Source organism: Jiangella endophytica (assembly GCF_003427025.1).
Lineage (GTDB): Bacteria > Actinomycetota > Actinomycetes > Jiangellales > Jiangellaceae > Jiangella > Jiangella endophytica.
On sequence record NZ_QVAI01000001.1, the window covers coordinates 1 to 225,161 of the forward strand.

Sequence of the window (225,161 nt, forward strand, 5' to 3'; positions counted from 1 at the left end):
CCCGCCCCCGCCGCCGGAGACGCCCGGCAACCCGCCGAGCGACCCGCCCAGCGACGACGACGACAACGGCGGCGGTAACGGTGGCGGTGGCGACGACCTCGCCGACACCGGCAACGGCACCTCCGCACTGCTCCTGCTCGCCGGCGCACTCCTCATCATCACCGGCGGCACCGCCCTCGCGGTCACCCGCCGCCGCACCGGAACAGGAGGCCTGACCGGCTGACGGGGGAACCGCGGGGCCGGCTCCGGCCGGTCCCGCGGGCCGACGTTGCGAAGGGCCCGGCCGCCGACGACCTCGGCGGCCGGGTCTTTCGCGCGCTTGGCGAAGGCCGGCTCTGTCGAGCGCCCGCCGGCGACGACACTGGGGCGCGTGCGGCATTGGCTCTTGTGCGCTTGCGGGCGTTCGCGCGGGTGTCGGCGGAGTCCGGGCCTTTCGCGCGCTCGCGTGCGGGCGAACCCGCCCGGCTGGGTGGGTCACCCACCCCTATGGGCGGGCACCGACAAGCGCCGAACCGCCGAACGCCGAACCGCCGAGACGCTCAGGCGTCGACCGTCGTGGCGGCCTCGAGGTAGGCGGCGCGCAGCGCTTTCCGGGCCCGCGCCGCCAGGCTGGAGACCGCGTTCGGCGTCATCGCGAGCCGGGTGCCCAGCTCAGAGGGCGAATACCGCTCGACGTCGACCAGCCAGAGCACGTGCCGCCAGCGGGCCGGCAGGCTGGCCAGCGCGGCCGCCACTCGGCTCGCGTCGCCGGGTTCGCCGGGGCGGCCGAGCAGCGCGTCCCAGGCGGCCGGGTCCTGGACGGCGACGGTGCGGCCGCGGGCGGTCGAGTGCCGGTAGGCCAGCCGCTTCACCGTCGACAACACGTAGCCGGGGAACGACGAGCGCGGCCCACGTCCGGCCCGGACCGCGTTCAGCACGAGGCAGAACGTCTCCTGGACCAGGTCGTCGGCGGTGTGCCGGTCGCGCACGATGTGCTGGGCCGCTCGGTGGGCCATCGGCGCGGTCTTCTCGTAGAGGATCCCGAAGGCGTCGTCGTCGCCGTCGTGGGCCCGGTCCAGCAGGATCGCGAACTCCTGGTGATCCCACTCTTCGGTCATGACAAAGAACCTGGAGGCAGCGGGGGTTCCCGCGCGTCGGCACTCCCCGCAGATCTTGCTACGGGGAAACACGATGATGCGACGAATCACCGCAAAAACCACGCCATCTTCTGCTTCCGTGGGTCTGGTCGCGAGGGGGCTCACGCACGGGCCGGGATGGTTGAGGGACAAGTGCTGCCAGGGCAACCCGGATCCCTCGACCATCCATCGCCATCGACAGTCGCGCCCTCGCCCACCCACAGATGTGTCAGGAAGCCCGCAACCAGCTCAGGGGGCGGGCGGCAGGATCGCCAGCGCCCGGGCCACCGTGACGGCCTCGTAGCGGTCGGCAGCGCCGAGCTTGCGGTAGAGCGAGCGCGCCGTCGTCTTCAGCGTGTTGCCGGAGATGTACATCGACTTGGCGATCTCGCTGAGGGTGTCCGGGCCGTCCAGCGACAGCAGCACCTCGGTCTCGCGTTCGGACAGCGTGGGCGCGCCGCCGGTGTTGGCCCGGTGCAGCGCGGCCAGCTCGACCGCCAGCGTGCTCAGCGGCCCCGACGGAGGCAGCGGCAGGTCGCCGGTGGTCAGCGCCGTCCGCAGCGCCGGCGGCAGCAGCAGCGGCCGCCGGGAGCCGGTGCGCTCGACCAGAGCGAGCAGCTGGTGGAGGTCGCCGTCGGCGGTGACGCCGCGTTGCAGGGCGCTCTCGACGTGCAGGGCGTAGACGTCGGCGCGGACGGTCAGCGGGACGGCACCGAGGTCGCCCAGCGCCGCCAGCTCACGGCCGGCCGTCAGCGGGTCGTCGGCGGCCAGCAGCGCCCGGGCCCGCGCGACGGTGAGCAGCGCGACGTGCCGGGGCGGAGCGACCGCGGTCTCGAGCACGTCCGTCGCGGCCTTCGGGTCGTCGCGGGCCAGCAGGGCGTACGCGCGGGCGATCGTCGCGAGCAGGCGGTTGAACGGGAGCCGGTTGGTGTCGTAGTCGTCGCCGGTGAGCAGTTCGGCGTGTCCGGCGGCGGTGCGGTCGCCGGCCAGCAGGGCGAGCACCGCCCACGCGACCGCCAGCCGGCCGGCCGGCGGCACGGCGTCGCGGTCGACTCGGCGCTGCGCCCGGTGCAGCCGTTCGGCCACCCCGGCGGTGCGCCCGTGCTCGAGGTCGAGCGCACCGCGGGTGAGATGCACGTGGTCGGTGAACTGGTTGTCGGCCCAGCCGTGCCGCCGCGCGATCTCCGCCGCCGACCGCGACTGCCGGGCCGCGCCGGCGAGGTCGCCGCGCAGCAGCGAGGTGTACGAGCGCAGCGCCTCGCTGTTGGCCTCGTGCCAGGCGATGCCGTGGTGCCGGGCCTGCGTGGCGGTGTGGCCGAGGATGGTCTCGGCGGCGTCGAGGTCGCCGGCGGCCAGCCGGTTGGCGCCGGTCTGCCAGTCGAAGTAGACGACGCGGTCGAGGTGCTCGCGCAGCTCGCCGTCGGTGGCGGCGTCGATCAGCGCGCGGCCGCGCCGCTCGACGGCGAACGCGGCGGCGGAGTCGCCGCGCGCCCGGGCCAGCACCATCTGGAAGCACCGGATGGTCAGCAGCGTGCCGCTCAGCGTGTGCTGGTCGACCAGCCGGTCGGCCTGGGCCACCCGGCGGGCGAACGTGTCGAGGTCGGGCGGCGGCGCGACCGCGGAGATGGCCGCCAGCAGCAGGAGCACCGGGTCGGCGTCGATGACGTCGTCGGGCAGCGTGTTCACCGCCGGTAGCAGGTCGTCGAACTGGCCGCGGGCGACAGCCGGCTCCCAGCTGGCCCGCACCACGCTGCCGGCGGTCGCCTTGTCCAGCGAGGAGTCGACCACCAGCGGCAGCGCGTCGGTCGTGCGGCCGCGGGAGACCAGCAGGCGGACGGCCCGGGTCACCAGGTCGGTGCGCCGGCCCGGTTGCTCGAGGTCGAGCTGCGCGAGCAGGCAGCGGCGCACCGGCAGCGGCAGCCGCCAGTGGCCGTCGTCGGAGGCGGGCACCAGCCGGCCGGCCGTGACCCATCGGTCGATCAGCGTGGCCGCGTAGGCCGGCAGCGCCTGGTCCTCCAGCAGCAGCGCCAGCACGGTCGCGTCGAACCGAGGAGCGGCGGCGGCGTCGGTGAGCAGGGCACGGTCGGCGGGGCCGAGGTCGCCGAGCACCTCGATGCGGACGAAGCGGTCGATCAGGTCGTGCAGCTTGCGCTCGGACAGCGTGGCGTCGGGCCGCCGGGTGCGCAGCCACGCGACCACCAGGGCCGGCCAGCCGTCCGCGGCCTGGTCCAGGTCGGCGAGGTCGTCGGCGGACAGCGCGACCCGGAACCGGGTGGCCAGCTGCTGGACCTCGGAGGCGTCGAACAGCAGATCCGCCAGCCCGACGAGCTGAATGGTGCCGTCGAGCATCCGGTCGGCCGTCACCCAGCCGGGGAGTGTCCGGGTGCTCAGCAGCAGCCGGGTGTCGTGGTCGCGTACGGATCGCAGTGCCGCACGCACGCCCTCGCCGTCGGGTCTGACGACGTCGTCGAGCAGGATCGTCGGCGGGTCGGCGGCGTCGTCGGTGATCGCGTGAGCCAGGATGTCGTCGACGACCGCGCCGAGGTCGTCGACGCCGTCCGAATCGACCCGCGCCACGCGGCCCGGACCGAGCCGGCGGGCGACGTCGTCGAGCAACAATGACTTGCCCAGCCCGGGCGGGCCCTGGACGACGACGATGGGTGCGGCATCGCGCCTGGTCAGTGGCTCGCTCAGGCGTGGCCGGGACAGGATGGGGCGTGGCCCCGCCCGCCGGCGGTCGCGCTCGGCACCCTGCATCGCACAGCCTCCCCCTGTCTCCCACCCGAAGACGATCTTAGACTCACCCCCTCCCTCACCCCACGATCCACCCCGGCTCACCCGTCAGCAGTGTCGGCTTCTGCCGTCATGAGGGGGTGCCGGACCGCGATGCTTGGGAGTGAAGATCGCGATGGGGGGCCCGGCGATGGGGTTGGTCGCAGGGTGAGGGGAACGGGTGGAGAAGGAAGTACGCGACGCGTTGATCGGTCGCGACAGTGAACAGACCAGGATCCGGGAAGTCCTGCTGAGGTTGGCGGCCGACGAGGGGGGCGCGGTCGTCGTGGAGGGCGCCGACGGCGTCGGCAAGAGCGCGCTCGTGCGCGCCGTGTCCGACGACGCTCGCGCCGGACGCCTGACCGGACTCGACGAGGTGACGGTGTCGGCGGTGGTGGCCGCCGACTCCGAGCGCGGCTGGCCGTTCTCGGGGCTGCACCTCGTGCTGTCCGCTGTCGTCGGCTCGTTGGAGCCTGAGCAACAGCGCCAGGCGGCGCGGCTCGTCGACGAGCTCACCACGCAGCTGGACCAGACGGCGTCGGCCTACGAGATCGCCGTCCAGGTGCAGCCGCTGGTGAGCCGCGTCCGGCGGCCGCTGGTGATCGTCATCGACGACGCACACCGCCTCGACCCCCAGTCGCTGGAGGTGGTCGGCTTCGTGGCCCGCCGGGTCGGGACGTCGCCGCTGGTGTTCCTGGTGGTCGTCGACACCGCCGAGCGGGTGCCGCCGCTGCTGGGGCTGCCGTTGATCCGCCTCGGCGAGCTGCCGGCCACCGAGTCGACCGAACTGGTCCGTCGCGCGGCCGGGTCGCATACCCTGCACAGCGTCGCCGCCCGCATCGCCACCCGGGTGGGCGGCAACCCGCGCGCTCTGCTCGACGTCGTCGGCCGCATCCCGGACGTGCAGCTGCTCGGGCAGGTCGAGCTGGACCGGCACCTGCCGCACTCGCCGGTGCTGGAGGCGCTGCAGCTGCCCGAGCTGGGCTCGCTCGACGACGACCAGCGGTTCGCGCTGCTGGTCGCGACCGGCAGCGAGGACCACCGGCTGGCTCCCGTCCTGAACGCGCTCGGCTCGCCGGACGCGCCGCACGTCGCCTGGCTCTTCGCCGAACACATGAATCGTTCTGACGGGACGTTCACGCTGAAGCGCCCGGCCGTCCGCTCGATCATCTGGCAGGCCGCCACCATGGCCGAGCGCGACGCGGCCCACCAGGCGCTGGCCGCGGCGTACGCCGACTCCGACTCGGGCCGGCAGCTCTGGCACCTGGCGCAGACCCGGCACGATCACGACGACGAGCTGGCGACGCGGCTGGAGCGGGTCGCCGCCGAGTCGCTGGTTCGCGGCGAGGTGGAGCGGTCGCTGGCGTTCGCCCGCGAGGCGGTCCGGCTCACGTCCAAGCCCGGCGAGCGGATCGGGCGGCTGCTGCAGGCCGGTCGGTTCGCCGTCCTCGCCGGCCGGCTGGACGAGGCGGTGCACATCGCTCGCGAGCGGTTCCGGCTCGACACCACGCCCGAGCAGCGGGCCGACTTCGCGCTGCTCGAGGTGCGCGCCCGCAACCTGCTCGACGGCGAGGTCGCGACCGGTCTGGTCAGCCGGCACGTCGAGGAGGTCGCGCCGATCGATCCCGCCCGGGCCGCCGCGCTCGACCTCGCGGCCGCGCACGGGCTGGCCGGCCGCATGGAGCAGGCCGAGGCGGCGCGTTTCCTGGCCCTGGCGGAGCGGTTCATCGACGACTTCGACGCCGCCACCCACGCCGCACACCGGCGCACGGCCGCGTTGCTCGCCTCCGTCAGCGGCGAGCTGGACCGGGCGGTGGAGCTGGCCGAGGCCGGTGCCGCCGGCGCCGGTGACCTGTTCGGCGAGGCCGAGTCCAACCTGCTGCACGCGACCGTGCTGGTCCGCGCCGAGCGTTACGGCGAGGCGCGGCGGCTGCTGCGGGCCGTCACCAGCGGTCAGTTCGGCGACTCGCCGCTGCTGCTGCGGGCCGCCTTGGCCGGGCTGGTCCAACTGGAGCTGCGGGCCGGCCGGCTGCGCGAGGCCGCCGCGGCCGCGGCCGCCTGGGACCGCGTCGACGCCGACAGCGCCCACCGCGCGCTGGTACCGGCCTACATGATCCGGGCCAACGCCTACCTGGGCGAGGACGAGGCCGCCTGGGACCGCCGCCGTCAGTCCATCGAGGGGTCGCGGCGGCACGGCGACTCGTGGGCGACCGCCGTCATGCAGTCCGAGACTGGCGCGTTCCTCCTGCTGCTCGGACGGTTCGACGAGGCGATGTCGGTGCTCGACCACGCCCGGCGGCACGCTTTGGAGCACGCCGACCCGTCCATCCTCGCCGTCGAGCCCGACTACGTCGAGGCCTGCGCGCGCAGCGGCGAGCTGGGCCGGGCCCGGGCCGCGCTGGCCGAGTTCGAACTGCGCGCCGGCCGGGTGCCCACGGCGTGGGCGCGGCACACCGTCGCCCGCTGCCGCGCACTGGTCAGCGAGGGCGAGGAGGCGCTGACGCTGTTCAGCGTGGCGGTCGAGACCGCCACCGACACGGTGTCGCCGGTCGAACAGGCCCGCACGCTGCTCTGTTACGGCGAGCGGTTGCGGCGGCTGGGCCGCCGCACCGACGCCCGGTCGTGGCTGCAGCGCACCGTCGTGCTGGCGCAGGAGAGCGGCGCCATCGCATTGGCCGGCCGGGCCGGTCAGGAACTCGGCGCGTCGGGCGGGCCGGTGACGCCGACCACCCGGCTGGCCGACCTCACCGACGCGGAGCAGCGCATCGCCACGCTGGTCGCCAGCGGCCGGCGCAATCGCGAGATCGCCGCCGAACTGTTCGTCTCGGTCCGCACCGTCGAGGCACACCTGGGCCGCATCTTCCGCAAGCTCGGCATCCGCTCGCGCACCGAGCTGACCGGCATCGTCGTCACCGGCATCGACGACGACGGCAGCGGGCCGGGCTGAGCCGCGAAAAAAATCCGGGATCGCCGCGTGCGGATCCGGTGCCCTGACGCCTCCTACATAGTGACGGGTGGGAGGTGCAGGGCAGGCCGGCACATCCGTTCACGGGGGAATCGGCACTCCGCTCCCCGCGAAGCCCCCCTTTTCGGGGGCGGAGTGGCCGTTCCCGATCAGAGCTTCGGCGGGCTGACGTCGGCGGCGAGGTCGACGGCGCGGTCCAGGACCTGCCGGGCGATCTCGCCCAGCGCGATGTCTGCCACGTAGGCCCGCGCGCGCAGCAGCGCGAGCGCGTCGTCAGGCGACAGGCCGAGCCGCGCCACGAGGAAGCCGGTGGCCTGGTGCACCTCGGCGCGACCGGCCCAGACGCCGGTCGGCTCGGCGGCCACCTCGGCGTGGTCGAGGTCGAGCTCGTGCAGCAGCGTCATGCCGACGGCGGTCGCCAGGTGCGTGGTCAGCCCGCTCGCCGGGGCGGGATGACCGGTCCCGGTGCGGTACGCGGAGAGGACGCCGAGCACGTCACCGCAGACCGGGACCGGGACCGCGGCCACCGTCAGCGGCCCGGTCGCGCGCAGAGCCGCCTCGGCGAACAGCGGCCAGGTCCGCGCGGCGTCGCCGGCGCCGATGCCGGCGACCACCGTCCGGCCGGACCGGTACGCGTCGGCGCACGGGCCTTCGCCGAGCACGTCCTGCAGGTTCTCGACCCGCGCGATGACGTCGTCGGTGAAGCAGATGGTGAGCCGCTGCGGCTGCGTGTAGGCGAGCACGATGGCGACACCGTCAGCGCCGAGGACGGAGCGGCAGGTCTCGCCGAGCCGGTCGGCCAGCGGCGCGTCGGGACCGGCGCCGGCGACCGCCTGAGCCAGTCGCGACGTCACCTCGGCTGGTGTGGTCAAGCTGCGGCTCCCGCGGCGGCCGGCGCGCGAGGCCGGTCGCCGGAGCACCACCCTACTGGACTCACTCGCCGACTCCGTGGGCGTCGGGCAGCGCCCGGGTACGTACGACATCGGCCGCGACCTGGCTGAGCTTGATGTTGTTGTCGCGGGAGTGGCGGCGCAGCACCTCGAAGGACTGCGCGGCGTCGAGACCGTACCGCTCCATGAGAATGCCCTGCGCGAAACCGATCTGAGACCGGGCGTCGATGGCTTCGCGCAGGGTCGACGCCCGATGAGCGCTGGCGATCGCGACGGCCGCATGCCGCAGCAGCAGCCGTGCCACCGCGACGTGCCGGTCGGCCGGCTGCTCGGGCAGCTCCCAGAACACGACGACCGCTCCGGCGTAGTGCGGCCCCAGGTCCAGCGGGAGCGCCAGCAGGCTGCGGTAGCCGAGGCCGGCGACGGCCGCGCGCCACCGCTCCCACCGCGGCTCGGTGGCGGTGTCGTCGATGCGGACCGGCGCCTGCGCGGCCAGCGCGGTGAGCGACGGTCCCTCGTCGAGCTCGACCTGGGCGCGGTCGGCCTCGTCCGCGCGGGCGGTGGTGCCGGTGGTCAGCTCGCGCCCGCCGCGAGGACGCAGCAGGGTGGCGCTCGCGGCGTCGCCGCCGACGATCTCCACGCCCTGGTGGACCATGGTGGTCACCGTCGCGTGCAGATCGGGCTGCAGGTAGAGCTGCGACGCCGCGGCGGCGAGCTGCCGGGCGAGGGCGTTGGACGTGGGCTCAGGCTCGGGGAGCGCCTCGAAGGGCATGACCATGAAGACCTCGGTGCGTCGGCCAGGTGCGGCAAAGCAGCCGCCGGCTGACGTCTTAACCAGAGACCGCCAACGTACAGAGCGGCCTCCGGAAAAGACAACTCCTGCCCGCCTGACTAGGCGTTGTCGCCGCGCTCGTCGCCGTCGTCGAGGGCCGGTGTCGGCTCGGCCGCGGCACCGGGGACGCCGGGTCGCCGCCGGAACGTCGCCGTCTGCGGCGCGGGCCGGCCGGACACCCTCGAGACCATTCGCTCGGCGACGGTGCGCAGCTTGAGGTTGTTGTTCTGCGAGTGCTTGCGCAGCAGTGCGAACGCCTCGTCGGCGGTGCACCGCTGCTGCGCCATGAGGATGCCGACGGCCTGGTCGATGACACTGCGGGTGGCGAGCGCCTGCTCGAGCTGTTCCGTCAGCTCGGTGTCGTGCGCCTGGCGCAGGGCGAGCGTCAGCGCCGTCGACGCCTGGGCGGCGAACGTCTCGGCCCGGCGCCGGTTCTGGTCGTCGAACGCCTCGGGCTGGTCGAAGTCGTAGAGGTTCATCGCGCCGATGACGTCGCCGTTCACGACCAGCGGCAGGCTCAGCGACGACCGCACGCCCAGCGTGACGGCGTGGACGCGATACTCCGGCCAGCGCGGGTCGGACCTCTGGTCGGCGATCTCGACCACGTCGCCGGACACGAGCGTGTGCACGCACGGGCCCCAGCCGCCGGTGTACTGGCCCTCGTCGACCTGCGCGGCGCGGGGATCGCTGCTGACGACGGTGCGGGGCCGGCCGTCGTAGGTGGTGGTGATGCCGCACGACGCCGGTGGCTCGACGAGGTCGGCGGCCAGCTTCGCGAGGTCGGTGAGGAACTCCTCGACCCTGGGCGCGTTGAGCAGCAGGTTGTGCACGGCACCGAGGAGCTCGGAGAGGTCGCGGCCCGGCTGTGGCTCGTCGGTCATCGGTTCAGCCCCCGTGACGGGTGATCAGCGATAGCGCTCGATGAGGTCGGCGGCCATGGCCCTGGCCCGCCGCGCGGCGTCGACATCGCCCTCGAGCGCGGCGATGATCGAGCCCTTCATGAGGATCTGCCACGACCGGGCGAACCCCTCGGGGTCGCGCAGACCGGCTTCGGCGGCGCGGCCGGCGACGATCGCGCGCAGGTTGGCCAGGTGCTGGATGCTGGCCTGGCCCAGCGGGTGCGACCGGCCCATCTCGAGCAGCACCGTGATGAAGGCGATGCCGTCGAAGTCGTCGCTGCGGAACCACTCGTCGAACACGTCGAAGATCGCGAGCAGCTGTTCTTCCGGGGTCTCGCCGCGTTTCTGCGACTCGGCCTCGACCAGTCCGATCGTCCACTCGCGTTCCCGGCGGTCCAGGAAGGCCAGGACCAGGTCGTTCTTGGACGGGAAGTGCTTGTAGAAGGTGGCCTTCGCGACGTGGGAGCGTTCGATGACCTCGTCGACGCCGACGCCGAGCACTCCCCGGCGGGCGAACAGCCGGTAGCTGGTCGCCAGGATGCGCTCTCTCGCGGTTGGCGTGGCGCCGGTCGTGTCCGGAGCCTGCATGACCATCGACCATACCCGTTGCACCACGCGGTGTCGCGGGTAGACAGAACCGTCTGTGCAGCAGCGGCTCAGCCGGGTGCGGGCCGGTCCCATCGCAACAGCGCGGCGACGCCGTCGTCGGGCAGCAGCGACGCTGCGGTGAACACCGCCCCCGCACCGGTGGCCGCGGCGGCCGCGAGCACCAGCAGGTCGGACCGCACCGCCGGCGCGGCGTGCACGCCGTCGGGGAGCGGCAGGTACGGGTGGTCGGCCGGGCAGACGGTGTGCCCGGCCGCTCGCTCCTCGTCGAGGACGACGGTGTCGACGCCGGCCTGGACGGTCATGTCCAGCACGTCGGCCAGCCCGACGGCGACGGCGTACTGCCGGCCCAGGTGCTCCTCCAGCCGGGCCGCCGTGCGCCGCTGTCGCTCGTCCACCGTCCGCTCCACGGCGGCGTCGACCTCCGCGACGAACGCCTCGTTCGCGGCGCCCTCGGCGCGGCTGCCGCGCTCGACCTCGACCACCTGCTCGGCGACGTGCTGAGGCAGGCCCGTGCGGATGTCGTGCCGGGCCCGCGGGTCTCCGGCCAGCACGATCAGCGGCGGTTCGGTCCCGGCCAGGCGTTCCAGGTCGGCCACCACCACGCGGGCGTTGAACCGCCACAGTTCGTCGGTGCGGCCGCGCAGGTCGGCCCGCGCCGGGCCGCCGTCAGCCGCATGCTCGATGCCGCCGTCGACGGTGTGGACGACGGCGGGCTCGCGCCCCCAGGAGGCGCAGTGGATCAGGTCGGCCCCGGCCTGGTCGGCCAGGACGACGAGCACCGGCACGGCCAGGTCCCGATAGGCCAGCCACGCCGTCGCGTCGGGCAGCGGGCCCCACGTCAGCGCCTCGTGCCCGGACCAGTGCGGCAGCAGGTCGTCGACCAGCACGCCGTCGCGTCCCGCCACCACGAACCGGGCCGTCTCGCCCGGTGTGCCGGTCGGCTCCAGCAGCCGCTCCACCACCTCCTCCGCGACGGCGTCCGGTGCGCCGGACGCCGCCAGTTCCGTCCGGGCCGCCCTGCCGCGCAGCACCAGTCGTTGCCGTGCGTCCTCCGTCGTCCGGCTGACGTCGAGCAGCGCGCTGGCGAACGGTCCCTGGTGGTCGAGGACGTGGGTGAGAGTGTCCAGTCGCATCGTTTCTCCCTGGTGCGGTGATCGTCCTTCCACTCGCCGTGCTACCCGGTCCGTCCGGCGGCAAACGACCGCGGATGCTTTCGGCGGGGACGGGGTACGGGCCGAGGGACGGAGGTGATCCGTATGCCGAGACAGTGGAGTGACACACGCGAACGGCAGTACGAGCACATCAAGGAAGGCTTGGAGGACCGCGACTACGGCGAGGACCGCGCCGAGGAGATCGCCGCACGCACCGTCAACAAGGAACGCGCGAGGTCCGGCGAGTCCCGCCGGAAGAGCCGTTCGTCCAGCGACGACCTCTCGTCCGGCCGGCGCGGGGGACTGCGCTCGGGCAAGGGTTCGGGTGGGCGGACGAAGGAGCAGCTCTACAACGAGGCCAGGCGGAAGGGCGTCAAGGGCCGCTCCACGATGACGAAGAAACAGCTGGAGAAGGCGGTCGGCCGCTGACGCGGGACCGCACCATGCTCGCCGGGCCGGTGCCGAGGGTCACACCGGCCCGGCGTCCTGTTGACGACGCGTCCGGGCGGGGATAACCTCGCGGCTTCCCATTGACGTGCAGGGGGGCCGGGGGGCCATGGGTATCGGTGCAACACGCCTGCGTACGGGCGTTCTCGTTCTTGTTCCGCTCGCGTTGACGGTGGTCGCGTGCGGGCCCGGTGACGACGGGCAGCGGGCCGCGCCGTCCGCGGCGGCAGCGCCGTCGGCGACCGCGACGCCGTCGCCGAGTCCGACGCCGGTGGTGACGGTCGAGACGGTGACGCAGACGGAGGCGATCCCGTTCGAGCGGGTCAGCGTCGAGGACGACACGATGGACCTCGGCACCTCCGCCGTCACGACCGCCGGGGTGGCCGGCGTGCGAACGCTCACCTACGAGGTCACGTTCACCGACGGAGTCGAGACGGCCCGGGAGCTGTCCGCCGATGAGGTCACGACGGCGCCGGTCGACGAGGTGACGTCGGTGGGGACGTACGAGCCGCCGCCTCCTCCTCCGGAACCCGAGCCTGAGCCGGAACCCGAGCCGGAACCCGAGCCGGAGGACGAGGAGCCGGTGGGTCTCGTCGAGGCGCCGCCGCAGGACGCGGGCTGCGACCCGAACTACAGCGGCTGCGTGCCGATCGACACCGACGTCGACTGCGCCGGTGGCAGCGGCAACGGGCCGTCCTACGTCGACGGGCCGGTCGACGTCATCGGCGAGGACATCTACGGTCTCGACGCGGACGACGACGGGGTCGGCTGCGAGCCGTAGCCGACCCCGTCCGCGTCGCCGCGACGATCAGCGCATCCGGCCGGTCCGCGTCCGGTCGCTGTGCTGCCGCGGATGCGCCGCCCGGCCCGGCACCGCGTGGGGCTGCCGCCGTCGCCGTCGCTCCGCCGGGTGCGTCGGCCGCGCCCGGCCCCGCAGCCCTCGGCTGAGCAGGCCCGGCGTCAGCGACACGGCCGCCGCCGGCACGGCGTCACGCGGCACGACGTACAGCACACCGCGCCCGGGCCGGTCGCGCAGGATGAGCCGGGTGGTCAGCCGGCCCTTCCGCGCCAGCGCCGCGCCCACGATGACGGCGCCCAGCAGCGGCCCGGCGCCGCAGACCACCATGGCGAGGTTCGCGCCGAACTCGTGCGCGATCCACCCGATCATCACACCGGATCCGGCCTGCGCGCCGAACAGCACGAGGATGTACAGCGCCATGACCCGGCCGCGCATGGTGCCCGCGACCGCCGTCTGGACCATCGTGTTGCCGCCGGTCAGGTACAGCAGCGACGCCGCGCCGACGGCGACCAGGACGACGCAGAACAGCGGCAGCGACGCGATGGTGCCGGCCACCATCTGCAGGACGCCGAGCACGCCGGCGGTGTAGACGAGCGTGCGCAGCCGCAGGCTCCGGCGCCGCGTCGAGGCGAGCGCACCGGCGACGGCGCCGGCCGCGAGGCACGAGTTGAGCAGGCCGTAGCCGGCCGACCCGATGTCGAAGACGTCGTCGGCGTACGCGGCGAGCACGGTGGCGAGGTTGATGCCGGTGATCGCGACGAAGCCGACCAGCACGACCGACCACAGGATCACCGGTTTGTCGCCGACGTAGCGCAGTCCCTCGCGCAGCTGCCCGCGGGTGCGGGCGATCGCCGGCGCGGCCGACAGCTCCGACGCGCGCATCGCGACCAGCAGCGCGACGGCGACGACGCCGGCCAGCGCGTTGACGACGAACGACCAGCCCTGGCCGACCAGCGCGATACCGGCGGCCGCCAGCGCGGGGCCGACGAGCGCGCCGAGCTGGAACACGGTCGAGTTGATGCTGATGGCGTTGCGCAGGTGCTGGTGCCCGGCGACCTCCGGGACGAACGCCTGCCGGGCCGGGTTGTCGACGACCGTGGCCACGCCGAGGAAGGCGGCGCTGGTCAGGATGTGCCACGGCTGGATCGCGCCGGTCAGCGTCAGCGTCCCGAGCACGAGCGCGGACAGCGCGAACAGCGACTGGGTGATCATCAGCAGCTTCCGCTTGTCGAACCGGTCGGCGACGACGCCGCCGAACAGGCCGAACACGAGCATCGGCGCGAGCTGCAGGGTGACGGTGAGCCCGACCCAGGCGACATTGCCGGTCAGGCTGAGGATGAGCCAGTCCTGAGCGACGCGCTGCATCCAGCCGCACGTGTTGGTCAGGACCTGGGAGATGACGTAGAGGCGGTAGTTGCGGACCCGCAGCGAGGCGAAGGTGTCGCGCCAGTGCGGGCGGCGGGGATCTGAGTGGGCTGGTGAGGACGGGTGAAGGGCGGCAGGCGCCGGTCTCACGGTGCGGTTCCTTGGGATGGTACGGATGGTTGGGCGTGCGGCGGTCCCGCCACGATGGCAGGACCGTGTTCAACGTTAGGTGCTGAACGCCAATTCGCTAAGCCGATAAGGGCTATAAATGTCATCAGGAAACTCAATGACGAGGGGAAGCCCGTGTTCGATCCGGTGCATCTGCGGACATTCCTGGCGGTGGCGTCGACGCTGAACTTCACCCAGGCGGCGCAGCAGCTGGGCATCAGCCAGCCCAGCGTCAGCCAGCACGTCCGGCGGCTCGAGGAGGCGGCCGGCCGCCAGCTGCTGCTGCGCGACACCCGTGCCGTCACGCTCACCGACAACGGCGAGGCGATGGCCGGCTTCGCCCGCTCGATCCTCGCCGCCCACGACGAGGCGGCCAGCTACTTCACCGGGACGGCCATGCGCGGCCGGCTCCGCTTCGGCGCGGCCGACGACCTCGCGCTGGCCCAGCTGCCCGCCGCCCTGCGCGCGTTCCGGCAGCTGCACCCGCGGATCAACCTGGAGCTGACGGTCACCCAGACCCGCACGCTGATGCGCCGGCTGGAGGCCAACCAGCTCGACCTCGTCTTCATCAAGGAGTTCCCCGACGAGACCGTCGGCCGCGTCGTGCGCCGCGACCGTCTCGTCTGGATCGGGCTGCCCGGCACCCAGGTGCGTCCCGATGAGCCGATTCCGCTGATCACCTACACCGCGCCGTCGGTCAGCCGGGTGACGGCGCTGCGGGTGCTCGCGGAGTCCGGGCGCAGCTGGAAGATCACCTGCAAGACACTGGAGGTCAACGGCGTCCTGGCCGCGGCCCGCGCCGGCATCGGCGTCGCGGTCTTCCCCAGCAGCCTGGTCCCCGCCGACCTCCAGGCCCTGCCCGCCTCGGTCGGCCTGCCCGAACTCGGCGACATCGACTTCACGCTGCTGTCGAACCCGCGTTCCCCGGTCGAGCCCGTCGAGGCGCTCACCTCGGCCATCCTCGGCCAGCCGTTCGCCGCCCGCTCCTCCGCACCGGCACCCGCGCCCACGCCCGCGTCGAGCTGATCGGCGGGCGGCCCCCGCCGGGCGCCGACCCCGTCGGAGTGTGATCGGAGGTGTCGACCCCGGCGCCGCTTGTTGGCGCCGGTGTCTACAGCGCGACGAAGAACTCCTGGCCGAGTGCCGGACTCGCCGCCCGGAGCCTCGGCAGCGCGCTCACCAGGTGATGGCGGCCTTGACGAAGCCCGGCTCCTTGCCGACGAGGGCGGCGAAGGCGGTGTCGACCTCGTCCAATCCGTACCGGTGGGTGATCAGGGTGCCGATGTCGATGCGGCCGGCGGCGACCAGGTCGATGCCGCGCCGGACGCTGTCGCGCAGGCGGGCGCGATCGCGCACGTGGGCGTTGACGACGTCGATGGCCTTCCAGTTCCAGGCGTGCAGATCGACGGTGCGGGGGCCCTGGTGGTAGCCCATGATCGACAGCACGCCGTGCGGCCGCACCAGCGTCGTCGCGAGATCGAGGCCCGGCGCGGTCCCGGACGCCTCGACGGCGACGTCGAAGGCGTCGTCGTAGGGCGGGCCGGACGTCTCGCCCGGCGCCAGGGCGGCGTCGGCACCGTGCACCAGCGCCTGCTCGCGCGCGTCCGGCCGCGGGTCGATCGCCACCACCTGACGCGTCCCCGCGTGCCGCAGCAGCTGCAGGAGCACCAGGCCCATGAACCCGGTCCCGACGACGGCGACGCGGTCGCCGGTGTCGAGCCGGGTGCGGCGCAGCGCCTCGACGACGCAGCCGAGCGGCTCGCCGAGGGCCTCGGCCGGTTCCACGCCGGGCGGCACGACGACGAGGTCGCGGACGTCGGCGATGCAGTGGTCGGCGAACGACGCGTCGACCCGGCCGGTGACGACGTCGCCGACGTGCACCGCCGCGACCTCGGGGCCGACGGCGACGACCTCACCCACCGGCTCGTGCCCCAGCGCCAGCGGCACGTCGGCCACGGCGGGGCCCGCCGACCACTCCGCCACCTCGCTGGCGCACACGCCGCTGACCAGCACCCGAAGCAGCACCTCGCCGTACCCCGGCTCCGGCAGTTCCACGGACCGCACGGCCGAGGTCCGCGCGCCGGCCAGCTCACTGCGCCGCGTCGTCACCATCGCCCTCACCGCGCCGGGTATGCGATGGTCGACATCAGCGCGTTGGCCGCCTGCCGCGAATCCAGCCGGGTGTGCTGCACCACGACCGGCACGTCGCTGTGCAGCACGATGCTGTAGTCGACGCCGGCTGGGACGCCGAGCTCGCCGAGCTGCTGGTGGAACGCCCGGCGCGCCGGGACGGGCAGGACGTGCGGCCCGTCGGGCTCGCGGTCGGTGAAGTACACCCACAGCTCGACGGCCGCGTCGGCCGGCCCGGTGTTGAGGATGCAGACGCTCTCGTGACTGGCCAGCGCCGGGTCGTCGCCGCTGCTGCCCGGCGGGATGTACCCGTCGGCGACCACCCACACCGTCGAACCGATCGACGACACCACGGAAGCCTCCTTGTGAGTCAGAAGTCGTTGGCGCTCTTGGCCATCAGCCCGCCGTCGCAGACCAGGTGTGATCCGGTCACGTACGACGACTCGTCCGACAGCAGCCACAGCACCGCCGCGGCCACCTCGTCGGGGCGGCCGAGCCGCCCGAGCGGGACCTGGGTCGCGGCCGCCGCCCGCAGCCGCGCGACGGCATCGGCCCGCTCGGCGGCGGGCACCCCGGTCGTCAGCATCGCGGTGTCGGTCGCACCGGGCACGACGGCGTTGACGCGGATGCCGTGCGGCGCGTAGTCCAGCGCCGCCGACCGGACGAACGCCGACACCCCGCCCTTCGAGGCCGCGTAGGCGCTGTTGCCGCCGCCGGCATGCCCGACGAACGCGGCGGGCGACGACGTGCAGACGAGGGAGCCGCCGCGTCCGGCCGCGACGAGCCGGCGCAGCGCCTCGCGGCAGGTCAGGAACACGCCGACCAGGTTGACGGCGACGACGCGCTCCCAGTCGGGCACGGCGAACGAATGCACCGGCGCGTTGACCTCGACGCCGGCGTTGGCGAACACCGCGCCGGGGTCGCCGACCGCGGCCGACACCGCGTCGAACGCCGCCGTCACGGACGTCTCCGAGGACACGTCGCAGGCCACGGCCACCGCACCGCCCGCGCCCGCCTCGAGGGCTGACGCCGCGGCTGCGGACGCCGCCGACGAGTCCACGTCGAGCGCCGCCACCCGCGCACCCCGTGCGGCCGCCGCCAGCAGCACCGCCCGGCCGATGCCGGACCCGGCCCCGGTGACGGCGACCGTCTCAGCCCACATCGTGGCCGCCCGGCCCGTCCGGCCCGTCCGGCGCGAGGTGGATGTGGATGTGCTGCTCGACGGCGTCCAGCACGGTCTCGCGATCGCCGGCGCGCAGCACGTCGAGCAGCTCCTGGTGCTGCCTGGCGACGTCGCCGGGGTCGGCGTGCGCCGGGGCGTCGCGGCGGAAGTACGCGCGCACCCGCGGCTGGATCGTCTTCCACATCTGCAGGCAGTGCCGCTGCTCGGAACGGGTGATGACCAGCTCGTGGAAGCGGATGTCGAGGTCGGCCAGCCGCTCGGCCTCGCCGTCGGCGGCCGCGACCAGCATGTCGTCGACCAGCCGCTGCAGGGCGTCGAGGTCGTCGTCGGTCAGCTTGCCCAGCGCCTTGCCGAAGGCGAAGCGCTCCAGCGTGATGCGGATCGGCACCAGCACCTGCTCGACCTCGTCCTGCGAGACGCCGAGCACCTCGCTGCCGCGGTACGGATAGGACGCGATCAGCCCCTCCTGCTCGAGCTGGCGCAGGGCCTCGCGGATGGGGGCGCGGCTGGTGCCCAGCTCGGCGGCGAGGTCGAGTTCGACCAGCCGGTCGCCCGGCTTGAGCCGGCCGCTGGTGATCGCCTCGCGCAGGATCTCGGCGACGTGCTCGCGCCGCGACAGGCTCGGGACCCGTCGCAACCCCAGCCCGCTCACGGGTACCTCCGACCTCTGATGGCGTCCATGGCCATGATCCTAGAGCATATGAGCGACTGTCGACAATCGGCCGTCGACCCTGCTACGGTCCCGCTCTACGAAATCCACCGGTCATCCCGACGAACCGAGGAGCCGACCATGAACCTGCGTCACCGTGGGGCCGCGCTGGTCGCGGCGGGTGCCGTCGTCACCGCGCTGGCCGCGTGCAGCAGCAGCGAGTCCGCCCGCCCGGAGGAACCGGCGGCCGACGACGCCGCGGTTGCTGCCGCCGAGGAGGCCGCGCTCGCGGCCGCCGGCGGTGAGGAGCTCGGCGGCAGCGTGACGATGCTCGGCGTGCTGGGCGGCGAGGAGCTCGACGCGTTCCTCAGCGTGGTCGCGCCGTTCGAGGACGCCACCGGCATCGAGGTGCGCTACGAGGGCACCCGCGACTTCGCCGCCGTCCTGCAGACCCGCGTCGACGGCGGCAACCCGCCCGACCTCGTCGCCACGCCGGCCATCGGCGAGATGGCGGCGCTGGCGGAGCAGGATGCGCTCGTCGACCTCCGGACGGTGGTCGACGACGCCGTGCTCACCGCGAACTACCCGGCCAGCATGCTCGAGACCGGGACCGCCGGCGGCGAGCTGTTCGGCCTGTACAACACCGTCAACCTGGGCGGGCTGATCTGGTACGACCCGAAGCGCTACGACGGGCCGACCGACCCGGCCAGCTGGGACGAGCTGCAGACGTGGGCCCGCGAGAAAGCGGGCGCCGGTGAGACGCCGTGGTGTGTCGGGCTGGAGAGCGGCGCCGCCAGCGGCTGGCCGGCCGCGGACTTCATCGACGAGATCCTGCTCCGCCAGGCCGGCCCGGAGTTCCACCGGGCCTGGCGCGAGGGAGCCGAGCCGTGGACGTCGCCGCAGGTCGAGCAGGCCTACGAGACATACGGCGAGATGATCGCCGACGGCATGGTCTACGGCGGCACGACGACGGTGCTCAGTACGGACTTCTCCCAGGCCGCCAACCCGATGTTCGCGCCGGAGCCTGGCTGCTACCTGCTCCAGCAGGCGACGTTCATGGGCGGCATCATCGCCGACGCGTTCCCCGACCTGGCGCCGGGCGAGGACCTCGACTTCTTCCCCGCGCCGGACTTCAGCCCGGAGCATCCGGGCATCCGATCGATCTCCGGCGAGATCCTCGGCCTGATCACCGAGACGCCGCAGGCGGCCGCGCTGACCCGGTACCTCGCGTCCACCGAGGCGGGGACGCTGATCGCCGCGACGGGCCGTTGGCTGTCGCCGAACGTGACGGTGCCGGCCGACGCCTACGAGGACCCGTTCCTGCGCCGCGCCAACGAGGTGCTGACCTCGGCGGAGGCGACCTATCCGCTGGGCAACTCGCTGATGCCGCAGACCGAGGTGGACGCGTTCTGGCAGTCCGGGCTGGCGTTCGCCCAGGACCCGGGTGATCTCACCGCGATCCTGCAGGGCATCGAGGACGCCCGGGGATGATCGCCGACCGCATCGTTCTCACCCTGGCGGCGACGGCCGTGATCGTCGTCGCCGGCTGGGCCTACCTGCGCCTCGGCGACCGGGCCCTGGCGGCGCTGCCGCGCGGTGCGTACCGGCGGCTGGTGCCGTGGCTGTTCGCCGGCCCGGCCGTCGCCATGGTGCTGCTGGCGCTCGCCTTCCCCGCCGCCGTCACGGTCGGGTGGAGCTTCGTCGACGCCGACGGCGGGTTCGCGGGGTTCGCCAACTACGTGCAGACGCTGTCCGACGAGGTCACCCGCATCGCGCTGCGCAACACCGTCCTCTGGGTGGTGCTGCTGCCGTCGCTCGCGGTGCTGGTCGGGCTGGCCATCGCCGTGCTGGCCGAGCGGGTCCGCTACGGCGCGCTGGTCAAGGCCGCGCTCTTCCTGCCCATCGCGATCTCGGCCGTCGCGGCCGGGGTGATCTGGAGCTTCATGTACGACTACCAGCCGCCCGGCGCCGCGCAGACCGCGACCCTGAACGCCGTCGTGACGGCGCTGGGCGGCGAGCCGGTCGCGTGGATCGTCGACACCGCGACGAACAACTACGCGCTGATCGGCGCCACGCTGTGGACGCAGGCCGGGTTCGCGATGGTGATCTTCGACGCGGCGCTGCGCTCGGTGCCGGGTGAGCTGCTGGAGGCCGCCCGGCTGGACGGAGCGTCGGAGTGGAAGGCGTTCCGGCACGTCACACTGCCGTTCCTGGTGCCGACGGTCGTGGTCGTGGCGACGACGATGACGGTGACCGCGCTCAAGGCGTTCGACATCGTCTACGTGATGACCAACGGCAACTACGGCACCGACGTGCTGTCGACGGTCATGTACCGGGCGCTGTTCACGGCCAAGGACAACGGGCTGGCCGGCGCCGTCGCGACGATCCTCATGCTCACCGTCGTGCCGATCATGGTCTTCAACGTGCGGCAGTTCCGCCGCGAGACCGGGGTCGCGTGATGGGGGCGGCACGGCTGCGGGCGGTGTGGTGGCGGCGGATCCCGGTGCACGTGGTCGTCGTGGGCGTCGCCGTGATCTGGGCGGTCCCGCTGCTCGGCCTGGTGGTCAGCGCGTTCCGGCCGTCGTGGGCGGTGCTGTCGTCGGGCTGGTGGGAGTCGTTCGCGCTGCCCGGCGACTACACGCTGGAGAACTACCGCCGGGTGCTCGACCGCGACGGCATGGCGTTGAGCCTGTTCAACAGTCTCGCGGTGGTGGTGCCGGCGACGGTGCTGACGGTGGCGCTCGGCGCGGCCGCGGCATACGCGCTGGCCGGGATGCGGTTCCGGCTGCGCAGCGCGGTGCTGCTGACGATCGTCGCGCTGATCATCGTGCCGATCCAGATCACGCTGGTGCCGTTGCTGCGGGTGTTCAACCTGCTGGACCTCACCGGCAGCTTCCTCGGCATCTGGCTGGTGCACCTCGGCTTCGGGCTGCCGTTCGCGGTCTACCTGCTGCACAACTTCTTCGCCGCGATCCCGCGCGAACTGTTCGAGGCGGCCGAGATGGACGGCGCGAGCCGTGGCCAGATCTTCTTCTCGATCGTGCTGCCGGTGGCCCGTCCCGCGCTGGCCGCGCTGGCCATCTTCGACTTCGTGTGGACGTGGAACGACCTGCTGGTCGCGCTGATCTTCCTCGGCGGGTTCCGCGACGTCGCGCCGATGACCGTCGCGGTGTCGCAGCTGGTCGCGTCGCGCGGCGACGGCTGGGAGATCCTCACGTCCGCCGCCGTGCTCTCCGTGCTGGTGCCGATGGCCGTGTTCGTCGCGCTGCAACGGCACTTCGTCCGCGGCCTGCTGGCCGGCGTCTCGAAAGGATGACCTGACCCATGACCTTGCGGATCGGCTTCGGCCGGACGGACCTCACCCCGCCGCTGGGCGTCGAGCTGGCCGGCTTCGGCCCGTTCCTGCGCCGCCGGGCCACGTCGGTGCACGCGCCGCTGTACGCGCGCGCCGTCGCGGTGACGGGCCCTGGAGCCGGCTCAGGCGGCGGCCGGTGGGTGCTGGTGAGCTGCGACCTGCTGGGGATCGCGGCCGACGTGGTCGACGACGTGGTCGCGCGGGTGGCCGACGCGACCGGCTGGCGGCCGGACGAGGTCGTCGTCCACGCCACTCACAACCACTCCGGTCCGGGGACCGTCGAGAACGTCGGCTGGGGCGCGCCGGACGAGCTGTACGTCGCCCGGCTGCCCGAGCTGATCGCGACGGCCGGCATCGCCGCGGTCGCCGCGCTGGCGCCGGCGACGGTGCGGGAGGCCGTCGTCCCGCTGGACGGGTTCGCGCACAACCGGATGCTGCCGCGGCGCGGGCTGACGAACGCGCGAGCGCTGGAGGGCAGCTGGACCGAGCCGGACCCGTCCCTGGTCGACCAGGGTGTGCACGTGCTGCGGGTCGACCACGACGGCGCGCTGGCCGGGTTCGTCGCGTCGTACTCCTGCCATCCGGTGATCTGCTGCGAGGAGACGTCGGCCGTGCACGGCGACTTCCCTGGCGAGGCGCTGCGGATCGTCGAAGCTGCGCATCCGGGCGCGACCGGCGTGTTCCTGCAGGGCGCGCTCGGCGACCTCAACCCGCTGTACGCGCACGGCCCGGCCGACGAGTCGCTGGTCGCGCTGGAGCTGTTCGCCGGCCGGTTCGCCGACGCCGTCTCGGCCGGGCTCGCGTCGGCCGCGCCGCTCGGCGCGGACTCCGTGGCGGTCGTCAAGCAGGAGATCCCGTACGAGCTGGCCCCGTACGACATCGACGAGCTGCGCCGACGCCGCGACAAGGCGTACGACGCGCTGGCCGCCGACCCGCAGGCCGGCGTCGCGTACGTGTCGCTGCGCCGCACCGTCGCCGCGCTCGAGGCCGGCCGGGACGTGCGGCGGCCGCTCTGGGTGCACGCGCTGCGGCTCGGCCCGCTGACCCTGCTCGGCTACAACGTCGAGGTCTTCCACGGCATCAAACGCCGGTTGGCCGACGCGCTGGGTGAGCACTGCCTGGTGTTGTCGACCACGAACGGCTGGCTGGGCTACGCGCCGACGCACGACGCGTACGAGGCCCCGGCCGATCCGTACCCCGCGTACGAGGTGCCGATCATCGCCTGTCACCTGCCGTTCCGTCCGGACATCGAGGACGACCTCGTGGCGGCGGGTGTGCGGGCGGCCGGTCTCGTCGCCGGCGCCGGCGACCCGGACTGGTGGCGCGGCGCCGTCGTCTACGAGTGCCACCTGCCCAGCTTCCGCGACGGGTCCGGCGACGGCATCGGCGACCTGGAAGGGCTGATCGAGGGCCTGGACTACCTGCGCGACCTGGGCGTCGACGCCGTCTGGACCGGGCCGTTCTACCGCTCGCCGCTGCTCGACCAGGGCTTCGACGTGTCCGACTACCTGGACGTCGAGCCGGTGTTCGGGACGCTGGAGACGTTCGACCGGCTGGTGGCCGCGGCGCACGAGCGGGGCATCAGGGTGATCGTCGACTACATCCCGAACCACACGTCCGACCAGCACCCGTGGTTCGTCGCGTCGCGCTCGTCGCGCGACGACCCGAAGCGGGACTGGTACGTCTGGCGCGACGTGCCGAACAACTGGACCAGCGAGGCCGGCGGGTCGGTGTGGGAGTACGACGCGCCGACCGGGCAGTACTACCTGCACTCGCACCTGGTCGAGCAGCCGGACCTGAACTGGCGGAACCCGCAGGTGCGGGCGGCGTTGCTGGACGTGCTGCGGTTCTGGCTGGACCGGGGCGCGGACGGCGTGCGGATCGACGTCGCGCACATGCTGCTGAAGGACCCGGAGTTCCGCGACAATCCCGAGGCGCCCGGCGGGCACCACAACGAGTTCGACCTGCAGCATCCCGACTTCGGCACCCAGCTGCACGTCCATGATCGGCGGCACCCGGACACCTTCGCCGCGCTGGCCGAGATCCGGGCGGTCGCCGACGAATACGCGGGCGGCCGCGTGACGATCGCCGAGATCGAGGCGATGCCGTGGCCGGACTGGGCCGAGTACTACGCCGCCGGCATGCACCTGCCGTTCCCGTTCCGGCTGCTGGAGACGCACTGGCGGGCCGACCTGCTGCGCGCGGAGCTGGAGGGGCTGTACGCGGCGCTGCCCGACGGCGCCTGGCCGATCGTCGCGTTGGGCAACCACGACCGCGTCCGGCTGGCCACCCGGCTCGGCCGTCCGCAGGCGCGGGTCGCGGCTGTGCTGCTGCTCACCCTGGCCGCGACGCCGTGCCTGCTCTACGCCGACGAACTGGGCATGACCGACCAGCCGGTGCCGTTGCAGCGCCAGCGCGACTACTTCGCCCGCACCCACGGCGGCGTGAGCCGCGACCCGTCGCGGACCCCGCTGCCCTGGACCGACGGCGTCAACGGCGGGTTCTCCTCCGCTGCCGAGTCGTCGCTGTGGTTGCCGGTGTCGCACGACGTCGCGACGCTCAACGCGGCCGCTCAGCTGGCCGATCCGGCGTCGATGCTGCGGCTGTACCGGGCGCTGACCCGGCTTCGGCATGCGTCGCCGGCACTGCGGCGCGGGTCGATCGCCTTCGCCGACGCGACGGCGTCGGTGCTCGCCTACACCCGCACCGCGGGGAGCGACCGGAAGCTCGTTCTGCTCAACCTGGCCGACCGGCCGGCGACGGTGCCGGTCGCGGTGACCGGCCGGGTGCTGGTGTCGACGGCTTCGCCCGGTGGCGCCCCGGCGCGCCGGGTGTCCGGGACGGAGTTCGTGCTGGCCGCCGACGAGGCGGTCGTCATCGACGTGGAGAGGGACCATGCGGATCACTGACATCAAGGCGGCCGGGCTGCGCGGCGCGACCCCGAAGGGCGGCTGGGCGCGCGAGCTGGACCCGGACGACAACGTCCACACGCTGGTCGCCGTGCACACCGACGAGGGGGTCGTCGGCGTCGGCAGCGTGTTCTCCAGCGAGTCGCTGGTCCGCGCGGCGCTGGACCAACTGCGCCCGCTCGCCGTCGGCGCCGATCCTCGGGAGCCGGACCGGGTCAGCCAGATCCTGCACGAGAACACCTTCTGGCTGGGCCGCGGTGGCGCGATCACGCACGCCGTCAGCGGCGTCGACATCGCGCTGTGGGACATCCTCGGCCAGGTCACCGGGCTGCCCGTGAGCACGCTCCTGGGCGGGCGGTACCGCGAGCGGGTCCGGCCGTACGCGTCGGTCCTGATGGACGACCCGCCGGTGCTGAAGGACGACCTCGCCCGGCTGGTGGCGCTCGGGTTCACCGCGTTCAAGATCGGCTGGGGCTCGTTCGGCCGGGCGAGCGACGCGGTCGACGAGGAGATCGTGCGGGCCGCGCGCGAGACCGTCGGGCCGGACGCGCTGCTGGCCGTCGACGCCGGCGGGTCCGACGCGTTCTGGGCGCGCGGGCTGTCGTGGGCGGTGCGGACGGCGGACATGCTGGCCGGCTACGACGTCGCCTGGTTCGAGGAGGCGCTGCGCCCGGACGACGTCGACGGCTTCGCCGAGCTGCGGCGGCGCTCGCCGGTGCCGATCTCCGGCGGCGAGGTGCTGACCCGGCGGCAGGACTTCCACCGGTTCCTCACCGCGGGCGCGTTCGACATCGTGCAGCCCGACACCACCAAGGGCGGCGGGCTCTCGGAGTCGCGCCGGGTGGCCTGGCTGGCCGCCGAGTTCGGCGTCGGGTTCGTCCCGCACGGCTGGAACACCGCCGTCGGGCTGGCCGCTGATCTGCAGCTGGCGGCGGCGCTGCCCGGCACCGAGCTGGTCGAGTACAAGACCGGGTCGGCCTACATCGACGAACTGGCCGCGGGCGGCTTCGCGCTGGACGCCGACGGCCTGCTGCCGGTGCCGTCGACGCCGGGGCTGGGCCTGCGGCTCGACGACGACGCGTTGGAGCGGTACGCGCCGGGCCACGACCTGTTCGCGCCGGGGGCTGGTCGATGAGCGCCGTCGCGCTGCCCGCCGTGCTGGGCGGCGACCCCGTCCTCACCCCGGCGAACGAGCCGGTGTGGCCGGAGGTCGGCGGTGTCGAGAGCGCGTTTCTCGCCGAGGTCACCGACAGCGGGCAGTGGGTCGGGTACGCGAACCACCCGGCGAAGTGGCGAGCGGTGCTCGAGCAGGTCGTCGCGGACACCACCGGGTATCGCTACGGCGTCGGCCAGCCCAACGGCACGCTCGCCATCGCGAGCGGGCTGCGGGCGCAGCTGCACGCCCGGGGCGGCTCGTGGGCGCGGGAACGCGACGAGGTGCTGGTGGCGGACCTCACGCACGCGTCCGCGCACCACGGCGTCACGCTGGGGGTGGCCGCTCAGCTGGGCCGGGCGCCGCGGCTGGTGCCGATCCCGGCCAAGCTGGACGCGACGATGGACGAGGAGGTCGCGGCGGCCTACCTGGCCCAGCACGCCGACCGGGTGCTGGCCGTCGTCCCCGCGACGATGTACGGCAACTTCGGCGCGATCGGCCGGTTCGCGTCGCTGGGCCGGGAGCACGACGTCGCCGTCCACCACGACAACGCGCTCGGCGGCGCGGCCCGGTACGACGGCCCCGGCGCCCCGACGGCGTCGCTGTCGGGCCAGGGCGGCGGCAAGGCGGCGCCGTCCTGCGAGGGTGGCCTGACGCTGACCGACGACCCGGAGCTGGCCGCGCTGCTGCGCGCCGACACCGACTGCGGCACCGGGCCCGGCCGGCTCGACCCGATCCCGTACGCCGAGGTCGGGCCGATGATGGCCGGCAACCAGCGGATGGGGGAGCAGCCGGCGGCGCTGCTGCTCGTGCAGTGGCTTCGTGCGCTGCACGCCCGGCTGCTGATGCGGGAGAACCGCCGGCTGATCCGTGCGCTGATCGCCGACCCCGGTCTGTTCCCCGTCCCTGTGCTCTGGAACCCGCCGCCGGACGCCGAGTACCCGCCGTTCTTCGCGCTCTACCTGTCCTGCACCGACGCCCTGGAGCAGGAGCTCGGGCTGACGCCGAAGGACCTGCGGGTGACGCTGGCCGCGGAAGGGATCTGGGCCGAGGCCGGCTTCACGCCGACGCACCTTGACCCGGCGTGGCGGCACTGGGCCGACGGCGTGCCGCTGTCCTATGACGTGTCGGCGCGAGTGGTCGAGCGGGCGGTGTTCGTGCACACGAAGTTCCTGCGCGACCCGCGGTTCCCGGAGGTGCTGGGCGAGATCCTCCGGCGGGTGGTCGCGCACCGGGACCGGCTGCGCGGCATCGGCGACGGGCGGCCGGAACCGGTGTGGTGAGCTCACTTCGGCGGGAGGCCGCCGGCGAAGCCGAGTCCGCGGCCGACCCAGCGGCGCAGATCGTCCTCCTCGGCGAGCGCGGCGGCGTCGACCACCAGCCAGCCCTTCATCGGGCGGCCGGTCATGTCGAACAGCTTCGCGCCCGGCTCGCCGAGGGCCGCCTCGTGCTCGTCGGCAGGTAGCCGGACCAGCAGGTCGTCGTGGTGGACCCCACAGGCCATGTTGCCGTTGACCAGGAACGCGATGCCGCCGAACATCCGCTTCTCGGTGACGTCCAGGCGTTCGGCGACGATCTCGCGGATGCGGGCGGCCAGTCCTTCGTCGTAGGCCATGGGATCAGCCTGCCAGCCGCGCGGCGTCGCCGGCGTCGCGGCTGGTGGTGACGTGGCTGGTGGTGGCGCCGCCGGGCGCGCGTTCGTCGCCGGTGCCGCCGAGGACGACCACGGCGTCGTGGGCGTAGGCCTGCCGCATACCGTCAATGGTGCCCGATAGGTTCTGCGCATGGGCAGGGTGCTGTGGCACGTGACGATGTCGGTCGACGGTTTCATCGCCGGGCCGGAGCACGACATGGACTGGGTGTTCGAGCAGCCGGCCCCGCCGGAGGCCTCGGCCGACGTGGTGCCGCGCGTGGGCGCGATCCTCTGCGGCCGGCACACCTACGACGTCGGGCAGCGCGACGTGGGCAAGGGCAGCGGCGAGGCGTTCGAGGGGGCGTGGTCCGGCCCGGAGTTCGTGCTGACGACCCACCGGCCCGAGCCGCCGTCGGCCGGGACGCGCACGTTCCTGTCCGGTGACATCCGCGCCGCGGTGGCGACGGCGCTGGCCGCGGCCGGCGAGGGCGACCTGCTGGTGCTGGGCGCCGACGTCGCGCTGCAGTGCGTCGAGGCGGGGCTGGTCGACGACCTGCTCGTGCACATCGCCCCGCTGCTGCTCGGCGACGGCGTCCGGCTCTACGGCGGGCCCGGCCGCGAGCGTGTCGACCTCGAACTCGTCGAGGCGACCGGCACCGTGCTGCGCTACCGAGTGCTCAGGCCGTAGGAGGATCCCTGGCGTGGACCTTCTGGTGGCAGTGTCGGGTTCGGTGTTCGCGTTGGTGGGCGTGCTCCTCGGCGGGTTGATCGCCGCGCGGTCGCAGCGCCGGTCCCAGGAGGCGCAGAACGCGTTCCTGCTGCGGAGCGAACGCCGTGACGCGCTCGTGGGCCTTCTCGCGTCCGTGCGCGGCTACCGCCGCTTCCTCATGTACGCCGACGTGCGGTTCGAGACGGTCCCGCCGAGCGACGTCAGCAAGGGAACCGTCCTGGTCGAGGGACGTCAGCCCTACGACGCGGCGATGGACGAGGCCGTGAGCCGGCTGCTCATCGTGACCGGCTCCGCGACGGTCATCGAGGAGGCCGACCGGCTGCGCAGGAGGATCAACGAGTTCATGGTGATCCGTGCCGAGTACGGCCGCGGCGCGATCCCGAACGAGGTGATCCGCGAGTTCCGCGACGCCGAGCATCGCTTCGCCGAGCTGGCCCGCGCCGAGCTGGAGCGGCCGGCGTGAGCGGGGCCGTGCTCAGGCCGTGGCCGCCCGCGGAGGCGAGACCGAACCCTCCAGTGTCTGCGTGCAGGGCAGCAGGATCTGCCGCTCGTAGTCGCCGTGCGGGTCGGTGATCAGCGACGTCAGCAGCCGGACCGCGCGCCGCCCCATGGCGTTGCGCGGCACCCGCAGCGTCGCCCACTCGCGCCCGCCGGACTCGGCTCCCGGGTCGTCGACCAGCACGACCACTGACAGATCGTCGGGAATCGACAGCCCGCGCAGGCTCGCCATCGCGGTCAGCACGCGCAGCAGCGCCGCCGACTCGATCATCACGACGGTGGTGCCGGCGGCCAGGCAGGCGTCCAGCCACTGTGCCGTCAGCTCCTCGGGCCGTTCGAACGCCGGCGTCGGTATCGGCAGCCCGAACCGGCCGAGCGCGCTGCTGAACCCCTCCCACCGGTCGATCTGCGGCTCGTCGCGCAGCGTCTCTCCGAGGTAGGCGAAGGTGCGGTGGCCCATGGCGACCAGCTCGTCGACGATCTGGACGGTGGCCGAGCGGTAGTCGCCGCCGACGTAGGCGATATCGGCGCCCGGCACCTCGCGGTGCCCGATGTACACGAACGGGTGGCCGTCGGCGGCCAGCCGGGCGAGGTCGTCGCGGTGGGTGTGGTGGCCGAGCAGCAGGCTGCCGGTGGCCTGGCGCAGGCTGTTGACGCGGCCCTGGTAGATGCGCCGGACGCCGTCTTCGTCCTGCGCCGCGGTGAACAGCACCAGGTTGTGCCCCTCGGCGCCGGCCTGCTCCTCGATGCCGCGCAGGAACTCGAAGTAGTAGTCGCGGGCGCTGGTCGGGAAGATCGGCTCGAACGTGTGGACGCCGAGCAGCAGCGGCAGCGTCTCGGGGCCCGGCATCTGCCAGGCGACCGTCCGCGGCTGGACGCTCGCGACGTAGTTCAGCCGGCGGGCCGCCTCGACCACCCGGCGCTGCGTCTCGGGCGAGATGCGGGCATGCTCGCCGGCGCCGGTGAGCACCACGGACACCGTCGACTGCGAGACGCCGGCCTCGCGGGCGACGTCGGCCTGTCGCGAACGGCGGCTCGCCGCAGTGTCTTCCGAGTTCGTCACCGCTGTGTCACCCCCGTGTTCAGTGTGCGGCCGGCTGGGTCAGGATGGCGCCGCCGAGTTCGAGGTCGCGCCGGAGCGCGGTGTACTCGACGTCCTGGCACGCGACCTTATCGGTGATCGACAGTGCCGCGGCGACACCGGCGGCCTCGCCGAGCATCATGAACACCGGCTCCATGCGGGCCGACGCGAAGGCGATGTGCGAGGCGGAGATGGCCGAGGCGACGAGCAGGTTGGAGCACTCGCCGGCCCGCGGCACCAGAGCCTGGTAGGAGACGCCGAACGGGGCGGCCAGCGGCTGCTGCACGTTGCCCTCGTTGCGCGGCTGCCCGTCGACGAGCACCCGCTTGGCGTTGTGGGAGTCCATGACGTACGAGGCCAGCGCCACCGGGTCGGCCGCCCGGGCCGCGCCGGTGGCGTCGTGCTGGGTGATGACGTAGCCGGACACCATGCGCCGCGCCTCGCGGATGTACAGCTGCGCCGGCCAGTGCGAGCTGTCGGTGAACTCGCCCGGCGCCAGCCCGAACCGGTTGGTCGAGTGGCGGACCGCCGCCGGCAGCCGCGGGTCGGTGGCCAGGAAGTGCAGCAGACCGGCCTGGTAGCGGACGTGGTCCTGGAAGATCTCCTCGCGCCGGGCGTAGTCGCCCTCGGGCCAGTCGTGGTTCGCGCCGATGTGGTCCGACGAGAACGCGCCGTGGTTGTTCATGTCGTGGACGTCGCCGTGCACGAGTGTGGTGCGGCCGAACAGTTCGTAGCCGCCGGCCTCGACGTAGCGGCGCAGCAGCTCGTAGCGGTCAGGGTCGTAGCCGGCCGGCCGCGGGAACGGCAGGCGGTCCGGCCCGGTGCTGACGTGCAGCCGGAAGTTGTAGGCCTGGATACGCTGATCGCCGTCGCCGACCTCGCCGTACGCGTCGGGCGTGATGCCCGGGAGCAGTCCGGACGCCGGATCGCCCGGCACGAGGTAGGGGTCGACCGGCAGCTGGAACTGGTGGTTGACGCTGTGCTGGACGCCCGCCGCCGGTTCGTCGTAGACCGCCGACGACTCGCGCCCCAGCGCGTAGGTGACGCCGGCCGCGGCCAGCAGGTCGCCCTCGTAGGAGGCGTCGACGTAGACCTTCGCGCGGTACCCGCTGCCGTCGTCGGTGCGCAGTTCGGTGATGCGCTCGCCGTCGCGCTCGACCGACGCCAGGTGCCGCCGCCGGTGCACCGTGACCCCTGCCTCGGCCAGCCAGCGCTCGAAGATCTGCTCGCCGACGTGCGCCTCGACGTCCCAGTGCGGCGCGGGCGCCCCGTAGGCCGTCGCGACGTCGTCGTAGAACGCCCGGGCCAGGCCGCCGACGGTGCGTGCGTCGCCGACGTCGGTGGTGCCGAGCCCGCCCGTCGTCATGCCGCCGACGTGGTCGCCGAAGGCCAGCAGCACCACCGACAGCCCGCCGCGGGCTGCCCGGACCGCCGCGGTGACGCCGCCCGACGTGGCGCCGTACACGACGACGTCGGCCTCGGCGTCCTCGGGCGGGCCGGCGGGCGGATGGTGGTAGCGCAGACCGGGCAACGCGGGTTCGGACGTCATGGATGAGGTTCTAGCATCAGCAGGTGATGGTTGTCTATCGCTGATATTGGCAAACCGATCTTCGGCCCGCACGGTGGAGAGTTTCCTCTTGACATCGGCTGGGGACGTGGCTGTAGCGTGACCGAAACATTGTGGCGGGTGCCACATCGGCAAATATTAGCAGCGTTCGGAGTGAGGTCTGCTGTGACGGAACTGAAGACTGATCTGCTGGTCGTCGGCGGTGGCCTCGGCGGCGTGGCCGCGGCGCTCACCGCGGCGTCGCTGGGCCTGCGCGTCGTCCTCACCGAAGAGACCGACTGGCTCGGCGGGCAGCTCACCGCGCAGTCGGTGCCGTCCGACGAGCACCCGTGGATCGAGACCCCGCACATCTCCGCCGGCTACGCCGACCTGCGCACCCGCATCCGCGACTACTACCGCCGCAACTACCCGCTGACGCCCGAGGCGGTCGCCGACCCCACGCTCAACCCGGGCCTGGGCAACGTCAGCAGGCTCTGCCACGAGCCGCGGGTCGGTGTCGCGGTCATCGACGAGCTGCTGGCCGGCTGGATCTCCGCCGGGCGCATCAGCGTCCGTCACCATCTCGTGCCGGTGGCGGCCGACGTCGACGGCGACCACGTCACCGCCGTCACGTTGCGCGACACCCGCACCGGCGAGACCCTCACCGCCACCGCGCCGCTGATCGTCGACGCCACCGAGCTGGGCGAGCTCCTCGAGCTGGCCGGCGTCGAGCATGTCATCGGGGCCGAGTCGCACCACCAGACCGGCGAGCCGTACGCCGCGCCCGTCGCCGAACCCGCCGACCAGCAGGCCATCACCTGGTGCTTCCCGCTGGAGTACCGGCCGGGCGAAGACCACACCATCGCGGCGCCGGCGTCCTACGATCACTGGAAGACCCACGTCGACCCGTTCTGGCCGGGACCGCAGCTGTCCTGGGAGAAGATCGACATCCACACCATGTCGGGCAAGGTCAACCGCATCTTCGAGGGCGACCTCGACGCCGTCCGGCTGCCCGACCTCTGGCACTTCCGCCGCATCCGGGCCCGCACCCAGTTCCGCCGCGACATCGTCGACACCGACATCTCGCTGGTCAACTGGCCGAACATCGACTACTGGGAGGCGCCGCTGATCGGCCCGGGCATCGACGACGCCGCCCGCGCGACGGCGCTGCGGCGGTGCAAGGAGCTGTCGCTGTCGTACCTGCGCTGGATGCAGACCGAGGCGCCGCGGCCCGACGGCGGCACCGGCTACCCGGGCCTCAGGCTGCGGCCCGACCTCACCGGCACCGACGACGGCCTGGCCAAGTACGCCTACATCCGCGAGGCGCGCCGCATCCAGGCCCGGTTCACCGTGCTCGAGCAGCACGTCGCCGTCGTCGACCGGCCCGACGGCGAGGGTGCGGAGCAGTTCGCCGACGCCGTCGGGGTCGGGCACTACAACATCGACCTCCACCCGAGTGCCGCCGGCGTCAACTACGTCAACCTCGAGACCTACCCGTTCCAGATCCCGCTCGGCGCGCTGCTGCCGGTCCGGGTCCGCAACCTGCTGCCGGCCAACAAGAACATCGGCACCACCCACATCACCAACGGCTGCTACCGGCTGCACCCGGTCGAATGGAGCATCGGCGAGGCGGTCGGCGCACTGGCCGCGCTCTGCCACCGCGAGGGCACCGAGCCGCACGCCGTCGGCGACACGGCGTCGCGCACCGAAGACCTCCAGCGGCTGCTCACCGGCACCGTCGGCGCGCCGGTGCGCTGGCCCGACGACATCCGGCGCACCCGGCCGTCGCAGACGGTGAAGAACGCCACCCCCGTGCTCGCGCTGCCGGAGAAGCGGGTGCCGCATGCCTGAGCCCACCCGTCACGACGTCGTCATCTACGGCGCCACGCTGGCCGGCATCATGGCCGCGCTGCGCCTGAAACTGCGCGGCTACACCAGCCTGGTGCTCGAGCCGACCGGCCACGTCGGCGGCATCGTCGCCGGCGGGCTGGTGAAGTCCGACACCCCGGGCGTCGCGGCGGCGCTGACGGGGCTCACCCAGGAGCGCTTCTTCGCCGGCATCGGCGCCGAGTACGTGGCGGGCGGGCTCGACGACCCGAAGGCGCAGTACCTGTTCGAGCCCAAGGTGGCCGAGCGGGTGGCCTGGCGGCTGCTCCAGGAGGCCGGCGCCACGGTCGTGCTGAACACCCGGCTGCACGACGCCGGCGACGTCGAGGTGCGCGGCGGCCGCATCGCCGCCGTCCGCACCGCCGACGGCTGGCACCGCGCGTCGTTCTTCGTCGACGCGTCCTACGAGGGCGACCTCATGGCGGCGGCGGGCGTGCCCTACGCCGTCGGCCGCGAGCCGGCGTCGCAGTACGGCGAGGCCTACGCGGGGTTCCAGCCGGCCCGGGCGCATCGCATCCAGTCGTTCCGGCCCAACACCGGCTTCCCGGTCGGCCCGGTGCCCGACACCGCGCCCGGCGACGGCGATGCCAAGGTGCAGGCCTACAACTTCCGCGGCGTGCTGACCCGCGAGTCCGATCGCCTGCCGTTCCCGAAGCCCGACGGCTACGACCCCGCGCTGTACACCCATCTGCGCAGCCTGCTCGAGCACCGCGGCATCCCGGGGCTGTCGTCCATCGTCACGCACACCGCCGCGCTGCCGTACGGCAAGTTCCAGACCAACCAGGCGCTGTTCGTCGGTTTCGACCTGCCCGGCGCCAACTGGGACTACCCCGACGGCAGCTGGAAGCGGCGCGACGAGATCATCGCCGAGCAGGTCCGCTGGCACCAGGGCATGCTGTACTTCTTCGCCAACGACCCCGCGCTGCCCGAGACCTTCCGGGCCGACGCCCAGACGTTCGGCCTGCCGCCCGACGAGTTCACCGACAGCCCCTACGGCACCGGCTTCCCGCACGCGCTCTACGTGCGCGAGGCCCGCCGGATGATCGGCGAGCACGTGTTCACCGAGCACGACACCCAGCGGCCGCACCACACCAAGGCCACGGCGGTGTGCTGCTGGCAGTACGGCCTCGACTGCCACGTCGTGCAGTACTACCCCGACGGCGACGACACCATCGTCGGCGAGGGCAGCACTACGGGCAGCTTCCTCAACGCGCCGGCCGACCTCTACCAGCTGCCGGCCGAGAGCCTGTTGCCCGCGCGGGGGAGCATCGAGAACCTCGCCGTGCCCGTCTGCTTCTCCGCCAGCCACGTCGGCATCCTGTCGCCGCGCATGGAGCCGGCCTACGGCATGCTCGGCGAGGCCGCCGGCGAGCTGGCCGCGCAGGCGCTGCGCAGCGGGCGGCCGGCGCAGGAGTACGACTACCAGGCGCTGGCCGCCGCGCTGACCGAGCACGGCACCGTGCTGGAACTGCCCGAGCTCGAGGCGGCGCCATGACCGTCACCGTGGCCACCCCCGGGGTGGAGCTTCCGGCGTTCCAACCGGGACCGCTCGACGCCACGGCCGGGTGGCGCGAGCACCGGGCCGAGGTCCGGTTCACCGTCGACGCCGCGGCCGACCGGGTGCTGCGGCTGGAGTTCGACGCCGGGCACGGCCCCTGCCCCGACCTCCTGGTCGAGCTCGACGGCGTCCACCGCGGCCTGTTCCACCCGGAGGTCGTCCGGGAGGACCGCAGCGAGGTCTACCGCCACGGCCCCATCGCCGGATCCTGTGTGGTGGCGGTCGCCCTGCCGGCGTCCTGGCTGGCGGCGGGCGAGCACGTCCTGGCGCTCACCACGACGCTCGACGCCGATGCCGCCACCGGTCCCGTCGACGTGCCGGCCGATGCGGTGGGCGGCCGGCATCGCGAGCAGTTCGGGCACCACTTCGGCAGCGGCATCACCTGGCGGAGCCTGACCCTCGCGCCCGCGTCGCCGACTCCGCCCGCGTCGCCGCCTCCGCTCGCGACGGCGCGGCTGCGCAGCACCCCGCTCTACCCGCTGACGGGTGGGCAACTGGCCGAGCTGACCGTCGACGTGCCGGCGGGCACGCCGTGGCCGGCGAGCGCGACCGTCACCGTCGGCGGCGAGCCGCAGACGTTCCGGCTGGCGCGCGAGGGCCGCCACTTCGGGCAGGTCCGGGTCCGGTTCCCGGTCGCCGAGCTGACCTCCCCCGCCAGCGCCACTGTCACCGTCGACGACGGCCCGCCCGCCACGTTCACCCTCACGCCGCAGCGCAGGTGGACCGTCCACCTCATCCCGCACGTGCACCTCGACGTCGGCTACACCGACGTCCAGGGCAAGGTGCTCGAGCTGCACAGCCGCAACCTCGACCGCGCCCTCGACGCACTCGACCGCGACGACGCCTTCGCGTTCTCCGTCGACGGCTCGCTGGTGGTCGGGCAGTACCTGGCGACGCGGTCGGAGAAGCGGTCGCAGCGGGTGCTCGAGGCGCTGCGGTCGGGCCGGCTGTCGGTCAACGCCTTCCACAACCTGTTCCTGTCCGGCGTCGCCAGCCTCGAGGAGGTCTACCGCGCGGCCTACCTCGCCGCCCGGCTCCGCGACGACTACGGCGTCCCGATCAGCTACGCGAACCTCACCGACGTCCCGTCGTACAGCGCGGCGGTGCCGTCGATGCTGACGGCTCTGGGCATCGACGCCTTCGTGGGCATCGAGAACCACCACCGCGGCGGCAACGCCGACAGCGACCTCCAGCACCTCGCGAGCCCGGTCCAGTGGGAGGGTGTCGACGGCTCGCGGGTGCTGACGCACTTCTCCGACACCTACTCCCAGCTGCGCTTCATGGCCGGCGACCCGCAGACGGTGGCCGGGGGTGCGCACGCGCTGGTCCGCCTGCTCGACCGGTACGAACGCCCCGACTACCTGCCGCACGACCTCGCCGTCATCGGCACCCACGCCGACAACGAGGACCTCGCCGACGGCGACGCCGCGTTCGCCGCCCGCTGGAACGCCGTCTACGCCTGGCCGCGGGTCGCGGTGTCGACCATGGCCGGCTACCTCGACGCCGTCCGGCCGCTGGCCGACCGCCTGCCGGTCTGGCGCGGCGACGGCGGCAGCTACTGGGAGGACGGCGTCGGCACCGGCGCCGTCGTCATCGCCGAGCATCGGCGGGCGCAGGTCGCGTTGCCGACGGCCGAGGCGCTGGCCGCGCTCGTCGCCCGGGCCGACGACACCTACCGGCCCAACCGCGCGGCGCTCGACACCGCCTGGGACGGCGTGCTCTACGGCAGCGAGCACACGTGGACCTGGTCGCACGCCAACGCGCATCCGCATGGTGAGCAGGTCGGCGACCAACTCGACTGGAAGCGGCACCAGGTGCACACCGGCCTGCGCACCGCGGTCGACGAGACGCGGCGGGCACTGAGCCAGCTCGGCGAACTGGTCACGACCACCGGCCCGACACTGCTCGCGTACAACCCGCTGGGCTGGGCCCGCGACGTCGAGATCGAGGTCGAGGCGCCGGCCGGCACGCTCGACGGCGAGGTGCTCGCCGACTGCAACGGGCTGCTGCGCCACCGCGTCACCGTGCCCGACGTGCCGTCGTTCGGCTACCGGACCGTACCGCTGCGGTCGGCCCGGACCCTGGCACCGGGCGAGGAGGACGGCGCGGCCGCCGGCGGGCCGGACGCCGACGACGCCGGTGGCTGGGCGCCGGTGCCACCGAGCCTGGAGACGTCGCGGTGGCAGGTGGCGTTCGACCCTGCCACCGGCGCGGTGACGACGCTGACCCACCGGCCGACCGGGCGGTCACTGCTCGACGACACCGGGCCCTGGCGGCTCGGCCAGGTGCTCTACGTCCTGAACGGTCCCGACACGCTGACCAGAGGCGACCACGCGCACGAGCCGGCACACTCGGGCACGCCGCACGTGCACCCGCCGGCGCCGCGCAGCACGCTGTCCGGCCGCCGTCCGGTCGCCGATCCGCCCGAGCTGACGATCACCGCCGCGGCCATGCGCCCGGTCGGGCTGCGGCGCACCGCCGACGGCTGGCGGCTGCGCACCGTCGGGTCGGCGCCGAGCCTGCCGAGCATCGAGGCCGACGTCCTGCTGCGCGACCACAGCGACCGCGTCGACGTCACCGTGCGGCTGACCAAGGAACGCGAGCTGGCCAAAGAGTCGGTGTACGTCGCATTCCCGTTCGCCGCCGACGCGCCCCGGTTCCGCTACGACCGCCAGCAGGGCTGGATCGACCCCGCCACCGACCACGCGCCCGGCGCCTGCCACGAGTGGTTCACCACCCAGTACGGCGTCGTGGTCGAGTCCGCGCCCGGCGGGCCGGCCGTCGCCTGGACCAGCGCCGACGCACCGTTGTTCACCGCCGGCGACATCGTCCGCGGCGCCTGGCCGGAACGGTTCGAACCGGCGAGCGGCAGCGTCCTGTCCTGGGTCATGAACAACTACTGGCCCACCAACACGCCGCCCGAGCAGGACGGCGACCTGACCCTGCGGTACGCGTTCACGCCGCTGCCGGCGTTCGACCCCGTCGCGGCCGGGCGGTTCGGCCGCGAGGTCCGTGTGCCGGCCGCGGTCTCCGAGGTCGGGCGGCTCGATAAGTTCGACACCGACCCGCGGCCACTCCCGGCGAGCGGAGCGTCGCTGCTCGATCTCGGGTTGCCCGGCTGGGTGCACGCGACGGTGGCCGAGTCCCGCGACCGTGCCGGGTTGCTGCTGCGGCTGCAGGACCTCTCCGGCGACGGCGGCACGCTCCGGCTTCCGGTCGCGGGTCCCGTCGTACGGTGTCACGCCGACGAACGCGAGGACGCCGCGCTGCCGCTCGACGCCTCCGGCGCGGCGGTCGTCGAACTGCGGCCGTGGCAGGTCGTGTCGGTACTGGTGCGTGGTGGGGAGGGCGGGCGATGAGACGGCGCAGTTTCCTCGGGGCCACGTCGCTGGCGGCCGGAGCTGCCCTGGCCGGCGGCGCGACCACGGCGAACGCGGCCGGTGTCGCGGCCACCACGAGGCCGCCGGCGACCCGCCCTCGCGGCGGCGCGGCCCGGGTCCGGGCCGGCACCTGGGGCGCCGGTGCCTACGGCCTCGACGGCGTCACGTTCGGCGGGCGCACGGGCCGGTTCATCGTCCGCACCAGCGTCGGCGGCACCCATCCGCGGGTCCGGCTGTCCAACGTCGCCGGCACCGAGCCGATCACCGTCGGCCCGGTCCACCTCGGCCTGCACGCCGGCGACGGTGCGGTCGCCGCGGGCACCAACCGGCCGGTGACGTTCGGCGGCGCCACCACCGTCACCATCGCCGCCGGCGCCGTCGTGCTGGGCGACCCCGTCACCCTCACGCTGCCCGACGAAGCCGACCTCGCCGTCAGTGTGTACCTCGCCACCCCGGTCGCCGGCATCACCGGGCACAGCATCGCCGCCCAGCGCTCCTACCTGAGCACCGACGGCGACCACGGGGCCGACGAGCCGGCCGCGGCGTTCGTCACGCCGATCTCGCAGTGGTACCTGATCGACGAGGTGACGGTCGAGACCGGCGCGACCGGCGGCACCGTCGTCTGCCTCGGCGACTCCATCACCGACGGCGTCGGCTCGGTGTCCGGTACCAACCAGCGCTGGCCCGACGTCCTCGCCCGGCGGCTGCTGGCCGCCGGTGGCACGCTCGCCTCCGTCGGCGTCGTCAACGCCGGCATCTCCGGCAACCGCGTGCTCTGGGACGGCGCGTCGCCCAACAGCCAGGCCCGGCTCGAGCGCGACGTCCTGTCGCACCCCGGCGTCCACGCCGTGGTGCTGGTCGAGGGCATCAACGACATCGCCAGCGGCAAGGCCGGCAGCGCCGGCGACCTGCTCGCCGCATACCGCCAGATCGGCGAGCGGCTGGGCCTGCACGGCATCCGGCTCCTCTGCGGCACCGTCACGCCGTGGCTGGGCTCGGCCAGTTACACCGAGGAGAAGGAAGCGATCCGCGAGGCGGTCAACGCCTCGGTCCGGGCCGCCGGCGGCGTCGACTTCGACCTCGCCGTCCGCGACCCGGCGAACCCCAAGCGGCTGCGCGCCGAGTACGACTCCGGCGGCGGCGTGCACCTCACCCCGGCGGGCTACCGGGCCATGGCCGACGCCGTCGACCTCGCCCTGCTCGACCCAGCCCGGACCCCCACGTCAAGCCTGATCGGAGTACGCCCATGAGCGACATGCGTTTCACCAGGAGGCGGTTCCTCGAGGTCACCGGAGGCCTCGCGGCCGTCGTGGCCGCGCCCAGTCTCCTCTCCGCGTGCGGCGGCGACGGCGGCACCACGCCCACCGACGCCGCGTCGGCCAACCGCGCCGTCCGGCTGCCCACCTACACGCCATGGGACCAGGTCGCCCCCGACCTTGCGCCGACGCCCGAGGGTGTCATGGCCGGCTACTACAGCTACCCGACGCCGGTCGACGCGTTCAGCTCGCCGCCGCTGGCGGGCGCCGACCCGGTCGAGATCCTCACCAACATGCTGAACCCGCTGCCACCGGCGCAGGGCGACAACGCGTACTGGCAGGAGCTCAACACCCGGGTCGGCACCGAGCTCAACCTCACCATGACGCCGCAGGCGGAGTACCCGAACAAGCTGGCCACGGTGTTCGCCGGCGGCGAACACCCCGACATCATGCTGATCACGACGACGCTGGCCAACCGCGCCGACGTGCTGACCCGGCTGTGCGCCGACCTCACGGAGTACCTGTCCGGCGACGCCGTGAACGAGTACCCGTTCCTGGCCAACATCCCGGCCGACTCCTGGCCGTCGATGGTCTACAACGGCGGCATCTACGCGCTGCCGATCCCGCGCGCGGCCGTCGGCACCATCTTCTTCTCCCGCGCCGACCTCATCGCCGAGCGCAGCCTCAACGCGGCGCCGGCCAGCTACCAGGAGTTCCGTGAGCTGGCCGAGGGCCTGACCGACCCCGCGAACAACCGGTGGGCGTTCGGTGGCGGCGACGGCAACGGCAAGAACGTCATCACGTTCGTCGGCAACATGCTCGGCGTGCCGAACGCCTGGCGCGAGGAGGGCGGGAAGTTCACCTCCGAGAACGAGACCGAGGAACGCAAGGAGGCCATCGCCCGCACCGCCGAGCTGGTGCAGGCCGGCGTCTTCCACCCCGACGCTCTCGGCGGCAAGCTGCAGGAACGCGAGCTGTTCGGCAACGGCACGCTGGCGTTCCGGTCCGACGGCTACGCCGCCTGGGACATCCTGGCCGACACCTATCCGGTCGAGGTCGGCGCCGTCGCCGCGCCGCTGTTCGACGGCGGCGGGCCGGGTGTCGTCCGGGCCGGCGCCACCAGCTTCGGCTACGCGGCGTTCAAGAAGAACGACCCCGAGCGCATCCAGCAGTTGCTGACACTGTGCAACTGGCTGGCCGCGCCGCTGGGCACCAGCGAGTTCATGTTCCGCAAGTTCGGCATCGAGGGCACCCACTACACCATGGAGGACGGCGCCCCGGTCCGCACCGACCAGGGCAACGTCGAGGTCAAGCTGCCGCTCGAGTACGTCGCCGACTCCCCGCACGTGCTCGGCCCGCGCGACCGCGCCCGGGTCGACGCCCAGCGCGCCTACCAGGAGCAGGCCGTCCCGAACATCGTCCGCAGCGCGGCCGAAGGGGTGTACTCCGAGACGTCGATCAACAAGGGGGGCCAGCTGACGAAGCTCGTCGACGACGGCGCGCTGGAGATCCTCGCCGGTCGCCAGCCGATCGAGTACTGGGACACCGTCGTGGACAACTGGCGCCAGCAGGGCGGCGACCAGATCCGCGGCGAGCTCGAGGCATCGTTCGCCGAGACGCGCTGAGCGGGCGCGGCGACCGGCATGGAGGCAGCATGGCCACAGAGGTAGAGACGACACCGGCGCCGGCCGGCCGGGGCCACCGGCCGCGCCGGCCCCGGTCGCCGGGGGCGGGCCGGCGCCCACGGGCGTCGCGGCGGACGCGGTTCCGCCGCGATCGTTTCCTGCTGCTGCTCGGCCTGCCCGGGCTGCTGGTCGTGCTGCTGTTCAACTACGTGCCGTTGTTCGGCAACGTCATCGCGTTCAAGGACTACCAGCCCTACATCGGCATCTGGGACTCCCCGTGGGTCGGGTTCTCGAACTTCGACGTGATCTTCAACGGCGACCCAGCGTTCGTCAACGCGCTCACGAACACGCTGGTCATCTCGTTCGTGCAGATCGTGTTCGTGTTCCCGGTGCCCATCGCGCTGGCGCTGCTGCTGAACTCGATGCTCAGCGAGCGGCTCAAGCGGGTGGCGCAGTCGATCCTGTACCTGCCGCACTTCATGTCGTGGGTCGTCGTCGTCGCGATCTTCCAGCACATGCTGGGCAACGCCGGCCTGCTGAACAACTTCCTCCGCTCGCACGACTGGGCGACGCTGCCGATCTTCGGCAACCCCGACATGTTCCTCACGCTCATCACGTCTCAGGTGATCTGGAAGGACGCCGGCTGGGGGACGATCATCTTCCTGGCCGCGCTGTCGCGGGTCGACATGGAGCTGTACGAGGCCAGCGCGGTCGACGGCGCGTCGCGCATGCGGCAGCTGTGGCACGTCACGCTGCCCAGCATCCGCGGGGTCATCGTGCTGCTGCTGATCCTCAAACTCGGCGACGTCCTGACCGTCGGCTTCGAGCAGATCATCCTGCAGCGCCAGCAGGTCGGCGCCGACGCGTCCGAGGTCCTCGACACCTACGTCTACTTCAACGGCGTCATCGGCGGTAACTGGGGCGTGTCGGCGGCCGTCGGCCTGATCAAGGGCCTGGTCGGCGTCGTCCTGGTGCTGGGCGCCAACAAGGTCGCGCACCTGCTCGGCGAGAGAGGGGTGTACTCCAAATGACCGACACCATCATCCGCGACGACCGCCGCGGCGGCCGGGCCGGAAGGCCGCGCATGGTCGGCGGCACGCCACGGCCCGGGTTGCCGATCCGCGGGCTCAAGGGCATCGCGCTGCTCATCGCGTGCGCCCTGGTCATCCTGCCGTTCCTCGCCGTCGTGTCGACCAGCCTGGCCGACCAGCAGCAGGTCACCGAGGCCGGCGGCTACGTGCTGTGGCCCGACCGGCCGAACCTCGACGCCTACCGGGCGATCCTGTCCGGTGGCGTGGTCACGCGCGCGCTCCTGGTGTCCGTCGGCATCACGCTGGCCGGCACGGCGCTGTCGCTGACCTGCGTCACGCTGCTCGCATACTCGCTGAGCCGGCCCGGCAGCTACCTGCAGAAGCCGGTGCTGCTGACGGTGCTGTTCACGCTGTTCTTCACCCCGGGCATGATCCCGATGTACCTGACGGTGCGGCAGCTCGGGCTGATCGACTCCTACTGGGCGCTGATCCTGCCGACCATGGTGGGCGCGTTCCAGGTCATCATCATGCGGGCGTTCTTCCAGGAGATCCCCGGCGAGCTGATCGACGCCGCGCGCATCGACGGCGCCAACGAGCTGCAGATCCTCACCCGCATCGTGCTGCCGCTGTCGAAGGCGGTCATGGCGGTGATCGGGCTGTTCAACGCCGTCGCCTACTGGAACGCGTTCTTCAACGCCGTCCTCTACATCAACGACACCGAGAAATGGCCGCTGCAGCTGGTGCTGCGCACCTACGTGGTCGACAACGCCGCGCTCGGCGTCGACACCGCGGACATCGCCGGCACCGTCATGCCGCCGTCGCAGTCGCTGCAGATGGCGATCCTCGTCATCAGCCTGGTCCCCATCGCGCTCGTCTACCCGTTCCTGCAACGCCACTTCGCCAAGGGGATGCTCATCGGCGCCGTCAAGGGCTGACCCTGCCACCACCGTCGCCGTCGTCCCACCGCTCGGACCTGGTCACACCCGCCGTACATCTCCGTCCTCGGCTGGACACGTACCTCGGCCGGCGCGTACCCCCGCGCGCCCGGTCGTCGCCGCACGCCCTCACGAAGGAGTGATCGCCATGAGCACAGGTGACCGCACGATCAGCCGCCGCGGGCTGTCCGCGCTCGGTGTCGCCGGGCTGGCCGCCGCCGGAGGTGCCGCGCTGGCGCCGTCGGCCGCCGCCGCTCCGTCCGCACCGCTGCGCCCGGCGCTGCCCGGCCGGCTGGCGGGCATCGAGACCATCGCCAGCGTCGACGACCTGCGCACGGTGCCGGGCGGGGCCGACGGTACGCAGGTCTACCTGCTCGGCTACTGGGCCGACCTGCCGGGTGTCGGCGGTGGCGCCCTGTTCTGGGACGCCGACGCCACCGAGGCGGACAACGGCGGCACCGTCTTCGCCGTCACCGGCACCGCCACCGGCCGCTGGAGGCGCGAGACGTCGGCGACCCTCGACCTCGCCGACTTCGGCTGGCGCGGCGTCGGCGACGTCGACGACTCCGGTCGCCTCCAGGCCGCCGTCGACGCCCTCCCGCTCGGCGGCGTCATCGAGCACGGGCCCGGCAAGGTGCGCATCGAGTCGACGATCCGCATCGAGCGCTCGCCCATCACCTTCCGCGGCGTCGGCCCCACCGACAGCCTCGACACCGCGACGCAGTTCGTCATCGCCACCGGCGACGCCGACGGCTTCGTGCTGTCCGGCTGCCACGGTGGCGGCTTCCGCGACCTGCAGTTCCAGGGCGAGAACCTCACGGGCGGGTACATGATCCGCACCGAGCGCATCGGCATGGAACAGAACGACGGCAACTACATGGTGACCGTCCAGAACGTCCGGTTCCGGCTCGGCTACAACGGCATCCTGCTGCGCTCGGCCAACACCGTCCGGTTCCTCAACTGCGTCTGGAACGAGTTCCACGGCGAGCAGGTCATCCTGCTCAACGGCGAGTCCGACACCTCGCGCGCCGACCCGGTCGAGTTCGTCGAGTGCGCCATCGCCGCCGGCACCGCGAACCGCGCCACCGACAACGTCGTCATCGACGGCCAGGGCGGGTCGATCAAGTTCATCGGCACCGCCGTGCTCTTCGGCCACCACGGCATCTGGATGCGCAACACCACGGGCACGGGGCTGCCGAAGTTCGTCTACTTCGAGGGCGGCGGGTTCGAGAACGGCCACGGTGTGCCGGTGCTGCTGGAGCAGGGCGCCCAGGCGGTGTTCGCCAACGCCTACATCTCCTCCGACGGCGCCGACGACAACGTCCGCATCCTCGACACCTTCACCGGCATGGCGACGTTCACCGGCTGTGTCGTCCGCGGCGCCGGGCGACACGGCATGGACATCGCGTCGAGCCACGTGACCATCACGGGCAACGTCATCGGCAACAACGCTCGCATGGCGCACGAGAACTTCGCCCGGGCCGTCACCGGGGTGGCCGACAACGGCGCCGGCGGTGTGCGCGTCACCGTCGACGCCGCACACGGCTGGGAGACCGGCGACCGCATCCGGGTCGAGCAGGTCGGCGGAGCCGTGGGGGCGAACGGCACCTGGCCCGTCACGGTGGTCGACGACACCCGCTTCGACCTCGTCGGCGCTGCCCTCGGCGGCTCGTACAGCGGCGGCGGACGGACCATTCGCACCGCCACCGGCATCCACCTGCGCGACACGGCCGAGAAGATCATCGTGACCGGCAACCTGCTCGGGCGGCTCCCCGAGGGCCTGCACCGTCAGGACTACGGTCTGGTCAGTGCCGCCGCCGACGTCGTCATCACCGGGAACGACCTGGTCGGCAACCTCGCCGGGCCGTACCTGCTGACGGGCACGCAGACCACGCAGACGCGCATCATCGGCAACAAGGGCATCGAGCAGCTCGACGGCCGGCTCATCGCCCGGATCGACGGTGCCGTCGCCGACGGCCTCCACGACTTCGCCAACCTGCTCTACCTCGACGGCCAGCGCATCCGCGTCACCCGCGTCACCCGCGTCGTCGGCGCCGGCAGCTGCACGGTCCAGCTGGAAGCCGGCGGTGCCCTGGTCGGGACGGCGCAGGGCGCCACGACGTCGCTGCAGACCATCCAGCTCACCGTCCCGCCCGCCGTCGACGCGGTCAGCGCGCCGAAGCGGGTGCAGGTGCGCGTCGCGGGCGCGAGCGGTGCCCAGGACCTCGAGGTCCAGTTCGGCTACCAGCTGGTCAGCTGACGTTCCCGGCCCGGCTGAGGGGCGATGCCGCCTCAGCCGGGCCGGAGCGCGTCGGCCGCCGCGCCGCGTTTGACGGCGCCGGGCGGGAGACCGACGACGCGTTTGAAGGCGCGGGCGAAGGCCGCCTCGGAGCGGTAGCCGAGTCGCCGGGCGAGTTGAGCGGCCGTCGCCTGCTCGGAGCGCAGCGCGTCCAGCGCGAGGTTCATCCGCCACGTCGTCAGGTACTGCATGACCGGCTCGCCGACGACCTTGGTGAAGCGGTCGGCGAACGCCGAGCGCGACATCGACAGCTCGGCCGCGAGGGCGGCCACCGACCAGTCGCGCTCGGGCTGCTTGTGGATCAGCGAGATCGCCCGGCCGATCTGCTCGTCGTGCAGGGCACCCAGCCAGCCGGTGCGGGCGGCGGGGTCGGTCTCGAGCCATGCCCGGATCGCCTGGATCACCAGGATGTCGCCGAGCCGGGTGATCACCTCCTCGCCGCCGGGGCGCAGGAGCTGCGCCTCGGCCGCCATGAGCCGCAGTGTGCTGTGCATCCACTCCTGCTGCGGCGAGCCGCCGACCTCGACGTGGATGGTCTCGGGGAGGGCCTCGACGAGCTTGCGCGCGGCCGGGTGGTCGAGCCGGACGGCGCCGCAGATCAACGTGGTCGGCTCGCCGCCACCGCCGTGGCGGATCAGCTCGTACCGGTCGCCCACGGCGTCGCGTTCGAGGTCCATGACGTTCGGCGCGGGAGCCCCGGGGGCGCCGAGGATGAGGTGCCCGCGGCCGTGCGGGACCAGCGCCAGCTCGCCGGGGAGCAGCCGCCGCGGCTCGCTGTCCTCGGGCTGCAGCCAGGCCGGGCCCGACGTGACGATGTGGAACCAGATGTGGCCCGGCATCACCGGCATCGTCATGCCCCAGGGCGCGGTCAGCTCGGAACGGCTGTAGAACGCGCCGTTCATGCGCATCTGGTGCAGCGCCTCGCCCAGCGGGTCGGTGGGCGCCCAGTAGTCCGGCGTCGTCGTCATGCCACGAGTATCCGCCTTGCCATGCCCGTAGATCCAGACCGACTGGACGATCGAGCATGAACGTCGGTCGGATAGTCATAGATCCGCCGGATCGGCGCTGCTTGACTGGACGCCAAGTCAAGAACAAGCGCAAAGGGAGACCGAGATGCACACGACCACCACCACCCTCGTCCTCGGCGGCACCGGCAAGACCGGCCGCCGGGTCATCGAGCGCCTGACGGCTCGCGGCGCCGACTTCCGCGTCGGGTCGCGGTCGGCCGAGATCCCGTTCGACTGGACCGACCGCACGACGTGGCCGGCCGCGCTGGCCGGAATCGACCGCGTCTACATCGCGTACTACCCCGACATCGCCATCCCGGGCTCCGCCGACCTGGTCAAGGTGCTGGCCGAGGCCGCCCGCGACGCCGGCGTCCAGCGGCTGGTGCTGCTGTCCGGGCGCGGTGAGGAGGAGGCGGAGGCCACCGAGCGGGTCGTGCAGGCGTCCGGGCTGGAGTGGACGATCGTCCGCTGCTCGTGGTTCAACCAGAACTTCGACGAGGGCTACCTGCTCGACCCGATCCTCGCCGGCGAGGTCGCGCTGCCCGCCGGCGACGTGCCGGAGCCGTTCGTCGACGCCGACGACATCGCGGACGTCGCGGTGGCGGCGCTGACGGAGGACGGCCACGTCGGCGAGGTGTACGAGCTGACCGGCCCGCGGATGCTGACCTTCGCCGAAGCGGTCACCGAGATCGCCAAGGCGACCGGCCGCGAGATCGCCTTCGTCCCCCTCGCGCACGAGGACTACATCGCAGCGCTGGCGGACGCCGACCTGCCGGCCGAGGTCGCATGGCTGGTCGGCTACCTGTTCGGCGAGGTCCTCGACGGCCGCAACGCGCACCTGAGCGACGGCGTCCAGCGCGCACTGGGCCGCGCGCCGAAGGACTTCAGCGACTACGCCCGCGAGGCCGCCGCCCGCGGTGCGTGGAACGCCTGACCAGTCCCGAGACCCCATCCACATCGAGAATGCGAAGGAGACCGGCCATGTCGGACCGACTCGAGACCACGGCCACCGTCATCGCGATCACCGGCAGCGCCCTCATGGCCGGTCTCTGGTTCTTCTGCTCGACCGCTCTGATACCCGCTCTGTCGAACCGGCCGGTGCCCGAGGCGATCGCCGCGATGCAGGAGATCAACGTCGTCATCCTCAACCCGGTCTTCGGGCTGGCGTTCGGCGGGACGGCGCTGCTCTCGCTCGGGCTGGCGATCGCCACGTTCCTCCGCCTGGACCGGCCGGCGTCCGGGCTGCTGCTGGCCGCCGCGATCGTCATCCTCGTCGGCACGTTCGTCGTGACGATGGCGTTCAACGTCCCGCTCAACGACCAGCTCGCCGCCGTCGACCCGGGCAGCACCGCCGGTGCCGAGGTCTGGGACCGCTACCTGTCCCGGTGGACCGCCTGGAACAACGTCCGGCTGGTCAGCTCGACGGCGTCGGTGGTGCTGTTCGCGTCCTACCTGATCCGCCGCTGACCGAACCGCCGCGTCAACCGGGGAGCTCGATGTCGAGCTCCCCGTTGCGCGTGAGCCACTCGACCGCCTCGCGGACCGCCGCCTCCGGCGCGTACCGCGGGGCGTAGCCGAGCAGCCGGCGCGCCTTGTCGACGGACGCGAACTGGCTGCGCGACAGGTGCTCCCAGCTCTGCTCGGCGTACTCCGGCGTGGTGCGGTCGCGGAACTCGTCCCAGCCGACGAACTCCAGCACCGGTTCGCGGCCGAACCAGGACGCCGCGTACCCGGCGAACCCGCGCACCGTCAGCGCCGACGGCGCCGTGACGTGGAACGCCTGGCCGGCCGCGGCGTCGCGCTGCTCGATCGCCAGCTGGAAGCCCTGCGCGACGTCGTCGGCGTGGACGTGGTGCAGCAGCTCCGCCCCGATGCCCGGGACGGCCAGCGGCGCACCCGTCGCGAGCGCCGTCCACACGGTCGGGTCGAGGTTGCCCAGCGGGTTGATCGGGTGCCAGCCCGGCCCGCTGATGTGCCCCGGGTGCAGCGACGTCGTCACCAGCCCGCCACGTGCGGTCTCGTCCAGGAGCAGCCGCGCGATCGCCGCCTTCTGGGTGCCGTACTCGCCGAACGGCACGGTCTCGCTGCCCTCGTACAGCGGGACGGACCGGCTCGGTCCGTGCATCCAGATCGACCCGCAGTGCACCAGATGCGCCACCCGTCCGCGCAGGCCGTCGACCAGCTGGCGGGCGGACTCCTCGGTGAAACAGACGAGGTCGACGACGACGTCCGGCGCGAGGCCGGCGACCCGGCCGGCGAAGGTCCCGGCGCGGTCCTCCGCCTCGCGGTCGACGGTCAGCTGCTCGACCCGCGCCCAGGCCGGATGTTCGGTGTACGGCCGCCGGGTGCCGCGGCTGAGGTTGACGACCTGGTGGCCGGCGGCGACCAGCCGGGGGATCAGGTACGTGCCGACATGCCCGGTTCCACCGATGACGACGATGCGCATGCGGACATCATGGCCGTTTAGGCTCGCGCTCATGAAGGCGCTGCGGGCGGTCGATGTCAGGGGCGTGTGGGGGACGGTGCTGCTGCCGCTGGGCGGCGACGGCGCGATCGACTGGGACCGGCTCGCCGCGCAGGTCGACACGCTGGTCGCCAGCGGCGTCGACGGCGTCTACGCGCACGGCACCGCGGGCGAGTTCCACGCTATCGACGAGGCCGAGTTCGACCACGTCAACGACGTGCTGGCGACGCGGTGCGAGGCGGCCGGGCTGCCGTTCCAGCTGGGCGGATCGCACCCGGCGACGCCGGTGATGCTGAGCCGCATCCGACGCGCGGCGGCGCTGGAGCCGGGCGCGATCCAGGTGATCCTGCCCGACTGGGTGCCGTTGAACGACGACGAGGTCGTCCGCTTCCTCGCCGGCGCGGCCGAGGCCGCCGGGCCGGTGCCGCTCGTGCTCTACAACCCGCCGCACGCGAAGACGCAGGTCGGGCCGGCGCTGCTGGCGCGGGCCGCCGCGGCGACGCCGTCCCTGATCGGCGTGAAGGTGGCCGGCGGCGACGAGGACTGGTACACCGCGATGACCGAGCTGACCAGCGATCTGTCGGTCTTCGTGCCGGGCCACCTGCTGGCGACGGGGATCGCCCGCGGCGCGCACGGCAGCTACTCCAACGTCGCCGCGATGTCGCCGCGCGGCGCCGTCGCCTGGTACCGGATGATGACGACGGACCCGGAGGACGCGCTCGACCTGGAGGCGCGCATCGCCACGTTCTTCCGCCGGCACATCGCCCCGCTGCAGGCCGCCCGGCTGTCCAACCCGGCGCTGGACAAGTTCCTCGCCACGGTCGGCGGCTGGGCCGACATCGGGACGACGCTGCGCTGGCCCGCGTCGTCGGCCCCGGACGACGCCGTCGCGCCGGCCCGCGCCGACGCTCGCGGCCTGCTGCCGGAGCTGTTCCCGGCCTGATCGCAGCCGCTACCGTGGCCGGGTGCTGGAAGCCGCGGGCGTCACCGCCGTCGAGGAGCAGGTGTACGGCGCCCTCGTCGACTGGCCCGCCGACACCGCGGCGGCCATCGCGACCCTGCTCGGGCTGTCCTTCGACGAGACCACGGCGGTGCTGGCGTCGCTCGAGGCCAAGGGGCTGATGAGCCGCACCGCCGACCGCACGCCGCGGTTCCTCGCCACGCCGCCGGACATCGCCATCGAGCCGCTGATCCTGCAGCGGCAGGCCGAGCTGCAGGAGACCCGGCGGGCCGTCGACGAGCTGCTGCGCCGCTACCGCGCCAGCCGTCGCCCGCGTGAGGCGGCCGAGCTGGTCGAGGTCGTCGTCGGCCGGCCGGCGGTGGCGCAGCGGTTCCAGCAGCTGCAACGGCGAGCCGAGCGCGAGGTGCTGGTGCTGGTCAAACCGCCGTTCGCGATCCCGCACGAGGCCAACGACACCGAGCTGGACCTGCTCGCCCGCGGCGTCACCGCCCGGGCCGTGTATGAGCGGTCGGTCCTCGAGTCCGACGGCGGCAGCGCGGCCGTCGCGCGCTACGTCGCCGCCGGCGAGCAGGCCCGCGTCGTCGACGAGCTGCCGGTGAAGTTCGCGCTGATCGACGGGTCGGAGGCGTTCGTGCCGCTGACGCCGGACGACCCCGAGACCGAGCCGACGTTCATGGTCGTGCACCGCAGCGGGCTGCTGGCCGCGTTGATCGCGCTGTTCGAGTCGCTGTGGGAGCGGGCGTTCGAGCTGTCCGCCCTGACGGCGCACCCGCCGGGCCGCCCGTCGCGACTGACACCGGCCGACGCGCAGCTCATGTCGCTGCTCCTGGCCGGGCTGACGGACAAGGCGATCGCCGGGCAGCTGGGGCTGAGCATCCGGACCGTCCACCGGCGCATCAGCGCGCTGCTCGACCGCGCCCAGGTCTCGACCCGGCTGCAGCTGGGCTGGTACGCCGCTCAGCACGGCTGGCTGGACGGCTATGGCCCGGCGGCCGGCCCGCCCGGCGCCCGTGGCGGCGCGGAGTAGCGGGGCGTCAGCGCAGGCCGTAGGCGCGCAGCACCGTCTGCTCGATCCGGTTGCCGCCGCCGTCCCAGGCCTCGACCCGGAGGCCGACGGCGCCGGCGCCGCGCCGCGGGTCGAGCAGTGCCGTGTAGGTCGAACCGCGGCGGGTGACTCGGGCGGGTTCCCAGCTGACACCGTCGTCGTAGGAGGCCCAGAGCCGCAGCCCGCCGCCGTCGACCGGCTCGGCCGCCGCCTGCCGGTGGACCGTCAGCTCGATCCGGGTGCGGGCCCGGTCGCTCACGGTCCCCGAGGCGTCGGCCGGCACCGCGTAGTCGACCTGCAGCAGCGGCAGCATTGCCCGCTCACCTGCCGACGGCCGCGACGACGTGAACGTCCACGCCGTGCGAGTCGACGTCGACCGCTCCCACCAGGGCGCGTCACGGTCGACGTCGAGCTCGAGCCGGTAGGTCGCCGCACCCGCCACTGCCGGCCACGTCCCGTACACGCCGTCGCGCTGCGCGACCAGCGCGCCGTCGCGGTAGAGCCGGGCGGCGGTGGTGTCGTAGGCCGTCTCGTCGCCGTTGCGGTCGCTGCCGTCGAGGAACGAGCGCATCAAGATCGTGAACTCGTCGTCCGAACGGAAGCCGGGCATGCCGTACTGGCCGTAGTGGTCGGTGTCGAGCGGCACGCCGGGCCGGACCACGGGCCCGAACCACGACCGCGGGTCCGACTCGCCCGCCGCGTAGGTGCGCTCGCCCTCGATCATGCCGGCCACCAGCAGCCGCTCGGCCCAGACGAACTGCTGCCAGCGGGTGTCGCCGGGCGAGACCCACTCGTCGCGGTGCGACGGCAGCAGCACCTCGCGCGGGCTGCGGATCGAGAAGCTGTCGTACGGCCGGAACGCGTGCCGCGCCTCGTTGCCCAGGTGCTCGGGACCGGTCGCGACGTAGGTCGAGTCCAGCTCGGCGAGGTCGCGCGGGCGCACCCGCTCTGCCAGGGCCGACGGGATCGCGCCGGGCCAGGCCTGCATGAGGTCGTACAGGTACGGGCTGACGGCGACCCCGTCGAATTGGACGACGGGACGCTGGTCCAGCAGCGCCGCGCCGTCGGCCTGCGAGATCGTCAGCACCGGGACCGTCGTGCCCTCGGCGACCCGCGCCAGCAGCCAGCCGGGCCGGTCGTGGTGCACGATCACGGCCGAAGCGCCCGCCGCGGTCACCGCGGCCACCTGATCATCGATGGCGACGTCGTCGGACCGGCGGACCAGGGCGGCGGCTCCCGTGAGATCACGTCCGGCCAGCTCGGCGGGCGTGCCGGTACCGGCATCGACGACGCGGTGGCGGTGCCGGCCGTCGACCCGCGGTGAGCCGGCCGCGTACTCGTGCTCCAGCTCGCGGCCGCCGGCCCGCAGCGTCAGCTCCGGCGCGAACAGCTCCCACAAGCCGGAGAACTCGAACGTCCCCCGCCGCACCGGCTCGGTCGGCGCGGCGTAGGCGACGTCGATGTACTGGTCGAGCAGGTACTTGAGGTTGAACATGTGCTCCTCGGAGCTGCGGTACCAGCCGAGCGTGAGGCCCTGGTGCTCCGTCGGCTCCGGGGTGTCGACGGCGACCCGGGTGGCGGTGCGCCCGTCCAGCACGAGATGGGTGTCCTCGCTCAGCTCCAGCTCGGTGTCGCCGACGATCGCCACTTCGCGCGCCTGCTCACCGGCCTCGTCCGGGGTGAAGACGACGCCGAGCAGGCTGTAGGTGCCCGGCTGCACCCGGAACACCGCCGGCCCGCTGCCGCCGCCCTTGCGGCCGAAGAAGCCGGTGCCCCACCAGTCGGTGTCGAGGCTCCACAGCTCGGCCGAGCTGGTGCCGGTCGCCGGCGCGCCCTCGTGGTCGATGCCCTCGACGGTCACCTCGATGGTCCGCGGTTCCTTCGTCAGACCCACGAGCGTGTGCACGACAACGGCGCCGTCGGCCGACCGGGCGGTGACGCGGCCGCCATAGACGTCCGGGTCGCCGAGGTTCGGGTCGAGCGTCAGGTCGACGCTCGCCGTACCGCCGGCCGGGACGGTCAGCTCGGGCCGGCTCAGCGTCAGCATGCCCGGCGGCGCGGGCGTGCCGGTCGCGCCGGTCAGCGTCGCCTCCAGGCCCAGGACCACCGGCACGGCGCCCTCGTTGGTGTACGTGATCGCGTGCGTGACCAGCGGGTCGGTGCCGTCGTGCGGCCAGTCGTAGACCCCGAGGTCCAGCGTCGCGGTGTCGGCGAACGTGGTCTGGGCGACGGCGCGGGCGGCGTCGAGGCGGCCGGCGCCCTGCTCGTAGACGGTGTAGTCGTCCAGCTCGTGCGCCGACTGGACCAAGGCCTGCTTGAGCTGGCCGGCCGCCCAGTCCGGATGCCGCTGCAGCAGCAGCGCCGCCGCTCCGGACACGTGCGGTGTCGCCATCGAGGTGCCGTCGAGGCTGGTGTAGAGGTCGTCGACGGGATCGCCGAGCGACGTCCCGGCCGCCCGGGCCGCCACGATCGCCACCCCTGGCGCGGTGATCTCCGGCTTGATCGCGTGGTCGCCCAGCCGCGGGCCGCGGCTGGAGAACCCGGCGAGCACATCGGACTTGTCGACGGCGCCGACGCTCAGCGCCGCGTCGGCCACTCCCGGCGCCCGGACGCTGGTCGCGCCCGGTCCCTCGTTGCCGGCCGCCGCGACGAACAGCGTCCCGCTGGCCGCCGTCAGCTCGTTCACCGCCTGGCTGAGCGGGTCGGTGCCGTCGGTGACCTCGCTGGACAGGCTCATGCTGACGACGTCGGCACCCTGTGCGACCGCCCACTCCATGCCCTCGATCAGCCATGAGTTCTGGCCGCTGCCGTCGTCGCCGATGACTTTGCCGATGAGCAGGTCGGCGCCGGGCGCCACGCCGCGGCGGGTGCCGTCCGACCCGGCGCCCGTCCCGGCGCCCGTCCCGGCGACGGTGGCGGCGACGTGCGTGCCATGGCCGTTGGCGTCCTGGACGCTGGTGCCGGAGAAGTCGGCGGCCTGCGTGACCTGCCCGGCGAGGTCCGGGTGGGCGGGGTCGTACCCGGTGTCGAGGACGGCGACCGTGACACCGGTGCCGTCGTAACCGGCCGCCCACGCCGCGGGCGCGCCGATCTGCGGCACGCTCTCGGACAGCGTGGGCCGGACCTTGGCGTCCAGCCAGATCTTCTCGATCACGGGCAGGGCCCGGCGCGCGCTCCCGGCACTCGGGAGATCCGCGGAGACGCCGGTCCAGAACGCCGCCAGCTCAGTGGCCGGCGCCTGCACCGCGACGGCGCCGACGCTCTCCAGCGTGGCGGTGACGACGGCGTGCTCGGGCGCGGCTGCCGCGGCGGAGCGGCCGAGGCCGTCGGCATACGTCACGATCAGCGGCAGCGCGTCGCCGGTGTAGCCCTGCTCGATCAGGCCGGTGACGTTGAACAGTTCGGGGTCCAGCGATCCGGCGGCGAGGTAGGGCTCGGCCTCGGCCGGGATCGCGTAGAGCCCGTCCGGCCGCTCGACCACCTTGAGGTTCGCCCGGACGGCGCCCGGTGCGGGCAGCGCGGTGACCGCGTGCCGGCCGTCGGCCGACGTGTCGACCCGCAGGCGGTGCCCGGTCACCAGGGTGACCGTGACGCCGTCGGCTTCCGGCTGGGGGAGCGGGGCGGACGGCGCCGGGTCCGCGGAGCCCGGCGCGGCAGCCGCGACCAGCAGCCCGGCGGCGCAGACGGCGAGCAGGGTACGAGACCGGCGCATGGGACCTCCCGGGCAGAGGCGCCGAAAGCGGCGCGGATTCCCGGAGCCTAGGGCCGAGGACCGACCCCGGCCGAGAGTCCGGCGGTGTCCGATGAACGCCATGGCAGGAACCCGCCAGGCCGGTGCGGTGGAGTGTGCGTGGCAAAATCGGCGCGTGCAGGTCGCTACGCTCGGATCGTTCGAGGTACGCACGGACGACGGCCGCGTGGCCGACGTCGCGGGCGCCCGGTTGCGCGGGCTGCTGGTCGCCCTCGCGCTCGAGCCGAGTCACGTGGTCCCGAAGGCGACGCTGGTCGACTGGATCTGGGGCGCCGACCCGCCCTCCGACGCGACGAACGCCCTGCACCGGCTGGTCTCTCGACTGCGCAAGGTGCTGCCGGACGGCGTGATCGAGGGCCATCCGGACGGCTACCGGCTGGCGGCGGACTCCGACGCCGTCGACGCCGTGCGGTTCGAACGTCTGGTCGGCCGGGCTCGCACTGCCGACGACGTCCTGCGGGTGCGGCTGCTGCGTGAGGCTCTCGCGTTGTGGCGCGGTGCGGCCCTGCAGGACGTCGGTCTGCACGAGAGCGCGGCGTTCGACGCGGCGGCCACCCGGCTCGAGGGTCTGCGCCTGTCCGCCATGGAGGAGCTGTTCGACGCCGAGATCGGCCTCGGCCACGGCGCGGGTCTGGTCACCGAGTTGACCGACGTGGTGGCCGCGCATCCGCTGCGCGAACGGCTGGTCGGCGCGCTGATGCGGGCGCTGGTCGCGGCCGGCCGCAACTCCGAGGCGCTGCTGGCGTACGAGCGCACGCGCGAGGCGCTGGCCGACGCCCTCGGCGTCGATCCCGCGCCCGAGCTGTCCGCCCTGCACCTCGCCGTGCTGCGTGGCGAGGTGGGTCGCCGCGACGACGACCGCAAGACCAACCTGCGGGCCGAGCTGACCAGCTACATCGGCAAGGACGCCGACGTCGCCGCGGTCCGTGGCCTCGTCACCGAGCACCGGCTCACCACCCTGATCGGGCCGGGCGGCTCGGGGAAGACCAGGCTGGCCACCGAGACCGGGCGCACGCTGCTCGACGACCTGCCCGACGGCGTCTGGCTGGTCGAGCTGGCGGCCATCGGTGCTGACGGCGACGTCGCTCAGGCGACGTTGGGCGCACTCCGGCTGCGCGACTCGCTGCTCGGCGACGCGCCGGACCTGGAGCCGATCGATCGGGTCGTCGCCGCGCTCCGCGAGCGGGCGATGGTGCTGATCCTGGACAACTGTGAGCACGTCATCGAGTCCGCGGCGACGTTCGCCGACCGCGTGCTCGGCGAGTGCCGGCGGGTGCGGATCCTCGCCACCAGCCGCGAACCGCTCGGCATCACCGGCGAGGTGCTCTGGCCGGTCGCGCCGCTGGTCCTGCCGGCAGACGACGCCGATCCCGGCGCCATCGAGTCGTCGCCGGCCGTCCGGCTGCTGCTGGAGCGCGCCAGCGCGGTGCGCACCGACCTCATGGCCGACACCCGCACGCTGGCGACGCTGGCGCGCGTCTGCCGGGCGTTGGACGGCATGCCGCTGGCGATCGAACTGGCCGCGGCCCGGTTGCGCAGCATGTCCCTCGACCAGCTGGCGAACCGGCTCGACGATCGGTTCCGGCTGCTCACCGGCGGCAGCCGGACCGCGCTGCCTCGGCACCGGACGCTGCGGGCGATGGTCGACTGGAGCTGGGAGCTGCTCACCGACCCCGAACGCGCGGTGCTGCGCCGCCTCTCGGTGTTCTCCGGCGGCGCGAGCCTGGACGCGGCCGAGCGGGTCTGCGCCGACGCCGAGGTAGCGCCGGGGCAGGTGCTCGACCTGCTCACTGCGTTGACGGAGAAGTCGCTGGTGGTCGCCGAGGGCGAGCGCTACCGCATGCTCGGCACCATCAAGGAGTACGCCGAGCAGCGGCTCGACGAGGCGGGCGAGACGGTCCGCACCCGGCGGGCGCACCTCGACCACTTCACCGAGCTGGCCGAGACCGCCGAGCCGTGGCTGCGCCGTGCCGAGCAGGTCGAGTGGCTGGCCACGCTCGAGGCCGAGCACGACAACCTCGGTGCGGCGATGCGCGACGCGCTCGCGGCCGGCGACGCGCAGGCGGCCATGCGGCTGGCGGCCGGCGCCGGCTGGTACTGGTGGCTGGCCGGTCACAAGACCGAGGGCCTGGAGCTGATCACGGCGGCGACGGAGCTGCCCGGCGAGGTGACCGACGCCGTCCGGGCCACGGTGTACGCCATCATCGTGCTGTTCGTGTCCACGGGGCCGGGTGACGAGCACCAGGCCGCGGAGTGGGTCCACCAGGCGTACGAGATCAGCCGGCGGGTCGAGGGCGGCCATCCGGCGATGGGACTCGTCGTCGCGATGGAACGACTGCTGCAGGGGCCGGAGGCGGCGCTGACCGCGTTCGAGCCGGTGCTCGACGACGACGATCCCTGGGTTCGGGCGCTGGGCCGGCTGCAGCTGGGCAAGATGCGGGTCGTCAGCGGCCAGGGTGGGCAGGACGCCGAGGTGTACCTCGAGACCGCGCTCGCCGAGTTCCGCGCCATCGGCGAGCGCTTCGGGATCTCCTTCGCGCTCACCGAACTGGCCGACCTCATCGCCGCGCGCGGCGAGCTGGTTCGCGCGTGTGCGTACTACGACGAGGCCATCGCGGCCGTCGCCGAGGTGGGCGCCGTCGACGACGTCATCCGCATGCGGGCGCGGCAAGCCGAGCTGTACTGGCAGCTGGGCGACAAGGACGCCAGCGCGGCGGCCATCGCCGAGGCGCAGCGTCGGGCGGAGGGGGTGACGTGGCCGGGCACGCTGGCCGTGCTGGCCCTCTCGAAGGCGGAGCTGGCCCGCTGGGGCGACGCCGCCGAGGAGGCGTACCAGCAGGTCGAGATCCTGCGGGCCGTGCTGGGCGACGAGGCGGAGCTGCCGTACATCCGCGCGCCGATCCAGAATCTGCTGGGCTACCTCGCCGACGATCTCCGCTCCGCCTGCGAACATCGCGCCTCGGCCTGCGCGGCGGCGGCCGAGGCGGGGCACGCGCTCGTCGTCGCGGACGTCCTGGTCGGCGTCGCGGACCTCGCCCTGCGCCGCGAGCAGTACGAGCAGGCCGCGCGGCTGCTGGCGGCGAGCGCCGTCGCCCGCGGGCTGCCCAACGGCCCGCACCCGGACGTCGTCCGCATCGAGCAGGACGTGCGGAGCCGCCTCGGCGAGGATGGGTACGCCGAGGCGGCTCGGGAAGGGACGCGGGCGGACTGGCGGGAGCTGGCCGAGGTCACGCTCGCTTGCTGAACGTCGAGCGGGCCCACACGTAGCCGACGAGGCCGATGCCGACGCACCAGGCGACGGCGGCGATCGCGTCGCCGGACGACGGCGCGCCGTTCAGCAGTCCGCGCAGGGTCTCGATGATCGGCGTGAACGGCTGGTACTCGGCGAACTCGCGCAGCCCCGGGCCCATCTTGTCCGCGGGCACGATCGCGCTGCTGAAGAACGGCAGCAGTACGAGCGGCACGGCGGCCATGCCGGCCGTCTCCGGCGACTTCGCCGACAGCCCGAGGGCGACGGTGAACCAGCCGGCCGCGGTGGCCAGCAGCACGACCATTCCGGCCACGCCGAGCCAGTCCAGCGCGCTCGCCGACGCGTCGAAGCCGAGCAGGAACGCGACCCCGACGAGGGCGGCGATCGCGATCAGGTTCGTCAGCACACTGGTGACGACGTGGCCGGTCAGCACCGCGCCACGGGAGACGTCCATGACCTTGAACCGGTTGATGACGCCCTTCGTCATGTCGGCGTTCACCGCGGTCGCGGTGCCGCCGAGGCCGTAGCAGACGGCCATCAGCATCAGGCCCGGTGTCGCGTAGTCGACGTAGTCGACACCGACGCTGAACGCGTCGCCGAGCATGTACACGAACATCAGCATGAGCACGATCGGCATCAGGACGGCGTTGAACACCGAGGTCGGGTTCCTGGTGAGGTGCTTGAAATCGCGGCGCAGCATCACCATCGAGTGGGAGTTCATTTCGCGGCCACCTCCGTGGCGTGACCCGTCAGGGCCAGGAAGACGTCGTCGAGGTCAGGGGTGTGGACGGAGAACTCCTCGGCGCTGAGCGAGTACTCGTCGAGCCGGTCCAGGAGCGCCCGCAGCGAGGTCGTGCCGCCGTCGCTGGGCACCCGCAGGGCCAACGACTCGTCGTCGCGGGTGGCGTCGGGGAGCACCCGAGCGGCCGCGTCGAGCTCGCCGGCGGAGTCGAACCGCAGGCGGACGTGGGTGCCGGGGAGCCGGCGCTTGAGCTCGCCCGGGGTGCCCTGCGCGACGATGCGGCCCTGGTCGAGCACCGCGACCCGATCGGCGAGCTTGTCGGCCTCGTCGAGGTACTGGGTGGTGAGGAAGATCGTGACGCCGTCGGCCACCAGGTCGCGGACGATCGACCACATCGTGCGGCGGCTGCGCGGGTCCAGGCCCGTCGTCGGCTCGTCGAGGAAGATGATCCGCGGGCTGCCGACCAGCGTCATCGCCAGGTCGAGCTTGCGCCGCATGCCGCCGGAGTAGGTCGAGGCGGCCTGCTGCGCCGACTCCACCAGATCGAACCGCTCCAGCAGCTCCGCCACGATCCGCTTGCCGTCCTTGGCCGGCACCGGGCTCAGGTCGACCATCAGCTGGAGGTTCTCCTGCCCGGTCAGCAGCTCGTCGACCGCGGCGAACTGGCCGGTGACGCCGATGGCGCGGCGCACCGCCTTGGGCTCGGCGGCGACGTCGTGCCCGGCGACCCGGACCGTCCCGCCGTCGGCTCGCAGCAGTGTGGTCAGGACGTTGACCGTCGTCGTCTTGCCGGCCCCGTTCGGGCCGAGCAGGGAGAAGACCGTGCCTGCCTGGACATCCAGATCGATGCCGTCGAGCACGACCTTGTCCCCGAAGGCCTTGCGCAGCCCCGAAACCTCAATCGCGTGTGTCATGCCTCCACGGTCGGCGCCTCGTCTGACACCGGCCTGACACGGGTCTGTCACGGCCCCTGACGCCGTGGCGGCCGGGGTCAGACGCGACGGCGCAGGGCCCAGACGGAGAGCGGGGCGAACACCGCGGCGATGGCGGCCGCCCAGATCAGCGACTGCACGACCGGCGTGGTCGCGGACGCCACGTGCCACTCGGTGCCGAGGGTGTCGTCGCCGACCATGAGCGCCCGGCAGGCGTTGGACAGGATGGTGACGGGGTTGTTCTCGACGATCGGCTGCAGCCAGCCCGGCATGGTGCTCGTCGGGGCGAACACGTTGCTGACGAAGGTCACCGGGAACAGCGCGGTGAAGCCGAACAGCTGTACCTTCTCGGGGTCTTTCGCCACCACGCCGACCAGCACCGACACCCAGGAGAACGCGAGCGCGAACACCAGCAGCAGCCCGACCGCCGCCAGCAGCGACCAGACGTCGGTGCCGATGCGGAAGCCGAGGGCCATGCCGATGGCCAGCAGCAGGAAGATCGACCATGCCTGCTTGACCTGGTCGGCGAGGATGCGCCCGGCCATGGGCGCCCATCGCGCGATGGGCAGCGACCGCAACCGGTCGAAGACGCCCTTGGTGAGGTCGGTGTTGAGCCCCGTGCCGACGTACATGGTGATGAACAGCATGTTCATGACGATGATGCCCGGCAGCGCGAACGTGAGGTACTCGCTGGTCGACCCGGCGATGGCGCCGCCGAACACGTAGGTGAACAGCAGCACGAACATGATCGGCTGGATGCTGTAGTCGCCCAGCTCCCACGGGTTGTGCCGGACCTGGACGATGGTGCGCCAGGCCAGGGTCATGGTCTGCTTGATGCCTTCGCCCACGCCGACGCTCGGGCTCAGCTCGGCCGGTGTCGGCCGGGCCGCGGTGACGGTGGTCATGCCGGCCTCCCTTCGGGCTCGGCCTCGTCCTCGACCGGCCGCCCGGTGAGGGAGAGGAACACCTCGTTGAGACTGGCACCGCGCAGCGTGAGCTCGGTGACCAGCACTCCGGCGTCGTCGAGCCGCCGGACCACGGCGGGCAGGACGGCGGGGTCGCCGACCGGCGCGGTGACCCGCGGACCGTCGATCTCGGGGACGGCCTTGGTCAGCTCGGCGACGACGGACGTGACGACCGGCAGCTTGGCGTCGTCCTCGGGACGGACGACGAGGGTCTGCGAGCCGGTCTTCGCCTTCAGCTCGTCGGGAGTGCCGGCGGCGATGACCCGGCCGTGGTCGATGACCGTGATCTCGTCGGCCAGGGCGTCGGCTTCGTCGAGATACTGCGTGGTCAGCAGCACGGTGACCCCGGTGGCGACCAGGCCGCGGATCAGCGACCACAGTTCGGCGCGGGCCCGTGGGTCGAGCCCGGTGGTGGGCTCGTCGAGGAACAGGATGGACGGCCGGCCGACCAGGCTGGCGGCGAGGTCGAGCCGGCGCCGCATGCCACCGGAGTACGTCTTGGCGGCGCGGTCGGCGGCGTCGGTGAGGTCGAACTCGGCCAGCAACTCGTGCGCGCGCTGTTTCGCGGCCGGCCGCGGCACCCCCAGCAGCCGGCCGATGAGCAGCAGGTTCTCGGTGCCGGTGAGCATCTCGTCGACCGCCGCGTACTGCCCGGTGAGCCCGATGAGCTGACGGGCCTGGTGCGCCTGCCGGACGACGTCGTGGCCGCCGACCGAGGCATGGCCGTCGTCGGGCTGGAGCAGGGTGGCGAAGATGCGAACCGCCGTGGTCTTGCCGGCGCCGTTGGGCCCGAGCAGGCCGAGCACGGTCCCCGCGCGAACGGCGAGGCTGACGCCGTCGAGGGCCGTCGTCTCGCCGAAGCGCTTCACGAGCCCTTCGGCCTGGATGGCGTGGTCCATGGGGAACCTCCTTGTTCCACCTGGCAGGAGACCAGCATGCCGTGCACCTCCGACAATGTCGGTGGCCGATGCCATGCTGAATCGGTGCCGCCTCCCGAGCCGCCGCCCGTCGACGTGCTCGCCGGCCTGCTGCTGGCCCGCGACGAGACGGTGTTCGCGCAGGTCGTCGACGCGTGGTCGCCCGGCACGGTCCGGCTGGCCCGCGTCTGCGTCTCCACGGAGGAATCGGCGCCCGATGACGTCCGAAACCTTCAAGCCGCGCGCGGGCGGACGCGGGAGCATGGCGGGATGGACCTCACCGCCGCGACCGCGTTCCTCGCCGGCCATGCCCGTCAGCTCGACCGGCTCCGGTTCGGGCTGCTGACCGGGACCGGCGACCGTACGGCGACGCTGGCCGCGCTGGCCGGCTACCGCAACCCCGACGGCGGGTTCGGCTGGGGCCTCGAACCGGACCTGCGCTCGCCGGAGAGTCAGCCCGGCGCCGCGCTGCACGCGTTCGAGGTACTGGCCGAGACCGGGCCCGGCGCCGCCGGCCTCGCCGGTCCGCTGTGCGACTGGCTGGCGTCGGTCACGCTGCCCGACGGCGGGCTGCCGTTCGCGCTGCCGGTGACTGTGCCGGCCGGGACGTCGCACTGGTGGACCGACGCCGACCCCACGGCGTCGTCGCTGCAGATCAGCACGGCCGTGGCCGCCCAGGCGCACCGCGCCGCCCGGCTGGACCCCGTCGTCGCCGGGCAGCCATGGCTCGAGCGCGTCACCGACTTCGTGCTGGCGACCATCGCCGCGACCGAGCGCCCGCAGGCGCTCGAGCTGAGGTTCTCGCTGGGCCTTCTCGACGCCGTCCACGACACCCGGCCCGAGGCGGCCGTCCAGCTGGAGCGCCTGGGCGCACTGGTGCCGCCCGACGGTGGCATCCCGGTCGAGGGCGGCATCGAGGGCGAGGCGATGCACCTGCTCGACCTGTCGCCCGAGCCGGACCGGCCACTGCGCGCGCTGCTCGATCCGGACGCCGTCGAGACGGACCTCGACCGGCTGGAGTCGCTCCAGCAGGGCGACGGCGGCTGGGTCGTCGACTTCGCGTCGTCGTCGCCGGCCGGCGCCCTGGAGTGGCGTGGCTACCAGACGGTGTGGGCGGTGCGGACGCTGCTCGCCCATGGCCGCCGCCAGGGCGCGTCGCTCTAGTCCCGCATCCGCGCTCGCAGCACGTCGATCTCGCAGCCCGGCGCCGACGGGTCGAACCCGTGCTCGACCAGCCAGCGGATGGCCTGCAGGCTTCGCAGGGACCACCACGCGCGGATCACGTCGAGGTCGACGTCGGCCCCATAGCCGGCGACGACGTCGCCGAGGCGTTCCTCGTGCCCGAGCGTCAGGATCGCGAGATCGAACAGGGCGTCGCCCCGGCCGGCCTCGGACCAGTCGATGACGCCGGTGACGTCGTCGCCGTCGACGAACACGTGGGAGAGCTGCAGGTCGCCATGCGTGAACACCGGCGTCCACGACCGGAGCGCGGCCTCGGCGATGCGGCGGTTGCGCGCGACCAGGTCGGCAGGGAGGACGCCGGTGGAGACGAGCCATTCGCATTCACGGTCGAGCTCGGCCGCGAACTCGTCGAGGCTCTTCCCGGGCCACGGCGGCAGTGGCGCGTCGTGCAGTCTCCGCACGGCGGCGCCGGCCGCGGCCCAGGCCGCCGCCGACGCGACGGACGGCTCCCCGAGGCGGCCGAGGGCCGACCCAGGCAGGGCGGCGAGCGCGAGCACGGGCGGATTCCGCCACAGGACCTCGGGAGTCGGGATCGGCGCGACGGCCATCGCCCGAACCTCGACCTCGGTACGCGCCTGATCGGCGTCGATCTTCAGGAAGACATCGCCGACCCGTAGGGTCGCCCGCTCGGAATGGGCGACGACGACCTCGATCTCCTCCATGCCACGGCCGTCGCTAGCGCTTGACGCAGGTGTAGGCGCCGAACAGTCCGGCGTCGTCGTACTCGACGTCGGCGATGTCGAAGCCGGCGTGGTGGAGCATGGGCTCGAGCAGCCAGCGGAACGTGCTGTGCTCGGTGCGGACGTGCTCCGCATAGTCGGCGCCGGTGTAGCCCACCGAGGGGTCGTCGACGCCGCCGGACACCCAGCCGTCCATGACCTGCTCGGTCGTGGCCGACGGGAAGTCGTAGACGAGGTCGCGAAGCCGCAGGACGCCGCCCGGGCGCAGGACGCCGGCGATGCGGTGCAGTGCGACGACCTTCCAGAAGTCGGGCAGCTGGTGCAGCGCGTGCCGTGTGTACACGGCGTCGGCCGGCTCGCCCGAGTGCTCGTAGCTGAGGAAGCCGGCCCGCACCGGCTCGACCTCGACGCCGGCCGCGGCCGCCCGCTCGCCGAGGTGGGCCAGCATCGCCGGCGACACGTCGACGGCCACGACGCGGTCGAACCGGGAGGCCGCCGGGACGGCGAACTGGCCCGTGCCGGCACCGAGGTCGACCACGGAACGGACCCCGCGCTCGGCCAGCAGTGCGATGTCCGAGGCGGGGTCCGGGTAGCCCTGTTTGCGGTCGAACCCGGCGACGAAGCCGGGATCGAGGTGTTCCGGGCCGGCGTAGGCGGTCTCGTCGAGCATCCAGGTCGGGCGCATGCGCCCGATCGTCACATGCGAGCGCGGTCCTCCGCAGCCGGATTTTCCGCGGCTGTCGGCGTGACTGCGCTGCTGAGCAGCGCGATGGCCTCCTCGGACGGACTGCCCGGCTCGGCGTGGTAGGCGACGATCACCTGGCCGGGCGCGCCATTCACCGCCAGCGACTCGAATCGCAGCGTCAGCTCTCCGACCAGGGGATGCCGGAACCGTTTGCTGCCCGACGTCTTCGGCCGGACGTCGTGCCGCGCCCACAGCCGGCGGAACTCGTCGCTCTTCAGCGACAGCTCGCCGACGAGGTCGGTGAGCGCGGGGTCGTCGAGGTCGGAGCCGGCGGCGGCCCGCAGGCTGGCCACCGTCTCGGCCGCCACGGTGTCCCAGTCGGGGTACAGGTCGCGCGCGTCGGGATTCAGGAACACCGCGCGCACCTGGTTGACGCCGGGCGCAGAGCATGAGGCGATGCTGCCGCCCAGCGCGTTGACCGCCAGCACGTCGAGGTGCCGGCCGAGCACCAGCGCCGGTGTGCGGGTCCAGCCGTCCAGCAGCAGCTGGACGCCGTCGCTCACCCGCTCCGCCCGGCTGGGCGGACGGCGCCGGCGGCGGGCCGGGCGGGCCAGCTCGCGCACGTGCGCGACTGCGGCGTCGTCGAGGCCGAGAACGCCGGCCAGGGCCTCGATGACCTGCTCGGACGGATGTCTGTCGCGACCCTGCTCGAGCCGCACGTAGTAGTCGGCGCTGACGCCGGCCAACATCGCGACCTCTTCGCGGCGCAGCCCGGGCACCCGCCGGCGGCCGAACCCGTCGGGCAGCCCGACGTCGGCCGGGCGGGCCAGCTCTCGCCGCGCGCGCAGGTACTCGCCGAGCCGGTTGTCGCTCACCCTTCGAGGGTAGGTGGCGCGGCGCCGGCCTGGGTGGCCGTGCGACCCCCAGGGTCCGGGACTCCTGGTCGTCGCGCGGTCTGGCCGGGCTCCGGCGGTGGCCGCAGCCTGGTCGCATGACCACTTCTTCCGAAGCATCCCTGACCGGCCGCGTCGCGGTCGTCACCGGCGCCACCAGTGGGCTCGGCGAGGCCACGGCCCGCGCGTTCGCCGCGGCCGGCGCCACCGTCGCCGTTCTCGGCCGCCGCAAGGACCGCCTCGACGCGGTCGCGGCCGAGCTCGGCGGGCTCGCCGTGCCGGTCGACGTCACCGACCGGGCCGCGGTCGACGCCGCCGCCGGCGCGGTACGGGCCGAGCTCGGCCCGGCCGACCTGGTCGTCGCGAACGCCGGCGTCATGCTCGCCGCGCCGTTCGAGTCCGCCGATCCCGCCGAGTGGGAACGGATGATCGCCACCAACCTCAACGGACTGCTGCACACCGGCCGGGCGTTCGCCGCCGACCTGCTCGCCGCCGCGGCCGCCGGGAACCGGGCCGACCTCGTGCACGTCGGGTCGATCGGCGGGCACCAGGTGTTCCCGCACTATGCCGTCTACGTCGCGACCAAGGCCGCCGTCGCGCACCTCACCCGCAACCTGCGGGCCGAGCTGGGCCCGCGCGGCGTCCGGGTCAAGACGATCGAGCCCGGCGTCGTCCCGACCGAGCTGGGCGACGGCATGCTCGACCAGACGAGAAAGGAGGCGTTGTCGCAATGGCGGGCATCGATGCGCACGCCCACGCCGGCCGACATCGCCGACGCGATCGCCTATGCCGTCGCCGTCCCGCCGCGGCTCAACGTGGCCGAGTTGATCCTCGTCCCCACCCAGCAGGGCTGACGATCACGCGGTTGATCGGGCGCGGCCGCACTCGCTCGTCCAGCCCTGCTCAGTCCATGCCTTCACAGAGCCGGCACGGCCGGTTGCCGGTCCCCGCGCCGGAGACCTTGTTGCGCCCCGGGATCTGCGCTCCGGCCGGGCAGTCGCTGTGCCAGTGGTAGACGTCCGGGTCGGTCGGCTTCCGGGAGTGATACGGCCGCACCGTCGTCATGATGGTGCCCCCTTGCCGAGTTCGAAGCCGGTGGTGTGGCGGAGGCTACGCCGGTGCACGGACAGAACGCCGGCCGGGCGCTCGCGGTCAGGGCACCAGGCCGTCCCAGGTCAGCGGGTGGACCGGCCTCTTCGCGCGTTCGCCAGCGCTGCCGCCACCGGCTGTGTCATGATCAGCCGCGATGAACATGAGTCTCACTAGCAACATATTCGGTCAAACCGACCTGACCGATCGCCGGCCGCTCACGGCGCAGGACATTACTGCGTCGGTGGGTGACGTGTACCGCGATCTGGCGGCGCGCGACGATCTCCGGCCGGGGCCGGAGGTCGACGGGTTGTTCGGCCGGCTCGTCCGGCTCGTCCTCACCGCTCCCGCCGAGACGGTGCCGGCCGTGCTGAACGACGTCGGTGTCCAGCAGCTCGCGCCCCGCCTGCGGGCCCTCTGCGCGCAAGGGGAGGGCGAGCTGGAGCACGCCTGGGCGAAGCGGATCGTGGCCGGGTGCCCGCCGCGCGAGGAGCTGGCCCGGTTCCCGTACTTCGGCAACTACCGCCAGCTCAGTCGCATGGAGATCGGCATCCTCGCGTCCGCGCTGCCGCGCCGCGTGCGGTCGGTGGCGTTCGTCGGCTCGGGGCCGCTGCCGTTGAGCTCGCTGTACCTGGCCGGTGAGCTGGACGCGTCGCTGGACAACTACGACCGGGACCCGGTGGCGCTGACGGCCGGCGCGCGGGTGGCGGGCGCCCTCGGGTACGGCGAGCTCGGCTTCCACGAGGCCGACGTGCTGGACGCGGACCTCTCCGGCTACGACGTGGTCGTGCTGGCCGCGCTGGTCGGCGACACCCTCGAGGCCAAGCGGCGGATCCTGGGCCACCTGGCCGGCACGATGCGCCCGGGCGCCGTCCTGCTCGCCCGCAGCGCCCGCGGCCTGCGCACGCTGCTCTACCCGCCGATCGACCGGACCGCGCTCGACGGGTTCGAGCCGCTGACGGAGGTGCACCCGGTGAACGACGTCATCAACTCCGCCATCCTGGCCCGGGCGGGAGGCTGACCGTGGCGACGCTGCTCATGGTGGAGAGCTGGGTGCAGTCGACGGGGCTCGCGCTGCCGCCGCTGCTGCGCGAACTGGGCCACGACTACATCCTGTTCACCAAGGATCCCGCGCTGTACCCGGACGTCGACGGCGAGCGGCACCCGGTGGTGCGCGGCGCCGACGAGGTGATCGTCGTCGACACCAACGACCGGGCCGCGATGACCGGTGCCGTCATCGGCATCGTCTGCCGGCGCCGCATCGACGGCGTGCTGACGACGTGCGACTACTACCTCGACGCGGTCGCCGAGCTGGGGCGGATGCTCGGGCTCGCCGGCGCGTCGCCGGACATCATGCGGCGGGCGGTGCGCAAGGACGCGGTACGGACGGTGCTGAAGCGGGCCGGGCTGCCCGGCCCTCGGTTCGCCGTCGCCGCGACGTGGGACGACGCCCTGGCCGGCGCCGCGGACCTCGGGTTCCCGCTGGTCGCGAAGCCGGTCGACCTCAACTCCGGCACCTCCGTGCACCTCGTCGACGGCGAGGCCGCACTGAAGGACGCGTTCTACGAGGTCACGGGCGTCGAGCGGAACACCCGCGACCAGCCGCTGGCCCGCCGGCTGCTGCTGGAGGAGGTTCTGCGGGGTCCCGAGGTCAGCGTCGAGGCGGTCACCATCGCCGGGCGCACGACGGTCCTCGGCATCACCGGCAAGAGCGTGACGCCGTCGTTCGTCGAGGCCGGGCACGTGTTCCCCGCGCCGCTGCCGGCGGCCGTCGCCGCCGACGTGACCGAGCACGTCCGGGCGGCGCTGTCGGCGATCGGCTACACGCACGGGCTGAGCCACACCGAGCTGCGCCTGACGCCGGCGGGCCCGCGGATCGTCGAGATCAACCCGCGGCAGGGAGGCGGCTACGTGTTCGACCTGGTCCGCACCGTCACCGGGGTCGACCCGCTGGCGCTGCTGGTCGACCTCGCGCTCGGCCGTGCCCCTGAGCTCGACCTGCGGCCGGCCGGGACCGCGGCGGTCGCGTTCGTACTGGCGCCGGTCGACGGCATCGTCACCGGCGTCGACGGCCGCGACGAGCTGGACTCGAACCCGGCGGTCGCCCGCTGGCAGCTCGACGTGCCGGGGCCGGTGCGCCGGCCGCGCGACAACAACGACCGCGTCGGCCACGTGCTCGCGGTCGACCCGGACGGCGACCGCGCCGGCGAGTTGGCCGCCACCGCCGTCGGCTCGCTGACGTTGCGCCTCGCCGGCGGCGACGTCGTCACCCCGCTCCCGATCGGCGTCTAGATCACGTCGCGCCAGGGTGGGCATGGCGCTGAATGTGCTGCTCTGACAACACCAAGAGCGCCATGGCCCGCACCACCACCGGCGCCCCGGCATCGGACGCACCCAGCTAGAGGAACAGCTCCACGACCGGCACCTCGACGTCCGGCCGCACCGTCGGCAGCCGTAGCGTCAGCGTGCCCGGCGGTTGCCCGCCCGGCGTCGTGTTCCATGCCTGCTGGCCGGACGCCAGTCGAATGGTCGCCAGCTCCGACCCGTCGTTCAGCAACTGGGCGTAGCGCACCCGGCCGGCCATGCCCCGCAGGTGGACGTGCTCGAACGGCCACGCGAACAGGTGGACGTAGAGGCGGTCGCCGCGCTGGGTGAGGACGGCGCCGGGCGGCAGCCCGGGCGTCACCGCGGCCGCGATGTCCGGGTCGGCCGGCCCGGCGCCCACGACGCAGCGCTGGTGCGGCCGCATCCACCGGGCCAGCGCGGCCAGCGTCGTGGCGTCGCGCGCCGGGATCGCGCCGCGCCCGTCCGGCCCGATGTTGAGCAGCAGGTTGCCGCCCTTCGCGACGGTGTCGGCGAGCATGCGCACCAGCAGGTCCGGCGTCTTGACCCGGGTGTTGTCGCGGTCGTAGCCCCAGCTCCCGTTGAGCGTCTGGCAGGCCTCCCACACGATCGGCGCGCCGTCGGGCCCGCGCATCGGTTCGGCCGGTTGGTACTGCTCCGGCGTGACGAGGTCGCCCGGGACGCCCAGCCGGTCGTTGACGACGATGTCCGGCTGCAGCTCGCGGACCAACGCCAGCAGCTCGTCGGCGCCCCAGTCGTCGGGGTACTTGCCGCGCCATCCGTCGCGGTCCTCGGCGTAGGTGTAGTCGAAGAACAGGTAGTCGATGCGGCCGTAGCCGGTGAGCAGCTCGCGCACCTGGTCGCGCAGGTAGGCGCGGTACCGCCCCATGTCCTTGGTCTCGTTCGACGACCGTGCTCCGGGGTCGTCGCGGCGCGGGTGCAGGTAGTCGACGGTGAAGTCGGGGTGGTGCCAGTCGATCAGCGAGTGGTACAGCCCGACCCGCAGCCCTTCGGCGCGCACGGCGTCGGCGAACTCGGCGACGAGGTCGCGCCCGCACGCGGCGGCCGACGTGTAGTCGCTGACGGCGGAGTCCCACAGCGCGAAGCCCTCGTGGTGCTTGCTGGTCAGCACGACGTAGCCCATGCCGGCCTCCTTGGCGGCGCGGGCGATCGCGCGGGCGTCGAACAGATCGGGATCGAACACCTCCGCGTAGCGCTCGTACTGCTCGACCGGCGTGCGTTCGCGGCTCATGACCCACTCGTGCCGGGCGGCCAGCGAATACAGCCCGAAGTGCACGAACATCCCGAACCGGGCCTGGGTGAACCAGTCCTGGCCGGGGATCGCGGGTGCCGTCGTCGCCATGCGTTCCTCACTTCCATCCAGCTGCCGGCCGTCCATCGTCGCGCATCCAGGTGTTGACAGGTCGGCGGTGACTTCGCTTTCCTATCCCAATCGATAGACGATAAGTGATCCGCGATCATACTCCGAGAGGACGCCGGATGAACCCCACGCAGGACGGTTATCCGACCGGCCACACCCCCCTGTTGGCCGACCTGCCAGGGCGGCCGCCGCACGAGCTGGTCGAGACGCTGTCCGGGGTGAGCGCGGCCACCGCCTGCGCGAAGCTGCACCACCAGGGCATCACCCGCACGTTCATCGACGGGCCGGCGCCGCTGCATCGCGACGCCGAGATCCGCGTCACCGGCGCCGCCGTCACACTGCAGTTCATGCCGCAGCGTGAGGACGTGTTCTCCGGCCAGGGGCAGGAGGACGCGGAACGGCGCTCGGCGCTGTGGGCGGTGCTGGAGTCGATCCGGCCCGGCGACGTGCTGGTCGTGTCGGCGCAGGCGGCCCAGCGCACCGGCTGCCTCGGTGACATGCTCGTGCGCTACTTCAAGCTGCGCGGCGGCGCCGGCATCGTCGTCGACGGGCGGATCCGCGACGCCGGCCGGATCCGCGCGCTGGGGGTGCCGGTCTGGTGCACGGGCGTCACCCCGCATTATGCGTCGCAGACCGAGTTGTTCCCGTACGCCTACAACGTGCCGGTCGCGGTCGGCGGGGCCCTGGTGCGGCCCGGCGACCTGGTGATCGCCGACGACGACGGCGCCGTCGTGGTGCCGCCGTCGCACGCCCAGGCCATCGCCGACGACGCGCTGGCGCACCAGGACAAGGAGGAGTTCGCCCGCCGGCGGCTCGACGCGGGCGGCCGGCTGTCCGACTACTACCCGCTGTCGGGACGCGGCCTGGAGGAGTACGTCGCCCACCACGGCAGCAACGGCCGGTAGCCCAGCACGACTCTTTTCATCCATCGGACCAACGCAACGGAGCGAGCGGAGAGATGACCATGAACAGCAGGCGGCGATTCCTGACGGCCGGGGTGCTGGCCTCGGCGGTGCTGACGGCGTCGGCGTGCGGTGGCGGTGACGACGACGTCGCGGGCGGCGAGGGTGGCGACACCACGCTGCGCATGATCGTCAACATCACCCCCAACCTCACCGAGCAGTTCTGGAACGAGCTGTTCGACCTCTACGAGGCCGAGAACCCCGGCATCACGGTCGAGCTGGAGCTCACCGGCACCATCGAGGCGGAGGCCAAGCTGCAGCAGGACCTCGCCGCGGGCGACCCGCCCGACATCGCGCAGCACGTCATCCCGAATCCGGAGACGGCGGAGCTGTTCGTCGACCTGTCCGGCGAGGACTGGGCCGCCGACACCCCGCTCTTCGAGGACTACGCGATCGACGGCGGTCACTACGTCGTCGGTGTCGGCGAGCAGATCCAGTCGCTGGTGTTCTACAACAAGGCCGCCTTCGACGAGGCCGGCGTCGACGCCACCCAGTTGCAGACCATCGCGCAGTTCGAGGACGCGATGCGCAAGCTCCAGGCGGCCGGCTACCAGCCGCTGCAGTCGGCCGGCCAGTGGGTCACCGGCGCGCAGTTCACCATGCTGGCCGATGCCGGTGTCCTCACCGACGAGCCGGACTGGGTGATCGAGCGCAAGAACGGCGAGACGTCCTTCGCCGACAGCGGCTACCTGCGCTACTTCGAGCTGTACGAGTCGTGGTTGAGGGAGGGCTTCCTCACCCAGAGCGCGCTCGGCCTGGAGTACCCGGCCGGCCAGGCCGCGTTCCTCGCGGGCGACTCGGCCATGTACATCATGGGCTCGTACTTCGTGCCCGCCGCCGACGAGGCCGGGCTGAGCGACCAGATCGGCGTCTTCCCCGTCCCGGCCGACGGCACCTACCCGCCTGGCCAGTTCGGCAACATGGCCCAGCCGTACACCGTCGTCGAGGCCTCCGACGCGAAGGAGGAGGCGATCGACCTCGTCGAGTGGCTGGTCACCGACGACGAGGCGATCGAGATCCAGCTCGCCGCCGACGGCAACCTGCGCAAGGGCTTCAGCTACGACGTCTCCAGCCTCGGCGAGGGCGTCCAGTCCGTCCTCGACGCGAGCCCGATGGTGATCGTCAAGCAGGGCGAGCGGCAGCCGGTGCACGGCTACGCCGAGGAACTGAACACGCAGGTCCAGTCCCTGTTCACCGGCTCCTCCGCCGGCGACGTCGCGGCGAACCTGGACGCGTGGTGGGACTCGCAGCGCTGAAGGTGAGCCCGGCGCGGGCGGACGGCGACCCGCCCGCGCCGGCTCCCGGCCACATCGGCACGGCCGCCGCCGGCCGCCGTCGCCGGATGCGCGACGGCGTCGTGAGCCTGGGCATGCTGGCCCCGGCCGTGCTCGTGTACACCGTGATGACGGTCGTCCCGGTCGTCGTGGCGCTGTACCTGAGCCTGACGGATTGGAACGGCTTCTCCGACGCCACCTTCATCGGCATCGAGAACTACACGCGGCTGTTCGAGGACCCGGGCATCAGCCGGGCCTGGGTCGTCACGTTCGTCGTGGCGGCGTTCGGGTCGGTGGGCATGCTCGGCCTCGGCCTGGCGTACGCGCTGCAACTGAAGGACCGGTCGCGGACGAACTCGTTCTTCCGTGCGCTGGCCTACTACCCGCACGTCATCAGCGCGCTGATCCTCGGCTTCCTGTGGAGCGCGATCCTCGGCACCAACGGTGCGATCAACACCACGCTGGAGCGCTTCGGCGTCGGGCCGGTCGGGTTCCTGTTCGACGAGACGCTGGCGGTCGTCACGCTGGTCGGCGTCATCGTCTGGGCCGGGTTCGGGTTCAACGTCGTGCTGTTCGTCGCGGCGCTGCAGACGGTGCCGTACGACCTCATCGAGGCCGCGCAGATCGACGGCGCGTCGCGGCGGCAGATCAACCGCCGCATCGTCATCCCGATGATCTCGCCGGTCGTGACGGTCGCGATGGTGCTCAACCTGGTCGGCCTGATCAAGGTCTACGACATCGTCGTCAGCCTCACCGACGGCGGGCCGGCCGGGTCCACCGAGACCATCGCGTACGTGATCCTCAGCCGGTCGTTCGCCAGTACCGACGTCGGCTTCGCGACCGCGCAGGCGGTGGCCCTGATGGTGGTGTCCGCGGTTCTGTCCGTGCTGGTGGCCGCACTGCGCAACCGGCAGGACCAGGCAGCGGCGAACTAGGAGCAGCATCCATGGCACTCGACGTCTCCTCGAACCTCGCGCCTGAGGCGCGCCGGCGGCCGCCGGTCACCCGGGTGGTGCTGCTGGCGGTGCTGTTCGTCGTCATGACGATCCCGGCGTACCTGCTGCTGGTGAACAGCTTCAAGTCGCAGCACGACATCCAGAGCAACCCGTTCGCGATCCCGTTCGGCGGGCTGACGCTGGAGTATCTGGAAGCGGCGATCACCAGCCCGCAGTACAACGTGCTGCGCAGCTACGGGTTCACCTTCTTCCTGGTCGTCTCCGTCGACATCCTGTGCATCCTGTTCGCCGGACCGGCCGCCTACGTCATCGCCCGCAGCCTGAAGCGGCGGACGCAGATGTTGCTGCTGTACTTCCTGGCCGGGACGTTCATCCCGTCGGCGGCGCTGATCGTGCCGCTGATCTACGTGTTGCGCTCCATCGGCCTCGGCAACACCGTGACCGGCCTGATCCTGCACGACGTGGCGATGACGCTGCCGGTGAGCATCTTCCTGTTCGTCGGCTTCATCCGCACGATCCCGCGCGACATCGACCACGCCGCCGCCATCGACGGCGCGGGCCGGATGCGCACGTACTGGCAGATCATCTTCCCGCTCACCCGTCCCGCGGTCGTCACCGTGCTGATCCTCAACTCGATCGGCATCTGGAACGACTTCATCAGCCCGCAGGTGCTGCTCACCCCCGGCTCCGGCAACTACACGGTCACCACCGCGATCTACGCCGGCGTCAGCCAGTACTCGACCGACCTCACCAAGGTCTTCCCGAACCTGCTGCTGGCCATCGCGCCGGTGATCATCTTCTTCGTCTACATGCAACGGCACATCATCAGCGGCCTCACGGTCGGCGCGCTCAAGGGGTGACCCCGGTCGCCCGTTCCCTGCACCGAACCCAGAAAGGAACCGCACCATGAAACGCCTCATGCCCATCGTCGTGCTGGCGTGCCTGCTGGTCGCCGGTCTCCATCCGGCGGCCCAGGCAGAACCCGCGGCGGCCGAGCCGGGCGCCGTCCTCCATGTCGCGCCAGGCGGCGACGACGCCCAGGACGGCTCCGAGACCGCGCCGCTGGCCACTCTCGAAGGTGCCCGCGACGCGATCCGCGCGCTCAAGGCCGACGGCGGCCTGCCAGCCGGCGGCGTCACCGTCTACCTGCGCGAAGGGACCTACGAGCGGACCTCGTCGTTCCGCCTGGAGGAGCAGGACTCCGGCACCGCCGAGGCGCCGATCGTCTACCGCTCGTTCCCCGGCGAGACGGTCCGGCTCAGCGGTGGCCGGCAGCTCGACCACGACGGCTTCACTGCGGTCACCGACGACGCCGTGCTCGGCCGCATCATCGACGAGTCCGCCCGCGACGACGTCCTCCAGGTCGACCTCGCCGCGCTCGGCATCACCGACTACGGCGAGACCAGCCGGCACGGGTACTGGAAGGCGAACGACGTCTCCGAGGTGCCGCCGATGGAGCTGTACGTCGGCGGCCAGGGCATGACGCTGGCCCGCTGGCCCAACGAGGGCACCGTCCAGATGAACGAGATCGTCGACCCGGGCCCGACCGTCGACGACCCCGACCTGCAGGAGCGCGGCGGCACGTTCAGCTACAGCTACGACCGGCCGCAGTACTGGACGCAGGCCGAGGACGTCTGGCTGGACGGCATCTTCGGCTACAGCTGGGAGTGGTCGTACAACAAGATCGCCGCGATCGACACCGAGGCGAAGACCATCACGCTGCGCTACGGCGAGATGTCCGGGCTGATGAAGACGTGGTACCCGGACTTCCACTTCGCCGAGAACCTGCTGGAGGAGCTGGACGCGCCGGGCGAGTACTACATCGACCGCGCGACCGGCGTGCTGTACCTGATGCCGAACGCCGCGTTCCGCACCCGCAGCGGCGACGTGACGGTGACGATGCTGGACGAGCCGATGGTCCGGACCGAGAACGCGTCCTACATCACCTTCGACGAGCTGGTCATGGAGTACGGCCGGGCCACGGCGGCCACCGTGCTCGGCGGCAGCAACGTCACGTTCGCCCGCAGCGACATCCAGAACTTCACCGACGGCGGCGTCTACATCAACTCGCCCGGCCGCTACGTCTACGACGGCATCCCGAGCGGCTGGGACGGCCGCGACCACGCCGTCGTCTCGTCGGAGCTGCGCCACGTCGGCGGCGTCGGCGTGGTGCTCAACGGCGGCGACGAGGACACGCTGGAGCCCGGCAACAACCGGGTGGAGAACTCACACATCCACGACTTCGCCTACTACCACAAGGCGTACAACCCGGGCGTCATGTTCGACGGCGTCGGGAACGTGGCCCGCAACAACGAGATCAACGACGCCCCGCATCCGGGCATCATCGTGCACGGCAACGACCACCTGATCGAGTACAACGACATCTACGACATCTGCAAGGAGTTCCAGGACCTCGGCGCCATCTACATGAACGCCGGCGCGACGCCGCACGAGCGCGGCACCGTCATCCGGCGCAACTACTTCCACGACACCGGCATCGGCCGGCACGGCGTGGAGGGCGTCTATCCGGACAACCTCACCATGGGCCTCACCATCAGTGAGAACGTCTTCTACCGGATGGGCAACGACGCCATCAAGAGCGGGTCCGGCGACCACATCACCGCCGAGAACAACATCTTCGTCGACACCTTCGTCCCGTACGACAACTACGAGATGTGGATGGGCGACCAGCCGGGCAACAAGGTCGACACCGACTACCGTCCGGCGTGGGAGAAGCTGTTCGCCGAGAACGGCGACTTCGTCGGCACGCCGTACGGCGAGAAGTACCCCGAACTGCTGAGCTTCTGGGACGAGAACCACTACTACCCGGAGCACAACTTCTTCGCGAAGAACCTGGTCTGGAACCCGACGATGGAGCGCTCGCCGGACGTCAACCAGCACGGGGCCCGCGACGTCGAGAACCTGATGAACTACGCCGACAACTGGGTCGCCGACCAGAACCCCGGCTTCGTCGACTGGGAGAGCGAGGACTTCCGGCTGACCGAGGACGCCGTCGCGTACGACCGCATCCCGGGCTTCGCGCCGGTGGCGTTCGAGGACATCGGCCCGCAGGGCGTCGTCGGCCTTCCGCACGGCCCGCAGACGATCCCGCTGACCGGGCTGTTCCTGCCGGGCGACACCTTCACCGTCGAGCTGGGCGCTACCGTGCCGTTCCGGGCCGAGCCGGTGCCGTGGAACGCGACCGAGCAGGAGGTGGCGTACGCGAGCAGTGACCCGGCGGTCGCGACGGTCTCCGCTGCCGGCGAGATCACGGCGCTGGCACCGGGCGAGACCGTGGTGTCCGTGGCGTCGGTGGCCGACCCGGCGATCCGCGACGAGGCGGTCGTCACCGTGGCCGACGGCGACGGCGTGCTGCACGCGACCGATTTCGAGTCCGGCGGCAACGGCTGGCCGGTCGACGGCAACCGCCCCATCGTCGCCGACGACACCGGCAACCACTGGTACCGGATCCTGAACGGCGCGAACGGCCAGCTGGACCGCGCGTTCTCCGACTACGTGCTCGACTACCGGCTCAGGACGCCGGCCGAGCTGCCGGAGGGCACCGAGCTGATCACGTACGAGCGCAACGGCGCGAACGGCAGCGGCTTCATCCGCTACCGGCACGCCGCCGCCGGCGCGACCTGGACGCTGTACAACGCGCAGTGGCAGACGCTGGCCGAAACCGTCCTGCCGGCGGGCGGCGGCCTCCAGCCGGGCACCGTCTACGCCGTGCGGGTGGTGGCCCGCGGGCCGTCCGTCGCCGTCCTCGTCGACGGTCAGCAGGTCGTCGCAGGCGAGAACCCGGGGCACAGCCCGTCGGGCACGCTCGGGTTCTACGTCGCGGGCGCGTCACACATCGACGTCGACGACGTCACCGTCTCGCTGGTGCCGACCGACGTCACCGGCATCGACGTGAACCCGGCGCAGCTGACGCTGGAGCCCGGCGAGAGCCGGACCGTCACCGCGTCCGTCAGCCCGCCCGACGCCACCAACCGGCGGGTCGACTGGACGTCGTCCGCGCCGGAGGTGGCGACCGTGGACGCCGACGGCACCGTGCGCGGCGTGGCGGCCGGCACGGCGACGATCACCGCGACCTCGCGCGCCAACCCGGAGCTGACCGCGACGGTCGCCGTCACGGTCGGCGCGGCCGAGCACCCGGTCATCGGCCTCGGCGGGCAGCTGTCCGACGCCGCGAACTGGACGCCGTCCGATGCCGTCGACTTCGACGAGGGCACCGTCCGGGTCTCGGCGAACGGCGTGTACGGCTACCAGGGCGAGCGGTTCGGCAGCGGCCTGCTCCGCTTCACCGCGTCGATCGGCGAGTTCGCCGGCGGCTGGTACGGCTTCGCCGTCCGCTCCGACCGGCCCGGCGACCCGACCTGGGTCAACGCCAACAAGGGCTACCTGGTCGTCGTCAAGGAGGACCAGATCGAGTTCCAGAGCTGGAAGCCCGGCCAGACGATGATCGACGTCATCCCCAACACCGCGATCGAAGCGGGTCAGGAACACGACATCGAGTTCGGCGCGGTGAGCGTCGACGGCGGCACCCGGCTGGTCCTGCGGGTCGACGGCGCGACGGTGTGGAGCGGCCTCGACCGCGACGCGGCCAACCCGATCGCCGCCGACGGGTACCTCAACGTGTACCACTACGCGGGCGGCGACAACGCGATCCGGCTGCGGCCGTCGGAGGGGTCCGCCGTCGTCACCGGCATCGCGCCGATCGAGGGGACCGGCTACCAGACCCAGTACCGGGTCGGCGAGGCCCTGAACGTCGACGGCCTGGCGATCGAGGCGACGTGGAGCGACGGCGGCACGACGGTCGTGCCGGTGACGGCGGACATGGTGAGCGGGTTCGACAGCGGCGCCGTGGCACCTGCGCTGCCGCTGACCATCGCCTACGCGGGCGCGACCACGACCGTCGAGGTGTCCGTCCAACACCGGACCGACCCGGTGCACCAGGTGACGTTCGACCCGGCGGGCGGCAGCCCGGTCGGCGTGCGCACCGTCAAGGCCGGGACGGCGCTGCGGGTCCTGCCGTTGCCGAAACGCGACGGGTACCGGTTCGACGGCTGGTTCACCGCGGCCGGGGTCCTGGTGACCGTGGAGACCCGGGTGTACGGCCCGCTCGCGGCCGTCGCGCACTGGACGCCCCTGAAGTGAGGCTCCGCAGCCGGGGCCGGGCGTTCGCGCCCGGCCCCGGTAGCTTGTGCGCCGTGGACATGGGGATCACGACCTTCGCCGGCTCCTACGGCCTGGAGCCGCCCGAGCTCGGCCGGGCCGTCGAGGAGCGCGGCTTCGAGTCGTTGTTCTTCCCCGAGCACACGCACATCCCGGTGCACAGCCGTCGGGCGGACGGACGCTCGACGCGCGCCTATGCCGAGACCTACGACCCGTTCGTGGCGCTGTCCGCCGTCGCGGCGGTCACCCGGACGCTCATGCTCGGCACCGGCGTCTGCCTGGTGACCCAGCGTGACCCGATCGTCACGGCCAAGGAGGTCGCGTCGCTCGACCGCCTCTCGGGCGGCCGGTTCCTCTTCGGGGTGGGTGCCGGCTGGAACCGCATGGAACTGGCCAACCACGGCACCGACGCGCGCACCCGCATGGCGCTGCTGTCTGAGCGGGTGCGGGCGATGCGCCGCATCTGGACCGACGACGAGGCGGAGTTCCATGGCGAGTACGTCGACTTCGATCCCGTGTGGTCGTGGCCGAAACCGTCGCAGCGGCCGCACCCGCCCGTCCTCGTCGGCGGCAACGGCCCGGGCGTCGAAGACCGCGTGCTCGCCTACGGCGACGGCTGGTTCCCGCAGTGCGGTCCGTTGGCCGACGTCGACGAGCTGCGCGAGCGCGCCGCAGCACTGCGCCGTCGGGCCGCCGACTCCGGGCGTGGACCCGTCCCCATCACGGTGTTCGGCACGCCATCTGACAAGTCGCTGCTCGACGCGCTCGCCGAGGCGGGTGCCGACCGGTGCCTCCTGCTGCTACCGCCCGGTCCCGAGTCGCAGCTCCTGGCGACACTCGACGAGTGGGCGCGGCACGCATGACGGCCGCGAAGCGGTTCGAGCGGGCGATGCGGCTGATGCGCCGGCACGACCCTCAGGCTCGGGAGGACGGCTACCAGGTGCTACGGGGCCGTGCGGCCGACCACGTCGGCCAGCTCATGGAGGACACCCAGCCGGCCCGGGAACACCTCTGGCGAGCGCGCGCCGACGGCCTGATCGGCTAGCCGGCGCGCTCGTCACGGGTCGCGTCCTGCTGGTCGGCTTGGCAGGGCTGGCCGCCCCGGACACCTGGACGAACCGGACGGCCGAACGACAACGAGCCTGGCCGAGCACGTCGCCGGCCTTGCCGAAGCGGCCTGTCGGCGGCGTGCGCCCGTCAGTCGGCGGCGGGGGTGCGCTTCGCGCGGGTGGCGCGGCGGTCGGGGACCGGGCCGCGGCCGGCGGCGTGCTCGGCGAATGCCTGGCCGGCGGCCGTCGGGTCGCCCTCGCGCAGCAGCGCGACCAGCCGGCCGTGCTCGTCGGCCATGGCCTGCCAGTCGCCGTCGAACAGCGGGTCGGCGATGGCGCGCAGCGTCCGCAGGCTGGGCTCGAGCACGCCCCACATGCGGGCGAGGAACGGGTTGCCGGCCGCCTCGCCGACGGTGGCGTGGAAGGTGATGTCGGCGTCGCGGAACCGGCTGAGGTCGCCGCGTGCGACGGCGTCGTGCATCTCGCCCACGAGAACGTCGAGCCGCGACAGCTGGGCGGCGGTGATGGTGGTGGCCGCCAGCTCGCCGGCCAGCCGCTCCAGTGGCTCGCGCACCTGGCGCGCGTGCTCGACGTCGCGCTCGGACACCTCGGCGACGAAGTTGCCGCGTCGCGGGATGTGCTCGAGGACGCCCTCGCGGGCCAGCCGTTTGACCGCCTCGCGCACCGGCGCCTGGCTCACGCCGAGCCGGCGGGCGATCTCGGACTCGACGACGCGTTCGCCCGGCTGGAGGTCGCCGTCGATGAGCGCGGTGCGCAGCAGGTCGTACACCTGGTCGGACAGCAGCGCCGGACGCAGGCGGTCCTTGCCGGCGAGGGACGACGCGAATCCGCCCTCGGGCTGGGTGGTGCCACGCACTGCCATGCCATCCCCATCAATCATCACGAGTGAGCTCCGTCCATCGTGCCACTTCAGCGGTCGGTAGTCCGTACACCCGCAGCGCCGTGCCGCGCCGCACCATCGCCCTGTCCTCGGCGCAGAGGTCGTCGAGCGTCCGCGCCGACGCGGTGAGCGACGACGCGCGGGAGCCGGCCGGCAGGCAGATCGGCCAGTCCGAACCGATCATGCACCGTTGCGCGCCGACGGCGGTCAGCGCCGCGGCGACCAGCCGGTCGACGTCGGCCGGCGCCGCGCCGCGCTGCTGCGTCAGCAGCCCCGACACCTTGATGACGACGTTCGGCCGGCCGGCGGCCGCGTCGAGGTCGTTCAGCCAGTCACCCGGGTCCGCGTGCGCGACGTTCGGCGGGTTGCCCAGGTGGTCGAGGACGACGACCAGCCCGGGGTGCCGCTCGGTCAGTTCGGCGCCGACGCGGACGGCGCCGGCACCCATGTTCAGCTCCAGCACGACGCCGTGGTCGGCGAGGACCGGCAGCAGCGCGGCGACGCCGGGCGGCACGTCCGCCCACGTGCCGCCGCCGGCCCGCATGCCGACGGGGCGGGCGTCGCCCCAGCGACGCAGCAGAGCGGCGAACTGGCGTGGTGTGCGGCCGGCGTAGCAGTGCAGGTTGCCGACGTAGCCGCCGATCAGGTCGGGACGGCGGCGGGCGGCCGCGCGCAGGGCGGCGGTCTCACCGGCGTCGCCGCGCGACGCCTCGACCAGCACGGACGTGACGACGCCGGTGCCGCCGGCCGACGCCGCGAGGTCGTCGAGGGCGAACGGGCGGTGGTGCGGGGAGCCGGGGCGGATCCAGCCGAAGCCCAGCGCCGGGTCCCAGAGGTGCACGTGGCAGTCGACGACGGGCTCACCGCCTGCCGCGGCGGTCTCGTCGGCCGGTCGCCGCGTCTTGACAGTGGTGCGCACCGGACCACACTATGACGCAATCGGTTATCGATCAAAGATAATCGCCACGAATCGGTTGTGAGGTGTGCAGTGCTCGTGTCGTCCCGGCGGCCGGCCGAGGTCCCGGAGTGGGCCCGGCTCCAGCGGCAGCTGTTCACCCAGCAGGACCACGCCTGGCGGGTGTTCGCCGACCGCTACACCGCGGACGACGGACGGCTGGTCTTCCACGACAAGCTCGGGCAGGGGTCCGACGACCGCGACGGTGTCGACGACTTCTACGAGGCGTTCTTCAACTGGCCGATGCTGTACCTGCTCGGCGGCAGCGACGACCTGCTCGCGGCCACCGAGCGGCACTGGGCCGGCGTCACCGCGCAGCTGACCGAGATGGGCATGCTGGTCGACGGGTACGAGCGCGGCTACGACTGGTTCCACCAGGGCGAGAGCCTGCTGTTCTTCTATGCCCGCTGCATGGCGGGGCCCGGCGGCCCGCGGGTGGAACAGGCCCGCCGATTCGCCGATCTCTACCTGCCGGGCGGGCCGAACTACGACCCCGAGCACCGGATCATCCGCGCGCCGCACAACGGCGCGGCCGGACCACGCTGGGGGTTCGGCGACCACGAGGTCGCGTTCCCGTGGAGCCTGCCGCTGCGGCCGTACGGGCTGCCCCTGGACTGGCTCGGCTACGACTCGTTCGACGAGCTGGTGGCCGACCCGGCGAAGGCGCGCGCCTACGGCCGCGAGATGTGGGACCGCATGGGTCGCGGCGACACCTTCGCCAACGTGCTCTCGACCAGCCTCGCCGTGCACGCCTGGCTGCTCACCGGCGAGCAGCGCTACGCCGACTGGGTGGTCGAGTACGTCGGCGCGTGGCGGGACCGCTGGGCCGGCGGGCCGGTCGTCCCGGACAACGCGGGGCTGAGCGGCCAGGTGGGCGAGTACCTCGGCGGACGGTGGTACGGCGGCCACTACGGCTGGTCCTGGCCGCACGGACTGCAGTCGATGGCCTGCGCCGCCGTCGTCGCCGGCACCAACGCGGCATTCGTCACCGGCGACGACGCCTTCCTCGACCTCGCCCGCAACCCGTTCGACGTCGCGCTCGAGCAGGCCGAGCGGCGCCGCCCGGACGACGTCGGCTCCGTCACTTCGCGCTGGACGCGCCACCTCGACGGGCTGGGCGACCGGCCGACGCTGATGGTGCCGCACCGCCGCGGCGACGCCGGCTGGTTCGACTGGAACGTCCCGCCGACGCAGTACCTGATCTGGCTGTGGCATTTCGGCCGCGCCGACGAGGACCTGCGCCGCGTCGACGCGTTGCGGGCCGGCGCCTCGTGGGACTGGCGCGCCGTCCACGACCAGCGGACGAAGGAGGAGAACGGCCACGAGGAGCCGTGGTTCGAGTACCTCGCCGGCCGCAACCCGGACTATCCCGAGCGGGCCTTGCGCAGCGCGCTCGCCACCAGCGCGCAACGCCTCGACGAGATCGCCCGCGACGACACCGACCCGGTCGCCGGGCCGTCGGCGCTCGACATCCACCTCTGGCAGAACCGCAACCCCGTCGTCACCGAGATCCTGCTGCAGCTGACCACGGGCACGCCGCAGGTGCTCTACAACGGCTCTCCGGCGCACCTGCAGCTGCGCTGGTTCCACGGCGACGGCGTGCGACCCGGCCTGCCCGACGACGTCGCCGCGCTGGTGACGTCGATCGACCCGGAACGGACCGTCGTCGAGCTGGTCAACACCGGTGACCGGCCGCGGACGCTGGTCGTGCAGGGCGGCTCGTTCGCCGAGCACCGCATCCGCACCGTCGCCCTCGACGACGCGCCGCCGGAGCCCGTCGGCGGGCCGCGGGTCACGGTCCGGCTGGAGCCGCGGGCGCAGGCCCGGCTCACGCTCGAGCTGGCGCTGCGCGCCGTCACGCCGACGCTGGTCGCGGGCGCATGACGGTCGTGCTGCCGCGCCTGGGCATCGGGACCGCGGCGTTCGGCGGGCTGTTCACGCCGGTCGCGGACTCGGACGCGCTCGACGCGGTGCGCGTCGCGGCCGAGCTGGGCGTCGGCTACTTCGACACCGCGCCGCGCTACGGGCACGGACTGGCCGAGGAACGGCTGGCCCGCGGGCTGCGCGAGACCGGCGCCGACGCGGTCGTGTCGACGAAGGTGGGCTGGCTGCTGGGCGCCGGCGACGCCGTGGCGCCCGACTGGACCGAGCGCGGCATCCGCGCGTCGCTGGAGTCCAGCCTGGACCGGCTCGGCCGCGACCACGTCGACATCGCGTTCCTGCACGATCCGGACGACGCGGCCGACGCGGTTCGGCGCTCGGCCTACCCGGCGCTGCGCCGGCTGCGCGACGAGGGCGTGGTGCGGGCCATCGGCTTCGGGATGAACCACGCCGACCCGCTGGCCGCGCTGGTCCGCGAGTTCGACGTCGACGTCGTCCTGATCGCCGGGCGATTCACGCTGCTCGACCACCGTGCGCTCACCACGCTGCTGCCGACCTGCGCGGCCACCGCGACACGGGTGGTCGTCGGCGGGGTCTTCAACACCGGGCTGCTGGCCGAGCCGTCGGCCGCGGCGAGGTACGACTACCGGCCGGTCGACGCCGCGGTCCTGGACCGGGCGCTGCGCTGCCAGGAGATCTGCGCCGCCTACGACGTCCCGCTGGCCGCGGCGGCCGTGCAGTTCCCGCTGCTGCACCCGGCGGTCGGCACCGTGCTCGTGGGCTGCCGGTCCGGCGCCGAGGTCGCCGCGAACGTCGAGGCGGCCGGTCGGGAGATCCCGGCGCCGCTGTGGGCGGAGCTGGCCGCGGCCGGCTACGTCCCGGCCGGGCTGCTGACCGCCGTGTAGGCGTCGGGCGTCGCGACGAATCGCACGGCGACGTCCGGGACCAGCGCGGCCAGCCACTCGGCGAAGAACCGCATGCCGGCCTGCTCGGACGGCACGTGCCCGGCGACGACCAGTCCTGCGGGCGACCCGCCGCGGCCGGCCAGCCAGGCCGCGTCGGTGGCGTACGAGCCGGTCTCCCACTCGTGCGCCTCGCCGATGACGACGGCGTCGACGTCGTCGCGGCGCAGCAGGGTGCGGTTGCGCGCGAAACCGCGGTTGCCGAGGTCGAGCCCGACCCGGGTCACCGGCAGCGCGGGATCGCCGACGAACCGTGGCGCCCGCGCCCCCAGCGCCGTCGCGACGTGGGCCGCGAGCAGGCCGAGCGTGGTGGGTGCGACGGTGCACAGCGCGACGCCCGCGGCGGCCGGCTCCGGGTCGAGCGTCCAGCCCAAGGCCCGCGCGACGCCCTCGTCGACGCCGTCGGGGCGGCGCCGGTGCCAGCCGTCGTGGTAGTGGCACACCACCAGCCCGCGCTCGGCGATGAACGCTTGTTTGGCGAGGTAGACGGGGTCCTGTTCGGCCTCGAGGTCGGGGCCCGCGGCGCCCAGGTGGTCGTAGAACGGCGCCTCGTGGGTGATGACGACGTTGGCGCCGGCGGCCGCCGCCCGGTCGAGCACGTCGAGCGTGGCGAGGGTCGTGACGGCGACCCCCGCGGCGACGGTGTCCGGGTCGCCCGCCACGACGCCGTCGACGGTGGTCGGACGGGGCGGCGCGCCGTCGGCCGCGGCGATGCGGGCCATCAGGGCGGCTGCGGTCAGCGTCGTCACGGCACTCAACCTAGGCCGCCGCGAACAGCACCGCCAGCCACGTCCATCCGACGACGATGGTCAGCCGCTGCCAGAGCCCGGTTCGCGCGTCGTCGGCCTCCCAGCCGATCCCGAACCGGGCGAACAGCAGCCCGCTGGCCAGCGCCGTCGCGACGGAGCACCAGCGCAGCCAGCCGTCCGGCCCGGTGACCGCGGTCAGCACGGCGGTCACCGGCAGCCCGAGGAACAGCAGCGCGCCGACGTTGTCGTGCCAGCGGTGCGCCCGGGTGAACTGCTCCGGCGTCGACGACGGGGTGCCGGGCGGGTAGCCGCGCATCGGGTCCATCCGCCAGACGCCGGACGCGGCGAGCGCCAGCCCGAGCACGGCCACCGCGGCAGCGACCCATGGCAGGCCGGCGTCGACCCACAGCCCGGCGGCGCCGACGAGCAACCCGGCGCCGCCCACCAGGAAGTTCGTCGTCTGGATCCAGCCGCGCCGGCCCAGCGCCAGCGCGCTGACCGGGTGGTAGAGCGGCCGGTAGCCCGGGCGCAGCCACCCGTCGACGGTGAACACGACGACGAACAGGGCCGCCGCGGCCGACCCGGTCAGTCCCACCGGAACGCCACCGCGGCCACGACGGCGCCGACCACCGTCGCGACGGCCAGCGCGATGAGGTGCGCCCCGTCCACCGGCGTGCCCGCCCAGGCGTCGGAGAGCGCCTCGACGGACGCACCGAACGGCAGCCACTCGCCGACCCGGGCCACCGCGGACGGCAGCGCGTCGGTGCCGCCGAACAGCCCGCCGAGTGCGCCGAGCGCGAAGAAGCCGACCAGGCCGATCGCGACCGCCGAGTTCGGCGTCGGCGCCACCGCCGCGACGATCATCCCGGCGGCGTACATCGCCGCGATCGCCAGCGCCACCACGCCGAGCGCGGCCCAGCCGTTCACCGGCGGCCGCGCCCCGAACGCGAGCAGCGCCACCCCGAACGCGATGCCGATGCCGATCACCGCCTGCACGAGGCTCACCACCAGCTGCGCGACCAGCACCATCGCCGGCGACGCCGGGGTGACGGCGAGCCGGCGCAGGATGCCGGAGCGGCGGTAGTAGGCGAGGAAACTGGGCATGTTCACGATGCCGATGGTGGCCAGCACGATCGTGAACACCAGCGGCAGCACGTACACGTCGAGCGCGGACCGGCCGTGCGCGATCTCCTCGTCCGACGCCGCCGACGCGTTCATGACCATGATCAGCAGCGGCAGCCCGATGGGCACCACCAGCCCGGCGGTGTCGCGGATCACCATCTTGGCCTCGCACACCATCAGGGCGACCCAGGCCGCCGGTCCCGGCCGGTGGGCGGTGATCGTCGCGGTGCTCATGCCGCCTCCTCCTCGTACTCCGGCTCCCGGCCGGTCAGGGCGACGAAGGCGTCCTCGAGAGTCGTGGTGCCGGCCCGATCGACGATCCCGGCCGGGGTGTCCAGCGCGATCACCCGACCGGCGTCCAGCAGCGCGACCCGGTCGCAGAGCCGCTCGACCTCGTCCATCGCGTGGCTGACCAGCACGACGGTCTCGTCGCGCAGGCTCTCGACGGCCGACCACATGCGCCGCCGTGCGCGGGGGTCCAACCCGGTCGTCAGCTCGTCCAGGATCACCACGCGCGGCCGGCCGGTCAGCGCCAGCGCGATCGACAGCCGCTGCTGCTGGCCGCCGGAGAGCGACTCGAACCGGGTCCGGCGCTGCCCGTGCAGGTCGACGAGGTCCAGCAGCTCGTCCGCGGGCCGCGGATCGGGGTAGAAGGTGCGGTACAGGCCGATCAGCTCGGCGACGGTGAGCGCGCCGTGCAGGTACGACTGCTGCAGCTGCACGCCGAGCACCTGGCTCAGGGCGGCGCGGTCACGGCGCGGGTTGAGGCCCAGCACGCTGACGCTGCCGCGGTCCGGCGCCCGCAGCCCGGCGATCATCTCGACGGTCGTGGTCTTGCCGGCGCCGTTGACGCCGAGGACACCCAGCACCTCGCCGGGTGCCACCCGCAGGCTGATGTCGTCGACCGCGACGGTGTCGCCGTACCGCTTGTGCACGTGGTCGACGACGATGGTGGATTCGCTCATGCCTCGACGCTAGGGACCGGCCGTAGGCGCCCGCGCGTGCCGGAAGTCAGGAATCGCCGGCATGACTTCCGGCACCCCCGGCGCGGTGGCGCGGCCCCTATGGTGGATGACATGCGTCGACTCGGTCCGGAGGAGTGGTCGGGTCTGGCGATGCTCGTGGTCTGCGCCGGCATCGGCATCCCGGTCGTGCTCGGCGCCGCCGACCCGGACATCCCGGCGGCCCTGTGGGTCGCGGTGTACACAGCCTGGTTCGTCGCGATCGTGGCGGCCGCCGCGCTGGAGGAGCGGCGCGGCACCCAGCGCGCCGTCTACGCCGTGTCCGTCGTGTTGTCCTGGGTGGTCGTCGTGACGGTGCCGGGCGGCGGCCTGCTGCCGGTGCTGCTGGTGGTCGTCGCGGCCGTCGGCACCGAGGTGGTGCGGCTGCCGGCCAGCCTCGTGGTGGTCGCGCTGAACACGGTCGTCATCGGCATCACCCTGGCCCGCGGCGGCAACGACGCCACCGGCCTGCTCGTCGGGGTGGGGTTCTACGCCCTGATCCAGGTCGCCTCCGTGTTCAGCGTCGCCGCGATCCGGCGCGAGCAGCAGCTGCGCCGTGACCTGGCCGAGGCGCACGTCGAGCAGCAGACCGCGAGTGTGCTGCTCGCCGACGCCGCCCGAACGGCCGAGCGGCTGCGCATCTCCCGCGAGCTGCACGACCTCATCGGGCACCAGCTCACGGTGCTGACGCTGGAGCTGGAGGCCGCGCGGCACCGGCCGGGCGAGGCCGCGCGCGAGCACGTCGAGCGGGCCGGCCGGGTCGCGCGCGAGCTGCTCGGCGACGTCCGGGCCACCGTCGGCGAGCTGCGCACCGCCCCGGCCACCGACCTGCGCGAGGCGCTGCGCAGCGTCGGGCGCGACGTGCCCGGCCTGGACGTCGCGGTCGAGGTGGACGACGCGGTCCAGGTCGACGAGGAGCAGACCGCCGCGCTGGTGCGGGCCATGCAGGAGATCGTCACGAACACGCTGCGGCATGCCGGCGCGCGCGAGCTCTGGGTCGAGGTCGCCCGCGACGGCGAGGCGGTCACGCTCACGGCGGTCGACGACGGCCGGGGCGCCGCCACGCCGATCGCCGGCAACGGCCTGCGCGGGCTGGCCGAGCGGTTCGCGGCCCTCGGCGGCGCGGTCGACTACGACGGCCGCGACGGCTTCCGCGTCCTCGCCCGGGTGCCGGCCCGATGACCCGCGTCGTGGTGGTCGACGACCAGACGCTGGTGCGGCAGGGCATCCGCACGCTGCTCGACGTCGCCGGCATCGAGGTGGTCGGCGAGGCCGACGACGGCGGCGCCGCGCTGGACGTCGTCGCGGCCACCCGGCCCGACGTCGTGCTGCTCGACCTGCGCATGCCCCGCCACGACGGCATCTGGACGCTGGAGCGGCTGGGCGAGCGCGGCGACGACGTCCCCGTCCTGGTGCTCACCACCTTCGACGACGACACCCTGGTCCTCGACGCGCTGCGCGCGGGAGCCCGCGGCTACCTGCTCAAGGACGTCACGCTGGAGCAGCTGACCCGCGCGGTCGAGGCACTGGCGGCCGGCGGCACGCTGATCGCGCCGTCCGTCACCGACCGGCTGCTGCGGGCGATCCGCTCCGGCCCGTCGCCGGTGGGCGCCGACGCCCCGCCCATGGAGGCGCTGACCGAACGCGAACTGGAGGTGCTTCGGCTGGTCGCCGAGGGCTACAGCAACCGCGAGATCGCCGGGGCGCTGTTCCTCGCCGAGGGCACGGTGAAGAACCACGTGTCGACGATCCTGCTCAAGCTGGGTGCCCGCGACCGCACCAACGCCGTCCTGCGGGCGCTGCACGAGGGCGTCCTCCGGTAGCGCTCAGACCGCGAACAGCCCGATCGCGTCCCAGGCGATCCACGACCCCTCGTCCTTGACCATCGTCAGGACGTTCTCGCCGGTCCGGAGCAACCCGGGCGGCAGCGGACGCTCCAGGTAGGACGGACGCAGCCGGGTGCCGGGCACCGTGGTGTCGCCCTCGAGCGAGCCGCGGGTCGCGCCTCCCTCGAACCGCAGCCGGTCCACCGCCGTCCCGTTGACGTCCAGCGCCACCGAGCCGGGGATCGTCGCGTGGCTGTCGATCAGCCAGATCGCCAGCCAGACCGCCCCGGCCGGCACCGACGCGAGGTCGAAGCGGAGCCGGAAGGTGTGCGTCCTGCGCCCGGCCCACGCGTCCGACGGGCCCGGGTGCAGGTAGCTCCAGCCGGTGCCCGGCACGTCCGCGCCCACGCGGAAGTCGACGCCGTCCGGGAACGTCGCGGGGTAGCGGCTGTAGCCGTTCGGCGACAGCGCGAACTCCAGCCCCTTGCCGTCGAAGTCGCCGACCACCGCGAGCGGCGTGCCGGTCGTCGTCACCGACACCTGGCTGCTGGCCGCGAGCGGGGCGGACGGCTTGCTGCGGGCGCCGGCCGCGTCGACGGTGACGACACGGTAGGCGAACCCGCGGGCCCGGCCGCCGAGGCCGCTGTGCACGACGTGCGGGTAGACGGTCTTCGTGAGCAACGTCCGCGGCCCCGGCTCGACGTCGCCGGCATCGGGTGCGGCGTACACCGCGTAGTGGTCGACGACGGTGTCCCACGGCACCGGCGTCCAGTCCAGCACGATGCGGCCGAGGTGCCCCTCGGCGTGCAGGCCGGTGACGGTGCGGACGTGGCGGCCGCTCATGCGAGACGCTCCAGACCCGGCGCGCCGGCCGGCGTGACGAACCGGGCGACGGTCGCCAGCGGCGCGTCGGCGTCCGCTTCGACCCAGGGCACGATCTTGAACTCCGACGTCATGGCGTCGCGGGTGAGCGTGACGTGGACGTAGCCGCGGCGGCCGTCGTAGAGCCTGACGTACGGGTGCCGCACCCAGTCCGGCGTGTAGGCGTCGGTGGGTGCGCCGTCGCCGTCGGAGGCGATGGAGGTGCAGATCAGCTCGACGCCGACCGTCGCCGAGGCGGGGTCGGTGAAGTCGGCCTTCAGTTCCGCGGCGACGTGCTTGTGGATGTCGCCGGTGAGCACGACCGGGTTGCTGGTCGTCCGCATGGCGTCGAGGAGGCGGCGGCGGTTCGCCGGGTAGCCGTCCCACTGGTCGGTGCGGTTCGTCGTGATGGCCGCGACCGTCACGCCGTTGGCGATGACGTTCCACGCGGCCGTCGAGCCGGCGAGGCCGTCGTACAGCCAGGTCTCCTGCTCCGCGCCGAGGATGCTGCGGTCCTCCCGGTTCTGGTCGGCCGTGTCGACCGGCAGCGGGTCGCGGTACTGCCGGGTGTCGAGGACGTGGAAGCGGACCAGCTCGCCGTCGCCGCTGCGCCGGTAGACCGTGCTGTCCGGGCCTTCCGGCAGTGTCGACAGTGACACCGGCAGGTTCTCGTAGAACGCCCGGTACCCGACGGCGCGCAGGTGCACGAAGTGCTCGGGCAGGACGCCGTACCGCGACCCGTCGGCGCCGTAGTTGTTCTGCACCTCGTGGTCGTCCCAGGTGACGAACCACGGCGCGGCGGCGTGCGCGGCCTGCAGGTGCGGGTCGGTCTTGAACAGCGAGTAACGCAGCCGGAACTGCTCCAGCGTCTGGATCTCGACCCCGTGCTCCGGCGTGACGGCGGCGCCCGCACGCCAGAGGTTCGCCGCCGTGATGCCGTACTCGTAGATGTAGTCACCGAGGAACACCACCGCGTCCAGCTCCTCCTGGACCAGGTGCCGGTAGGCCGTGAAGTGGCCGTGGTACCACGCCTGGCAGGAGGCGGTCGCGAACCGGAACGTCGCGTCGGGGCCGGCCGGGAGCGTCTTCGTCCGCCCGGTCGGGCTGACCTGACGCCCGGCGTGGAAGCGGTAGAAGTACTCCCGCCCCGGGTCGAGCCCGTCGACCTGCGGGTGTACGGAATGGGCGAGTTCCGGCGAGGCGACTGCGGCGCCCCGCCGGACGACCTGGCGGAAGCTCTCGTCGGTGGCCACCTCGTAGCGCACCGGCACCGGGCGCGGCGGCATCCCGCCGTGGCCGTCGGGCGCCAGCGGCTCGGGCGCCAGCCGGGTCCACAGGACCACGCTGCCGGTGCCGGGGTCGCCCGAGGCGACACCCAGGCCGAACACGCCGTCCGGCAGTTGCGCGCCGTCGGCCTCGGCGGACGCCAGCGCGCCGATGGGTGCGGCGACACCCAACGCGAGGGCGGCCGAACTGACGCCGCTGAGCTGCAGGAAGGTACGTCTGTTCAGCCGGGGATCGGTCACGCCGTCGACCCAATCGAACCGAGGTGACAGAAATCTGTCCGCCGGGTGTCGAATCGGGGCCATCGTGTTCGTAGCAGGGGTGAGTGGCCGCCCGGCCGCACCTGAGGAGAGCACCATGACCGCGACCTACACCTTCGACGTCTTCGCCAGCCTCGACGGCTTCGGCTCCGTCGGCCCCGGCGGCGACTGGGGCGGCTACTGGGGCAAGCAGGGCCCCGAGCTGCTCGAACACCGCCTCGCTCTTTACGGCGACGAGCAGCGGATGGTCTTCGGCGCCACCACCTATCGCGTCTTCGCTCAGATGCTGGCCGAGAGCACCGAGGGGTCCGAGGTCCGCGACCCGTGGGTCACCCGCATGCGTGAACTGCCGGCCACCATCGTGTCCGGCAGCCTGCGGGGACCGCTCGACTGGCCCGACGCGACCGTCGCCGCCGGCGACGCCGTCGACCTCGTCGCCCGGCTCAAGGAGGAGTCCGCGGTACCGCTGCGCTCGCACGGCAGCCTGTCGTTGAACCGGGCCCTGCTGGCGGCCGGCCTCGTCGACCGCGTCCAGGTGACCGTCTTCCCGGTGATCACCGGGAAGACCGGTGCGGAACCGGTCTTCGGTGGCGCCGAGGACTTCGACCTCGAGCTGCTCGAGACCCGGACGCTCGACGGCCGCATCCAGGAGCTGATCTACCGGCCCACCCTGCACGGGTGAGCGGCCGGGCCGCCCGTCAGCCCGGTGACAGGGGGAGACGGGCGGTGAAGGTCGTCCCGCCGGGGCCGGTGGTGTAGGACAGCGTGCCGCGGTGCCGCTTCTCGATGATGCGCTTGGCGTTGTCGAGCCCGAGGCCGCTGCCCTCGCCCATCGGCTTGGTGGTCACGAACGGCTCGAACAGCCGCCCCTGGACCTCCTCGGGCACTCCGTGGCCGGTGTCGGCGACGTCGACGACGGCGTGGTCGCCGTCGCGGTGGGTGCGCAGCGTCAGGGCGCCGTGGCCCTTCATCGCGTCGACGGCGTTGTCGATGAGGTTGGTCCACACCTGGTTCAGCTCGGCGGCGAACGCGGGCACCGGGGGCAGCGTGGTGTCGTAGTCGCGGTGCACCTCGATCTCGCCGAGCTTGTGGCCCAGCATGACCAGCGTGCTGTCGAGGCCGGGGTGGAGGTCGACCTCCTGATGGGCGGCCTGGTCGAGGTGGGTGTACTGCTTGACCGAGGCGACCAGCGTGGAGATGCGGTTCGAGGCGTCCTCGATCTCGTCCATGAGCGCCTCGGTCTCGAGCGTGTAGCCGAGCCAGGCCAGCGCGGCGGGAAGGGCGTCGCCCACCTCCTGGGCGACGTCGTCGAAGAAGGTGGTGTCGAGGCCGGCCGCGACGAAGACCGGAGCGACGTCGACGGCGTGGTCGAAGCCGAGGTCCTCGAGGTGGTCGACCATCTCGTCCTCGAGGTCGCTCTCCTGCAGCGGGCTGAGTGGGTCGCGCTTCTTCGCGGCGATCTCGACGGCACGCTCCTGGATGGCCATCAGCCCGGCGATCATCTCGGGGTCGACCGGGCCGGACGCGATCATGCCGAGCTTCCGCCGCATGTGCGCCACGCGGTCGCGCAGCTGCCCGGCGGCCCGGACGGTGGCGGCGGCGGGGTTGTTCAGCTCGTGCGCGAGGTTGGCCGACAACGTGCCCAGCTGGGCGAGGTGCTCGCGCTGCCGCACCGTCGCCTCGGTGGTGCGGATGCCCAGGTACAGCCCGTCGAACAGGTGCACCGCCATGGGGAACCACTTGCGCACGAACGCGGCGAAGTCGTCGGCGGGATAGCGCAGGAACCGGGCGTCGGTGACGGCGTGCAGCGACGTCGGGTAGGCGGCGGCCCCGGCCGACGTGGCGAAGGCGCGGACGGCGCCGGCGTAGGCGCCGCGGTAGTCGGTCTCGTTGACGACGACCTCTTCGCCGTCGGCGTGCCGGACCAGCCGCAGCGTGCCGTCGAGCAGAACCCACAGGGCGACGGACGGCTCACCGGCGCGGTAGACCGTGCTGCCCGCGGGATAGGCGCGGACCTCGCAGCTCGCGGACACCTCGGCCAGCTGCTCGGGGGTCATGCCTTCGAAGAGGAAGAGCGTGCGCAGCTCCTCGGTGTCGATGGGCGTACCCATGGTCACGTCGCCTCCAGATAGCGGTGCACCAGCGTGATCGCCATGGCGCCTTCGCCGACGGCCGACGCCACGCGCTTGACGGACTCGGCGCGGACGTCACCGGCGACGAACACACCCGGCACACTGGACTCCAGGTGATACGGGGTGCGGGCCAGCGGCCAGTTGCGCGGCGGCCGCCCGTCGGCGTCGAGGAGCGCTGGTCCCGTCAAGAGAAAACCGCGTTCGTTGCGGGCGAATTCCGCACCGAGCCAGGAGGTCGGCGGCTCGGCCCCGATGAAGACGAACAGCCGCGTGGCGGGCACCGTCTGCGTGCCGCCGTCGCGGGTGTCGGTGAGGACGATGCGCTCGAGCCGGCCGTTGCCCTCGGCGGCGGTGACCTCGGTGCAGGTGCGCACCTCGATGCGGGGGTCTGCCTCGATGCGCCCGACCAGGTACTCGGACATCCGCAGCCGCAGGTCGGGGCTGCGGACCAGCATGACGACGCGGTTGGCGTACTGGGCGAAGTGCAGTGCGGCCTGCCCGGCGGAGTTCGCCGCGCCGACGATGTAGACGTCCTCGCCCTTGCAACCCGGCGCCTCGTGGGCCGACGCGCCGTAGTAGATGCCGCGGCCGGCGTATCGGTCGGCGCCCTCGGCCGGCAGCTGCGACCACCACACGCCGGTGGCGATGACGACGGCGTGGGCGGTGACCTCGTGGCCGTCGTCGAAGCGCACCACCCGGCCCTCACCCTGGGCGACGACGTCGACCGCGGCGGCCGCGGTGAGCATCTCGACGTCGAAGCGGACGGCTTGGTCGCGGGCGCGCTGGGCCAGTTCGGCGCCCGAGACGCCCTGCGGGAAGCCCAGGTAGTTCTCGATGAGGCTGCTGCGCGCCGCCTGGCCGCCGACGCCGGCGCGGTCGACCAGCAGCGTGCGCAGGCCCTCGCTGGCGCCGTAGACCGCCGCGCCGAGACCGGCCGGCCCGCTGCCGATGACCACGAGGTCGTACAGCGGGCTGCCGGCCGTGGTGGCCAGGCCCAGCCGCTCGGCGACGTCGCGCAGCGGCGGGCAGGTCAGCACGACGCCGTCGGGCATGATGACCGCCGGCAGCGCCTCCTCGGGGATGTTCGCGGTCTCCTGCAGCGCGGTGCCGTCGGGCCCGCGCAGGTGGCGGTACGGCACCTGGTTGCTGGTCAGGAACTCCTTGAGGTCCTGGGTCTCGGACGCCCACTGGTGCCCGAGCAACGTGACGCCCTCGAAGCCGGGCCGGCTGTCGCGCGCCCACGCCTCCAGCAACTCGTCGAGGACGGGGTAGAGGTGCTCCTCGGGCGGATCCCACGGCTTGACCAGGTAGTGGTCGAGGTCGATGTCGTTGACGGCACGGATGGCCGCCTGGGTGTCGGCGTACGCCGTCAGCAGGACCCGCTTGGCCTGCGGCACGACGTCCATGGCCTGCTCGAGGAAGTCGATGCCGTTCATGCCGGGCATGCGGTAGTCGGCCAGCAGCAGCGCGGTCGCCTCGCCGCGCAGCGTCAGCTCGCGCAGCACCTCGAGCGCGCCGGGCCCGGTCTCGGACCGTACGACCCGGTGGTCGGCGCCGTAACGGCGTCGCAGGTCGCGGGCGATCGCGCGGCTCACTGCCGGATCGTCCTCGACGGTCAGCAGCACAGGTCCCTGTCGTGGCACGTGCCCTCCATGATGCGCCGAGCGGTCGGTGTCCCCAGGGTACGGCGTCAGAAGCCCCGCGATTTCAGCCAGGCGAGAACGTCGTCGGCGATGGTCCGCCAGCCGCTGTCGATGCCGAGACTGTGGCCGCGGTCGGGGTACTCCTTGAGGTCGGTCACGGCCGGTGAGCGCCGGTACAGCTTCGCCGTGGTGCGGACGACCGCCGGCCCGACGGTGTGGTCCTGACCGCCGAGCGTCAGCAGCAGCGGGCCGCGTCCGGCGTTGCCGGTGGCGACCTTGGCCGGCGACGACCGGACGAGGTTCGCGACCGCGGCCTCGAACAGCGGCCGGCCGGGCGAGGGCATCGCCCAGCGCTCGTACAGCTCGTCGGACTCCCGCTCGGGGAGGGCGTTGCCGAAGCCGTACCGGAACTGGTCGCGGCTCAGCGCGACGGCGCGGGACCGGTTGGCCGGATTGCGCAGCGCGACCGAGGCGACCCGCAGCGACGACGGCGGCAGGTAGATCACCCCCTTGATCGGCGCCGGGTCGAGCGCCACCGCCGCGGCGGCCAGGTTCTCGCCGAGCAGCCGCTGCGCGATCAGCCCGCCGAACGAGTGGCCGACGACGACCGGCGGCGTGTCCAGCCCGCGGATCAGCTCCGCGTAGTGGCTGACGACGGCGTCGATGCCGATGCCGGCGATCCGCTCGGGGTGGGCGCGGGTCTCCTCGACGGTCGCGGAGTCACCCGGCCAGCCGGGCGCCTGGGCGTCGTACCCGGCGTCGCGGAAGAGCTCCACCCACGGGCTCCACGAGTCCGCATGCAGCCAGAGACCGTGGACGAAGACGACGGGAAGACGATCAGTGGTCACGGTTGCCCCCTCGGATAGGCGGTGATGAACCGATCATGGGCCCGGATCGCGTCGTCGCGACCGAGTCACAGCGGTGGTGTTCGCGCCGAGTTCACGGGTGATCGCGGCGCGCAGCGACTCCAGGTCGTAGGGACCGTGGTGCCGCTGCCCGTTGAGGAAGAACGTGGGGGTGCCGGCGACACCGCTCTGCTCGGCACTCTCGACGTCGCGCGTGACACGCAGGGCGAAGTGCCGCGACGACAGGTCGCGGGCGAACCGGTCGACGTCCAGGCCCAGGTCCTCGGCGTAACGCAGCAGGTCTGGGTAGGCGAGCGCGTCCTGGTGGGTGAGCAGCAGGTCGTGCAGCTCCCAGAACCGGCCCTGCTTGCCCGCCGCCTCGGCCGCCTCGGCGGCCAGCTGGGCGTGCTCGTGCACGTCGGTGAGCGGGAGGTGCCGGAAGACGAACGTCAGGTCGTCGCCGAAGGCGTGGGTCAGTTCCCGCAGCGCCGGCTCGGCCCGGCCGCAGTACGGGCATTCGAAATCGCCGTACTCGACCAGCGTGACGCGGCCGTCCTCCGGGCCGCGGATGTGGTCGACCTCCGGGTCCACCGGGTCGGCGAGGTCGACGATCGGCGCGGCCAGCCGGTCCTGGCCGGCCGTCCGGGCCCGCTGCGGCAGCCGGCCGATCAGCCGGAACACCAGCAGCGAGAGCAGCGTCGCGATGACGGACGCGGCGAGGATGCCGAGCTTGGCGTCGTCGAGCTGGTGGCCCTCGAACGCGATGCCGGCGATCAGCAGGGAGACGGTGAACCCGACGCCGCCGATCGTCCCCGCGCCGATCAGCTGCGGCCACGGCACCGTCAGCGGGAACCCGAACCGGCTGGCCAGCCAGGTCACGCCGATGATGCCGACCGGCTTGCCCACCACCAGCCCGAGCACGATGCCCAGCGTGATCGGCGACGTGGCCGCCTCGCGCAGCACGTCGCCGTTGATCACCATGCCGGCGTTGGCCAGCGCGAACAGCGGCACGATCAGGTAGTTGGCCCACGGGTGGAACAGGTGCTGCAGCCGCTCGTTCGGCGAGATCGCGGTCGCGAGGGTGCGGCTGGCCGTCCGGGCGTACTCCGGCACCGGCTGCTCACGGAACAGCCGCCACACCGCGCCGACGCGCTCCAGGTCCTCGCGCGACGGCGGGAAGGCGGACGCGATCAGGCCGAGCGCGATGCCGGCCAGCGTCGCGTGCACGCCGGAGATCAGCGTGGCCAGCCAGATGCCGGTGCCGACGATGAAGTACGGGACGCCGTGCCGGACCCCGCTGTGCTTGAGCAGCAGCACGACGCCGAACAACGTGAGGGCGACGCCGAGCGCCGCGAGCGAGACGTCGTCCGAGTACGCGATCGCGATGATGGTCAGCGCCACGACGTCGTCGACGATCACCGCCGTCAGCACGAACGTCCGGGTCCGCGGCGACGCCCGCCGGCCGGCCAGTGCCAGCACGCCCAGCGCGAACGCGGTGTCCGTGCCCATCGCGATCGCCCAGCCGTGGACGGCGGAGTCGCCGGTGTTGACCGCCAGGTACAGCAGCGCCGGGACGGCCATCCCGCCCAGCGTGGCCAGGACCGGCGTCGCGACCCGGCTGCGCTCGCGCAGCTCGCCCATGTCGAACTCGCGGCGGATCTCCAGCCCGACGACGAAGAAGAACAGCGCCATCAGACCGTCGTTCACCCAGTGCCGGATGTCCAGCGACAGCTCCGCGTCGCCGAGCCGGATGGCCAGCTCGGTGTGCCAGAACTCCTCGTAGCTGTCGGGCCACGGCGAGTTCGCCCACACCAGCGCCACGACGGTGGCCGCGAGCAACACGACCGCGCCGGAGCTCTGCGTCGCGATGAACTCGCGGATCGGCGAGGCCAGCCGACGCGACCGCGGGGTCTGCCCGGTCGCCATGCCGGTGATCCTAGGCGCGCCGAGTGCCCGCGGTGTTACGACAGCCGCCCCGCCCGTTCCTCGCCCGGGCGCGCGCGCCTACCCCGACCGGGGTGTCACCGGCGGAATCGCTCGCCTGTGCCTGTGCCTGTGCCTGTGCCGGGGAGGCCGGCTCCGAACGCCCAGGCCCGGTGCCCGCCGACGTCTGTTCGGCCTGGTCACCGGCGTTCACTCGGGCTTGGTCCGCGCGGCGTCCGGGTGGCTCCGTTCGCGTCGAGTGTCGCTGCCCGCCCGTAGGGTGGGCCCCACCCGGGCCGGGCGGGCTGTCACTCGGCTCGATTCGCCGCACGGTCGACGGCAGGCTCGCGGCAGGGCTCACCGGACGGCTCGCGGCACGGCTCACCGTACGGCGCCGGGTCACGACAGCCGGCTCAGCTGCTGCTTCGCCTCGCGGCGCCGGCGGCGGGCCGCCTCGGACGCCTTGCGGGCGGCCTCGACGTCGTCCTCGGCGGTGCCGACGTCGTCGCGAGCCTGCTCCAGCTCGCGGCGGGCGGCGGCCAGCTCCTCGGTCAGCCGCTCGACCGCCTCCTGAGCCCGCTCCAGCCGCTGCCGCTGGTCGTCCAGCGCGGCCTCGGCGTCGTCGACCTGTTCCTCGGCGGTGTCGACGGCGCTCTCGGCCTGCGACAGCTCGCGCTCCGCCTGGGCGAGGTCGTCGCCGCCCTCGCCGACGGGCTCCTCGGCCGCTTCGGCGGCGTCGGTGGGTGCGCCCTCAGCGGCCTCGGCGGCCTCGGCGGACGGCGTCGTGCGTGGCCGCCGCGTCGTCTCCAGCCGCTGGCCACGGGCGACCCGGGCCTCGGACAGCGAGATGACCTCGGCCGGCTCGCCGTCGTCCTCGATCGTGCCGAACCCGACGTGCTCGAGCCCGTGCGACAGCTGCGCGGTGCGCAGCACCTCGGCGGCACGGGGGTCGGCGACGGCGGCGTCGAGGGAGGCGGCGACGGCCTCGAGGAGGTCGGCGCCGGCCTTCTGCCCGGCGTCCTGGGCCACCTTCCGGGCCGCCTTGACCAGGCCGCCGACCTGCTTCTTCCGCTCGGTGGTCAGCTCACGCAGCGCCGCGCCGTCCATGGCGGACATCGCCTTGCGCATGCGCTCGCCGAGCTCCGCGAGCGCGCCGATGTCGTCGCCGTGCTGCCGGACCAGCTGGTTGGTGAGCCAGGCCGCCACCGTCGGCTTGCGCAGCGCCTTGACCCGGGCGGCGACGTCGCCGGCGCCCTCGCCCTTGAGCCGCTTCGCCAGCGCGTTGCGGGCGTCGACGAACTCCTCGGGCGGGAGGGAGTACAGCTCGTCCGCCGCGTCGTCGAGGTTCATGTGTCCAGTGTCCTACTGGAGGTACTTCTCCACCTCGTCGACGGGCCGGGTGGCCGCCTCGTCGGGGTTCTGCCCGGCGTCGACCCGGGCGCGGCGCTGGCGCAGCAGGTCCCAGCACTGGTCCAGCTGTTCCTCGACCTGACGCAGGCGGGCGTGCTCCTCCTCGGTCGAGATCTCGCCGGCCTGCAGCCGCTGCCGCAGGTCGTGCTCGTCGTCGACCAGCGCGCTGATCCTGGTCCTGATGTCGTCGTCCTGCATCGCTGCTCCCACGGCTCGGTCCGGGAACTGACCCTGCTGAGCATAGGCGGCCCTCAGCGGATGAAGCCGAGCATCGCGCGAGCCGCCGCGGACAGCAGCTCGCGTGGCGGGTGGGCGACGGAGACCCGCCAACTCGGCGCGGGGTCGACGGTGACGTACTCGAGCCGGGCTCGGGCGGCGGCCACGCCTGGCGGGACGAAGCCGATGCCGAGCCCCTGCCCGACGAGGTCGGTGAACAACGGGATGTCGTTGACCTCGAACGCCGTGAGCCGCTGCAGTCCCGCCGCGCGGAACAGCTCGTCGGTCGCTGTGCGGGCGCCCCAGCCGGGGCCGAAGTCGACGAACGGCTCGTCGGCCACCTCGGCCAGCGGCACCGGGCCGCCGGCCGCGAACCGGTGCCCGGGTGGGCAGGCCAGCGGCATCGGCCCGGCGCTGAGCGTGCGGAGCTCGACGCCGGCGGGCGCGCCGCCGCTGAGCGCGACGAACGCGAGGTCGAGCCGGGCGGTGCGGACGCCCTCGACCAGGTCGCTGCTGGGCGCCTGGCGCAGCCGCAGCTGCACCCTCGGGTGCGCGGTGTGGAAGCGGCGCAGCAGATCGGGGAGGTCGTAGCCGTACGAGGCCTGCATGAACCCCACCACCAGCCGCCCGGTCGTGAGGCCCTGTACCGCGGCGACGGTCTCGCGGGCGACGGCGGCCGAGCGCAGCGTCCGGTGCGCCTCGGGCACCAGCGCGCGGCCGGCCTCGGTGAGCTGCACCTGCTTGGTGCTGCGGTGGAACAGCGGCGTGCCGAGGTCGGACTCGAGCGCGCGGATGGACGCCGACAGCGCCGACTGGACGATGTGCAGCCGGCCGGCGGCGCGGGTGAAGTGCAGTTCGTCGGCGAGGACGACGAAGTGTTCGAGCTGGCGGAGTTCCATCGGTGATCTCGATGAGTGGAATCGAAAAGATCTGTTGGCAAGATGGATCTTCTCGCGCGCACGCTGGGACCGTCAACCGCACGAGAAGAGTGAAGATGACCATCGAGGTCCTGGCGCGGCCCGAGCGGGGAACCGTCCCGTACGGCACCGGGTTCTGGCTCACCGCCTACGCGTTCGCCGTCACGATGGCGTTCTCCGCCGTTCCGACGCCGCTGTACGTCGACTACCAGCACCGCGACCACTTCTCCGCTGCCACCGTCACCGTGGTGTTCGCCGTCTACGCACTCGGCGTCGCGGCCAGCCTGCTGCTGGTCGGGCACGTCTCGGACCGGTTCGGCCGCCGCCGGGTGCTGGTGCCGGCCGTGCTGGTGTCGGTGCTGGCCGGGTTCGTGTTCCTGTTCTGGTCGACGCTGCCCGGCCTGCTGGTGGCCCGGGTGCTGACCGGGCTCGCCGTCGGCGCGATCACCGCCACCGCGACCGTCCACCTCGCGGAGCTGCACCGGGCCGCCCACCCTGAGGCCGGCCGTCGCCGGGCCGAGATCGTCGCCGTCGCCGCGAACCTCGGCGGCATCGGGCTCGGCCCGCTGGTGTCCGGGCTGCTGGCCGACGTCGCCACCGATCCGCTCCGGCTGCCGTACCTGGTGGTCACCGTGCTGCTGGTGCTCGCGGCGATCGGGCTGTCGCTGGTGCCGGAGACCGCGCCGGTGCTGGACGATCCCGGCCCGTACCGGCCGCAACGGGTCCGGGTGCCGGAGGCGGAACGCGGGCTGTACTACGCGGCGGCGCTCACGGCGTTCACCGCGCTGGCGGTGTTCGGTCTCTTCACGTCGATCACGCCGACGCTGCTGACCCAGATGCTGGACGCGCCGTCGCACACGCTGACCGGAGCGGTCGCCTTCGCGACGTTCGCCGCCGGCGCGAGCGGGCAGGTGCTGCTGGGCCGTCGTCCGCCGCGGCGGAACCTGACGACGGGCGCGGCGGCCGTGACGGCGGGACTCGGTGTGCTCGTGGTGTCGGTGTACGCGTCGTCGCTGGCCGGGTTCCTGCTGGGCGGCGTCGTGGCGGGCGCCGGCGCCGGGCTGCTGTTCGCCGCCGGCGTCGCCGTCGTCTCGGGGCTGGCCGGGGTGTCCGGGCCGGCCGAGGCGCTGGCCGGGTTGTTCCTCGCGGGCTACGTCGGGCTGGCGGTGCCGGTGCTCGGGCTGGGCCTGGTGAGCAGGGTGACGGGGCTCTCCGGTGCGCTGGTCGCGTTCGTGGTGGTCGTCGTCGCACTCGGCGTGGGCTCGGCCCTGGCCGCGGCCCGGCGGCTCCGCTAGCGTTCGAGGCGTGACCGTCATCGGCACGTGGAATCTGGAGAACCTGTTCCGGCCCGGCGACGCCGATGGCCGGCCACCGGACCAGGCGACGTACGAGGCGAAGCTCGACGCGCTGGCCGGAACCGTCGGCCGCATGGCGCCTGACGTCCTCGCGGTGCAGGAGGTCGGCGAGCCGGCCGCGCTGGACGACCTCGTCGAACGGCTCGACGGTGACTGGACGACGCACGTGTCCGCCCATCCCGACAGCCGCGGCATCCGCGTCGCCGTGCTCTCGACGCTGCCGGTCGACGACACCGAGGACCTGGTCGCCTTCGCCGACGGCGTCGGCCCGGTGCGGGCCACCGACGGCGGCGCGCTCTCGACGGAGATGGGCCGGGGCGCGCTGCGGGTCCGGGTCCGCACGGCCGCCGGCGACACCATCGACGTCGTCACCTGCCACCTCAAGTCCAAGCTGCTCAGCTACCCCGGCGGCCGGTTCGGCCCGCGCGACGAGGGCGAGCGGGCCCGCTACGGCGCGTTCGCGCTGTACCGCCGCGCGGCCGAGGCGTCCACCGTCCGCGAGTGGGCGAACACCGTCCTCGACGGCGAAGGTCAGGAGCGCGCGCTGGTCGTCTGCGGCGACCTCAACGACGAGCCGGGCGCGGCGACGACGCAGATCCTGCTCGGCCCCGGCGGTTCGGAGATCGGCACGCCGGGCGAGACGCAGCCGGACCAGGGCGACGCCTGGCGGTTGTGGAACACCGCGCCGCTGATCCCGGAGGCGCGCCGGTACAGCCGCGTCTACCGCGGCCGGGGCGAGCTGATCGACCACGTGCTCGTCTCGCACCAGTTGCTGCGGCGCATCGAGACGGCCGACAGCCTGGTCGACCGCGGGCTGCCGTCGGTCACCGACGACCCGCGGCGGCGCGCGGCGGCCGAGGACTCCGACCACGCGCCGGTCGTCGCGACCTTCAGGGACTGACCACGAGGTCCTCGAAGACCGCCAGTCCGAGCCCGTCCTGGATGTGCGCGCAGGACAGCACGCCGACGTCCTGCGTGGCGGCGGCCGTCGGCAGGTCGATCGTGCCGATCGTCTGCCAGGTCGTCCCGTCGACGCTGTACGACCCGTGGAACCGCTGCCCCTCGCGGGCCAGCCGCAGCTGGACGGGGTACGGCGACGGCGTCAGCTGGGCGCGCAGCACCGACTCGACCGTCCCGCTGCCGTCGGCGTCCCAGAGCAGCAGCAGGCCGTTCTCCGGCTTGATCACCAGCGCGACGTAGCCGGGGGACGTCCCGGCGGCACGCAGGTCGTTGCGGAACACCAGCCCGGCCCGCGCGTTGGGGTCGGTGGCCTCCTGCGACACGACGGTGACGCTCGCCGTCGTCGCCGGGCCGGCCGCGCCGTCGTGGAAGATCGCGCCGTACTGGTCGATGCCGGTCCACAGGTCGGCGCCGTTGCCGAGGATCGCCAGCCGAGAGCCGCGCTGCCCGAAGTGCGCCCGCGTCGACGCGGCGGTCTGCAACGGCGCCTGAACCGGCTCGGCGACGGCGACCGCGTGCTGCGCGCGGTGGCTGACGTCGCCGGAGTAGGTGACGCCGGCCTCCAGCATGGCCTGGGCGACCGGCTCGGCCGAAGCCGTGGCCGTCACCCGCCAGGTCGCGGCGAACTCCTCGCCCGGCTCCACCGCGCCGGTCTCGACCGGCGTCGACGGCGTCAGCGTCCAGCCGGCCGGGGCGGCGAGTGCGATCAGCACACCGGTCACCGTCGCCACCTCCTCGTTGACGAACGTGACGGTGACGTCGCCGGCGGTGCCCGGGCGTAGCTCTTCCGGGGCGTCGAACGCGAGCACGCCGGCGTTCGGCGGCCAGGTGATCACCATCCCGTCCGCGCGCAGCCGCTGCCGCAGCGTCGGGTAGTGCACGTCCTGCACCGCGACGCCCGTGCTCAGCGCGAGGTCGGCGGCGACGGCCGCCGCGTGCCCCGTCGCCATGAACACCGGCTCCATCCGCGCCGAGCCGAACGCGATGTGCGACGCCGAGATCGCGCAGGCGACCAGGAGGTTCGCGCACTCGCCGCGGGCCGGGACGATGGCGCGGTAGGAGATGCCGTACGGGCCGGCCGGCGGCACCTGAACGTCGCCCTCGTTGCGGGCGAAGCCGCCCACGACCACGCGGGCGCAGTTGTGCGAGTCCATCGTGTACGACGCCAGCGCGATCGGGTCCGGCGCGGCCACCGTCCACCGGCAGTCGTGCTCGGTGATGACGTACTCGGCGACCATCCGGCGCGCCTCGCGGATGTACAGCTCGTGCGACCAGCCGCCGGTGCCGGCGAACTCGTCGTTCGTCAGGCCCCAGCCGTTGACCTCGGCCCGGATCGCCTCCGGCACGCGCGGGTCGTTGGCCAGGAACCAGAGCAGGCCCTGCTGGTAGGTGACGTGGTCCTGGAAGATCGCCTCGCGGGTCGGGTGGTCGGCGTCCGGCCAGGCGTAGTTGCGGCCGATGTTGTCCGTGCTGACCGCGCCGTTGTTGTTCATGTCGGTCTTGCCGTTCGGCATCGGCGTGTTCAGCCGCATCGCGTCCCAGACGCCCGCCCGCAGGTAGCGCAGCAGCAGCTCGTACCGCGTCGGGTCGTAGCCCGGCGGCCGGGGGAACGGGCGCCGGTTCGCCGCGCGAGTCAGGCAGACGCGGAAGTTGAACGCCTGGATGCGGTCGTCGCCCTCGCCCGTCGTGCCGGGCGGGTCGGCCGAGATGCCCTGGAGCAGGCCGCTGGCCTGGTCGCCGGGGACCACGTACGGGTCGATCTGCCGCTGGAACTGGTGACCGGAGCGGAACTGGACGCCGTTGAGAGTCTCGCCGTACGTCGCGTTCGACTCCCGGCCGACGGTGTAGCTCACGCCGGCCGCCGCCAGCAGGTCGCCCTCATAGCTCGCGTCGATGAACGCGCGGGCGATGAAGGTCTTCCCGTTCTCGGTGCGCAGCGAGTGCAGCCGGCCGCCGGCCAGCCGGACGTCCTCGAGCCGGTGGTCGCGGTAGACGTCGACGCCTGCCTCCTCGACCCAGTCGTCGAAGGTCCGCTCGGCGACGTGCGGCTCGAACGTGAACGCCTCAGGGCGGCCGTAGTGCGCGCCGAGGCGCCGGTAGAACTCGCGGCTCAGCCCGCCGATCGACTCGATCCGCCCGGTGTCCGTGGCGCCCAGCCCGGCGGAGCTGAGGCCGCCCAGGTGCCGGCCGAACACCACCAGCGCGACGCTGCGGCCCGCCTGCGCGGCCCGCACCGCCGCCGTCACGCCGGCCGACGTGCCGCCGTACACGCACACGTCGGTGCGCACGACGCCAGCGTCGCGTGGGACGGGGTACCAGTAGCGCAGTCCGGGGTGCTGCCCGGGCCCGACGACGGCGTCCGCCGCCGCCGTGCCGGCCGGGCCTGGGGCCGCGTCGGCCGGGCCTGCGGCGGCGTCGGCCGGGCCTGCGGCGGCGTCGGCCGGTGCCCCGGCGGCGAGCCAGACGGCACCGGCCCCGGCGGCGCCCAGAATGGTCCGGCGGGTGGGTTCGGGTGCGGGCATGCGCTTCACCTTCCGACGCTGGAAAGCGGTTGCCCGGATCGTACTGATCATCACACCGCGAACGGAAGACTTCGCCAGAAAATCGGCGAAACTGACCCACCTCACGGCGAAAGGTGGGGCTCGCGACCCCGGCATCAACGTGAGGTGGGTGGAAACCGGGTGGCGGCGCGGGCCGCCGAGACGGTGTGCTGGTGCCATGGAGACGATGGAGGGCGACGCGTTCGGCCGGGTGCTCGAACGGTGCCACGCGGCCGGCGGGCGGCCCGGAGTGGCGTTCGCGGTGGTCGAGCGCGACGACGGGCACATCGGCGTGCACGACGCCGCCGCGTACTTCGCGGGTCGCGACGACTGGCCGGAGCAGGAACGGCGGATCTGCGCCGGCATCGACGGCCGGGTGCTCGACGTCGGCTGCGGCGCCGGCCGGCACGCCGCGGCCCTGGCGGCCGACGGGCTGGACGTGGTCGGGGTCGACACCTCGCCGGGCGCGGTGGCGGTGGCCCGCGAACGCGGCGTCGACGCGCGGCTGGGGTCGGCGACGGCGCTGCCCGGCGGCCTCGGTGGGTTCGACGCCGTCCTGCTGCTCGGCAACAACGTCGGTCTGCTCGGCTCGGCCGAGACCGCGCCGGTGGTGCTGGCCGAGCTGGCCCGGGTGACGGTGCCGGGCGGGCGGCTGCTGCTGTCGGGCCTCGACCCGTTCGACACCGACGACGCCGAGCACGTCGACTACCACCGGTGGAACCGCGAGCGGGGGCGGTTGCCCGGCCAGTGCCGCATCCGGCTGCGCGACGGCCGGCTGGCGACCGACTGGTTCGACTACCTGTTCGTGTCCGAGCCCGAGCTGCGCGCCCTGGTCGACGGCTCGCCGTGGCGGGTCGGCCGCCGGGAGCGCGACGGCCACGGCTACGCCGTCGAGCTCATTCGCGCGCCGTAGCGGCAGCGTCCACCAGCGCGGCGAGCGCCGGCGAGTCCGTCGCGGACACCGACCTCAGAGCGGTGACGACGGCGTGACCGTCGGCCAGCAGCGCGGCGTCGGTGCCGGGCGCGGGCGGGTCGGACAGGTCGGTGACGGAGAGCCGGATGTGCTCGTCGCTGTGCTCGGTCATCGTCGTCTGGACGATGCCGAACTCGGCGAGTGGCGCCGAGCGCAACACACCCAGCTCGTCTGGCTCGCGGTCGGGGACGTTGAGGTTGAGCACCGTCCCCGGCCGCTGGTCCAGCAGCACCGGCAGCACCCGGGCGGTCACCTCGGCGGCCGTCGCCCAGTGCGGCTCGGCCTCCGGCGCCTCCAGGTGGAACTCCGCTGCCAGCCCGACATCGAGGGAGACGGCCAGGCCGCGGACGTCGTTGATGCCGGCGGTGAGGGCGGCTCCGACGGTGCCCGAGTGCAGGATCGCCCGGCCGACGTTGGCGCCGTGGTTGATCCCGGACAGCACGACGTCGGGCGGCTCGCCGAACGCGCCGTACGCCGCGATCAGCGCGATCAGACCGGGCGCGGCGCCGACGGCGAACACGGGCAGGCCGTCGAGGCCGTCCAGGCTCCGCCGGGTCAGTGCGATGCGGTCGCCACCCTCCAGCCCGGCGACGATCGACGCGCCGCTGCCGCTGAACTGGACCGCCGGGGCGGCGACGACGACGTCCAGGCCGAGGTGGCGGGCCACGCCGGCCAGCGCGCGCAGGCCGGGAGCGTCGATGCCGTCGTCGTTGGTGACGAGCGCGCGCTTGCGGCCGGTCACGAGCCGCGGGTCCGTTCGGCCAGGTCGCGCGGGGTGACCTTCGCCTGCGGAGCGGTCGCCGAGCGGCTGCCCGGCTCCAGCCGGTCCACCTCGACCAGCTCGCGCAGCTTCAGCACCGCCTCGACGTCGCCGGTGCCGAGCCCGTGCCGGGTGACGTTGAGCATGCCGGCCGCCGCGCCCAGCCGGACCGCGTCCTCGATGTCCCCGCCGCGCGCGAGCGTCGCCGTGACGCCCGCGGTGAGCGAGTCGCCGGCGCCGTGTGTGTCGGCGGACTGCAGCCGCGGCATCCGCACGACCCGGACGACGTCGTCGGCGAGCACCAGCAGCGGGTCGTGCGCCCGCGTGACGATCACGTGCTGTGCGCCCTGGTCCTGCAGCTCGTGCATGGCCCGGAGCAGCGCGTCCTGGTCGTCCGAGGCGGCGCGGCCGTCGGCGAGCAGCTCCTCGTGGCTGACCTTGACCACCGTCAGCCCGCTGTCCAGGACCGCGGCGAGGCGGTCGCCGGCGAGGTCGGCGACCACCGGTTTCCCGACGGCGCGCAGGTCGGCGGCCAGTCGCCGGTACGCGTCGGCCGGGAGCGCCTCCCCGGCCTCCGGGTGGTCCGACGGCCCGCTGAGCAGCACCGCTCCGGCGTCCAGCGCGGCGCTCAGCGTGAGGCCGTAGAGCTCGTCCAGTTCGTGCCGGGTCAACGGATCCGACGGCGCCTCGGCCACCTCGACTCGCTCGCCGTCGCGGCGGTCGTGGACGTAGGCGCCGTTGCGGCCGGTGCCCTCGACCGCCTTGACGACGACGCCCTCGTCCTCGATCAGATGCCGCAGCACCGTCCCGGTCTCACCGGCCAGCACGCAGCACATGGTCACCGACGCGCCGAGGGTGACGAGCATCCGCGCCTGCCAGACGCCCTGACCGCCGGCGTGGACGTGGATGTCCGGTCGGCCGGCCTGGTCCTCGACCGTCAGCGTGAGCACGGGCGACGGGGCGAACAACGCGACGTCGCACTGCGCCATGGGGCTCCCTCCCGATTCGTTCACCGCGACGTACCCAGGCGGCGGTGAAACCACTCCGGCGGGGTACGCCATCGGGCAGGATCGTGAGGAACAGACCATCCAGCTCGGGGAGGGACCGTGGAGGTCAGCGGCATCATCTCGGCCGTCATCATCGGAGCGATCATCGGCGCGCTCGGCCGGCTCATCGTGCCTGGGAAGCAGGCCATCCCGATCTGGCTGACCGTGCTCATCGGCATCGTGGCCGCGCTCATCGGCACCGCCATCGTCGGCCCGCTGCGCGACACCAGCGGCGTCGACTGGATCGAGATCATCGTCCAGGTGGGCCTCGCCGCCGTCGGCGTCCTGCTGGCGACCAGCATGCGGTCAAGAGGCGGCAACACCTGACGGTCAGGTCAGCGCACGCGCGGCGGGCCGCAGGCCAGCGACATCAGCGACGAAGCCGGCGTACGACCAGGTCCGCGGGACGACGGCGCCGTCAGGCATTCCGGACCCGGGCGCGGCGGAACCACGTCAGGGTGGCCGTCAGCCCGTCGTGCACCGACGTCCGCGGCTGCCAGTCGAGCAGTTGCGTGGCGAGCGTGATGTCGGGCCGGCGGGCCTGGCTCTCGGTGGCCGGCGGCTCGACGAAGACGATCTCGGCGTCCGGTCCGGTGATCTGCGCGACCTCCTGGGCGAGGGTGAACACCGGCACCGCCTCCGGACTGCCGATGTTCACCGGCCCCGGGTAGCCGCCGCCGGCCAACGCCAGCAGTCCGGCCACCGCGTCATCGACGTAGCACAGCGAACGGGTCTGGGTTCCAGGACCGGGCACCGTCAGCGGCGCCCCGGTCAGTGCCTGCCGGATGAACCGCGACAGCACCCGGCCGTCGTCCAGGCGCATCCGCGGGCCGTACGTGTTGAAGATCCGCGCGATCGCCGTCCGCAGGGCGTACGTCGTGCGGTACGCCGTCGTCAGCGCCTCGGCGAAACGCCGCGACTCGTAGTAGGCGCCGTAGCCGTCCGCCGGGTCGACCTGCCCGACGCGGTCCTCGCGGCTGGGTCCGTCGCTGCCCGGGCCGTACACCTCCGACGTCGACGCCAGCACGAACCGGGCCGACCGGGAGCGGGCCAGATCCAGCGCGTTCAGGGTCCCCGCGCTGGCGATGCGCATCGTCGCGACCGGATCGAGCAGGTAGTCGCTGGGCGCGGCCGGCGCCGCCAGGTGGAAGACGACGTCGATCGGCCCGGCGAGATCGCCGTCGTCGTAGTCGTTGAGGTCGCGGCGCAGCAGCTGGAAGGCCGACTCCTTCTCCAGGTGCCGGACGTTCGCCGGCCGGCCGGTCTCGAAGTTGTCGACACAGGTGACCCGGTACCCGGACGCGATGAGCGCGTCGCACAGATGCGAGCCGAGGAATCCGGCCCCACCCGTGACCACCGCGTGTGGCTGCACGACACCGTCGTCCACCATGTTCAGGTGCGTACCCGATGGGGGACTATCGACACCGCCGACCCGGTCGGGGAGGATGATGGCCCCGTGGGGCTCGACTTGGCGGAGGACGGGCGTGACCGAACCTGATGCGGGCGATTTCGCCGAGATGGCGCTCGCGCTGCACGAGGAACCCGACGTCGAGCAGACGCTCGAGCGGGTCGTCGAGTATGCGCAGCAGGCCACCGTGTGCGACGACGCCGGGCTGATGCTGCTGCACGGCGGTGGCCGCATCGAGACCACCGTGGCCACCGACCCGCGCGTGGGCAAGGCCGACGAGTTGCAGACGACGCTCGAGGAGGGCCCGAGCCGCGCGGCGGTCGAGGTCCGGTCGTCCGTCCTGGTCGAGGACACCGCCACCGATCCGCGCTGGCCGGCATGGGGGCCGCAGGCGGCCGAGCTGGGCCTGCGCAGCGTGCTGTCGGTGCGGCTGCACACCGGCAACACCACGCTCGGCACGCTGAACCTCTACGGCCACCGGCCCGGCATGTTCGACGACGACGACACCGACGTCGCGGAGATCTTCGGCCGGCACGCGTCCATCGCCCTCGCGTCCGCGCGTGAGGAGGACGGGCTGCGGCAGGCCATCGGCGCGCGGCACCTCATCGGGCTGGCCCAGGGCATCCTCATGGAACGCTACGGTCTCGACGCCGACCGCGCCTTCGCCGTCCTGCGCCGCTACTCCCGTAATTCCAACGTCAAACTGCGTGTCGTCGCCGAGCGGATCATCGCCACCGGACGGCTGCCCGACGAGCCCTGATCCGGGCCGTTCGGCCGGTTTGCCCCCGGAACGCGTGGGTAACCGGGGGTGATGACTGTCGGGGTGATGCGGATCGTCCGGCGGACCGAGGCCGGTCGACGCAGCGATGTGATGGTGCCGAGTCCGGACGAACCCGGTGCGCGGGTGGACTCCGCGTCGTGGTGGGAGTACGGGTCGTGCCGGGCGTGGGACGCGGATCTGTTCTGCGTCCCCGAGGGGGTGTCGCCGAGCCGCAAACGCGCTCAGGAGACCCGGGCCAAGCGGATCTGCGGGACCTGTCCGGTGCGGGAACGCTGCCTCGCCGAGGCGATGGACCGGGGCGAGCAGTACGGCGTGTGGGGTGGGCTGGACACCGAGGAGCGGCGGCAGCTGGAGCGGCGACGACGGGGGATGCGCCGCTCCAGCTGACCGCGTCACCAGCCCTGACGGCGGGTGCGGTCGTCCTCCATGACGTCGTCGCTGCCGGCGTCCGGCCGGTCGGGATCGGTCCTGACCGGATCCGGTGTGTCGGGGTGCAGCGCGTCGGCCGCACGGCGCCGTTCGGCGGCCGCCGCGGCCTCCTCTCCGGCCGTGGCCTTCAGCCGCTCCGCCTCGGCCTCCTGCTCGGCTGCCACGGCCCGCGCTCGCCGGGCCCGGGCGGCCTGCTCCTCGGCCTCGGCATCGTGCCGCTCGGCGGCCCGGTCGACGGCTGCGGCCCGCTGCCGCTCCTGGACGGCCGCCTCCCGGCGGGCCGCGGCATCGTGACCGCGCCGGCGCGCGAGTAGCCAGGCGGCGACGGCGATCAGCACCACGACGACGATCAACACGACGATGAGCTCGGTACTCATCGGGTACCTCCCTCCGCCGCGGCCGGGGTGGCCGCGGCATCCGCGACCCGTACCCGAGGGTCCGGCGAGCATTCGGCCCGGTCCAGACCGCGCGGCATCAGCCCGGCGGCGGCACCGGCTCCTCCCGGACCACGTCGCGGGCCGGTTTGTCCTCACGCAGCCCTTCGAACGACGGGTGCCGCAGCGTGCCGGCGCCGGTCCACTCGGCGAACGCGACCTCGGCGACCAGTTCGGGCCGGACGAAGACGGCGTCGCGCTGCGGCTGGCGGCCGGTGAACGGGCTGTCGTCGGTGCGCAGCTCCTCCAGCCGCCGGAGCAGGCGGGCACGGGTGGCGTCGTCGAAGCCGGTGCCGACCTTGCCGGCGAACCGCAGCGCGCCCTCGTCGTCGTAGTAGCCGGTCAGCAGCGCGCCGAGCGACCCGGCCAGCCGGCCCTGGCCCGTGACCCAGCCGCCGACCACGACCTCCTGCCGGCGCACGTTCTTGATCTTCAGCCAGTCGCGGCTGCGCCGGCCCGGCTGGTACCGGCTGCCCAGCCGCTTGGCGACGACGCCCTCCAGCGCCTGCCGCCGGGTCGCGTCGAGCAGGACGTCGCCGTCGCCGCGCTGGTAGTCGGGCGCCTGCCAATGCGGCCCGGCCAGCTCGAGCGCCGCCAGCTCGCGGCGGCGCTCCTCGTACGGCGCGTCGAGCAGCGACCGGCCGTCCAGGTAGAGCAGGTCGAAGATCACGTAGACGACCGGCGTGACCTCTGCCTGGCGGCGGATGTCCGCGTCGGAGCTCAGGTGGATGCGCGGCTGGATCCGCTGGAAGCTGGGCCGGCCGTCGTCGCCGAACGCGACGATCTCGCCGTCGAGCACCAGCCGGTGCGCGCCGACGGCGTTCGACAGCGGCCGCAGCTCGGGGTACTGCCGGGTGAACTCGCGCCCGTTGCGGCCGACCAGCCGGAGCCGGCCGGGCTCGCCGTACGCGAGCGCGCGGACACCGTCCCACTTGATCTCGAAGCCCCAGTCGTCCTGGTCCGGCGGCAGCGTCGACAGCGTCGCGGCCATCGGCGCCAGCGCCTCCGGCATCGGCTCGCCGTCGTCGTCCGGCGGGCCGTCCATGCGGTGGATCATCCAGTCGTCGCCACGGGTGCGGAACAGCGCGAACCGGCCCCGGACCCGCTCACCGTGCAGCCGCGCCACGACCTTGTCGTCCTGGAACTTCTCCGCCTCGTAGGTGCCGCTGTCCCAGATGGTCAGGGCGCCGCCGCCGTACTGGCCGGCCGGGATCTCGCCGTCGAAGGTGAGGAACTCCAGCGGGTGGTCGTCGGTGCGGACGGCGAGCCGGTTCTCGTCCGGCGTGCGCGGGAACCCGCGGGGCAGTGCCCACGACGCCAGCACGCCCTCGTGCTCGAGCCGCAGGTCCCAGTGCAGCCGGCGGGCATGGTGCTCCTGGACGACGAAGCGCCCGCCGGAACCAACGTCCTCGCTCATCCGTTCCATGGTCGCCGGGCAGTACCCCGCCGACAAGGACGACGCCGGAATAGCCCGAGCTGCCGAGACGTTCCTCTTGCTGGAAGTTCTCGGTAGGCCGCCACCGGCCCGGGGCTTCGGGAGCCGGATCGAGAGATCCGCGAGCTCCCGCAGGGCAACCCACCTACGCACACCACCGACGGTCAGCGCGCCTGCGCGCGACCTGGGCGTGCCATGGCGCCGAGACGACGTTGAGACGAGTGAGGAGACGAACGAATGACGATGGTGCAGGAGCAGGTCCGATCCCCGGCCAGAGTGCGGGACGAGGACTACGACCTGGTCGGCCAGTACCTCAAGCAGATCGGCAGCACGCCGCTGCTGTCCGCGGCCGAAGAGGTCGAACTGGCGCGCCGCATCGAGGCCGGCGTCTACGCGGCGTCGCTGCTCGAGACCGAGGGTCCCGGCCGGCGCCGGGACGAGCTGGCGGCCCTGGTGCGCGACGGCGAGCAGGCCAGGGACCACATGATCCGCGCCAACCTGCGGCTGGTCGTGTCCGCCGCGCGCAAGTACTACCGCAACAGCGGGCTGCCGTTCCTGGACGTCGTGCAGGAGGGGAACCTGGGGCTGATCCGTGCGGTCGAGAAGTTCGACTACACGAAGGGGTTCAAGTTCTCGACCTACGCGATGTGGTGGATCCGGCAGGCTATCGAGCGCGGCAAGGCCGAGCGGGCGCGCACCATCCGGCTGCCCGTGCACGTCATCGAGACGCTGTCCAAGATCGGCAAGGCCGAGCGCAAGCTCACCGTCGACCTGGGCCGCGAGCCCACGGCGGAGGAGCTGGCCGCCGAGACCGATCTCGCCCCCGCCCGGGTGATCGAGCTGCGCCGCATCTCGCGCGACACCCTCAGCCTCGACACCCCGGTCGGCGACGAGGGCAGCGCGAGCATCGGCGACCTCATCGAGGACACCGAGACGCCGCAGGCCACCGACGTCATCGAGTTCCAGGCGCTCGGTGAGCAGGTCCGCGGCCTCGTCAACACCCTGGCCCCGCGCGAGGCGCTGATCGTCTCGATGCGTTTCGGCCTCGAGGACGGCGAGCAGCACACCCTGCAGGAGGTCGCCGAGCGAGTCGGCCTGACCAAGGAGCGGGTGAGGCAGCTGGAGAAGCTGGCGCTGGCCGAGCTCCGCGACCCCGCGCGGCACCAGCCGCTGCTGGACTGGGCCGGCTGAGCCGGGCTCCGCTGGGTACTCGGCAGGGATGACCGAGAACCCCGAGCATCCTGACGGCGTCCATCACACGACGCAGGAGGAGCGCGACCGCGCGATGGCCGTGCACTCCGTCGACGACGAGACCCGCGTGCACGGCGACGCCGACGAGACCGAGCAGGTCATGGGCGCCGACGGCGAGCTGCGCAGGCCTGAGCCCGAGCCCGGCGACGGCGACTGACCTCAGCCGGCGAGGAACGACAACCGCAGCTTGCGCTCGCGGTTGTCGACGTTGGAGTCGACCACGACCACGCTCTGCCAGGTGCCCAGCGCAGGTACGCCGCCCAGCACCGGCAGCGTCAGCGACGGCGCGATGAAGGCCGGCAGGACGTGGTCGCGGCCGTGGCCGAGACTGCCGTGGCGGTGACGGTAGACGTCCTCGCGCGGCAGCAGCCGGTCGACGGCGCCGGCGAGGTCGGGCTCGGTGCCGGAGCCGGTCTCGATCAGCGCCAGCCCGGCCGTGGCATGCGGCACGAACAGCTGACACAGGCCGTCGCCCTTGCCGCGGCAGTAGTCGAGCACGTCGCGGGTCACGTCGGTGACCAGGTCGGTGCCGGTGCGCAGGTCGATGATCAGGCTGTCCACGGGTCCATTCTGGTGGCTGGGGTCCACGCGCGTTCCGGAAGGCCGACGTGTGCCCGTAACCTTCTGGCCAGCGAGGTGATCAGACTGTGAGGCAGGCGCCAATGGGAGGCGGGCGATCATCGGGGAAGACTTCGAGGTCGTGTTCGACGCGGCGCGCGCCGGCGCGCCGTGGGCCTTCGAGCGCCTGTACACCGATCTCGCGCCGGTGGTCACGGGCTACCTGCGACTCCAGGGAGCGGCCGAGCCCGACGATCTGACCAGCGAGGTCTTCCTCGGGGTTTTCGCCGGGCTGCCCTCGTTCGAGGGGACGGAACCGCAGTTCCGGTCGTGGGTCTTCACCATCGCGCACCGGCGGCTCGTCGACGAGCGACGGCGGGCCGTGCGGCGACCCAGCGAACCCACCGACGACCCCGCGACGCTCGACGGCCCGGGCGGCGACGCCGAGGCCGAGGCGCTGGACGCGCTGGGGCTGCGGCGGGTGTACGAGCTGTGCGCCACGCTGTCGGCGGAGCAGCGCGAGGTCGTGCTGCTGCGCGTCGTCGGCGACCTCACGGTCGAGCAGGTCGCCCGCGCCGTCGGCCGGTCCGTGGGCGCGGTGAAGGCGCTGCAGCGGCGCGGTCTGACCGCGCTGCGAAAAAAAGTCGAGTGACCCCGTACCCCCTGGCGCACCCGCGGCGATTACAGGGACGAGATGCTTCCGCTGCACCTGCTCGACGAGGACACCGTCGAGGCCCTGCTGACCGGCCGCCCGGTCCAGCCCGGACTCGCGCCGTTGGCCGGCGCCGTCGGGCAGATCCGCGCTGCCTCGCGGCAGCCGGTGCGGCCGTCGGACGAGTTGGCGCGGCGCATGGCCAGCGGCGACTTCACCGGCATCACGCCCGCCCTGCCGGCCTCTGAGCCGGCTCGCCGCAGGCTGCGGTCGTGGCTGGCCGGCGCCAGCCCGCGTGCCCGTGTCGTCACCGGTGCCGTGGTCGTGTTCACCGGCCTGTCCGCCGCCACCGCCGCGGGCGCGCTGCCCGGTGGCGCCCAGGCCCGCGTCGAGTCGTTCATCGAGACGGTGACGCCGATCAGCTTCCAGCGCGACGAGCCCGCCCCCGATCTCGTCGAGGACGTCAGCGACACCCGCACCACCGAGCCCGGCACGAGCCGGCCCGATGACCCCGGCAAGCCGGTGACGCCACCCGGCAAGCCGGAGACCCCTCCCGGGAAGCCCGAGAAGCCGCCGGGCAAACCCGAGACTCCGCCGGGCAAGCCGCCCGAGAAGCCGGACAACCCGAACAAGCCCGAGTCGCCGCCCGGCAAGCCCGAGAAGACGGAGAAGCCCGGCAACCAGGGCAACGGAAACGGCAACTCCGGTAACGGCAATGGCAATTCCGGGAACTCCGGGAACGGCAATTCCGGTAACGGAAACGGCAACGGCAACGGAAACGGCCCCTAGGGCCCCGAGAACGCCCGACGTACCACGACGACGTCGGGTGCAGGTTGCGGCCCCGGTTCGCTGCGGAGGCCGGGGTCGCAACCTTCAACTTCCATCACGGTTTCTTCGGAGCCGTGATGTTCCCCGCCTTTCTTTCCGGCAACGATCATGGCAATCGCTTTCCGGTGGCACGGCTCCGAATGTCTCCGAGCGGACCGGGTAAGCGGACGCGTGTCGCCCATTCGGGAGGAGGCGCGGTGTCCGAGACCGCAGCAGACCAGACCACCCGGCCGGAGCCACAGCTGCTCGGCATCTACCTCAACGACCACCTGGCGGGCGCGACGGCCTGCGTGCAGTTGGTGCGCCGGCTGGCGCGAAGTCTGCGCGGGACCCCGGTGGAGGATCCGCTCGCCGACCTGGCGGAGGACGTCGCGGCCGACCGCAAGGAACTGCTCGCGATCATGGACGAGCTGGGGGTGCCGGTCCGCCGCTACAAGCTCTACACGGCGGCGGCCGCCGAACTGGCCGGCCGGCTGAAGTTCAACGGCCACCTGCTCACCCGCTCGCCGCTGAGCGTCGTCGTCGAGCTGGAGATGCTGCGGCTGGGCATCGAGGGCACGGCCAGCGGCTGGCGGACGCTGCGCACCGTGGGCGCGGCGCAGGGGCGGCCCGACGTCGGGCGGGTCGACCGTCTCCTCGAGCGGGCGGCCGAGCAGGTGGCACTGGTCGAGACGCTGCGCGTCCGGGCCGCGGCCCGGGTGTTCGTGGGCGGCTCGGCCTGAGCGCCGCCCCGCCCCGGCGGCCGGCGAGCGGCGGGCCGGGGCGCGGCGGCGGAGGTCAGACCGAACGCTGGTAGGCGCGGAACGCCCGGGTCGCCAGCCAGGCCATGACGAGCGTCAGCGCGGCCAGCAGTGCGGCCCGGCCGAACACGGCCGACCAGTCCGGATCGCCGAGCAGCGCGTCGCGGCTGGCTCGCGCCGCCCAGTCGACCGGGTTGTAGCGGGCGACGGTGCCGACCCAGCCGGGCAGCAGCGCCGGCGCCATCATCACCGTCGACATGAACGCCAACGGCAGCGTCAGGAACTGCGAGACACCGATCAGGGACTCCTGCGACCGCAGCGTCAACGCCACCGCGCAGGACAGTGCCGCGAAGATCACCGCGAGCAGCGTGGCGCACAGCAGCACCACGAGCACGCCGGCCGGGCCGCCGTCGTACCGGGCGCCGGCCAGCAGGCCGACCCCGAACACGATCAGCGATTGCACGACCGTCACGACCGCCTGGTAGGCCAGCGCACCGGTGATCAGCGCGCCCCGGCTCACCGGCGACGTGAGATTGCGGTCCATGACGCCGCGCTGCATGTCGTCGATGAACCCGGTGCCGGCCCAGCCGGCCGACATCATCGCCGTCATGACGACGACACCGGGGGTGAGGTACTCCAGGTAGGAGATGTCGCCGAAGCCGGGCAGGTCGGCGACCCGCTCGAACAGCGCGCCGAACAGCAGCAGCCACACCATCGGCTGGAGCAGGGTGAACGCCAGGTACACCGGCTCGCGGCGCAGGATCCGCAGCGAGCGCCCGATCAGGTACACCGACTGCCGCAGCGCGAGGCCGCGCCGCACGTCCGGCCGGGCCGGCGCCACCGGGGCGAGGGTCGCGCTCATGCCGCCACCTCCGTCCCGGTCAGACCGGCGCGGTCGGCACTGTGGAAGGACCGTCCGGCGTGGCGCAGGTAGACGTCGTCCAGCGAGGGCCGGGCGACGGTGACGGAGGCGAGCGGGACGCTCGCGCCCTCCAGCGCGGCGAGCAGCGCGGGCAGCGTCGCGGCGCCGTCGCCGACGCGGGCGTGCAGCCGGGCGCCGTCGACGCTGATCTCGCCGACGCCGCGGACCGTGGCGATGGCAGCGCTGGCCGCCGTCTGCTGGCCCGGGTCGGCCAGCTCGACCTGGACGGCGTCGCCGTCCAGGCCGCCCTTCAGCTCCTCCGGCGTGCCCTCGGCGACGACCTGGCCGCGGTCGATGATGACCAGCCGGTCGGCCAGGTGGTCGGCCTCCTCCAGGTAGTGGGTGGTGAGCAGGATGGTGACGCCGTCGGCCCGCGTGACGCCGGAGATCTCGGCCCACATGTCCGCGCGGGCTTCGGGGTCCAGCCCGGTGGTGGGCTCGTCGAGGAACAGCACCCGCGGCTGGTGCAGGAGCGCCAGCGCGACGTCGAGCTTGCGCTGCATGCCGCCGGACCACGTCTTGGTGACCCGGTTGGCGGCGTCGGCCAGCCCGAACCGCTCCAGCAGCTGGTCGCCGCGGGCGCGGATGTCCGAGCGGGACAGACCGTGGACGTGCCCCTGCAGCGTGAGGTTCTCGCGCCCGGTGGCGGTCGGGTCGAAGCACGGCTTCTGCGGCACGTAGCCGATCGCGCGCCGGACCCGGCCGGGCTCCCTCGCCACGTCCAGCCCGGCGACGGCGGCGGTGCCGTCGTCCGGCGTCGAGAGGGTGGTGAGGATCTTCGTGGTGGTGGACTTGCCGGCCCCGTTCGGCCCGAGCAGGCCGAACACGGTGCCACGGGGGACGGCGAAGCCGACGCCGGACAGCGCCCGGACGGCCTTCGCCCCCTTGCCGTAGGTCTTCACCAGACCCTCGGCCTCGATGGCGTGCTGCATGATGCGGATCTCCTTCCGGCGGGAAGGAACCGGTGCCGCACGGTGTCGCCCGTATCCTTGGTGGTGCAGGACCTGGGATCGGGGCGATCCGCGTGGTGAGTCTCCGGCTCCTGGTTTCCGATCGGCTCCCGGCCGTGGTGTTGCAGCACCGTGGCCGGGAGCCGTGCTCTACGTGGCGCCCTCGTCGTCGGCGAGCGCGTGGTCGTCCTGGGCGAAGGCGAGGTCGTCGGCGAACTCCACGCCGAGCTTCGCCTCGATCTCCTCCGGCGGTACGCCGGCCCGCCGAAGCTCGTGCATGCGCTGCCACATGGCGAACCCGCTGAGGCTGCCGGCGCGCAACTCGGCCAGCAGCTGCTCGACGAACGCGAGCTCGGCCTTGAGCAGGGCCTGGCTGAACTCGGCCTCGATCATGAACAGGCGTGGCATGCGGACCGCTGCCGCCTCGGCGAGGATCGCGTCGGCGGCGGTCTGGTGGAAGTGCAGGTTGCGCAGCCGCTGGGCGAGCAGCTCGGTGACCTGCTCGGGCGGCAACGCACCGGCCAGCGACAGCGCGGCCTCGAACTGGGTGAACTCCTTCTTCGGTGTGCTCAGCAGCTCGACCATCCAGTCGACCATGATCTGCGCGCCGATCTCGGTGATGGCGTAGATGGTCCGCTCGGGTCGCCGGCCCTCACGCACGGTCTCGGCCGCCTCGATCAGCCCGCGCTTCTGCAGCGACTCGACGACGGAGTACAGAGACCCGTAGTTGAGCTTGATGCTGTCCTCCTTGCGCCGCTCGCGCAGGGTGCTGGACATCTCGTACGGGTGCATGGGCCGCTCCCACAGCAGCACGAGCACGGCCAGCGCCAGCGGATTGGACGGGCGGGTGGCGGCCACGACGCCTCCTCGGAGATCTCCTGGTTCGAATACTCGACTTCGAGTATTCGCCTCCGAGTGAGCGTTGTCAACGAGGCGCACGTCCTAGGCTTCGGGGATGTCCAGCGGTCAGGTCATCGTCACCACGACGGCCGGCGACGAGACGGCGGCGCGCGAGCTGGCCGCCGGCATCGTCGCGGCCCGGCTCGGCGCCTGCGCCCAGCTCCTCCCGATCACCAGCGTCTACCGGTGGGAGGGTGAGGTGCGCACGGAACCCGAGTGGCGGGTCGAGATCAAGACCACGGTGGCGCGGGCCGAGGCGTTGACGGCGCACCTGCGCGACGTGCACCCGTACGACGTGCCGGAGATCGTGGTGACGCCGATCGTGGGCGGCAGTCGCGACTATCTCGCCTGGGTGGACGCCGAGACGAGCTGACGGCCCGAGGAGTCCGGGCCCGCGTGCGCGACGCGGGCCCGGCCACCCGTTTGCGCCGCAACGGCGCGGGCACCCCCGTGGCGAGCTCCCTGGCCCGCCGTACTGGATGACGCGTGACCGCGGCCCCGGGTTGCATCGGGGCGCGGCGCGATCGTTTGCCGAGGCAAAGGATCTTGATTCCGGGCGGCCGGCGTGCCAGAGTGACGTCCTCGCGTTGATCCAGAGAGGTCTTGACAGTCAGCACGACGCTCAGTAAAGGTAGGCGTCGGATGATATCGGTGCCTGATGGGGCGTTCCCCTCGTCGGGTGCCGACCACTGGAGGCTTGGCAGGACTCGGGGTGGAGTCCAGGTCTCCCGAATCGATGGTGGTGAAGCGTCCGTGAGCAACGACGTCGCCGTGCAGGCCCGCGACTTCGGTGGCTGCACGATCCTGACCGTTCCCGGCGATCTCGACGCGGCCCTGGCCGACGAGATCCGTGGGGCCGCCAACGCCGCTGACAGCCGTCATGTCGTGGTCGACCTGGGCCGAGCCGGCTCGGTCGACCCGTCGGCGGCGACGGCGTTGGTCGGACTGCACCAGCGCATCCGTGCCCGGGGCGGTGGTGTCTGTGTGGTCACCCGCGACCTCGGTGTACGAGCGCAGCTGGAGCGCGTGCCCGCCGGGTCGGCGCCGCGCTGCTACGCCGAGATCGGCGACGCCCTCGAGGCGTCCATGTCCGAGCGTCAGGCCGGACTCGCACAGCTCGCCTGAGCGGGGAGGTGGGCGGCGCCAGCACGCCGCCCACCTCGTCCTGCGGGTCGCTCAGCCGAGCGCGGCCAGCTCCTCCGGCGTGAGCTCCAGGTCCACGGCTGCGGCCGAGTCGCGGATCGTCTCGGGCCGGCTCGAGCCCGGGATCGGGATGACGTGTTCGCTCTTGGCCAGCATCCAGGCGAGGCACACCTGCTGCGGGCTGACGCCGTGAGCGGCGGCCACGCGGGCGAACGGCTCGTGGGCCGAGCCGAGGTCGCCGGCGCGGGAGATGCCGCCGAGCGGGCTCCACGGGAGGAACGCGATGCCGAGGCGGTCGCACAGCTCCAGTTCCGGCTCGCTGCTGCGGAACCGCGGCGAGAACTGGTTCTGCACCGACACCAGGCGGCCGCCGAGAACCTCGTTGGCCAGCTCGATCTGTTTCGGGTCGGCGTTCGAGACGCCGGCCATCCGGATCTTGCCCTCGTCGAGCAGGTCGCGCAGGGCGCCGACGGACTCCGCGTACGGGACTGCGGGGTCGGGCCGGTGGAACTGGTAGAGGCCGATCGCCTCCACGCCGAGACGCTTCAGTGACGCCTCGCAGGCCCGCTTCAGGTAGTCGGGCGAGCCGTTCTTCGTCCAGGACCCGTCGCCGGGGCGCAGGTGGCCGCCCTTGGTGGCGACCAGCACGCCGGACGCGTCGCCGCCATAGCGGGCCAGTGCCGTGGCGATGAGCGTCTCGTTGTGGCCTACTTCGCCGGCATGGAGGTGGTAGGCGTCGGCGGTGTCGATGAATGTGACGCCCGCGTCGAGCGCCGCATGGATCGTGGCGATCGAGCGGGCTTCGTCCGGCCGTCCCTCGATGGACATGGGCATGCCGCCCAGCCCGATGGAGCTGACCTGGACGTCGCCGATGCGGCGGACCTGCATGGGATGTGACCTCCGGGGATCGGGTGGTGTTCACTTCCAGTCTTGGCGCCCTGTCCACGGTGTGTCCAACAGGAGAACCCGAACGAATTCAGAAGCTACGATTCTGGGTCGTGGAACTGCGGCACTTGGAGCATTTCGTCGCCGTCGCCGAAGAGGGTCACTTCACCCGGGCGGCGCAGCGGCTGATCATCAGCCAGTCAGGCTTGTCGGCCTCCATCCGGACGCTGGAGCGTGAGCTCGGCGCCGCGCTGTTCCACCGCAACACCCGGCAGGTCAGCCTCACCGAAGCCGGCCGGGCGCTGCTGGCGGAGTCGCGGCGGGCCCTGGCGTCGGTCGAGGCGGCCCGTGAGGCGGTGGCCGCGGTCAACGGGCTGCTGCGCGGGACGGTGCGCATCGGCGCCGAGCAGTGCCTGGGAGCCGTCGACGTGCCAGGGCTGCTGGCCAGGTTCCGGGCCGCCCACACAGGCGTCGAGGTACGGCTGGACCAGGCCGGCTCCGCCCGGCTGCTCGCCGACGTCCGGGCCGGCGTGCTCGACGTCGCGTTCGTGCCGGTCGTCGCGCCGCCTCCGGAGGGCGTCGACCTCATCCCCCTGACGGCCGAAGGCATGGTCGTCCTGTGCCGGCCCGACCACCAGCTGTCCGGGCGCGGCAGCATCGGGTTGAGCCAGCTGCACGGCACGGCGTTCGTCGACTTCCAGGAGGAGTGGGCCGCCCGGCAGCTGGCCGACGCCGCGTTCGCCGCGGCCGGCCTGGATCGCCGCGTCACCATGGAGGTCAACGACGTCCACACGCTGCTCGAGCTCGTCGGGCACGGCCTCGGCGTCGCGCTGGTGCCCGAGCACGTCAGCCGCAAACGGGCCGCCCAGGGGCTGGACGTCCTCACGATCGAGGACGCCCTGCCGCGCTGGGCGGTCTCCGTCGCACTGCCGGCCGCCCAGCGCCGTGGGGTGGCCGTCGAGCGGCTGCTCGAACTGCTCGACACGCCTTAGGCGGCCGCGGCGCCGACCCGGCTGCGGAGCTGGCCGAGAATGCGGGCCAGCAGCCGCGAGACCTGCATCTGGGTGACGCCCAGGTCCTTGGCGATCTCCTGCTGCGTCCAGCCCTTGAAGAAGCGCAGATAGAGGATGCGCCGGTCGCGCGGCTTGAGCTCGCGACAGGCCGGGGCGAGTGCCACCACGGCCTCGGCACGGGCGAAGCCGTCGTCGTCCTCGCCGAGCGTCTCCGCCAGCGGTGTCTCCTCGCCGCCGGTGCCGCGGTAGTCGATGGAGGCCACTGTGAAGCACTCGTGCGAGGCGCTGGCCTCGAGGACGTCGTCGAGCCCGACGCCGAGATGTTCGGCCAGCTCGGCCGGACTGGGCGCCGCACCCTTGGTCTGGGAGATCTCCGCCGTGGCGGCGGTGACCCGGGCGTGCAGTTCCTGGACCCGGCGCGGCGGCCGGACCGTCCAGCCGTGGTCGCGGAAGTACCGCTTGACCTCGCCGGTGATGGTGGGGACGGCGAAGGACACGAAGTCCTTGCCACGGTCGGGGTCGAACCGCCGGGCGGCGTTGACCAGCCCGAGGTTGGCGACCTGCAGCAGGTCGTCGCGCTCGATGCCACGCCCGGAGTAGCGCCGGGCGATCGACTCGGCGAGCCGCAGATGAAGGAGAACGACCTCGTCGATGAGGCGCTGGCGCTGCCTGCCGGTGCTGCGCGCCGCTCGGCGCAGCAGGTCGTTGGTGAGTTCGTGACGGTCGGTGTTCTGGTGCTGGTGCTGACGGTCGTCCGTCGTCGCGAGAACGTGGGTCTGCACGGCCTACACCTCTCCAGAATGAAGCGGAAGTGGCGATTGCTTGACCACGTGACACCACCGAATCACAGTGACCCGTTCGTTATCAAGCCCCTTCCGAACAGAACGGTCCGTCTACCCCTCGGCCGGCCGCGTCCGCAGGGTTGCTGAACAGCGGCGACGGTGGGTGGCATGCGGTCCGGACCGCACGAGAACCCGCCCCGGACGCACCACTGCCCCCGAACCTACGAGAGGTTCGGGGGCAGTGGTGTGACAGGTCGATCAGACCGGACGGACCGCGTCAGCCTGCGGACCCTTCGGGCCCTGGGTGATCTCGAACTCCACCCGCTGGTTCTCGTCCAGCGTGCGGTAGCCGTCGGACTGAATCGCCGAGTAGTGCACGAAGACGTCCGGCTCGCCGTTGTCCTGTGCGATGAAGCCGAAGCCCTTCTCGGCGTTGAACCACTTGACGGTTCCCTGTGCCATGTGCCGTGTCCTCCTACGGGACGGTGACGAAGGCCGCACCGTGCGACCTCCGGGTTGCTGCCGCCGTCTCCCGCTACCACAGTGCTGGAGGCACAGAGAAGCGAAAAACGCCCGCGATAACATCCCACGGGCGTTCAAGGACGTGCGAGGAACTGTTACTGCAACCGCGGAAACAGTACCACCTTGGGCCCGCGCCGGGAAGCATACGATGATCGAACGCTAGTTGCACAAGTGTGTGTCCCACTTTGTGAACGCGGCGTATCAGGGCAACTTCCAGTCGACCGGGGGCGCGCCCAGACCCTGCAGGAGCTCGTTTGCCCTACTGAACGGGCGTGAGCCGAAGAAACCGTTGCGGGCCGACATGGGGCTCGGGTGGGCCGACTCAATGCATGGAACGTTACCAAGTAGTGGCCGGAGATTTCTCGCATCGCGACCCCACAAGATGGCCACGAATGGTGTTCCGCGCCCGACGAGGGCCCGGATCGCTTGCTCGGTGACTTCTTCCCAGCCCTTTCCCCGGTGCGCGCCGGGATTTCTCGGCGCGACCGTGAGGGCCCGGTTGAGCAGCAGCACGCCGTGCTCGGCCCACGGGGTGAGGTCGCCCGTGGCGGGCGCCGGATGGCCGAGGTCGGTGCCGTACTCCTGGAAGATGTTGACGAGGCTCGGCGGCAGCGGCCGCACCTCGGGCGCCACCGAGAAGCTCAGCCCGACCGCGTGGCCCGGCGTCGGGTACGGGTCCTGGCCCACGATGAGCACCCGGACCTCGTCGAACGGCTGGGTGAAGGCGCGCAGCACGTGCTGCCCGGCGGGCAGGTAGGTGCGTCCGGCGGCGAGCTCGGCGCGCAGGAACTCGCCCATGGCGGCGATGCTCGGGGCGACCGGTTCGAGGGCGCGCACCCAGCCGGGATCGACGAGTTCGGAGAGCGGCCGAGCGGTCATGGCGGCCAGTGTAGAGAACGGTGCGCGGCGGCGTCGGGACCGGCGCGCGGCGGTTCAGTCCGTCCCGGCGACGAGCGGTTCGAGCGTGACGTCGGGGTGCCGGCGCTGCACCGACGCCAGCCGCCACTTGTCCGGGAACAGCGCCAGCAGCGCGCCGTCGCGCCGCTCGGCGACCTCGACGCCGGCCTCGGCGTTGAGGAGGGCGACGCCGTCGGCATCGGTGCGCCGGGCCAGGCCGTAGGGCAGGGAGTCGAGCACGATCGGCACGCTGAACTCCTGGCCGAGCCGGGCCGTGGCCACCTCGAACTGCAGCGGCCCGACGGCGGCCAGGATGGGCGCGCCGTCGCCACGGCGGTTCGAGGTGAGGATCTGGACCACGCCCTCCTCGGCCAGCTGCTCGATGCCGCGGCGGAACTGCTTGGCCTTGCTGGTGTCGGTGGTGCGCGCGGTGACGAAGTGCTCCGGCGCGAACGACGGCATCGGGGGGAACGCGACCGGCGACCCCTCGGCGTACAGGGTGTCGCCGACGGTGAGCGCGTTCGCGTTGACCAGGCCCACGATGTCGCCTGGATAGGCGATGTCGATGGTCTCGCGCTCGCGGCCGAGCATGGTGCGGGCGTACTTGGTGGCGAACGGGCGGCCGGTGGCGGCATGCGTGACGACGGCGCCGCGCTCGAACCGTCCGGAGCAGACCCGGACGAAGGCCAGGCGGTCGCGGTGCGCCTTGTCCATGCCGGCCTGCACCTTGAACACCAGCCCGGAGAACGGCGCGTCGACCGGCCGCGGCGTGCCCTCGGCGTCGGGCCGGGCGTTCGGCGTCGGGGCCAGCGCGACCAGCGCGTCGAGCAGCTGGCGCACGCCGACGTTCACCACCGCGGCGCCGAACAGCAGCGGCGTCGACGTGCCGGCCAGGAACGTCTCCATCTCCAGGGTGTCGAGTAGCGAGACCTCGTCGAGCGCCGTGCCCCAGGCGTCGGCGTGCCGCTCCTTCGCCTCGGCCGCGGTGAGCACCCGCTCCTCGGCGATGCGCGCGCCGCCCGGTGCCCGCTCGAACGTCGTCATGGTCTCGTCGTCGCGGTCCAGCAGCCCGTGGAACGTGCCGGCCTCGCCGACCGGCCAGTTCAGTGGCGTGGCCGTCAGCTCGATGCGCTGGTCGAGCTCGTCGACGAGCTCGAGGGCGTGCAGGCCCGGCCGGTCCCACTTGTTCACGAACGTGACGACCGGGACGCCGCGGTGCCGGCAGACGTCGAACAGCTTCAGCGTCTGCGGCTCGAGACCCTTCGCGGCGTCGAGCAGCATGACCGCGCAGTCGACGGCGGCCAGCACGCGGTAGGTGTCCTCGGAGAAGTCGGCGTGCCCGGGGGTGTCGAGCAGGTTGATGACGTGACCCTGGTACTCGAACTGCAGCGCCGCCGACGTGACGGAGATGCCGCGGTCCTGCTCCATCTCCATCCAGTCGGAGATGGTGCCGCGCCGCCCGGACTTCCCGTGCACGGCGCCCGCCTCGCCGATGACCCGCGCGTGCAGCGCGAGCGCTTCGGTGAGCGTGGACTTGCCGGCGTCGGGGTGGCTGATGACGGCGAACGTCCGGCGCCGCGCCGCCTCGGCGGCGACGCCGGAGGCAGCAGCCGGCGACGCGGCGGAGGCAGGGGGCATGTCGTCAAGTCTACGGTGACCGGATGTGGCGGTAGATCGGCACGATCCCGCTGGCAGCCGGGGCGGTGGCGGCGCAGCATCGAACCATGAGCAGAGCACTACTCGTCATCGACGTCCAGGAGTCGTTCCGGCAGCGGCCGAGCTGGGAGCTGATCTCCGATCCCGGCGTGGCCGCGAAGGCGGCACGGCTGGTCGAGCACGCCCGCGCCCAGGACGACCTCGTCGTCTGGGTGCTGCACACCGAGCCGGGCACCGGCACCGTCTTCGACCCGGAGCTCGGACACGTCCGGCTGCTGCCCGGCCTGGACCCGCGGCCGGGGGAGCCGGTGCTGACGAAGACCTCGCACAACGCGTTCACGACCACCGGTCTGCAGCAGCTGCTCACCGAGCGGGGCGTGCGCGAGGTGGTGGTCAGCGGCATCCGCACCGAGCAGTGCTGCGAGACGACGGCGCGGCTGGCGTCGGACCTCGGCTACCAGGTGACGTTCGTCCTCGACGCGACCGCGACGAACCCGATCGAGCACCCGGACGCGCCGGCCGGGCGGACCAACGCGGAGATCCTGGCCGACCCCCGCACCCTGGGTGTCGAGGAGATCCTCACGCGGACGGAGTACGCGCTGGCCGGCCGGTTCGCGACCGTCACGCGAGTGGCCGACGTCGTGGGCGAGCCGGCCACCGTCTAGCGTCCTCGTCTGCCCGGACCTGTTCCATGATCATCAAGGATGAGTGGCGCGACCGCACCGCGGATGCTTGATGATCATGGAGAGGTGCGGCGGCTGCTAGTCGTCGGCGGGGACCGGGCGGAAGATCTCGCGCACGTCGCGCGGCTCGAACGTCTCGTGAGTCGGCTGCGCCGCCGACACGTGGTCGAGCTGGAACCACCGGCCGGCGTCGGACTCGCGGCTCCAGACCAGCACGAACCAGGCGCCGCGCGAGTGCGCGAACCCGAGCGGCTCGACCTGCTCGGTCAGCGTCTCGCCCATGTCCGTGTCCGTGTCCGTGTCCGTGTCCGAGTCTGCGGGCGCGTGGTCGAGCAGGACGACGCGGTGGTCGCGGATGGCGTCGGCCAGGACGGAGCGGACGGTGTCGTCGTGCGGCGGCTCCGGCTCGCCGGGGCGGATCCAGATGCGCTCGGCGACGGCGGTGACGTCGGCGCGGCGGTCGGGCGCGACCGCACGCAGCACCTTGGCGGCGGCGGACGACCCGGCCGCCGCGAACGGCTGGTCGGGCACCGCCTGCAAACCGACGACGATGGCCAGCGCCTCGTCGGGGGTCAGGCTGAGCGCGCGCTGCCCGGACTGGTCGATGACGTAGCCGCCCTGCGGCCCGCTGGACGCCCTGATCGGCACCCCGGACTGCTGCAACGCGATGACGTCGCGCTTCACCGTGCGCGCGGACACGCCGAGCCGCTCGGCCAGCCACGACGACGTGCGTCCCTGGCGGCCGGCGGCGTGCAGCTCGCGGGCCAGGCTGTCCAGCCGGGTGCTGCGGCTGGCCCGGCCGCCTGCCTCGCCCACGGCGGGTCGCGCGTCGCCGGACGGCCGCGGGCCGCTCGGGGCGCGCCGAGGCGCCGACGGGGTCTCGGCCGGCCGGCGCATGCGCGGCAGCCGGGATGGCGCGTCGGTGGTGTCGTGCTGAGCCGTGGCCTGGCCCTGGCTGCCCATCGCCGGTCCTTCCCGAGCCGGGCTCCTCGGCCCGGCGCACCCCCATGATCAATAGTGTTGCGTCATAGCAAAGCACGTCGCGGGCCCACAGACGCGGCGCTCGCTCGGCGTGGCTCACGAATGCCTCGTCGCGCCCGGGTCGGTTACCGTCTACGTGTGGATGCGAGGCCGGCCGAACTCACCCACATCGGCCCGTACCGGGTGGTCCGCCAGCTCGGTGAGGGCGGCATGGGGGTCGTGTACTTGGCGACCGCTCCGGATGGCCGCGCGGTCGCGGTCAAGACGCTGCGGCCGTGGCTCGTCGGCGGCACCGACGGCCGGCGCCGGTTCGAGCGCGAGGTCGCCACGCTGGTCCGGGTGCGCGGCGCCCAGGTCGCGGAGGTGCTCGACGCCGACGTCGCGGCCGAGCCGCCGTACATCGTCACCCGGTTCGTCGACGGCGTCCCGCTGAGCGCGTGGGTGTCCGAGCACGGGCCGCTGGCCGCCGCCGACCTGCGCATCCTCGCGCGCGGCCTGCTCGAGGCGCTGACGTCCGTGCACGAGGCCGGCGTCGTGCACCGCGACATCAAGCCCGGCAACGTCATGCTCGCCGCCGGCGGCCCGGTGCTGATCGACTTCGGCATCGCGCACGCCACCGACGACACCCGGCTCACCGCCACCGGCCTGATCTCCGGTACGCCCGGCTACTTCGCCCCCGAGACCGTCCTCGGCCGCGACCCGACGCCGGCGACCGACGTGCACGCCTGGGCGGCGACGCTCACCTACGCCGCGACCGGCCGGGCGCCGTACGGCGGCGGCCCCGACCTCGCCGTCCTCGACCGCATCCGGCGTGGCGAACACGACCTCACCGGCGTCGAGCCGTGGCTCGCCGCGGTGCTCGACGCCGCGCTGCACCCGGACCCGGCCCGCCGCCCCGGCGTCCCCGCGCTGGTGCACGCCATCGGCTCCGGCGAGCCGCCGACGATCGCCGCCGCGCCACCGGCCGTCGGCGAGCCGCCCACCGTCGCGGCGCCGCCGGCCCTCGACGACACCGCGGTCATCGCGCCGGTGCCGCCGCCCCCGCTGCCGGTCACGGCCGCGCCGCCGCCCTACGTCCCGCCGACCCAGGTGCAGCCGCCGCCGTTGCCGGGCTACGAGCGGCGGGGGCGCGACCCGCGGGCCCGCGAACAGCAGCCGCAGAAGCCGTCGCCGCTGGCGCCGCCGCCGCGCCCGGGCGGCGAGTCACTCGCGCCGGGCAGCTGGCGGTCCCGGCTGGCCATCGGCCTGGGCGGGCTGTTGCTGGTGTTCCTCGTCGCGGCCGCTCCGTACGCCGGCGCCGTCGCCGCGCTGGCGATCCTGCTGACCGGCCGCATCGTCTGGCGCATCCAGCGGCGGCTGTTCGAGCGGCGCGAGGTCCGTGGCTCCCAGCGCAACGACTCCGTGGTGGCGGCGCTGGCCGCGCCGTGGGACATCGTGGCCGCGGCCCTGCCGTGCCTGGCTCAGCTGGTAGTCGCCGCGCTCGGCGCGCTGCTGGTCGGCGGCCTCTTGGACCTGCTCGACGTCGGCGGCACCCGCACGCCGTCCATCGCGGCGGCCGTCGTGGCCACCTGGCTGGTGTGGCGCGGGCCCGGCACGGTGCGCAGCCGGCACGGCATCCGGGCGATTCTCGCCCCGCTGGACCGCTCGCGCGAACTGGCGTGGGTGGTGCTCGGCGTACTGTTCGTCGCCGCGTGCGGCGCGGTGCTCGTCTTCGACTCGTTCGGGGCCGGTTGGTGGCCGGCCGACCTCTCGTTGAACGACCTGAGCCGGTGGCGCGGCTGAAGATCCACTGGTGACAAGGCGATGCGTGTGACACGTCACAGAGTGTTCACCGTTTAGCATTCGACCGTTCGCCTACGTCCGACAGAGGAGTTTCGTGCGCTTCTCCCCACGAGACAACGCCTTCTTCGATTTGTTCGCCGCCTCCGCGCGCAACCTGCGCGAGGGCGTCCGCCTGCTGTCCGAGGCCCTCGCCTCCGACTCCGACCGGGCCGACATCGCGGTCCGGCTCAAGGAGGTCGAGCACCAGGGTGACGAACACACGCACGAGATCGTCCGGCGGGTGAACTCCACGTTCGTGACACCGTTCGACCGCGAGGACATCTACCGGCTGGCCGGTGGGCTGGACGACGTGCTCGACGACGTCGAGGCCGCGCTCGATCTCATGGTGCTGTACCGCGTGGGCGACCTGCCGTCCGGCGTGGGCGACCTCGTCGACGTCCTGGACCGCGCGGCCGAGCTGACCGCCGACGCGATGCCGCGGCTGCAGACCCCGTCGGAGCTGACCGACTACTGGATCGAGGTCAACCGCCTGGAGAACCAGGCCGACCAGGACTACCGGCGGCTGCTGGCGCGGATCTTCTCCGGCGAGTACGACGCGCTGACGGTGCACAAGCTCAAGGACGTCATCAGCACGCTGGAGTCCGCGGTCGACGGCTTCGAGACGGTGGCCAACATCGTCGAGCAGATCGCCATCAAGGAGTCGTGAGCGGGTGGAGCTCGCGCTCATCCTGACGGTGATCGTCGTCGCGTTGTCGTTCGACTACACCAACGGGTTCCACGACGCTGCCAACGCGATCGCCACGTCGGTGTCCACCCGGGCACTCACGCCGCGGGCGGCGCTGCTGATGGCCGCGTCGATGAACCTGGTCGGCGCGTTCCTCGGCACCGGCGTCGCACAGACCGTCGGCGCCGGCATCATCGAGGCGCCGGACGGCGACAGCGGCCTGCTGGTGGTGCTCGCGGCGCTGGTCGGAGCGATCGTCTGGAACCTCATCACGTGGTGGTTCGGCCTGCCGTCGTCGTCGTCGCACGCGCTCATCGGCGGTCTGATCGGCGCGGCCATCGCGTCGGCGAACACGGTGAAGTGGCCCGGCATCTTCGAGAAGGTCGTCATCCCGATGGTGGTGTCGCCGATCGTCGGGTTCGTGCTGGCGTTCCTGGTGATGACGGCGATCCAGTGGATCTTCCGGCGGTCCAATCCGGGCCGGGTCAACCGCGGCTTCCGGATGGCGCAGACGCTCAGCGCCGCCGCCATGGCGCTCGGCCACGGTCTGCAGGACGCCCAGAAGACCATGGGCGTCATCACGCTGGCGCTCGTGGTGGGGCACTATCAGACCGGCTTCCACGTCCAGTGGTGGGTCATCGTGCTGGCGGCGACGGCGCTCGCGGCGGGCACGTACGCGGGCGGCTGGCGGATCATGCGCACCCTGGGCCGGCGGATCGTCCACCTCGACCCGCCGATGGGGTTCGCGGCGGAGTCCGTGGCGGCCGGCGTCCTGTACACGACCGCGTTCGCCTACCACGCCCCGATCTCGACCACCCAGACCATCACCTCCGCCGTCATCGGTGTCGGCTCGACGAAACGGCTGTCGGCGGTGCGCTGGGGCGTCGCCGGGAACATCGTCACCGCCTGGGTGCTCACCATCCCGATGTCGGGTCTGGCGGCCGCACTCTGCTACGGACTCCTCCATCTGCTCCCAGGGCTCAGTTCTCTCTGACGGCCTGGGCGTGCCTCACGAATGACCGGGTCTGGGGTCGTGGGACACGGGAGTTGGACGATGCTTCCTGGCGGCGAGCGGTCGGTGATCATTCGAGTCGGCCGCATTCCGGCGCCTGGCCGCCGATCTCTCGTGGCGCTCGGGCCCGATCCGCGGGTCCGTGCTCGGGCTCGGCGGCGCGGTCGGCTTGGTCTGCTGGTGGACCGGCGTTTCGTGGGCCGGGTGGACGTGTGTTGGGTTCGTGCCGTTCGCCGTCCCCCTGCTGCCCATGTTCTCAGCCGCGCAACCGCGCCTCCAGCGGACTGACGGGCGCTTCGCGCCGACGAGACCGCTCGACCCACGGCCGCACGGTCGACGAACTGGCAGCTATCAGGGGGACGGGCGAGTCTGGACACACCTCGGGCTCCGCTGGCGTGGTCCCGGAGTCCGCCCGCCGACCCGTGGCCCCACACGACCGCCGCCCCCGGGCCAACCCTCCCGGAAATGATCACGTTCAGCAGGTGTGCTCCCGCTCCACCAGGCATGCATGCCTCGCAGAGCGAACACAGTCCTAGGCATGGCCCCCGAATCGCCGGAGAATCTCACTCTGTGGACACCACACCTGCCACGACGGGCACCGGTGGAGCTGAAGCGACGGCCGCCGACAATCCGGCCCACGTCCACGAACGACCGTGACGACGGCCTGCGGAGCACGAGGTGTGCCCAGACTCGCCCCGTCCCCCTGGCAGGCGCCAGTTCTCAGACTGCGCGGCCGTGGGTCAAGCGGTCACCGTCGGCTGCGGAGCACGAGGTGCGCCCCACACCTTCCCTGTCCCCCTGATAGCTGCCAGCTCTTAGACCGTGCGGCCGTGGGTCAAGCGGTCATCGCCGGCGCGAAGCGCCCCAGCAGGTCCGCTTGAGGCGCGGCCGCGCGGCTAAGAGAATGGGCAGCAGGGGGACGACCAACGGTCACGCCACGCCAACGGCACGAACCCACGGCGAACCGAACCCCGAACCCCCGCAACGCCCCGACGGTCGCCAGGCCACCGCACCGCCGATCCCGCCGCTGACCACCGGCGATGCGACCACCTGCGCGACGCGCGATCCGTGGTTCGTGGCCGTCCCAGGCGCTACTCGCCAGGGCCGACGTCGGGATCGGCCCGCGAGCCTCGTTCCGCGGCCAGGGGCGGGCGGCATCGCACGGCGGACTCGGTCGCCGGAGCGTCGCTCGTCGAGGCGGAGACCCGGGGGAGTCGCACCCGAGGCCTTGACAGCACCGAGTGATCAACGACAGACTCGACCGCGGTAAGCGCTTTCCGATCGTCCTGACCCCAGCCTGGACGGAGTCCCGAATGCGCCGATCAAGCCTGCTCTCAGCCCTGTCCGCCAGCATTCTGGCGCTCGCTCTCGCGGGTGCGCCGCCGACGGCGGCCGCACCCGATCCGCCACCCGACGTCACCGTGGAAGCGCAGTTCCGCGCCCTCGTCTTCGCCAAGGTGACCGGCGAGCCCGCCGAGCCGGTCGCGGCCGGCTCGGCGCTCATCCAGGAACTCGGGGCCGAGCACGACTTCGAGGTGGTGGTCGACGACTCCACCGAGCTGTTCACCGACGAGGACCTCGCCGGGTTCGACGTCGTCGTCTTCAACAACACGTCGTCCGACGGCGCCCTGCTCTCCGAGGAGGAGCGGGCCGCGTTCACCCGCTACATCCAGAACGGCGGCGGCTACGTCGGCCTGCATGCCGCGGCCGCGTCCGAGCCGGACTGGGAGTGGTACGGCGGCCTGGTCGGCGCCAGGGTCAGCGGTCACGCCGACCTCGGCGAGGCGGGCGAGACGCTGCCCGGCCGCATCGAGGTGCTGGACCGGGTGCACCCCTCGACCAGCGAGCTGCCGCAACTCTGGGAGCGCTCGGAGGGCTGGGTCAACCTGGACGCCGACCCGACCGGCGCCGTGCACGTGCTGGCCGAGGTGAAGCTGCGCGACGGCATCCCCGGGCTGAGCTCCGGCCTGAACCACCCGTTCTCCTGGTGCCAGGTCTACGACGGCGGCCGGTCCTGGTACACCGCCGGCGGCCACGACGAGGCGGCGTTCGCGGAACCGGAGTTCGCCGGCCATCTGCTCGGCGGTCTCACCTGGGCGGCCGGTGCCGTGCCGGGCGACTGCGGCGCGACCGACGCCGAGAGCTTCGCCATCACGCAGCTCACCGACGACCTCGCCGACCCGTTCGAGTTGGAGGTGCTGCCGGATCGCCGGGTCATGTACATCCAGCGCACCGGGCAGTTCAAGCTGATCGACCAGACGACGCTCGAGGTCACCACCGTCGGCGACCTGGAGCTCGGGCTCAGCACGGCCCGGCACTCCGACGGGCTCACCGGCTTCGCGCTGGACCCGGACTTCGCCGAGAACGGCTGGGTCTACGCGATGTACTCCGACCCGGACGTGGCGAAGATCAACATCTCCCGGTTCACCTTCGACTTCGAGACGTCGCAGCTGGACATGGCGTCCGAGAGCCGGCTGCTGGACTTCCCGACCTGGCGCGACATCGGCCTGGCCAACGTCCACATGGGCGGCGCCGTCGAGTTCGGGCCGGACGGCAGCCTCTACGCCTCGATGGGCGACAACACCGACTTCTCGCAGTCGAACAACTACGCGCCGATCGACGAGCGGCCGGACCGCGCGGCCTGGGACGCCCAGGCGACGTCGGCCAACACCAACGACCTGCGCGGCAAGGTGATCCGGATCGTCCCGACCGACGACGGCGGATACGCCATCCCGGACGGCAACCTGTTCCCGGAGTCTGCGGACGCCGACGACAAGACCCGGCCGGAGATCTACGCGATGGGGTTCCGCAACCCGTTCCGCATGACGGTCGACCAGCAGACCGGCGACGTGCTCGTCGCCGACTACGGGCCGGACGCCACGCAGGCCAACCCGGCGCGCGGACCGGAGGGCCTGGTCGAGTGGAATGTCGTCAGTGAGGCCGGCAACTACGGCTGGCCGCACTGCGTCGGCAACAATCTCGCCTACATCGACTACGACTTCGCCACGGGCCGGTCCGGTGAGCCGTTCGACTGCGTCGGCGGCCCGGTCAACGACTCGCCGCACAACACCGGCCTGCAGCAGCTCCCGCCGGTGCAGGAGGCGTACGTCTGGTACGGCTACGGCACCTCGCCGAACTTCCCCGAACTGGGCAGCGGCGGTGCGGCACCGATGAGCGGCCCCGTCTACGACTACGACCCCGATCTGGAGTCCGACACCAAGTTCCCCGAGTACTACGACGGCAAGTGGTTCGTCTTCGAGTACGCCCGGAGCTGGTACAAGACGTTCACCCGGGTCGAGGCGGACCAGTCGTTCGAGGACGAGCGGTTCGCCCCGGTCGAGGCCGGTGACCTGCTCTCGATCAACCCGGTGTTCGGCGGCACCACGTTCCGCGGCGCGTTCGACGCGACGTTCGGCCCGGACGGATCGCTCTACGTCATCGACTTCGGCTCCGGGAGCGGGGCCGGGCGCGGCGACGTCAACGAGGGCGCCGGCATCTACCGCATCGACTACGTGGGCGGTGACCGGCCGCCCACCCCGAAGGCGTCCGGCACGCCGACGTCGGGGCAACTGCCGCTGACCGTGCAGTTCTCCAGCGAGGGCACCGAGCACTCCGCCGGCCTGCCGATGACCTTCCACTGGTCCTTCGGCGACGGCACCACCTCGGACGAGCCGAACCCGTCGCACGTCTACACCGAGGCGGGCAACTACACCGCGCTGCTCACCGTCACCGACAGCCGGGACCGCAGTTCGGTGGCCGCGGTGCGGATCTCGGCCGGCAACACCCGGCCGGAGGTCGGGTTCAGCTGGCCACCGCACGGCGGCTTCTTCGACTGGGGTGACGAGGTCGCCTACGACGTCACGGTCGACGACGTCGAGGACGGCAGCATCGCCGACGGCTCGATCGAGTGCGGCGCCGTCACCGTCGGGGCGCTGCTCGGGCACGACCAGCACGCGCACCCGCTGGACAACTACCCGCACTGCACGGGGACGATCCCGACCATCACCGATGGCGGGCACGGCCAGGAGACCAACCTCTACTACGTGCTCGAGGCCAGCTTCACCGACGCGGGCGCTCCGGGCGTCGAGCCGCTGACCGGCGGCGACGCGGTCCGGCTCAACCCGAAGCGACGTGAGGCCGAGCACTACGCCGCGAGCCAGGGCGTCCAGATCTTCGAGCGGCCGCTGGCCAGCGCGCGGGCGCGGGTCGGCAGCATCTCGCATGGCGACTGGATCAGGTTCGACACGGTGAACCTGACGAACATCGAGTCGCTCACCGTCGGGGCCTCGTCGGCCGCGCACGGCGGCACCATCGAGGTGCGCCGCGACGCACCCGACGGCGACCTGCTGGGCTCGGTGGACGTGCCGGTGACCGGCAACGTCGACACCGTCGTCGAGCGGACCACCGACCTGGTGGACCCGGGCGCGACGTTCGACATCTACCTGGTGTTCCGCAACGACGCGGTCGGCGCGGGCGGGCCGGACCTGCTGGCGCTGGACTGGCTGAGGTTCAACGGCGACGGCGTCAGCGTGCCGCAGGCGCCGTGCGGGGACGGCGGCGTCGACGAGTTCGACGGCGACGCGTTGAACCTGTCCTGCTGGTCGTCGATCGTCCGCCACGACCCGGCCGGCTACCAGGTGGCCGACGGCCGGTTGGTGCTGCCGACGGCGCACGGCGAGCTGACCGGCTCCCGCGCCGATGCGAAGAACCTCGTCATGCGGCCGGCGCCGGACGGCGGCTGGACCGCCACCACCCGGGTCACCGCCGACGTGAGCACCGCGTTCCAGCAGGCCGGCCTCGTGCTGCACGCCGGCGACGCGAACTTCGCCAAGGTGGTCGTGATGGCCCGGCCGGACGGCAGCCGGCGGATGTCGTTCTTCACCGTCGCCGGCGGGCAGGAACGCAACACCTCCGCCGACTACGTCGCGCTGCCGGCCGACTTCCCGGACACGTTCGACCTGCGGCTGGTCAGCGACGGGCTGGAGGTGACGGCGGAGTATTCGGCCGACGGTGAGCAGTGGACGCCGGTGGGCCGCCCGTACGGCCTGGGCGCGGGGTCGACGTGGAACGTCGGCGTGCTCGCGTTGTCCGGCGGCAACGGCGACCCGAACATCCCCGTCGTCGACGCCGCGTTCGACCGGTTCGAGCTGACCGAGTCCGAGCCGCAGGTCTGCCCGGACCCCGAGCCGGCCGACGGCTTCACCGCCCTCTGGGACGGGAAGACGCTGGACGGCTGGGCGATGGTCGGCAACGGGTCGTTCACCGTCACGTCGGACTGCACCCTGCTCAGCCGGGGTTCCGGCGGCCTGCTGTGGTACACGCCGCAGGCCTTCGGCGACTTCCACCTGCGGCTGCAGTACAAGATGAACAATCCGTCCGACAACTCCGGGGTGTTCCTGCGCTTCCCGGCGCCGCTGGACTGGCAGGGCCCGTGGGTCCGTCAGCCCGACGACAGCGTGCGGGGCTACGAGGCGCAGATCCACGACGACCCGGGCGGCGGTGACCCGCAGAAGACCGGCTCGATCTACAACTTCGCCACGATCACCGACGTCCTGGCCAACCCGATCGGCGAGTGGAACACCTACGAGATCCGCGCCGTCGGGCAGACCTACACGGTCTGGCTGAACGGGGAGCTGGTGAACACCTACACCGGCGACGGGAGCCGGGCGCTCGAGGGCCACATCGGGTTCCAGAACCACCACGACGGCTCCGACGTCGAGATCCGCGACGTCTGGGTGGCGCCGGTGGAGGGCGCCTGCCCGCAGCCGGACCCGCGGGCGACGGTCGTCGTCGGGACGGTGGACAGCGCCGTGCCGAACCGCGCGGCCGCCGACGGCTGCACCATCAACGACCTCATCGAGGAGGACCGCGACTGGGGATCCTCGGGCGCGTTCCTCCGGCACGTCGGTGAGGTGCTGGACCAGCTGGTCGCGGACGGCGTGATCGATGCTCGGGAGAGCAGCGCGATCCGGCGGGCGGCAGCCCAGTCCGGCATCGGCAGGGTCGGTGCGGTCGCACTGCGCTGACGCCGCGCCGGAATGATCACGTCAAGTTGGCTGCCTCCCGCTTCCCCAGGCATGCATTCCTGGGGAAGCGGGAGCAGTCCAACTCAACGTGATCATTCTCGGGCGGGACGGTCAGCCGAAGCGGCCGGAGACGTAGTCCTCGGTGGCCTTCACGGTCGGGTTGGTGAAGATCTTGGTGGTGTCGTCCATCTCGATCAGCTTGCCGGGCTTGCCGGTGCCGGCGATGTTGAAGAACGCCGTGCGGTCGCTGACCCGGGCGGCCTGCTGCATGTTGTGGGTGACGATGACGATCGTGTAGTTCTTCTTCAGCTCGCCGATGAGGTCCTCGATGGCCAGCGTCGAGATCGGGTCGAGCGCCGAGCACGGCTCGTCCATCAGCAGCACGTCGGGCTGGACGGCGATGGCGCGCGCGATGCACAGCCGCTGCTGCTGGCCGCCGGAGAGACCGGAGCCGGGCTTGTCGAGGCGGTCCTTGACCTCGTTCCACAGGTTGGCGCCCTGGAGCGAACGCTCGACGATGTCCTTGGCGTCGCTCTTGCTCAGCCGGTTGCTGTTGAGCTTCATGCCGGCCAGCACGTTGTCGCGGATGGACATGGTCGGGAACGGGTTGGGCCGCTGGAACACCATGCCGACCTGGCGCCGGACCGTGACCGGGTCGACGTTGGACCCGTAGAGGTCCTCGCCGTCGAGCATGACCTTGCCCTCGACCCGTGCACCCGGGATGACCTCGTGCATGCGGTTGAGGGTGCGGATGAAGGTGGACTTCCCGCAGCCGGACGGGCCGATGAAGGCCGTGACCGAGCGGGGTTCGATGGCCATCGACACGCCCTCGACGGCCAGGAAGCTGCCGTAGTAGACGTTCAGATCGCCGACGTCGATGCGCTTCGAAGTGCCAGTCATGAGGTCCTCTATCTCTTTCAGCGGCCGGTCTTCGGGGCGAACAGGCGGGCGATGAGCCGGGCGACCAGGTTGAGCAGCATGACGATCAGGATGAGCGTCAACGCCGCGGCCCACGCCCGATCGAAGCTCGGCTGCGGCGACGAGCCGGACAGCGGACGCATGGCCTGACTGTAAACGTACGCCGGAAGCGACATCATCCAGTCGGAGAACGGGTTGCTGTTGATCGACGACGTGAAGCCCGCGGTGACGATGAGCGGCGCCGTCTCGCCGACGACGCGGGCGATGGCCAGCGTGACACCGGACGCGATGCCGGAGATGGCGGTCGGGATGACCACCCGGACGATGGTGCGCCACTTCGGCACACCCAGCGCGTACGCGGCCTCGCGCAGCTCGTTCGGGACGATCCGCAGCATCTCCTCGCTGGACCGCACGACCACCGGGATCATCAGCACCGACAGCGCGACGGCGCCGGCGAAGCCGTTGCGGGTGCCGACGCCGAACAGCACCGCGAACAGCGCCGCGGCGAACAGGCCCGCGACGATCGACGGGATGCCGGTCATGACGTCGACGAAGAACGTGATCGACCGGGCCAGCCGGCCGCGGCCGTACTCGACCAGGTAGACCGAGGTGAGCAGGCCGATCGGCACCGAGATGATCGTGGCCAGTCCGGTGATGAGGAAGGTGCCGAGGATGGCGTGGTACGCCCCGCCGATGAACGGCGCGGCGCCCTCGAGCGCCTGCTGGTCGTTCAGGCCGGTGACGTTGCGCATCGACGTGGTGAGGAAGTCGACGCTGAACCGCGGCAGGCCGTTGTCGAGCACCGACCAGATGACCGAGATCAGCGGCACCAGCGCGATGCCGAACGCGGTGTAGACGAGCGCGGTGACCAGCTTGTCGGTGGCCTTGCGCCGGCCCTCGACCACCGCGGACAGCGCGGTGTTGACGACCAGGAACACCAGCACCGAGAGCACGGCGAACGAGACGACCGAGAACCCGCCGAACAGCGCGGACAGGCCGGCGCCGGCCGCGAACGACAGGACCAGGACGAGCTGGGTGGTGCGGCGGGGCAGCTGGTTGCGCGCCAGCGAGCTGCTGCCGGCGGGCGGCGCGGGCTTGGTAGCGACGGACATCAGTTGGCCCCCGAGAACTCACTGCGGCGCGACACGATCCAGCGGGCGAACATGTTCACGGCCAGCGTGATGGCGAACAGCACCAGGCCGGCGGCGATCAGCGTGTTGGTCTTGAGCCCCGACGACTCGGGGAAGTCCAGCGCGATCTCCGCGGCGATGGTGTTGTTACCGGCGGTGACCATGGACCAGGTGAAGCCGCCGGTCGAGAGCACCATGGCGACGGCCATCGTCTCGCCGAGCGCGCGGCCCAGGCCGAGCATGATGCCGGAGATGATCCCCGGACGGCCGAACGGGATGACCGCCATGCGGATCATCTCCCAGCGGGTGGCGCCGAGAGCCAGCGCGGCCTCCTCGTGCAGCGTCGGTGTCTGCAGGAAGACCTCGCGCGCGATGGCGGTGATGATCGGCAGGATCATCACCGCCAGCACCAGGCCGGCCGTCATCATGGTGCGGCCGGTGGCCGAGGCCGGGCCGGTGAAGATCGGGATGAAGCCGAGGTTGTCGGCCAGCCAGGACCAGGCCGGCTGCACCTGCGGCGCCAGCCACTGGATCCCCCACAGGCCGAAGACGACGCTGGGGATGGCGGCGAGCAGGTCGACGATGTAGCCGAGGCCCTGCGCCAGCCGGCGCGGTGCGTAGTGCGAGATGAACAGCGCGATGCCCAGCGCCAGCGGCGTCGCCACGATCAGCGCGATGACCGCCGCCGCCAGCGTGCCGAAGACCAGCGGCCAGACGTAGGAGAAGAAGCCCTCGCCGCCGTCGATCTCCGAGGAGTCGGCCGTGAACGTGGGCAGCGCCTCCCGGACGAGGAAGGCGGCCACGCCGGCGAGGATGACCAGGATCAGGATGCCCGCGACCTGCGCGGACCGGGAGAAGATGCGGTCGCCTGGGCGCGCCTTGGCCCGCGGCGTGGTGGCGGGCCGCTCGGCCGGCGGTGGTTTGGCGGTGGTGGTCACGGCGTCAGCTCCGGGTCGTGGAGGTCTCGCGGTTCAAGCCGGTGGTCGTGCGGACGCCGGGCGGTCCGTCCCGCAAGGGACGAGCCGCCCGGCGACGTGGAACTCCGTGCACAGGATAGGACTCAGCCGACCTCGATCGATTCGACGACGGCCTGGACCTCGGACTGCAGCTCCGGCGAGATCGGAGCCGAGCCCGCGGCGGCGGCGGCGGCCTGCTGGCCCTCGTCGCTGGCGACGTAGCCGACGTACGCCTTCACCAGGTCGCCGACCGCCGGGTCGGAGTACGCGGTGCAGACGATGGTGTACGAGATCAGCACGATCGGGTAGGCGCCGGACTCGGTGGTGTCGCGGGCCAGTTCGATGACGATGTCGTTCTCGGCCCGGCCCTCGGCGCGCGGCGAGGCGTCGACGACGACGGCGGCGGCCTCGGCCGAGTACTCGACGAACTCCGAGCCGACGCCGATGGCGGCGGTCTGCAGGTCGCCGACGGCGGCGGCGCTGGCGTAGCCGATGGTGCCCTCGGCGGCCTGGACGGCGGCGATGACGCCCGGGGTCTGGGCACCCGCCTCACCCGGCAGCTCGGAGGGCCACTCGCCGCTGACCTCGTAGGTCCACGCCTCCGGTGCGGCCGCGGCGAGGTACTCGACGAAGTTCTCGGTGGTGCCCGACTCGTCCGAGCGGTGCACCGGAGTGATGGCGGTGTCCGGAAGGGTGGCGTCGGGGTTGTCGGCGGCGATGGCCGGGTCGTTCCAGGTGGTGATGGTGCCGTTGAAGATGTTCGCCAGCGTCACCGGGCCGAGCTGCAGGTTGTCGACGCCCGGCAGGTTGTAGGCGACGGCGATCGGGTCGATGAACAGCGGCAGATCGACGGCCGGAGCGCCACAGGCCGTCTCGGCGGCGGCCAGCTCCTCCTCGTCGAGGGCGGCGTCGGAGCCGGCGAACGCGACCGCGCCGGAGGTGAACTGCTCGCGGCCGGCGCCGGAGCCCTCGGGGGCGTAGTTGACCGTCACGTCCGGGTGCTGGCCCTGGAAACCGGCGATCCACGCCTGGACCGCGGACTCCTGCGAGCTGGCGCCGGCGCCGTTCAGCGTGCCGGAGAGCGACTCGCCGCCGGCGTCGCCGTCGGTGCCCTCGCTGTTCCCGCCGTCCGGAGTGTCTTCGTTCGACGAGTTGCTGGTGTCGGGGTCCGAGCCGCAGGCAGCCAGCACGAGGGCGGCCGCGCTGGCGACGGCTACGGGTGCCAGCGTGCGGCGCACGATGCTGAGGTTCACGTCTGGTGTCCTTCCTGGACCTGTTCGTCCTTGCGTATCGCCTAGAACGTAGGTTTCGGAGGTGACGCCGTTCCCGGCTGAGAGTGAACGGGGAATGAACGCCTGGCGCAGAGCAGGCGACGGATCGCTGACCGCGTGATGGCCGTCACGTGAACAGGCCGCGTGGTCGGTTGCGAGACGGTCACGACCTGCCGTTGAGGGTGGTCACAGGTCGATAACCGGCGCCGGACCGGCGCCGCGCGGCCGGTGCCGCTCGATCGCCACGACGTGGCCGTGCTCGTGGTGCAGGACGGCGAACCCGCCCGGTTCCAGGCCGCCGTCAGGGTCGGCGCCGGCCGCGTCGAACAGCAGCGGCAGGACCGGGCGGTGCGAGCAGAGCACGGCGGGGCCGTCGCGCAGCAGCGACCGGATGATCGCCTCGGCCGGGTGGCGATCGTCGGGGACCCGCAGGCTCTCCTCGGACAGGTGCGGCTCCAGCTCGACCACGAGGCCCTGCTTGCGGGCGAACGCGCGGACGGTCTCGGCGCACCGCACGGAGTCGCTGGACAGCACCCGCCGCGGGCGGAGCGTGGCGAGCGCCTCGCCGAGCGGATCGAGATCGGAGATCCCCTCCGGCGACAGGGGCCGCTCGACGTCCGGCCCGGACCACGCGGCGCGCGACACCGCCTTGGCGTGGCGCAGCAGCACCAGCGGTGTCGTGTGCAGCGGCCCACGCAGGGCCGTCCGGACCAACTCCGCGTCGCGCTCGTAGGTCAGCCGCCGGACCGCCTCACCGGCCGGCAGGAACACCACCTCGTCGACCTCGTGGTCGGGCAGTCGCTCGGCCGCGTGCGGGTCGGCCTCGGCCAGCCAGTAGCGCACCGTCTTGGGTCGGCCCGCGACGGTGTAGTGCTGCGGCGGCAGCGGCCGGCCGAGCGTCACCCGGTGCGCGGTCTCCTCGAACACCTCGCGGACCGCGCAGACCAGCAGCGATTCGCCGGCGTCCAGCTTGCCCTTCGGCAACGACCAGTCGTCGTACCGTGGCCGGTGCACCAGCCCCAGCTCGACCCGGCCGGACGGCGCGTCCGGCTGCTGGCGCCACAGGATCGCCCCGGCGGCGAGCACCGGGTCGCGCCTGGACCTCACGTCTCCATCCATTTGCGCCACTTCGTCCGTCGCACGTTCGGCCAGGCGTCGGCGAACGCGGCCCGGGCCGCGTGCACCAGCGCGCGCTCGTTGGAGGCCAGCACGCCCAGCGCGAACGCGACGTCGGCGGAGGCGTGGTCGGAGTTGGCCAGCTCGCGGGCCTTCGCGGCGGCCATGGCGGCGTCCTGGTGCTCGCCGAGAATCTCGGTGATCTTCTCGATCTGCTTGGCGAACGCCTTCGCGTCGCCGCCCAGCACGGGGGCGACGGCCTCGGCGGCGTAGCGGGCGCGCTTGGCGGCCAGCCGGGCGGCGTGCCACTCGGCGTCGGGAGAGTCGTCGGCGAGGTCCTGAGCGGCGCCGTCGAGCCTCGTCCAGGCCTTCTCGACCAGCCGGGGCAGCACGTCGCGGGCCGGCCGCTCGGCGTCGGGCCGGGTCAGCGGCTGGGCGACGGCGCGGACCAGGCGGTCGTGCAGGGCGAGGTAGCGTTCGTCGTCGAGCAGCTCGCCGACCCGGGTCCGGGCGTCGGCCACCGAGCCGCCCAGTACCTCGGCGAGCAGCAGCTTCACCTCGGTCGCGGGCAGGTCCGGCGGAAGATCGGCGCAGTGGTGCTCCAGCCGCTCGCGCAGCACGTCGCCCTCGCGGAGGTCGCCGAGGGAGCGGGCGAACCAGGCCAGCTCGGCGCGCAGCTCCTCGGCCCAGGGCCGGTCCAGCACCGGCCGGAACGAGCGCAGCCCGCTGCGCAACCGGCGCGCGGCCACCCGCAGCTGGTGGACCGCCTCGGGGTCGGCGGGCTCGCGGCGGAACGCGACGTCGGCCGCGCGCAGCGCCCGCACGTGCAGCGACAGGTACGCGACCAGGGTGTCGTGGGCCGGGTCCTTCGGCCTGGGGACCGGTAGCTCCGGCACCTCCGGCGGCGCCGTCGCGTTGGGGCCGAGCGCGCGGACCACCTTGGCGACGAACTCGCCGCCGACCGCGCCGGCCTCCGTGAGGGCCGTCGCGACTGTCGCGATCAGCGGGCCGCCGTGGCGTTCCTCCAGCTCCAGCTCGCGGAACCGGGCGGCGACGGTGCCGTCGGCGCCGACCACGTGGACGGTGTCGTCGACCAGCTCGCCCGCGTCGTGGTCGCCGGACCGGATCAGCTGCCGGGCCCGGGTGGTGCGCAGCGTCGAGACCAGCCGCAGCGGTGCCGTCCGGGTGATGACGTGGACCAGTGCGGTCAGTGCCGGCGGCGGCACGTCACCGGCGTCCAGCGGCAGCCGCACCTCGTCGCGGGCGCCGACTCCGCCGGCCGGCAGCTTCAGGTGCCAGCCCTCGTCGTCGCCGGTGCGCCGGCGCAGCGTGATGCTCTCGCGGGCCAGCCGCAGGTCGTCGGTGTCGTAGTAGGCCGACTCCAGCTCGGCCACGCCGAGGTCGTCGACGGCCGACACCCCGGGCAGCGTGGAGAGGTCGGGGATGGTGAACAGTCCGTGCACGCGGAACTTCTGCTCGACCTCACGGGCGGTGTGCGGTCGAGCGGTCTGCTCCGCACGGTTCACGTGGTGGACCTCCGGCGCTGCTTGCGTTCGATGAGCACCTGCTGCATGTCGGACAGGGGTTCGCCGTCGGGGCCGGTGTGCACCCGTTCCCACGTGCCTTCGGGACTCAGGTGCCAGGACGCGGTGCCGGGGTCGAAGGCGAGGTCGAACAGGCCCTCGACCTCCTGCCGGTGCTCGGGCCGGCTGAGCCGCACCAGCGCCTCGACCCGGCGGTCGAGGTTGCGGTGCATGAGGTCGCCGGAGCCGATCCAGTGCTCGGTGTCGCCGCCGTTCTCGAACGAGTAGACGCGCGAGTGCTCGAGGAAGCGGCCGAGGATGCTGCGAGCGCGGATGTTCTCGGACAGCCCCGGCACACCGGCCCGGATGCTGCAGATGCCCCGCACCCAGATGTCGACGGGCACCCCGGCCTGGGACGCCTCGTACAGCGCGTCGATGACGGCCTCGTCGACGAAACTGTTGGCCTTGAACCGGATGCTCGCCGGGCGGCCGGCGCGATGGTGCTCGATCTCGCGCTCGATGCGATCGATGATGCCGCTGCGCAGCGAGTGCGGCGCCACCAGCAGCCGCTGGTAGTCGGACTCCAGCGAGTAGCCGGACAGCGTGTTGAACAGGTGGTTGAGGTCCTCGGCGACGTCGGGGTCGGCGGTGAGCAGGCCCATGTCCTCGTAGATGCGGGCCGTGCGCGGGTGGTAGTTGCCGGTGCCGATGTGGCTGTAGCGCTGGATGCCGCCGGCTTCGTCGCGCACCACCAGGCAGAGCTTGCAGTGCGTCTTCAGGCCGACCAGGCCGTAGACGACGTGCACGCCGGCCTGCTCGAGCTTGCGCGCCCAGGTGATGTTGGCCTGCTCGTCGAACCGGGCCTTGATCTCGACGACCGCCAGCACCTGCTTGCCCGCCTCGGCGGCGTCGATGAGCGCGTCGACGATGGGGGAGTCGCCGCTGGTGCGGTAGAGCGTCTGCTTGATGGCCAGCACCCGTGGGTCGGCCGCGGCCTGCTCGACGAAGCGCTGCACGCTGGTCGAGAAGGAGTCGTACGGGTGGTGCACCAGCACGTCGGCCTTGGAGATGGCGGCGAACATGTCGGCCGGCGAGGCCGACTCGACGTCGCGCAGGTCGCGGTGGGTGGCCGGCAGGAACGGCCGGTACCGCAGCTCCGCGCGGTCGAGGTCGGCGATGGCGGTGAGACCGGTGAGGTCGAGCGGGCCGGGCAGCATGAACGTCTCGCCGTCGCTGACGCCGAGCTCGCGCTGGAGGAGGTCGAGCACGTGGGGGTCGACGGTCTCCTCGACCTCGAGCCGGACCGCCGGGCCGAACCGCCGCCGCATGAGCTCGCGCTCCATGGCGGTCAGCAGGTTCTCGGCGTCGTCCTCCTCGACCTCGACGTCCTCGTTGCGGGTGACCCGGAACATGTGGTGCTGCAGCACCTCCATGCCGGGGAACAGCTGCGACAGGTGCGCGGCGATGACGTCCTCGAGCGGCACGAACCGCTGCTCGGCGACCGGCAGGAAGCGCGGGAAGTTCGGCGGCACCTTGACCCGGGCGAAGTGCTCCGTGGCGTTGCGGGGGTTGCGCACGACGACGGCGAGGTTGAGCGACAGCCCGGAGATGTACGGGAACGGGTGCGCGGGGTCGACCGCCAGCGGCGTCAGCACCGGGAAGATCCGCTCGCTGAACAGCCGCCGCAGCCGGATGTGCTCGGCGTCGTCGAGGTCGTCCCACCGGGCGATGTCAATGCCCTCTTTGACCAGCGCCGGCAGCACGTCACTGCGGAAGCTCTGGGTCTGCCGGGCCATCAGCTCGCGGGTGCGCTCGAGGGTGCGCTCGTGCACCTCGCGCGGCATCATGCCGCTGACCGACGGGAACGCGACGCCGGCCGCCATGCGCCGCTTCAGCCCGGCCACGCGGATCATGTAGAACTCGTCGAGGTTGCTGGAGAAGATGGCCAGGAACCGGGCCCGCTCCAGCAGCGGCACATCGGGATCTTCGGCCAGCTCGAGCACCCGGGTGTTGAAGGCGAGCCACGACAACTCGCGGTCGAGGTAACGCTCTTCCGGCTTGGTCGGCTCCGCCATGTCCCCATGCTGACACGCGCGAGTGAACACTGGGTAGCGGCGGCGATCACGACTTCAGATAGGCGAGGACGGCCAGGACGCGGCGGTGGCCGGTGTCGCCGTGAGCCAGGCCGAGCTTGGCGAAGATGTTGCGGATGTGCTTGCTCACCGCGGTCTCGGTGACCACGAGCCGCCCGGCGATGTCGGGGTTGGCCAGCCCTTCCGCCATCAGCGCCAGCACCTCGCGCTCGCGCGGTGTGAGGGTGCGGACCGGGTCGTCGGCGCGGCGCCGGACCATGAGCTGCGAGACCACCTCGGGGTCCATGACGGTGCCGCCGGCCACCACCCGGTGCAGGGCGTCGAGGAACTGCTCGACCTTGCCGACCCGCTCCTTGAGCAGGTAGCCGACGCCGTCGGCGCCGCCCGCCAGCAGCTCGGTGGCGTAGCTGTCCTCGACGTAGGCCGACAGCACGAGGACGGGCAGGCCGGGGTGTTCGCGCCGGGCGGCCGCGGCGGCGGCGATGCCCTCGTCGGTGAAGCCGGGCGGCAGCCGGACGTCGACGACGGCGGCGTCGGGCTGCTCGGCGCGCACGGCGGCGAGGAAGTCGTCGGCGTTGTCGACCGCGGCGGCCACCTCGATGCCCTCGCCGGCCAGCAGCAGCACCAGGCCCTCGCGGAGGAGGGTGTCGTCCTCGGCGATCACGACGCGCACGGGATCACCGCCCGCACGACCGTCGGACCGCCGTGCGGGCTGGCGAGGTCGGTGTGGCCGTCGAACGCGGCGACCCGGCGGCGGATGCCGGCCAGCCCGCTACCGCCGCCGGACTCGTCGGCGCCGCCGTGGCCGTCGTCGCGCACCTCGATCACCAGCGCCTCCTCGTCGTCCGGGTCGGCCGGCGGACGCAGCGACACCGTCACCTCGGCATGCTCCGCCCCGCTGTGCTTCGCGGTGTTCGTCAGCGCCTCGGCGACGACGAAGTAGGCGGCGGCCTCGAGCGCGGCGGGCAGCCGGCGCAGCCCGTCGACGCGAAGCGTGCACGGTACCGCGCAGCGAGCGGCCAGCGCGGCCAGCGCGCCGTCGAGGCCCCGCTCGGCCAGCACCGGCGGGTAGATGCTTCGGACGACGTCGCGCAGCTCGCCCAGCGCGTCGGCGGCCTGGTCCTGAGCCCTGAGCAGCAGTGGCAGCGCCGACTCCGGGTCGCGGCGCAGCGCTCGCTCGGCGATGCCCAGGTGCATGATGACGCCGACCAGGCGGTTCTGGGTGCCGTCGTGCAGGTCGCGCTCGATGCGCCGCAGCTCCGCGCCGTGCGCCTCGAGCGCGGCCGCGCGGGTCGCCGTCAGCTCGGTGACCCGCTCGCTCAGCCTGACGTCGCGGGTCGGTCGTAGCAGTCTGCGGCCCACCCTGGCCTGCCAGCCGGCCAGCAGTGGCACCACCACCAGCGTCAGGATCAGCCAGCCGACGGTGATCGGCACCATGCCCAGCGCGCCGAGCCAGGACGTCACCGCGTACGGCGCCTCGACCGGATCGTCCGCAGGCATCGCCTTCCAGTACAGCGGCACCACGGCGGCGTTGACGGCGCCCAGTGGCAGCACCGGTGCCAGCAGACCGGCGACCAGGCCGGTGAGGCCGTGGATCAGCACCCAGCCGAGGTCGCGCCAGGTGGCCGGGTCGGCGAGCAGCGTGCGAGTGCGGGTGGCCGGGTCGTCGCGGCCGGGCGGGTCGTACGGGGCCGGGACCGGGCGGCCGGTGAAGGCCGCGATCCGGCGGCGTTCGCGGCCGGCCCAGCGGCGCACCGACCGCACCGTCGACGGGATGGCGAGCCAGCCGATGCCGACGAGCGTGAACGCGGCCACCAGCAGCACCCGGATCAGCAGCACGAGCGCCACCACCGAACTGGGGAATCCGCGGAGCAGGAACGGCAGTGCGCGCCGCGTCGCCCCGGCCGCCGTCCGCACCCAGCTCATGTCCTCAGCATGCCCGAGCGGACCCCCGAGAGTCGGTATACCCAGCACCACCATCGATCGGGGCGTCAGCCGGATCGTCCCCGCCGCGTCTGCTCCATAGCGTCGTGACCAGGTCCTACGAGGGGAAACGACGTGCACACCATGACGGCACCTGCGGTCCGGCTCGACGCCGTGACCAAGATCTACGGCAGCGGCGAGAACCGGGTGACGGCGCTGCGCGAGGTCGGCGTCGATCTCGCCACCGGCACCTTCACCGCGGTGATGGGCCCGTCCGGGTCCGGCAAGAGCACGTTCCTGCACTGCGCGGCCGGACTCGACCGGCCGACGTCGGGCTCGGTCCGGCTGGGCGACACCGAACTGTCCGGACTCTCCGACAACGCGTTGACGGAGGTGCGCCGCGACCGCATCGGCTTCGTGTTCCAGGCCTACAACCTGCTCTCGTCCTTGACCGTCGAGGACAACGTGTCGCTGCCGCTGCGGCTCGCCAGGCGCAAGATCGACGCCCGCTGGATCGCCCGGGTGGCCGAGTCGGTCGGGCTCGGCGACCACCTGGACCGTCGCCCGGCGCAGCTCTCCGGCGGCCAGCAGCAGCGGGTGGCCATCGCTCGGGCCCTGGTCACGCAGCCCGACGCGGTCTTCGCCGACGAACCCACCGGGGCGCTCGACACGCGGACCGGGCGGCAGGTGCTCGAGCTGCTGCGCAGCATCGTCGACGACAGCGGCCAGACGGTCGTCATGGTGACGCACGACCCGGTCGCGGCGTCGTTCGCCGACCGCGTGCTGTTCCTGGCCGACGGCCGGCTCACCGGGGTCATGGACGCGCCGACCGCCGAGCTCGTCGCGGAGCGGATGACGAAGCTCGGGGCGTGGTGACGATGCGAGACATCGCGCGCAAGACCATCAAGGGGCGCAAGGCCGGGTTCGCCGGTGCGTTCCTCGCCGTGCTGCTCGCGTCGGTGCTGATCACGGCCCTCGGGGTGCTGGTGGAGTCGGGGCTCCGTGGCGGGCTGCCGCCGCAGCGCTACGCCGGTGCCGACGTCGTGGTGGGCGGCGTGCAGGCGTTGCCGGTGGTCGAGGACGCCGACCTCTCCCTGCCCGAGCGGGTCCGGCTGCCGGCCGACGTGGTCGACGCGGTCGCCGAGGTGCCCGGTGTGGCCGAGGCTGTCGGCGACGTGGGTGTGCCGGTGAGCGTGGTGGCCGATGGCGCGGTGGCCGAGCTGCCCCGGCCGGTCACCGGGCACGGCTGGTCGGCGGCGACGCTCACCCCGTTCACGGTCGCCGACGGCGGCGGCGCGCCCGGGCGCGCCGACGAGGTGGCGCTGGAGGAGGACGTCGCGTCGTCCCTGGGCGTCGGAGCGGGCGACCGGATCGAGCTGGCCGTCGGCGGGGTCGCGTCGTCGTACACGGTGAGCGGCGTGGTGTCGCGGCCTGGCGGCGGCGACGCCCGCGACTCGGCGGTGTTCCTCACCGACGAGCGGGCCGGTGACCTGGCCGGCGCCGACGGGCGGTGGGACGCCGTCGGGGTGGTCGCGGCCGACGGGGTGGCCGCGACTGACCTGGCCCGCCGCATCGCCGACGCCGTGCCCGAGGTCCGCACCCACACCGGAGACGCTCGCGGCCACGTCGAGTTCCTCGACATCGGCCGGGCCCGTGGCGAACTGGCGCTCATGGCGCTGTCACTGGCCGGCACCACCGTGCTGATCGCGATGTTCGTCGTGGTGAGCACGATGGCGCTGTCGATCCGGCAGCGACGGCGCGAGTTCGCGCTGCTGCGGGCGGTCGGCGCCAAACGGCGGCAGGTCCGGCGGCTGGTCGGCACCGAGGTCATGATGCTGGCCAGCACGGCCGCGGTGCTCGGGGCGGTGCCCGGGTACCTGGTGGGGATCGCGATGGGCCGGGCGTTCGCCGGGTCCGGGCTGCTGCCGGCCGACTTCCGGCTCGCGATGGGACCGCTGCCGGGGCTCGCGGCGATCGTGCTGTGCCTGCTCACGGCCCGGCTGGCCGGGTGGGTGGCGGCCCGCCGGCCGGCGCGGCTGAACCCCGTCGAGGCGCTGGGGGAGAGCGCCGTCGAGCCGGCCCGGCTGGGCGCCGGGCGGATACGGACGGGGGCGCTGCTGCTCGTGCTCGGGTTCTTCGTCTCCGGGCTGCCGCTGCTGGTGCCCGGCACGGTCGGCGTGGCCGGGGCAGCGGGCGGGGCCCTGCTGTTGTCCATCGGCGTCGCGCTGCTCGGGCCGAAGGTGCTGGGCGCGGCGGCCGGGTTGCTGGCCGCTCCGGTGCGGCGGCTGTCGCCGTCGCACGGGTACCTGGCCACGGCGAACCTGCGGGCCAACTCGCGCCGGCTCGCGGCGGCCGTCACGCCGATCGTGCTGGCGGTCGCGGTCGTCTCCGTCCAGCTCTTCAGCCAGAGCACGCTGGCGGCCGCGGCCGGCCGGCAGACCGTCGACGGCGTCGTGGCCGATCACGTGGTCACCGGCACGGACGGCGGGGTCGGCGCGGCGGTCACGGACGAGCTGCGGCGCGAGCTGGGCGACGACGCCACCGTGACGCCGGTCGTGCACAGCCAGGTCGTCGTCCGGTACTCCGAGCTGGGCGACCCGGCCCAGGAGATGTTCGCCGCGCAGGGGCTGGACCCCGCCGGGCTCGGCCGCACCCTCGACCTCGAGGTCCGCGACGGCGACCTCGGCGACCTGGGCGAGGGCACCGTGGCGCTCAGCCGCACCGCGTCGGCCACCTTCGGTGCCTCGGTCGGCGACACCGTCGAGATCGTCCTCGGCGACGGCACGCCCATCGAACCGACGGTGGTCGCGGTCTACGGCCGCGGCCTGGGCTTCGGCGACGTCACGCTGCCGCACGACCAGCTGGCGGCGCACACCACCAGCGGGCTCGACAGCTGGGTGCTGATCGGCGGCGGCGACTCCGCCGCGGTCGCCCGGGTGGCGGCCGGCCACCCCGGGCTGGTCGCCGCCACGGGCGCCGACCTCACGGCGGCCGGCTCGGCCGAGCGGTCGGCGGAGTCGTCGTCCAGCCTCGTCGCGATCCTCGCGCTGCTCGCCTATCTGGCGGTGTCGGTGGTGAACACGCTGGTCATGACCACGGCGGAGCGGACCCGCGAGTTCGCCCTGCTCCGCCTGGCCGGCGCCGCCCGCCGCCACGTCCTGGCCATGATGCGCGTGGAGGCCGCCGTCATCGTCGTGGTGTCGATCGTGGTCGGCCTGCTGGTCGCGCTCCCGCCGCTGGTCGGCGTCAGTCTCGGGCTCACCGAGTCGCCGCTGCCGTCCATCTCACCGGCCGGGCTCGGCGGCATCGTGCTGACGACCGCGCTGCTCGGGTTCCTGGCCACCGGCGTCCCGGCCCGGGCGGCGCTCCGGCAGCGCCCGGTCGACGCCATCGGCCTGCGGGAATGACGCTGGCCCGCCCCACGCGGCCGGCTCGGCCCCCTCCGGAGGCTCGAAATGATCACGTTCAGCAGGGGTGTTCCCGCTCTGCGAGGCATGCATGCCCCGCGAAGCGGGAGCACGCCTGGGCCGACGGGCCCGGTGCCGCCGTGCCGATCGACCACGGCGCTGGCGGCCGCCCCGCGTCGGTCGGTCGGGCGTCCGCCCCGCGCCGGTCGGTCGGGCGTCCGCCCCGCGCCGGTCGGTCGGGCGTCCGCCCCGCGTCGGTCGGTCGGGCGTCCGCCCCGCGCCGGTCGGTCGGGCGTCCGCCCCGCGCCGGTCGGTCGGGCGTCCGCCCCGCGCCGGTCGGTCGGGCGTCCGCCCCGCGCCGGTCGGCCGGGTGTCAGCCCCGCGCCGGTCGGTCGGGCGTCCGCCCTGCACTGGTCGGTCGGGCGTCCGCCCCGGACCGGTCCGCGCGCCGCCGGCGATGACCACGGCCGCTGAGGACCGCCCCGGACCGGACGGGACCGGGGCTCGGCGCTGGTCAGTCGCGGCGGTAGGCGACGTCGACCGCGTGGCGGGTGAAGCCCGAGCGCTCGTACAGGCGCACCGCGGCGGTGTTGTCGCCCTCGACGTACAGGGTGACGGTGCGCACGCCGGCGACGTCGGCCAGGTGGCGCAGGCCGGCTTCGGTGAGGGCGCCGCCCAGTCCGCGGCCGTGAGCGGCCGGGGCGACGCCGAGGACGTAGACCTCGCCGATCGGCTCGTCGACGCCGTCGGGGCCCGGGTTCGGATCGTGCGGGTGCACCTTCGTCCAGTGGAAACCGAGCAGCCGGTCGTCGGCGTCGACGGCGAGGAGGAAGCCGGCCGGGTCGAAGTCGGAGGCCGCCTCGGCGGACCGGATGTCGTCGAGGGTCTGGCCGCCCTGCTCCGGATGCCAGTCGAACGCGGCGTTGTTGACCTCCAGCCACGCCGCCTCATCGCGGCCGACGACGAACGGCCGCAGCCTGACACCGTCGGGGAGGACGGGCTCCGGCAGCGAGCCGGGAGCGATCCGGCGGCGCAGTTGCAGCAGCTCGCGGGCCCGCGCCAGACCATGCCGCCGGGCCAGGGCTGCGGCCGCCGGGTGGTCGCCGTGTGACCAGAGCCACAGCTCACCCGGTACGGCTGCCAGCAGCCCGGCGAGCAGCTCGCCGCCCAGCCCGTGCCCTCGCAGGGCAGGATCGACGACGAGTTCGGCGGCCAGGCGGTCGCCCTGCGGGGCCGCGTACGCCGCTCCTGCCAGCGCGCCCGCATCGGAACGGGCCGTCAACGCGGCCGTCGTCGCTCCGGAGCGTGCGGCCGGGAACAGGTCGTCGGAGAACGGGGCCACGCCGTCGGCCGCCCGGGCCCGCTCGGCGAGCGCCGTGACCTCCGCGATCTCGGCCGCGGTGAACGTCGTCGCCACGCTCAGCCGGCCGCGGGCGCGCGACGGACCGGCACCACCGGGTCCTTGGTCAGGGAGTCGAGCACGAGTGTGTTGACCAGCCCCGGCTTGTCTTGCGTGGGGACGTGCGACGTGCCGGGCACGACGGCCAGCTCGCCGTCGACCATGCCGCCGTGCAGCAGCACCAGCGAGTCGCCGTTGCCGCGCTGGTCGTACCAGGTGCGCGCCGGTCCCTCGGCCACGTAGCCGGGCATGGGTCCTCCTCGCCGTCCGGCAGGAGCGACCCTACCCGTCAGTCGGACAGCGTGATGCTCATGCTGCCGCGGTCGGTGGCGACCTGGGTGTCGTCAGGGAGCGGAACGCTGGCCGTCGGGCGCCCCGAGCGGCCCTGCTGAGGAGGGACGAACCGGTAGCCGACGTTGCGGACGGTGCCGATCAGCGACTCGTGGTCGGCGCCGAGCTTCGCCCGCAGCCGCCGCACATGGACGTCGACCGTGCGGGTACCACCGAAGTAGTCGTACCCCCACACCTCCTGGAGGAGCTGAGCGCGGGTGAACACCCGGCCCGGATGCTGCGCGAGGAACTTGAGCAGCTCGAACTCCTTGTACGTGAGGTCGAGCGTTCGGCGGGCCACCTTCGCGGTGTACGTGGCTTCGTCGATGACGAGGTCGCCGGAGCGGATCTCGTCGGGCGCGTCGTCGCCGGCGGCAGCCAGCCGGCCCTGCGCGAGCCGCAGCCGCGCCTCGACCTCGGCCGGCCCGGCGGAGTCGAGCAGGACGTCGTCGATGCCCCACTCCGCGGTGACGGCGGCCAGCCCGCCCTCGGTGACGATGGCCATCAGCGGGACGTCGACCCCGGTGGTGCGGATGAGCCGGGTCAGGCCCCGGGCCTGCGAGAGGTCGCGCCGTGCGTCGACCGCGACGACGTCGCCCGTGGGCGCGTCGACCAGCGCGGAGGCCTCCGCCGGGAGCACCCGGACGTCGTGCAGCAGGAAGCCGAGGGCCGGCAGCACCTCGGCCGAGGGCTGCAACGAATTGGTCAGCAGGACGATGGTTGCCATGTCGCGACCTCCAGTCGGCCGGGTCCCACACGAACGCCGGGTCCCACGAACGCAGAAGGGACCTGCAGGCATCGTCGCCCAGGTCCCTTGGTGAGAGAGAATAGCTGATATGCCGGACCTCGACATTTCCGGGGCAGTCACAGAACCCCTGCCGGACGCACGCCCGCAACGTTCCGGACACTCGCGCCGCCTGCAGGCGGCCGACGGGACGCTGCTGCACGCCCGCTACTTCCCCCGCCGCGACGGCGTCGACGGCGACCTCGCCGTCGTCGTCGCGCACGGCTTCACCCAGAGCTCGCGCAGCCCGCAGATGAAGCGCATCTCCAACTGGCTCAGCGAGCACGCCTCAGTGGTCCTGCTCGACCTTCGTGGGCACGGCCGGTCGCGTGGCCACTCCACGCTGGGCTGGCGCGAGGTGCTCGACATGGACGCCGCCGTGAGCTGGGCGCGAGCCCTCGGCTACCGGCGGGTCGCCACGCTCGGGTTCTCGCTCGGCTCCGCGGTCGCGGTCCGCCACGGCGCGCTGCACCGCGGTGTCGGCGCCGTGGCCGCCGTCAGCGTTCCGGGCGAGTGGCACTACCGCGGCACCGCCGCCATGCGCACTCTGCTGCGGCTCATCCTCACCAAGCCGGGCCGCATGCTGCTGCGGCTGCTGCGCCGCACCCGGGTCTCGCCGTCGGGCTGGTCCACGCCCGACCCGATCGACGCGCGGGCCGCGGCCGCCGAGCTGGACGTCCCGCTGCTGGTGGTGCACGGCGACAAGGACGACTACTTCCCGGTGCACCACGCCTGGCAGGTGCACGCCGCCGCGCCGGCCGGCACGCTCTGGCTCGAGCGCGGCTTCGGGCACGCCGAGGCCGGCGCCACCGAGTCCCTGGTGACCCGCATCGGCGTCTGGCTCGACGAGCACACGGTCGCGGTCGACCCGATGCGGGCATGATGGCCTGATGGCGAAGGTGACAGTGCGGTACTGGGCTGCACTCCGCGCGGCGGCGGGCATCCCCGAGGAGGTCGTCGACGCCGCCACGCTCGCCGAAGCGCTGGCGGCGGCCCGGGCGGCGCACCGCGAGAGCGCGCGCTTCGCCGCCGTCCTCGACATCTGTGCCGTCGTCGTCGACGACACCCCGGCCGGGACGCGCGACCCCGCCGCCATCGTCCTGCGCGACGGATCGGCGATCGAGCTGCTCCCGCCGTTCGCGGGCGGGAGCAGCCCGCGCCGCGGTTAGGGGGTCGTGCGGGGGCCGCCCACCAGGTAGGACGTCTCGCCTACGCCCTCGCTCAGAGTCGCCACGCCGTGGTCGCCGTCGACGAGGTCGAACGACACGTGCGGCGGGTCGATCGCCTTCGCCTCCGCGCTGGCGAGGTCGATGGTCAGCGTGCCGTTCTCGGTCGTGCCGAAGAGCGTCGAGTCGTCGATCGCGGATCCGTGGATCTCGAAGTCGGCCGGGACCCGGGTGACGGTGCCGGCGTCGACGTCGAGGATCAGTGCCTGTGTCGACCAGCCCACGAACAGACGCCGGCCGTCGGGGGAGAGCAGTGCGCCGGTGCTGCTCGGGTTGGAGTCGGCGACGATCGCTTCCACCCCGGCGAGGTCGGCGGCCGACGGCGTCGCCGGCTCGTGCGTGGCCGAGTCCAGCCAGGCGACCTCGAAGGCGGTGGCGTTCTCGTCAGTCGCGGTGACGGTCAGCAGGTACGGGCCGACCAGCACCGTCACCTGGGTCGGTCCCTCGGCGAACAGCAGGTCCTCCTCGTTCGGTGTCGACGTGACGGTGTTCCAGGCCTCGGCGCCGTCGAAGGTGCGGGCCAGCCAGCCGACATAGGTGTCGCCGTCCTCCGCGCCGCCCTCGGTGTAGGCGATGCCGCGGACGTAGGAGACCTGCAGGTCGCCGGAGATCCCGGCGAAGGCCTCGTCCAGGTCGTACTGGCCGACGACCATCGGCTCCGGATCGCGGTTGACCGGGACGAACTCGGTGGCCCCTGGCTTCAGGACGAAGTCGCCGGCCAGCAGGCCTTGATCGGTCCAGGACACCTCGGTGTGGGGATTCTCGCCCTGCGGCACGGTGATGTGCACCTCGGCCTCGAAGGCGGGGTCCTCGCTGCCGGCGTCGCCGCCCTCGTCGCCGCCGGCGTCGGCCGGCCAGGCCAGGTAACCCCAGGCCGTCGACTCCTCGGTGAGCGCGTCGCCGGCGTCGTTCTCGGTGACCAGGACGGCCACGCCGGGGTCGCCGTCGACGTCGGTGGCTCGCAGTGCCGACACCTCGCCGGGCAGCACCTCGGACTTCCACAGGCGGTCACCGGTCTCGGCGTCCAGCGCGATGATGTGGCGTGCCGTCGCGGGGTCGGAGGCGTCGGGCTCGAGGGCGAACACCGTGCCGTCGATCAGCGCCGGGCGCTCCAGGTCCGGGTGCGCCCAGCAGGCCTCCGGGTCGAGGCCGTCGGGCAGCTCGGCGCTGAGCTCAGGTGGGCAGCTGAACTGCGGCGTCGTCTCCTCCGGGGTGGATGGCTCGTCCGACGGCGCCTCACTCGGCGCCTCGGTGCTGGTCTCGCCGGCCGACGGCTCGGAGTCGTCGCCGCACGCCGTCAGGGCGACCGCGGCGACGGCCAGGAGCGCCGCGACGCGGCCGCGTATGTTCGTCATGTCCAGTGGATCCTCTCGAACGACCTGCGCGGTGTGCCCGTTACATAAAACGATGTGCCATATACCGTAGGGGACCGGCAGGAGTCCAGCAGGCGAGACCGAGATCACGCCGTGCCTCCGGGGCGGCCGGACTGTTGTGGAGTTGTTGTCATTTCGGCGTGGGTGGGCGGTCCGCGTCTGCAAGCATTCAAAGGTGCCCTCCGTTCATGCCTCGCTGGCCGTCGCCGCCCTCGCGGGCGTGCTGGCGCTCGCCTCGGCGTCGGGGAGCACTCTCCTGGCCGGTGGCATCGCTCTGGTCATCCTGATCTTCACGCTCGGCGGCGTGGCCGCGGCCAGGGTCGGCGCGGCGCGCTGGTCGGCCGGTGTCGCGCTGGCGGCCGGGCTCGGCGCCCTCGGGTGGACGTGGGCCGAGGGCGGCTCCGACCTCACGCCCATGGCGGCGGTGCTGGGCCCGACCCTGGTGGCGTCCATCGTGGTCCAGCTGCTGCGCCGGGACGGGCGGCCCGGGCTGACCACGTCGCTGGCCATGTCGGTCACGTCGTGCGTGCTGGCGGTGCTGCCGGTCGCGTGGCTGGCGCTGCGCGAGTCCGGCGACGGCGAGTTCCCGGCCGGGCTGGCGCTGCTGGGCGTCGGGGCGGTCGGCCTGGCCGAATCGCTGCCGCTGTCGCGGGCGGTGCGCCGGCTCATCGGTGTGCTGCTCGCCGCGCTCGGCGCTGGCGCGCTGGTGCTCACCACCGACTGGGTGGGCGACGCCGTGCCCGCCGTCAGCGCCGTCGTCATCGCCACGTTCGCCGGCCTGCTGGCCGCCGTCGCGTTCGCCGCCGTCGACCGCCTGGCCGACGAGTTCACGCCGCAGCCCGAGCCGGTCGCCGTCCAGGTGGGCGCCGCCGCGCCGGTCGCCGAGACCTCCGCCGAGGTCGCGGCCGTGCCGCGTGGCGCGGCCGCGTTCCTGCCGCTGCGCGTCAGCCTGCCGTTCATCGCCGCGGCCCCGGTCGCCTACGTGCTGGGCCGCATCTTCGTCGGCTAGGGGTGGCCGACGGATCTTCGGCGGGCGGCGTCCAGGAGCCGGCATCCGCCGATATCCGTCAGACACTCCATCCCGTCCGTTCCGGTGGGAATCCACCGGACGGGTGGGCGCGTTGTCCCCGGTGTGACAGGACTGGTGGTCGTTGCCGCCGTGCTCGCGGCCGCCACGGCGTTCGGGCTGTGGCGGCGAGCCCGCGACGGCCGGGTGGTGGAGGCGAGGGTGGACGAACAGCCGCTGGGCCCCGACGAACTGGGCGCGCCGCTGGGCGAGCGGGCCACGCTGGTGCAGTTCTCGACGGCGTTCTGCCAGCCGTGCCGAGCGGCCCGCGCCACCCTGGCGCACGTCGCGGCCGACACCGAGGGCGTCGTCCACGTCGAGATCGACGCCGAGCACCACCTCGACCTCGTCCGGCGGCTGAACATCCTGCGTACGCCCACCACTCTGGTCCTCGACGGCACTGGCCGCATCGTCCGCCGGGCGACCGGCGCGCCGCGGCTGGCGGACGTCCGCGCCGCCCTCCCTGCCTGATTTGGCCGGATCCCGAGACGACATATCTCGTTATTTGATACGGACGGTGACGACGTGGGGTCGTCGCCGTACGCTCGTGTCATGTTCCGCACAGAGCTCTGGAAGCGCCGCGCCATCGACTTCGGTCGCGCCGCGTCCATGCTCTGTCTGCCCTGACGGGGAACGGCCCCGCCGCGCGGTCTGAATCCGCGCCCTTCGGCCTGTAGCCGTTCCTGACGATCGTCTCCGTTCCGTCCACGTCAGGAGGACCATGCCGACTCGAATCGACCCCAGGGGTCCCCGATTCGCGGCCGTGCTCACCACCGTCGTCCTCGCGGTGGTCCTGGTCACCGGCAGCGCGTGGCTGCTGGCGATCCAGGGCCTGGTGTTCGCGGCCGGAGCGCTGTTCGGGCTGCCGCGGGCGCCGTACGGGCTGCTGTACGCGAAGCTCGTCCGGCCCCGGCTCGGTCCGCCCGGCGAGCTCGAAGACGCCGCGCCGCCGCGGTTCGCCCAGGCTGTGGGGCTGGTGTTCGCCGTGGTCGGCGTCATCGCCTTCGCCGCCGGGCTCACCGTCGTCGCGTACGTCGCCGTCGCGGCCGCCCTGGCCGCGGCGTTCCTCAACGCGGCCTTCGGCTTCTGCCTCGGCTGCGAGTTCTACCTCGCCTACCGGCGTCTGTTCCCATCCCAACCCAACACCACGGAGGTCGCGTCATGAGCCGCGAGTCCAGCCTCGTCTCGGCCGACTGGGTCGAGCAGAACCTCGACAACCCGAAGGTGGTGCTCGTCGAGGTCGACGAGGACACCGCCGCCTACGACAAGAACCACATCCGCGGTGCCGTGAAGGTCAACTGGTCGACCGACCTGCGCGACCCGGTCCGCCGCGACTTCGTGAACAAGGAGCAGTTCGAGGCGCTGCTCGGCGGCCTCGGCATCGCCAACGACGACACCGTCGTGCTCTATGGCGGCAACAACAACTGGTTCGCCGCGTACGCGTACTGGTACTTCAAGGTCTACGGGCACGGCGACGTGCGCCTGCTCGACGGCGGCCGGAAGATCTGGGAGCTGGAGAGCCGCGAGCTGGTCGACGCCGCGCCGTCTCGCGAGGCCACCACCTACACCGCGCAGGACCCGGACAACTCCATCCGCGCCTTCCGCGATGAGGTCGTCTCCGCCATCGGCGCGCAGAACCTGGTCGACGTCCGCTCGCCCGACGAGTACGCCGGTCGGCTGCTCGCGCCGGCCCACCTGCCGCAGGAGGTGTCGCAGGTCCCGGGTCACATCCCGACCGCGGCGAACGTCCCGTGGAGCAAGGCGGCCAACGACGACGGCACCTTCCGCTCCGACGACGAGCTGCGCGCCCTCTACGGCGACGTCGGCGTCGACTTCGGCAAGGACACCATCGCCTACTGCCGCATCGGCGAGCGCTCGTCGCACACCTGGTTCGTGCTGCGCGAGATCCTCGGCATCCAGAACGTGAAGAACTACGACGGCTCGTGGACCGAGTACGGCTCGCTGGTCGGCGTGCCGGTCGCCACCGGCGACGAGCCCGGGACGGCGTGATCTCATGTGCGGAGCCACCACCGGCGGCGTCTCGCTGGACGACGTCGACGTGACCAAGGAGACCGTCATCCAGGGCGTCGTCCACCGTGACGACGCGCCCCTGGGGGGCGCCTACGTGCGGCTGCTCGACGCCACCGGCGAGTTCACCGCCGAGGTCCCGACCAGCGCGACGGGCCAATTCCGGTTCTTCGCCGCGCCCGGCACCTGGACCCTGCGCACGCTGGCGCCGGGAGCGGAGACGGTCGACCGCTCGGTCGTCGCCCAGGTCGGCATCACGGACGTCGACGTCTACGTCGGCTGATCGATCACGCGCGAACGGGGCCGGCACTCGCCGGCCCCGTTCCGCTCCCCGCGGGTCGTCTGCTACCTCAGCAGCGCGGCGACCTGGTGCAGGGCGACACCCAGGATGGAGAACGCTCCCGCAATCAGGGGCCAGATCCCTCAGGATCCGGCCCCTGCTCAGCACTCAGTAGACGAGGGCCTGGACGCCGTCGGCCATGATCTCCTCGACGAAGGTCGGGACTCAGTAGACGAGGGCCTGGACGCCGTCGGCCATGATCTCCTCGACGAAGGTCGGGGCGCCGGCGATGCGGACGCCCTCGATGACGTCGTCGGGGCCGATGCCGCGGCGTGCTGCGCACTGGGTGCACAGCGTCACGGAGCCGCCGGCCAGCAGCGCCTCCAGCAGGTCGGGCAGCGGCGCGGCGTGCGGCAGTTCGAACTCGGCGGCCCGGCCGGGCAGCGCGAACCACGCCGACTCGCCGGTCAGCCACAGCGACACCGTGGCGCCCGCCGCGAGCGCCGTCGTCGCGACGGTGAACGCCTGCGAGCAGCGCTCGGGTGCGTCCGAGCCGGCGGTGACCTTGACCACGAGGGTGCGCTCCATGCAGGCAAGCCTAGGACGCGCTGGCGACCGGCCGCGAGGTCGTCTACTGGGCTCCGCGGCACCGATGGGCTGCGGCGCGGCCCGGGCGGCTGGACGATCGCGCACGAGCACGTCTCGCTGCCGGTGGAGTTCCCGCAAGGGACCGCGGCGATGGATCTCGTGCCGCCCGGCTAGAATCGCCGGGTGCTCGAACTCGTCTTCACCAGCATCCTCGTCCTGGTCACGATCGCCGCCGGCCTCATGGGCGGGCTCGTGGTCTACAAGCTGTTCAAGGGTCAGGCCTGAGTCCGTCGTGATCGAGATCCCCGACGACCTCCACCCGGCCTGCCTGCCGATCGCGTGGCTGCTCGGCCGCTGGGAGGGCGCCGGCCTCGGCGACTACCCGACGATCGAGGCGTTCCGGTTCGGCCAGGAGGTCGAGTTCGGCTACGTGCCGGACAAGCCGTTCCTCACCTATCGCAGCCGCAGCTGGATCCTCGACGACGACGGCAACCTCGTACGGCCCGCGGCGCGCGAGACCGGCTATTGGCGGCCGCAGGAGAACGACGAGATCGAGGTGCTGCTCACGCACCCGACCGGGTTCGTCGAGATCTACATCGGCCAGACCGAGCCGGCCCGCGTCGAGTTGGCCACGCGGGGCGTGCTGAAGACCGAGACCGCCAAGGACTACCGCACCGGTCACCGGCTCTATGGGCTGGTCGACGGCGCCCTCATGTACGTCTACGAGATGTCGGCCATGGGCCACGAGTTGCAGCCGCACCTGTCGGCCGAGCTCAAGCGGGTCGCCGGCGCGAGCGAAGCCCGGGACTGATTCGCGCTCTCCGGGCGTTGGGACCTATATGGATGCCTACCGCAGCCCGCTGCTCGACCTTCACGGAGCCGTCGCGGCCACCGAGCCCGACGAAGGCGTCGCCGCGCACTACGGCGACCCGTTCCGCGAGCAGCGTCGTCTCGTGGCCGGCGAGGGCGCCGTCGATCTCTCGCACCGCGGCGTCCTGCGAGTCAGCGGCCCCGATCGCCTGACGTGGTTGCATCAGCTGATCACTCAGCACGTCGAGCACCTCGCGCCGCACCGGGCCACGTCCGCGCTGGTCCTCGACGCCAACGGCCGCGTCGAGCACGCGCTCTACGGCGTCGACGACGGCGAGGCGTTCTGGTTCCACGTGGAGCGGTCCTCCGCCGAGCCACTGCGCGACTACCTGGAGAAGATGAAGTTCTGGTCCCAGGTCGAGGTCGCCGACGTGACCGACGAGTACGCCGTCGTCTGGGAGCCGGTGACAGCACCGTCCGGCCGCCACCTCGCCCGGGTCACCGAGCGCGGCCGCGACGTGTTCGTGCCGCGCGCCGAGCTGGCCGCCTACGTCGCCGAGCCCGCCGGCGTCTGGGCGTACGAGGCGCTGCGCATCGAGGCGCACGAACCGCGCCAGGGCCTCGACACCGACGACCGCAGCATCCCCCACGAGGTCGGCTGGATCGGTACCGCCGTCCACCTCGACAAGGGCTGCTACCGCGGCCAGGAGACCGTCGCGCGCGTGCACACGCTCGGCCGGCCGCCGCGCCGCCTCGTGCTGCTGCACCTCGACGGCTCCGTCGACACCCTCCCCGAGCACGGCGACCCCGTCGAGTTCGACGGCCGTACCGTCGGCACCGTCGGCTCGGCCGCCCGCCACCACGAGCTGGGCCCCGTCGCGCTGGCCGTGGTGAAGCGGAACACCCCGGTCGACGCCCAGCTGCTGGCCGGCGGGGTGGCCGCCGGCCAGGAGGTCGTCGTCGACCCCGAAGCCGGCCTGCACGTACGGGCCCAGCTCCGCTGAGCCGCTACGACGTCCGCCAGCCGAACCGCGGCTCGTAGCCGAGCACGCGGCGGGCCTTCTCGATCGACAGCAGGGTCTCGTGGTCGCCGAACTCGCGGCGCCGCTCCACACCCGGGAACACCTCGTCCAGCAGCTCGCCGTTGGGCCGCTCCATGACGGTGTCGGCGTTGGCGATGACGAACACGTCGGCGCCGGTCAGCGGGGCCTCGAGAGCCAGCCTGATGGCCTGCGCGGCGTCGCGGGCGTCGATGTAGCCCCACAGGTTCCACTTCCGCAGCAGCGGGTCGTCCTGGAACGACGCGAACCGCGCGTAGTCCTCCGGGTCCATGACGTTCGACAGCCGCAGCCCGATGATCTTCCGCTCCGGGTCCGACCGGCAGAACTGCTCGGCTATCGTCTCGCCGACCAGCTTGGACAGCGAGTAGGCCGTCTCCGGCCGGCCCGGGTACCCCTCGTCGACGGGGACGTACGGCGGCGGGGTGTCGAACGGCAGCCCGAGCACCGTCTCGCTGGACGCCCACACGATGTTCTTGATGTCCAGCTGCCTGGCCGCCTCGAAGACGTTGTAGGTGCTCAGCGTGTTCACCGAGAACGTGACGGGGTTGGGCGCCAGCCCCGGCGCGCGGATCGCGGCCAGGTGCACGATGCCCGTGACGCCGTCGACGCGGTCGTCGATGCCGGCGAACGCCGCCACCGTCTGCCCGTAGTCGGCGAGGTCGACGCGGCTGTGCCGGACCGACGGGTCGGCCGGCGGCGCGAGGTCGACCGAGACGACGTCGTAGCCGTGCGCCGTCAGGTCGGCGATGCAGGCCCGGCCGGCCTGGCCGCTGCCACCGGTCACGATGATCATGGGGTGTCCTTTCGGGCGAGGATCAGGTGTCGAGGAGCAGCGTCACCGGGCCGTCGTTGACCAGGCTGACCCGCATGTCCGCGCCGAAGACGCCGGTCTCGACCGGCGCGCCGAGCCCGCGCAACGCGGCGACGAACTCGGCCACGAGCGGTTCGGAGACCGGCCCCGGCGCCGCCGCGCCCCACGACGGGCGGCGGCCCTTCGCGGTGTCGGCGTAGAGGGTGAACTGGCTGACCACGAGGATCGGCGCGCCGACGTCCGACGCGGACCGCTCGTCGGCCAGGATCCGCAGGCCCCAGACCTTGCGGGCCAGCTTGGCGGCGCTGCCGGGGCTGTCGTCGTGGGTCACGCCGACGAGGACCAGCAGGCCCTGCCCCTCCGGCTCGATCGCGCCGACCACCTCGCCGTCCACCGACACCGATGCCGACGTCACCCGCTGCACGACCGCTCGCATGGCACGCATCGTCGCACGGCCGCGCGGGCCCGAACGCGGCGGCCGATGGCCGCCAGCAGCGCCCGGAGCGCCACCGGAGGATCGAGGGCATGAACACGCGACTCCCTCTGGACGGCCGAGTGGCCATGGTGATCGGCGGCAGCCGCGGCATCGGCGCGGCGGTGGTCCACCGGCTGGCCCGCGATGGCGCCGATGTCGGTTTCACCTATCTCAGCGACACCGTCGCCGACCGGTTCGGCCGGCTCGACATCCTGGTCAACAACGCCGCGCGCTACCCGGTCGGGCCGATCGACGAGTTCGGCGTCGAGGAGTTCGACCGCACCGTCGCGGTGAACGTCCGCGCCCCGTTCGTCGCGGCGACGGCGGCCGCCCGGCACATGACCGGCGGCGGCAGCATCGTCACCGTCGGCAGCCTGGTCGCCGACCGGACCGTGTTCCCCGGCTACGGGCTGTACTCGATGAGCAAGACCGCTCTGGTCGGGCTGACGAAGGGGCTGGCGCGTGACCTCGGCGGACGGGGCATCCGGGCCACGCTGGTCCATCCCGGGCCGACGGACACCGACCTCAACCCGGCGGACGGGCCGTACTCCGACGTCATCCGGTCGCACACCGCGCTGGGCCGGTACGCCGCCCCGGACGAGATCGTCGCGACCGTCGCCCACCTCGCCGGCGACGAGGGCCGCTTCATCACCGGATCGTCGGTGCTGGTGGACGGTGGTTTCACCATCTGACGGCCGGGCCGGCCCGCGGCTCGTGACAGGATCGTCGCACCCGATAGCGCCGAGAAGACGAGGAGCGACATGCACGCGGGCGACGCCGTCCTGATGGCTGAGGTGGTCCGGTCGGGGCTGGTGGAGTCCCGGCACCGCGGCTCGGTGGTCGCGCTGGCTGCCGACGGGTCGGTGGCGTTCGCCGCCGGCCGCGCCGACGCGCCGATGTACCCGCGCTCGTCGAACAAGCCCGTGCAGGCGGCGGCGATGCTCCGGCTGGGGCTGCCGCTGGACGGCGAGCTGCTGGCGCTCGCCGCGGCCAGCCACTCCGGCGAGCCGATCCACCTCGACGGCGTGCGGCGCATCCTGGCGCTCGGCGGCCTGGACGAGTCGGCGCTGCGGAACACCCCGGGCTTCCCGATCGACCACGACACGATGGTCGACTACGTGCGCAAGAACGGCGAGCCGTCGTCGCTGACCGCCGACTGCTCGGGCAAGCACGCCGCGATGCTGCTGACCTGCGTCGTCAACGAATGGCCGACGGAGTCCTACCTGGCCCCGGCGCATCCGCTGCAGGTCGCGATCCACGACACCGTCGGCGCGCTGGCCGGCACGCCGGTCGCCCACACGGGCGTCGACGGCTGCGGCGCGCCGCTGTTCGCCGTAGCTCTCGTCGACCTGGCGCGGATGTTCCGGTCGCTCGCGCTGGCGCCGCAGGGGACGCCGGAACGGCGGGTGGCCGACGCGATCCAGGCACACCCGGAGTACACGAGCGGTACGACGCGCGACGAGGTGCGGCTGATCCGCGGGGTGCCCGGCCTGTTCGCCAAGGGCGGCGCCGAGGCCGTCCTCGCCGCCGCGCTCGACGACGGCCGCGCCGTCGCCGTCAAGATCGACGACGGCGACGCTCGCGCCCGCATGCCGGTCCTGGTCGCCGCCCTCCGGCGCCTCGGCGTGGAGGCGCCGGTGCTGGACGAGCTCGCCACCGCCCCCGTCCTCGGCGGTGGCCACCCCGTCGGCACCCTCCGCCCCGCCGTCGACTGGCCCGCCTGAACGGCGTCGATCAAGGGGTTGGTTGTGACGTCAGCTGGCAGGGTCGTACTGGAACGCGCGCACCTCCTGCGCGCACCGGCAGGCGGTCGCGATCTTCGCGGCCCATTCCCGTGCCGCCTCGCGGGAGGCACCTCGAGGACCGTGTAGCCGCCTTCGAGCTGCTTCGTCTGCGGGTACGTACCCTCGGTCACCGTGCCGTCGCCGTCGACCAGGACAGGCGGAACGCTCTCGTCGATTCCGCCGCCGAACACCCAGACTCCGGCGTTCTTCGCCTCCTCCACCACCGCGTGCGACGCATCCGACATCGCCTGCAGATCCTCGTCGCGAAGGACCATCGCGCCGCTCGGGAACGAGATCGGGTACTTCGTCATCGCGCCGACTCCTTCATCGCACGTCAGGGATCGGACACATCGTCCTCGACCCGGGCGCGCGACGCGCACGAGACTCGCACGCGCACTCCTCGCACGCCGAGTCGCACCGGGAGCTGTGGGAGAGTGGGCCGGTGAGTGACCTGCGCGCCCGCCGGCACCTCGCGACCCGCGGCGAGATCGTCGAGGCCGGGCTGCGGCTGTTCGACGAGCGGGGCTACGACGCGGTGACGATGGAGCAGATCGCGTCCGCCGCCGGGGTGTCGCGGCGGACCCTGTACCGCCACTTCCCGACCAAGGACCGCATCCTGCTGGACCTCCCGGTCGAGTGGATGACGATGTGGGACGAGGTGGTCGACGACGTCGAGGCCGACCTGCCGGCGCGAGCCGTGATCGAGCGCGCCGCCCGCGTCATCGGGGAGCGGCTGGACGCCGAGAGCACGCGCATCCGGACCGCCTGGCGGATCATCGACGCCGTTCCCGCCCTCGAGGCGGCCTTCCTCGCCAACCCGGCCTGGATCGCTCGGGTGGTCACGGTCTTCGAGGATCCGGCGCGGGGAGCGGCGCTCGACCGGCGAACCGCCGTGGTCGTCGCGGGCGCCTACCTGGGGGCGTTGGACGCGGCGATGATGCACTGGGCGGCCGGGGGCGGCGACGGCACCGTCACCGACGCCGTCGAACTGATCCTCGACCGGCTGGCACCGATCTGGACGTGACCGGGGGTCGTTGACGAACGTGGCACATCGTGCCAGAGTGGCACTATGACGCATGCTCGCCACCGTCCCCTCGTCGGCTGGTCTCTGCTGGGCATCGCCGCCGTTCACGTCCTGGTCGCGCCGGCGCTGTACCCCGAATCGCTGCGCTCGACCTGGGAGGCCGGGGTCCTGCTGGCGGTCGAGAGCGACGCCGTGCTGATCGCCGAACGCGGGGTGGGCTTCTGGTACGTGACGGCCGGGCTCGGCATCGGACTGCTGGGCTGCATGGTGCTCGCCTTCGAACGTCGGGGCGAGCCACTGCCCCGGGGGCTCGGCTGGGGGCTGCTCGCGCTGATGGCGTGGGGCGTCGCCCTCATGCCGGCCTCAGGCTTCTGGGCGTTCGCCGTCCCCGCCGTGCTCGCCCTGCGCCGGGCCCCGGCGACGCGGCCGTCCCCGACGAACGTCCGAGGAGCAACGCCATGAAGCTGCCGATCGAGGCACACACCGGCCGCCCCTGGCTGGTGCACGAGATCGCACCGGAGTTCCAGGTCGAGGACGTGTGGGCGCTGCCCACGCGGGGCGGGCCGGACGACTTCCCGCGGCTGGTCGAGGCGTTCGACACGCTGCCGTTCCCCGAGCAGGCGCCGCTGCCGATCCGGGCGCTCTGGGCGGCGCGCTGGAAGCTGGGGGAGCTGTTCGGGTGGGACGACCCCTCGAGCGCGGTCGGCGCACGGGTGCCGTCGCTGCGCGAGCGGCTGCCGGCCGGCGCCGAGGCGCCGGCGGAGGACGGCGCGTTGTCCGGGACGCCCTTCGAGACGGTGTACGTGCGGCCGTTCGAGTACGCGGCGGAGATGGCCAACGAGACCGTGCACGCCGTTCTCCACCTCGGCTGGGTCGAGGACGGCGCCGGCGGCCACCGTGGCCAGCTGGCCGTCCTGGTGCGACCGCACGGCCGGCGGGGTGCGTTCTACCTGGCCGCCATCAAGCCGGTGCGCCTGGCGCTGGTCTACCCGGCGCTGCTCCGGCTGCTCGGCCGGCGCTGGCGCGAGCTCACGGACGAGGCCGCGGCACGTCCCGCGCGCTGATCGGCCGCGCGGTCACGGCCGGGTACGCCGCCGCAGAGCCCAGCGCAGCAGCATCGTGACGGCGAGGACGGCCGCACCCGCCACCACCGTGCGCCAGGGCAGCGACGCCGCCAGCAGCACGCAGGACGCCAGTCCGGCGGCGGACAGCCAGCGCGGCCACCGGCGCTCGGCGGGGGCCAGCCGCCATGACGCGGTATTGGCGACGGCGTAGTACACGAGCACGGCGAACGCGCTCGCCGCGAGCGTCGTCGCGAGGTCGCCGATCAGCACGAACAGCACCGTGACGACGGCCGAGACGAGCTCGGCGACGTGGGGGACGTGGCGGCGGGAGTCGACGGTGGCCAGCCGGCGCGGCAGGTCGCCGGACGACGCCATCGCGAATGCCGTCCGCCCGACCCCCGCCTGCAGGGACAGCAGCGCCCCCAACGCCGCCACCGCCGCACCCGCGGCCACGACCGGCTCCAGCCAGCCGGCGCCGGCGGCCGCCGCCACCGCCCGCAGCGGCTGCGCCGACTCCGCCGTCCCCGACGCGCCGAGCACCAGCAGCACCGTCAGGCCGACCACCGCGTAGAGCACCAGCGTCGCCGTCAGCGACACCACCACGGCGCGGGGGATCGCCGCCGGGTCGCGCACCTCCTCGCCCAAGGTCGTGATGCGCGCGTACCCGGCGAACGCGTAGAAGAGCACCGCGGCGGAGCCGAGCACGCCCAGCACCCCGCCCGCCGACGCGGGACCGTCCGGCCACGACGGCGCCACGCCCGCACCGGCCAGCCCGGTCACGACGACCACCACCAGCACGGCGACGACGGCCGCGACCAGCGCCGCGCCGACCCGCGCCGTCTTCGTCACCCCGGCCAGGTTGACCGCCGTCACCACCACGACCGCGGCCAGTGCCACCGGCACCGGACGCGCCGGCCACAGGTATGCGCCCGCCGCCAGCGCCGCCGTCGCGCACGACGCCGACTTCCCCAGCACGAACGCGTACCCCGCCAGCGCGCCCCACGCGTCGCCGAGGCGCTGCCGGCCGTAGTGGTAGGCGCCGCCGGCCTGCGGGTGCACGGCGGCCAGCTGCGCCGTCGACGTCGCGTTGCAGAACGCGACGAAGGCGGCGACGGCCAGGCCGGCCAGCAGCCACGCGCCGGCGGCCGACGCCGCCGGCTGCCACGCGACGAAGACGCCGGTGCCGATCATCGCGCCGAGCCCGACGGCGACGGCGTCTCCGGTGCCGAGGCGTCTGGCCAGCCGCGAGTCCGGTTCTCGTGTCACGGCACCATCCTCTGCCGCGGAAGCAACGCCAGGGGAACGGGCGGCGACCGAACCGTGACCGGGTGGCGAACGCCGCAGAGGTCTGGACCACGTACGCTGGTTGGGTGCGATCGTCCCGCCGCCTCGGGTGGCGCATTGGGCTGCCGGCGGTGATCCTCATCATCGCCGCACTCAGCATGGCCCCGTCGCGCGGGACCGTCCTCCCACTACGAGCCGACGGCGTCATGGTCGAGCCTGGTGGAGCCATGGCCACCGTCCCGGCCGGCTCCGACGCCGCGTTCGTCCCCGGCACCAGCGTGCTCAGCACCGAGGACCGCTCCGACCCCGCCGTCGCCGCCCGCATCGACGACGATCGCCGCTGGCTGGCCGGCGGCGAGATTCCCGGCCACGGCTCCCGCTATCACGCGATGTCCGAGCGGGCGCTGCTCGACCTGCGTGCGCTGACGTCGCCGACCGGCGCGCTGATGGCCGCCCCGGTCACCGCCTGGCGCCACGTCTGGCCCCGCGACGCGTCGTTCGCGGCCGCCGCCTACGCCGTCACCGGGCACGACCAGGAGGCCGCCGACGTGCTCGGCTTCCTCGCCCGCGTCGCCCCGGCCGACGGCGAGTGGGAGGCCCGCTACCTCGCTGACGGCTCCGGCCCGCCCGACGACCGGCCCAAGCAGCTCGACAGCGCCGGCTGGGTGCTGTGGGCGGTCTGGCTGGTGTCGCGCACGGCCGAGCCGGACGTCGCCGCCGAGGTGCTCGAGGACCTGCGGCCCGCCGTCGTCGCGTCGGCCAACGCGATCGTCCGCTCCCTGGAGGACGACGGCCTGCCGGAGCCGTCGTCGGACTACTGGGAGAAGGAGGAGACGGAGCTGACGCTCGGGGTGGCGGCGCCGCTGTCGCTCGGGTTGCGTTCCGCGCTCGCGCTGGCGCCGCTCATGGGCGTCGACGACCCGTTCGTCTGGAGCAACGCCGCCCGCCGCCTCGACGAGGCGATCGTGCGCGAGTTCGGCGCCCAGGGCTACCCCCGCACCCTGCCCGACGGCGGCGCCGACGCCGCGGTGACGTTCCTCGCCCCGCCGTTCGCGCCGTCGACGCCGGAGGTGAGCTCCGCGGTGCGGGCGACCGAGCTGGCGCTGCGGGTCCCCAACGGCGGCCACCGCCCGGGCGAGGCCTGGCGCAAGGACGTCGACGTCGCGTGGACGCCCGAGACCGCGCTGCTGGCGCTCGCGCTGGCCGGCAACGGCGACCACGAGGACGCCGACCGGCTGCTGACGTTCCTCGACAGCTACCGCACGCCACTCGGCTCACTGCCTGAGAAGGTCGACTCCGAGGCCACTCCGGCCTCCGTCGCCCCCCTCGCGTGGACGTCGTCGCTGGTGCTGCTCACGCTCGCCGAACTGGAGGACGGCCTCCCGGTCGTGCCGGCCGCGCATTAGTCGCCGTTCCATGATCATCAACCGTTGGCGACGTCATGGCGTCGCTGACGGTTGATGATCATGGTGGGTGCAGGGTTCCGGCCGGTTGGGGACGTGGGCTTCTCGTTTGGCCGGCGCGCCGGTGCGCCGTGTGTTCGGTGCGCCAGTGCGCCGGCGCGACGGTGGGCGGGGTGCCCCAGTGCCCCAGTGCGCCGGCGCGACGTGGGTCGGTGGGTCGGTGGGCGGGTGCCCCCAGTGCGCCGGCGCGACGGTGGGTCGGTGGGCCGGCGCGACGTGGGTCGGTGGTCCGGTGGGTCGGTGGGCGGGTGCCCCAGTGCGCCGGCGCGACGGTGGGTCGGTGGGCGGGTGCTCGTTGCGGTCGGTGGGCGGGTGCGTCGGTCGGCGGGTGGGCCGGTGGGCGGGTGCTCGCTGCGGTCGGTGGTCGTCGATCGCCGTTGTCGGGTGTGGCGGTCGTTGGTGGGCGTGGGGCGGGCGTCTCGTTCTGGAGGTCGGCGCGACGGTGCCCGTCGCTCGGGTGTCGGCTGGGTTGGCTGTGGTTCCCGGGCCTCGTGGTGCCCGTCGCGGCAGGTGTGGTGTCCACGGAGTGAGATTTTCCGGCGATTCGGGGGCCATGCCCAGGACTGTGTTCGCTCTGCGAGGCATGCATGCCTGGTGGAGCGTGAGCACACCTGCTGAACGTGATCATTTCCGGGAGGGTTGGGCCGGGGACGGCGGTCGCGTGGGCCCACGGTCGGCGGGCGGACCGGGACCACGCCAGCGGAGCCCGAGGCGTGTCCAGACTCGCCCCGTCCCCCTGATAACTGCCAGGTTCTTGGCCGCGGAATCGCGGGTCAAGCGGTCATCGTCGGCGCGAAGCGCCCAATGGTCCGCTTGAGGCGCGGTTGCGCGGCTGAGAACATGGGCAGCAGGGGGACGGCCAACGGCACGAACCCAACACACGTCCACCCGGCCCACGAAACGCCGGCCCACCAGCAGACCAAGCCGACCGCGCCGCCGGCCCGAGCCACCGAGCCGGGCCACCGAGCCGGGCCACCGAGCCGGGCCACCGAGCCGGGCCACCGAGCCGAGCCGCCGGCCCGAGCCGCCGAGCCGCGCCGCCGAGCCGGGCCGCCGAGCCGCGCCGCCGAGCCGGGCCGCCGAGCCGCGCCGCCGAGCCGCGCCGCCGAGCCGGGCCGCCGAGCCGCTCCCACTCACTCCTCTCCGCTAACCCCCGCTTGCAAATGCTTGCAAGAGTTAGCTACCGTCGTAGGTATGACGAAGGCAGGGATCGGTGAGTTCCTCCGCGAGCAGCGGCGCACCGCGCAGCTCTCGCTGCGGCAGCTGTCCGACCTCGCCGGCGTCAGCAACCCGTACCTGAGCCAGATCGAGCGTGGCCTGCGCAAGCCGTCGGCCGAGGTGCTCCAGCAGATCGCGAAGGCGCTGCGGATCTCCTCCGAGGCGCTCTACGTCCGGGCCGGGCTGCTGGACGAACCCAGCGGCGACCACAGCGTCGAGGACGCCGTCCTGGCCGACCCGGGCCTCGACGAGCAGCAGAAGCGTGCGCTGCTCGACGTGTACGCGTCGTTCCGTGCGGCCAACGCCGCGTGGCACGGCACCGAGAGAGAAGGGTGATCCCCATGACCACCGACACCACCCAGCCCACCACCCAGCCCACCACCGACCGCAAGCCGCTCTTCGCCGCCGCCGGCGCCGCCGAGGCAGCCGTCGATGCGCTGCGCCACCTGCCCGGCCGCGTCGCCGAGGCCGTCAACGACGAGAAGCTGCGCGCTGAGTTCCGCACCCGGTTCGCCGACCTGCCGGCCGACGTGAAGGTGTTCCGCGAGGGCCTGCCCGACCTCCTGCTGTCGGCTCAGGCCAAGGCCGCCGACCTGCCGCAGAAGGTGCGCGATCTGTTCGCCGACGCCGGTCGCGAGGCCGGCAGGGCCTACGAGGAGTTCGCGACCCGCGGCGAGGGCGTCATGACGAAGTTCCGCGCCGAGTACGGTCCGGCGGTCGAGAACGCCGTCGCGAACGTGCGCGGCCGGGTGGCCGACGCCGCCGACGAGGTCGCGGAGATCACCGAGAAGGCCGCCGACGACCTGAAGACCAAGCGCTGACCTGGGCGATCGGCGGCAGATCAGCGGTTCAGCGGCCGCCGCCGATCACGTAGAGTGGGAGAGGTGAATATGTTCGGGGATTTTCAGTCCTGGATCCTGATCCTCTTGGGCATCGGTGCGCTGGGGCTGAAGGGGTACGCCTTCATCGACGCGCTCCGAGTCCCCACGCAGGCGTTTCCGGCCGCGGGCAAGTGGACCAAACCCATCTGGCTGGGCATCCTCGGCGTCGCCCTGCTGGTCGAGATCGCACTGTTCCCCACGCCACTGTTCTTCGTGAACCTGCTGGGTGTGGTGGGTGCGGCGGTGTACCTCGTCGACGTGCGGCCGGCCGTGCGGCAGTTCGGTGGCGGCCGCCGCAACGGCAACACCCACGACGGGCCCTACGGCCCCTGGTGACCAGGTAGCAGCAAGGCCTGCCGGCCAGGTCCTCAACGCCGGCGAGGGGTGGGGGACAACAGCGCGAACGCGTCCTCGCCCAGCGCGAAGAAGGCGTCGTGATCGGCCAGGGCTGTGGAGGACGACGCCGCGGCCTGCATGACGAACACGTACCGCTCGCCGTCGGCCCGCTCGCCGTACCACGACGCCGTCACCACGCCGGGCGCGCTGCCGCCCTTGTAGCTGACGTACGGCCAGTCGCCGTTGTCGATGGTCACGCCGCGGTTCTGCCCGAGCACGGACCGCAGCACCTCGTCCGGCCCGCGAGCGTGCAGGGCCGCCTGCGCCGCGCACACGTCGCTCGCGGAGCCGAACCAGTCGACGCCGGAGTCCCAGGCCGGATCGGCGATGTCGCGCCCGGTCACCAGCAGCGGCCCGCCGGGCAGCGCGGCCAGCATCCGCGATCGTGCCGCCGCGCCCGCCCGCGCCCAGTCGTCGCGCAGGTTCAGCGGCCCCCAGCCGACGGTGAAGAACTCGCGGGTGGTGAGGAACGGACGGTTGAGGTCCGGCCGTGCGTGCCCCATCGTCGTCATCGCGTCCTCGACGGCGGCCCGCCCGACGCGGTCCATCAGCAGTTCCGCCGCGGTGTTGTCACTGATCGCGATCATCGCCGTGGCCGCACGACGCACCGTCACCCGGGTGCCGTCGGGCTCGTCCTGCAGCTCGCCCGACGGCAGGCTGCGCAGCCCGCCGCCGACGGTGAGCTCGTCGTCCCAGGAGAGCTCACCGGCGTCGACGGCGGCAGCGACGGCGCCGAGCACGTACAGCTTGAAGATGGACGCCATCGGCCGCTCCGTGCCGGGGTCGAGCTGTGCCACCGCTTCGCAGCTGCCGTCGTCGGCGATGCGGGCCGCCAACATGCCGACGTCGGCGTCCAGCGCGGTCAGCCGGCCGCTCAGCTCGTCCCAGGACGTGGCGGGAGCCGGGGCCGCCGAGGTGGCGGAGGACGAGGTCGGGGAAGGTGTGGGGGCCGCCAGGGTCGGCGTGGGCGCCGGTGCGTCGTCCGTCGCACAGCCCGCCGCCAGTGCCACGATCGCCGCGAGTGTGACGGCGGTGCGGCGCATCCGGCCACTCTACGGAACTTCGCCCGCAGCGAACTCCGGGGTCAACAGGCCCATCGAGTGGAACATCGGGTACCCGGCGTGGTGTTCTTGCAGGCACAGTAAGTACGAAGGATCCGCTACCCCCGTCTCGTTCCAGGACCTCCGCGGAGAGAGAAGCGGCCGGCGGATATAGCATCGAATGGTCAGATGTGGAGTCCCCGTCTCCACAGCCGACCGCTCGGCAAGGAGCGCCACTGATGTTCGAGAGGTTTACCGACCGCGCGAGGCGTGTTGTCGTCCTGGCCCAAGAAGAGGCCCGGATGCTCAACCACAACTACATCGGCACCGAGCACATCCTCCTGGGCCTCATCCACGAGGGCGAGGGTGTGGCGGCGAAGGCGCTCGAGAGTCTCGGCATCTCGCTCGAGGCCGTGCGCCAACAGGTCGAGGAGATCATCGGCCAGGGTCAGCAGGCGCCCAGCGGGCACATCCCGTTCACGCCGCGGGCCAAGAAGGTGCTGGAGCTGAGCCTGCGCGAGGCGCTGCAGCTCGGCCACAACTACATCGGCACCGAGCACATCCTGCTCGGCCTCATCCGTGAGGGCGAGGGCGTCGCCGCCCAGGTGCTGGTGAAGCTCGGCGCCGATCTCAACCGCGTCCGCCAGCAGGTCATCCAGCTGCTGTCGGGCTACCAGGGCGGCAAGGAGGCGGCCACCGCCGGTGCCGGCCCCCAGGGCGAGGCGCCGTCCAGCTCGCTCGTTCTCGACCAGTTCGGCCGCAACCTGACCCAGGCCGCCCGCGAGGGCAAGCTCGACCCGGTCATCGGCCGCGAGAAGGAGATCGAGCGGGTCATGCAGGTGCTGTCCCGCCGCACCAAGAACAACCCCGTGCTCATCGGTGAGCCCGGCGTCGGCAAGACCGCCGTCGTCGAGGGGCTGTCGCAGGCCATCGTCAAGGGCGAGGTGCCCGAGACGCTGAAGGACCGGCACGTCTACACGCTCGACCTCGGCGCCCTGGTGGCGGGCTCCCGCTACCGCGGTGACTTCGAGGAGCGGCTGAAGAAGGTCCTGAAGGAGATCCGCACCCGCGGCGACATCATCCTGTTCATCGACGAGATCCACACGCTCGTGGGTGCCGGCGCTGCTGAGGGTGCCATCGACGCGGCCTCGATCCTGAAGCCGATGCTGGCTCGGGGCGAGCTGCAGACCATCGGCGCCACCACGCTCGACGAGTACCGCAAGTACGTCGAGAAGGACGCCGCTCTCGAGCGCCGGTTCCAGCCCATCCAGGTGCAGGAGCCGACCCTCGCCCACACCATCGAGATCCTCAAGGGTCTGCGCGACCGTTACGAGGCGCACCACCGGGTGTCCATCACCGACGGCGCGCTGGTGGCGGCGGCGCAGCTGGCCGATCGCTACATCTCCGACCGCTACCTGCCCGACAAGGCGATCGACCTCATCGACGAGGCCGGTGCCCGGCTGCGCATCCGTCGCATGACGGCGCCGCCGGACCTGCGCGAGTTCGACGAGCGCATCGCCGAGGTGCGGCGCGAGAAGGAGTCCGCGATCGACTCGCAGGACTTCGAGAAGGCCGCGTCGCTGCGCGACAAGGAGAAGCAGCTCATCGCGCAGAAGATCGAGCGCGAGAAGCAGTGGAAGGCCGGCGACCTCGACGTCGTCGCCGAGGTCGACGACGAGCTGATCGCGGAGGTGCTGGCGTTCTCGACCGGCATCCCGGTGTTCAAGCTCACCGAGGAAGAGACCTCGCGCCTGCTCCACATGGAGGACGAGCTGCACAAGCGGATCATCGGCCAGGAGGACGCCATCTCGGCGCTGTCCAAGTCGATCCGCCGCACTCGCGCCGGCCTGAAGGACCCGAAGCGTCCCGGTGGCTCGTTCATCTTCGCCGGCCCGTCCGGTGTCGGTAAGACCGAGCTGTCCAAGACGCTGGCCGAGTTCCTGTTCGGCGACGAGTCCGCGCTCATCCAGCTGGACATGAGCGAGTTCTCCGAGAAGCACACCGTCTCGCGGCTGTTCGGCTCGCCGCCCGGCTACGTCGGGTACGAAGAGGGCGGCCAGCTGACCGAGAAGGTGCGGCGGCGTCCGTTCTCCGTGGTGCTCTTCGACGAGGTCGAGAAGGCCCACCCCGACATCTTCAACTCGCTGTTGCAGGTGCTCGAGGACGGCCGGCTCACCGACGCGCAGGGCCGGGTCGTGGACTTCAAGAACACCGTGATCATCATGACCACGAACCTGGGGACCCGCGACATCGCCAAGGGCGTCAACCTCGGCTTCTCGGCCGCTGACGACACCTCGGGCAGCTACGACCGCATGAAGGCGAAGGTCACCGAAGAGCTCAAGCAGCACTTCCGGCCCGAGTTCCTCAACCGTGTCGACGACATCGTCGTGTTCCACCAGCTGACCCAGGACGAGGTGCTGCGCATCGTCGACCTGCGGATCGCCGAGCTGGACGAGCGGCTGCGCGACAAGGACATGGGCCTCGAGCCGACCCAGGCGGCCAAGGAACTACTGGCCAAGCACGGGTTCGACCCCGTCCTGGGTGCCCGGCCGCTGCGCCGGACCATCCAGCGCGAGATCGAGGACACCCTGTCGGAGAAGATCCTCTTCGGCGACCTGAAGGCGGGCGAGCTCGTGCTGGTCGACGTCGAGGGCGAGGGCGCCGAGGCGACGTTCACCTTCACCGGCAGCCCGAAGTCGGAGCTGACCGACGTCGCCTCGCCGGTCGGTGCGGGCGCCGCAAGTGGCACGGCCGCGGCGACCAAGCGCGAGAAGACGTCGTAACGGCGTCACAGGAACGGCCCCGGAGCATCCGTGCTCCGGGGCCGTTTCGCGTGCTGAGCGCGAGCCGTCAGGCTCAGCTGTTGATGTCGATGTCGCACTCGTCCTGAGCGTGCTGGGTGATGTTCTCCATCGCCGTCATGAACGCCTCGGGGTCGTCAGCCGCGGCTGCCTCCGGGTCCTCGATGGCAGTCGCGAACGTCTCCCAGTCGGCCTTGATGTCGTCGGGAGCGGCGTCGACGACCTCCTGGACGCGGTTGGCGGCCTCTTCCATCGCCGCCTCGTCGCTGGGGTCGAAGTCGGACAGCCCGCTGTCGTCGCTGAGCAGGTCGCAGTAGTCAGAACCGCCGTCGCTGCTACACGCGGTCAGGCCGAGGACGAGGGCGGCCGCCGCACCGAGCAGCGAGGCGGACCGGGTGGATCGAGACATAGTGGAACTCCTGTGTGGGGTGTCATGATTGGTCAAACCCCGGCGACATTACCCGATCTGTCCGACAGGGTGGGCACGAACCCTGAAGGTCCTAGAGTGGTGCGCGTGAGCGACCGCGAAATCGAGTGCTGGCTGACCGACATGGACGGCGTCCTCGTGCACGAGGACCGCGCCATCCCCGGGGCCGCGGATTTCCTGCGCCGCCTCGTCGATCGTGAGCGCCGGTTCCTGGTGCTCACCAACAACTCCATCTACACGCCCCGCGACCTCGCCGCCCGGCTGGCGCGCAGCGGGCTCGACCTCCCCGAGCAGTCCATCTGGACCTCCGCTCTCGCGACGGCGCAGTTCCTCGACGACCAGCACCCGGGCGGCACGGCGTACGTCATCGGCGAGGCGGGGCTGACGACGGCGCTGCACGAGATCGGCTACGTGCTGACCGACATCAAGCCCGACTACGTCGTGCTCGGCGAGACCCGCACGTACTCCTTCGAGGCGATCACCAGGGCGATCCGGCTGATCGGCGACGGCGCCAGGTTCATCGCGACCAACCCCGACTCCACCGGTCCGTCGCAGGACGGCCCGCTGCCGGCCACCGGCGCCGTCGCCGCCATGATCACCCGGGCCACCGGCCGCGACCCCTACTACGTGGGCAAGCCGAACCCGATGATGTTCCGCAGCGCGATGAACGCCATCGAGGCGCACTCGGAGATGACGGCGATGGTCGGCGACCGCATGGACACCGACGTCGTCGCCGGCATGGAGGCCGGGCTGCGCACCTACCTGGTGCTGACCGGCTCGACCGCCCGCGCCGACATCGGCCGGTTCCCGTTCCAGCCGAACCACGTGGTCAACTCGGTGGCCGACCTCATCGACGTGATCTGACCCAGCCGTCGGCGACGAACCGGTCCGCGTGCCGCTCGCCGTCGAACACCGGCTTGCCGCGGGTGCGCACCTTGACGTCGTCGACGTAGACCCCACGGCCCTGGTAGAGCGCGTCGGTGACGTAGCGCCAGCGCAGGATCGTGTCGCCGTCGCCGGGCAGGCCCGCGCGCACGGTCCACCACTGCCGGCCCTGGTCACCGCTGACGACGCCGTCGGCGGCGTCGAGGTGGTCGCGACCGGCGCGGGCGGTGAACGGCACCGGCGTCCAGGTGGCGCCGTCGTCGGTGGACCGCTCCAGCGTGAGCCGGTCGGTCGACTCGGTGTCGACGAACAGGTCGAACAGCAGCGTCGAGCTGCCGGACAACTCGACCGGCAGGCTGAGCGTCGACGTCGTCGCGTCGGCCTCATGAGCCCGCCAGGCGTCGTCGCCGGAGCGCGGCTCGACGGACAGCGCGTAGGCCAGCTCGTGCGCGACCGCCCGCCGGGCCGGGTTGATCGTGCCCCAGCTGCGCGACGGGTGCACGCGGTTGGTCAGCAGGATCACGAACGAGCGCGACTGCGGATCGATGACCATGCTCGTTCCGGTGAAGCCGGTGTGCCCCGCCGTCGACGGTGACGCCAGCGCGGCCATGTACCAGCGCTGATCGAGCTCGAAGCCCAGCCCGTGCGCGTTGCCGGGGAAGGTGGTGTTCTCGTCGGTGAGCATCGCCTCGACGGTGTCCGGCCGCAGGATCCGCTCGCCGCCGTAAGCGCCCCCGTTGAGGATCGCCTGCGCCAGCCGAGCGAGATCCTGCGCCGTGCCGAACACGCCGGCGTGCCCCGCGACGCCGTTCAGGGACCAGGCGTTCTCGTCGTGCACCTCGCCGCGGACGATGCCGCGCGGTGGCGCCGCCTGGAACTCCGTCGCCGCGATGCGGTCGAGCTCGGACGCGGGCGGGTTGTAGCCCGTGTCGGTCATGCCGAGCGGCCCGGTGACGCCGCCGGCGACCAGCGCGTCGAGCGTCTCACCCGTGACGGCCTCGGCGATCAGCCCGGCGGTGATCATGTTGAGGTCGGAGTAGAGGTACGTCGTGCCGGGCGGGTTCGCCGGGGTGGTGTTCAGGACGGCGGCGATCCGCGCCTCCGGCGTCGGCCAGTCGCGCCACAGCGGCAGCCAGGAGACCAGCCCGCTGGTGTGCGTCAGCAGCTGCCGGACGGTGATCGCCTCCTTGCCGTTGGCGGCGAACGCCGGCAGGTACCGCGTGACCGGGGCGTCGAGGTCGACCCGGCCGGCCTCGACCTGCTGGAGCACGACGATCGTGGTGAACAGCTTCGACACCGACGCGAGGTCGTAGATCGTGTCGGTGCCGGACGCGACCCACTCGTCCCGCGGCAGCTCCGCGCCGGCGCCGTCGGCGAACCGCAGCGCCCAGCCGGCGGCGTCCTCGGCGACGACCCGGCCATCGTGCGCGGCCAGCACCGTCATGCCGGAGTACAGCGGATGCGTGCCGCCCGGCGGGGTCTCGGTGTACCCCGCGGCCGCGTCGACCAGCGCGTCGACGCGGTCCGGGTCCAGGCCGACGTCCGCGGGCGCGGCCGCGCGCAGCGTCGTCCGGGCGGACATGAAGTCGTCGTGCGGGCGGTCGAACCGGCCGGCGTCGTCGCCGTGCGCGTTCGCCGGCGCGCCGGCCCCGAGCATGGCGGCAGCGAGAAGGGTCACGAGGACGATTCTGCGCCCCGTCATCGCCGGCCCCGGTACAGCAGGTACGGCTGGCGCCGGCGGTCGAACTCGGCCAGCTCGTCCTGCCACGACGCGACGATCTCGTCCGTCGACGCCCCGCCGTCGACCATCACCCGCAGCCGCTCGGACCCGTGCAGCTTGTGGATGAAGCCGTCGCTGGTGCCGCCGCCGCGCCACGCGAAGGCGTCCGGGTAGCGGTGTTTCGCCGTGACCAGCATGGCGACTCCGGTGCGGACCGGGTCGAACGCGGCCGGGTCGGTCACGTGCAGCTGGACGCCGCCGTTGACCACGCCGACGTTCTTGCTGATCCACGGCACGAAGTAGGCCTCGCGGAAGTCGACCCCGGGCAGCCCGGCCGCGTTGAGGTCGTCGGCCCAGTGGTAGGTGCCGTACGGCGCGCCGATCAGCTCGAACGGCCGCGTGGTGCCGCGGCCCTCCGACGCCGTCGTCCCCTCGAACACGCAGGTGCCCACGTAGACCTGCGCGGTGTCGGGCGTCGGCACGTTCGGGCTGGGCAGCACCCACGGCAGGCCGGTGTCGGCGTAGCGGGAGTCCGGCCGCCACCGGCGCATCGTCACGACCTCGAGGTCCTCGACGGAGGCGCCGGCGTCGTCGGGCAGGAACTCGGTGTTGAAGAACCGGGCCAGCTCGCCGACGGTCATGCCGTGCTGCTGGACGATGTAGCGCTGCCCGATGCCCGACTCGAACCCGGGGAACAGCATCGGCCCGGCCGCCGTCCCCCCGACCGGGTTCGGCCGGTCCAGCACGACGAACCTCAGGCCCATGCGGGCCGCCGCTCGCATCGCCGACCACATGGTCCAGATGTAGGTGTAGAACCGGGCGCCGACGTCCTGGATGTCGAAGACCACGACCTCGACGTCCGCCTCGGCGAACATCCGCATGAAGCCGGCCTCCTGCGCGCCGTACGCGTCGTACACCGTCACGCCGGTACGGGGGTCGATCGTGGTCTCCTCCGCCTCACCGGCCTGTGCCGAGCCGCGGAACCCGTGCTCCGGGCCGAACACGCCGGCGATGTTCACGTTGCCGGAGGCGACCATGCTGTCGACGATGTGCGACCCGTCCGGCAGGATCCCGGTCGGGTTCGAGATGACGCCGACGCGATGGCCGGACAACGCCGTCCAGCCGTCGTCGGCCAGCCGCTGTGCGCCCGTCAGCACGGCTCGGGCCGGGTCGTTGCCGGCCGCGAACGCGACTGACGGTGCGGCGACGACGGCGGCACCGGCAGCGCCGGTCGAGGCGATGAACGTACGGCGGTCCATGGGGGCTCCTCGGGATGGTCGGGCGGGGGTCACCAGGTGAGGCCGTGGCCGATCGGGTAGAGCACGGTGCCGTCGGCGGCCGGGACGACCACCGGCAGCCGGCCGGCGGGGGAGAGCTCGCCGGTGAGCACCTTCGCGACGCTGCGCATCGACACCGTCGTCGATGAGTAGGCGGCGAGGAAGCCGGCCGACTCGGGCAGGTACGCGACGTCGTAGGCGTTGCGCGCGGCGACCGCGACGACAGGGTGCCCGGTGGCGGCCAGCTCGGCGACCAGCCGGCGCTGCCGTCCCTCGGGGTCCGTCGTGACGGTGTCCCAGGCGTTCGAGGTGATGACGACGGTGAGGTCGTGCGCGGGCGCGGCCTGGACGGCGGCCGCGATGGCGGCGTCGCTGGGCCTGGTGCCGACGGCTTGGACGTCGACGCTCGCGCCCCCGCTGCCGCGGAGGGCGGCGGCGAGGTCGTTGCCGGCGGCGGTGTTCGTCGTGACGACGTTGATCCTGCTCGCCGGGTCGACGGGCAGGATGGCCGCGCCTTCGCCGTCGGTGTTGCGCAGGGCGGTGACCGTCGGGTCGGTGATGCGCTGCGCGGCGGCCTGGTGCGCGCGGACGCCGACCGTGCGGGCCACCCGGTCGACGTCGACCTGCTCGGCGTCGGTGAGACCGCGCTTCCACTTCAGCTCGAGGATCCGCTCGACGCTCTCGTCCAGCCGGTCCTCGCTGATCTCGCCGTCGCGGACGGCCTGCAGCACCGCCTGGTACATGACGTCCATGTCGCCGTCCTTCGGGACCAGCAGCTGGTCGACGCCGGCCTGCAGCGCGAGCACCGGGACCCGGGCCGGGCCGAAGCCCTGGCGCACGCCCTCCATGTTCAGCGCGTCGGTGACGACGACGCCGTCGTAGCCGAGCTCGTCGCGCAGCAGCCCGGTGATGATCGGCGCGGACAGCGTCGCCGGGACTCCGGTGGGGTCGAGGCTGTCGACGACGATGTGCGCCGTCATGATCACGTCGATCCCGGCGTCGATGGCCGCCTCGAACGGCGGCGCGTCGATGGTCTCCCACTCCTGCCGGGTGTGGTCGATCTCCGGCACGCCGTAGTGGCTGTCGGTCGTGGTGTCGCCGTGGCCGGGGAAGTGCTTCGCGGCCGCCGCAACGCCCTGGCCGGCCTGGTAGCCGGCCACCTGCGCGGTGACGTAGTCCGCTGCCACCCCGGGGTCGGAGCTGAAGCTGCGCACGCCGATGACCGGGTTCGCGGCGTTGACGTTGACGTCGGCGACCGGCGCGAAGTTCTGGTTGATGCCGACGGCGCGCAGCTCGCGGGCGGTGATGCGGGCCGCCTCGCGGGCGGCGTTCGTGCTGCCGCCGGCCGCCAGCGCCTGCGCGCCCGGGAACTGCGTCGCCGGGGCCGGCATCCGGGCGACGATGCCGGTCTCCTGGTCGGTCGAGACGATCAGCGGCGGCCCGCCGGTCGCGGTCGCCGTCCGTTGCAGGTCGTTCGAGAGCTGGGCGATCTGCCCCGGGCTGTTGACGTTGCCCGCCCACGCGAAGTAGATGACGCCGCCGAGGTGGTACTTCTCGACCACGTCGGCCGGGGTGCCGACGCCGTAGGCGGCCTGGTTGCTGGCGCGCTGAGCGGCGGTGACGGTGTGCGCGTCGGCCCCGTACACCTGCACGACGAACAGCTGGCCGACCTTCTCCTCCAGCGTCATGTCCGCCAGCTGGGCGGCGACCCACTCGGTCCCCTCGTCGTCCGCGGCCGCTGGGCCGGCCAGCGTCGGCGAGACGAGGAGCGCGGCTGCGGTCGTGGCGACGGCGGCGCGTAACAGGCTGCGACGGTGAATCCGGGGCATGCGGGCCTCCCAGCGGGATGGGCGGTTGCCGTTTTCAGCGAGCCGGCTTGTGGCGGAACGTAGCGAAATGATTACCGGCGGTCAAGAGTGGTCACGCCGGGAGCCTCCGCCCTCGCCCTCCGCCGGCTTCGCGCCACCTCTTGTCAGCCGGTCGGGGACGAGGCGGGGAGGCGGAAGAGGTCGCCGTCCAGAGGCTCGACCAGGCCGTCCGCGACCAACGCGTCCAGCGCGCGTTCCCGCTGCACCGGCTCGGCCCACGTCGCGTCCAGCAGGCGCTTCGGCACCGGGCCGGTCGATTCGCGCAGCACCGCCATCAGCCGGCCGCGGACCTGGCGGTCGGTGCCGTGCCACGCCTGGCCGCGCCGCGGCGGACCGTCGTCGGGAGGGGAGCCGGCCAGGCGCCAGGCGCACGACGCCGCGAGCGGGCAGGACGAGCACCGTGGCGAGCGAGCCGTGCAGACCAGCGCGCCCAGCTCCATGACGGCGACCGCCCAGCGCGGCGCCGTCTCCGCGTCGGGGACCAGCTCCAGCGCCATGCGCCGCTCGGCGGCCGTGGGTGCCGTCGGCGGGTACTGGGTGCCGGTGACGGCGCGCGCGAGCACGCGGCGGACATTCGTGTCGAGGACGACGTGCCGGGCGCCGAACGCGAACGACGCGACGGCGGCCGCCGTGTAGTCGCCGATGCCGGGCAGGGCGATCAGGTCGTCGTAGGACGCGGGAACGTCGCCGCCGTGTCGCTCGACGATGGCACCCGCGGCCGCGTGCAGCCGCAACGCCCGCCGCGGATAGCCCAGCCGCCCCCAGGCGCGGATCGCCTCGCCCGGTTCCTCGGCGGCGAGATCGGCCGGTCGCGGCCACCGGCGCAGCCACTCGTGCCACACCGGCTCGACCCGCACGACGGGGGTCTGCTGCAGCATGATCTCGCTCACGAGTACGCCCCACGGCGTCCGGTCGGGCGCGCGCCACGGGAGATCGCGCGCGTGCGCGGAGTACCAGGACAGGACGGCGGTGTGCATCGGACCCGAGTCTAAGCGCGCTCGGAGAGCGACCCACAAGGGGCAGAAAGGGACATTCCAAAACATCCTTCGACGACGTTTCGTAATGGTCGTTGACTCATGATCAGTCTCGTAGTTAGCGTCACTGACGCGCGTTCATATCTTCGCGCAAGGATAAATCCGGACTTTGTCCTCATCGAGGCCGGAAAAGGGTAAGTGGAGAAGGAGCAAGTATGACTCTGGAAGCGACTGACCGGCGGCGTGTGCGTCGTGGTGCGGTCAAGGTGGCAGCGGGTGTGGCCGGCGCTGCGCTGGCCTGCTCGGCCGCCGGACTGCAGGCACAGGCCGCCGAGTCCGGCCAGGCCGGGCCGGACCAGCGCTCCGGCGAGTTCAGGATCGTGGCGGACGGCTACTACGCCACCGCTCAGGTGCGGACCGGCGCGCAGGTGCCGCTTCCGGTCCCGGTGCCGGAGCTCGACGCGCACGTGACCGTCGGGCAGATCGAGTCCGAGGCGAACTCGGCCGGCGTCGAGGGTGAGGACGAGGGCGTCTTCTCCCGGGCGTTCGGCACCATCGCCAGCATCGGCGGCGCGGGCGCCGAGTTCGACGTCCCGTACCTGGTCGAGCAGGTCGCGCTGCCGGAGGAGGCGGACACCGCCACCTACGGCCTGCACGGCCTCGAGGTGCCGATCCTCGGCAACCTCGACGCGATCTCCGGTGAGGTCAAGGCCAACTGGAACGACGACCTCGTCACCGAGGGCAGTGAGGGCGGCGTGCTGACGTCGCTGTACTCCGGCGTCGGCGAGGTCGACCTGATCGATGTCGCGGACCTGGGCGCGGTCGCGGACCTGCTGCCGATCGAGCTGCCGGTCGGCAGCCCGGTCGTCACGGTCGGTGCGGGCCAGCTGCTGCAGGAGACCGGCACCTTCCCGAAGGAAGACGGCTCGCTCGGTGCGTACGCCGAGGTCAGCGGCCGGTTCGCGGACCTGAGCGTCCTGGGTGGTGCGGCCAACGGCGGCATCTCGCTGGGCTTCGCGGGTGCTGACGACGGCGAGACCCCGAACGCGTGGGGCCGCCTCGAGGCGACCGGTGAGCCGGGCGGTGCGGGCTTCGACTACGAGCTGCCGGCCCTCGAGCTGCACGTCGGCGACAACGACGTCATCCACGTCGAGCCGGGCTTCGACGAGACGTTCGACCTGGGCGGCCTGTCGGTGAACCTGAACTTCGCCGACTACCGCGACTCCGACACCGTCCTCGCTGAGGACGGCACGGTCGCGTCCGCCTCGGGTGGCGGCCTGTCGGTGCGCGTCGCGGTGAACGTGCCGATCCCGGTTCTCGGCGACGTCGAGGTGGCCAGCGCCGAGGTCGGGCTGCTGAGCTTCCCCGAGCTGAGCGTCGAGGTGCCGCAGGGCGGCATCACCGGAGCCGCCGCCGCGGAGGCCGCGCGCTCGCTGTGAGACCCGCCACGGCGGCTCCACCCGCTGCCGTGACTGGAGAATGAGAATGACCTCGTGGGTCCGGTCCCTTCGCGAGAGGGAACCGGGCCCACGAGTCCGTCTCCGGCACAATGCCGGGGTGACGACGCTGCTGCTGGTCCACGGCGGGCTCTGGGAACCGGGCATGGACGCCGGCGCCTTCTGGCGGCGGCCCGGCGTCGTCGCGGCGCTGGAGGAGCGCGGGTTCGACGTGCTCGCGCCGGACCGGTCGGTCCGGGCGCCGTCGTGGCCGATCGAGGCGGAGCACCTGGCGGGGACTCTGCCCGCTCAGCCGGTGACCGTCGTCGCCGGGTCGAACGGCTGCTCGGCGGCGATGCGGCTGGCACTCGCCCGGCCCGATGCGGTGGCCCGCCTGCTGCTGGCCTGGCCGGCGACGGCTGGCGACGCCCGCATCGATGCTCGGACGGCGGCCGCGCTGGCCGCGGCGGGCGCGACGCCCGAGACCGTGACGGCGCTGCTGGCCGGCGAGACGCTGCGCGGCGTGACCGAGCCTGAACTTGCCGGGCTGACGCCGCAGCTCGGGCTGGTGCCGGCGGACCCTCCGGACCCGTTTCATCAACGCCGGACGGTGGACGCGCTGGCCACGCTGGTGCCGGGCGCGACCGTCCTGCCCGGCTGCACGGAGTCGCCGCGTCCGGACTTCGGCCCGGACCTGGACCGGTTCGCGGACGCGGTCGCGGCCTTCGCCGGCTGACGGGCCGGCTCGGCGGGATGCGCGCTGGCTCGGCCCGGGTGTGGTCCCCGCCCGGCTGGGAGGGAGTCCCACCCTACGGGCGGGCGCCGACAGTCACCGTCCGCCCTGGAACGAGGGCCGGCGTCAGACGTAGCGTTCGAGGATGCTGGACTCGGCCAGCCGGGACAGTCCTTCGCGGACGCTGCGGGCGCGGGACTCGCCGACCCCCTCGACGGCCTGGAGGTCGTCGACGCTGGCGGCGAGGAGCTTCTGCAGGCCGCCGAAGTGCTCGACCAGGCGGTCGATGACGCTGTCGGGCAGCCGAGGCACCCGGGCCAGCAGCCGGAACCCGCGCGGGCTCACCGCGGCGTCGAGCTGCTCGCCGCCGCCGGGGAAGCCGAGCGCCCGGGCCACCGCACCGAGATCGAGCAGCTCGGTGCCGGACAGCGTGTCGAGTGCGCTGATGGCCTCGCCGAGGCTGCGCTTGCGGCGTCCGGACGGCGCCGGCAGGTAGTCGCGTATCACCAGCTCGCGATCGGAGTCGACGCCGGCGACCAGCTCGTCGAGCTGAAGGCTGAGCAGCCGGCCGTCGGTGCCGAGCTCGACGACGTAGCCGTCGATCTCGACCGAGATGCGCCGCACCATCTCCAGCCGCTGTGCCACCGAGACGACGTCGCGGACGGTGACGAGATCCTCGATCTCGAGCGCCGACAGCGTGCCGGACACCTCGTCGAGGCGCAGCTTGTAACGCTCGAGCGTGGCCAGCGCCTGGTTGGCACGCGACAGGATCTGCCCGGCGTCCTCGAGCACGTAGCGGATGTCGTCGACGTAGATGGCGACGATGCGCATGGACTGGCTGACGGAGATGACCGGGAAGCCGGTCTGCTTGGCCACCCGCTCCGCCGTGCGGTGCCGTGTGCCGGACTCCGTCGTCGGGATGGACGGGTCGGGCACCAGCTGGGTCGCGCACTTGAGGATCTTGGTGCAGTCGCGGTCGACGACGATGGCGCCGTCCATCTTGGCCAGCTCGCGCAGCCGGGTGGCGCTGAACTCGACGTCGAGGCTGAAGCCACCGGTGGACATGGCCTCGATGGTCTTGTCGTATCCGAGGACGACCAAGGCGCCGGTGCGGCCGCGCAGGATGCGCTCGAGGCCCTCGCGCAGCGCCGTGCCTGGCGCCACCGCTGCCAGAGCCAGGCGCAGTTTCGCGTCGGCGCCGGCTCGATCGATGCCTTGCACGTGACCCCTGTCGTGACCCGGACGGCTTCTCGTGATGAACAGTGTACGGTCGCGCGTCGCTGCCCCGGAGAGGGACGGCGGACGACGCCGGATAGAACAGTCTAGGGCGTGATGTGCTGGTGCGCGGCGACGATCACGTCAATACCACGCAACGATTCAGGTCTGCTGGGGCGATTCCGCAGCCAACCCGGCATTGCGGCCGGACGCGGCCAGCGCCTGCCCGACATCGGCGACCTCGACGACGCGGATGCCGCCGGGCACCGGGCCGGGATCGGCCGGCACCAACGCCGTGGTGAACCCCATGCGTTCGGCCTCGGCCAGCCGCCGGTTGAGCCCGGAGACCCGGCGGATCTCGCCGGCCAGCCCGACCTCGCCGAGCGCGGTGAGCCCGGCCGGCAGCGGCGTGCCGGACGCCGCGCTGGCGACGGCCAGCAGCAGCGCGAGGTCGGTGGACGGCTCGGACAACTTGGCGCCGCCGACGGTGGAGGTGTAGACGTCGCTGTTGCTGAGCCGGACCTGCCCGCGGCGCTCGAGCACGGCCAGCACCATGGCGACCCGCGAGGAGTCGAGACCGCTGTTCGCCCGCCGCGGCGTGGCCAGCGCGGACGTGGCGACCAGCGCCTGCACCTCGCCGAGCAGCGGGCGCCGGCCCTCGAGTGTCACCGTGATGCAGGTGCCCGGGACCGGCGTGGCGTGGCGGGACAGGAACAACCCGGTGGGGTCGGCCAGCGAGCTGATGCCGGTGTCGGTGAGGTCGAAGCAGCCCACCTCGTCGGCCGGGCCGAACCGGTTCTTCACCGTGCGCACCATCCGCAGCCGGGAGTGGCGGTCGCCCTCGAAATGCAGCACGACGTCGACCAGGTGCTCGAGGACGCGCGGGCCGGCGATGCTGCCGTCCTTGGTGACGTGGCCGACGAGGAGGGTGGCGATGCCGCGGTCCTTGGCCACCCGGATGAGCGACGCGGCCACCTCGCGGACCTGCGTGACGCCGCCGGCCGCGCCGTCGACGGCTGGGCTGGACACCGTTTGCACGGAGTCGAGGACCAGCAGCGACGGCCGCACCTCGTCGATGTGCCCGAGGACGGCGGACAGGTCGGTCTCGGCGGCGAGGTAGAGGTGATCGGCGACGGCGCCGGTGCGCTCGGCCCGCAGGCGGACCTGGGCCGTGGACTCTTCACCGGTGACGTAAAGCGCCCGGCCGGCCTCGTGCGCCCACCGCGCCGTGACGTCGAGCAGCAGCGTGGACTTGCCGACGCCGGGCTCGCCGGCCAGCAGGATGACGGCGCCTTGGACGAGGCCGCCGCCCAGCGCGCGGTCGAACTCGTCGACGCCGGTGGGCCGGGACCGCGCCGCCTCGAGGGTGACCGAGCCGATGGGCCGGGCCGCCTCGGTGACCGGGCCGGCGGCCGTGACACCGGCTTTCGCCGCGCCGGCCTGCTCGACCGTGCCCCACGCCTGGCACTCGCCGCACCGGCCGACCCACTTGGCCGTGGTCCAGCCACACTCGGAGCACCGGAAGGCCGGAGCCGTCGTCTTCGCCTTCGCCATGTCCAGAACGGTAGACGGCCGCACCGACAGCGGCGTCAGAACCGGTGCCAGAACAGGTTGACCGCGTAGTCGACGGAACTGCCGGCGTGCTCGGCGAGGATCGCGTCGGCGTTCTCGGGATCGAACTCGATGCGGACGACGGCCTCGAAGGCGGCGCGGTCGGGCAGCTCCCAACGCATCGTCAGCGGCTCGCGGTGCCATCCCTGCCGGGCCCAGAAGCGCTCCACCGCCTGGGCGTCGTACCGCGGCAGCGCGGTGCGGAACCAGCGGCCGAACGTCGACCGGGTGGCGTCGTTGTCGATGACGAACGCGGTGCCCCCGTGCCGCACGACGCGGGCCAGCTCGGCCAGCCCCGGCTCGCAGCCCGGCCCGAAGAAGTAGGCCCAGCGGGCATGCACGACGTCGACCGACGCCGGCGGGAGCGGCAGCTGCTGCGCCTTGCCCCGCTGGACGGTGATGCGCGAGCGGACCGGGGCCGGCAACGCCGCGACCCGCTGCCGTGCGCGGCGGACCAGTGGCGGGTGCGGTTCCACGCCGACGACGCGGCGGGCCGACGCGGCGAACCGCGGCAGGTGGAACCCGGCGCCGCAGCCGACGTCGAGTACGTCGAGCCCGGCCCAGTCGTGCAGCCGCAGCATGGCGGCCTCGATGACACCGCCGGGATCGACGCCGTGGTTCTCGATCTCGTAGACGTCGGGATGGTGCCAGATGTTCGGACTCGGGATCACGTCGCGGTGCACAGACCAATCATTGCAGACGCTATTGCCGAATTCGGACAGAAAGGGTTTACGGAATCGGTGTCACCGGTATGTCACCTAGAAGATTGACCTTTTGTAGAGTACCTTGACACCTCTGGTCAGGGGGTTGAATGTACTCCCTGGCGGGCACCCAGAAAACAGGTTGCCTGGTAAACACCTTTCGAATGATTTGAGGAGAATTGTGTTGAAGACAGTGCTGCGTGGCGCCGTTGTGGCCGGCGCTGCGCTCGCCGCCTGTTTCGCTCTGAGCGTTCCGGCGGCCACGGCCGAGGAGGGTAAGGGGGTTGAGCTCCCCAATGAGATCACCAGCGTCGAAGAGGCCGACGGCCTGCTCGACACCCTCGGTCTCGGTGACATCGAGGTCGGCAACAGCCTGTGCGCACTGCCCTGGCTGTGGCAGGGCCCGTTCAACATCTTCGTCGGTGGCCAGGAGGCCTTCTACGAGGCCTGCAACGGCAACACCGGCATCGCCATCGGCGATGGCATCAATGTCCTGAACAACGGTGCCGACTCGTACGGCGACGGCATCAACGTCCTCAACAACGCCTGCGCGGCGCCCTGGCTCTGGCAGGGTCCGGCCAACGGTGGCGTCGAGGACCAGTCCGCCTACTACGTGGTCTGCAACACCGAGGAGACCACCTACGGCGACGGCATCAACGTGCTCAACGGCGCCTGCGCCCTCCCGTGGCTCTGGCAGGGCCCGGCGAACGTGTTCGTCGAGGGCCAGGAGGCCACGTACGTCGCCTGCAACAGTGACGGCACCACTTACGGTGACGGCCTCAACGTGGGCAACAACGTCTGCGCGCTGCCGTGGCTGTGGCAGGGCCCGGTCAACGGGTTCAACGACGGCCAGTCCGCGCACTACGCCGCCTGCAACAACGACGGCACGCTGACCGGCGACGGCGTCGCTCTGCTGAACAACGCCTGCGCCGCGCCGTGGCTGTGGCAGGGTCCGATCAACACGATGCTGGGCGAGCAGTCGGCCCACTACACCGCCTGCAGCGGTGCGGACGCTCCGTCGACGGACCTGCTCAGCAGCCTCCTCGCCAGCGATGGCGGCGGCAGCCTCGACATCCTCAACGACGCGTGCGCCGCGCCGTGGCTGTGGCAGGGCCCGCTGAACGCCCTGATCGGCAGCCAGGAGGCCTACTACCAGGCCTGCGACCAGCGCGCCGAGGCGGAGACCGAGGTCGACGGCACTGAGGTCGACGGCACTGAGGTCGACGGGACCGAGGTCGACGGGACCGAGGTCGACGGGACCGAGGTCGACGGGACCGAGGTCGACGGCACTGAGGTCGACGGCACTGAGGTCGACGGCACTGAGGTCGACGGCACTGAGGTCGACGGCACTGAGGTCGACGGCACTGAGGTCGACGGCACCGAGGTCGACGGCACCGAGGTCGACGGCACTGAGGTCGACGGCACCGAGGTCGACGGCACCGAGGTCGACGGCACCGAGGTCGACGGCACCGAGACCGACGGCACCGAGACCGACGGCGCGGCCGACGGTTCGGGCGACGGCGAGATGCTGCCGGACACCGGCACGTCGAGCCAGCTGCTGTTCGTCGGCGCCGGCCTGCTGCTCGCCGGTGCGGCCGCCGCGTTCGCGGTGAACCGCCGCCAGGTCCAGCAGTAACCAGCAACTCCCCTGCAGAGGCCGCCGGCCCGGACGACGACGTCCGGCCCGGCGGCCTCTCGCTGTTTCCGGGTCCGCCGCGGGCGTGCGCGACCGTCGCCTCGCCACGGCCGAGGCCCGGGCGACGAACCCGAGCCGCGCCGGAGGTCAGTCGGCGGAGTGCGCCGCGGTCGCCGGGTGCACCAGCAGCGGCAGCTGGGCGGCGAGGAACGCCTCGCAGTGCTCGGCCAGCTGCTCGTACGCCTTGTCGCCGAGGAGGGCCCGCAGCTCCGGCTCGTTCGACCGATACACCGGCTCCTGCCCGACGTGCGCCTCCGTGGCCGTCGTGCAGTACCAGTTCATGTCGTGGCCACCGGCGCCCCAGCCGGCGCGGTCGTACTCGCCGATGGTGATCTCGAGGTACGTCGTGCCGTCCGGCCGCTCGGCCTCGCGGTAGGCCCGCCGGATCGGCAGCTGCCAGCAGACATCGGGCTTGGTCTCGAGCGGGTGCTGGTCGTTGGCCAGTGCGTACGCGTGCAGCGCGCAGCCCGCGCCGCCGGCGAACCCGGGCCGGTTCAGGAACACGCACGCGCCGTCGACGACGCGCGTCTTGCGCTCGCCCTCGTCGTCGGTCTCGACGATGCCGCCCCGCAGGCCCTCGTCGCGCAGCTGCCAGACCTCCGGGCCGAGTGCGTTCGCGTAGCCGCGCACCCGCTTCTCGTCGTCCTCATCGGAGAAGTGGGCGCCGTGCGTGCAGCAGCCGTCGTCGGGGCGGTCGGCATAGATGCCCGGACAGCCCTGCCCGAAGATGCACGTCCAGCGGGAGGTGAGCCAGGTCAGGTCGCAGCGCAACACCTGTCCGTCGTCGGACGGATCGGTGAATTCCACCCAGGCTCGCGCTCCGTGTGTCCGCAACTCCACCCCACGAGTATCGTCGCTTTCGTGCGCATGGGTGTGCTCGACGTCGGTTCCAACACCGTTCATCTGCTGTTGGTCGACGCGCACCGTGGTGCGCGTCCGCTGCCGGCGTACAAGCAGAAGACCGATCTGAGGCTGGTCGAACTGCTCGACGACTCCGGATCCATCAGCAAGGAAGGCGCCCAGCGGCTGGTGCGGAGCTGCCGCGAGGCGGTCGTGGCGGCCGAGGACAAGGGCGCCACGTCCATGCTGGCGTTCGCCACGTCGGCGCTGCGCGAGGCCGTCAACGGCACCGCCGTCCTCGACCGCGTGCGCGAGGAAGCCGGCGTCGACCTGCAGATCCTCTCCGGCGAGGACGAGGCCCGGCTGACCTTCCTGGCGGTGCGACGCTGGTACGGCTGGTCGGCGGGCCACCTGCTCAGCCTCGACATAGGAGGCGGCTCGCTGGAGCTGGCCGCCGGCGGCGACGAGGACCCCGACGTGGCGGTGTCGCTGCCGCTCGGCGCGGCGCGGCTGACCCGGGCGTGGTTCACGGCCGACCCCCCGTCGAAGGACGAGGTACGGGCGCTGCGGCGGCACGTGCGGGCCGAGATCGCGTCGATCATCGGCAGCGTCAACCGGTACGGCACGCCCGACCGTGCGGTCGCGTCCAGCAAGACCTTCCGGTCGCTGGCCCGGGTCGCAGGCGCCGCGCCGTCGGGTGAGGGCCCCTACGTCCGGCGCACGCTCAGCCGCTCCGACGTGCAGGATCTGGTGAAGAAACTGGCGTCCATGACGGCCGCCGAACGGGCCAAGCTGCCCGGCGTCTCGTCCGGCCGGGCGGGTCAGCTGCTGGCCGGCGCCATCGTCGCCGACGCCGCCATCGACCTGTTCGAGGTCGACGAGATCGACGTCTGCCCGTGGGCGTTGCGCGAGGGCGTCATCCTGCGCCGGCTGGACCAGATCGAGGGAAGTGGGTTCGGCGAAACGGACGAATCGGGTTAGAGTCGTCTGGCCGTTACCGCCTCGTGATCTTTTCGGAGGACCGCCGCTCGTGTCCCATGCTCGCCACAAGCGGCGCCGTCCTGGTCGTCTTCGCCATCTCGTCCTGCCCGTCGCGGGTGCGGGTGCGGCCGCCGGAGCCGCCGTCGGCGCGACGATGTTCTCCTCCGCCCCTGCCCCGACGGCCGCCGTCGCGTCCGTCTCGCCGGTCCCGTCCGACGTCGAGGCGCTGCGTGAGGAGGCCGCGTCCGGCACGGCCCGCGGTGACAACGGCGCTCCTGCCCCGCTGGCCGGCAGCGGCACGCCGTCGCCCGCCCCGTCTCCTTCGGTGACCGCCGCGCCGACGCCCGCGCCGACGGCCACTGTCCCCGCTCCCGCGGCGACCCCCGCACCCACACCGACGCCGACCGGCTTCCCGCCGGTGGACGGCTGCGACGCCATCATCCCCGGCGACGACGTCGGCAACGGCGAACTCGGCGACGAGCACCTGTGTGGTATCGGCAGCGGCCAGCAGTTGCGTCCCGACGCCGCAGCCTCGTTCGTCGCGCTGGACGCGTTCTACCGGGCCGAGACCGGCGAGGGCCTGATCGCGTGCGTCACCGACTCGTACCGCAGCTACGAGGCCCAGGTCGACGTCGCCGACCGCAAGCCGGGCCTGGCCGCCGAGCCCGGCACGAGCGAGCACGGCTGGGGCCTGGCGGTCGACATCGGCTGCGGCGCCAACTCCTTCGACGGGCGGCTCTACGCCTGGCTCGACGACAACGCCGGCGACTTCGGCTGGGACAACCCCGAATGGGCCCGGCCCGGCGGCAGCACGCCCGAGCCCTGGCACTGGGAGTTCGCGCCGGAGTCCTGACCCTGGGCCGGCGCCGCCGACCGGCCCGGCCGCTTACCCTTGGGAGCGTGTCCGAACTGCGCCAGAGTGCCTCCGGGGTGCTGCGCGTCCCCGAAGCGCCCGTGGGACTGTCCACGGCGGCCACGTACCCGCAAGGGGCGGCGACGGCGTTCGAGATGGCCGCGTCGCTCGGCTACGACGGCGTCGAGGTGATGGTCTGGACCGACCCGGTCAGTCAGGACATCGATCAGATCGAGCAGCTCTCCGAGCGCTACGGCATGCCGGTGCTGTCCGTGCACGCGCCCTGCCTGCTGATCACGCAGCGGGTGTGGTCGCCCGATCCGACGGTCCGGCTGACGAAGTCGCTCGAGGCGGCCCGGCGGCTGGGCGCGTCGACCGTCGTGGTGCATCCGCCGTTCCGGTGGCAGCGCGAGTACGCCCGCGGGTTCGTCGAGCTGGTCGACCGGCTGGAGGACGAGTTCGGCATCGCCGTCGCGGTCGAGAACATGTACCCGTGGCGGGCCGCCGGCCGGGAGGTGGCCGCCTACGCGCCCGACTGGGATCCCACCGACGAGACGTACGAGCACATCACGCTGGACCTCTCGCACGCGGCCGTCGCCGGGCAGGACTCCCTGGTGCTGTCCGAGGCCATCGGCAACCGGCTGGCGCACGTGCACATGACCGACGGCACCGGGTCGGCGCGCGACGAGCACCTGATCCCCGGCCGTGGCAATCAGCCCTGCTCGGCGGTGCTGGAGCGGCTGGCTCGCATCGAGTGGTCCGGGTCGGTGATCCTCGAGGTGAGCACCCGGCGGGCGCGCAACACGGCCGAACGCGAGTCCGACCTCGCCGAGGCGCTGGCCTTCACCCGCCTGAACCTCGCCGCCTCCGTCGAGACGGCGTTCGCGGTGGGCGCCGACGGCACGGCCGAGTTGGTCGCCCGCGGCGGGGGAAACGAACTGCACTGACCCGCGCGACAGTGGGGCGGCTCGTCCATGATCATCAATGATCCAACCACCTATGGGGGTTGGATCATTGATGATCATGGAACGGAAGGGCCAGTGCAACGAGCGCACGAGACGACGAAAGGCGCCGAGGGCGAGGCCCTCGACGCGAGTCGCGATGCTGAACCGAGCAGCACGGGGGAGATTGCCGCAGGAGAATCTGGCAATCTCCGTCCCGTGCCCTCGGCTCAGAGTCAGCCCTGCGGCAGCAGCTGCGTGCCCTCGGGGAGCAGCTCGAGCAGCTCGGTCTCGGTGAGGTCCTCGGGAGCGACACCCTCGGGCAGCAGGCTCTCCAGCTGCGCCTGGACGTCGGCCGGGATCTCCTCGGAGCCGTTGCACGCCGCGTAGTCGCCGGCCTGGCTGCCCAGCAGCACGTTGAACGGGCCCTGCCAGAACCAAGGCAGGATGCAGGCGTTGTCGCCGATGCTGCTGCCCTCGGTGTCCTCGGCCGCGCCGTTACAGGCCGAGTACGAGCCGTACTGGTCCTCGACCCCGAGGTTGACGGGGCCCTGCCAGAACCAGGGCAGGATGCAGGCGTTGTTCAGGATGTCGATCTCGGGCAGAGCGTCGACACCCGGAACCTCGGGAACCTCGGGGACCGCGGTGGCCGTGGCCCCGATGCCCATGGAGGCTGCGAACGCCACACCAGCGACGAGGGCGCCGCGCAGTACGTTCTTCACCAGAATACTCCTTGAATGATCACGCGTTGTCTTGCGGTCGGTTGGTGCTTTGATGCGCATCAGCACGAAAGCTTTGACTGGCGGGCGAGCTATGTCAAGCGTGTTGTCGGAGAGTCACCCGATTGGTGTGACTGTCCGTCACACACCCCTCCTGTACAGGTGTTTCATGGCGCTGACGGCCTATATCGTCCGAGTTATCGCCACTTCTCGTACATCGCCGCAAGAATGCGACAACTAGGCACATGTCAGATGTGTGGTGAGGTCGGCGGCGGGCGCCGCGCGCGGCTGGCGGATAGGATGCCGGAATTGTGGGAAAGGTGCTGAGGGGGCGGTCCGGCCGGCGTCGCGGCGCGCCGGACACCAAGGGCGAGATTCTGGCCGCCGCGCGCGACGTGTTCGGCGAGCGCGGCTACGACGGCGCCAGCGTGCGCGCCATCGCGGCCGCCGCGGGCGTCGACCCCGCGCTGGTCCACCACTACTTCGGGACCAAGGAGAAGCTCTTCCTGGCCGCGATGGAGATCCCGTTCGACCCCGCGATCATCGCCGACGCGATCGCCGCGGGATCCAGCGGCGCCGGCATCGGGGAGCGGGCCATCCGCACCTTTCTCGGCGTCTGGGGCCAGCCGTCCGGGCGGGCCCCGATGCTCGCGCTGCTCCGCTCGGCCATGCAGCACGAGACCGCGGCCCGGCTGCTGCGCCAGTTCGTCACCAGGGCCATCCTCGGCCGCGTGCTCGTCGCCTTCGAGGGCGTGCCCGACGGCGCGCTGCGCGCCGAGGCGATGGTGTCGCACCTCATCGGGCTCGCGATCATCCGCTACGTGGTGAAGCTGGAGCCCATCGCGTCGGTGTCGGACGAGGAGCTGATCCGGCTGGTCGCGCCGGTGCTCCAGCGGTATTACGACGACGCCGTCGAGCAGTCCTGAGGGCCGGTTCAGGTCCGCACCACCACCCGTCGAACGCTTGACGCGGGGTTGCTCGCGGCCGCATTATTCATCACATGATGAATTCCGCTGTACGGATCCGCGGGCTGCGGGTCGTCCGCGGTCCGCTCACCGTCCTCGACGACTTCGACCTCGACATCGGCCGCGGCAGCCTGACCGGTCTGCTCGGCCCGTCGGGTTCGGGGAAGTCGACGCTGATGCGCGCGATCGTGGGCGTCCAGAAGGTCGCCGGCGGGACCGTCGAGGTCCTGGGCCACGCGGCCGGGGACAAGCAGCTGCGCGACCGCGTCGCCTATGTCACCCAGGCGCCGAGCGTCTACGCCGACCTCACGGTCAGGCAGAACCTGCGCTACTACGCGCGTGTCCTCGGCGTGCCGATGACCGACGTCGACCGGGCGATCGAGCAGGTCGATCTCGGCACCCACGCCGACCACCTGGTCGGACGGCTGTCCGGCGGGCAGGAGTCGCGGGTGTCGCTGGCGACGGCGCTGCTCGGCGCGCCCGAGGTGCTGGTGCTGGACGAGCCGACGGTCGGCCTGGACCCGGTGCTGCGAGTGCAGCTGTGGGAGCTGTTCCACCGGCTCGCCGCCGACGGCGCCACGCTGCTGGTGTCCAGCCACGTGATGGACGAGGCCGAGCGCTGCGAGCGGCTCCTGCTGCTGCGCGGCGGACGGCTGCTGGCCGACGACACGCTGCCGGGTCTGCTGGCCCGCACCGGTGCGGCCGACGCCGAAGGGGCGTTCCTCCACCTGGTGGAGAAGGCGGAACAGGAGGTGGCGTCATGACCCCGCGGATCACCCTGGCGACGGCCGCCCGGGTCCTGACCCAGCTGCGGCACGACCCCCGCACGATCGCGCTGATGCTGGTGGTCCCCAGCCTGCTGCTGACGCTGCTCTGGTGGATCTACGACGGCGGCATCCTGTTCGATCGCATCGGCCCGGCGCTGCTGGCGATCTTCCCGTTCCTGGTGATGTTCCTGGTGACGTCGATCGCGACGCTGCGCGAGCGGACGTCGGGGACGCTGGAGCGGCTGCTGTCGATGCCGACCGGCAAGTTCGACTTCCTGGCCGGCTACGCGCTCGCGTTCGGCACGGTCGCGCTGGTGCAGGCGCTCATCACGGCGGGGGTGGCGATCGGCCTGCTCGACCTGAACACCGCCGGTCCGGCCTGGCTGCTGGTCGCCGTCGCGGTGTTCGACGCGCTGCTGGGCGTGGCGCTCGGGTTGTTCGTCAGCGCGTTCGCGTCGACGGAGTTCCAGGTCGTCCAGTTCATGCCGGCGCTGATCCTGCCGCAGTTCCTGCTCTGCGGCCTGCTGGTGCCGCGCGACCAACTCCCGGACGTACTGAGCGCGGTCTCCGACGTGCTGCCGCTGTCGTACGCCGTCGACGCGATGAGCGAGGTCCAGACCAGCGCCGACCCGCAGGTATGGGGTCAGATCGGCGTCGTGCTCGGGTTCTCGGTGGCGCTGCTGGCGCTCGGCGCGGCCACGCTGCGTCGCCGCACTGCCTGACCTCCGGTGCCGTACGCTGGCGGGGTCCGCCTACCCGTGAAGGAGAGGGCCCGCCTTGGCAGGAGGGAAGGGTGGCAGCCGACCGCAAGGTCTGGCGACAGCCCCGATGATGCTGCGTTCGGCGCTGCTGGGCGCGTCTCGCAGCGAGCGGCTCCGGCACACCGTCGAGCGTCTCCCGCTGACCCGCGGCGTCGTCGCGCGTTACGTCGCCGGTTCCGAGCAGAGCGACGCCGTCCGGGTGGCCGGCGAGCTGGCCGGCGAGGGGCTCGCCGTCACCGTCGACCACCTCGGCGAGCACACCCACGACCGTGCCCAGGCCACGACCATCGCGCAGACCTACGTCGCGCTGCTCGAGGCGCTGCGCAAGGCCGAGCTCACGCCCGACGTCGAGGTGTCGGTGACGCTGTCGGCGATCGGGCAGGCCCTGCCGGCCGACGGCGCGGCCATCGCGCTGGAGAACGCGCAGCAGATCTGCCAGGCCGCCGCCGACGCCGGCACCACGGTGACGCTGGACATGGAGGACCACACCACCACCGACGCCACGCTGGACGTCCTGCGCGACCTGCGGGCCGACTTCCCCAGTGCCGGCGCGGTGCTGCAGGCCCAGCTCAGGCGCACCGAATCCGACTGCCGCGACCTCGCTCACGAGGGCTCGCGGGTGCGGCTGTGCAAGGGCGCCTACGACGAGCCCGAGAGCGTCGCGTTCCGCGATCGCGGCGAGGTCGACCGCTCGTACGTGCGCTGCATGAAGGTGCTGTTCGCCGGCGACGGCTACCCGATGATCGCCACCCACGACGCCCGGCTGGTCGAGATCGCCGGTTCGCTGGCCGCCCGGCACCGCCGCGAGCAGGGCAGTTACGAGTACCAGATGCTCTTCGGCCTCCGCTCGCGCGAGCAGGTCCGGCTGGTCCGGGCCGGCGAGCGGGTGCGCGTCTACGTCCCCTACGGCCCGGAGTGGTACGCCTACCTGGTCCGCCGGCTGGCCGAACGGCCGGCCAACCTCGGTTTCCTCCTGCGATCGGTGGCGAGTTCGAAATGACCGTGGCGATCCTGGGCGCCGGCGTGATGGGCGAGGCGCTGCTCGCCGGCATCCTGCAGGGCCGGCCCGCCGCCGACGTGCTGGTCGGCGAGAAGCGCCCGGACCGCGCGGCCGAGCTGACCGAACGGTACGGCGTCGAGGTGGTCGGCAACGCCGAGGCCGTGAAGCGCGCCGACACCGTGCTGCTCGTGGTGAAGCCGCACGACGTCGGGGCGCTGCTCGACGAGGTCGCCGCGTCGGCCCGTCCCGGGCAGCTGTTCGTGTCGCTGGCGGCCGGCATCACCACGGCGTTCGCCGAGGCGCGACTGCCCGAGGGCGTCGCGGTCGTGCGGGTCATGCCCAACACTCCGGCGCTGGTCGGCGAGGGCATGGCCGCCATCTCGCCGGGTTCGCACAGCGGCGAGGAGCACCTGCGCGAGGCCGAGGACCTTTTGCGGTCCACCGGCCGGGTCGCGCGGGTCCCCGAGCAGCAGCAGGACGCCGTCACGGCCATCTCGGGCTCCGGTCCCGCGTACGTGTTCTACGTGGTCGAGTCCATGATCGAGGCCGGCGTCCACCTGGGCCTGACCCGCGCCACCGCTACCGAGCTGGTGGTCCAGACGCTGGCCGGCTCCGCCAAGCTGCTACGCGACACCGGTGAGCACCCGACGGTGCTGCGCGAGCGGGTCACGTCGCCCGGCGGCACGACGGCGGCGGCGCTTCGGCAGCTCGACGAGGGCAAGGTCCGCGCCGCTTTCCTCGCCGCCGCGGAGGCCGCCCGCGACCGCTCCCGCGCGTTGTCGTCCGGCGAGACGGTCTGACCACGTCCATGCATACCGTGCACGTCGCCTGGTCCGACGCCCTGACCGGCTACGACTTCGGCCCCGGGCACCCGTTGAACCCGGTCCGCGTCGACCTCACCATCCGGCTGGCCCGCGAGCTGGGCGTGCTGAACGGCGACGGCGTGCACGTCGAGGTGCCCGATCCGGCCGACGACGCCACGCTGCGCACGGTGCACACCGCCGACTACGTCGACGCCGTCAAGGCGGCCAGTGCCGACCCCGACACCGTCGACCTCGCGCACGGCCTCGGCACCACTGACGACCCGTGCTTCGCCGGCATGCACGACGCCAGCGCGCTGGTGGCCGGCGGGACGATCGCGGCGGCGCGCGCGGTCTGGGAGGGCCGTGCCCAGCACGGCGTCAACGTGGCCGGCGGGCTGCACCACGCGATGCCGGCCGCCGCGTCCGGGTTCTGCGTCTACAACGACCCCGCGCTGGCCATCACGGCGCTGCTCGACGCCGGGGCCGAGCGCGTCGCCTACGTCGACGTCGACGTCCATCACGGCGACGGCGTGCAGACCGTCTTCTACGACGACCCCCGGGTGCTGACGATCAGCCTGCACGAGTCGCCGCGGACGCTGTTCCCCGGCACCGGCTACCCGAGCGAGACCGGTGGCCCGGGCGCCGAGGGCAGCGCGGTCAACGTCGCGCTGCCGCCGGGCACCTCCGACGCCGGCTGGCTGCGCGCCTTCCATGCCGTCGTCCCGCCGCTGCTGCGTGCCTGGCAGCCCCAGGTGCTGTTCACCCAGCACGGCTGCGACAGCCACCTCGAGGACCCGCTGGCCCACCTGGCGCTGACGCTCGACGGGCAGCGCGAGTCCTACCGCCTCCTGCACGACCTCGCCCACGAGCTCTGCGACGGCCGCTGGATCGCGACGGGCGGCGGCGGCTACGCCCTCATCGACGTGGTGCCCCGCGCCTGGACCCACCTCCTGGCCATCGCCGCGGAGAGGCCCATCGAGCCCACGACACCGACTCCGGCCGGCTGGCGGGCACACGTCCAGGCCCGCTACCACCAGTCGGCACCCCAGCGCATGACCGACGGCGCCCGTCCCTCCCACGCCGACTGGTCCGCCGGTTACGACCCGGCGGACCCCCTCGACCGCGCCATCCAGGCGACCCGGCTGGCCGTCTTCCCGGCCCACGCCCTCGACCCCACCTACTGACGCCGGCATCACCATCCGGCGCCCCACGCCAGGAAGCAGAGCGCCCCAAAGGTCACGACTGAGGACCAAACACACCCCAAACCCGATTCACTTCTCGATCCCCCTTTCCCATCCGTCACATCCGCCACTACCATCAAGCAACACGTCGCCGAAGATGCGCGTCCAACCCATGGGCGCCACCGGCACGTCGTGGAGGAGCGATGACGACCAACGGGCCCGAAGCACCTCTCGGAGAGGTGCGATTCCTCACTGTCGCGGAGGTGGCGACGGCGATGAGGGTGTCGAAGATGACGGTGTATCGCCTCGTCCACGCGGGCACGTTGCCGGCGGTCCAGGTGGGCCGGTCGTTCCGCATCCCGGAGAGTGCCGTCCACGAGTACCTGCGCGATTCGTATGTCCGCGGCATGGAAGCCGGCTAGTTTCCTTCCCTTGCGGGAACCGGCTCCACCGAGCGGCCTCGCGGCCGGCAGCGGACGGGCGACTCCGATTGGACGACGCCCCCGGTCAGCCGGGTACGCTTGGCCGGTCGCGCGGCTGGCGCGCGTTCAATCGACCTGCGAGTGAGGGTGCCCTGTGGGCTCTGTGATCAAGAAGCGCCGCAAGCGGATGGCGAAGAAGAAGCACCGCAAGCTCCTGCGCAGGACGCGCGTGCAGCGTCGCCGCATGGGCAAGTAGTCACTCCGACGGCCGTGCGGGCGTGGTGTCTCGCGCGGCCGTGCTCCAGGGGAGAGCGGGACACGAGTGTCCAGGGTTGTCATGGTGGTGGGGGTCGCCCGGTATCTGGGCGCCCGGCTGGCTGAGCGCCTCTCGGCGGAGGCGAGCGTCGACCGTGTGGTCGGCGTCGATCTCGTCGAGCCCACACAGAGCATCGGCGGCGCCGAATTCGTGCGCGCCGACATCCGTACCTCCGACATCGGCCGGGCGATCGATCGGGTCGCGCCGGACACCGTCGTGCACATGAACATCCTGGCGACGCGCGCCGACGCCGGCGGCCGCACGCCGCAGAAAGAGATCAACGTCATCGGCACCATGCAGCTGCTGGCGGCGTGCCAGCGCTCGCGGTCGGTGCGCAAGGTCGTGGTGAAGTCGTCGACGACGGTGTACGGCTCGGGGCCGCAGTCGCCGGCGTTGTTCGCCGAGGACATGGTGGCGGGGGCACACTCGCGACGCGGGTACGAGAAGGACGCCGGCGAGGTCGAGGCCTACGTGCGCGGCTTCTCGCGGCGCCGCCCCGACGTGGGTGTCACGATCCTGCGCTTCGCGAACGTGCTGGGCCCGCAGATCCGTACGGGCCTGACCGACTACTTCATGCTGCCGGTGGTGCCGGTGGTCCTGGGCCGCGATCCGCGCTTCCAGCTGGTGCACGAGCTCGACTGCATCGAGGCGTTGCGGCTGGCGACGGTCGAGCACCGGCCGGGCATCTTCAACGTGGCCGGCGACGGTTTCCTGGTGCTGAGCCAGGCCCTGCGGCGGGCCGGACGGCCGGGGCTGCCGCTGCCGACGCTGAACACGCCGTTCGTCGGCGGCGTGCTGAAGCGGGCCGGCATCGTCGACATGGACTCCGCCCTGGTGCGGTTCCTCACCTACGGCCGCGGCGTCGAGACCACGCGCATGCGCACCCAGTTGAAGTTCGACCCGGTGTTCAGCACCGTCGCGACGTTCGACGCGTTCGCCGACGAGCGCACCCGAGGCGGGCTGCTGGACCGCGACCGCATCCGCACCGTCGAGCACGCCGTCCGCAACATCCTGACCGGGGAGGACACTCGTGGCCGATAGCCCGCTGCCCGGCCTGCTGGACCGCGTCGCGTCGGCGGCCGGCAGGGTCCTGCGCGACCACCTCGGCGTCGACGGCGAACGGCTGGACCAACTGGTCGCGTTCGCCGGCCGCCGGCTGACCGGCGAGTTCGAGGTCGACCCGTTCGGCTTCGATCCGGAACTGACCGAGACCGTGCTGCTGCCGCTGTTGCGGCCGCTTTACCAGCACTGGTTCCGGGTCGAGGTGCGCGGCATCGAGAACGTCCCGGAGACCGGCGCGGCGCTGGTCGCGGCGAACCACTCGGGCACGTTGCCGCTCGACTCGCTCATGACGCAGCTGGCGGTGCACGACACCCACCCGAAGACCCGGCACCTGCGCGCACTCGGCGCGACGCTGGTGTTCCAGCTGCCCGTGGTCGCCGACCTCGCCCGCAAGAGCGGCACCACGCTGGCCTGCAACGAGGACGTCGAGGCGCTGCTGGGCAGCGGCGAGTTGGTCGGCGTCTGGCCCGAGGGCTTCAAGGGCGTCGGCAAGCCGTTCTCGCAGCGCTACAAGCTGCAGCGGTTCGGCCGCGGCGGGTTCGTGTCCGCCGCGCTGCGCACGAAGGCGCCGATCATCCCGTGCTCGATCGTCGGCGCCGAGGAGATCTACCCGATGATCGGCAACGCGGAGTCGCTGGCGCGGCTGCTCGGACTGCCGTACTTCCCGCTGACGCCGACGTTCCCCTGGCTGGGCCCGCTCGGGCTGGTGCCGCTGCCGTCGAAATGGATCATCGAGTTCGGCGAGCCGATCCGCACCGACGACTACCCGCCCGGCGCCGCCGACGACCCCATGGTGGTGTTCGAACTGACCGACCAGGTCCGCGACACCATCCAGGCGACCCTCATCGAGCTGCTGGAGCTGCGCGGCCCCGCTTTCGGCTGAGGCCGGCGCCCGCCCCGCCGGCCCCCGCCCCGCCGGCCCCCGTCCCGCCGGCCCCCGCCCCGCCCGACACCCCAACGCCGCACCGCCGTTGATCTTGGATTAGTTCGGCCATCTATCGGACATATCGCCCGCGATGGCCGAACAACTCCAAGATCAACGGCGGGGTGCGGACGGGGTCAGCGGCGCTTCCGGGCGGCGACGATGCCCACGGCGGCGCCGGCGACGGCGCCCGTCCCGGCCGCGATGCCCAGCGTCGTGTTGCGCCGCCGGGCCCGGTAGTCACGGATCCGCCAGCCGCGCTTGCGGGCGTGCCGGCGCAGCTTGCGGTCCGGGTTCACCGCGCATGGGAAGCCGACCAGCGAGAGCATCGGGATGTCGTTGGCGGAGTCGCTGTAGGCGGAGCACCGGTGCAGGTCCAGGCCCTCGCGAGCGGCCAGCGACCGGACGGCCGCCGCCTTGTCCTCTCCGTGCAGCAGGTCGCCGACCAGCCGGCCGGTGTACTCGCCGTCGACGTGCTCGGCGACGGTGCCCAGCGCGCCGGTCAGGCCGAGCCGCCGGGCGATGATCGTCGCCACCTCGACCGGCGCCGCCGTGACCAGCCACACGCGCTGGCCCTGGTCGATGTGCAGCTGCGCGATCGCCTGGGTGCCCGGCCAGATCTTGTCGGCCATCAGTTCCTCGAAGATCTCCTCGCCGACGCGGGACAGCTCCTCGACCGACCGGCCGGCGATGAACGACAGCGCCGCCGCCCGCGCCTCGACGATGTGGTCGGGGTCCTCGGCGCCGAGCGCGAACTGCAGCTGCTGACGGCCGAACCGGAGGATGTCGCTGGTGCGCAGCAGTCCGCGCTGGTACATGCCGCGGGCGAGGTAGAACAGCGAGGCGCCCCGCAGAACGGTGTTGTCGAGGTCGAAGAAGGCGGCCGCGCGCGCGTCGGACGGCAGCTCGATGCCGGCGATCGCCTCGGCGGTGCTGGCCGCGACGTCGGCCCGCGCCCGTTGCGACGCGGCCCCGGTCCGTTCCCTGCGCAAGCGCAAACCCGGCATGGTCGCCAAGACTAACGGCGGGCCGGGCTTGCGTACGGTTGACTCCGTGACGGACTCGAATCAGCTCCCGGGCGCGCGCGTCCTGCTGCTCGGCCGGCCGGGGTGCCACCTGTGCGACGACGCCCGCGCCGTCGTCGCCGCGGTCTGCGCCGAGCTGGGTGTGGGCTGGACGGAACGCAGCATCGTCGGCGACCCGGACCTGGAGCGGCGCTACGGCGAGCAGATCCCCGTCACGTTCGTCGACGGTGCTCAGCACGACTTCTGGCGGGTTGACGCCGATCGGCTGCGCCGCGCTCTCACCGGCGCCTTATAGAACATCCAGCCCAGAACAGCAACTTTGTGCACACGTTCACAAGCGTCTAGGCTGGGGCGCATCGTAAGTCCTGCCGGTTCGGGTCCGTCACCCGGCCCCCGGATGTCGCCTTCCGCGCCGGCCTACGGGGGAGTGTCGTGACCCGAAACAGCCGTCCGTCGTCCACACCGACACCAGCCGCAGCAGCGCAGCGCGGTGTGCCGGAGGCGACGGTCGCGCGGTTGCCGCTCTATCTGCGGGCGCTCACCACACTGGCCGAGCGGGGCGTAGCGACGGTGTCGTCCGAGGAACTGGCCGCGTCGGCCGGGGTCAACTCCGCCAAGCTGCGCAAGGACCTCTCCTACCTGGGCTCCTACGGTACCCGCGGCGTCGGCTACGAGGTCGACTTCCTGCGCCACCAGATCACCCGCGAGATCGGCCTGACCCAGGACTGGGCGGTCGTCATCGTCGGCATCGGCAACCTCGGCCACGCGCTGGCCAACTACGGCGGGTTCGCGTCCCGCGGCTTCCGCATCGCCGCGTTGGTCGACGCCGACCCCACCCGGCTGGGCGAGGAGGTGGCCGGCCTCAACGTCCGCAGCGCCGACGATCTGGAGCAGATCGTCCACGACCTCGGCATCGCCATCGGCGTCGTCGCCACCCCGGCGCGGGCCGCGCAGCTGGTCTGCGACCGCCTGGTCGCGGCCGGCGTCACCAGCATCCTCAACTTCGCGCCGGCCATCGTGCAGGTGCCCGAGGGCGTCGACCTGCGCAAGGTCGACCTCTCCACCGAACTGCAGATCCTCGCCTACCACGAGCAGCGCAAGAACGGCGCCGCGCTGGCCCTCACCGCCGAGCAGGCGGCCGAGCTGGCCGAGGCGGTGAACGGATGAGCGTGCTGGCCATCGGGGTCTCCCACCGAAGCGCGCCGGTCGAGGTGCTGGAGTCCGTCGCGCTCGACCGCGGGGGGGTCGGCAAGCTGCTCGACGAGGTGCCGTCGTCGCACCAGATCGCCGAGGCGGTCGTGGTCGCCACCTGCAACCGGCTCGAGCTGTACCTCGACACCGCCACGTTCCACGGCGGCATCGAGGAGGCCAGCGCGCTGCTGTCGCAGCACACCGGCGCGCCCATCGAGCTGCTGACGCCGTACCTCTACGTGCACTACGGCGACCGCGCGGTGTCGCACCTCTTCCACGTGGTGAGCGGCCTCGACTCCATGGTCGTCGGCGAGACGCAGATCCTCGGCCAGGTCCGCGACTCCTTCCGGCTCGCGCAGACGTCGGGCGCCGCCGGCCGGGTGCTGACGGAGCTGTTCCAGACGGCGCTGCGGGTCGGCAAGCGCGCGCACGCCGAGACCGGCATCGACGCCGCCGGACGCTCGCTGGTCACGCTCGGCCTGGCCCGGGTCCTGCCGGCGGTCGCCGCCGAGGGGTGGACGTCCGGCCGGGTCGGCGGCGCGTCCTGGCGCGAGCTGCTCACCGGCACGTCCGCGCTGGTCGTCGGCGCCGGCTCGATGGCGGCGCTGGCCGCGGCCACGTTGCAGCGCGAGGGCGTCGACGTCGTCGTCGCCAACCGCACGCACGAGAACGGCACCCGGGTGGCCGAGGCCGTCGGTGGCCGTGCGATCACGATGACGGAGGTGCCGCGGGCGCTGCGCGAGGTCGACCTCGTCATCTCCTGCACCGGCGCGGCCGGCGTCGTGCTGCCGTTCGAGACCGTCGAGACCGCGGTCGCGGACCGCGGCGGCCGCCCGCTGGGCATCGTCGACCTCGCCCTGCCGCGCGACGTCGACGCCGGTGTGGCCGACCTCCCCGGCGTCGTGCTGGCCGACCTCGCCCGCCTGAGCGAGGCCGCCGACGACGACGTCGCCGACGCCCGCAGCATGGCCGGCGACGTCTCCGCCGTCCGCTCGATCGTCACCGACGAGGTCGCCGCGTTCGCCACGGCCCGCCGCGCCGCCCAGGTGGCGCCGACCGTCGTCGCCCTGCGCAGCATGGCCGACGACGTCGTCGACGCGGAGCTCACCCGCATGGTCAGCCGGCTGCCCGACCTCGACGAGCGCACCCGCGCCGAGGTCGCCCGCACCGTCCGGCGGGTGGTCGACAAGCTGCTGCACCAGCCCACGGTGCGGGTCAAGGAGCTGGCCGCCCAGCCCGACGGCGCGTCCTACGAGGCCGCGCTGCGCGAGCTGTTCGCGCTCGACCGCCGGTCCATCGACGCGGTCGCCAAGCCCGACGGGACGGTGTCGCCATGACGACCACCCCGCTGCGGCTGGGTACTCGGCGCAGCGCCCTCGCGCTGGTCCAGGCCGGGTACGTCCAGGACCGCCTGCGCGCGCTCGGGCACGAGGTCGAGCTGGTCGAGATCACCACCAAGGGCGACGTGTCGACGGCGCCGCTGGACCGCATCGGCGGCACCGGCGTGTTCGTCGCCGCGCTGCGTGAAGCGCTGCTCGACGGCCGGGTCGACCTCGCCGTCCACTCGCTCAAGGACCTCCCGACGGCGCCGGCCGACGGCCTGGTGCTCGCCGCGGTCCCGGAGCGCGAGGACCCGCGCGACGCGCTGTGCGCACGCGACGGCCTCAAACTCTCCGACCTCCCGGCCGGCGCCCGCGTCGGCACCGGGTCGCCACGGCGCGAAGCCCAGCTGCGGGCGCTCGGGCTGGGCATCGAGATCGTCGGTCTGCGCGGCAACGTCGACACCCGGCTGGGCAAGGTCACCGACGGCACGCTCGACGCCGTCGTGCTGGCCCGCGCCGGGCTGGCGCGGCTGGGCCGGCTCGACTCCGTCACCGAGGTGCTCGACCCGATGCAGGTGCTGCCCGCTCCGGGTCAGGGCGCGCTCGGCATCGAGTGCCGCGGTGCCGACACCGCACTCGTCGAGGCGCTGGGCGCACTCGACGACCCCGCCGCCAGAGCGGCGGTCACCGCTGAACGGACCCTCCTCGCCGTGCTCGAGGCCGGTTGTACGGCGCCCGTGGGCGCCTACGCCGAGGCGGCGGAGGGAGAAAGTGGTCTCGAGCTGTACATCCGGGCCGTCGTGGCAGCACGCGACGGCTCGGTGAGTATCCGCAAGTCAGCCACCGGATCCCTCGGGGGGGCGGAGCAGATCGGGCGCGACCTCGCGCACGAGCTTCTCGCCGACGGGGCCGGGGCAGTCGTCGACGCCGCTGGGCCGGCGTCGAAGGAGGAATAGAGTCGTGACCACTCCGCGAGGCGCGCAGAAGCGCGCCGAAGAAGGTGGCGTCGCATTCGTCGGCGCCGGTCCCGGCGATCCGGGGCTGCTCACCCTACGGGCGGTCGAGGTGCTCGGTGGAGCCGACGTCGTCATCATCGACGAACCGGCGCACCACTCGATGCTCGCGTACGCCCCCGGCATCGTCGAGGTCGTCGATCTCAGTGTCGACGACGAAGGCGTCACCCTGACCGCGTCCGTGCGCGGGCGCCGTGTCGTCCAAGCCGCCAAGGGAGGCAGGCGTGTCGTGCGCCTGCTCGGCGGCGACCCGTTCACCCACGCCACCGGTGCCGACGAAGCGCTCGCCTGCGCCAAGGCCGGCATCCCGTTCGAGGTGGTCGCCGGCGTCGCCACGGCCACCTCCGTCGCGGCCCACGCCGGCATCCCGCTGGTCACCGGCCGTCGTCGCAGCGTCGAGATCTTCGACGTCGGCGGCAAGATCGACCTGCGGTCGTGTACGGCCGACACCGTCCTGCTGACCGGCGTCACCGAGCAGCTCGGCCACGTCGCCGACGCCCTCGTCGACGCCGGCCGGGTGCCGTCCACGCCGGTCGCCGTCGTGACGTCGGGCAGCACCGTCGAGCAGCAGACCGTCGTGTCGACGCTCGGCGGCATCGCGGCCGACGCCCGCGCGGCCAAGGTCGAGGGCCCGTTCGTCGTCATCGTCGGCGACACCATCGAGCACCGCGACACCCTGTCGTGGTTCGAGACCAAGTCGCTGTTCGGCTGGCGGGTCCTGGTGCCGCGCACGAAGGAGCAGGCCGGCGCGCTGTCCAAGGCGTTGCGCCGGTCCGGTGCGGTGCCCGAGGAGGTCCCGACGATCTCCGTCGAGCCGCCGCGCAACCCACAGCAGATCGACAAGGCCGTGCGCGGCATGGTCGAGGGCCGCTACGAGTGGATCGCGTTCACCTCGGTCAACGCGCTGCGGGCGGTCAAGGAGAAGCTGACGGCGTACGGCCTCGACGCTCGGGCGCTGTCCGGGCTCAAGGTCGCCGCGGTGGGCGAGAAGACCGCCGAGGCGCTGCGGTCGTGGGGCATCGAGCCCGACCTCGTCCCGTCCGGCGAGCAGTCCGCCGTCGGCCTGCTGGCCGACTGGCCGCCGTACGACGAGGTGCTCGACCCGATCAACCGGGTGTTCCTGCCGCGCGCCGACATCGCGACCGAGACGCTGGCGGCCGGGCTGACGGACATGGGCTGGGAGGTCGACGACGTCACGGCGTACCGCACGGTGCGCGCGGCGCCGCCGCCGGCCGAGACCCGCGACGCCATCAAGACCGGCAAGTTCGACGCGGTCGCGTTCACGTCGTCGTCGACGGTGCGCAACCTCGTCGGCATCGCCGGCAAGCCGCACGCGTCCACGGTCGTCGCCTGCATCGGGCCGGCGACGGCGAAGACCGCCGAGGAGCACGGCCTGCGGGTCGACGTCCTGGCGCCGGAGCCGTCCATCGAGGCGCTGGCCGACGCGCTCGCGCAGTTCGGCCTGACCCGCCGGCTGGCCATGGTCGAGGCCGGCGAGCCGGTGCTCAAGCCGTCGCAGCGGCGCCGGGCCTCGGCCCGCCGCAAGAGCGCCCAATGAATGATCACGTTCAGTAGGGGTTCTCCCGCTTCACCCTGAATGCATGCCTGGTGAAGCGGGAGGACGCATACTTGACGTGATCATTCAGGGGTCGGGAGAGGACACCATGGGGTACCCGGAGATCCGGCCGCGGCGGTTGCGCCGCACGCCGGCCATGCGCCGGCTGGTCGCCGAGACGTCATTGGAGCCGCGCCACCTGGTGCTGCCGATGTTCGTCCGCGAGGGTGCCACCGAGCCGCGGCCGATCCCGTCCATGCCCGGCGTGGTGCAGCACACCATGGAGTCGCTGCGCAAGGCGTCGCTGGAAGCCGCCGAGGCCGGTGTCGGCGGGCTGATGCTGTTCGCGATCCCGTCGCGGAAGGATGCGGTGGGCTCCGGCGGTGTCGACCCGAAGGGTCCGCTCAACGCCGCCATCCGCGAGGTCGTCGCCGAGGTGGGCGACGCCACCGTCGTCATGGCCGACCTCTGCCTCGACGAGTTCACCGACCACGGCCACTGCGGCGTGCTGGCGCCCGACGGCTCGGTCGACAACGACGCGACGCTCGAGGTGTACGGCCGCATGGCGGTCGCGCAGGCCGACGCCGGCGTCCACGTCGTCGGGCCGAGCGGCATGATGGACGGGCAGGTCGGCGCGGCCCGGGCGGCCCTCGACTCAGCCGGCCACACCGACGTCGCGATCCTCGCCTACGCCGCCAAGTACTCGTCGGCGTTCTACGGCCCGTTCCGCGACGCCGTCGAGTCGTCGCTGACCGGCGACCGCAAGACGTATCAGCAGGACCCCGCCAACGGGCTGGAGGCGCTGCGCGAGACCGCCCTCGACATCGAGGAGGGCGCCGACATGGTCATGGTCAAGCCGGCCATGTCCTACCTCGACGTGCTCGCCCGGGTCCGCGACCTCGTCGACGTCCCCGTCGCGGCGTACCAGATCTCCGGCGAGTACGCGATGATCCAGGCGGCCGCCGAGCGCGGCTGGATCGACCGCGACCGCGCCGTGCTGGAGACTCTGACGTCCATCCGCAGGGCCGGCGCCGACATCGTGCTCTCCTACTGGGCGGTCGAGGCCGCCCACTGGCTGCGCGCCAACCGCTGAGCTCAGGGGTGCACCCGCGCCAGGAAGTCGCGGGTGAGCCGCACCAGCTCGCCCAGGTGCGTCTCGATCAGCCAGTGGCCGCCGTCGGGCAGCACGTGCAGTTCGGCGTCGGGCAGGTCGGTCAGGTACGCGTGCGCGGCCTCGGACGGCATGTAGCCGTCGTGCGGGCCCCACACGATCAGCGTCGGCGGCCGGTGCCCGCGCAGATACGACTGGTAGGCCGGGAACAGCGCCACGCTGTCCTCGATCTGGGCGAACAGGTCGACCATGATCGCCCGGTTCTCCGGCTCCCGCATGCGTGCCCATGCCTGCTGCCACAGGTCCGGTGAGATGCGCTCGACGATGTGCGGCGGCACCTCGCCCCGCACCTCCTCGCGCAGTCCCTGCTCGGTGACCGCCGCCTCCAGCCGCGCGTGCAACTCCGGGGTCGGCGTCGCCCAGTAACGGCGCAGCAGCTCGTACTTCGGGCCGAGGGTGTGCTCGTAGGCGTCGCCGTTCTGGATGATCAGGGCGGCGACGCGCTCCGGCTGCCGCATGGCCAGCTGGAGACCGACCTGCGAGCCGTAGTCGAACAGGTACAGAGCGAACCGGTCGATGCCGAGCTTCGCCAGGAAGGTGTCGAGCACGTCTGCGTAGCCGGTGAACGTGTAGTCGAACTCCGACCGAGGCGGCTGCGAGCTGTAGCCGAAGGCCGGGTAGTCGGGTGCGATCAGGCGCCAGCGGTCGCCGAGGGCCGCCATGAATCCGCGGTACTGGAACGACGACGACGGATAGCCGTGCGGCAGCAGCACGACCGGCGCGTCCGGCGGACCAGCCTCACGGTAGAAGATCTCCAGACCGTTGATCGAGACGGTCCGATGGGCCGTGGGAACCAGGGTCGTCGACACCGTGTCACCTCCGCACCGGGACCGTTCCCCCAACGCGAAGGGACAAACGACTGGAATCGGACGCTTACTTGACTCATTCCAGAAAAGCGTCGAGGATCGACCTGTGCCCACCGACGAGGAGCTGCGCGACGACGCCACGTCGCGGCTGCGCGCGGCCGGGCTGCGGGTCACCGCGCCCCGCGTGGGCGTCCTCGTCGCGTTGGAGCGCGAGTCCCACGCCGACGCCGACACCGTCGCGCGGCACGTACGGGGCTCGCTCGGCGCGGTCTCCACCCAGGCCGTCTACGACGTGCTGCACGCGCTGACCGAGGCGGGACTGCTGCGCCGCATCGAGCCGGCCGGCTCCACCGCGCGCTACGAGACACGGGTCGGCGACAACCACCACCACATGATCTGCCGGGGTTGCGGCGTCATCGTCGACGTCGACTGCTCCGGGTTGGCGCCGTGTCTGGCGCCCGCACACCCGCACGGCTTCCTGCTCGACGAGGCCGAGGTGACCTTCTGGGGGCTGTGCCCCGAGTGCCAACCAGCGAACGAGGAGAATGCATGAGCTCTACGCCGCACACGACCACCAACTCCGGCGCCCCGGTGGCCAGCGACGCGCACTCGCTGACCGTCGGGCCGAACGGGCCGATCGTGCTGCACGACCACTACCTGGTCGAGAAGCTGGCCCAGTTCAACCGTGAGCGTGTCCCGGAGCGTGTGGTGCACGCCAAGGGCGGCGGCGCGTTCGGCGTCCTCGAGGTCACCGAGGACGTCAGCCAGTTCACCAAGGCCGCGCTGTTCCAGCCGGGCGCCCGCACCGAGTCGCTGGCGCGGTTCTCGTCCGTCGCCGGCGAGCAGGGCAGCCCCGACACCTGGCGCGACCCGCGCGGCTTCGCGCTGAAGTTCTACACGCCCGAGGGCAACTACGACCTCGTCGGCAACAACACCCCGGTGTTCTTCCTGCGCGACACCATCAAGTTCCCCGACTTCATCCGCTCGCAGAAGCGGCTGCCGGGCTCGAACCTGCGCGACAACGACATGCAATGGGACTTCTGGACGCTGTCGCCGGAGAGCGCGCACCAGGTCACCTGGCTGATGGGCGACCGCGGCCTGCCGCGTACGTGGCGCAACATGGACGGCTTCGGATCGCACACGTACCAGTGGATCAACGCCGGCGGCGAGCGGTTCTGGGTGAAGTACCACTTCCGCACCGACCAGGGCCACGAGTTCCTGGCCCAGTCCGACGCCGACCGCATCGCCGGTGAGGACGCCGACCACCACATCCGCGACCTCTACGAGGCGATCGCCCGCGGCGACGCGCCGTCGTGGACCGTGCACGTGCAGGTCATGCCGTACGCCGACGCCGCGAGCTACCGGTTCAACCCGTTCGACCTCACCAAGGTGTGGCCGAAGGTCGACTACCCGCTGATCAAGGTCGGCACGCTGCGGCTGGACCGCAACCCGGAGAACTACTTCGCGCAGATCGAGCAGGCCGCGTTCGAGCCGAGCAACTTCGTGCCCGGCATCGCCGCCAGCCCGGACAAGATGCTGCTCGGCCGCATCTTCTCCTACGCCGACGCGCACCGGTACCGCATCGGCACCAACTACGCGCAGCTGCCGGTCAACGCGCCGAAGAACGAGGCTCACTCGTACTCGAAGGACGGCGCCATGCGGTTCTCCTACGCCGCGCCGGAGCGTCCGGTCTACGCGCCGAACAGCCACGGCGGCCCGGCGGCCGAGCCGTCGCTGGTCGGCGACGCCGGCTGGGAGTCCGACGGCGAGATGGTGCGCGCCGCGGCCACCCTGCACTCCGAGGACGACGACTTCGGCCAGGCCGGCACGCTGGTCCGCGAGGTCCTCGACGACGCCGCGCGCGACCGGCTGGCCGGCAACATCGCCGGCCACGTCGGCCAGGTGAAGGACGACGCCCTGCGCCAGCGCGTCTACGCCTACTGGCGAAACGTCGACGAGACGCTCGGCAAGCGGGTCGAGGAGACCGTCGGCCGCTGATCCACCCCCCCGAACCCCCTGCGGCCGCGTTCGTGTGGCCGCAGGGGGTTCCGCACGAGACGGCACGGGCGTACCCTCCACCCTCAGCATGGGGTTCCGCAGGACCCTCCAGGACACCACGAACTGGGGAGCCGAGATGAAGCGGAACACAGCCTGCGCCGTTGCCGCCGCGGCGGCGATCGTCCTGGTCACCGCGCCGTTGGCGGGGGCGGCCAAGCCGACCGACAGCACCGCACTCCGGGGCGCCGTCACCGCCGACGGCATCATGGAGCACCTGCAGGCGTTCCAGGCCATCGCCGACGCCAACGGCGGCACACGGGCGTCCGGCACGCCGGGGTACGACGCGTCGCTGGAGTACGTTCAGGACCAGCTCGAGGCAGCCGGATACCAGACCACCGTGCAGCCGTTCCTCTTCGACGTGTTCGAGGAGCTCGCCGCGCCGGCGTTCGCGCGCGTGTCGCCGGACCCCGTCACGTATGCCGAGGCCGACGACTTCCTCACCATGGAGTACTCCGGCAGCGGCGACGTGACCGGCGCCCTCGTGCCGACCAACGACCTACTCGTCCCGCCGGCCGCGCAGCCCAGCTCCAGCAGCGGCTGCGAGGCCGCCGACTTCGCTCCGGCCTCCGCGACCGAGCCACAGGTCGCGCTGATCCAGCGCGGCACCTGCGACTTCACCGTGAAGGCGGTCAACGCGCAGAACGCCGGCTACGACGCGGTCGTGATCTTCAACGAGGGTCAGGAGGGCCGGACGGAGACGCTCGCGGGCACGCTCGGCGCCGACACCCAGGCGACGATCCCGGTCCTGGGGGCGAGCTTCGCCGTGGGCGCGGACCTCTACGCCCGGACCCAGGCCGGTCCCGTCGTCGTGCACGTGGTGACCTCCACACTGATCACGCGCGACGTGCCGACGGCCAACCTGCTCGCCACCACGGGCGAGGGGCGCGGCGACCGCCAGGTCGTGGTCGGCGCGCACCTCGACTCCGTCCCGGCCGGTGAGGGCATCAACGACAACGGGTCCGGCTCGGCGCAGAACCTCGAGATCGCGCTGCAGCTGGCCGCACTCGACATCGCGCCACGCAACCAGATCGTGTTCGCCTGGTGGGGCGCCGAGGAGGCCGGGCTGATCGGCTCGCAGTTCTACGTCGACTCCCTCACCCCGCGGCAGGTCAAGAACACCGCCGTCAACCTCAACTTCGACATGGTCGGCTCGCCGAACTACGTGCGGTTCGTCTATGACGGCGATGCCTCCGACACCGCCTCGCTCGGGTCGACCGGGTCGGGCGTCGTCGAGGACGTCTTCACCGACTACTTCGGCACGCAGGGCCTGGAGACCGAACCGACGGCGTTCGACGGACGGTCCGACTACGACGCGTTCATCAACGTCGGCATCCCGGCCGGAGGCCTGTTCACCGGCGCGGAAGGCGTGAAGACGGCCGAGGAGGCGGCGATCTACGGCGGCACCGCCGGCCTCGCCTACGACCCCTGCTACCACCAGGAGTGCGACGACCTCAGCAACCTGTCGGAGCAGGCGCTGGACGAGATGTCGGACGCCGCGGCGCATGCCACGCTGACCTTCGCCATGACGACCTCGGCCATCGAGGGCACCGACAAAGGCAACCCCGGCAGCCAGTCGGAGTCGCTGTTCCGCGGGTCGCACCTGCGGCGCTGAGACGGCTCTCGGCGGGAGCGGCCCGATCGCTGTGGGGGCGGCGTTCGGGCTGCTCGGGCCGCTTGCGAGAATGACGCGGTGACCAACGACGACGTGCCGCGCAGTGCGGAGCTCTTCGACCGGGCGCGGGCCGTCACGCCCGGCGGGGTGAACTCGCCGGTGCGGGCGTTCCGGGCGGTCGGCGGAACACCTCGGTTCATCCAGCGGGCCGCCGGACCCTACCTCTACGACGCCGACGGCCGCGAGTACGTCGACCTCGTCGGCTCGTGGGGGCCGATGATCCTCGGCCACGCCCACCCGGCGGTCGTCGAGGCCGTCCGCGCGCAGGTCGCGCTGGGCACGTCGTACGGCACCCCCACCCAGCCCGAGGTCGAGCTGGCCGAGGAGATCGTCGCCCGCACCAACATCGAGCAGGTCCGGCTGGTCTCCAGCGGCACCGAGGCCACCATGAGCGCCATCCGGCTCGCCCGCGGTGCCACGGGGCGCAGCAAGGTCGTGAAGTTCGCCGGCCACTACCACGGGCATGTCGACGCGCTGCTGGCCCAGGCGGGCAGCGGGCTCGCGACGTTCGCGCTGCCCGACACTCCCGGCGTGACGGGCGCCAGCGCGGGCGACACGATCGTGCTCCCGTACAACGACGCCGGCGCGGTGAAGGCGGCCTTCGCCGAGCACGGCGACGAGATCGCCTGCGTCATCGCCGAGGCCGCGGCCGGCAACATGGGCGCCGTCCCGCCGGCCGAGGGGTTCAACGCGCTCCTCCGCGACACCGCTCACGAGCACGGCGCGCTGCTGATCCTCGACGAGGTCATGACCGGCTTCCGGGTGTCTCGTTCGGGCTGGCACGGACTCGACGGCGTCACGCCCGACCTCACGACGTTCGGCAAGGTCATGGGCGGCGGCTTCCCGGCCGCCGCGTTCGGCGGATCGGCCGAGCTCATGGGGCTGCTCGCGCCGGCCGGGCCGGTCTACCAGGCCGGCACCCTGTCGGGGAACCCGGTCGCGACGACGGCCGGCCTGACCACGCTGCGGCTGGCCGACGCCCAGGTCTACGCACACCTCGACGCCACGGCGCAGCGCGTCGGCGCGCTGGCCGGTGAGGCGCTGACCGCGGCCGGTGTGCCGCACCGCGTCCAGTACGCCGGCAACCTGTTCAGCATCTTCTTCACGCCCGACGACGCCCCGGTCGCCGACTTCGCCGCGGCCAAGCGCACCAGCACGAAGCGGTTCGGCGCGTTCTTCCACTCGATGCTGGAGTCGGGCGTCTACCTGCCGCCGTCGGCGTTCGAGGCCTGGTTCGTCAGCGCCGCGCACGACGGCCGCGCCGTCGACCGCATCGCCCAGGCGCTGCCCGCCGCCGCGACCGCCGCCGCCGAGGCGGAGGCGGCATGAGCGAGCTGACCCGCGTGCACCTGCTGCGCCACGGTGAGGTCCACAACCCGTCGAAGGTGCTCTACGGCCGGCTGCCCGGCTACCGCCTGTCCGACCTCGGCAAGGCCATGGCCGAGCGGGTCGCCGGCGCGGTCGCCGACCGCGACGTCACGCTGCTGGTCAGCTCACCGCTCGAGCGGGCCCGCGAGACCGCCGCCCCGCTGGCCGACGCGCTGGGCCTGGAGGTCCGCGTCGACGACCGCCTGCTCGAGGCGCTCAACGTCTTCGAGGGCCTCACGTTCGGCATCGGCGACGGCTCCATGCGGCACCCGCGGCACTGGCGCAGCCTGCGCAACCCGTTCAAGCCGTCGTGGGGTGAGCCGTACCGCGACATCGCCGCCCGCATGCTCGCCGCCATGAGCGACGCCCGCCGCGACGCCGCCGGGCACGAGGCCGTCCTGGTCTCGCACCAGCTGCCGATCTGGACGGCGCGCAGCTTCATCGAGGGCCGCCGGCTCTGGCACGACCCGCGGCGGCGGGAGTGCTCGTTGGCCAGCCTCACCACCGTGACGTACGAGGACGACACCATCGTCTCGGTCGCCTACAGCGAACCCGCCGGCGACCTTCTGCCCCAGACCGGCAAGCCCTTCTCGGCGGGTGCGTGATGCGACGAGCAGTCCTGCTGGCGGCCGCGGCGGCCCTGGCGCTGGCCGGGTGCTCCGACGGCCAGGTCGAGCGCAGCGACAACGCGAACCAGGCCGGCTACATCGCCGGCGACGGCACCATCAGCATCTACCAGCCGGCCGAGCGCAAGTCGGCGCCGGAGTTCGGCGGCGAGCTGCTCGACGGCGGCGACTTCCAGCTGGCCGACCAGCTCGGTGACGTCGTCGTGCTGAACGTCTGGGGTTCGTGGTGCCCGCCGTGCCGCAAGGAGGCGCCGGACCTGCAGGCCGCCTACGCGGCGCTGGAGCCCCAGGGCGTCCAGTTCGTCGGCGTCAACGTCCGCGACAACGGGACACGGGCGCCGCTGCAGTTCGAGGACGAGTTCGGCATCACCTACCCGAGCGTCTACGACCCCAAGGCCGACGCGCTGCTCGCGTTCCGCGACACCATCCCGCCGTCGGCCATCCCGAGCACCCTGGTCATCGACCGTGATGGCCGCATCGCCGCGCGCGTCATGGGACCGCTCGGCGAGGCGACGCTGACCGACATCGTCGGCGATGTCGTGGCGGAGACTCCCGCCGCGGCGGAGGGCACCGCTGAGGCACCGTGAGCTCCTTCGGCGAGACCGTCCTGACCGGTTCGCTGGCACTGGCCGTGCCGGTGGCGGCGCTGGCCGGGCTCGTCTCGTTCCTGTCGCCGTGCGTGCTGCCGCTGGTCCCGGGCTATCTGGGCTACGTCACCGGGCTGTCGGGGGCGGAGCTGGCGTCCGGGCGGCGCGGCCGGCTGGTGCTCGGCGTGCTGCTGTTCATCCTGGGCTTCAGCGTGGTGTTCGTCTCGTACGGGCTGCTCTTCGGCGGCCTGGGGACGCTGTTGCTGGAGCACAGCGACACCATCATGCGGGTGATGGGCGTCGTGACGATCGGGCTCGGGCTGCTGTTCGCCGGCTGGCTGCCCGGTCTGTCACGCGACTGGCGCACCGAGGCGCGGCCGGCGGTGGGCCTGGCCGGCGCGCCGCTGCTGGGCGCGGTGTTCGGCATCGGCTGGACACCGTGCATGGGGCCGACGCTGGCCGCCGTGCAGGCCCTGGCCTTCACCGAGGCCAGCGCGGGCCGTGGTGCCCTGCTGTCGTTCGCGTACTGCCTGGGTCTCGGCGTGCCGTTCCTGCTGGCGGCGCTGGCCTACCAGCGGGCGACGCGCTGGTTCCAGTGGGTGCGCAAGCATCAGCAGGCGATCATGCGGGCCGGCGGCATCATGCTGATCGCGCTCGGCGTCCTGCTGGTCACCGGGCTGTGGGGCGAGCTGATGTCGTCGATGCAGAGCTGGATCGGCGGCTTCGAGGTGGCGGTGTAGAGATGGGCACACGATGACGACGGGGATGGACACCCGGCCGCCGGTGGACAACCGGCCGCCGCCGCTGAGCGGCCTGGAACTGGCCCGGTGGGCGTGGCGGCAGCTCACGTCCATGCGGGTGGCGCTGATCCTGCTGTTCCTGCTCGCGGTGGCCGCCATCCCGGGCTCGATCATCCCGCAGAGCGACGTCAACCCGCTCAACGTCCGCGACTTCCGCGCGCGCAACCCCACGCTGTCGGAGTGGTACGACCGCCTCGGCCTGTTCGACGTCTACTCCGCGCCCTGGTTCGCCGCCATCTACCTCGCGCTGCTGGTGTCGCTCGTCGGCTGCATCCTGCCGCGCTGCTGGCAGCACTGGAAGGCGGTCCGGGCCCAGCCGCCGAAGGCGCCGAAGCGGCTGACGCGGATGCCGGCGTACCGCAAGGTCGAGGTCGACGCGACACCGGACGAGGTGCTCGCGGTGGCCCGCGCCGAGCTGCGGTCGCGGCGCTTCCGGCTGCGCCGTCCCGCGGAGGACGAGAACGACTTCGTCGCCGCCGAGACCGGGCACCTGCGCGAGACCGGCAACCTGCTGTTCCACCTGTCCGTCGTGGTGGTGCTGCTGGCGGTGGCGCTGGGCGGGCTGTTCAGCTACCGGGCGACGGTGCTGGTGCCGGAGGGCACGGGCTTCTCCAACCAGGTCATCCAGTTCGACAGCCTGTCGGCCGGCGCGCTGTTCGACACCGCCGACCTGCCGCCGTTCTCGATGGACGTCGACGAGTTCCGCATGGAGTTCGTCGAGGCCGGCAACCAGATCGGCCAGCCGTCGGACTACGAGGCGACGGTGACGGTGGTGCGCGAACCGGGCGCGGCGCCCGAGACGCACACGATCCGGGTCAACGAGCCGCTGAACATCGACGGCACCTCGATCCACATCATCAACCCCGGCTACGCGCCCGCGTTCACCGTCCGGGCGGCCGACGGCGAGACGATCCTCGCCGAGGGGCCGGTCCCGTTCCTGCCCGAGGACTCCAGCTTCACGTCCACCGGAGTCGTCAAGGTCGAGGTGCCGCCGGAGTACGGCGACGACATCGGCATCCAGGGCAGCTTCCTGCCGACGGCCATCCTGGACCAGAACGGCCCGCGCTCGATCTTTCCCGGCGCCCGCAACCCGGCGGTGTTCCTGACCGCTTGGCACGGCGACCTGGGCCTCGACGACGGCCAGCCGCAGTCGGTGTACCGGCTGGACACCACCGACATGGAGCAGTACCAGGAGAACGGCGAGCCGTACCGCAAGCAGCTCGTCGTCGGCGACACCGTCCAGCTGCCCGATGGCCGCTACATCACCTTCGACGGCTACGTGACCTGGGTGAACCTGCAGATCGGCCGCAACTCCGGTCGTGAGCTGGCGCTCGTCGGCGGCGTGCTCGCGGTGGTCGGGCTGATGGGCTCGCTGTACGTGCGGCGGCGCCGGGCCTGGGTGCGTGCGAGCGTCGGGCCGGAGGGGCGTACCGTGGTCGAGGTCGCGGGGCTGCACCGGGCCGAGGGCCCGGCGGCCGACCGCCTCGACGACGAGATCGGTGCCATCACTGACGGGGTGTTGCTGCGTCTGGGCGGCGCGGAAGGTACGGCCGAAGCCGACCGCGAGGTCCCAGGTGGCGGTGGGGCCAACGAGAAAAAGGAAAGTGGTGAGGACTGATGGACCTCGATGCCGTCGCCGAGTGGAGCCGCTACGTCGTCGTCGTGGCCGTCCTCGGCTACCTGGCGGCCTGGCTCGCCTTCTGCGCCGAAGCCGGCATCCACAGCCGTCGCCGCCGTGCCGTGACGACCGCCGTGCCCGAGCGCGAACTGGTCGGCGTCGCGTCGTCAGCGGCCGCCGCCGACGCACCGGCTGAGCCGCCGGCGGGGTCCTCCGGGCCGGGCGATACCGAGCTGGAGCAGCGTGCCGACCGCCTGGGCCGCCTCGGCCGCGGGGTGTTCGCCCTGGCCACGCTCGTCCTCGCCGTCGGTGTCGTCATGCGCGGCCTCGGCACCGAGCGGGCGCCGTGGGCCAACATGTACGAGTTCTCCATCACCGGCACGCTCGTCGCCTCGATCGTCTTCCTCGTCCTCGCCCGCACCGTCGTCGGCCGCGTCGTCGCCGTCTGGGCCGTCCTGCTGATCTTCGTCACCGTCGGCCTCGCCGCCACGTTCCTCTACGTGCCGCCCGGCCCGGTGCAGCCGGCACTGCAGTCGTACTGGCTGGTCGTCCACGTCGGCTGCGCGGTCATCGCCTTCGGCCTGTTCACCGTCGGCGCCGTGGTCAGCGCCCTGCAGATCGTGTCCGAGCGGGCCGCCGACCGCGGCCGCACGAGCGGCTTCGGCGCCTCGCTGCCCAACTCCGTCGCCCTGGACCGGCTCGGGTACCGCCTCACCGCCATCGCGTTCCCGATCTGGACGTTCGGCCCGCTCATCCTCGGCGCCATCTGGGCCGAGGTCTCGTGGGGCCGATACTGGGGCTGGGACCCCAAGGAGGTCTGGGCCCTCATCACCTGGCTGGCGTACGCGGCCTACCTGCACGCCCGCGCCACGGCCGGCTGGAAGGGCACCAAGGCGTCCGTGGTCGCCCTCATCGGGTACGCGACGGTGTTGTTCAGCTACTTCGGCGTGAACATCCTCTTCAACGGCCTGCACTCCTACGGCGGCCTCTGACACCACCTCGCCCGGCCGGAGGCGCGGCCCTCTGAGGCCGATCCCGTGGGTGTGCCTCTACCTGGTCCACGAGACTGGTGCAGCCCGCTGAGGCGGCTGTGGGCTGCCGTGGTGGGTGCCGGTCAGGGTCGTTGGCGTGTGATGACGTGCCGGTGACGCGGTCCGTTGGGTGGGTGATGGGCCGCCCTGTCTCCGGTGGTCGGCTCTCACCGGCGCGTGACGTGGCGGCCGGGTTCGCCGTGGGTTCGTGCCGTTGGTCGTTGGGCGACCGTTGATTTGTCCCCCTGCTGCCCATTGTCTGAGACCGCGCAACCGCGCCTCAAGCGACTCGTTGGGGCGCTTCGCGCCGGCGTTGACCGCTTGACCCGCGGCCGCGGGGTCTCAGAACGTGGCGGCTATCAGGGGTACGGGGGAGGTGCGGGCACGCCTCGTGTCCGCAGCTGACGCCACGGTCGTGCGCGGACGTCGACCGGCTCATCGGCGGCCGTCGCCTCGACGCCACCGGTGCCGTTGGGGCTGCTGGTGCCGGTGGTGGCGGTGGTGCCGTTGGTGGCTTGTGGACAGCGATGATCATCAAGGATCGCTTACTTCACTAGGCGTTCTCCCGCTCTGCGAGGCGTGCATGCCTGGTGGAGTGGGAGAACGCCTGGTGAAGTGGTGTGTGAACCGGTGTTCACGGGCGTTTTCGTGCTTCCAAGGTTCTTGTGGGTCGCTTCTTGATCACCGTTCTCACCACGGCGCACGGTGACGTGAACGGAGCGGGTCAACGGTTGGTGATGGCCGGGTCGACGGGTGGCGCGGCCGGACCAACCGCCGGCAGTGGCCGGACCGACAGTGGGTGTGGCCGGGTGAACGGCCGGCAGTGGTCGGACCGACGGTGGCCAGGTCGACGGCGGCCGGCAGTGGTCGGACCGACAGTGGGTGCGGCCGGGGCGTCGGATGACGGTGGCCAGGTCGACGGCGGCCGGTGGCGGCCAGGCCGACGATCGGTGCGGCCGAGTGAACGGTCGGCAGTGGCCGGGCCGACGGTGGGTGTGGCCGCGCCAGCGGCTCGCGGTAGCCAGACCGACGGCTGACCCTGCACCCGCTGGGATCCTGGACCAATGGGTCACTAGATCCTGGGCACCGGACCGCTGGATCCCTGGACCACGCCAGTGCGCCTCGAGGCGTGTCCAGACTCGCCCCGTCCCCCTGATAGCTGCCAGGTTCTTGGCCGCGGAATCGTGGGTCAAGCGGTCATCGTCGGCGCGGAGCGCCCAAGCAGGTCCGCTTGAGGCGCGGTTGCGCGGCTGAGAACATGGGCAGCAGGGGGACGGCGAACGGCACGAACCCAACACACGTCCACCCGGCCCACGAAACGCCGGCCCACCGGCAGGCCGGGGCCGACCGCCAGGCCGGGGCCGACCGGCAGGCCGGGGCCGACCGGCAGGCCGGAGCCGACCGGCGCGCCCGGCTCATCGGCAGGCCCGGCCAACGGGACGGCCCGCCCATCAACAGGCCGAGCCGACGTCTCGACAAGACCGGCCGCCTCACCGATCGGAGGAGGGGCGCGCGGCTGAGCGCGCTCCGCCCCGTAGCAGGAGCGTGGACTACCGGGAGTCGTCCTCGTCGTCGGTGTTCTGGTGGGCCTCGTCGTCGCTCTTGCGGGCGTCGGTCTGCTTGCGCCGCTCGGCCTCGTCGGCGGCCTGCTGCTCGGCGTCCTTCTTGTGCTTGATCTCGTCCTCGCGGCGGCGGAGGTCGGCCTCCCACTGGTTCAGCATCTGCTCGTGCTTGGTGTCGATGTCGCGCAGGTGCCGGAGGAACTCGGGGTCGTCGTCGGGCGCGAGCGGGCGAGCCGGCGGCGCGGTGGGCCGCTGCTGCCGGGTGCGTTCCTTGCCGAGAACCAGCCAGAGGACCGGCCCGACGAGCGGGATGAGCACGATGATCGCCACCCAGGCGATCCGGTTGAGTGACCGGAACCGGGTGGAGTCGGTCTGCAGGCAGTCGATCAGCGCATAGACGAGCAGCGCGATGGCGACCACGATTGGTAGTACCCGACCCACCGTGCGACCTCCCCGGTCGAGCTTGTTCCTTCCCACCAGCCTAGGTGGTGCGCCGGGCGTGACGCACCCCGGACCGGATTCAGCTTGTCACGGCAAGCGCTCCGGCGACCCGGGGGCGCCACGACCAGGGGCTCGGGGGAAGCCCTCGAAGGCGTCCGGCCGAGCGGGGCCGGACGCGTGGCCGTTGGTCAGGAGAAGAGGCGACGGCGCGGGCGGTGGGCGGCGCGGAGGGCCGCTGCCTGGCGCACCTTCTCCGCCTCCCGACGCAGGTCGTCGATGCGGGTCTGGGCGTACTCCAAGCTGTACAACGTCACTCCCTGTAGCGAACTTCAATCAAATCAAAGGTCAAAGGCAACCTTCTGCCTATGATTCTAAGTTACAGGGAGGTCACGGGACAATCTCGAACCGGGTGATCCCCACCACGTGGCAGACGTCTTCCAGGGCGCTGCGAGGATGGAGCGCCATGGACACCGTCGATGCGAGTCTTGTCGCGGCGTTGCGGGCCAACGGCCGCGCGTCGTATGCGGAGCTGGGGAGGCTGGTAGGGCTGTCCGGCCCGAGCATCCAGGAGCGTGTGCGCCGGCTCGAGGAGCGCGGCGTGATCACCGGCTACCGCGCCACCGTCAGCCAGGCCGCGCTGGGTCTGGGGCTGACGGCGCTGATCGGGCTGGTGCTGTCCGACTCCGCCGGGCACGAGGAGGTCGGCGACCGTCTCGAGGACGTCGCCGAGGTCGAGGACTGCTGGTTCATCGCCGGGGACGAGGCGTACATGCTCAAGGTCCGCGTCGCCGATGTCGAAGGGCTGGAACGGCTGCTCGGCAAGCTGGTGCGCATCGAAGGGGTCGCGCGCACCCGCACCACGCTGGTCATCTCGACGCGGTTCGAGGACCGTCAGGTCGAGCCGGCTCGGACGGAGCTCATCGGCAGCTGAGTGATGAAACTCCACGGATCGGTGACGCACACGGGAGAGACGATCCGAGGAGGGACGCCATGACGACGATCCACAGGCCCACTCACCGACGACGCCCACAAGGTACTGACGGAGGCCCTGCGTGACGCCCTCGTCGACCTGATCGACCTCTCCCTCGCCGGCAAGCAGGCGCACTGGAACGTCACCGGGCCGCGCTTCCGCACCATCCACTTCCAGCACGACGTCGTGACGACGTTCATCGGCCTCTACGGCGGCGTCATCGGGCGCATGCGCCAGCGTGCCCAGGACGTCGAGCAGGCCGACCCCGTCAGCAACAACATCCTGCTCGACGTGGTCGAGGAGCTGGAGAAGCGGTACTGGATGTGGCAGGCCGAGCGGGCCTGACGTTCGCGCGCCGGGCGCGTGGGCGATGATGACGCCCATGGATGACGCGCCCGGCCTGGTCAGTCTCGACGATGTCCGCGCGGCGGCCCGGCGCCTCGACGGCGTCGCCGTCCGCACGCCGCTGATCCCGGCCGGGTGGGCCGGTGGCGACCTCTGGCTGAAGCCCGAGGGCCTGCAGGCGACCGGCGCGTTCAAGCTGCGTGGCGCGTTCAACGCCGTCGCCCTGCTCGACGACGTCGCCCGCAAGCGCGGCGTCGTCACCCACTCCAGCGGGAACCACGCGCAGGCGCTGGCCTGGGCCGCCCGCGAGCAGGGCATCGCGGCCACCGTCGTCATGCCCGACGCCGCCGCGCCGGTGAAGGTCGCGGCGACGCGGGCGCTCGGCGCCGACGTGGTCATGGTGCCGCCGCCGGAGCGCGACAGCCGGGTCCGTGAGCTGGTCGCCGAGCACGGGCTGACGTTCGTCTCGCCGTTCGACGACGCCCGGGTGATCGCCGGCGCGGGCACCGTCGGCCTCGAGATCGCCGCCGACCGCCCCGACGCCGGCACGGTCCTCGTCCCGGTGGGTGGCGGCGGGCTGATCTCCGGCATCGGCGTCGCGATCAAGGCGCTGGTCCCAGAGGTCCGGGTCGTCGGAGTCGAGCCCGAGCTGGCCGCCGACGCTCGCGACAGCCTGACCCGCGGCGAGCGCGTCGCCTGGGACCCGGCCGACACCTACCGCACCATCGCCGACGGCGTCCGGCTCCCCGTCATCGGCGAGCTGACGTGGGAGCACATCCGCCGCTACGTCGACGAGATCGTGACCGTCCCGGAGGACGCCATCCTGGCCGCCATGCGGCTGCTGGCGACCCGCGGCCGCGTCGTGTCCG

General features: G+C 72.7%; 209 protein-coding genes and 1 pseudogene (1 of these 210 running past the window's edge). 117 read left to right on the forward strand and 93 right to left on the reverse strand.

The genetic code is table 11. The annotated features are described in order from the left end of the window. Positions 1-223: LPXTG cell wall anchor domain-containing protein (locus tag DZA62_RS00005; protein ID WP_116946758.1), on the forward strand; the 223-nt coding region annotated here is incomplete at its 5' end. A 316-nt stretch (positions 224-539) separates the two neighbouring features. Here the strand turns inward: DZA62_RS00005 and DZA62_RS00010 are convergent. Continuing rightward, complete coding sequence (locus tag DZA62_RS00010) at positions 540-1,097, reverse strand: RNA polymerase sigma factor (protein WP_157987375.1); 558 nt, start codon at positions 1,095-1,097, stop codon at positions 540-542. Positions 1,098-1,364: 267 nt separating this feature from the next. After that, positions 1,365-3,872: a LuxR C-terminal-related transcriptional regulator gene (locus DZA62_RS00015; RefSeq protein ID WP_116946760.1), complete on the reverse strand. Its 2,508-nt coding sequence runs from the start codon at positions 3,870-3,872 to the stop codon at positions 1,365-1,367. Between the two features lie 196 nt (positions 3,873-4,068). On the opposite strand from DZA62_RS00015, the gene DZA62_RS37095 reads away from it, so the two are divergent. After that, complete coding sequence (locus DZA62_RS37095) at positions 4,069-6,834, forward strand: helix-turn-helix transcriptional regulator (RefSeq protein ID WP_116946761.1); 2,766 nt, start codon at positions 4,069-4,071, stop codon at positions 6,832-6,834. A 167-nt stretch (positions 6,835-7,001) separates the two neighbouring features. Here the strand turns inward: DZA62_RS37095 and DZA62_RS00025 are convergent, their stop codons facing one another. The 5 genes from DZA62_RS00025 to DZA62_RS00045 all read right to left on the reverse strand — a co-directional run bounded on the left by DZA62_RS00025 (position 7,002) and on the right by DZA62_RS00045 (position 11,215). Then, positions 7,002-7,724: a GAF and ANTAR domain-containing protein gene (locus DZA62_RS00025; protein ID WP_198663266.1), complete on the reverse strand. Its 723-nt coding sequence runs from the start codon at positions 7,722-7,724 to the stop codon at positions 7,002-7,004. Positions 7,725-7,785: 61 nt separating this feature from the next. Beyond that, a complete protein-coding gene (locus tag DZA62_RS00030; RefSeq protein WP_116946763.1) occupies positions 7,786-8,520 on the reverse strand; it encodes a GAF and ANTAR domain-containing protein in 735 nt (244 codons plus the stop codon). A gap of 113 nt (positions 8,521-8,633) precedes the next feature. Further along, positions 8,634-9,455 (reverse strand): GAF and ANTAR domain-containing protein, encoded by an 822-nt coding sequence (locus DZA62_RS00035; RefSeq protein WP_116946764.1) that lies wholly within the window; start codon positions 9,453-9,455, stop codon positions 8,634-8,636. Between the two features lie 24 nt (positions 9,456-9,479). After that, the gene (locus DZA62_RS00040) at positions 9,480-10,061 is read right to left on the reverse strand and encodes a TetR/AcrR family transcriptional regulator (protein WP_198663267.1); all 582 of its coding nucleotides are present in this window, start codon (positions 10,059-10,061) and stop codon (positions 9,480-9,482) included. A gap of 68 nt (positions 10,062-10,129) precedes the next feature. Beyond that, positions 10,130-11,215, reverse strand: a complete 1,086-nt coding sequence (locus DZA62_RS00045; protein ID WP_116946766.1) for a baeRF2 domain-containing protein — start codon at positions 11,213-11,215, stop codon at positions 10,130-10,132. A gap of 123 nt (positions 11,216-11,338) precedes the next feature. Here DZA62_RS00045 and DZA62_RS00050 point away from each other — a divergent pair, with 123 nt between their 5' ends. Continuing rightward, on the forward strand, positions 11,339-11,662 hold the full coding sequence (locus DZA62_RS00050) for a plasmid stabilization protein (protein ID WP_116946767.1): 324 nt from the start codon (positions 11,339-11,341) through the stop codon (positions 11,660-11,662). A 184-nt stretch (positions 11,663-11,846) separates the two neighbouring features. Next, entirely contained in the window at positions 11,847-12,461 is a 615-nt protein-coding gene (locus tag DZA62_RS00055) for a G5 domain-containing protein (protein ID WP_198663268.1), read from the forward strand. 27 nt (positions 12,462-12,488) lie between these two features. On the opposite strand, the gene DZA62_RS00060 is transcribed toward DZA62_RS00055, so the two are convergent. After that, a complete protein-coding gene (locus DZA62_RS00060; RefSeq protein WP_116946769.1) occupies positions 12,489-13,994 on the reverse strand; it encodes an MFS transporter in 1,506 nt (501 codons plus the stop codon). Between the two features lie 153 nt (positions 13,995-14,147). Between DZA62_RS00060 and DZA62_RS00065 the strand changes: the two genes are divergently transcribed. Beyond that, on the forward strand, positions 14,148-15,038 hold the full coding sequence (locus tag DZA62_RS00065; protein ID WP_116946770.1) for a LysR substrate-binding domain-containing protein: 891 nt from the start codon (positions 14,148-14,150) through the stop codon (positions 15,036-15,038). 150 nt (positions 15,039-15,188) lie between these two features. On the opposite strand, the gene DZA62_RS00070 is transcribed toward DZA62_RS00065, so the two are convergent. From DZA62_RS00070 to DZA62_RS00085, 4 genes are read right to left on the reverse strand one after another with little or no spacing between them, the layout of a single operon-like run. Beyond that, the gene (locus DZA62_RS00070) at positions 15,189-16,124 is read right to left on the reverse strand and encodes an alcohol dehydrogenase catalytic domain-containing protein (RefSeq protein WP_116946771.1); all 936 of its coding nucleotides are present in this window, start codon (positions 16,122-16,124) and stop codon (positions 15,189-15,191) included. A 5-nt stretch (positions 16,125-16,129) separates the two neighbouring features. Next, positions 16,130-16,492 carry a sensory rhodopsin transducer gene (locus DZA62_RS00075; RefSeq protein WP_408618033.1) on the reverse strand — a complete coding sequence of 121 codons (363 nt, stop codon included), beginning with the start codon at positions 16,490-16,492 and terminating at the stop codon, positions 16,130-16,132. Positions 16,493-16,512: 20 nt separating this feature from the next. Next, positions 16,513-17,304, reverse strand: coding sequence for an SDR family NAD(P)-dependent oxidoreductase (locus tag DZA62_RS00080; RefSeq protein ID WP_116946773.1), 792 nt, complete (start codon positions 17,302-17,304; stop codon positions 16,513-16,515). Beyond that, a complete protein-coding gene (locus DZA62_RS00085; RefSeq protein ID WP_116946774.1) occupies positions 17,294-17,977 on the reverse strand; it encodes a GntR family transcriptional regulator in 684 nt (227 codons plus the stop codon). The genes DZA62_RS00080 and DZA62_RS00085 overlap by 11 nt, the downstream gene beginning before the upstream one ends. A gap of 138 nt (positions 17,978-18,115) precedes the next feature. Here DZA62_RS00085 and DZA62_RS00090 point away from each other — a divergent pair, with 138 nt between their 5' ends. From DZA62_RS00090 to DZA62_RS00115, 6 genes are read left to right on the forward strand one after another with little or no spacing between them, the layout of a single operon-like run. After that, on the forward strand, positions 18,116-19,465 hold the full coding sequence (locus DZA62_RS00090) for an ABC transporter substrate-binding protein (protein ID WP_157987376.1): 1,350 nt from the start codon (positions 18,116-18,118) through the stop codon (positions 19,463-19,465). Further along, positions 19,462-20,433 carry a carbohydrate ABC transporter permease gene (locus DZA62_RS00095; protein WP_116946776.1) on the forward strand — a complete coding sequence of 324 codons (972 nt, stop codon included), beginning with the start codon at positions 19,462-19,464 and terminating at the stop codon, positions 20,431-20,433. The genes DZA62_RS00090 and DZA62_RS00095 overlap by 4 nt, the downstream gene beginning before the upstream one ends. Beyond that, the gene (locus tag DZA62_RS00100; RefSeq protein WP_116946777.1) at positions 20,433-21,290 is read left to right on the forward strand and encodes a carbohydrate ABC transporter permease; all 858 of its coding nucleotides are present in this window, start codon (positions 20,433-20,435) and stop codon (positions 21,288-21,290) included. The genes DZA62_RS00095 and DZA62_RS00100 overlap by 1 nt, the downstream gene beginning before the upstream one ends. An 8-nt stretch (positions 21,291-21,298) precedes the next feature. Next, positions 21,299-24,238, forward strand: coding sequence for a neutral/alkaline non-lysosomal ceramidase N-terminal domain-containing protein (locus DZA62_RS00105; protein WP_116946778.1), 2,940 nt, complete (start codon positions 21,299-21,301; stop codon positions 24,236-24,238). Further along, positions 24,225-25,373, forward strand: a complete 1,149-nt coding sequence (locus tag DZA62_RS00110; RefSeq protein ID WP_116946779.1) for a mandelate racemase/muconate lactonizing enzyme family protein — start codon at positions 24,225-24,227, stop codon at positions 25,371-25,373. Before DZA62_RS00105 ends, DZA62_RS00110 begins: the two co-directional genes overlap by 14 nt. Next, positions 25,370-26,674 carry a DegT/DnrJ/EryC1/StrS family aminotransferase gene (locus tag DZA62_RS00115; RefSeq protein ID WP_116946780.1) on the forward strand — a complete coding sequence of 435 codons (1,305 nt, stop codon included), beginning with the start codon at positions 25,370-25,372 and terminating at the stop codon, positions 26,672-26,674. Before DZA62_RS00110 ends, DZA62_RS00115 begins: the two co-directional genes overlap by 4 nt. 2 nt (positions 26,675-26,676) lie before the next feature. On the opposite strand, the gene DZA62_RS00120 is transcribed toward DZA62_RS00115, so the two are convergent. Both DZA62_RS00120 and DZA62_RS37100 read right to left on the reverse strand, forming a co-directional pair. After that, on the reverse strand, positions 26,677-27,006 hold the full coding sequence (locus tag DZA62_RS00120; RefSeq protein ID WP_116946781.1) for a TfoX/Sxy family protein: 330 nt from the start codon (positions 27,004-27,006) through the stop codon (positions 26,677-26,679). Positions 27,007-27,010: 4 nt separating this feature from the next. Next, a complete protein-coding gene (locus tag DZA62_RS37100) occupies positions 27,011-27,145 on the reverse strand; it encodes a hypothetical protein (RefSeq protein WP_269813825.1) in 135 nt (44 codons plus the stop codon). A gap of 30 nt (positions 27,146-27,175) precedes the next feature. Between DZA62_RS37100 and DZA62_RS00125 the strand changes: the two genes are divergently transcribed. Then, positions 27,176-27,712, forward strand: a complete 537-nt coding sequence (locus tag DZA62_RS00125) for a dihydrofolate reductase family protein (RefSeq protein WP_116946782.1) — start codon at positions 27,176-27,178, stop codon at positions 27,710-27,712. A 13-nt stretch (positions 27,713-27,725) separates the two neighbouring features. Next, positions 27,726-28,217 carry a hypothetical protein gene (locus DZA62_RS00130; protein ID WP_157987377.1) on the forward strand — a complete coding sequence of 164 codons (492 nt, stop codon included), beginning with the start codon at positions 27,726-27,728 and terminating at the stop codon, positions 28,215-28,217. 12 nt (positions 28,218-28,229) lie between these two features. Here the strand turns inward: DZA62_RS00130 and DZA62_RS00135 are convergent, their stop codons facing one another. Both DZA62_RS00135 and DZA62_RS00140 read right to left on the reverse strand, forming a co-directional pair. After that, positions 28,230-29,315 carry a LacI family DNA-binding transcriptional regulator gene (locus DZA62_RS00135; protein WP_116946784.1) on the reverse strand — a complete coding sequence of 362 codons (1,086 nt, stop codon included), beginning with the start codon at positions 29,313-29,315 and terminating at the stop codon, positions 28,230-28,232. Between the two features lie 19 nt (positions 29,316-29,334). Beyond that, complete coding sequence (locus tag DZA62_RS00140; protein WP_157987378.1) at positions 29,335-30,882, reverse strand: FAD-dependent oxidoreductase; 1,548 nt, start codon at positions 30,880-30,882, stop codon at positions 29,335-29,337. Positions 30,883-31,065: 183 nt separating this feature from the next. On the opposite strand from DZA62_RS00140, the gene DZA62_RS00145 reads away from it, so the two are divergent. The 8 genes from DZA62_RS00145 (at position 31,066) to DZA62_RS00180 (ending at position 44,811) form a co-directional block, all read left to right on the forward strand. Continuing rightward, the gene (locus tag DZA62_RS00145; protein WP_116946786.1) at positions 31,066-32,730 is read left to right on the forward strand and encodes an FAD-dependent oxidoreductase; all 1,665 of its coding nucleotides are present in this window, start codon (positions 31,066-31,068) and stop codon (positions 32,728-32,730) included. Then, positions 32,723-34,261 (forward strand): FAD-dependent oxidoreductase, encoded by a 1,539-nt coding sequence (locus DZA62_RS00150; RefSeq protein WP_116946787.1) that lies wholly within the window; start codon positions 32,723-32,725, stop codon positions 34,259-34,261. The genes DZA62_RS00145 and DZA62_RS00150 overlap by 8 nt, the downstream gene beginning before the upstream one ends. Further along, positions 34,258-37,683, forward strand: a complete 3,426-nt coding sequence (locus DZA62_RS00155) for a glycoside hydrolase family 38 N-terminal domain-containing protein (protein WP_116946788.1) — start codon at positions 34,258-34,260, stop codon at positions 37,681-37,683. Before DZA62_RS00150 ends, DZA62_RS00155 begins: the two co-directional genes overlap by 4 nt. Then, positions 37,680-38,954, forward strand: coding sequence for an SGNH/GDSL hydrolase family protein (locus tag DZA62_RS00160; protein ID WP_116946789.1), 1,275 nt, complete (start codon positions 37,680-37,682; stop codon positions 38,952-38,954). The genes DZA62_RS00155 and DZA62_RS00160 overlap by 4 nt, the downstream gene beginning before the upstream one ends. Continuing rightward, a complete protein-coding gene (locus DZA62_RS00165) occupies positions 38,951-40,585 on the forward strand; it encodes an extracellular solute-binding protein (protein ID WP_116946790.1) in 1,635 nt (544 codons plus the stop codon). Before DZA62_RS00160 ends, DZA62_RS00165 begins: the two co-directional genes overlap by 4 nt. 29 nt (positions 40,586-40,614) lie before the next feature. Next, a complete protein-coding gene (locus DZA62_RS00170) occupies positions 40,615-41,616 on the forward strand; it encodes an ABC transporter permease (RefSeq protein ID WP_116946791.1) in 1,002 nt (333 codons plus the stop codon). After that, the gene (locus tag DZA62_RS00175; RefSeq protein WP_198663269.1) at positions 41,613-42,551 is read left to right on the forward strand and encodes a carbohydrate ABC transporter permease; all 939 of its coding nucleotides are present in this window, start codon (positions 41,613-41,615) and stop codon (positions 42,549-42,551) included. The genes DZA62_RS00170 and DZA62_RS00175 overlap by 4 nt, the downstream gene beginning before the upstream one ends. A 148-nt stretch (positions 42,552-42,699) precedes the next feature. Then, positions 42,700-44,811, forward strand: coding sequence for a hypothetical protein (locus DZA62_RS00180; protein ID WP_157987379.1), 2,112 nt, complete (start codon positions 42,700-42,702; stop codon positions 44,809-44,811). 32 nt (positions 44,812-44,843) lie between these two features. On the opposite strand, the gene DZA62_RS00185 is transcribed toward DZA62_RS00180, so the two are convergent. Further along, positions 44,844-45,818, reverse strand: coding sequence for an AraC family transcriptional regulator (locus DZA62_RS00185; RefSeq protein WP_116946793.1), 975 nt, complete (start codon positions 45,816-45,818; stop codon positions 44,844-44,846). Positions 45,819-45,963: 145 nt separating this feature from the next. Between DZA62_RS00185 and DZA62_RS00190 the strand changes: the two genes are divergently transcribed. After that, positions 45,964-46,791: an NAD(P)H-binding protein gene (locus DZA62_RS00190; RefSeq protein WP_116946794.1), complete on the forward strand. Its 828-nt coding sequence runs from the start codon at positions 45,964-45,966 to the stop codon at positions 46,789-46,791. 47 nt (positions 46,792-46,838) lie between these two features. Further along, entirely contained in the window at positions 46,839-47,324 is a 486-nt protein-coding gene (locus DZA62_RS00195; protein WP_116946795.1) for an anthrone oxygenase family protein, read from the forward strand. Between the two features lie 13 nt (positions 47,325-47,337). Here DZA62_RS00195 and DZA62_RS00200 read toward each other — a convergent pair whose 3' ends face one another. Further along, a complete protein-coding gene (locus DZA62_RS00200; RefSeq protein ID WP_116946796.1) occupies positions 47,338-48,303 on the reverse strand; it encodes an NAD-dependent epimerase/dehydratase family protein in 966 nt (321 codons plus the stop codon). Positions 48,304-48,334: 31 nt separating this feature from the next. On the opposite strand from DZA62_RS00200, the gene DZA62_RS00205 reads away from it, so the two are divergent. Together DZA62_RS00205 and DZA62_RS00210 are read left to right on the forward strand one after the other, a co-directional pair. Further along, positions 48,335-49,264 carry a dihydrodipicolinate synthase family protein gene (locus DZA62_RS00205; RefSeq protein WP_116946797.1) on the forward strand — a complete coding sequence of 310 codons (930 nt, stop codon included), beginning with the start codon at positions 48,335-48,337 and terminating at the stop codon, positions 49,262-49,264. Positions 49,265-49,286: 22 nt separating this feature from the next. After that, positions 49,287-50,309 carry a helix-turn-helix transcriptional regulator gene (locus DZA62_RS00210; protein WP_116946798.1) on the forward strand — a complete coding sequence of 341 codons (1,023 nt, stop codon included), beginning with the start codon at positions 49,287-49,289 and terminating at the stop codon, positions 50,307-50,309. Between the two features lie 7 nt (positions 50,310-50,316). On the opposite strand, the gene DZA62_RS00215 is transcribed toward DZA62_RS00210, so the two are convergent. Further along, positions 50,317-54,039 carry a S8 family serine peptidase gene (locus DZA62_RS00215; RefSeq protein WP_116946799.1) on the reverse strand — a complete coding sequence of 1,241 codons (3,723 nt, stop codon included), beginning with the start codon at positions 54,037-54,039 and terminating at the stop codon, positions 50,317-50,319. A gap of 154 nt (positions 54,040-54,193) precedes the next feature. Here DZA62_RS00215 and DZA62_RS00220 point away from each other — a divergent pair, with 154 nt between their 5' ends. Beyond that, the gene (locus tag DZA62_RS00220; protein WP_116946800.1) at positions 54,194-57,322 is read left to right on the forward strand and encodes a BTAD domain-containing putative transcriptional regulator; all 3,129 of its coding nucleotides are present in this window, start codon (positions 54,194-54,196) and stop codon (positions 57,320-57,322) included. On the opposite strand, the gene DZA62_RS00225 is transcribed toward DZA62_RS00220, so the two are convergent. The 4 genes from DZA62_RS00225 to DZA62_RS00240 form a co-directional block, all read right to left on the reverse strand. Next, positions 57,306-58,049 carry an ABC transporter permease gene (locus tag DZA62_RS00225; protein ID WP_116946801.1) on the reverse strand — a complete coding sequence of 248 codons (744 nt, stop codon included), beginning with the start codon at positions 58,047-58,049 and terminating at the stop codon, positions 57,306-57,308. The genes DZA62_RS00220 and DZA62_RS00225 overlap by 17 nt on opposite strands. After that, positions 58,046-58,984, reverse strand: coding sequence for an ATP-binding cassette domain-containing protein (locus DZA62_RS00230; RefSeq protein ID WP_116946802.1), 939 nt, complete (start codon positions 58,982-58,984; stop codon positions 58,046-58,048). The genes DZA62_RS00225 and DZA62_RS00230 overlap by 4 nt, the downstream gene beginning before the upstream one ends. Before the next feature lie 77 nt (positions 58,985-59,061). Further along, the gene (locus tag DZA62_RS00235) at positions 59,062-59,826 is read right to left on the reverse strand and encodes an ABC transporter permease (RefSeq protein ID WP_408618035.1); all 765 of its coding nucleotides are present in this window, start codon (positions 59,824-59,826) and stop codon (positions 59,062-59,064) included. A 77-nt stretch (positions 59,827-59,903) separates the two neighbouring features. Continuing rightward, a complete protein-coding gene (locus DZA62_RS00240) occupies positions 59,904-60,866 on the reverse strand; it encodes an ATP-binding cassette domain-containing protein (protein ID WP_116946804.1) in 963 nt (320 codons plus the stop codon). A gap of 288 nt (positions 60,867-61,154) precedes the next feature. On the opposite strand from DZA62_RS00240, the gene DZA62_RS00245 reads away from it, so the two are divergent. Next, positions 61,155-62,048, forward strand: a complete 894-nt coding sequence (locus DZA62_RS00245; RefSeq protein WP_116947487.1) for a hypothetical protein — start codon at positions 61,155-61,157, stop codon at positions 62,046-62,048. Here the strand turns inward: DZA62_RS00245 and DZA62_RS00250 are convergent. The 3 genes from DZA62_RS00250 to DZA62_RS00260 are packed head-to-tail and all read right to left on the reverse strand — an operon-like array spanning position 62,045 to position 64,366. Then, positions 62,045-62,788 carry a phosphotransferase family protein gene (locus DZA62_RS00250; protein WP_116946805.1) on the reverse strand — a complete coding sequence of 248 codons (744 nt, stop codon included), beginning with the start codon at positions 62,786-62,788 and terminating at the stop codon, positions 62,045-62,047. The two genes, DZA62_RS00245 and DZA62_RS00250, sit on opposite strands and share 4 nt — an antisense overlap. 13 nt (positions 62,789-62,801) lie before the next feature. Then, positions 62,802-63,491, reverse strand: coding sequence for a class I SAM-dependent methyltransferase (locus tag DZA62_RS00255; protein ID WP_116947488.1), 690 nt, complete (start codon positions 63,489-63,491; stop codon positions 62,802-62,804). An 11-nt stretch (positions 63,492-63,502) separates the two neighbouring features. Beyond that, the gene (locus DZA62_RS00260; RefSeq protein ID WP_198663271.1) at positions 63,503-64,366 is read right to left on the reverse strand and encodes a helix-turn-helix transcriptional regulator; all 864 of its coding nucleotides are present in this window, start codon (positions 64,364-64,366) and stop codon (positions 63,503-63,505) included. 116 nt (positions 64,367-64,482) lie between these two features. On the opposite strand from DZA62_RS00260, the gene DZA62_RS00265 reads away from it, so the two are divergent. After that, positions 64,483-65,238: an SDR family oxidoreductase gene (locus DZA62_RS00265; protein WP_116946806.1), complete on the forward strand. Its 756-nt coding sequence runs from the start codon at positions 64,483-64,485 to the stop codon at positions 65,236-65,238. Between the two features lie 49 nt (positions 65,239-65,287). Here the strand turns inward: DZA62_RS00265 and DZA62_RS35380 are convergent, their stop codons facing one another. Beyond that, positions 65,288-65,449 (reverse strand): hypothetical protein, encoded by a 162-nt coding sequence (locus DZA62_RS35380; protein ID WP_157987380.1) that lies wholly within the window; start codon positions 65,447-65,449, stop codon positions 65,288-65,290. A gap of 268 nt (positions 65,450-65,717) precedes the next feature. Between DZA62_RS35380 and DZA62_RS00270 the strand changes: the two genes are divergently transcribed. After that, positions 65,718-66,494: a nicotianamine synthase family protein gene (locus DZA62_RS00270; RefSeq protein WP_157987381.1), complete on the forward strand. Its 777-nt coding sequence runs from the start codon at positions 65,718-65,720 to the stop codon at positions 66,492-66,494. A gap of 2 nt (positions 66,495-66,496) precedes the next feature. Next, the gene (locus DZA62_RS00275; RefSeq protein WP_116946808.1) at positions 66,497-67,765 is read left to right on the forward strand and encodes an ATP-grasp domain-containing protein; all 1,269 of its coding nucleotides are present in this window, start codon (positions 66,497-66,499) and stop codon (positions 67,763-67,765) included. Between the two features lie 106 nt (positions 67,766-67,871). On the opposite strand, the gene DZA62_RS00280 is transcribed toward DZA62_RS00275, so the two are convergent. Beyond that, the gene (locus DZA62_RS00280) at positions 67,872-69,179 is read right to left on the reverse strand and encodes an alpha-L-fucosidase (protein WP_116946809.1); all 1,308 of its coding nucleotides are present in this window, start codon (positions 69,177-69,179) and stop codon (positions 67,872-67,874) included. 137 nt (positions 69,180-69,316) lie between these two features. Here DZA62_RS00280 and DZA62_RS00285 point away from each other — a divergent pair, with 137 nt between their 5' ends. Genes DZA62_RS00285 through DZA62_RS00315 form a run of 7 tightly spaced genes read left to right on the forward strand, consistent with a single transcriptional unit; the run spans position 69,317 to position 78,612 of the window. Then, the gene (locus tag DZA62_RS00285) at positions 69,317-70,102 is read left to right on the forward strand and encodes an RraA family protein (protein ID WP_116946810.1); all 786 of its coding nucleotides are present in this window, start codon (positions 69,317-69,319) and stop codon (positions 70,100-70,102) included. A 59-nt stretch (positions 70,103-70,161) separates the two neighbouring features. After that, the gene (locus DZA62_RS00290) at positions 70,162-71,415 is read left to right on the forward strand and encodes an ABC transporter substrate-binding protein (RefSeq protein WP_157987382.1); all 1,254 of its coding nucleotides are present in this window, start codon (positions 70,162-70,164) and stop codon (positions 71,413-71,415) included. Beyond that, positions 71,394-72,368 carry a carbohydrate ABC transporter permease gene (locus tag DZA62_RS00295; protein ID WP_198663272.1) on the forward strand — a complete coding sequence of 325 codons (975 nt, stop codon included), beginning with the start codon at positions 71,394-71,396 and terminating at the stop codon, positions 72,366-72,368. Before DZA62_RS00290 ends, DZA62_RS00295 begins: the two co-directional genes overlap by 22 nt. 11 nt (positions 72,369-72,379) lie before the next feature. Then, complete coding sequence (locus DZA62_RS00300) at positions 72,380-73,249, forward strand: carbohydrate ABC transporter permease (protein ID WP_116946812.1); 870 nt, start codon at positions 72,380-72,382, stop codon at positions 73,247-73,249. Positions 73,250-73,295: 46 nt separating this feature from the next. Then, the gene (locus tag DZA62_RS00305; RefSeq protein WP_116946813.1) at positions 73,296-77,549 is read left to right on the forward strand and encodes an Ig-like domain-containing protein; all 4,254 of its coding nucleotides are present in this window, start codon (positions 73,296-73,298) and stop codon (positions 77,547-77,549) included. A 53-nt stretch (positions 77,550-77,602) separates the two neighbouring features. Then, a complete protein-coding gene (locus DZA62_RS00310) occupies positions 77,603-78,430 on the forward strand; it encodes an LLM class F420-dependent oxidoreductase (RefSeq protein ID WP_116946814.1) in 828 nt (275 codons plus the stop codon). Next, positions 78,427-78,612, forward strand: coding sequence for a hypothetical protein (locus DZA62_RS00315; RefSeq protein ID WP_157987383.1), 186 nt, complete (start codon positions 78,427-78,429; stop codon positions 78,610-78,612). The genes DZA62_RS00310 and DZA62_RS00315 overlap by 4 nt, the downstream gene beginning before the upstream one ends. A gap of 152 nt (positions 78,613-78,764) precedes the next feature. Here DZA62_RS00315 and DZA62_RS00320 read toward each other — a convergent pair whose 3' ends face one another. Then, positions 78,765-79,499, reverse strand: coding sequence for a GntR family transcriptional regulator (locus DZA62_RS00320; protein ID WP_116946816.1), 735 nt, complete (start codon positions 79,497-79,499; stop codon positions 78,765-78,767). A 10-nt stretch (positions 79,500-79,509) separates the two neighbouring features. Next, positions 79,510-80,436: an amidohydrolase family protein gene (locus tag DZA62_RS00325; protein ID WP_116946817.1), complete on the reverse strand. Its 927-nt coding sequence runs from the start codon at positions 80,434-80,436 to the stop codon at positions 79,510-79,512. Between the two features lie 69 nt (positions 80,437-80,505). On the opposite strand from DZA62_RS00325, the gene DZA62_RS00330 reads away from it, so the two are divergent. Beyond that, on the forward strand, positions 80,506-82,356 hold the full coding sequence (locus DZA62_RS00330) for a hypothetical protein (protein ID WP_116946818.1): 1,851 nt from the start codon (positions 80,506-80,508) through the stop codon (positions 82,354-82,356). Beyond that, complete coding sequence (locus DZA62_RS00335; protein WP_116946819.1) at positions 82,353-83,258, forward strand: aldo/keto reductase; 906 nt, start codon at positions 82,353-82,355, stop codon at positions 83,256-83,258. Before DZA62_RS00330 ends, DZA62_RS00335 begins: the two co-directional genes overlap by 4 nt. On the opposite strand, the gene DZA62_RS00340 is transcribed toward DZA62_RS00335, so the two are convergent. The 4 genes from DZA62_RS00340 to DZA62_RS00355 are packed head-to-tail and all read right to left on the reverse strand — an operon-like array spanning position 83,225 to position 86,151. Further along, positions 83,225-84,064 (reverse strand): Nif3-like dinuclear metal center hexameric protein, encoded by an 840-nt coding sequence (locus DZA62_RS00340; protein WP_116947491.1) that lies wholly within the window; start codon positions 84,062-84,064, stop codon positions 83,225-83,227. The two genes, DZA62_RS00335 and DZA62_RS00340, sit on opposite strands and share 34 nt — an antisense overlap. A 10-nt stretch (positions 84,065-84,074) precedes the next feature. Beyond that, positions 84,075-84,659 (reverse strand): DUF998 domain-containing protein, encoded by a 585-nt coding sequence (locus DZA62_RS00345; RefSeq protein ID WP_116946820.1) that lies wholly within the window; start codon positions 84,657-84,659, stop codon positions 84,075-84,077. Next, positions 84,650-85,420: an ABC transporter permease gene (locus tag DZA62_RS00350; RefSeq protein ID WP_116946821.1), complete on the reverse strand. Its 771-nt coding sequence runs from the start codon at positions 85,418-85,420 to the stop codon at positions 84,650-84,652. Before DZA62_RS00350 ends, DZA62_RS00345 begins: the two co-directional genes overlap by 10 nt. After that, a complete protein-coding gene (locus tag DZA62_RS00355; protein WP_116946822.1) occupies positions 85,417-86,151 on the reverse strand; it encodes an ABC transporter ATP-binding protein in 735 nt (244 codons plus the stop codon). The genes DZA62_RS00350 and DZA62_RS00355 overlap by 4 nt, the downstream gene beginning before the upstream one ends. Positions 86,152-86,262: 111 nt before the next feature. Between DZA62_RS00355 and DZA62_RS00360 the strand changes: the two genes are divergently transcribed. Then, entirely contained in the window at positions 86,263-87,369 is a 1,107-nt protein-coding gene (locus tag DZA62_RS00360; RefSeq protein ID WP_198663273.1) for a sensor histidine kinase, read from the forward strand. After that, on the forward strand, positions 87,366-88,010 hold the full coding sequence (locus DZA62_RS00365) for a response regulator (protein ID WP_116946824.1): 645 nt from the start codon (positions 87,366-87,368) through the stop codon (positions 88,008-88,010). The genes DZA62_RS00360 and DZA62_RS00365 overlap by 4 nt, the downstream gene beginning before the upstream one ends. A gap of 3 nt (positions 88,011-88,013) precedes the next feature. Here the strand turns inward: DZA62_RS00365 and DZA62_RS00370 are convergent, their stop codons facing one another. Both DZA62_RS00370 and DZA62_RS00375 read right to left on the reverse strand, forming a co-directional pair. After that, positions 88,014-88,856: a polysaccharide lyase family protein gene (locus tag DZA62_RS00370; RefSeq protein WP_116946825.1), complete on the reverse strand. Its 843-nt coding sequence runs from the start codon at positions 88,854-88,856 to the stop codon at positions 88,014-88,016. Next, positions 88,853-90,400 carry an alkaline phosphatase D family protein gene (locus DZA62_RS00375; RefSeq protein ID WP_198663274.1) on the reverse strand — a complete coding sequence of 516 codons (1,548 nt, stop codon included), beginning with the start codon at positions 90,398-90,400 and terminating at the stop codon, positions 88,853-88,855. Before DZA62_RS00375 ends, DZA62_RS00370 begins: the two co-directional genes overlap by 4 nt. Positions 90,401-90,515: 115 nt before the next feature. On the opposite strand from DZA62_RS00375, the gene DZA62_RS00380 reads away from it, so the two are divergent. Beyond that, positions 90,516-91,100 (forward strand): dihydrofolate reductase family protein, encoded by a 585-nt coding sequence (locus DZA62_RS00380; RefSeq protein ID WP_116946827.1) that lies wholly within the window; start codon positions 90,516-90,518, stop codon positions 91,098-91,100. A 16-nt stretch (positions 91,101-91,116) separates the two neighbouring features. Here the strand turns inward: DZA62_RS00380 and DZA62_RS00385 are convergent, their stop codons facing one another. The 7 genes from DZA62_RS00385 to DZA62_RS00415 form a co-directional block, all read right to left on the reverse strand. Beyond that, positions 91,117-92,529 carry an ATP-binding protein gene (locus DZA62_RS00385; protein WP_116946828.1) on the reverse strand — a complete coding sequence of 471 codons (1,413 nt, stop codon included), beginning with the start codon at positions 92,527-92,529 and terminating at the stop codon, positions 91,117-91,119. A gap of 2 nt (positions 92,530-92,531) precedes the next feature. Further along, a complete protein-coding gene (locus DZA62_RS00390) occupies positions 92,532-94,193 on the reverse strand; it encodes an FAD-dependent oxidoreductase (protein WP_116946829.1) in 1,662 nt (553 codons plus the stop codon). A gap of 47 nt (positions 94,194-94,240) precedes the next feature. Continuing rightward, positions 94,241-95,041: an alpha/beta hydrolase gene (locus tag DZA62_RS00395; RefSeq protein ID WP_116946830.1), complete on the reverse strand. Its 801-nt coding sequence runs from the start codon at positions 95,039-95,041 to the stop codon at positions 94,241-94,243. A 33-nt stretch (positions 95,042-95,074) separates the two neighbouring features. Continuing rightward, positions 95,075-96,964 carry a Na+/H+ antiporter NhaA gene (nhaA, locus tag DZA62_RS00400; protein WP_116946831.1) on the reverse strand — a complete coding sequence of 630 codons (1,890 nt, stop codon included), beginning with the start codon at positions 96,962-96,964 and terminating at the stop codon, positions 95,075-95,077. A gap of 396 nt (positions 96,965-97,360) precedes the next feature. Next, positions 97,361-98,311 carry a hypothetical protein gene (locus DZA62_RS00405; protein WP_116946832.1) on the reverse strand — a complete coding sequence of 317 codons (951 nt, stop codon included), beginning with the start codon at positions 98,309-98,311 and terminating at the stop codon, positions 97,361-97,363. A 12-nt stretch (positions 98,312-98,323) separates the two neighbouring features. Further along, positions 98,324-98,569 (reverse strand): DUF2630 family protein, encoded by a 246-nt coding sequence (locus DZA62_RS00410; RefSeq protein ID WP_116946833.1) that lies wholly within the window; start codon positions 98,567-98,569, stop codon positions 98,324-98,326. Between the two features lie 53 nt (positions 98,570-98,622). Continuing rightward, positions 98,623-99,486 carry a LysR family transcriptional regulator gene (locus DZA62_RS00415; protein ID WP_116946834.1) on the reverse strand — a complete coding sequence of 288 codons (864 nt, stop codon included), beginning with the start codon at positions 99,484-99,486 and terminating at the stop codon, positions 98,623-98,625. 95 nt (positions 99,487-99,581) lie between these two features. Here DZA62_RS00415 and DZA62_RS00420 point away from each other — a divergent pair, with 95 nt between their 5' ends. Together DZA62_RS00420 and DZA62_RS00425 are read left to right on the forward strand one after the other, a co-directional pair. Beyond that, complete coding sequence (locus DZA62_RS00420) at positions 99,582-100,799, forward strand: MFS transporter (protein ID WP_116947492.1); 1,218 nt, start codon at positions 99,582-99,584, stop codon at positions 100,797-100,799. A gap of 10 nt (positions 100,800-100,809) precedes the next feature. Beyond that, on the forward strand, positions 100,810-101,760 hold the full coding sequence (locus DZA62_RS00425; RefSeq protein WP_116946835.1) for an endonuclease/exonuclease/phosphatase family protein: 951 nt from the start codon (positions 100,810-100,812) through the stop codon (positions 101,758-101,760). On the opposite strand, the gene DZA62_RS00430 is transcribed toward DZA62_RS00425, so the two are convergent. Beyond that, positions 101,750-104,341 carry an FAD-dependent oxidoreductase gene (locus DZA62_RS00430; RefSeq protein ID WP_157987384.1) on the reverse strand — a complete coding sequence of 864 codons (2,592 nt, stop codon included), beginning with the start codon at positions 104,339-104,341 and terminating at the stop codon, positions 101,750-101,752. The genes DZA62_RS00425 and DZA62_RS00430 overlap by 11 nt on opposite strands. A gap of 196 nt (positions 104,342-104,537) precedes the next feature. Here DZA62_RS00430 and DZA62_RS00435 point away from each other — a divergent pair, with 196 nt between their 5' ends. Continuing rightward, positions 104,538-105,272 (forward strand): class I SAM-dependent methyltransferase, encoded by a 735-nt coding sequence (locus DZA62_RS00435; protein ID WP_116946837.1) that lies wholly within the window; start codon positions 104,538-104,540, stop codon positions 105,270-105,272. Here DZA62_RS00435 and surE read toward each other — a convergent pair. Together surE and DZA62_RS00445 are read right to left on the reverse strand one after the other, a co-directional pair. Beyond that, entirely contained in the window at positions 105,256-106,074 is an 819-nt protein-coding gene (gene surE, locus DZA62_RS00440) for a 5'/3'-nucleotidase SurE (RefSeq protein ID WP_116946838.1), read from the reverse strand. The genes DZA62_RS00435 and surE overlap by 17 nt on opposite strands. Further along, positions 106,071-107,081: a 1-phosphofructokinase family hexose kinase gene (locus DZA62_RS00445; RefSeq protein WP_116946839.1), complete on the reverse strand. Its 1,011-nt coding sequence runs from the start codon at positions 107,079-107,081 to the stop codon at positions 106,071-106,073. The genes surE and DZA62_RS00445 overlap by 4 nt, the downstream gene beginning before the upstream one ends. 117 nt (positions 107,082-107,198) lie before the next feature. Here DZA62_RS00445 and DZA62_RS00450 point away from each other — a divergent pair, with 117 nt between their 5' ends. Continuing rightward, positions 107,199-107,465 carry a GlsB/YeaQ/YmgE family stress response membrane protein gene (locus DZA62_RS00450; protein WP_116946840.1) on the forward strand — a complete coding sequence of 89 codons (267 nt, stop codon included), beginning with the start codon at positions 107,199-107,201 and terminating at the stop codon, positions 107,463-107,465. A gap of 91 nt (positions 107,466-107,556) precedes the next feature. Here the strand turns inward: DZA62_RS00450 and DZA62_RS00455 are convergent, their stop codons facing one another. Then, complete coding sequence (locus tag DZA62_RS00455; protein WP_116946841.1) at positions 107,557-108,528, reverse strand: NAD-dependent epimerase/dehydratase family protein; 972 nt, start codon at positions 108,526-108,528, stop codon at positions 107,557-107,559. Between the two features lie 94 nt (positions 108,529-108,622). Here DZA62_RS00455 and DZA62_RS00460 point away from each other — a divergent pair, with 94 nt between their 5' ends. Together DZA62_RS00460 and DZA62_RS00465 are read left to right on the forward strand one after the other, a co-directional pair. Next, positions 108,623-109,306 (forward strand): GAF and ANTAR domain-containing protein, encoded by a 684-nt coding sequence (locus DZA62_RS00460; protein ID WP_198663275.1) that lies wholly within the window; start codon positions 108,623-108,625, stop codon positions 109,304-109,306. A 66-nt stretch (positions 109,307-109,372) separates the two neighbouring features. Then, a complete protein-coding gene (locus DZA62_RS00465) occupies positions 109,373-109,714 on the forward strand; it encodes a WhiB family transcriptional regulator (protein ID WP_198663276.1) in 342 nt (113 codons plus the stop codon). A 5-nt stretch (positions 109,715-109,719) separates the two neighbouring features. On the opposite strand, the gene DZA62_RS00470 is transcribed toward DZA62_RS00465, so the two are convergent. Together DZA62_RS00470 and ligD are read right to left on the reverse strand one after the other, a co-directional pair. Continuing rightward, positions 109,720-110,133, reverse strand: coding sequence for a hypothetical protein (locus DZA62_RS00470; RefSeq protein WP_116946842.1), 414 nt, complete (start codon positions 110,131-110,133; stop codon positions 109,720-109,722). A gap of 97 nt (positions 110,134-110,230) precedes the next feature. Continuing rightward, positions 110,231-111,607 carry a non-homologous end-joining DNA ligase gene (gene ligD, locus DZA62_RS00475; protein WP_198663277.1) on the reverse strand — a complete coding sequence of 459 codons (1,377 nt, stop codon included), beginning with the start codon at positions 111,605-111,607 and terminating at the stop codon, positions 110,231-110,233. A 255-nt stretch (positions 111,608-111,862) separates the two neighbouring features. Here ligD and DZA62_RS00480 point away from each other — a divergent pair, with 255 nt between their 5' ends. Then, positions 111,863-112,816, forward strand: a complete 954-nt coding sequence (locus DZA62_RS00480) for a sigma-70 family RNA polymerase sigma factor (protein ID WP_116946844.1) — start codon at positions 111,863-111,865, stop codon at positions 112,814-112,816. A 28-nt stretch (positions 112,817-112,844) separates the two neighbouring features. Then, positions 112,845-113,033: a hypothetical protein gene (locus tag DZA62_RS00485; RefSeq protein WP_116946845.1), complete on the forward strand. Its 189-nt coding sequence runs from the start codon at positions 112,845-112,847 to the stop codon at positions 113,031-113,033. Between the two features lie 2 nt (positions 113,034-113,035). Here DZA62_RS00485 and DZA62_RS00490 read toward each other — a convergent pair whose 3' ends face one another. Continuing rightward, the gene (locus DZA62_RS00490) at positions 113,036-113,398 is read right to left on the reverse strand and encodes a YjbQ family protein (protein WP_408618037.1); all 363 of its coding nucleotides are present in this window, start codon (positions 113,396-113,398) and stop codon (positions 113,036-113,038) included. Positions 113,399-113,576: 178 nt separating this feature from the next. Between DZA62_RS00490 and DZA62_RS00495 the strand changes: the two genes are divergently transcribed. From DZA62_RS00495 to DZA62_RS00505, 3 genes are all read left to right on the forward strand, one after another. Next, on the forward strand, positions 113,577-114,086 hold the full coding sequence (locus DZA62_RS00495; RefSeq protein ID WP_157987385.1) for an RNA polymerase sigma factor: 510 nt from the start codon (positions 113,577-113,579) through the stop codon (positions 114,084-114,086). A gap of 42 nt (positions 114,087-114,128) precedes the next feature. Then, positions 114,129-114,875 carry a hypothetical protein gene (locus tag DZA62_RS00500; protein ID WP_116946848.1) on the forward strand — a complete coding sequence of 249 codons (747 nt, stop codon included), beginning with the start codon at positions 114,129-114,131 and terminating at the stop codon, positions 114,873-114,875. A gap of 236 nt (positions 114,876-115,111) precedes the next feature. Beyond that, a complete protein-coding gene (locus DZA62_RS00505) occupies positions 115,112-115,636 on the forward strand; it encodes a hypothetical protein (protein WP_116946849.1) in 525 nt (174 codons plus the stop codon). 55 nt (positions 115,637-115,691) lie between these two features. Here the strand turns inward: DZA62_RS00505 and DZA62_RS00510 are convergent, their stop codons facing one another. The 3 genes from DZA62_RS00510 to DZA62_RS00520 all read right to left on the reverse strand — a co-directional run bounded on the left by DZA62_RS00510 (position 115,692) and on the right by DZA62_RS00520 (position 118,384). Then, entirely contained in the window at positions 115,692-116,516 is an 825-nt protein-coding gene (locus DZA62_RS00510; protein ID WP_116946850.1) for an ABC transporter permease, read from the reverse strand. Next, positions 116,513-117,508: an ABC transporter ATP-binding protein gene (locus tag DZA62_RS00515; RefSeq protein ID WP_116946851.1), complete on the reverse strand. Its 996-nt coding sequence runs from the start codon at positions 117,506-117,508 to the stop codon at positions 116,513-116,515. The genes DZA62_RS00510 and DZA62_RS00515 overlap by 4 nt, the downstream gene beginning before the upstream one ends. Before the next feature lie 168 nt (positions 117,509-117,676). Next, positions 117,677-118,384, reverse strand: coding sequence for a PadR family transcriptional regulator (locus DZA62_RS00520; protein ID WP_198663278.1), 708 nt, complete (start codon positions 118,382-118,384; stop codon positions 117,677-117,679). A gap of 97 nt (positions 118,385-118,481) precedes the next feature. On the opposite strand from DZA62_RS00520, the gene cutA reads away from it, so the two are divergent. Both cutA and DZA62_RS00530 read left to right on the forward strand, forming a co-directional pair. Next, on the forward strand, positions 118,482-118,799 hold the full coding sequence (gene cutA / locus DZA62_RS00525; protein WP_116946852.1) for a divalent-cation tolerance protein CutA: 318 nt from the start codon (positions 118,482-118,484) through the stop codon (positions 118,797-118,799). Positions 118,800-119,179: 380 nt separating this feature from the next. Further along, positions 119,180-119,551: an STAS domain-containing protein gene (locus DZA62_RS00530; protein WP_157987386.1), complete on the forward strand. Its 372-nt coding sequence runs from the start codon at positions 119,180-119,182 to the stop codon at positions 119,549-119,551. A 51-nt stretch (positions 119,552-119,602) separates the two neighbouring features. On the opposite strand, the gene DZA62_RS00535 is transcribed toward DZA62_RS00530, so the two are convergent. Further along, positions 119,603-120,457, reverse strand: a complete 855-nt coding sequence (locus tag DZA62_RS00535; RefSeq protein ID WP_116946854.1) for an aldo/keto reductase — start codon at positions 120,455-120,457, stop codon at positions 119,603-119,605. Between the two features lie 110 nt (positions 120,458-120,567). Between DZA62_RS00535 and DZA62_RS37105 the strand changes: the two genes are divergently transcribed. Continuing rightward, the gene (locus DZA62_RS37105) at positions 120,568-121,446 is read left to right on the forward strand and encodes a LysR family transcriptional regulator (RefSeq protein ID WP_116946855.1); all 879 of its coding nucleotides are present in this window, start codon (positions 120,568-120,570) and stop codon (positions 121,444-121,446) included. Here the strand turns inward: DZA62_RS37105 and DZA62_RS00545 are convergent. From DZA62_RS00545 to DZA62_RS00560, 4 genes are all read right to left on the reverse strand, one after another. Beyond that, entirely contained in the window at positions 121,443-122,249 is an 807-nt protein-coding gene (locus tag DZA62_RS00545) for a SigB/SigF/SigG family RNA polymerase sigma factor (RefSeq protein WP_198663279.1), read from the reverse strand. The genes DZA62_RS37105 and DZA62_RS00545 overlap by 4 nt on opposite strands. Positions 122,250-122,507: 258 nt before the next feature. Further along, positions 122,508-122,711, reverse strand: coding sequence for a cold-shock protein (locus tag DZA62_RS00550; protein WP_069109710.1), 204 nt, complete (start codon positions 122,709-122,711; stop codon positions 122,508-122,510). Positions 122,712-122,972: 261 nt separating this feature from the next. Next, positions 122,973-123,650, reverse strand: a complete 678-nt coding sequence (locus tag DZA62_RS00555; protein WP_116946856.1) for a uracil-DNA glycosylase — start codon at positions 123,648-123,650, stop codon at positions 122,973-122,975. Positions 123,651-123,704: 54 nt separating this feature from the next. Continuing rightward, positions 123,705-125,306, reverse strand: a complete 1,602-nt coding sequence (locus tag DZA62_RS00560; protein ID WP_116946857.1) for a peptide chain release factor 3 — start codon at positions 125,304-125,306, stop codon at positions 123,705-123,707. Positions 125,307-125,392: 86 nt separating this feature from the next. Here DZA62_RS00560 and DZA62_RS00565 point away from each other — a divergent pair, with 86 nt between their 5' ends. After that, positions 125,393-125,989, forward strand: a complete 597-nt coding sequence (locus tag DZA62_RS00565) for a cysteine hydrolase family protein (RefSeq protein WP_116946858.1) — start codon at positions 125,393-125,395, stop codon at positions 125,987-125,989. Positions 125,990-126,085: 96 nt separating this feature from the next. Here the strand turns inward: DZA62_RS00565 and DZA62_RS00570 are convergent, their stop codons facing one another. After that, positions 126,086-126,970: a helix-turn-helix transcriptional regulator gene (locus tag DZA62_RS00570; protein ID WP_116946859.1), complete on the reverse strand. Its 885-nt coding sequence runs from the start codon at positions 126,968-126,970 to the stop codon at positions 126,086-126,088. 156 nt (positions 126,971-127,126) lie between these two features. Between DZA62_RS00570 and DZA62_RS00575 the strand changes: the two genes are divergently transcribed. From DZA62_RS00575 to DZA62_RS00590, 4 genes are all read left to right on the forward strand, one after another. Further along, on the forward strand, positions 127,127-128,770 hold the full coding sequence (locus DZA62_RS00575) for a serine/threonine-protein kinase (RefSeq protein ID WP_157987387.1): 1,644 nt from the start codon (positions 127,127-127,129) through the stop codon (positions 128,768-128,770). 94 nt (positions 128,771-128,864) lie between these two features. Beyond that, positions 128,865-129,476, forward strand: a complete 612-nt coding sequence (locus tag DZA62_RS00580; protein WP_116946861.1) for a DUF47 domain-containing protein — start codon at positions 128,865-128,867, stop codon at positions 129,474-129,476. 4 nt (positions 129,477-129,480) lie between these two features. Beyond that, entirely contained in the window at positions 129,481-130,488 is a 1,008-nt protein-coding gene (locus DZA62_RS00585) for an inorganic phosphate transporter (protein ID WP_116946862.1), read from the forward strand. 1,331 nt (positions 130,489-131,819) lie between these two features. Then, the gene (locus DZA62_RS00590) at positions 131,820-136,532 is read left to right on the forward strand and encodes a ThuA domain-containing protein (protein ID WP_116946863.1); all 4,713 of its coding nucleotides are present in this window, start codon (positions 131,820-131,822) and stop codon (positions 136,530-136,532) included. 111 nt (positions 136,533-136,643) lie between these two features. Here the strand turns inward: DZA62_RS00590 and pstB are convergent, their stop codons facing one another. From pstB to DZA62_RS00640, 9 genes are all read right to left on the reverse strand, one after another. After that, positions 136,644-137,432, reverse strand: coding sequence for a phosphate ABC transporter ATP-binding protein PstB (gene pstB, locus DZA62_RS00595; protein ID WP_116946864.1), 789 nt, complete (start codon positions 137,430-137,432; stop codon positions 136,644-136,646). A gap of 17 nt (positions 137,433-137,449) precedes the next feature. Next, positions 137,450-138,562, reverse strand: a complete 1,113-nt coding sequence (pstA, locus tag DZA62_RS00600; RefSeq protein WP_116946865.1) for a phosphate ABC transporter permease PstA — start codon at positions 138,560-138,562, stop codon at positions 137,450-137,452. Continuing rightward, positions 138,562-139,518: a phosphate ABC transporter permease subunit PstC gene (pstC, locus tag DZA62_RS00605; RefSeq protein WP_116946866.1), complete on the reverse strand. Its 957-nt coding sequence runs from the start codon at positions 139,516-139,518 to the stop codon at positions 138,562-138,564. Before pstC ends, pstA begins: the two co-directional genes overlap by 1 nt. Positions 139,519-139,640: 122 nt before the next feature. After that, positions 139,641-140,789 (reverse strand): phosphate ABC transporter substrate-binding protein PstS, encoded by a 1,149-nt coding sequence (gene pstS, locus DZA62_RS00610; RefSeq protein WP_198663280.1) that lies wholly within the window; start codon positions 140,787-140,789, stop codon positions 139,641-139,643. Between the two features lie 204 nt (positions 140,790-140,993). Continuing rightward, positions 140,994-141,914 (reverse strand): NUDIX hydrolase, encoded by a 921-nt coding sequence (locus DZA62_RS00615; RefSeq protein WP_198663281.1) that lies wholly within the window; start codon positions 141,912-141,914, stop codon positions 140,994-140,996. Then, a complete protein-coding gene (locus tag DZA62_RS36150; protein WP_198663282.1) occupies positions 141,911-143,449 on the reverse strand; it encodes a CYTH and CHAD domain-containing protein in 1,539 nt (512 codons plus the stop codon). The genes DZA62_RS00615 and DZA62_RS36150 overlap by 4 nt, the downstream gene beginning before the upstream one ends. Next, entirely contained in the window at positions 143,446-145,521 is a 2,076-nt protein-coding gene (locus DZA62_RS00630; protein WP_116946869.1) for an RNA degradosome polyphosphate kinase, read from the reverse strand. Before DZA62_RS00630 ends, DZA62_RS36150 begins: the two co-directional genes overlap by 4 nt. Positions 145,522-145,567: 46 nt before the next feature. Continuing rightward, the gene (locus tag DZA62_RS00635) at positions 145,568-146,212 is read right to left on the reverse strand and encodes a response regulator (RefSeq protein WP_116946870.1); all 645 of its coding nucleotides are present in this window, start codon (positions 146,210-146,212) and stop codon (positions 145,568-145,570) included. After that, a complete protein-coding gene (locus DZA62_RS00640) occupies positions 146,200-147,465 on the reverse strand; it encodes a sensor histidine kinase (protein WP_116946871.1) in 1,266 nt (421 codons plus the stop codon). The genes DZA62_RS00635 and DZA62_RS00640 overlap by 13 nt, the downstream gene beginning before the upstream one ends. A 141-nt stretch (positions 147,466-147,606) precedes the next feature. Here DZA62_RS00640 and DZA62_RS00645 point away from each other — a divergent pair, with 141 nt between their 5' ends. Together DZA62_RS00645 and DZA62_RS00650 are read left to right on the forward strand one after the other, a co-directional pair. Further along, entirely contained in the window at positions 147,607-148,338 is a 732-nt protein-coding gene (locus DZA62_RS00645) for an ABC transporter ATP-binding protein (RefSeq protein ID WP_116947498.1), read from the forward strand. 2 nt (positions 148,339-148,340) lie between these two features. Further along, positions 148,341-150,869, forward strand: a complete 2,529-nt coding sequence (locus tag DZA62_RS00650) for an ABC transporter permease (protein ID WP_116947499.1) — start codon at positions 148,341-148,343, stop codon at positions 150,867-150,869. 514 nt (positions 150,870-151,383) lie between these two features. Here the strand turns inward: DZA62_RS00650 and mshD are convergent. Genes mshD through DZA62_RS37375 form a run of 3 tightly spaced genes read right to left on the reverse strand, consistent with a single transcriptional unit; the run spans position 151,384 to position 153,325 of the window. After that, on the reverse strand, positions 151,384-152,286 hold the full coding sequence (gene mshD / locus DZA62_RS00655; RefSeq protein WP_232827195.1) for a mycothiol synthase: 903 nt from the start codon (positions 152,284-152,286) through the stop codon (positions 151,384-151,386). A gap of 2 nt (positions 152,287-152,288) precedes the next feature. Beyond that, on the reverse strand, positions 152,289-152,519 hold the full coding sequence (locus DZA62_RS36155; RefSeq protein ID WP_198663284.1) for a hypothetical protein: 231 nt from the start codon (positions 152,517-152,519) through the stop codon (positions 152,289-152,291). Between the two features lie 38 nt (positions 152,520-152,557). Next, positions 152,558-153,325 (reverse strand): response regulator transcription factor, encoded by a 768-nt coding sequence (locus DZA62_RS37375; protein ID WP_116946873.1) that lies wholly within the window; start codon positions 153,323-153,325, stop codon positions 152,558-152,560. A 109-nt stretch (positions 153,326-153,434) separates the two neighbouring features. Here DZA62_RS37375 and DZA62_RS00670 point away from each other — a divergent pair, with 109 nt between their 5' ends. Continuing rightward, positions 153,435-154,265, forward strand: coding sequence for an alpha/beta hydrolase (locus DZA62_RS00670; protein WP_198663285.1), 831 nt, complete (start codon positions 153,435-153,437; stop codon positions 154,263-154,265). 7 nt (positions 154,266-154,272) lie between these two features. Beyond that, the gene (locus DZA62_RS00675) at positions 154,273-154,551 is read left to right on the forward strand and encodes a MoaD/ThiS family protein (protein ID WP_116946874.1); all 279 of its coding nucleotides are present in this window, start codon (positions 154,273-154,275) and stop codon (positions 154,549-154,551) included. On the opposite strand, the gene DZA62_RS00680 is transcribed toward DZA62_RS00675, so the two are convergent. After that, on the reverse strand, positions 154,548-155,963 hold the full coding sequence (locus DZA62_RS00680) for a hypothetical protein (protein WP_116946875.1): 1,416 nt from the start codon (positions 155,961-155,963) through the stop codon (positions 154,548-154,550). The two genes, DZA62_RS00675 and DZA62_RS00680, sit on opposite strands and share 4 nt — an antisense overlap. A gap of 193 nt (positions 155,964-156,156) precedes the next feature. On the opposite strand from DZA62_RS00680, the gene DZA62_RS00685 reads away from it, so the two are divergent. The 5 genes from DZA62_RS00685 to DZA62_RS00705 all read left to right on the forward strand — a co-directional run bounded on the left by DZA62_RS00685 (position 156,157) and on the right by DZA62_RS00705 (position 159,358). After that, positions 156,157-156,990 carry a hypothetical protein gene (locus DZA62_RS00685; RefSeq protein WP_116946876.1) on the forward strand — a complete coding sequence of 278 codons (834 nt, stop codon included), beginning with the start codon at positions 156,157-156,159 and terminating at the stop codon, positions 156,988-156,990. A 123-nt stretch (positions 156,991-157,113) separates the two neighbouring features. After that, complete coding sequence (locus DZA62_RS00690) at positions 157,114-157,518, forward strand: thioredoxin family protein (protein WP_116946877.1); 405 nt, start codon at positions 157,114-157,116, stop codon at positions 157,516-157,518. Between the two features lie 250 nt (positions 157,519-157,768). After that, positions 157,769-158,212 carry a DUF4395 domain-containing protein gene (locus DZA62_RS00695; protein WP_116946878.1) on the forward strand — a complete coding sequence of 148 codons (444 nt, stop codon included), beginning with the start codon at positions 157,769-157,771 and terminating at the stop codon, positions 158,210-158,212. Beyond that, positions 158,209-159,057, forward strand: coding sequence for a sulfurtransferase (locus DZA62_RS00700; protein ID WP_116946879.1), 849 nt, complete (start codon positions 158,209-158,211; stop codon positions 159,055-159,057). The genes DZA62_RS00695 and DZA62_RS00700 overlap by 4 nt, the downstream gene beginning before the upstream one ends. A 4-nt stretch (positions 159,058-159,061) precedes the next feature. Next, on the forward strand, positions 159,062-159,358 hold the full coding sequence (locus DZA62_RS00705; RefSeq protein ID WP_116946880.1) for a DUF1416 domain-containing protein: 297 nt from the start codon (positions 159,062-159,064) through the stop codon (positions 159,356-159,358). A 222-nt stretch (positions 159,359-159,580) separates the two neighbouring features. Here the strand turns inward: DZA62_RS00705 and DZA62_RS00710 are convergent, their stop codons facing one another. Continuing rightward, the gene (locus DZA62_RS00710; RefSeq protein WP_116946881.1) at positions 159,581-159,943 is read right to left on the reverse strand and encodes a DsrE family protein; all 363 of its coding nucleotides are present in this window, start codon (positions 159,941-159,943) and stop codon (positions 159,581-159,583) included. Between the two features lie 292 nt (positions 159,944-160,235). On the opposite strand from DZA62_RS00710, the gene DZA62_RS00715 reads away from it, so the two are divergent. Together DZA62_RS00715 and ygfZ are read left to right on the forward strand one after the other, a co-directional pair. After that, entirely contained in the window at positions 160,236-160,754 is a 519-nt protein-coding gene (locus tag DZA62_RS00715) for an FABP family protein (protein WP_116946882.1), read from the forward strand. Positions 160,755-160,782: 28 nt separating this feature from the next. Next, positions 160,783-161,757 (forward strand): CAF17-like 4Fe-4S cluster assembly/insertion protein YgfZ, encoded by a 975-nt coding sequence (ygfZ, locus tag DZA62_RS00720; protein WP_116946883.1) that lies wholly within the window; start codon positions 160,783-160,785, stop codon positions 161,755-161,757. Positions 161,758-161,761: 4 nt separating this feature from the next. Here the strand turns inward: ygfZ and DZA62_RS00725 are convergent, their stop codons facing one another. Next, complete coding sequence (locus DZA62_RS00725) at positions 161,762-162,607, reverse strand: NAD-dependent epimerase/dehydratase family protein (RefSeq protein ID WP_116946884.1); 846 nt, start codon at positions 162,605-162,607, stop codon at positions 161,762-161,764. 22 nt (positions 162,608-162,629) lie between these two features. Continuing rightward, positions 162,630-163,061, reverse strand: a complete 432-nt coding sequence (gene dtd, locus DZA62_RS00730) for a D-aminoacyl-tRNA deacylase (protein WP_116946885.1) — start codon at positions 163,059-163,061, stop codon at positions 162,630-162,632. 89 nt (positions 163,062-163,150) lie between these two features. On the opposite strand from dtd, the gene DZA62_RS00735 reads away from it, so the two are divergent. Both DZA62_RS00735 and DZA62_RS00740 read left to right on the forward strand, forming a co-directional pair. Then, a complete protein-coding gene (locus DZA62_RS00735; protein WP_116946886.1) occupies positions 163,151-163,792 on the forward strand; it encodes an SDR family NAD(P)-dependent oxidoreductase in 642 nt (213 codons plus the stop codon). Between the two features lie 69 nt (positions 163,793-163,861). Further along, a complete protein-coding gene (locus tag DZA62_RS00740; protein WP_116946887.1) occupies positions 163,862-164,824 on the forward strand; it encodes an asparaginase in 963 nt (320 codons plus the stop codon). A 30-nt stretch (positions 164,825-164,854) separates the two neighbouring features. On the opposite strand, the pseudogene DZA62_RS37440 reads toward DZA62_RS00740, so the two are convergent. Further along, a pseudogene (locus tag DZA62_RS37440) lies at positions 164,855-165,195 on the reverse strand (YciI family protein). Positions 165,196-165,326: 131 nt separating this feature from the next. Between DZA62_RS37440 and DZA62_RS00750 the strand changes: the two are divergent. Genes DZA62_RS00750 through DZA62_RS00760 form a run of 3 tightly spaced genes read left to right on the forward strand, consistent with a single transcriptional unit; the run spans position 165,327 to position 166,972 of the window. Continuing rightward, the gene (locus DZA62_RS00750) at positions 165,327-165,908 is read left to right on the forward strand and encodes a TetR/AcrR family transcriptional regulator (protein WP_157987388.1); all 582 of its coding nucleotides are present in this window, start codon (positions 165,327-165,329) and stop codon (positions 165,906-165,908) included. 45 nt (positions 165,909-165,953) lie between these two features. Next, complete coding sequence (locus DZA62_RS00755) at positions 165,954-166,370, forward strand: DUF6463 family protein (RefSeq protein WP_116946888.1); 417 nt, start codon at positions 165,954-165,956, stop codon at positions 166,368-166,370. Further along, positions 166,367-166,972 carry a DUF2867 domain-containing protein gene (locus tag DZA62_RS00760; RefSeq protein ID WP_116946889.1) on the forward strand — a complete coding sequence of 202 codons (606 nt, stop codon included), beginning with the start codon at positions 166,367-166,369 and terminating at the stop codon, positions 166,970-166,972. The genes DZA62_RS00755 and DZA62_RS00760 overlap by 4 nt, the downstream gene beginning before the upstream one ends. A gap of 12 nt (positions 166,973-166,984) precedes the next feature. On the opposite strand, the gene DZA62_RS00765 is transcribed toward DZA62_RS00760, so the two are convergent. After that, positions 166,985-168,238, reverse strand: coding sequence for an APC family permease (locus DZA62_RS00765; RefSeq protein WP_232827196.1), 1,254 nt, complete (start codon positions 168,236-168,238; stop codon positions 166,985-166,987). 104 nt (positions 168,239-168,342) lie between these two features. Here DZA62_RS00765 and DZA62_RS00770 point away from each other — a divergent pair, with 104 nt between their 5' ends. The 4 genes from DZA62_RS00770 to DZA62_RS00785 all read left to right on the forward strand — a co-directional run bounded on the left by DZA62_RS00770 (position 168,343) and on the right by DZA62_RS00785 (position 172,154). Continuing rightward, positions 168,343-169,662: a glycoside hydrolase family 15 protein gene (locus DZA62_RS00770; protein ID WP_157987389.1), complete on the forward strand. Its 1,320-nt coding sequence runs from the start codon at positions 168,343-168,345 to the stop codon at positions 169,660-169,662. A gap of 1,251 nt (positions 169,663-170,913) precedes the next feature. Next, positions 170,914-171,273, forward strand: a complete 360-nt coding sequence (locus DZA62_RS00775) for a helix-turn-helix domain-containing protein (protein ID WP_116946891.1) — start codon at positions 170,914-170,916, stop codon at positions 171,271-171,273. A gap of 5 nt (positions 171,274-171,278) precedes the next feature. Next, a complete protein-coding gene (locus tag DZA62_RS00780) occupies positions 171,279-171,758 on the forward strand; it encodes a hypothetical protein (protein ID WP_116946892.1) in 480 nt (159 codons plus the stop codon). A gap of 69 nt (positions 171,759-171,827) precedes the next feature. Then, a complete protein-coding gene (locus DZA62_RS00785) occupies positions 171,828-172,154 on the forward strand; it encodes a DUF2516 family protein (RefSeq protein ID WP_232827246.1) in 327 nt (108 codons plus the stop codon). A 32-nt stretch (positions 172,155-172,186) separates the two neighbouring features. Here DZA62_RS00785 and DZA62_RS00790 read toward each other — a convergent pair whose 3' ends face one another. Then, on the reverse strand, positions 172,187-173,257 hold the full coding sequence (locus DZA62_RS00790) for a serine hydrolase (RefSeq protein ID WP_116946894.1): 1,071 nt from the start codon (positions 173,255-173,257) through the stop codon (positions 172,187-172,189). A 236-nt stretch (positions 173,258-173,493) separates the two neighbouring features. Here DZA62_RS00790 and DZA62_RS00795 point away from each other — a divergent pair, with 236 nt between their 5' ends. Further along, positions 173,494-176,037, forward strand: a complete 2,544-nt coding sequence (locus tag DZA62_RS00795; protein WP_116946895.1) for an ATP-dependent Clp protease ATP-binding subunit — start codon at positions 173,494-173,496, stop codon at positions 176,035-176,037. A gap of 73 nt (positions 176,038-176,110) precedes the next feature. On the opposite strand, the gene DZA62_RS00800 is transcribed toward DZA62_RS00795, so the two are convergent. Further along, positions 176,111-176,464, reverse strand: a complete 354-nt coding sequence (locus DZA62_RS00800; protein WP_116946896.1) for a hypothetical protein — start codon at positions 176,462-176,464, stop codon at positions 176,111-176,113. A 141-nt stretch (positions 176,465-176,605) separates the two neighbouring features. On the opposite strand from DZA62_RS00800, the gene DZA62_RS00805 reads away from it, so the two are divergent. After that, complete coding sequence (locus DZA62_RS00805) at positions 176,606-177,346, forward strand: HAD-IIA family hydrolase (RefSeq protein WP_408618040.1); 741 nt, start codon at positions 176,606-176,608, stop codon at positions 177,344-177,346. Here the strand turns inward: DZA62_RS00805 and DZA62_RS00810 are convergent. The 4 genes from DZA62_RS00810 to DZA62_RS00825 all read right to left on the reverse strand — a co-directional run bounded on the left by DZA62_RS00810 (position 177,330) and on the right by DZA62_RS00825 (position 183,209). Continuing rightward, complete coding sequence (locus DZA62_RS00810) at positions 177,330-179,045, reverse strand: serine hydrolase domain-containing protein (protein ID WP_198663286.1); 1,716 nt, start codon at positions 179,043-179,045, stop codon at positions 177,330-177,332. The two genes, DZA62_RS00805 and DZA62_RS00810, sit on opposite strands and share 17 nt — an antisense overlap. A gap of 20 nt (positions 179,046-179,065) precedes the next feature. Further along, complete coding sequence (locus DZA62_RS00815) at positions 179,066-180,346, reverse strand: exo-beta-N-acetylmuramidase NamZ family protein (RefSeq protein ID WP_116946899.1); 1,281 nt, start codon at positions 180,344-180,346, stop codon at positions 179,066-179,068. Positions 180,347-180,375: 29 nt separating this feature from the next. Beyond that, positions 180,376-182,193: a glycoside hydrolase family 3 protein gene (locus DZA62_RS00820; protein WP_116946900.1), complete on the reverse strand. Its 1,818-nt coding sequence runs from the start codon at positions 182,191-182,193 to the stop codon at positions 180,376-180,378. A 143-nt stretch (positions 182,194-182,336) separates the two neighbouring features. Continuing rightward, positions 182,337-183,209: an A/G-specific adenine glycosylase gene (locus tag DZA62_RS00825; protein WP_198663287.1), complete on the reverse strand. Its 873-nt coding sequence runs from the start codon at positions 183,207-183,209 to the stop codon at positions 182,337-182,339. A 263-nt stretch (positions 183,210-183,472) separates the two neighbouring features. Between DZA62_RS00825 and DZA62_RS35385 the strand changes: the two genes are divergently transcribed. After that, a complete protein-coding gene (locus tag DZA62_RS35385; RefSeq protein ID WP_157987390.1) occupies positions 183,473-184,645 on the forward strand; it encodes a hypothetical protein in 1,173 nt (390 codons plus the stop codon). A 118-nt stretch (positions 184,646-184,763) separates the two neighbouring features. After that, on the forward strand, positions 184,764-185,378 hold the full coding sequence (locus tag DZA62_RS00835; RefSeq protein ID WP_198663288.1) for an alpha/beta fold hydrolase: 615 nt from the start codon (positions 184,764-184,766) through the stop codon (positions 185,376-185,378). Between the two features lie 123 nt (positions 185,379-185,501). Here DZA62_RS00835 and disA read toward each other — a convergent pair whose 3' ends face one another. From disA to DZA62_RS37445, 4 genes are all read right to left on the reverse strand, one after another. Then, complete coding sequence (gene disA / locus DZA62_RS00840) at positions 185,502-186,596, reverse strand: DNA integrity scanning diadenylate cyclase DisA (protein ID WP_198663289.1); 1,095 nt, start codon at positions 186,594-186,596, stop codon at positions 185,502-185,504. A 156-nt stretch (positions 186,597-186,752) separates the two neighbouring features. Then, complete coding sequence (gene radA, locus DZA62_RS00845; protein WP_116946902.1) at positions 186,753-188,144, reverse strand: DNA repair protein RadA; 1,392 nt, start codon at positions 188,142-188,144, stop codon at positions 186,753-186,755. Positions 188,145-188,179: 35 nt separating this feature from the next. Continuing rightward, the gene (locus DZA62_RS00850; protein ID WP_198663290.1) at positions 188,180-188,884 is read right to left on the reverse strand and encodes a class I SAM-dependent methyltransferase; all 705 of its coding nucleotides are present in this window, start codon (positions 188,882-188,884) and stop codon (positions 188,180-188,182) included. 46 nt (positions 188,885-188,930) lie between these two features. After that, entirely contained in the window at positions 188,931-190,457 is a 1,527-nt protein-coding gene (locus DZA62_RS37445; protein ID WP_408618042.1) for a pentapeptide repeat-containing protein, read from the reverse strand. Here DZA62_RS37445 and DZA62_RS37450 point away from each other — a divergent pair. Beyond that, positions 190,428-190,538, forward strand: a complete 111-nt coding sequence (locus DZA62_RS37450) for an LPXTG cell wall anchor domain-containing protein (RefSeq protein ID WP_408618044.1) — start codon at positions 190,428-190,430, stop codon at positions 190,536-190,538. The two genes, DZA62_RS37445 and DZA62_RS37450, sit on opposite strands and share 30 nt — an antisense overlap. Before the next feature lie 147 nt (positions 190,539-190,685). On the opposite strand, the gene DZA62_RS00860 is transcribed toward DZA62_RS37450, so the two are convergent. Then, entirely contained in the window at positions 190,686-191,405 is a 720-nt protein-coding gene (locus DZA62_RS00860; protein ID WP_116946904.1) for a hypothetical protein, read from the reverse strand. Positions 191,406-191,459: 54 nt separating this feature from the next. Here DZA62_RS00860 and DZA62_RS00865 point away from each other — a divergent pair, with 54 nt between their 5' ends. The 3 genes from DZA62_RS00865 to DZA62_RS00875 all read left to right on the forward strand — a co-directional run bounded on the left by DZA62_RS00865 (position 191,460) and on the right by DZA62_RS00875 (position 194,219). After that, positions 191,460-192,419, forward strand: coding sequence for a Ppx/GppA phosphatase family protein (locus DZA62_RS00865; protein WP_116946905.1), 960 nt, complete (start codon positions 191,460-191,462; stop codon positions 192,417-192,419). Between the two features lie 49 nt (positions 192,420-192,468). Next, a complete protein-coding gene (locus DZA62_RS00870) occupies positions 192,469-193,272 on the forward strand; it encodes a M15 family metallopeptidase (protein WP_198663292.1) in 804 nt (267 codons plus the stop codon). Between the two features lie 77 nt (positions 193,273-193,349). After that, positions 193,350-194,219, forward strand: coding sequence for a sugar phosphate isomerase/epimerase family protein (locus DZA62_RS00875; protein ID WP_116947506.1), 870 nt, complete (start codon positions 193,350-193,352; stop codon positions 194,217-194,219). Positions 194,220-194,449: 230 nt separating this feature from the next. Here DZA62_RS00875 and DZA62_RS00880 read toward each other — a convergent pair whose 3' ends face one another. Then, positions 194,450-194,935 (reverse strand): hypothetical protein, encoded by a 486-nt coding sequence (locus DZA62_RS00880; RefSeq protein WP_116946907.1) that lies wholly within the window; start codon positions 194,933-194,935, stop codon positions 194,450-194,452. 320 nt (positions 194,936-195,255) lie between these two features. On the opposite strand from DZA62_RS00880, the gene DZA62_RS00885 reads away from it, so the two are divergent. From DZA62_RS00885 to DZA62_RS36165, 10 genes are all read left to right on the forward strand, one after another. Then, positions 195,256-195,858 carry a TetR/AcrR family transcriptional regulator gene (locus DZA62_RS00885; protein ID WP_116947507.1) on the forward strand — a complete coding sequence of 201 codons (603 nt, stop codon included), beginning with the start codon at positions 195,256-195,258 and terminating at the stop codon, positions 195,856-195,858. A 74-nt stretch (positions 195,859-195,932) separates the two neighbouring features. Continuing rightward, complete coding sequence (locus DZA62_RS00890; RefSeq protein ID WP_116946908.1) at positions 195,933-196,661, forward strand: ABC transporter ATP-binding protein; 729 nt, start codon at positions 195,933-195,935, stop codon at positions 196,659-196,661. After that, entirely contained in the window at positions 196,658-197,386 is a 729-nt protein-coding gene (locus tag DZA62_RS00895; RefSeq protein ID WP_116946909.1) for an ABC transporter permease, read from the forward strand. Before DZA62_RS00890 ends, DZA62_RS00895 begins: the two co-directional genes overlap by 4 nt. A gap of 109 nt (positions 197,387-197,495) precedes the next feature. Then, positions 197,496-198,425 (forward strand): proline dehydrogenase family protein, encoded by a 930-nt coding sequence (locus DZA62_RS00900; protein WP_116947508.1) that lies wholly within the window; start codon positions 197,496-197,498, stop codon positions 198,423-198,425. Then, the gene (gene proC, locus DZA62_RS00905; RefSeq protein ID WP_116946910.1) at positions 198,422-199,225 is read left to right on the forward strand and encodes a pyrroline-5-carboxylate reductase; all 804 of its coding nucleotides are present in this window, start codon (positions 198,422-198,424) and stop codon (positions 199,223-199,225) included. Before DZA62_RS00900 ends, proC begins: the two co-directional genes overlap by 4 nt. Before the next feature lie 8 nt (positions 199,226-199,233). Continuing rightward, a complete protein-coding gene (locus tag DZA62_RS00910; protein WP_116946911.1) occupies positions 199,234-200,412 on the forward strand; it encodes an acetoin utilization protein AcuC in 1,179 nt (392 codons plus the stop codon). Positions 200,413-200,612: 200 nt separating this feature from the next. After that, positions 200,613-200,831 (forward strand): helix-turn-helix domain-containing protein, encoded by a 219-nt coding sequence (locus tag DZA62_RS37115; RefSeq protein WP_053206210.1) that lies wholly within the window; start codon positions 200,613-200,615, stop codon positions 200,829-200,831. A gap of 154 nt (positions 200,832-200,985) precedes the next feature. Continuing rightward, positions 200,986-201,087 (forward strand): 30S ribosomal protein bS22, encoded by a 102-nt coding sequence (locus DZA62_RS00920; protein WP_074946526.1) that lies wholly within the window; start codon positions 200,986-200,988, stop codon positions 201,085-201,087. Positions 201,088-201,153: 66 nt separating this feature from the next. Then, a complete protein-coding gene (locus DZA62_RS36160) occupies positions 201,154-202,188 on the forward strand; it encodes an NAD-dependent epimerase/dehydratase family protein (RefSeq protein WP_198663294.1) in 1,035 nt (344 codons plus the stop codon). 49 nt (positions 202,189-202,237) lie between these two features. Beyond that, the gene (locus DZA62_RS36165; protein WP_408618047.1) at positions 202,238-203,092 is read left to right on the forward strand and encodes a lysophospholipid acyltransferase family protein; all 855 of its coding nucleotides are present in this window, start codon (positions 202,238-202,240) and stop codon (positions 203,090-203,092) included. Between the two features lie 176 nt (positions 203,093-203,268). On the opposite strand, the gene DZA62_RS00930 is transcribed toward DZA62_RS36165, so the two are convergent. Beyond that, positions 203,269-204,138 (reverse strand): HAD family hydrolase, encoded by an 870-nt coding sequence (locus DZA62_RS00930; protein WP_116946912.1) that lies wholly within the window; start codon positions 204,136-204,138, stop codon positions 203,269-203,271. 46 nt (positions 204,139-204,184) lie between these two features. On the opposite strand from DZA62_RS00930, the gene DZA62_RS00935 reads away from it, so the two are divergent. From DZA62_RS00935 to hemB, 6 genes are all read left to right on the forward strand, one after another. After that, positions 204,185-204,451 (forward strand): glutaredoxin family protein, encoded by a 267-nt coding sequence (locus DZA62_RS00935; RefSeq protein WP_232827201.1) that lies wholly within the window; start codon positions 204,185-204,187, stop codon positions 204,449-204,451. Between the two features lie 137 nt (positions 204,452-204,588). Continuing rightward, complete coding sequence (locus DZA62_RS00940) at positions 204,589-205,323, forward strand: redox-sensing transcriptional repressor Rex (RefSeq protein ID WP_116946914.1); 735 nt, start codon at positions 204,589-204,591, stop codon at positions 205,321-205,323. Continuing rightward, positions 205,320-206,684, forward strand: a complete 1,365-nt coding sequence (locus DZA62_RS00945; RefSeq protein WP_116946915.1) for a glutamyl-tRNA reductase — start codon at positions 205,320-205,322, stop codon at positions 206,682-206,684. The genes DZA62_RS00940 and DZA62_RS00945 overlap by 4 nt, the downstream gene beginning before the upstream one ends. After that, positions 206,681-207,625, forward strand: coding sequence for a hydroxymethylbilane synthase (hemC, locus tag DZA62_RS00950; RefSeq protein ID WP_116946916.1), 945 nt, complete (start codon positions 206,681-206,683; stop codon positions 207,623-207,625). Before DZA62_RS00945 ends, hemC begins: the two co-directional genes overlap by 4 nt. Then, on the forward strand, positions 207,600-209,240 hold the full coding sequence (locus tag DZA62_RS00955) for a bifunctional uroporphyrinogen-III C-methyltransferase/uroporphyrinogen-III synthase (RefSeq protein ID WP_116946917.1): 1,641 nt from the start codon (positions 207,600-207,602) through the stop codon (positions 209,238-209,240). Before hemC ends, DZA62_RS00955 begins: the two co-directional genes overlap by 26 nt. Before the next feature lie 106 nt (positions 209,241-209,346). Continuing rightward, entirely contained in the window at positions 209,347-210,330 is a 984-nt protein-coding gene (gene hemB, locus DZA62_RS00960; RefSeq protein WP_116946918.1) for a porphobilinogen synthase, read from the forward strand. Between the two features lie 2 nt (positions 210,331-210,332). Here the strand turns inward: hemB and DZA62_RS00965 are convergent, their stop codons facing one another. Further along, a complete protein-coding gene (locus DZA62_RS00965) occupies positions 210,333-211,217 on the reverse strand; it encodes an alpha/beta fold hydrolase (protein ID WP_198663297.1) in 885 nt (294 codons plus the stop codon). 103 nt (positions 211,218-211,320) lie between these two features. Here DZA62_RS00965 and DZA62_RS00970 point away from each other — a divergent pair, with 103 nt between their 5' ends. The 9 genes from DZA62_RS00970 to ccsB all read left to right on the forward strand — a co-directional run bounded on the left by DZA62_RS00970 (position 211,321) and on the right by ccsB (position 220,935). Continuing rightward, positions 211,321-211,767, forward strand: a complete 447-nt coding sequence (locus DZA62_RS00970; RefSeq protein WP_116946919.1) for a Fur family transcriptional regulator — start codon at positions 211,321-211,323, stop codon at positions 211,765-211,767. After that, positions 211,764-213,212, forward strand: a complete 1,449-nt coding sequence (locus tag DZA62_RS00975) for a catalase (RefSeq protein ID WP_116946920.1) — start codon at positions 211,764-211,766, stop codon at positions 213,210-213,212. The genes DZA62_RS00970 and DZA62_RS00975 overlap by 4 nt, the downstream gene beginning before the upstream one ends. Positions 213,213-213,348: 136 nt before the next feature. Continuing rightward, positions 213,349-214,884: a M28 family peptidase gene (locus DZA62_RS00980; RefSeq protein WP_116947510.1), complete on the forward strand. Its 1,536-nt coding sequence runs from the start codon at positions 213,349-213,351 to the stop codon at positions 214,882-214,884. A gap of 78 nt (positions 214,885-214,962) precedes the next feature. After that, complete coding sequence (gene hemL / locus DZA62_RS00985; RefSeq protein WP_116946921.1) at positions 214,963-216,273, forward strand: glutamate-1-semialdehyde 2,1-aminomutase; 1,311 nt, start codon at positions 214,963-214,965, stop codon at positions 216,271-216,273. Continuing rightward, complete coding sequence (locus tag DZA62_RS00990) at positions 216,270-216,917, forward strand: histidine phosphatase family protein (RefSeq protein WP_116946922.1); 648 nt, start codon at positions 216,270-216,272, stop codon at positions 216,915-216,917. Before hemL ends, DZA62_RS00990 begins: the two co-directional genes overlap by 4 nt. Continuing rightward, complete coding sequence (locus DZA62_RS00995; protein ID WP_116946923.1) at positions 216,917-217,525, forward strand: TlpA family protein disulfide reductase; 609 nt, start codon at positions 216,917-216,919, stop codon at positions 217,523-217,525. Before DZA62_RS00990 ends, DZA62_RS00995 begins: the two co-directional genes overlap by 1 nt. Next, a complete protein-coding gene (locus tag DZA62_RS01000) occupies positions 217,522-218,265 on the forward strand; it encodes a cytochrome c biogenesis CcdA family protein (RefSeq protein ID WP_116946924.1) in 744 nt (247 codons plus the stop codon). The genes DZA62_RS00995 and DZA62_RS01000 overlap by 4 nt, the downstream gene beginning before the upstream one ends. A gap of 13 nt (positions 218,266-218,278) precedes the next feature. Then, positions 218,279-219,943, forward strand: coding sequence for a cytochrome c biogenesis protein ResB (gene resB / locus DZA62_RS01005; protein WP_116946925.1), 1,665 nt, complete (start codon positions 218,279-218,281; stop codon positions 219,941-219,943). Beyond that, on the forward strand, positions 219,943-220,935 hold the full coding sequence (ccsB, locus tag DZA62_RS01010) for a c-type cytochrome biogenesis protein CcsB (protein WP_116946926.1): 993 nt from the start codon (positions 219,943-219,945) through the stop codon (positions 220,933-220,935). Before resB ends, ccsB begins: the two co-directional genes overlap by 1 nt. A gap of 1,589 nt (positions 220,936-222,524) precedes the next feature. Here ccsB and DZA62_RS01015 read toward each other — a convergent pair. Further along, positions 222,525-222,956 (reverse strand): PLDc N-terminal domain-containing protein, encoded by a 432-nt coding sequence (locus DZA62_RS01015; RefSeq protein ID WP_232827203.1) that lies wholly within the window; start codon positions 222,954-222,956, stop codon positions 222,525-222,527. 209 nt (positions 222,957-223,165) lie between these two features. Further along, entirely contained in the window at positions 223,166-223,291 is a 126-nt protein-coding gene (locus DZA62_RS37120; protein ID WP_269813830.1) for a hypothetical protein, read from the reverse strand. A gap of 149 nt (positions 223,292-223,440) precedes the next feature. Here DZA62_RS37120 and DZA62_RS01020 point away from each other — a divergent pair, with 149 nt between their 5' ends. The 3 genes from DZA62_RS01020 to DZA62_RS01030 form a co-directional block, all read left to right on the forward strand. Beyond that, positions 223,441-223,908 carry an Lrp/AsnC family transcriptional regulator gene (locus DZA62_RS01020; RefSeq protein WP_116946928.1) on the forward strand — a complete coding sequence of 156 codons (468 nt, stop codon included), beginning with the start codon at positions 223,441-223,443 and terminating at the stop codon, positions 223,906-223,908. A 225-nt stretch (positions 223,909-224,133) separates the two neighbouring features. Then, the gene (locus DZA62_RS36690; RefSeq protein ID WP_232827204.1) at positions 224,134-224,292 is read left to right on the forward strand and encodes a hypothetical protein; all 159 of its coding nucleotides are present in this window, start codon (positions 224,134-224,136) and stop codon (positions 224,290-224,292) included. Between the two features lie 37 nt (positions 224,293-224,329). Further along, positions 224,330-225,161, forward strand: the 5' portion of a protein-coding gene (locus DZA62_RS01030) for a threonine ammonia-lyase (protein ID WP_116946930.1). 137 nt of this gene lie beyond the right edge of the window; 832 of the gene's 969 nt are visible here — the first part of the coding sequence; its start codon is at positions 224,330-224,332; the stop codon falls past the right edge of the window.

What these genes read in the sequence shown, in the direction of transcription:
- DZA62_RS00010 (WP_157987375.1), bottom strand. Translation starts at nt 1,097, where the DNA reads ATGACCGAAGAGTGGGATCACCAGGAGTTCGCGATCCTGCTGGACCGG.
- DZA62_RS00015 (WP_116946760.1), bottom strand. Translation starts at nt 3,872, where the DNA reads ATGCAGGGTGCCGAGCGCGACCGCCGGCGGGCGGGGCCACGCCCCATC.
- DZA62_RS00030 (WP_116946763.1), bottom strand. Translation starts at nt 8,520, where the DNA reads ATGGTCATGCCCTTCGAGGCGCTCCCCGAGCCTGAGCCCACGTCCAAC.
- DZA62_RS00035 (WP_116946764.1), bottom strand. Translation starts at nt 9,455, where the DNA reads ATGACCGACGAGCCACAGCCGGGCCGCGACCTCTCCGAGCTCCTCGGT.
- DZA62_RS00040 (WP_198663267.1), bottom strand. Translation starts at nt 10,061, where the DNA reads ATGCAGGCTCCGGACACGACCGGCGCCACGCCAACCGCGAGAGAGCGC.
- DZA62_RS00045 (WP_116946766.1), bottom strand. Translation starts at nt 11,215, where the DNA reads ATGCGACTGGACACTCTCACCCACGTCCTCGACCACCAGGGACCGTTC.
- DZA62_RS00050 (WP_116946767.1), top strand. Translation starts at nt 11,339, where the DNA reads ATGCCGAGACAGTGGAGTGACACACGCGAACGGCAGTACGAGCACATC.
- DZA62_RS00070 (WP_116946771.1), bottom strand. Translation starts at nt 16,124, where the DNA reads ATGGTGACGACGCGGCGCAGTGAGCTGGCCGGCGCGCGGACCTCGGCC.
- DZA62_RS00080 (WP_116946773.1), bottom strand. Translation starts at nt 17,304, where the DNA reads ATGTGGGCTGAGACGGTCGCCGTCACCGGGGCCGGGTCCGGCATCGGC.
- DZA62_RS00090 (WP_157987376.1), top strand. Translation starts at nt 18,116, where the DNA reads ATGAACCTGCGTCACCGTGGGGCCGCGCTGGTCGCGGCGGGTGCCGTC.
- DZA62_RS00095 (WP_116946776.1), top strand. Translation starts at nt 19,462, where the DNA reads ATGATCGCCGACCGCATCGTTCTCACCCTGGCGGCGACGGCCGTGATC.
- DZA62_RS00100 (WP_116946777.1), top strand. Translation starts at nt 20,433, where the DNA reads ATGGGGGCGGCACGGCTGCGGGCGGTGTGGTGGCGGCGGATCCCGGTG.
- DZA62_RS00105 (WP_116946778.1), top strand. Translation starts at nt 21,299, where the DNA reads ATGACCTTGCGGATCGGCTTCGGCCGGACGGACCTCACCCCGCCGCTG.
- DZA62_RS00110 (WP_116946779.1), top strand. Translation starts at nt 24,225, where the DNA reads ATGCGGATCACTGACATCAAGGCGGCCGGGCTGCGCGGCGCGACCCCG.
- DZA62_RS00115 (WP_116946780.1), top strand. Translation starts at nt 25,370, where the DNA reads ATGAGCGCCGTCGCGCTGCCCGCCGTGCTGGGCGGCGACCCCGTCCTC.
- DZA62_RS00120 (WP_116946781.1), bottom strand. Translation starts at nt 27,006, where the DNA reads ATGGCCTACGACGAAGGACTGGCCGCCCGCATCCGCGAGATCGTCGCC.
- DZA62_RS37100 (WP_269813825.1), bottom strand. Translation starts at nt 27,145, where the DNA reads ATGCGGCAGGCCTACGCCCACGACGCCGTGGTCGTCCTCGGCGGCACC.
- DZA62_RS00125 (WP_116946782.1), top strand. Translation starts at nt 27,176, where the DNA reads ATGGGCAGGGTGCTGTGGCACGTGACGATGTCGGTCGACGGTTTCATC.
- DZA62_RS00140 (WP_157987378.1), bottom strand. Translation starts at nt 30,882, where the DNA reads ATGACGTCCGAACCCGCGTTGCCCGGTCTGCGCTACCACCATCCGCCC.
- DZA62_RS00150 (WP_116946787.1), top strand. Translation starts at nt 32,723, where the DNA reads ATGCCTGAGCCCACCCGTCACGACGTCGTCATCTACGGCGCCACGCTG.
- DZA62_RS00155 (WP_116946788.1), top strand. Translation starts at nt 34,258, where the DNA reads ATGACCGTCACCGTGGCCACCCCCGGGGTGGAGCTTCCGGCGTTCCAA.
- DZA62_RS00160 (WP_116946789.1), top strand. Translation starts at nt 37,680, where the DNA reads ATGAGACGGCGCAGTTTCCTCGGGGCCACGTCGCTGGCGGCCGGAGCT.
- DZA62_RS00165 (WP_116946790.1), top strand. Translation starts at nt 38,951, where the DNA reads ATGAGCGACATGCGTTTCACCAGGAGGCGGTTCCTCGAGGTCACCGGA.
- DZA62_RS00170 (WP_116946791.1), top strand. Translation starts at nt 40,615, where the DNA reads ATGGCCACAGAGGTAGAGACGACACCGGCGCCGGCCGGCCGGGGCCAC.
- DZA62_RS00175 (WP_198663269.1), top strand. Translation starts at nt 41,613, where the DNA reads ATGACCGACACCATCATCCGCGACGACCGCCGCGGCGGCCGGGCCGGA.
- DZA62_RS00180 (WP_157987379.1), top strand. Translation starts at nt 42,700, where the DNA reads ATGAGCACAGGTGACCGCACGATCAGCCGCCGCGGGCTGTCCGCGCTC.
- DZA62_RS00185 (WP_116946793.1), bottom strand. Translation starts at nt 45,818, where the DNA reads ATGACGACGACGCCGGACTACTGGGCGCCCACCGACCCGCTGGGCGAG.
- DZA62_RS00190 (WP_116946794.1), top strand. Translation starts at nt 45,964, where the DNA reads ATGCACACGACCACCACCACCCTCGTCCTCGGCGGCACCGGCAAGACC.
- DZA62_RS00195 (WP_116946795.1), top strand. Translation starts at nt 46,839, where the DNA reads ATGTCGGACCGACTCGAGACCACGGCCACCGTCATCGCGATCACCGGC.
- DZA62_RS00200 (WP_116946796.1), bottom strand. Translation starts at nt 48,303, where the DNA reads ATGCGCATCGTCGTCATCGGTGGAACCGGGCATGTCGGCACGTACCTG.
- DZA62_RS00205 (WP_116946797.1), top strand. Translation starts at nt 48,335, where the DNA reads ATGAAGGCGCTGCGGGCGGTCGATGTCAGGGGCGTGTGGGGGACGGTG.
- DZA62_RS00215 (WP_116946799.1), bottom strand. Translation starts at nt 54,039, where the DNA reads ATGCGCCGGTCTCGTACCCTGCTCGCCGTCTGCGCCGCCGGGCTGCTG.
- DZA62_RS00225 (WP_116946801.1), bottom strand. Translation starts at nt 58,049, where the DNA reads ATGAACTCCCACTCGATGGTGATGCTGCGCCGCGATTTCAAGCACCTC.
- DZA62_RS00230 (WP_116946802.1), bottom strand. Translation starts at nt 58,984, where the DNA reads ATGACACACGCGATTGAGGTTTCGGGGCTGCGCAAGGCCTTCGGGGAC.
- DZA62_RS00235 (WP_408618035.1), bottom strand. Translation starts at nt 59,826, where the DNA reads ATGACCCTGGCCTGGCGCACCATCGTCCAGGTCCGGCACAACCCGTGG.
- DZA62_RS00240 (WP_116946804.1), bottom strand. Translation starts at nt 60,866, where the DNA reads ATGGACCACGCCATCCAGGCCGAAGGGCTCGTGAAGCGCTTCGGCGAG.
- DZA62_RS00245 (WP_116947487.1), top strand. Translation starts at nt 61,155, where the DNA reads ATGGACCTCACCGCCGCGACCGCGTTCCTCGCCGGCCATGCCCGTCAG.
- DZA62_RS00250 (WP_116946805.1), bottom strand. Translation starts at nt 62,788, where the DNA reads ATGGAGGAGATCGAGGTCGTCGTCGCCCATTCCGAGCGGGCGACCCTA.
- DZA62_RS00255 (WP_116947488.1), bottom strand. Translation starts at nt 63,491, where the DNA reads ATGCGCCCGACCTGGATGCTCGACGAGACCGCCTACGCCGGCCCGGAA.
- DZA62_RS00265 (WP_116946806.1), top strand. Translation starts at nt 64,483, where the DNA reads ATGACCACTTCTTCCGAAGCATCCCTGACCGGCCGCGTCGCGGTCGTC.
- DZA62_RS35380 (WP_157987380.1), bottom strand. Translation starts at nt 65,449, where the DNA reads ATGACGACGGTGCGGCCGTATCACTCCCGGAAGCCGACCGACCCGGAC.
- DZA62_RS00280 (WP_116946809.1), bottom strand. Translation starts at nt 69,179, where the DNA reads ATGGCGACGACGGCACCCGCGATCCCCGGCCAGGACTGGTTCACCCAG.
- DZA62_RS00285 (WP_116946810.1), top strand. Translation starts at nt 69,317, where the DNA reads ATGAACCCCACGCAGGACGGTTATCCGACCGGCCACACCCCCCTGTTG.
- DZA62_RS00290 (WP_157987382.1), top strand. Translation starts at nt 70,162, where the DNA reads ATGAACAGCAGGCGGCGATTCCTGACGGCCGGGGTGCTGGCCTCGGCG.
- DZA62_RS00300 (WP_116946812.1), top strand. Translation starts at nt 72,380, where the DNA reads ATGGCACTCGACGTCTCCTCGAACCTCGCGCCTGAGGCGCGCCGGCGG.
- DZA62_RS00305 (WP_116946813.1), top strand. Translation starts at nt 73,296, where the DNA reads ATGAAACGCCTCATGCCCATCGTCGTGCTGGCGTGCCTGCTGGTCGCC.
- DZA62_RS00315 (WP_157987383.1), top strand. Translation starts at nt 78,427, where the DNA reads ATGACGGCCGCGAAGCGGTTCGAGCGGGCGATGCGGCTGATGCGCCGG.
- DZA62_RS00320 (WP_116946816.1), bottom strand. Translation starts at nt 79,499, where the DNA reads ATGGCAGTGCGTGGCACCACCCAGCCCGAGGGCGGATTCGCGTCGTCC.
- DZA62_RS00335 (WP_116946819.1), top strand. Translation starts at nt 82,353, where the DNA reads ATGACGGTCGTGCTGCCGCGCCTGGGCATCGGGACCGCGGCGTTCGGC.
- DZA62_RS00350 (WP_116946821.1), bottom strand. Translation starts at nt 85,420, where the DNA reads ATGAGCACCGCGACGATCACCGCCCACCGGCCGGGACCGGCGGCCTGG.
- DZA62_RS00355 (WP_116946822.1), bottom strand. Translation starts at nt 86,151, where the DNA reads ATGAGCGAATCCACCATCGTCGTCGACCACGTGCACAAGCGGTACGGC.
- DZA62_RS00360 (WP_198663273.1), top strand. Translation starts at nt 86,263, where the DNA reads ATGCGTCGACTCGGTCCGGAGGAGTGGTCGGGTCTGGCGATGCTCGTG.
- DZA62_RS00365 (WP_116946824.1), top strand. Translation starts at nt 87,366, where the DNA reads ATGACCCGCGTCGTGGTGGTCGACGACCAGACGCTGGTGCGGCAGGGC.
- DZA62_RS00370 (WP_116946825.1), bottom strand. Translation starts at nt 88,856, where the DNA reads ATGAGCGGCCGCCACGTCCGCACCGTCACCGGCCTGCACGCCGAGGGG.
- DZA62_RS00380 (WP_116946827.1), top strand. Translation starts at nt 90,516, where the DNA reads ATGACCGCGACCTACACCTTCGACGTCTTCGCCAGCCTCGACGGCTTC.
- DZA62_RS00385 (WP_116946828.1), bottom strand. Translation starts at nt 92,529, where the DNA reads ATGGGTACGCCCATCGACACCGAGGAGCTGCGCACGCTCTTCCTCTTC.
- nhaA (WP_116946831.1), bottom strand. Translation starts at nt 96,964, where the DNA reads ATGGCGACCGGGCAGACCCCGCGGTCGCGTCGGCTGGCCTCGCCGATC.
- DZA62_RS00405 (WP_116946832.1), bottom strand. Translation starts at nt 98,311, where the DNA reads ATGAACCTCGACGACGCGGCGGACGAGCTGTACTCCCTCCCGCCCGAG.
- DZA62_RS00410 (WP_116946833.1), bottom strand. Translation starts at nt 98,569, where the DNA reads ATGCAGGACGACGACATCAGGACCAGGATCAGCGCGCTGGTCGACGAC.
- DZA62_RS00415 (WP_116946834.1), bottom strand. Translation starts at nt 99,486, where the DNA reads ATGGAACTCCGCCAGCTCGAACACTTCGTCGTCCTCGCCGACGAACTG.
- DZA62_RS00420 (WP_116947492.1), top strand. Translation starts at nt 99,582, where the DNA reads ATGACCATCGAGGTCCTGGCGCGGCCCGAGCGGGGAACCGTCCCGTAC.
- DZA62_RS00430 (WP_157987384.1), bottom strand. Translation starts at nt 104,341, where the DNA reads ATGCCCGCACCCGAACCCACCCGCCGGACCATTCTGGGCGCCGCCGGG.
- DZA62_RS00435 (WP_116946837.1), top strand. Translation starts at nt 104,538, where the DNA reads ATGGAGACGATGGAGGGCGACGCGTTCGGCCGGGTGCTCGAACGGTGC.
- DZA62_RS00445 (WP_116946839.1), bottom strand. Translation starts at nt 107,081, where the DNA reads ATGGCGCAGTGCGACGTCGCGTTGTTCGCCCCGTCGCCCGTGCTCACG.
- DZA62_RS00455 (WP_116946841.1), bottom strand. Translation starts at nt 108,528, where the DNA reads ATGGTGGACGACGGTGTCGTGCAGCCACACGCGGTGGTCACGGGTGGG.
- DZA62_RS00465 (WP_198663276.1), top strand. Translation starts at nt 109,373, where the DNA reads ATGCGGATCGTCCGGCGGACCGAGGCCGGTCGACGCAGCGATGTGATG.
- DZA62_RS00470 (WP_116946842.1), bottom strand. Translation starts at nt 110,133, where the DNA reads ATGAGTACCGAGCTCATCGTCGTGTTGATCGTCGTCGTGGTGCTGATC.
- ligD (WP_198663277.1), bottom strand. Translation starts at nt 111,607, where the DNA reads ATGAGCGAGGACGTTGGTTCCGGCGGGCGCTTCGTCGTCCAGGAGCAC.
- DZA62_RS00480 (WP_116946844.1), top strand. Translation starts at nt 111,863, where the DNA reads ATGACGATGGTGCAGGAGCAGGTCCGATCCCCGGCCAGAGTGCGGGAC.
- DZA62_RS00485 (WP_116946845.1), top strand. Translation starts at nt 112,845, where the DNA reads ATGACCGAGAACCCCGAGCATCCTGACGGCGTCCATCACACGACGCAG.
- DZA62_RS00500 (WP_116946848.1), top strand. Translation starts at nt 114,129, where the DNA reads ATGCTTCCGCTGCACCTGCTCGACGAGGACACCGTCGAGGCCCTGCTG.
- DZA62_RS00510 (WP_116946850.1), bottom strand. Translation starts at nt 116,516, where the DNA reads ATGAGCGCGACCCTCGCCCCGGTGGCGCCGGCCCGGCCGGACGTGCGG.
- DZA62_RS00515 (WP_116946851.1), bottom strand. Translation starts at nt 117,508, where the DNA reads ATGCAGCACGCCATCGAGGCCGAGGGTCTGGTGAAGACCTACGGCAAG.
- cutA (WP_116946852.1), top strand. Translation starts at nt 118,482, where the DNA reads ATGTCCAGCGGTCAGGTCATCGTCACCACGACGGCCGGCGACGAGACG.
- DZA62_RS00535 (WP_116946854.1), bottom strand. Translation starts at nt 120,457, where the DNA reads ATGCAGGTCCGCCGCATCGGCGACGTCCAGGTCAGCTCCATCGGGCTG.
- DZA62_RS00550 (WP_069109710.1), bottom strand. Translation starts at nt 122,711, where the DNA reads ATGGCACAGGGAACCGTCAAGTGGTTCAACGCCGAGAAGGGCTTCGGC.
- DZA62_RS00555 (WP_116946856.1), bottom strand. Translation starts at nt 123,650, where the DNA reads ATGACCGCTCGGCCGCTCTCCGAACTCGTCGATCCCGGCTGGGTGCGC.
- DZA62_RS00560 (WP_116946857.1), bottom strand. Translation starts at nt 125,306, where the DNA reads ATGCCCCCTGCCTCCGCCGCGTCGCCGGCTGCTGCCTCCGGCGTCGCC.
- DZA62_RS00565 (WP_116946858.1), top strand. Translation starts at nt 125,393, where the DNA reads ATGAGCAGAGCACTACTCGTCATCGACGTCCAGGAGTCGTTCCGGCAG.
- DZA62_RS00570 (WP_116946859.1), bottom strand. Translation starts at nt 126,970, where the DNA reads ATGGGCAGCCAGGGCCAGGCCACGGCTCAGCACGACACCACCGACGCG.
- DZA62_RS00590 (WP_116946863.1), top strand. Translation starts at nt 131,820, where the DNA reads ATGCGCCGATCAAGCCTGCTCTCAGCCCTGTCCGCCAGCATTCTGGCG.
- pstB (WP_116946864.1), bottom strand. Translation starts at nt 137,432, where the DNA reads ATGACTGGCACTTCGAAGCGCATCGACGTCGGCGATCTGAACGTCTAC.
- pstA (WP_116946865.1), bottom strand. Translation starts at nt 138,562, where the DNA reads ATGTCCGTCGCTACCAAGCCCGCGCCGCCCGCCGGCAGCAGCTCGCTG.
- DZA62_RS00630 (WP_116946869.1), bottom strand. Translation starts at nt 145,521, where the DNA reads ATGGCGGAGCCGACCAAGCCGGAAGAGCGTTACCTCGACCGCGAGTTG.
- DZA62_RS00640 (WP_116946871.1), bottom strand. Translation starts at nt 147,465, where the DNA reads ATGAGCTGGGTGCGGACGGCGGCCGGGGCGACGCGGCGCGCACTGCCG.
- DZA62_RS00645 (WP_116947498.1), top strand. Translation starts at nt 147,607, where the DNA reads ATGACGGCACCTGCGGTCCGGCTCGACGCCGTGACCAAGATCTACGGC.
- DZA62_RS00650 (WP_116947499.1), top strand. Translation starts at nt 148,341, where the DNA reads ATGCGAGACATCGCGCGCAAGACCATCAAGGGGCGCAAGGCCGGGTTC.
- DZA62_RS36155 (WP_198663284.1), bottom strand. Translation starts at nt 152,519, where the DNA reads ATGCCCGGCTACGTGGCCGAGGGACCGGCGCGCACCTGGTACGACCAG.
- DZA62_RS37375 (WP_116946873.1), bottom strand. Translation starts at nt 153,325, where the DNA reads ATGGCAACCATCGTCCTGCTGACCAATTCGTTGCAGCCCTCGGCCGAG.
- DZA62_RS00670 (WP_198663285.1), top strand. Translation starts at nt 153,435, where the DNA reads ATGCCGGACCTCGACATTTCCGGGGCAGTCACAGAACCCCTGCCGGAC.
- DZA62_RS00675 (WP_116946874.1), top strand. Translation starts at nt 154,273, where the DNA reads ATGGCGAAGGTGACAGTGCGGTACTGGGCTGCACTCCGCGCGGCGGCG.
- DZA62_RS00680 (WP_116946875.1), bottom strand. Translation starts at nt 155,963, where the DNA reads ATGACGAACATACGCGGCCGCGTCGCGGCGCTCCTGGCCGTCGCCGCG.
- DZA62_RS00695 (WP_116946878.1), top strand. Translation starts at nt 157,769, where the DNA reads ATGCCGACTCGAATCGACCCCAGGGGTCCCCGATTCGCGGCCGTGCTC.
- DZA62_RS00700 (WP_116946879.1), top strand. Translation starts at nt 158,209, where the DNA reads ATGAGCCGCGAGTCCAGCCTCGTCTCGGCCGACTGGGTCGAGCAGAAC.
- DZA62_RS00705 (WP_116946880.1), top strand. Translation starts at nt 159,062, where the DNA reads ATGTGCGGAGCCACCACCGGCGGCGTCTCGCTGGACGACGTCGACGTG.
- DZA62_RS00710 (WP_116946881.1), bottom strand. Translation starts at nt 159,943, where the DNA reads ATGGAGCGCACCCTCGTGGTCAAGGTCACCGCCGGCTCGGACGCACCC.
- ygfZ (WP_116946883.1), top strand. Translation starts at nt 160,783, where the DNA reads ATGGATGCCTACCGCAGCCCGCTGCTCGACCTTCACGGAGCCGTCGCG.
- DZA62_RS00725 (WP_116946884.1), bottom strand. Translation starts at nt 162,607, where the DNA reads ATGATCATCGTGACCGGTGGCAGCGGCCAGGCCGGCCGGGCCTGCATC.
- dtd (WP_116946885.1), bottom strand. Translation starts at nt 163,061, where the DNA reads ATGCGAGCGGTCGTGCAGCGGGTGACGTCGGCATCGGTGTCGGTGGAC.
- DZA62_RS00735 (WP_116946886.1), top strand. Translation starts at nt 163,151, where the DNA reads ATGAACACGCGACTCCCTCTGGACGGCCGAGTGGCCATGGTGATCGGC.
- DZA62_RS00740 (WP_116946887.1), top strand. Translation starts at nt 163,862, where the DNA reads ATGCACGCGGGCGACGCCGTCCTGATGGCTGAGGTGGTCCGGTCGGGG.
- DZA62_RS00755 (WP_116946888.1), top strand. Translation starts at nt 165,954, where the DNA reads ATGACGCATGCTCGCCACCGTCCCCTCGTCGGCTGGTCTCTGCTGGGC.
- DZA62_RS00760 (WP_116946889.1), top strand. Translation starts at nt 166,367, where the DNA reads ATGAAGCTGCCGATCGAGGCACACACCGGCCGCCCCTGGCTGGTGCAC.
- DZA62_RS00775 (WP_116946891.1), top strand. Translation starts at nt 170,914, where the DNA reads ATGACGAAGGCAGGGATCGGTGAGTTCCTCCGCGAGCAGCGGCGCACC.
- DZA62_RS00780 (WP_116946892.1), top strand. Translation starts at nt 171,279, where the DNA reads ATGACCACCGACACCACCCAGCCCACCACCCAGCCCACCACCGACCGC.
- DZA62_RS00785 (WP_232827246.1), top strand. Translation starts at nt 171,828, where the DNA reads ATGTTCGGGGATTTTCAGTCCTGGATCCTGATCCTCTTGGGCATCGGT.
- DZA62_RS00790 (WP_116946894.1), bottom strand. Translation starts at nt 173,257, where the DNA reads ATGCGCCGCACCGCCGTCACACTCGCGGCGATCGTGGCACTGGCGGCG.
- DZA62_RS00795 (WP_116946895.1), top strand. Translation starts at nt 173,494, where the DNA reads ATGTTCGAGAGGTTTACCGACCGCGCGAGGCGTGTTGTCGTCCTGGCC.
- DZA62_RS00800 (WP_116946896.1), bottom strand. Translation starts at nt 176,464, where the DNA reads ATGTCTCGATCCACCCGGTCCGCCTCGCTGCTCGGTGCGGCGGCCGCC.
- DZA62_RS00805 (WP_408618040.1), top strand. Translation starts at nt 176,606, where the DNA reads ATGGACGGCGTCCTCGTGCACGAGGACCGCGCCATCCCCGGGGCCGCG.
- DZA62_RS00815 (WP_116946899.1), bottom strand. Translation starts at nt 180,346, where the DNA reads ATGGACCGCCGTACGTTCATCGCCTCGACCGGCGCTGCCGGTGCCGCC.
- DZA62_RS00820 (WP_116946900.1), bottom strand. Translation starts at nt 182,193, where the DNA reads ATGCCCCGGATTCACCGTCGCAGCCTGTTACGCGCCGCCGTCGCCACG.
- DZA62_RS00825 (WP_198663287.1), bottom strand. Translation starts at nt 183,209, where the DNA reads ATGCACACCGCCGTCCTGTCCTGGTACTCCGCGCACGCGCGCGATCTC.
- radA (WP_116946902.1), bottom strand. Translation starts at nt 188,144, where the DNA reads ATGGCGAAGGCGAAGACGACGGCTCCGGCCTTCCGGTGCTCCGAGTGT.
- DZA62_RS37450 (WP_408618044.1), top strand. Translation starts at nt 190,428, where the DNA reads ATGCTGCCGGACACCGGCACGTCGAGCCAGCTGCTGTTCGTCGGCGCC.
- DZA62_RS00890 (WP_116946908.1), top strand. Translation starts at nt 195,933, where the DNA reads ATGATGAATTCCGCTGTACGGATCCGCGGGCTGCGGGTCGTCCGCGGT.
- DZA62_RS00895 (WP_116946909.1), top strand. Translation starts at nt 196,658, where the DNA reads ATGACCCCGCGGATCACCCTGGCGACGGCCGCCCGGGTCCTGACCCAG.
- DZA62_RS00900 (WP_116947508.1), top strand. Translation starts at nt 197,496, where the DNA reads ATGCTGCGTTCGGCGCTGCTGGGCGCGTCTCGCAGCGAGCGGCTCCGG.
- proC (WP_116946910.1), top strand. Translation starts at nt 198,422, where the DNA reads ATGACCGTGGCGATCCTGGGCGCCGGCGTGATGGGCGAGGCGCTGCTC.
- DZA62_RS00910 (WP_116946911.1), top strand. Translation starts at nt 199,234, where the DNA reads ATGCATACCGTGCACGTCGCCTGGTCCGACGCCCTGACCGGCTACGAC.
- DZA62_RS37115 (WP_053206210.1), top strand. Translation starts at nt 200,613, where the DNA reads ATGACGACCAACGGGCCCGAAGCACCTCTCGGAGAGGTGCGATTCCTC.
- DZA62_RS00930 (WP_116946912.1), bottom strand. Translation starts at nt 204,138, where the DNA reads ATGCCGGGTTTGCGCTTGCGCAGGGAACGGACCGGGGCCGCGTCGCAA.
- DZA62_RS00945 (WP_116946915.1), top strand. Translation starts at nt 205,320, where the DNA reads ATGAGCGTGCTGGCCATCGGGGTCTCCCACCGAAGCGCGCCGGTCGAG.
- hemC (WP_116946916.1), top strand. Translation starts at nt 206,681, where the DNA reads ATGACGACCACCCCGCTGCGGCTGGGTACTCGGCGCAGCGCCCTCGCG.
- hemB (WP_116946918.1), top strand. Translation starts at nt 209,347, where the DNA reads ATGGGGTACCCGGAGATCCGGCCGCGGCGGTTGCGCCGCACGCCGGCC.
- DZA62_RS00975 (WP_116946920.1), top strand. Translation starts at nt 211,764, where the DNA reads ATGAGCTCTACGCCGCACACGACCACCAACTCCGGCGCCCCGGTGGCC.
- DZA62_RS00980 (WP_116947510.1), top strand. Translation starts at nt 213,349, where the DNA reads ATGAAGCGGAACACAGCCTGCGCCGTTGCCGCCGCGGCGGCGATCGTC.
- DZA62_RS00990 (WP_116946922.1), top strand. Translation starts at nt 216,270, where the DNA reads ATGAGCGAGCTGACCCGCGTGCACCTGCTGCGCCACGGTGAGGTCCAC.
- DZA62_RS00995 (WP_116946923.1), top strand. Translation starts at nt 216,917, where the DNA reads ATGCGACGAGCAGTCCTGCTGGCGGCCGCGGCGGCCCTGGCGCTGGCC.
- resB (WP_116946925.1), top strand. Translation starts at nt 218,279, where the DNA reads ATGACGACGGGGATGGACACCCGGCCGCCGGTGGACAACCGGCCGCCG.
- ccsB (WP_116946926.1), top strand. Translation starts at nt 219,943, where the DNA reads ATGGACCTCGATGCCGTCGCCGAGTGGAGCCGCTACGTCGTCGTCGTG.
- DZA62_RS01020 (WP_116946928.1), top strand. Translation starts at nt 223,441, where the DNA reads ATGGACACCGTCGATGCGAGTCTTGTCGCGGCGTTGCGGGCCAACGGC.